We start from the raw sequence: 227,124 nt of genomic DNA, 5'->3' as shown, positions 1-227,124 counted from the left end.
CTCCAGCACGCCCTGACCAGCCCGGACCTGGTGCTGGACTGGCGGAACGCGCTCACCGCCGACTACACGAGCCCGATGGCCATGGTCGCGGCCTCGCTCGTGGTCATGCCGAAGCTGGCGCTCGGCCTGTCCGGGTTCGAGACCGGCGTCGCCGTGATGCCGCTGGTCAAGGGCGACCTGGAGCGGCGGATCTCGGGCGCGCGCAAGCTCCTCACCACCGCCGCGCTGATCATGAGCGCCTTCCTGATCACGTCGAGCTTCGCCACGTCGGTGCTCATCCCGCACCGGGAGTTCGAGGAGGGCGGCCAGGCCAACGGGCGCGCCCTGGCCTACCTCGCCCACGAGTACCTGGGCGACTGGGTCGGCACCGCCTACGACGTCAGCACGATCGCGATCCTGTGGTTCGCGGGCGCGTCGGCGCTGGCCGGGCTGCTCAACATCGTGCCGCGCTACCTGCCCAGGTACGGCATGGCGCCCGACTGGTCCCGGGCGACCCGGCCGATGGTGCTGGTCTTCACCGCCGTGTCGTTCGTGATCACGATCATGTTCGACGCCGACGTGGAGTCGCAGAGCGGCGCGTACGCCACGGGGGTCCTCGCGCTGATCCTGTCGGCGGCGATCGCCGTGACGCTGTCGGCGTGGAAGCGCCGCCGGATCGGGCCCGCGATCGGGTTCGGGCTCGTCGCGCTCGTGCTCGCGTACGCCTTCACCGCCAACGTCACCGAGCGGCCGGACGGCCTCACGATCTCGGCGTGCTTCGTGGTGGCCATCGTCGTCACCTCGCTGGTCTCCCGGGCGACCCGCTCCACCGAGCTGCGCGTCACCCGCGTCACGCTGGACGACACCGCGCGGCGGTTCATCGCCGAGACCGGCGAGATCCACCTGATCGCCAACGAGCCGCACCAGCGCGACCCCAAGGAATACGTCGACAAGTGCCGCGAGGCCTGGCTGCGGCACCGCCTGCGCACCGCGGAGGGCCTGATCTTCCTGGAGGTCACGGTCCCGGACGCCTCGGAGTTCTCCACCGAGCTGCGCGTCGTCGGCGAGGAGCGCCACGGCTTCCAGATCCTGCGCGTGGAGAGCCCGACCGTGGCGAACGCCATCGCCGCGATCCTCCTCCACCTGCGCGACGAGACCGGGCAGCTCCCGAGCGTCTACTTCCACTGGGCCGAGGGCAACCCGGTCGGGGCCCTCCTGCGCTACCTGGTCTTCGGCGGCGGCGACGTCCCCCCGCTCACCCGCGAGGTCCTCCGCAAGGCCGAGCCCGACCCCGAGCGCCGCCCCCTGGTCAACGTCGGCTGAGCCGTCGGCACGGGCCCCCGGGACGCGCGCGGGACGTTCCCAGGACGTTCCCGGGACGTCCGCAGGTCGTTCGCGAGCCGTAATCACCCGTAATCGCCCGTAACGGACGTGTAAGGACCGCCGCCCGGGGCCCGGGTGAGGATTCGGAGCATTCCGATCCCTCACCCCGGAGGCCGTCGTGCGACGTTATTCGACCGAGTTCATCGGGACGTTCTTCCTCGTGTTCACCGTCGGGTGCGCGGTCCTGGCGGGGTCCCCGCTGGCGCCGCTGGCGGTCGGGGCCGTGCTCATGGTCATGGTGTACGCCGGGGGCCACGTCTCCGGCGCGCACTACAACCCGGCGGTGACGCTCGCGGTGCTCCTGCGCGGCCGCATCGGGCTCGCCGACGCCGCCGCGTACTGGGCCGCGCAGGCCGTGGCGGCCGTGGTCGCCGCCGCGGCCGCCCGCTACGTGGTGGGCGCGGCCCCGGCCACCGCGCTCTCACCCTCCGGGCGCGGCCTCGGCGCCGCCCTCCTCGCCGAGCTGCTGATCACCTTCGCCCTGGCGTACGTCGTGCTCAACGTGGCCACCAGCCGCGACCACCCCGGCAACCACTTCTACGGCCTGGCCATCGGCTTCACCGTCGCGGCGGGCGCGTTCGCGGTCGGCGGCGTGTCCGGCGGGGCGTTCAACCCCGCCGTCGCCGTCGGCGCCGCCACGATGGGCCTGTTCGCCTGGTCCAAGATCTGGCTCTGGCTCGCGGCCGACCTGGCGGGCGGCGCCCTCGCGGCCGTGGTCTTCCTCGCCCTCAACCCGGCCGACCGGAGCCCCGCCGACCCCGCGCCCGCCGAGCGCGCCCCGGCCGGGTCCGCCGCCTGAAGGGAGCAGGGCATGCCCCGCGCCGCCCGCGAGGCGGTCCAGCGCGCCGGACTCGACGTGGACGCGCTCCTGGCCGCCCTGACCGCCGCCGCCCAGGCCGAGCTGTCCGCCTACTACCGCCACACCGTCCTCGCCGCGCACTCCCACGGCCTGACCGAGGCCCCGGTCCGCGCCCTCCTCGCCGACCTCCGAGCCGAGGCCCGGGCCCACTTCGAGGCCCTGGTCACCCGGATCGCCGAGCTGGACGGCCCTCTCCCGCCGACCCTCCCCGCGTTCGCCGGCCCCGAGGGGCGGGGAGAGGGGGCGGCCCCGCCGTACGGGACGGACGAGGAGGTCCTGCGGGAGCTCACGGCGGTCGTGGAGCGGGCGGTCCGGGCCTACGACGAGCTGCGCGCGGCGACGGAGAGGCGGGACCCGCGCACGCACGCCCTGGCGGCGGCCCTCCTCGCCGGGGAGCGCGAGCACGAGACGTGGATCCGGGAGGCTCGCGGCGAGCCCGTCTCCCCCCGTTACCACCCGGGCTTCCGCGGCGCTTCTCCCCATCTCGCCCGCTGACCGGCGTGCCGGCCCAGGCGACTCCGCCCCCGCCGCGTGGCGCGGCGGGGGCGGATGATCACGAGCGGGTCGAGATGAGGGGTGGGTCAGGGGGTGGGGAGGGAGCGGGCGAGGACGGCGGTGTCCGGGTAGTCGGTGACGAAGGCGTCCACGCCCTGGGACAGGTGGGAGCGGTACTCCGCCAGGGCGTCGCCGTGGTCCGTGGGCGCCGTGCCGCGGCGGAGACCGGCGGGGAGGTACTGGTTCTCGCTGCGGAACGTGTAGACGCCGATCTTGAGCCCCGCGGCGTGGGCGTCGCGGACGAGGGTGGTGGGCGCGCCCGCCGAGCCGTCGCGGTTGAGCGGGATGACCGAGGACTTGTCGGGGCCGATCCAGTCGGCGTACCGGGAGATCTTCGCCAGGCCCTCGGGCTTCATCATGTCCGCGTAGGTGGTCGGGTCACCGCTCGCGACGTGGTCGTACGGGCGGCCGGTGGTGCCCAGGGCCTGCCAGAGGGGGACGCGGAGGGCGCGGCGGACGCGCTGGAGGCTGGACGGCTCGAAGGACTGGACGACCACGCGGGCGTCGCGCCGGTCGAGCCCGTTGCGCCGGACCGTCTCGATCAGCGGCTCCTCCAGCGGGAGGCCGATGGAGCGGAAGTACGTCGGGTGCTTGGTCTCCGGGAACACCGCGATCTTGCGGTCGTACCGGCGGGACAGGCGCTCGGCCAGGTCCAGCACCTCCTGGAAGGTCATGATCCGGTAGACGCCGTTGTAGACGGTGTTGCGCTGGCGCACCGAGGGCAGCCGCTCCACCGCCCGGAGGGTCTTCAGCTCGGCCAGCGTGAAGTCCTCGGTGAACCACCCGGTCACCGACCGCCCGTCGATGACCTTGGTCGTACGGCGGGAGGCGAACTCCGGCCGGGTGGACACGTCGGTCGTGCCGGAGATGTCGTTCTCGTGCCGGGCGACGAGCACGTGGTCCTTCGTCGGGACCAGGTCCGGCTCGATCCAGTCCGCCCCCATCGCCACGGCCAGCTCGTACCCGCCGGCGGTGTGCTCGGGCCGGTGCCCCGCGGCGCCCCGGTGCCCGATCACGACCACGCCGTCCCGGCCCGGCCCGCGACCCGGCCCGCCCGCCCGGGCGGCCGTCTCCGCACCCTCGCCGTTCGGGGCGGGCTGCGAGGGCGCGGCCTGCGAGGGCGCGGCCAGGCCGAGCGCGCCGGCCAGGGCGAGCGCCATGATCCCCAGCTTCTTCATGTGGTCCCTCCGTGCGGTACGAATCTGCGCCAACCGTACGGACCGCCCAAGAAGGCAACCAGAAACAAAGAGGGAACTTTTGCGGACGAACCAGACACAAAACGGGTTTCCGGCCAGGCCGTGAGGGCGTCCCGGCGCACTCGCCGCCGGGTCAGTGCGCCTCCAGCAGGGTCTTCAGGGCGATGATCGCCAGGCCCAGGATGAGGTTGGCGGCGCCGGAGAGCAGGACGACGCCGATGCCGGCCCGGCTCCGGATCGCGGCGGCGACCGACCAGCTCACCTGGTCGGCGATGGCGACGGCCATCGCGATCCAGGAGGCGGCCGCGTCGGACGCCCCGAGTCCTGAGGCCAGGGCGGCGGCGACGGAGGGCGGGAACGCGGCCTGGGCCAGCGGCCACTCCCGGCGGCCCGCGGCCCACAGCCGTCTCCAGCTCAGCGGCCGGGGCCCGTGGCTGATCACGTGGGCGTACAGGTGGGCGAGCCAGAACACGACACCCGTGCTGATCAGCACGGCGACCAGGTCCCCGGCGGGGAGGGGCCGGTCGTCCACGGCGCTGCCGGCGACCACGGAGGCGGCCAGCAGGGAGCCGTAGACCGCCCCCTCGAACTCCGTCCGCTCCGGTGCCTCACCCGTGCCGAGCCCGCTCATGGCCGCAGTGTCACCGCCGGGCCGCCCTCCCGCCCGCGCGGCGTGCGGGACGATGCGCAGTTTTGGGCTGTTCGTGGGCCCCGCTGTCGCCGCCGCCCCGCCGCGCCTTCCCCGGGGCGTACGGCGGGGCGGCGGCGGGCCGGCGTCAGGGGGTGAGGTACTGGGCCTCGTACTCCCCGGACGGCGGGATGGGCGTGATGACGTCGATGAGGACGCCGTTCGGGTCGGGGACGATGAAGTGACGCTGGCCGAAGGCCTCGTCCCGCAGGGGGAGCTCGGCGGTGAGCGGGCCCTCGGCGACCAGGCGCCGCCACTCCGCGTCCACGTCCTCCACCTCGAAGTTCAGGAGGAGGCCCCGCACGGGCAGCCGGTAGGCGGCCGGGATCGTCGGGTGGGTGTGGTCGAGGAGCGCGAGCTCGTACGCCGGGGGGCCGGGCCGCCGCAGGCTGATGTACCAGTCGGCCTCGAAGGTGGTCTCGAAGCCGAAGTGCTCGGCGTAGAAGTCGTGGGACTCCTTGAGCCGGGCGGTGCAGACGACGGGATAGAAGCTGGTCAGGTTCATGTGCCATGCCTTTCGCGTACCGGAGGTATGTGAAGGTATATTGACGTACCGGTGGTATGTCAACCTGAGGGTGTGGAGATGGCGGGTGTGCGGGCCGAACGGCGTGAGCGGACGCGGGCCGAGCTGGTGGCGGCCGGGCGGCGGCTGTTCGCGGCGAAGGGGTACGCCTCCGTGACCCTGGCCGAGGTCGTCGCCGAGGCGGGGGTCACCAAGGGGGCGCTCTACCACCTGTTCGAGAGCAAGGCCGCGCTGTTCCGGGTCGTGCTGGAGCAGGTGCAGCGCGAGGTGGGGGAGACGGTGGCCCGGACGGCCGACGCCGAGGCGGAGCCGTGGGACCGCCTCCTCGCCGGGTGCCGGGCGTTCCTCGCGGCCGCCAACGCCCCCGGGATACAGCGGATCATGCTGGTGGACGGCCCGGCCGTGCTCGGGTGGAACGAGTGGCGGGCGCTGGACGAGGAGTCCTCGGCGCGGCACCTGGCCGAGGCGCTGGACGAGCTGATCGCCGCCGGCGTCCTCGACCGGCAGCCGGTGGAGCCGCTGGCCCGGCTGCTGTCCGGCGCGATGAACGAGGCGGCGCTGTGGCTGGCCGCCTCGGGCGACCCGGCCGATCTGGAGCGCGCCCAGGCCGCCCTGACCCGCCTGCTGGAGGGCCTGCGGGCGCGCTGACCGGCCCGGAGCGGGGGCGGCGGCCGTACGGCGGGCCTCCGCGAGGGCCGGAGGCGGATCGCGCGGCGGTCCGGGGCCGGGTGCGCGGCGCGGTCAGAGGCCGGTGGCCAGCAGGTCGAAGGCCTCGTCCAGCAGGGTGTCCAGGGGAAGGGCGGGGCCCTCGGGGGACATGGCCTCGTGGACGGCGGAGAGCGCGGCCCCGAACGAGGCGACGACCAGGAGGCGGGCGTGGAGGCGGGAGCGCACGCCGGGGCGGGTGCGGATCTCGTCCATCATGGGCGCGAGCATCTGGTCCTCCGCGCCCTGGCGGCTGCGCGCGGCGAGCTCCGGGTGCCTGCGGTGCAGTTCGCGGACCAGCTCCATGCCCTCGAACATGTCCACGAACCGGCGGGCGAGCCCGCCCATCACGGCCCGCATCACGACCAGCCCGCCCTCCTCGGGGGGACGGGCCGCGACCAGCTCGCGCAGCTCCTCCGGCGACCAGCCCGGCTCGACGGTGAGCGCGTCCTCCTTGACCGGGAAGTAGTTGAAGAAGGTGCGCTGCGAGACGCCGGCGGCCTCGCTGATCGCCTCCACGGTGGCCCCGTCGAGCCCGCGTTCGAGCGCGACCCTGACGGCGGCCATGCGGATGGCGTGCCGCCGCTCGGCCCGCCGGCGCGCGCGCCGGTCCTTCCCCTGGGGCATGTTCGCACCGTAGGCACCGGTCACGGAGAGTGCAAGCTCTGCGGGCTCCGGGATTCCCTCCGGGCCGTGACGGGCGGTGAAGGGGTCTTGTCATGACCCGGTTCCTGTCGTGTGCTGGGAAGCGTGTGCCGGAGGAGGAGCCGAGGGAGGTGCCATGCTCCGCGAGGAGGACGTCTACGCGCACGTGCACGGCATCTGCTTCAAGACGGGCCCGCCCGGGCTGGTCGGCGTCGAGTCCGAGTGGCTGATCCTCGACGCGGAACGGCCCGGTGAGCACGTCCCCATCGCCCGGCTGGCCGCGGCCGTCGAGGCCGCCCGCCCGCTGCCCGCGGGCAGCGCCGTCACCTACGAACCCGGGGGCCAGCTCGAACTGAGCACCCGTCCCCTCCCCGGCCCCGCCGAGGCCCGCCACGCCCTGGCCGCCGACCTGCGGCGCCTCGACCCGCACCTGGCCGCCGCCGGGCTCCGCCGCACCGGGTCCGCGCTGGACGCCCGGGATCCCCTGCGGCAGAGCACCGCGCCCCGCTACGCCGCCATGGAGGCGTACCTCGACGCGTACGGCCCGGCGGGGCGCGCCATGATGTGCTCCACCGCCTCGATCCAGGTCTGCCTGGACATCGGGCGCGACGCGGCCGACGCGCGGCGGCGGTGGCGGCTGGCGAACCGGCTCGGGCCGGTGCTGCTGGCCGCGTTCGCGAACTCGCCGCTCTGGCGCGGGCGGCCGACCGGCTGGCGCTCCACCCGGCAGGCGATCTGGCAGGCCCTGGACCCCACCCGCGTGCGCCCCGCGCCCCTGGGCGAGGCCGAGCCGTGGGCGGCGTGGGCGCGGTACGCGCTGGACGCGCGCGTGATGGCCGTGCCCCGCGACGGCTGGCGCGTGGGCTGCGGGCTGCGGTTCCGCGACTGGGTGCGCTCGGCCGAGCTGTTCCCCGGCGGCCCGTCGGGGCTGGCGAGCGCGCCGACCCGGGACGACCTGGCCTTCCACCTGAGCACGCTGTTCCCGCCGGTGCGGCCGCGCGGCCACCTGGAGCTGCGCATGATCGACGCGCTGCCGGAGCCGTGGTGGCCGGTGCCGGTCGCCGTGGCCGCCGCGCTGATCGACCGCGCCCCGGACGCCTGCGAGGAGGCCGTCGAGCCGCTGCCGCCGGGGCTGTGGTCGCAGGCCGCCCGCGGCGGGCCGGCCGATCCGCGCCTGGCCCGCGCCGCCCGCGCCTGCTTCGCCGCCGCCCGCGACGCCCTCTCCCGCGCCGGGGACCCGCCGGCCCTCGGTCCCGGGCCGCCGCCGGTCCGGGGTTCCGGCACGTCCCCCGTCTGCGGTCCCGGTGCGCCGCCGGTCCGGGATGCCGGGGCGCCGCCGGTCCGGGATGCCGGGGCGCCGCCGGCGCGGGATGCGGGGGCGTCGCCGAGCTGCGGTCCCGGGGCGTACGCCGAGCTGGCGGAGCTGGTGGACCGGTACGCCGAGCGGTACGTGGAGCCGGGGCGGTGCCCGGCGGACGAGGCTCTCGACGATCTCGAAGGGGTGCCGACATGAACGCCGAGGAGCGGGTCAAGGAACGCATCGCCGCCGAGCTGGCCGGGGTGCGCGAGCGCAGCCTCGGGCTGACGCTGCGCGTGCTCGACGGGCCCGAACTGGTCGCCCAGCACTCGCCGCTGATGTCGCCGCTGGTATGGGACCTGGCGCACGTCGGCAACTACGAGGAGCAGTGGCTCGTGCGCGCCGCCGCCGGGCAGGACGCGCTGCGGCCGGAGATCGACGACCTCTACGACGCCTTCGAGCACCCGCGCGCGTCCCGCGTGACCCTGCCGCTGCTGTCCCCGAGCGAGTCCGCCGCCTACATCGCGGACGTGCGCGCCCGCGTCCTGGACTCCCTCGCCCGGGTACGGCTGACGCCCGACCGGCCGCTGCTCGCGGGCGGCTTCGTGTACGGCATGGTGATCCAGCACGAGCACCAGCACGACGAGACGATGCTCGCCACGCACCAGCTCCGGCGGGGCGAGCCGGTGCTGGAACCACTCGCGGGGCCGGAGCCCGCGGCGGAGGGGGCCGCGCCGGGCCCGGCCGAGGTGCTGGTCGCCGGGGGCCCGTTCGTGATGGGCACGAGCGAGGACCCCTGGGCGTACGACAACGAGCGGCCGGCGCACGTGGTGGACCTGCCGCCGTACTGGATCGACGCGGCCCCGGTGAGCAACCGCGACTACCTGGCCTTCATGGAGTCCGGCGGGTACGACCACCCGCGCTGGTGGACGGCCGAGGGGTGGGCCTGGCGGCGGCGGACGGGCAAGCGCGCGCCGGCGTTCTGGTTCCGCGAGGGCCGGGGGTGGCTGCGCCGCCGGTTCGGCCGGGTGGAGCCGGTGCCGCCGGGCGAGCCGGTCCAGCACGTGTGCTGGTACGAGGCCGACGCTTATGCCCGCTGGGCCGGCAAGCGCCTGCCCACCGAGGCCGAGTGGGAGAAGGCCGCCCGCTTCGACCCGGCGTCGCGCCGCTCCCTCCGGTACCCCTGGGGTGACGCCGACCCCACGCCCGACCTCGCCAACCTGGGGCAGCGCCGCCTCGGGCCCGCGCCGTCCGGCTCCCGGCCGCGGGGCGCGTCGCCGTACGGCTGCCGCCAGATGATCGGGGACGTGTGGGAATGGACGTCCACCGACTTCCGGGCGTATCCGGGGTTCCGGGTCTTCCCGTACAAGGAGTACTCGGAGGTCTTCTTCGGGACGGAGTACAAGGTGCTGCGCGGCGGTTCCTGGGCCACGCACCCCACGGTCGCGCGGGGCACCTTCCGGAACTGGGACCTGCCGATCCGGCGGCAGATCTTCTGCGGGTTCCGCTGCGCGAGGGACGCCGTCTAGATGTGCCGCCACCTGGCCTACCTCGGCCCGCCCACGACCCTGCGCGCGCTGCTGTACGGTCCGGCGCACGCGCTGGTCACGCAGTCGTACGCGCCCAGGAGGCAGCGGCACGGGCGGGTGAACGCGGACGGGTTCGGCGTGGGCTGGTACCACCCGGGGCGGGCGGCCCCGGTGCGTTACCGCAGGTCGATGCCGATGTGGGCGGACCTGTCCTTCGCCGACGCCGCCGACGTGATCGTGTCCGGGTGCGTGGTCGCGGCGGTCCGCGACGCCACCCCCGGATTCCCCGTGGACGAGTCGTGCGCGCAGCCGTTCACCTGCGACGGATGGCTGTTCAGCCACCAGGGCGCGGTGGGGGACTTCGCCGGAGCCGAGGAGGTCCTGTGGCGCGACGCCGACCGGGTGCCCGACGCCCGCGCGCCCGTGGACTCCGCGCCGCTGTTCGGCCTGGCCGTACGGCGGTGGCGGCGGGGCGCGGCCCTCGGGGAGGGGCTGGCGGCGGTCGCGGCGCACGCCGCGTCCGTCTCGCCCGGCCGGTACAACCTGCTCGCCGCCGACGGGGTGCGGCTGGCCGCCACGGCCTGCGGCGACGACCTCTACGTACGACGCGGCGGCGACGCCGTGGTGATCGCGTCCGAACCGTTCGACGACGGCCCCGGGTGGTCCGCGGTCCCCGGCGGATCGCTCGTCACCGCGGACCCCGGCGGGGTCGCCGTCCGGCCCATCCGGGAGCTGACATGCCCGCCTTCGACCCCCCAGACCCGGTCGCCGACTACCAGGTGACCCCTGACGACCTCGCCAAGTCCTTCCGCCGCGACGTGTACGACGGGCTGACCGCGACGCCGAAGAGCCTGCCGCCCAAGTGGGGCTACGACGAGCGCGGCAGCGAGCTGTTCGAGGAGATCACCCGGCTGGAGGAGTACTACCTGACCCGCGCCGAACGCGGGATCCTGGCCGCCCGCGCCGCCGAGATCGCGGCGGTGACCGGCGCGGACACGCTGATCGAGCTGGGCGCGGGCTCGGGGGAGAAGACCCGGCTCCTGCTGGACGCCCTGGGCCTGCGGAGGTACGTCCCGGTGGACGTGAGCGGCGACTTCCTGGCCGAGGCCGCCCGCCACCTGCGCGCCGACTACCCCGGCCTGGACGTGCACCCCATCGTCGCCGACTTCGAACAGGGCCTCCAGGCGCTCCCGGCCGGCGGCCGCCGGCTGATCGCCTTCCTCGGCTCCACGGCGGGCAACCTCACCGCCTCCGGCCGCGTGTCCTTCTACACCGAGCTGCGGTCCCTGACGACGCCCGGCGCGGACGCGCTGCTCCTAGGCTTCGATCTGGTCAAGGACGTCCCCCGCATCGAGGCCGCCTACAACGACCGGTACGGCGTGAGCGCGGAGTTCAACCGCAACCTCCTCCACGTGATCAACCGCGAGCTGGGCGCCGACTTCGACCCGGCCCGCTTCGCTCACGTGTCCACCTGGGACCCGGAGGCCGAGTGCGTCCTGCGCGCCCTCCGCTCCACCGGCCCTCAGCGGGTCCGCGTCCGCGACCTCGACCTCACCGTGGACCTGGCCGAGGGCGAGGAGATCCGCACCGAGATCAGCGACAAGTTCCGGCAGGAGGGCGTCCGGGCCGAGCTGGCGGAGGCAGGCTTCACCCTCACCCACTGGTGGCCCGACCCCCCCTCCGACTACGCCCTCTCCCTGGCCACCCCCACCCCCTGACCGCCTCTCGTCTCGCGCCTCCCGCCCGCGGTCGGAGCGATGCCGGGTCCCACCGGCTCCCCCTTGACGGAACGGGATCGAACGGTCACGTTCAGGAACGACGGGAAACCCTAGCAACATCGGAGGTGCTGCCATAAACGGCTTCTACGTGGCGGGCGACCCCGGGCTGTTGCGGGTGTACCGGGTGGCTTGCGCTCAAGCCTGGGAGCGGGCCGTCCCCTTCGCCGACTATGTCCGCGGCCGACGAGGCTAAGGCGGCGCTCGGGCACCGGCTCAAGGAGATCAGGCTCGACGCGCGCCTGACGGGCCGGGAGCTCGCCAGGCATTCACGAGATCTCGGAGGAGGAGGCTCGGGGGCAGGTGGAGTGGCTGGAGGCGCTGGGCGGGGTTCTGCGGGAGCGGTAGGGCGTGGACGCCGTGCCGGCCGCCGTCCCGTGGGCGCTGCGGCTCCGGGGCGCCGAGCCCCGCGTCTACCTGACGTACGAGGGCGGCGACTCGCCGGTGTTCCGCTACGCCGAGGGGGCCACCTGCCCGGCCTGGAACGTCGCGGCGGCCGCCGAGAGGATCGCCCGTCATCTGGCGGCGGCCTCCTGAGCGGGCGGCGGCGCGGGGAGGGGCGCGCCGCCGGGCTCGTGCCGGTCAGGGGTTCATGCGGAAGTCGTACTCACGGGGGAGGGGGTTCTCCCGCCTGGCGCGGGCCGCGATCTCGGGGGTCACCTCGCCGCCGGCCGCGAGGCGGCGCTCGTGGTAGGCGTACCAGAGCTCGTCGAGGGAGTCCTCGCCCTCGCGGAGGTTGTCCACCTCGATGCCCTCGTCCAGGAGGGCGCCGGCCCGCGCGACGTCGCCCGCGGCCACCGCCGCCCGCGCCTCCAGCAGGCGGATGCGGCCGAGGGCCCGCTGCGCCGGGTCCAGGGCGTCCACCAGGGCCAGGGCCTCCTCAGCGCGGCCCTCGGACAGGAGGGCGCGCAGGGTCTCGGACGTGAGCTGCCAGACGCCGGGGAGCAGCGCGTGGGCCTCGGTGAGCAGGTCGGCGCGGGGGCCGTCGCCCGCCAGCCGGGACGCCTCGGCCAGGCAGCGCAGCGCCCACGGCGTGCGGCGGAGCCGCAGCGACTCCTCCCACGCCTCGCGGGCGCCCGCCGCGTCGCCGTCGGCGTACCGGACCAGGCCGAGGTGGTAGCGCGAGTGCCAGTCGGCGGGGTGGTCCTCCAGCCGGGCCCGCCAGCCGGGGCCGGTGACCGGGGCGGCGGGCGGGTCGCAGACCGGGAGGCGGCCGTCCTTGACGAGCTCGGCCCAGGGCCGCTGCTCCTCGGTGACGTCGCCGAAGAGGTCGCCCGAGGGCAGGGCCCCCGCCAGCGCCTCCAGCGCGCCCCAGCCGGAGCCGCGCGCCAGCAGCTCCCCGGCCACGTCCGGCGGGAGGGCGGCGGAGTCCAGCGCGGACGCGGGGACGAGCCGGTCCACGGCCTCCCCCACCGCCGCGCGGGCCTCGTCCCACGTCCCGTGCACGGCCGCCGGGTCGGCCTCCACCAGGCCGTACGCCTCGACCCAGCTCCACTCCGCGCCCCCGGGCATGGGGATGTGCTCAAGCTGGGTGCGGGCGAGGCCGGCCTGGACCTCCAGGTAGCGGCTGCCGGGGCCGCTCAGCCACTCCTGCCAGCGGAGCCCGCCGGGCCCGGTGCCCCAGTGGAACAGCTTGCGTCCCCGCAGCGGGTCGGTGGACACCTGGGCCAGCCCGCGCCCTGCGCCGTCCAGCGCGGCGACCCACCTCCGCCGCCCGGCCGGGATCTCGAAGAAGTAGTCGGCCGCTCCCCGCACCCGGTCCGGGTAGCTGCGGTCCACGCCGTCCAGCTCGGGGAAGTCCACGAGGCGCAGCCGTGAGCCGTAGTCGAAGTGGTAGGCCCGTTCGGCCGGGGCCACCACGCGCACGTCCGCCGCCTCCGGCACGGCGATGTTGGACCACCAGTACACCGGCACCTCGGCGTCCCCGGGGTTCACGATGGCCGGCCGCACGAACAGCACGGGCGATCCCGCCGGGAGCCAGGCGTCGATGCGCACCACCAGCCGCCGCAGCCGCTCGAACTCGAACATCCGCAGCACCGGCGTCCCGTCGGCCAGCGACAGCCGTACGGCGTGCAGGGGGGCGCAGGTCAGCGGCCAGTGACCGGTCGCGCCGAGGTTCCACTCGACGCCCCCGGCCAGCCAGGCGTCGCGCAGCGCCAGGTTCGCGGGCTGCAGCACCGGGTTGCGGTGCAGCAGCTCCCGCCCGGAGGGCCGGTGCGCCAGCGACCACAGCCGCCCGCCGTACCCCGGCAGGAACGTGGCGGTGAGCAGCTCGTTCTCCAGCACCACCGCGGGCAGCTCCCGCTCCTCGCGCGCCCGCGTGTAGCCGTCCTGCATGGTGTACGGCAGGAGCGTGGCCGGCTGGCCGTACGCGATCTGCCGGGTCATCTCCTCGTCGGCCCCGGTGAGGCCGGGCGTGACGTCGGTCCCGTGCAGGATCGGCAGCGGGCTGGCGGCCGGCGCCCCGGCCCCGGGCAGCCGCAGGGTGTCGAGTCGCAGGGTGGTCATGTGGGCACTCCCCGAGTGTCGTCGTGGGCACGCCGGAACGGCGTCAGGGCAGGCGGAAGCGGCCGGGCGGCCCGGCAGGGAACGGGCGGCCTACTTGCCGATCCCGACGGTCATGCCCTGGATGATGCGGCTGCCCATCCAGGCGAACAGCGCGACCATGGGGGCCAGGATGATGCACATGCCGGCGAACATCGTCCCCCAGTCCAGGCCGTTGAACTGCTGCATCTTCACGAAGTTGACCAGCGCCACGGGCAGCGTGACCTTGTCGTCGCTCTGCATGAACGCGATGGCGAACAGGGTCTCGTTCCATGAGCCGATGAAGTGCAGCAGGAACGCGGTGATCAGCCCGCCGCGCGCCACCGGCAGGATCACCCGCACGAACGCGCGCACCCCGCTCGCGCCGTCGATCGCCGCGGCCTCCTCCAGCACCAGCGGCACCCCGGCGAAGAACCCGGTGAGCAGGTAGACGGTGAACGGCAGCGCCAGCCCGATGTAGATCAGGTTCAGGCCGGTGTAGGTGTCCACGAGCCCGACCGAGGCCATCGCGACGAACAGCGGCACCAGCAGCACCTGCCCGGGCACGCCGAGCCCCATCGCGAACAGCATCGTGATCGAGTTCGACGTGCGCGTACGGCGGCGCGCCAGCATGTACGCCGCGGGCGCGGAGATCGCCACGGCGGCGATCGAGGACACCACCGCGAGCAGGACGCTGCTGAGCGCGGCGGCGCCGAACCCGCCCTCGCCCCAGGCGTTCGCGTAGTTGCCCAGCTCGGCGGAGGTGGGCAGGGCGAACGGCCGGGCGAAGATGTCCTTGGTGTCCCGGAGCGAGGTCAGGAAGATCCAGATCAGCAGGGCGATGTCGGCGGCGACGATGAGCCAGACGATGGCCAGGCCGGCGACGCGGAGCGGAGAGCGCTTCTTCGAGATCGTCACGGTCGCCCCTTCAGTACCGGATCGGGTCGCGCCGCATGAGCCGGCGCAGCAGCACGGTGAACAGGCCGACCATGACCAGGCTGACCAGCGCCGCCGCCGAGGCCAGGCCCAGCTTGGGCACCGAGCCGGTCGGGAACACGCTGGCGTAGACGTACACGGCGGTGGTCCAGGTCTGCATCGGCGGCTCGGCGGCGTTGCTCCCGCCGAACAGCAGGATCAGCTCGAACACCTTGACCGAGCTGACGGTCCAGAGCACGGCGCAGACCGTGATCACGTCCCAGGCCAGCGGGATCGTGACGTGGCGGAGCCGCTGCCAGGCGCTCGCGCCCTCCAGTTCCGCCGCCTCGTACAGGTAGGGCGGGATCTGGTCCACGGCGGCCATGATGATCGTCGTGTAGTAGCCGGTGGCGGTCCAGATCAGCGTGGCCATGATCAGCGTGAAGACGTTGTCCGTGCCCAGCCACTTGGGCGGCGTCTCCACGCCGACCCAGCCGAGCACGGCGTTGACCGGCCCGTCGGGGCTGAACAGGAAGCCCGCCACCGCGCCGAAGACCATCGCGTTGACCAGGTTCGGGAAGAAGAGCACCGACCGCGCGAAGAGCTTGGCCCGCATCTCGCGCAGCACCAGCGTGAGCAGGAAACTGCACAGGAACGTGATCACGCCGCCGATGACGAGGATCTTCAGCGTGTTGACGATCGAGGAGGCGAAGTTGGGGTCGTTCCACAGGATCCAGTAGTTCTTGAGCCCCTGCCACTCCATCTCGCCCATGCCGTCCCAGCGGTAGAGGCTGGTCCAGGCGGCGTACGCGATCGGCGCGAGGAAGAGCAGGCCGTACACCAGCAGGGCGGGGGCGACGAACGGCCAGAACAGGCGGGACTGCTGGCGTTCCAGCGGGCCGCTGTCGCGGCGCCGGGAGGCCCCGGAGGAGGCTCGCGCCCTGCGCGGGGCCTTCTCCGGAGCCGGGGTGAGCGTGGCCGTCATCAGCCCGCGGTCTTCCAGTACTGGACGTGGGCTTCCTTGGCCTTGGCGACGAACTCCTGCGCCGAGATCTTGCCGTGCCACATCTCCAGGAAGGCCGGGAACAGCACCTTCTGGTTGTACTCACGGGGCAGGTTGTCCAGGACCGGCCGCACGGGGTTGGACGAGAGCTGCTTCTGCACGTCGGCCAGCTCCGCCGGGGCCGGGATGTCGGCGCGCGGGGTGATGTTCTTCGCCTCGGTGGCGATCTTCTCCAGGTTGTCCTTCTTGATGAAGTAGGAGATGAACCTCTTGGCCGGCTCGGGGTTCTCGGCCTTCTTCGGCACCGAGAAGCCGATCAGGGAGACGTTCACCTCGGTGTTGCCGCCCTTGGTCGGCGGGATCTGGAGCGCGCCCATCTTCCAGTCCGGGCCGACGAGCGTGGAGACCTCGGCGGCGACCCAGCTCCCGTTCGACAGGAACGCGGCCTTGCCCTGCGCCCAGTTGGTCTGCTGCGCGGGGTACTTGCTGGCGTCGTAGCCCTTGATCAGGTAGCCGCCCTTGACGAGCTGCTCCATGCGCTTGGCCGACTCCAGCACGCCCGGGGCGTCCCAGCCGGCGCCGCTCTTGTCCTCGAAGATCTTGGCGAGGGTGCCCGCGCCGTTGTCGCGGACCAGCAGGAGGTCCAGCGTCAGGAAGTTCTCCCACATGAGCTCGCCGTCGGAGGCCAGGCACGGCTTGTCCTTGGCCTTGAGGGCGTCACAGAGCTTGATCAGCTCGTCCCAGGTCTTCGGCTGCTCGGCGAGGTCCTTGTCGGCCGCGTTGTAGAACCAGCCGGTCGAGATCAGCTCGTACGGCACCAGCCACTTGGTGCTGCCGGACGGGTCCTTGGGCAGCGTGTCGACGAGCTTGGTGTCGATCAGCTCCGACACCTTCTTGCCCTCGCCCGGGACCTGGGAGTCGAACACCGAGGACAGGTCGGCCGCCTGCCCGGTGACCACGGTGGTCGAGACGACGTCGGCGGCGTTGTCCCACAGGTCGGGGGCCTTTCCGGCGGCGATCGCGGGGCCGATCTTGACCTTGATGTCGCGGCCCTGCCACTCGACCTTGACCTTGGTGCCCGTCTCGGCCTGGAACCTGTCGATCGCGGCCTTGATCACCTTGGCCTGCGGCTCGTCGGCCCGCCACATCGACCAGTACGTGAACTCTCCCTTCCCCCCGCCCTCGGCGGAGCCGTTCTCGGAGGGGGAGCCCCCGCATGCGGCCAGGGCCAGCGCGGCCATCACGCCGGCCGCCACGATCTTCGGTCCGCGCATATCGCATCACCTTTCGGGAGAGATCTGCCCGGACCATACGGGCGGGCAAAACCGCCGAACAAGCCACCGGATGCAACGATTTGATATCTGGTGCTCTAAACTGCAGATTTTGCACACGAAGTTGCAACTTCGTGCATGGAATGCTGGGAAACGAGCGAGAACGCTGCGTGGCGCGGGCGCGCAACGCGCGAGCCGTACGAGGAGAGACGGCCCGGCGGGGCCTGGAGCGGGACGGGGGCGGGGAGTCTCAGTACTGCTTGACGCTGAAGCGGTACAGGCAGGGCAGGAGGTTCTCGTCGCGGGCGCGCTCCCCGCCGGTGCCGGGCTCGACGTGCTCGCGGTACTCCCACCACAGCTCGTCCAGGGAGTCCTCGCCCTCGCGCAGGTCGTCGATGATCAGGCTGTCGTCCAGGATGCGCTTGGCCCTGGCCAGATCGCCCGCCCGCATCGCCGCGCGGCATTCGAGCATCCGCACGCGCCCGTGCCACCGGTCGTCCCGTCCCAGCCGGTCCACCAGGGCCAGCGCCCGGTCCGGCCGCCCGGCCGCGAGCAGCGCCACGAGCGTCTCGATGGTCAGCGGCCGCAGCCGGGGCGACAGCGCGTGCGCCCGGACGTACAGGTCGGCGGCGCGCCCGGGGTCCTCCTCCAGCACCGCGAGGTTCCGCAGCGCCCAGGCGTTCTCGGCGCAGTCCAGCGACCCTTCCCAGGCCGCCCGCGCGCCCTCGGCGTCGCCGTCGTGGTAGAGGTTCACGCCCAGGTGCAGCAGCGTGAACCAGGTCGGCCCGTGCGTGGCCACGCACTTCTCCAGCAGCGCCCGCCAGGTCGGCCCGACCGTGTAGGACGAGGGCGGCAGCGACGGGGCGGGCGTGGGCATGGTGCCCTTGCGCACCAGCGCCAGCCACGACTGCTGATCCCGCCCGATCGAGGCGTCGGTGAACGGCGTCGCCGGCAGCGTCAGCGCCCTGCCGCGGCCCAGCGCCTTCCGCTCCAGCGCCCCCCACCCGGTGCCGACGTGCAGCGTCTCCTCCGGCGGCGCGCCCGCGAGCCGTACGGCGGCCGCGTGCTCGGCCTCCAGGCGCTCGCGCGGGATCAGGTCCTCGATCGCGGCCGCGGCCGACGGCACGGCGTCCGCCCACGGCTCGTGCGCGCGGGGGACGGTGACCAGGCCGTACGCCTCGGTCCAGGAGCGGGAGGAGCGGGGCGCCAGCCGTACGTGCTCAAGCTGGGTGCGGGTCAGGCCGGCCTGGATCTCCAGGTAGGGGCGGCCGGGGCCGGAGAGCCAGTCCTGCCAGTTGCGGCCGGCGTCGCCCTCGCCCCAGCGGAACGTCTTGCGCCCGCGCAGCGCCGCCGTGGAGACCTGGGCCAGGCCCGCGCCGGACTCGTCCACCGCGGCGATCCAGTGGCGCTCGCCCTCCGGGATCTCGTAGAAGAAGTCCGCCGCGCGCTCGTGCCGCGCCGGGTACGACTGGTCGCCGTCGCGCCAGTACGGCACGGGCACCCGGCGCAGCCGCCCGTCGTAGGAGAAGTGGTACGCCTGGGAGGCCGGGGCGAGCACGCGGCTGCCGGGGGTCTGCGGCACGGCGGCGTTCGACCACCAGTACAGCGGCGCGGCCTCGGTGAACGGGTTCAGCACCTTGACGTGCACGAGCAGCACCGGCGAGCCGAGCGGCAGGCACGCGTCGATCTGGTAGACCAGCCGCCGCATCCGCTCCCACTCGTACATCCGCAGCACCGGCACCCCGTCCGGCCTGGTCAGCCGTACGGCGTGCACGGGCGAGCAGGCCAGCGCGGTGTGCCCGAACGTGCCGAGGTTCCACTCGACCCCGCCGGGGAACCAGGCGTTGCGCAGCCCCAGGTTGGCGAGCTGGAGGAACGGCGGCACGTGCAGCAGCTCGCGCCCCGTCGGCACGTGGACGAGCGAGCGCAGCCGCCCGCCCCACTCCAGCAGGAACTCCGCCCGCAGGATCCCGTTGTCCAGCACCGCCGTCTTCAGCTCGCGCTCCTCGCGCTCCCGGCCGTACCCGTCCTGGAAGGTGTACGGCAGCAGCGAGCGGGCGTGGCCGTACGCGAGGTTCTCGGCCATCTCGGCGTCGGCGGCGGAGATCTCCAGGCCGCCCCGGGGGTCGGGAAGCGTGCGCAGCGGCGGCAGCGGGTTCTCCGGGCCGAGCGGTGCGACGGGGATCACGATCGACGACAGGCGCAGCATTTCGCACATCTTCGCAGGTTTTTGCACAAGGTGAGCAGAACCTGCATGATAGGCGCCGTGAACCGCTACGAGCGCTGGACCGTCCTGCTGGAGATGATCGCCGAGACGGGGCAGCTCGACGTGGAGGAGACGGCGGAGAAGCTGAACGTCTCGACCGCCACGATCCGGCGGGACTTCGACGCCCTGGCCGCGCAGCAGCTCCTCACCCGGACCCGGGGCGGGGCGGCGGCGCACAGCGTGTCGTACGACCTGCCGCTGCGGTACAAGGTGGCCCAGCACGCCCCGGAGAAGCAGCGCATCGGCGCGGCGGCGGCGGCCCTGCTCACGCCCGGCTCGACCGTGGGCCTCAACGGCGGCACCACGACGACCGAGGTCGCCCGCGCGCTCGCGGCCCGAGCCGACCTGAGCGCCGAGCACCGCGGCCCGGCGCTGACCGTGGTCACCAACGCGCTCAACATCGCGCACGAACTCGTCGTGCGGCCGCACCTGCACGTGGTCACCACCGGCGGGTCGGCCCGCGCCCAGTCGTACGAACTGGTCGGGCCGGTCGCGGTCGCGATGCTGGAGCAGGTCGCACTGGACACCGCCGTGCTCGGCGTGGACGCGCTCGACCTCGTGCACGGCGCGAGCGCGCACAGCGAGGGCGAGGCCGCGATCAACCGGCTCATCGCGGAGAAGGCGGCCCAGGTGGTCGTGGTCGCCGACGGCTCCAAGCTGGGCAAGCGCGCCTTCGCCCGCATCTGCCCGCTCAACCGGATCGACGTGCTGGTCACCGACTCGACCGCCGCCCCCGACCTGCTGACCCGCTTCTCCGAGGCCGGCGTCCGCGTCGTCAAGGTCTGACCCTTGTCCCGGCCGGGCGGCGAGTATCCCGGCGAACCTCGGCGCGCGGTCGCGGGGGACGTTCGCGGAAGGGGGTCGTGGGGGACGCTCCCGGAATTCGCGCGGCTCGATCCTTTCCGCGCGATTCTCCACGCCCCTGTTCCGTCATCATGATGAGGCCGGGGAGAATCGTCGATAATCGCCGGGGCCACTTCTTCGATACCCGTCGTCAAATCGCGCGAACGGGTTCGCCCGGCATCGGAGAAATGTCGGAGAGCGGCGCTCCCATCCCCTGAAGCCGCCTCTCGGAGTGAGGTTAAAGAACTGGCAAAGCCAGGGTAAATCGCCTGGTCAGGGGCTGGCGGCGACGGTTACGTTTTACTCGATCCCAGGTAACGCCTCAGGCCGGCTCCGGGGGGATCGGGCCGGTCGGCACGTCGCGGGCGAGGTCGTTCGCCTGGATCAGGGGTGGGCCTCCGGGCCCTGTGTGAATCATCGCGGCGCATCGTCCGCCGATCGCTCGAATCGGCTCCTCGGAGCATCCGGTTCGCGTCAGGTGAATATCACCCGCGAGCCACGTGTGATCTTTTCCGGTCCGTTCTCCCGGCTGTCCTCCGCGCGTCCTCGATCCCGATCCGGCGCGGTGTTTCCTCTGCGAGGTGTGATGACGCACCAGATCTGTGTCCGGCACAACTTCGAGACCGCTCACCGGCTGCCCCATCTCGCGGGCAAGTGCGTGAACCTGCACGGCCACTCGTGGTGGGTGACGGTGGAGGTCAGCGCGCCCGCGCTGGGCGAGGCCGCCACCGTCGTCGAGTTCGGCCCCTTCAAGAAGGATCTGCGCGCCTTCGTGGACGAACACCTCGACCACGGCGCCATGCTCGGCGCGCGGGACCCCCTCGCGGCGGTCCTGCGCGAGCTGGGCAGCAAGACGTTCAGGTTCGGCGCCGCCTCGCCGGAGGGCGCGGAACGGTACGCCGCCGGCCTGCCGTACCCGACGGTCGAGGCCGTCGCGGTCCTGCTCGGCCGGGTGGCCCAGGACATCCTGGACCGGCAGGAGCACGCGCCGGGCGCCGTCGTGACCCGGGTGCGGGTGGACGAGACCCACGTCAACGCGGCCGAGCACCGGCCCCGCGTCCCCGCCCCGGACTCCGCGCCCGAACCCGCCCCGGCTTCCCGCGACCGCGATCCCGGCCATGATCCAGGCCGCGATCCAGGTCGTGATCCAGGTCGTGATCCAGGTCGTGATCCAGGTCGTGATCCAGGTCGTGATCCGGGACGTGATCGGGGGCGTGATCCGGGACGCGAAGCCGGTCGGGACCGCGATCCCACCGATGACCCCGCCCGGGACCCCGCCCGCGAACCCGTCCCCGGCCTCGCCCCCGATCCCGCCCGCGAACTCGCCCCGGCGGACTGAGCGGATGCCGTACGGCGCCGCCAGGCGCGCGGGCGGCGGGCACCCGGCGCCGTCCGGCCCGAAAGTCCGAATCGGAGGATCCCATGCTCCCTGCCATGCACCGCCACGAACGCGAGAGATTCCTCGCCGACGTCCGCGTGGGCGTACTCGGCGTCGAGGACGGCCGCGGGGACGCCGCGCCGCTGCTGGTCCCCGTCTGGTACCGGTACACCCCGGACGGGACGCTGGTCGTGCAGACGCCCAGGGACGCGGTGAAGACCCGGCTCCTGCGGCAGGCGGGCCGCTTCAGCCTGTGCGTGCAGGACGAGCGGCCGCCGTACCGCTACGTGAGCGTCGAGGGGCCCATCGTGGACCTGAGCGACCCGGCGGACCCGGTGGAGCGCGAGGCGCTGGCCCTGCGCTACCTGCCGCCCGACGAGGCAGTCCGGTACCTGGACGCCACCGGAGACCAGCTCACCTCCGACATCACCGTCTGGATGCGGCCCCAGCGCTGGCGCAGCGCCGACTTCTCCGAATTCGCCAAGCGCTTCGCCGGCCCCGGCGGGTCCCCGGCCGCCGCGCCGGAGCCCGCGCCCCCCGCCCCCGGCCCGGCCGACCCGCCCGGTACGGCGGGCACCGGGGGCGCGTCCGATACGGCGGGCGCCGCGAGCGGGGACGACGGCCAGGCGCGGCGGGAGACCGCGCCCGGGGCGGACGCCGGCCGGGAGGACGGCGAGGACGAGGACTCCGGTCCGGGAGTGGGCCCCCGGACCGGGCTGGACCTGCCCCGGCCCCGGGCGCGGCGGCGCGGCGGCGGGCAGACGTGGACGGACGGGGACCTCGGCGAGGACCGGCCCGCCGGGGAGACGGCGGCCGAGCCCGACGAGAGGGCGGGCGAGCTGCCCGGGCACAAGCCGGCCGCCCGGCCGGGCGCCCACCCCGGGGCCGGGCCGGTGAACGAGCCGGTGGTGATCCCGGTCGCGGAGCGCGGCGGGGGAGTCTCCGGCGTCTCGGGGACGTCCGAGTGGAAGGACGTGGTCACATGACGCTCACGCCCGCCAGGCCCGGGCGGTACGCGGCGGTCTTCGCCGGTCCCGTCACCGACTACCCGCGAGAGGCGGCGCTGCACGAGCTGTTCGCCGCCGTCGCCGCCCGCAGGCCGTACGCCCCGGCGATCAGGGCGGGGCGGCGCGAGCTGAGCTACGGGGAGCTCGACGCCCGGTCGCGGGCGCTGGCCGCCCGGCTGCGCGAGGCGGGGGTGCGCCCGGGGGACGCGGTGGGGGTGTGCGGGGGGCGCTCGCCGGAGGCGATCGTGGCCGTCCTCGGCGTGCTCCGGGCCGGCGCGGCGTACGTGCCGCTGGACGAGCACAGCCCGCCGGCGCGGCTGAATGCGATGGCCGAGGACTCGGGGGTGCGGGCGGCCGTGGTGCTGCCGGGGGCGCGCTGCCGCGTCCGCCGCCTGGGCGTCCGCGTGGCCCTCACGGACGGGCCGGATCCGGGCCCCGGGTTCGAGTCGCCGGCCGTCGGGGCGGGCGCGTGCGCGTACGTCACGTTCACCTCGGGGTCCACGGGCCGCCCCAAGCCGGTCGCCGTGCCGCACCGGGGGGTGGTGCGGCTGGCGTTGTCGGACCCGGACCTGCCGCGCCCCGGGGCCGCCGACCGGGTGCTGCACGGGTACGCGCCGTCGTCGGGCGCCTCGACGATCGAGATCTGGTCGGGGCTGCTCGGCGGGTCGTGCCTGGTGATCGCCGAACGCGAGGAACTGCTGTCCCCGGTCGCGCTGGAGCGGCGGCTCCGCGAGGACGAGGTGACGATCGCCTACCTCACCACCAGCGTGTTCCACCACGTCGCGCGGACCCGGCCGCACGCCTTCGCGGGCCTGCGGTTCGTCTCGGCGGGAGGCGAGGCGATGGACCCCGCGCTGGCGCGGGAGGTCGTGCGGGCCTGCCCCTCCACCGAGGTCGCCAACCTCTACGGCCCGGCCGAGAACACCGTCGTCTCCACCGTGCACTTCGTGCGCGGCCTGCCCGAGGACGCCCGCACGGTGCCGATCGGCCGCCCGCTGGCCAACTCCACCTGCCGGGTGCTGCTGCCCGACGGCTCCCCCGCCGGGCGCGGCGAGGAGGGCGAGCTGTACGTCGGCGGCGACGGGCTCGCCCTGGGGTACCCCGGCGACCCCCGGCTGACCGCCGAGCGGTTCGTGACCTTCGACGACGGCGAGCGGCTGTACCGGACGGGAGACCGGGTCACGGTCAACCCGGACGGCGTCCTGGAACACCTCGGCCGGCTCGACCGCCGGCTCAAGCTGCGCGGCCGGCGGGTCGAGCCCGACGAGGTCGAGGCGCGGTTGCGCGACCACCCGAGCGTGGGCGAGGCGGTGGTCGGGGTGGAGGACGACGGGCTGGTCGCCTACCTCACCCCGGCCGTCCCCGGCCGCCCGGCCGATCCCTCCGCGCTGCGCCGGTTCTGCGCGAAGTGGCTCCCGGCGCCCGCCGTACCGCGGGCGATCCACCAGCTCGCCGCCTTCCCCCTGACGCCCGCGGGCAAGGTGGACAGGGCCGGGCTCGCCGCCCTGGTCCGCGAGCGCACCACCGCGGCGCCGCCCGGCGCCGATCCCGGGGACGAGGCGGGGCTGCGCGCCGTGGTGGCCTCGGCCTGGGAGGCCGCGCTCGGCGTACGGCCCGAGGCCGGGGACGACTTCTTCCTCATCGGCGGCGACTCCCTGCTCGCCGCCGAGGTGGTCAACCGGACGCGGGCCGTGCTCGGCCTGGACGCCGCGCACGGCAGCCGGCTGATCCGCGCGCTGCTCGACGCCCCGACGGTGGAGGGCTTCGCCGGCGCGGTCGCCGACGCCCTCGCGGGGACCCCGGGGCCGGGGACGGCCGTGGACTTCGAGGCCGAGGCGCGGCTGGGGTTCACGCTCCCGCACGCCACGGGCCCGGCCCCGCGTCCCGGCGATCCGGCCGACGTGCTGCTCACGGGCGCGACGGGCTTCGTGGGGGCGTTCCTGCTGGACCGGCTGCTCGGCCGTACCTCCGCCCGGGTGCACTGCCCGGTGCGCGCCCGCGACACCGTTCACGCGCGCCGCCGGGTGCTCGCCACGCTCGACCGGTACGGCCTGAGCGTCGCCGGCCGGGAGGACCGGGTGATCTGCTTCCCCGGCGACCTGACGGACCCGGAGCTGGGCCTGGGCCCCTCGCACCTGCACGAGCTGGGGCGGACGCTCGACCTGATCGTGCACTGCGGGGCCCGGGTCAACCTCGTCTACCCGTATCCCGCGCTGCGCGACGCCAACGTCGAGGGCACGCGGGCGATCGTCCGGCTGGCCGCGCGCCGCCGGGTGCCGGTGCACTTCCTGTCGACGGTGGCCGTGCTCGCCGGCTTCGGCGCGGCCGGGACGCGCCACGTGAACGAGGACGTCCCGCTCGCCCACGCCGACCGCCTCACGATGGGATACGCCGAGAGCAAATGGGTGGCCGAACGCGTGCTGCGGGAGGCCGCGCGCCAGGGGCTCCCGGTGGCGGTCTACCGCCCCTACGAGGTGACGGGCGACCGGCGCACCGGCGTGTGCAACACCGAGACCGCGATCTGCTCGCTGTTCAAGATGATCGCCGAGACGGGCTTCGCGCCGGACATCGCGCTGCCCATGGACTTCGTCCCGGTCGACCACGTCGCCGACGCCATCGTCCGCATCGCCACCGGCCGCACCACGGCCTCCGAGACGTACCACCTGACCAACCCCCGCCCCGCGACGCTCGCCGACGTCGTCGAACGGATGCGCGCCACCGGGTTCGAGATCGAGACGCTGCCCTACGCGCGGTGGGTGGGCGAGCTGATCCGGCACGTGACCGCGGACCCGGCGAGTCCCGCCGCGCCCTTCGTGTCCCTGTACGTGGACCGGGGCGGGGGGACGGACGGCTCGGTCGAGGAGACGTACGCCGAGGGCATGTTCCCCCGCCTGGGGCGGCGCAACACCGAGGCGGCACTGGCTGGCAGCGGTCTGACCTGCCCGCCCGTGGACACCACGCTGATCGACCACTACCTGGAGCACCTCTTCGCCTCCGGCTTCATCCGCCGTCCCCGCGCCGGGAGGGGGATGTCATGACCCGCGACGCCGTCTCCTGGATCGCGCACACCACCCGGGGAGGCCGCCCCCGCCCGTGACGACAGCGGCCCCGGCCCGCCGTACGGCAGAGCCCGCGAATCCATCCCGAAAAAATTAACCACGTGGTAGGTTTTGTCGCGATCGCGTGGGTGGCGCTTGGGCCGAGGTGGAGGGCTTGTGTTTCCGGACGGGTTTCTGTGGGGGGCGGCGGGCAGCGCCCACCAGACCGAGGGCAACAACGTCGGCAGCGACCTGTGGGCGCTGGAGAACCGGCCCGGGTCCCCGCTGGCCGAGCGCAGCGGGGACGCCTGCGACGCCTACCACCGCTGGCCCGAGGACCTGGACATCGTGCGCGACCTGGGGCTCAACGCCTATCGGTTCAGCGTCGAGTGGGCGCGGGTCGAGCCCGTCGAGGGGCGGTTCTCGCTGGCCGCGCTGGCGCACTACCGCCGGGTGATCGAGGGCTGCCTCGACCGGGGGCTCACCCCCGTGGTGACGCTGCACCACTTCACCTGCCCGCTGTGGTTCCAGCTCGCCGGGGGATGGCGGGACGCGGGGGCGGTGGAGCGCTTCCGCCGTTACGTCCGCGCGGTGCTGCCGATCCTGGACGGCGTCGAGTGGGTGTGCACGATCAACGAGCCCAACATGCTCGCCATGGTCGCGGGCCTGCTCGGCGGCTCCGACGAGGCCGAGCCGCGCGAGCACGGGCAGGTGGCGGGGACGCTCCCGCCGCCGGACCCGGAGCTGTCGGACGTGCTCACCCTCGCCCACCACGCCGCCCGCGAGGAGCTGGCGGCGGTGCCGGGGCTGCGGTCCGGGTGGACGATCGCCAACCAGGACTTCCAGCCCGCCGAGGGGGCCGGTGACGACGTGGTAGACGCCTGGGCGTGGCCGCGCGAGGATCGCTTCCTCGACGCCGCCGCCGGGGACGACTTCATCGGCGTCCAGTCGTACACCCGCGTGCTCGTCGGCCCCGAAGGCGCGCTGCCGATCCCCGACGGCGCCCGCCGCACGCACAACGGGTGGGAGTTCCACCCCGCCTCGCTCGCCGGGGCCGTCCGCCGCACGGCCGCCCGCCTGCCCGGCGTCCCCATCATGGTCACCGAGAACGGCATCGCCACCCGGGACGACGACGAGCGCGTCGAGTACACCCGGGAGGCCCTGACCGGCCTGCGCGCCGCGATGGACGAGGGCGCCGACGTCCGCGGCTACCTCCACTGGTCCCTGCTCGACAACTACGAATGGGGCTCCTGGGACGCCCCCTTCGGCCTCGTCGAGGTGGACCGCACGACCTTCGCCCGCACCGTCAAGCCCAGCGCCCGCTGGCTCGGGAAGGTCGCCCGCGCCGGAGCCCTGCTCTAGGCCGTACGGCGGGCCGCCCCCGCGCCGAGACGCCGCGCTGAGAACGCCGCGCTGAGAACGCCGCGCTGAGACCCACGCTGAGACGCCCGCGGTCCCGTGCTCCCCGCGCCGCCCGCCCCCGGGGCCGCGCGGGGAACACGCGAGGTCGCGGGGGTTTCGGGATCGGGGGAAACTGGGGTGGGGGCTGTCCGTTTGGGCCGGTGACGGGGGGTAGGGGACCCGTCGGAGGTGTCTGTTCGATGAGCCGACGAGACGATCCCGCACGCTACAAGGACATTCCGGGGAACCAGACCGCGAACACCCCCGGGGTGAACGAGAGCGACATCGCCAAGCTCAAGATGGACCAGCTCCGGGAACGCGCCAAGGAGCTCGGGGTCCCCGGCGGGTCGCGGATGCGCAAGCAGCAGCTCGTGGACGCCGTGTCCGACGCGTCCGCCGGCCGGGGGCCCGCCGGCCGGGGCGTGGCCGCGCCCGAGGCGCCCGCGAAGAAGTCCGGCAAGGGCAAGGGCGCGGAGAAGGGCGGCGGCGTGCGCCGGGGGCCGGAGAGCTCGCGGAGTCTCCAGTACTCCCAGGAGATCCGCTCGCCGGGGCAGGAGCCGGACCGGCCCGGCCGCAGCCTGGTCACCACCAGCCACGAGGTCATCAAGCAGTGGGCGGAGGAGCGCGGCGCGACCCCCGCCACGGTCGAGGGCACCTCGCACGACGACCACCTGGGCGTGCTGCGGTTCGACTTCCCCGGGTACGGCGGAGGCGGCCGGCTGCGCCACGTGAGCTGGGACGAGTGGTTCCACACGTTCGACGAGCGCGGGCTGAACTTCATCTACCAGGAGACGAAGACCGACGGCACGCAGAGCAACTTCTTCCGCCTGGAGCATCCCCGCCGCGAGGACGCCTGACCCGCGCCCGCGTCGCCCGTCCGGGGTTTCGCCCGCGTCGCCCGTCCGGGGTTCCGCCCGCGTGGCCGTACGGCCCGCTCGCCTCGGCGGGAGACGAGCGGGCGTGACGCGTGCGCCTAGCGCGACGCCTCGGCCTGGCGCCGCCGTACGGTCTCGACCAGCTCGTCCACGACCTCCGCGGTCAGGCCGATGCCGAACGTCCGGAACTTGATCAGCGGGACGCCCAGGGCCAGGTTGAACAGCACGCTGTCCACCTGCTGGAAGTCGCGGCCGCCCGCGGTCATCAGGCCGCCGAGCACCTCGGCCCCGATCGGGTGGTTCAGCCACTCCTCAAGCGTGGACATCCCGTCCAGCGTCCCCACGTGCCCGTCGCCGGGCGTCTCCAGCTCTGCGCGCAGGCGGATGTCCCGCGACGACGCGCCCACCTCCACCGCGAACCGGCCCGGGTCCACGCGCCAGTCGTGCCGGGAGACCGACCAGTAGGCGATGTCGCGCGCGGTCAGCGTGAACCGCACCCGCGAGGACGCCCCCGGCTCCAGCCCGACCTTGGCGAAGCCGCGCAGCTCGCGCCGGGGCCGCGTCGGCCGGTCCTCGTCGAAGGCGACGTAGAGCTGCGCGACCTCCTGGGCGTACCGGTCGCCGGCGTTGGTCACGGTGGCCTCGACGGTCCACTCGTTCTCGCCCGTCTCGCGCGCCTCCAGGTCGGAGTACTCGAAGCGGGAGTACGTCAGGCCGTGGCCGAACGGGTAGGCGACGTCCCGGTCGAAGGTGTCGTAGTGGCGGTACCCGACGTAGCGGCCCTCGCCGTACACCACGTGCCCGTCGGAACCCGGGAAGTGCGGGTGGGAGGGCACGTCCGAGAGCCTGCGCGGGATCGTCTCGGTGAGCCGCCCGGACGGGCTCACCACGCCCAGCAGCAGGTCCGCGATCGCCGAGCCCCCGGCCTGCCCCAGCAGCCACCCCTCCAGGATCGCCGACGCCGCGTCCTCCCACTCGGAGACCGACACGACGCCGCCGTTGGAGAGCACGACCACGACGCGCGGGCAGGCGGCCGCGACCTCGCGCAGCAGCGCGACCTGCGGCTCCGGCAGGTCGATGGTCGTCCGGTCGAACCCCTCGGACTCGGCCGCGTCCGGCAGCCCGAGGAACACCAGCGCCACGTCCGCGCCGGCCGCCGCGCGCACCGCCTCGGCCGCCAGGTCGTCGTCCGGCGCGCCGTCCAGGCGGTACCCGGCGGCGAAGACCGGCTCGGACGCGAGGGCGTCGCCGAGGGCGGTCCAGGCGTCGTCCAGCCTGGTCGGCACCACGTGCGAGCTGCCGTTGCCCTGGTAGCGGGGCGTCCGGGCCAGTTCCCCGATCACCGCGACCCGCTGCGGCGAGTCCGGGTCCAGCGGGAGCACGCCGTCGTTCTTCAGCAGTACGGCGGACGCCCGCGCCGCCTCGCGCGCCAGCTCGTGGTGCTCGTCGGCGTCCCAGTCCTCGTGCCGCTCCGCGGCCTCGACCCGCCCGGCGAGCGTGAGCAGCCGGTCCACGGCCGTGTCCAGCACCTCTTCGGGCAGCCGCCCGTCGCGCACGGCCGCCACGATCTCGTCATCGGTGCCTGTCGGCGGCATCTCCAGGTCCAGCCCGGCCTCAAGCGCCGCCGCCCGGTCGTTGACCGCGCCCCAGTCCGACATCACCAGCCCGTCGAAGCCCCACTCACCGCGCAGCAACTCGGTCAGCAGCCACCGGTTCTGGCTGGCGTACACCCCGTTGATCCGGTTGTAGGAGCACATGACCGTGTACGGCCGCGCCGTGCGCACGATGTGCTCGAACGCCGGCAGGTAGATCTCGCGCAGCGTCCGCTCGTCCACGTCGGCGCTGACGCGCATGCGGTCGGTCTCCTGGTTGTTGACCGCGAAGTGCTTCACGCACGCGCCCACGCCCCGCGACTGGATGCCCTCGACCACCGCGGCGCCCATCACCCCGGTGAGATGCGGGTCCTCGGAGAAGTACTCGAAGTTCCGGCCGCACAGCGGTGACCGCTTGATGTTGATCCCGGGCCCCAGCACGACGTCCACGCCGAGCGCGGACGCCTCGCGGGCGAGCGCCGCGCCGATCGTGAAGGCCAGCTCCGGGTCCCACGACGAGCCGAGTCCCACCGCCGGCGGGAAGCACGTGGCCGGCAGGCTGTCGTGGATCCCGAGCGCGTCGGTGTCGCGCTTGGGCTGCCTGCGGATCCCGTGCGGCCCGTCCGACAGCGTGAGCGGCCGCACCACGTCGCGCACGCCCTCGGTGTTCCAGGTCCCCGAGCCGGAGGTCAGCGAGGCCTTCTCCTCCAGCGTCAGATCATCCCGCTCCGTCATGACTTCCCTTCCTGTCGACTGCGCCCGCCCCGCCGGGCACGCGGTGACACGCACGGGGCGTGGCCGAGGCCGCGTGATCGGCGCGGGGGCTTGGGGGTGGGGTGGGGATCAGGGGGCGCCGGGCGGCGTGCGGTCCGGTGTCGCGAAGCCCGGATTCGCGGGGTGGACGCCGAGCTGGGCGAGGAAGGCGAGGACGACCTCGCGCATGTCCACCTCCTCGGGTTCGAGCAGCCACTGGGTCTGGAGGCCGTCCACCAGCGCGATCAGCTCGCGGGCGGCGACGGCCGGGTCGTGGGGGACGGGCGGGTCGGCCCGGCGGAACAGCTCGCCCAGCAGCCAGGTGGCGTCGCGGCGCAGCCGGCGGTACCGGTGGACGAAGTAGTCGTGCGCCGGGTGCTCCGGGTCGGCCGCCTCGCCGGAGATCTTGACGTACAGGGCCACCAGGCCGGGGCTGCGCATGTTCCTGGCGACCTGGGCGACGGCGCGGTCGAGCAGTTCCTCCGGCGTGGCCCTGGCGTCCGGCCCGGCCATCAGGCGCCCGTCCACCTCGTCGCGCCGGGCGAGCACCTGGATGAGCAGGCTCTCCTTGCCGGGGAAGTGGTGGAGCAGCCCGGCGTGGGTCAGCCCGGCGTGCGCCGCGATGTCGCGCAGGGACACGGCGTGGAACCCCGAGCGCGAGAACAGCTCGGTCGCCGAGTCGAGGATGCGCGCCCGGGTGCGGTCTCCCTTGGTCTCGCGCCTGGGCTCAGGCCGCGCCGCCCGGCCGGGCCGCGGCCGCTCGCCCGCGGGGCCGGGGTCCGCCGAGCCCTGCCGTACGGCCTCGGGCGGGGCGGTTTCGACGTGCGCTCTGGGTTCGGTCACCGACCGGCCTTTCCGTGCGGTCATGAGGGGCGCCGGGCGGGGGCGTTGCCCGGGTAGAGCGAGACTAGCCCGCTCAGGCCCTCGCAGACGGAACCTACCACGTGGTTAGTTTTCCATGTATGCTCGCCGCATTCTCGGCCCCGACGGCCGTTCACCGGCCTCCAGACGGAGTGAGCGTCATGAACAGACCCGCCCGTGTTCCCCTCGCCCTGGTCGCGTTCCTGACCGCGGCGTCGGCCCTCGCCGGCTGCGGCGGGTCCGGCGGCGGCGCGGCCGGCGAGGGGTCCAAGACCCTCAGCATCGCGACGATGACCCTGCCGCAGAGCCTGGACCCCAAGGACGCCATCGGCAGCGCCCTGCCGTTCTTCCAGGCGGTGTACGACACGCTGATCAAGCGCGAGCCCGACGGGTCCTACAGCCCGATGCTCGCGACCGAGTGGAAGTACGACGACAAGCGGACCGAGCTGACGCTGACCCTGCGCGGCGACGTGAAGTTCGACGACGGCACGCCGTTCAACGCGGCGGCGGTCAAGGCCAACCTGGAGCGGTTCCAGAAGGGCGGCGGCGGCCAGGCCCGGACCCTCGCCGACCTCCAGGAGGTCAAGGTCGTCGACGACACGCACGTCACGCTGGTGCTCAAGCAGCCCAACCCGGCGATGCTCTTCTACCTCAGCGACGCCGCCGGCCTCATGGCCAACCCGGCCGCCTTCGCCAAGGGCGACAGCCTGCGCAACAGCCCCGACGGCACCGGGCCGTACGACCTGGACGCCGGCACCACCACGATCGGCACGCGCTGGGAGTTCAAGCGCGCGCCGAAGTACTGGGGCCCGAAGCTTCCGTACGACAAGGTCGCGATCAGCTTCTTCGACAACGAGACGGCGATCGTCAACGGCCTCAAGACCGGCCAGGTCAACGCGGCGCTGCTGCAGAACACCGACCAGCAGGCCAGCGTCACCGGCGACGCCAAGCTCAAGACGATCAAGCAGGAGTTCGACTTCCAGGGCCTGCTGCTGTTCGACCGCGCGGGCATGGTCACCCCCGCGCTGCGCGACCCGCGCGTCCGCCAGGCGATCAACTACGCGATCGACCGCAAGACCATGCTCGACAAGATCCGCCAGGGCCAGGGCGCGGTGACCTCCCAGGTCTTCGGGCCGAAGGCGCAGGCGTTCAAGCCCGAGCTCGACACGTACTACCCCTACGACCCGGCCAAGGCCAAGCAGCTCGTCAAGGACGCCGGCAAGGAGGGCTTCACGCTGAAGCTGCCGCGCGTCTCGGCGATCGTGTCCGACGCCCTGGCCGCCTCGCTCCAGTCCGACCTGGCCGCCGCCGGGATCAAGCTGGAGTGGGAGAACGTGGACCAGGGCACCGCGGTCAAGCGGATCTTCCGGGACCGCGGCTTCTCCGGGATGGTCATGAACATGGGCCAGTCCCCGATCGACTGGGTCGTGGTCGGCGAGCTGGTCCTGCCGGGCACGTTCAACATGTTCGGCTACACCGACGACACGGTGAAGGACCTGCTCCCCAAGATCCAGGTGAAGGACGCCAAGGACGCCAGGGCCGACCTCCAGGCGCTGAACGAGCACCTGGTGAAGGACGCCTGGTTCGTCCCCTTCTACCGGATGACGTACCTGCACGTCTCCGACGGCTCCGTCACGATCAAGCCGCAGGACGGGATGGCCGTGCCGTCGATCTACAACTACGCGCCCGCCCGCCAGGGCTGACGCGCCGGGCCGGGGCCGGGCGGCCCCGGCCCGCTGGAGACCTCTCATGCTGAGCTTCATCGCGCGCAGGATCGCGGCGGGAGTCCCCCTCCTCTTCGTGATCTCGTTCGTCACCTACACGCTCCTGTCGATCCCCGACATCGACGTGGCCCGGCAACTGCTCGGGCAGGGAGCGCCCAACGACCTGGTCGAGGCCAAGAACAAGGCGCTCGGGCTGGACCGGCCGGTGCTCGTGCAGTACGTCGACTGGCTGGCCCACGCCCTGCGCGGCGACTTCGGGACCTCCTGGTTCACCAGCGAGAACGTGCTGGTCGCCATCCAGAACCGGGTGCCCGTCACGCTGAGCCTGATGGTCGGCGTCACGCTGGTCACGGCCGTGGCCGCGTTCCTGCTCGGCGCGTGGGCCGGGGTACGGCGGGGCGCCGTGGACCGGTTCGTGCAGATGTTCGCCGTCGCCGGGTACGCGCTGCCGCCGTTCCTGGTCACGCTGGTCCTCGTGCTCGTCCTGGCGGTCCAGCTCGGGCTGTTCCCGGCGATCGGGTACATCGGGATCACCGAGTCGTTCGGCGGGTGGCTGTCCACGGTGACGCTGCCGGTCCTGTCGCTGTCGGTCAACGCCGTCGCCGGGGTCGCGCAGCAGGTCCGGGGCTCGGTGATCGACGTGATGAGGCAGGACTACGTGCGGACGCTGCGCGCCCGGGGGCTGCCGCCGTGGCGCATCGTGCTGCGGCACGTGCTGCGCAACGCCTCCGCGCCGGCGCTGTCGGTGCTCGGCATGCAGTTCGTCGGCATCCTCGGCAGCGCCGTGCTCGTGGAGCAGATCTTCGGCCTGCCCGGGCTCGGCAGCATGACCGTCGCCTACACCACGCGCGGCGACATCCCCGTGATCATGGGCCTGGTCATGGTCACCGTGGTCCTCGTGGTCGTGGTCAACCTCGTCGTGGACGTCCTGATCGGCTGGCTCAACCCGAAGGCGAGGGTCGCGTGAGCGAGACGGCACCCCTGTCCGCCGAGCCCCTGTCCACCGGGGTCTCCACCGTCCGCCGCGGCGGCGCCGTACGGCGGCTGCTGCGGCACCCGCTCGGCCTGGCGTCCTCGGCCGTGCTGGCCGCGATCGTCCTGGGGGTGCTGCTCGCGCCCGTGCTCAGCCCGCAGGGGCCGGAGGTGTCCAGCCTGCGCGACGCGTTCGCCGGGCCGCGCGCCGGGCATCCGCTCGGCTTCGACTCGGCCGGGCGCGACGTGCTCTCCCGGCTGCTGTACGGCGGGCGCAACACCCTCAGCGGGGTCCTGCTCGCGCTGGCGGTCGCGCTCGCGCTGGGCGTCCCGGCCGGGCTCGTCGCCGGATACCGGGGCGGGAGGTTCGACGCCGCGTCGAGCTGGATCGTGAACCTGGTCATGGCGCTGCCCGCGATGGTGGTGCTGCTGGCCTCCCGCGCGATCGTCGGCCCCACGGTGTGGGTGCTCATGGTCGTGCTCGGCGTGCTCGTGTCGCCGAACTTCTTCCGGCTCGTGCGCGGGATCGTGGTCGGCGTGCGCGGGGAGCTGTACGTCGACGCCGCAAAGGTGTCCGGCCTGAGCGACCTGCGCATCGTGGGACGCCACGTGCTGATCGTCGTCCGCGCGCCGATCATCATCCTGATGGCGCTGGTCGCCGGGATCGCGGTCGGGCTCCAGGCGGGGCTCGAATTCCTCGGGATCGGCAGCGGAGATCTGCCCACCTGGGGCGCGATGCTCAACGAGGCGTTCAAGAACATCCAGCGCGCCCCCGGGCTGCTGCTGTGGCCGGGCCTGGCGCTCGGGCTCACCAACGCCGCGCTCGTGCTGTTCGCCGCGGCCCTGCGCGACGTGCTCGAGGACCGCGGCGCGACCGTGTCGCCCCGGCGCCGCCGTACCCCCGTCGAGCCGCCGCGCTCGGTGGCGGGGGAGCGGGCCGAGCTGCTGTCCGTGCGCGATCTGGCGGTGTCGTACGGCTCGCGCGAGGTCGTGCGCGGCGTGGACCTCGACGTCAGCGCCGGGGAGATCGTCGGGCTGGTCGGGGAGTCCGGGTCGGGCAAGAGCCAGACCGCCTTCTCGATCCTCGGCATCCTGCCCGAGGGCGGGCGGGTGTCGCGCGGGAGCGTCACCGTGCGCGGGCGCGAGATCGTCGGCCTGGCCGAGCGCGAGCACCGGGCGCTGCGCGGCGACGTGATCGCGTACGTGCCGCAGGAGCCGATGAGCAACCTGGACCCCGCGTTCACGATCGGCAGCCAGCTCGTCGAGCCCATCCGCGTCAAGCTCGGGCTGTCCCGGGCCGAGGCGCGGGCGAAGGCGCTGGACCTGCTGCGGCAGGTGGAGATCGCCGACCCCGAGCGGGTCTTCGGGATGTACCCGCACGAGATCTCCGGCGGCATGGCGCAGCGCGTGCTCATCGCCGGGGCCATGTCGTGCGACCCCGAGCTGCTCATCGCCGACGAGCCCACGACGGCGCTCGACGTGATGGTGCAGGCGGAGGTGCTGGGGCTGCTCCGCCGCCTCCAGCGCTCGCGCGGGCTCGGTGTGCTGCTCGTCACCCACAACCTGGGCGTCGTCGCCGACCTGTGCGACCGGGTGGCGGTGATGAGCGAGGGCCGCGTCGTCGAGACCGGCCCGGTCGCGCAGGTGCTCCACGAGCCGCGCGACCCCTACACCCGCAGGCTGCTGGACGCCGTGCTCGACGACGCCCCGGCCAGGGAACCGTGGACGCCGCCGGCGGACTCCCCCGGCTCACCGGGCCGGCCGGACCCGGAGGACTCGCAGGACCCCAAGGATTCCCAGAAGCCGAAGGATTCCCAGGACTCGCAGGAGGTGGCGCGGTGAATCCGCTGCTCAAGGTCTCGGACCTGCGGGTCTCCTTCCCCGGCAAGGGCTGGCGCGCCCCGCGCGTGGAGGTGCTGCGGGGCGTGTCGCTGGACGTGCGGCCCGGCGAGACGGTCGGCCTGGTCGGCGGCTCCGGCTCCGGCAAGACCACCATCGGGCGGGCGATCCTCGGCCTGGTGCCCGTCCAGTCGGGCACGATCGAGTTCGCCGGGGAGCGGATCGACGGGCTGTCCCCGCGCCGCCGCCGCGCCCTGGCCCGCGACATCCAGGTCATCTTCCAGGACCCGTACACGTCGCTGAACCCGTCCCTGACCATCGGGGACACGCTGTCCGAGCCCCTCCTGGCGCAGGGGCACGCCGCCCGCGAGGCCCGCGCCCGCGTCGCCGTGCTCCTGGACCGGGTCAAGCTGCCCGCCGACGCGGCGGACCGGCTGCCCCGGGAGTTCAGCGGCGGGCAGCGCCAGCGCGTGGCCATCGCCCGCGCCCTGGCCATCGACCCGCGGCTCATCGTCTGCGACGAGCCGGTCTCGGCCCTGGACCTGACGACCCAGCGCACCGTCCTGGACCTCCTCCTGGAGATCCAGGCCCAGACCGGCGTCGCCTACCTGTTCATCTCCCACGACCTCGCGGTGGTCCGCTTCATGAGCCACCGCGTGGCCGTGATCCACCGGGGCGAGATCGTGGAGACGGGCGAGGCGGCCGCGGTCACCTCCGCCCCGGAGAACCCGTACACCCGCTCGCTCCTGCTGGCCGCCCCCATCGCCGACGTGGAGCGCCAGCGGGCCCGCCGCGAGCAGTTCGAGCGCGAGGTCGCCTCTCCCCGCGCCTGACCGCGCCCGCCCGGTGGCCGCGGCCATCGCCGTACGGCGCGCCGTCGTGGCGCGCGACGCCGTGCGGAACCGGCGGCCGGGCACGGGAAGGGGCGGCGGCCCCAGCGGTCGCCCGGGCCGCCGCCCCTTCTTCCACGTTTCCGCTTCCCCCGCGTCCTCCGCGTCCTCCGCCGCGCGAAGCGGTCAGGCGAGGTCGGCCGACCGGTAGTGGTCGTGCCAGCCCAGCCGCTCCCACCAGGCCGGATGCGCCGCGAGCCGCGCCCGGTAGCCCTCCCACGGCGTCGCCTCCGGGTTCCACGCCTTCTCCGCGACGCCCGGGAGCCGGGGGAGCAGGAGGAAGGCCAGGTCGGCGAAGCCCGAGACCGTCTCGCACCAGATCGCGGCCTCGACCCCGGCGAGCCGCGTCCCGTCCGGCAGGCCGGGCACCGCGGAGGGGTGCCAGCCGTACATCTCCCGGGTCGAGCGCGGCTCGTAGGACTCATGGCCCACGGCGCCCCGCCGCGCCGTCTGCTCCGGCAGCAGGGAGTCCTCCGCGTAGGGCCGGTCGAGGTACAGGTACGCGCTGGTGGAGGCCAGCACCGGCGTCCCGGCCGCGACCGCCGCCGGCAGGTCGCCGGGCGCGCGGGCGAAGGACTCCGCCACGACGTCCACGAGCGGGTGGTACTCCTCGGGAATCCGCGCGCGCAGCTCGTCCGCGTCGAAGCGGTGGTCCGGCGCGATCCACCCCTGCGCCACGTCCCCGGGCCCGAGCGCGCCCGACCGCGCCGCCTCCTGCCAGGCCACCGGCCGTTTGCCCAGCTCGCGCACGATCCGCAGGGCGCGCGCCACGAACTCGCCGTACGGCTCGTCCGGCATCCCGAACGCCTCGTCCCCGCCGATGTGCAGGTACGGCCCGGGCGTCAGCGCGGCCACCTCGCGCAGCACGTCCCCGGCGAAGCCCGCCGCCTCACGCGGGTCCAGGTAGGAGAGCAGCGGGTGGGCCGCGTCCCCGCCCAGCTCCGGATACGCCCGCACGGCCGCCATCGTGTGCCCCGGCATGTCGATCTCGGGGATGACCGTGACGAACCGCTCCGCGGCGTACTCCACGATCCGCCGGAAGTCCGCGCGGGTGTAGTGCTGCGGCCCGTCGCCGTTCCCGGTCCCCTCCACCCAGTGCGCGGGATCGGTCAGCCGGGGCCACCCCGGGATCTCCAGCCGCCACGCCTGCGAGTCGGTCAGGTGCAGGTGCAGCACGTTGAACCGGTACAGCGCGAGCAGGTCGATCACCCGCTCGACCTGTTCCACCGGGAAGAACCGCCGCACCACGTCCAGCGACAGCCCCCGCCACGCCAGCCCGGGCCCGTCCGCCACGCGCACCCCCGGCGCCTCGAACCCCGCGCGTCCGGTACGGCTCGCGCCGGGCTCCGCCGTACCGGCCGCGCCGGGGGCGTCGGCGGCGGGGCCGGACACGCCCGGGGCCGCGGGGCGGAGGAGCTGGGCGAAGGCGGTCGCGCCCCGGAACAGGCCCTCGGGGGCCGCCGCGATGACCCTCGCGCCCGCGGGGGTCACGGTCAGCTCGTGCCGCTCCCGGGCGTCGGGCCCGCCGTCCGCCCCGCCGAGGGGGTCGAGCCCGCCCGCCGGGGCCAGGCCGGCGGCCTCCTCCGGCGTGCCGAGGGCCAGCACGAGATCCGCCGACTCACCGGCCTCTGGGTCCCCGACCTGCACGGTCGCGTCGAGGCCGTGCAGCCGCGCGATCAGCTCCGCGACGACCTCGCCGAGGCGGCGGAGGTCCTCCGACGGCACGGCGACGCGCAGCGGGGCGTGCGGCCGGAATCCGGCGCCCTCCGCCCGGACGCGCTGGGGAAGGGGCACGAGTGGGACGTTCTCGGACATGACGCTCCCAGAGGCGGCGGAGACCAGACAGTCCCCATTTTCTACCACGCGGTAGGTATTGACCGCCTCCCCCGCTCACCCAGGGCGTACGGCCCCGGAACGCCGGGGCGGGGCGGGCGTATCCCTCGCGGGGACCAGACGGGATACCCCTCCCGGCGGTGATCCGCCGCGCGGGGGAGACGGGACAGGATCTACTCATTCGCCCCCGACGCTTGAGAGGACCCGACGATGAAGCCCCGCCCGCTCGCCCTGATCTCCGGTCTCGGCCTGGCCTCGGCGCTGTTCCTGGCACTGGCCGGGCACGTGCAGGGCGAGGCCGGTCTCACCGCCTTCGGCCACACGATCAGCGACTTCGCCGCGGGGGACCGCGGCGGCTCGGTCGAGACCGGCATGTTCCTGGCCGGGGCCGCCTCCCTGGTCCTGCTGGCCGGGCTGCGCGCGGCCGCCGCGCCGCTCTCGCGCACCGTCGCCGGCCTGCTCCTGGTGTGGGTCGGCGGCGTGATCGCCGGGGCCGTCATCCCCACGACCCCGGCGGGCCTGGACCTCACCGCCTCCGGCTACGTCCACCGCTACGTCTCGTTCGCGGCGTTCATCGCCCTCCCCGTGGCCGGGATCCTGATGGCGCGCCGCTTCCGCACCGTGCCTGACTGGCGGCCCGTCGCGACGCCCGTCCTCTCCCTCGCGCTGGCGACGGGCGCGGGCGGGCTGGCCATGCTCACCACCTCGATGGTCGGCCACCGCGTCCTGATCGGGCTGGCCGAGCGCGTCCTCGCCCTCACCGCGCTGGCCCTCCTCGGCGTCCTGGCCCACCGCCTCCACCGGCTGTCCGCCGCCGGGGCCCGCTCGGTCACCGCCTGACCCTCGTCGTACGGCCGTCGCCGCGCCGGGCCTGCCCCGCGCGGCGACGGCCGTACGCGTGTTTCCGGCGGGTCAGTCGCGCCACCAGTCGTCGAGGGGGCTGACCGGGAGGGCGCGCTTGTGGCGGGTCGTGAGGTAGGCGTGCTCCACCTTCTCCGCCACCTCCGGCGGGACGTCGGCGCCTTCCAGGTAGGCGTCGATCTGGGCGTACGTCAGGCCGAGCGCCTCCTCGTCGGGGAGCGCGGGGCGCTCGTCCTCCAGGTCGGCGGTCGGCACCTTCTGCCAGGTGCTCGGCGGCGCGCCCAGCTCCTGGAGCAGGGCGCGGCCCTGGCGCTTGGTCAGGCCGGTCAGCGGGATGACGTCCGCGCCGCCGTCGCCGTACTTGGTGAAGAAGCCGGTCACCGCCTCGGCCGCGTGGTCGGTGCCCACGACCAGCATGCGCGCCTGCCCGGCGATGGCGTACTGGATCACCATGCGCTCGCGGGCCTTGATGTTGCCGCGCACGAAGTCCCGCAGCGTCCCGTCCTCGCCCGGCAGCTCCCGCATCGCGGCGGCCGTCTCGGCGGCGGTCGCGTCCGCGCCGGGCTTCACGTTGACCACGATCGACCGGTCCGGCCGGATGAAGTCCAGCGCGATCCGCGCGTCGTGCTCGTCCGCCTGCACGCCGTACGGCAGCCGCACCGCGACGAACACGGCCTCAAGCCCCTCGTCCCGCGCCTCCTCGGCGGCGAGCTGGCAGAGCCGCCCCGCCAGCGTGCTGTCCTGCCCCCCGCTCACGCCCAGCACGAACCCCGTGGAGCGGCTGGCCCTCAGGTAGTCCTTCAGGAAATCGATCCGCCGCCGGATTTCCACCTTGGGAACAATGGACGACCTGACGCCGAGCTCAGCGATAATCCGCTCACGAAGATTAGACATCTGCGCACTATACTGCGCAAGCCCCAGGTGAAAGCCCCCGGGGGCGCGAATGGCGTTAAAGCCTGAAGCGACCCCAGGAATTCGCATCCCCAATGAAAAGCGAACCCCGCGCCCTCTTCCCGCGATCGTGCAATTCGGCCCCGAGGCCGGCGCCCCCGGATGCCTCGGGCCGGGAGCGGGCGGGTGCCGAACCGCGAGACCACGGGCGGGACGGGGCGGCGGATGGAAAGCGGAGGGAGGCTGGCGGGGTGGGCGCTGGGCCGGTCAGGGGGTGGCGCGGGGTCGGGGTTTGGCGCGGACGTGCATGCGTTCGCCCTGGCGGCCGAAGAGGCTGAGGATCTCGACCGGGCCCTGCCCGCCGCTGCCGAACCAGTGGGGGAGGCGGGTGTCGAACTCGGCGGCCTCGCCGGGGCCGAGGAGGAGGTCGTGGTCGGCGAGGATGAGGCGGAGGCGGCCGGCCAGGACGTACAGCCACTCGTAACCCTCGTGCGTCACGACCTTGGGCTCGGTGTGGTCCGCCGGGATCACCGTCTTCCAGGCCTGGATGGGGGCCGGCTGGCGGGTCAGCGGGATGACCGTGAAGCCGTTGTTCTTGCGCGGGGTCAGGCGGACGCGGGGGTCGCCGACCTCGGGGGCCCCGACCAGGTCGTCCAGCGGGACCTGGTGGGCCTGCGCGATGGGGAGCAGGAGTTCCAGGCTGGGCCGGCGCTGGCCGGACTCCAGCCGGGACAGGGTGCTCTTGGAGATGCCGGTGGCCTCGGCCAGGGCGGACAGGGTGACGCCGCGCTCGGTGCGCAGCCGCTTCAGCCGGGGTCCCACCTCGGTCAGGGCCTGGGCGATGGCGGGTGAGTGCTGCATGCGGCCCATTGCTAGCAGGACGTTCCGGAAATGGCAACAAAAGTTGCCGCATCGGCGGCTCGCGGGGCAATGTCCGGCCATGGAGGTGATGGCCGTGAACGAGGCGAAGAAGAACGGCGCCGACTACGACGTGGTGATCATCGGCGGAGGGGCGGCCGGGCTGAGCGCGGCGCTGGTGCTGGGCCGGGTGCCCGGGCGGCGCGTCGCCGTGGTGGACGCCGGGGAGCCGCGCAACGCCCCCGCCGCGCACATGCGGGGATACCTGTCGCGGGACGGCATGCCCCCGTCGGCGTTGCTGGAGGTGGGCCGGGCCGAGGTCGCCGGGTACGGCGTGAGCGTCATCGACGGCCGCGTGGACCACATCGAGCCGGGCTTCGCCGTGCACCTGGCGGGCGGCCCCGTGCTGCGGGCGCGGCGGGTGATGGTGGCGACCGGGCTGCGCGACGAGCTGCCGGACCTCCCCGGGGTGCGCGAGCGGTGGGGCAAGGACCTGCTGCACTGCCCGTACTGCCACGGGTACGAGGTGCGCGACCGGCCCCTCGGCGTGCTCGGCACCGGCCCGATGTCCGTGCACCACGCGCTGCTGCTGACGCTCTGGACCGACGACGTGGTCCTCTTCACGCACACGCTCAAGCCGGCGGACGAGGACCGCGAGCGCCTCGCGGCCAGGGGCGTGCGCCTGGTCGAGGGCACGGTCAAGGGCCTGATCACCGGCGACGACCGGCTGCGCGGCGTCGAACTGGCCGACGGCACGGCGGTGCCGCGCGACGCGGTGTTCGTCTTCCCGCGCATGGTGCCCCAGAGCCGCCTGTTCACGGACCTGGGGGCCGAGGCGGACGAGGACGGCTGGGTCGTCGCCGACCCTGCCGGCCGGACGACCGTCCCCGGCCTGTGGGCGATCGGCAACGTCGCCGACCGCCGCGCCCAGGTGATCACCGCGGCGGGCCAGGCCTCGGCGGCGGCCATCGCGCTCAACCACGACCTCCTGGAGGAGGACGTGGCCCGCGCCGTCGAGGCCGCCCGCTGACGCCCGGCCTCGCCCCGACCGCCCCTGCCCCGCCGTACGGCCTGAGCGACGGCCCCGCCCCGCCGTACGGCCTGAGCGACGGCCGCGTCCCGCCGTACGGCCTGAGCGACGGCCGCGTGCCGCCGTACGGCCGGGGCGACCCCGGCGGGGCCGTACGGCGGATGCCGGGTCAGCGGGTGAAACGCAGGGTGACCAGCTCGAACGGGCGCAGCGAGACCGGCACGGCGCCGTCGTCGAGAACGGCGGCGGAGTCCGCGAGCGGCCGCTCCAGGAGGTCGGTCGCCGTGACGCCGGTGGCGGTGAAGCCGGGCGTGATCCGGGCCCGGGCGCGGCCGCCCCGGGACTCGTGGAAGCGGACCACCACGTCGCCGCTGCCGTCGTCGGCCAGCTTCACGGCGGTGACCACGACCGCGTCGTCGTCCACCGTGACCAGCGGGGCCACCTCGGACGCGCCCGTGACGCGGCGCTCGGGCAGGTTGACGAACCAGCCCTCGCGGACGGCGTCGCCGATCCCCGCGCCCGGGACCAGCGCGTGGCGGAAGCGGTGCGCGCCCTGGTCGGTCTCGGGGTCGGGGAAGCGCGGCGCGCGCAGCAGCGAGACCCGCAGCGTGGTGGTCGTGCCGGAGTCGGACTCGCGGACGTCGCGCGTCACGTCGTGGCCGTAGGTGGAGTCGGTGACCAGGGCGACGCCCCAGCCCGGCTCCTCGAAGTGCACGAACTTGTGGTTGCACGCCTCGAACTTGGCGGCCTCCCAGCTCGTGTTCGTGTGGGTGGCGCGGAAGGCGTGGCCGTACTGGCTCTCGGAGGCGTACCGGTCGGCGTGCACGTCCAGCGGGAACGCCAGCTTGAGGAACTTCTCGGTCTCGTGCCAGTCCACCTCGGTGCGGATCTCCAGCCGCCCCGCCTCGACGGAGAGGGTCTGTGTCACCCGGGACCGCCCGAACGAGCGCGTGACCCGGACCGTGCCCGGCTCCTCGCCCGGGACGACCTCGTCGGCGTCCACCAGGTCGGTGACCGTGTTCCGGTAGAACTTGTCCACGTCCCAGGCGTCCCACATGTTCGGGAAGTCCGGGTGGATCTGGAGCAGGTTCGCCGCCTGCCCCGGCGCGACGGTCTCCCGGCCGGCGCGCAGGTCGTACGCCGAGACCACCAGGCCGCGCCCGTCGACCTCCACGCGGAGCAGGTCGTCCTCCAGGACGTACCCGCCCTCGCCGCGCGTGCGGAGCCGGGCGGCGAGGGCGGGGGCCTGGACGACGGCCGCCCCGAGGGCCGGGACGCCGTTGCGGGAGTGGGGCGCGGCGTTGAAGACCAGCTCGTGCGGGCCGTCCCCGGCCAGGGCGCGCTGCGCGGCGTCGATGATCTCGGTCAGCTCGGCGGCGACGGCCGCGTAGGTCTTCTCGGCCTCGCGGTGCACCCACGCGATCGACGAGCCCGGCAGGATGTCGTGGAACTGGTGCAGCAGCACCGTCTTCCAGATCCGGTCGAGCCTGTCGTGCGGGTAGTCGAACCCGGCCCGCACGGCCGCCGTGGCCGCCCACAGCTCGGCCTCGCGCAGCAGCGACTCGCTGCGGCGGTTCCCCTGCTTGGTCTTGGCCTGGCTGGTCAGCGTGGCGCGGTGCAGCTCCAGGTACAGCTCGCCCACCCAGACCGGCGGGTCCGGGTACTCCGCCTCGGCCTTGGCGAAGAACCGCGCGGGCGTCTCCCACACGACGGTCGGCGAGCCCTCCAGGTCCTTGACCCGGGCCGCCTTGGCGATCATCTCGCGGGTGGTGCCGCCGCCCCCGTCGCCCCAGCCGGTCGGGGCCAGGGAGTGCCGCGCGACGCCCTTGTCCTTGAAGTTGCGCGCCGCGTGCGCCAGCTCGCCGCCCTTCATCGAGCAGTTGTAGGTGTCCACGGGCGGGAAGTGGGTGAAGATCCGCGTGCCGTCGATGCCCTCCCACAGGAACGTGTGGTGCGGGAACTTGTTGACCTGGCTCCAGGAGATCTTCTGCGTCAGCAGCCGCTTCGAGCCCGCGGCCTTGATGATCTGCGGCAGCCCGGCGGCGAAGCCGAAGGTGTCCGGCAGCCACGCCTCGTCGTTCTCGATCCCGAACTCGTCGAGGAAGAACCGCTTGCCGTGCACGAACTGGCGGGCCATGGCCTCCGAGCCGGGCATGTTCGTGTCCGACTCCACCCACATGCCGCCCGCCGGGACGAACCGCCCCTCGGCCACGGCCTTGACCACCTTCGCCCACACCTCGGGCCGGTGCTCCTTGATCCAGGCCCACTGCTGCGCCTGCGACATCGCGAAGACGAACTCCGGCTCGTCCTCCAGCAGCGCCGTCATGTTCGAGGTGGTCCTGGCGACCTTGCGCACGGTCTCGCGCAGCGGCCACAGCCAGGCCGAGTCGATGTGCGCGTGCCCGACCGCGCTGATCCGGTGCGCCGACGGCGCGGCGGGCACGGCCAGCGCCGGGGCCAGCGCGGCGCGGGCGGCCTCGGCGGTGCCGTTCACGTCCTGCAGGTCGATCGCGTCGAGGGCCCGCTCCACCGCGCGCAGCAGCTCGTGGCGGCGCGCGCCGTCGGCGGGCAGCTCGGCCATGAGCTCGCCGACGACCTCCAGGTCGATGACGAGCTGCCACACGGTCTCGTCGAAGACCGCCAGGTCCATGCGCTCCAGCCGGTACTGCGGCCGGTCGCCGGCCGTCTCCTTGTCCCCCAGCTTGGTCGGCAGGAAGGGGTGGTAGTCGAGGATCACCGGGTTGGACGCGGCCTCGACGTGCAGCCGCACCTCCTCGCCGCCGCGCACGGGGGCGCCGATCCGGACCCACTGGTTGCGCGGGTTGAGGCCCTTCACCGGGGTGCCGTCGGGCCGGTAGACCAGGCCCTCGCACTGGAAGCCCGGCATGTTCTCGTCGAACCCCAGGTCGAGGATGGCCTCCACGGTCGAGCCCGCCCACTCCGCCGGCACCGTGCCGGTGACCGTGAACCAGCTCGTCCCCCAGGGCGCGCCCCACATGTCGCCCGGCCTGATCGGCTCGGGCACGGCCGCGAGGCCCTCGGCCACCGGGACCGGCTCGCCCGGGGCGTGCCAGACCTTCACGTCGAGCGGCACGGACGCGGGGTACACCGCGGGGCGGATCCGCTCGTCGAGGACGCGCTTGAGACGGGCTTCGATCAGCTCGCGGTCGTCATGCATGGGGAGAGGCTCCTGTCGGGGAAAAGCGGTTTTCTGCTGTTTCGACGCTACGGCCCGCGCGGGCGGTACGGCGTCAGCCCTTGATCGCGCCCTCTTCCACGCCCCGGAAGAAGTACCGCTGGAGCGAGGCGAAGAGGATCACGATCGGGAGGAAGGAGATCATGGTCCCGGCCGCGATGAGCCGGGGGTTGGCCGTGAACGTGCCGTTGAGGTACTGCAGGCCCACGGTGAGCGTGAACTTGGACGGGTCGTTGAGCACGATCAGCGGCCACAGGAAGTCGTCCCAGGCGGCGATGAACGCGAAGATCGTGATGACGCTGAGCATGCCCCGCACGTTCGGCAGCCCGATGTGGATCAGCCGCTGCCAGGGCGTGGCCCCGTCGATCACCGCGGCCTCGTCCATCTCCTTGGGGATGGCCTGGAACGCCGTCCGCATGAGCAGCACGTTGAGCATCCCGATCGCGCCCGGCAGCGCGACGCCCACCAGCGTGTCCGCCAGGCCCATGCTCCGGATCGTGAGGAACTGGGAGATGATCGTCACTTCGCCGGGCAGCACCAGCGTGGACAGGAACAGCACCAGCAGCAGCTTCGCGCCCCGGAACTCCAGCCGGGCCAGCGCGAACCCGGCCAGCGTCGCCCCGATCGCGTTGCCGCCGACCACGATCACCGCCACGAAGAGCGAGTTCAGCGCGTACGTCCAGACGGGGATGGTCTCCGCGACCTTGGCGTAGTTGTCCAGCGTCGGCTGCGAGGGGACGAAGCTCGGCGTCCGCGAGAAGACGTCCTCCATCGGCCCCTTGAGCGAGGTGGACAACTGCCACAGGAACGGCAGGACCGTGATCGCGAGCACGACCAGCAGCAGCGCGTACCGCAGCACCAGCTCGCCCGGCCCGGGCGCGCCGAAGCCGCCGCGCCCCCGCCGGGCGCTCTCGCCGCGGCGGGCGCCCCGCCGTACGCGATCGTCGCGGGGAGACGGGTCAGGAGCCGGTACGGCGTCGCGCCCGGCCCCGGCCTGCACCGTCATGTCCGACATTTCACGACGCCTTCCTGTTGAGCCGCGCGAGCAGGAGCATCGGGCCGATCGTGATGACGAAGAGCAGGAGGCTCAGCGCCGAGGCGTACCCGAAGTGCCCGTAGAAGCCGCGGCTGTAGAGCTGGATCAGCATGACCAGCGACATCGCGCGCCCGCCGGGGCCGCCCGTGCCGTTGGACAGCACGTACAGCTCGGAGAACACGCGCAGCGCCGACACCGAGACCAGCACCGAGATCAGCAGCATCGTGTTGCGGACCCCGGGCACGGTCACGCTCCAGAACCGGCGCACCGGTCCCGCGCCGTCCACGGCGGCGGCCTCGTGCAGCTCACGCCGTACGTTCCCGAGCGCCGACAGGTAGATGATCATGTAGTAGCCCAGGCCCTTCCAGACCGTGAGCGTGATCGCGCTGAACACCAGCAGCCAGCGGTCGGTCAGGAACGGGAGCGGCCCCTGAAGCACCCCCAGCGCCTGCGCGAGCCCGTTGATCAGCCCCCGGTCGCTCAGCAGCCAGCTCCAGATCAGCGCGACCACCACGGCCGAGGCGACGACCGGCGTGTAGAAGGCCGTGCGGAAGAACGTGATGCCCGGGATCTTCTTCTCCACCAGGACGGCCAGCAGCAGCGGCAGCAGGACCAGCACCGGCAGGCAGACGAGCATGAACACGATGCTGTTCAGCAGCGCGTCCACGAGCTGGGAGTCGTCGAGCATGCGCTCGAAGTTGGCCAGCCCCGTGAAGTGGCCCCCGCTGAGCGGCTTGGCGTTCGTGAACGCCAGGACCAGCGTGTTGAGCGAGGGCCACACGTTGAACACCAGCAGCCACAGCGCGGCGGGCGCCACCAGCAGCCAGGGGGTGAGCCGGCGGCGGAGGGCGCCCTGCGCGGGAAGAACGGGGACGGTCACTGGTTGAGCAGCTCGTTGCACTTGGCGACCGCCTTGTCCAGCGCCTCCTTGGAGGAGATCTCCCCGTTGAGCGCGGCGGCGATCTGCTGGCGGATGAACTTGCTCATGGCCTCGGTCACCTCGAAGGGCTGGTGCACCTGGGCCTTGGCCAGCGAGTTGAAGGCGATGACCTTGGCGTCGCCGCCGTTGGTGCCGTCGCTCTTGGTGAAGAACGGGTCGTTCGCCGAGGCCTTGGTGCTCGGGAAGACGCTCACCTCGTGCGCGAACTTGGCCTGGTTCTCCGCGCTCGTCACCCAGCGGGCCAGCGCGACCGCCGCGGCCGGGTTCTTGCTCTTCTTGGAGATCGACAGGCCCTGGACGTACAGCGGCGGGACGCCCATCGCGGCGGAGGGCACCGTCTTCGGCACCAGCGAGGGGTTGTTCGTCTTCAGGTCGATGACGTAATTGGCGCCCGCGGTGGTCCAGGCGACCGTGCCCTCGTTGAAGAGCTTGGTGTTGCCGGCGTAGGTGTCGGTGAGGACGTCGCGCGGCAGCAGGCCCTCCTTGAACGCGGCGCGGTACTTGTCCACCACGGCCACGGCCTCGGGGGTGTTGAAGACGAACTGCTTGCCGTCGTCGGAGAGGATCTTCACGCCCGCCTGGAACAGGTCGCCCAGTTCGGGGCGGCGGCTCATCAGGTAGGACTTGCCGCCGGACTTCTCCTTGTAGATCCGGGCCTGCGCGACCAGCTCGTCGAACGTCGTCGGCGGCTTGGCCGGGTCCAGCCCGTTCTTCTTCATCAGCTCGGCGTTCCAGTAGTTGACGTCCGTGTTGAGGTACCACGGGTAGCCGTACGTGCCCTGGAAGCCGCGGAACTTGTAGGCGTCCAGCGCGCCCGCGACGTAGTCGTCGGCCAGCTTCTGGTCCACCTGGGCGACGTCGAGCAGCATGTCCTGCTTGACGAGGGGGCGCGCGAAGTCCGGGGGCAGGTTGGCCACGTCCGGCAGCGTGCCGGAGGCCGCCTGGTTGAGGACCTTCTCGGAGTACCCGTCCGGCGGCTGGTCGATCCACTCGACCTTGGTGCCGGGGTACTTCTTCTCGAAAGCGGCGATCACGCTTTCCATGTACGTCGTGAACTTGGGCTTCAGGGCCCACGTCTGGAGGCTGACCTTGCCCTTCACCTCGCCGGTGGCCGCCGCGGTCGGCGCGGCGCCGCCCTGCGGGTCGGCCCCGCCGAGCCCACAGCCGGAGACGACCATGACGGCCGCCACCGCCAGTCCCGTCCAGTACCTTCGCATGGCGCTCTCCTTGGGTACTAAAGCGTTCTAGTTGCGGGACTATTCACCCCGGTAGACTCGCGTGTCAATAGATGAGACGAACCCGTGAAGGAGCCGCATGCGCCGACCTACGATCGCCGACATCGCCGAGCGGGTTGGGGTGTCCAAGGGCGCGGTGTCCTTCGCGCTCAACGGCCGGCCGGGTGTCGGCGAGGCCACGCGGGCCAGGATCCTGCAGGTCGCGAAGGAGATGAACTGGCGCCCGCACAGCGCCGCGCGGGCCCTCGGGGGCGCCCGCGCGGAGGCGGTGGGACTGGTGATCGCGCGCCCCGCGAGCACGCTCGGCGTGGAGCCGTTCTTCGCCCAATTGTTGTCAGGTCTCCAGGCGGGACTGTCCGCGCGGTCGGTGGCGCTGCACCTGCTGATCGTCGAGGACGCCGAGGCGGAGATGGAGGTCTACCGGGAGTGGGCGTCGGCCCACCGGGTGGACGGGTTCGTCATGGTGGACCTCAAGGTGCGGGATCCGCGGATCGAGGTGCTGGAGGAGCTGGGCGCCCCGGCCGTGGTCCTGGGCGGGCCCGGCAGGCACGGGAGCCTGTCGAGCGTGTGGGCGGACGACCGCGAGGCCATGCTGTCGGTGCTGGAGTACCTGGCCGCGCTCGGCCACCGCAGGATCGCGCACGTCGCGGGCCTGCCGGCGTTCCGCCACACCCAGCGCAGGATCCGCGCGCTGCGCGACTCGGCCCGCCGCCTGGAGCTGGTGGACGCGGTGTCCGTGCCCACGGACTTCAGCGACGCCGAGGGCGCGGCGGCGACCAGGACGCTGCTGTCGCGCCCGCGCCGGCCCACCGCGATCGTCTACGACAGCGACGTGATGGCGCTGGCCGGGCTGGGCGTGGCGGGCGAGATGGGCGTGCGGGTGCCGGACGAGGTGTCCATCGTGGCCTTCGACGACTCCGTGCTGACCCGCATCGCGCACCCGTCCATCACCGCGCTGTCCCGCGACACCTTCGCCTTCGGCCGGCAGCTCGCGGAGGTGATGTTGCAGGTCATCGACGAGCCGGGGCTGCGGAGGGACGTGAAGACGGCCACCCCGAGGCTGGTGGTGCGGGAGAGCACGGCCGCGCCGGGGGCTTGGCAGGACGACTAAATCGGTTTAGGCTCCGCCGGGAGATCGAACGACCCCCGGAGGACGCGTGCCCGAGTCCCACCCCATCCGTTTCGGCGCCAACTACGTGCCCTCGGCGGGCTGGTTCCACAGTTGGCTGGACCCCGCGCCCGACGTCTGGCGCCGCGATTTCGAGGACCTGGCCGGGATCGGCCTGGACCACGTGCGCGTGTTCCCGGTCTGGCCGTGGATCCAGCCCAACCGGGCGCTGATCCGCGAGCGCGGCGTCGAGGACCTGCTCACGCTGATCGACGTGGCCGCCGAGTTCGGCCTGGACGTCAGCGTGGACCTGCTCCAGGGGCACCTGTCCAGCTTCGACTTCCTGCCCTCGTGGGTGCTCACCTGGCACGAGCGCAGCCTGTTCACCGACCGCGACGTGCGCGACGGCATCGCGGCGTACGCCGAACGGCTGTCCCGCGCGGTGGCCTCCCGCGACAACGTCTTCGCCATCACCCTCGGCAACGAGGTCAACAACCTCTGGCCGTCGAACCCGACCACGCCCGAGGCGTCCCGGAGCTGGGCCGCCGAGCTGATCGACGTGGTCCGCGGGGCCGCGCCCGGCCTGCTCGCCCTGCACTCGCTCTACGACGCCACGTGGTACGGCCCCGAGCACCCGTTCCACCCCGCCGACAACGTGGACCTGGGCGACCTGACCACGGTCCACTCCTGGGTCTTCAACGGCGTCTCGGCCATCGACGGGCCGCTCGGCCCCGCCACCGTCACCCACGCGGACTACCTGGTCGAGCTGGCGGCGTCCACCGCGCTCGACCCCGCCCGGCCGGTCTGGCTCCAGGAGATCGGGGTCCCCCTCCCCGACGTGCCGGAGCCCGACGCCGCCGAGTTCGTCCGCCGCACGCTCACCGGCGCCCTGGAGAACCCGGCGCTGTGGGGCGTCACCTGGTGGTGCTCCCACGACCTGGACCGTTCCCTCCTGGACTATCCGGAGCGGGAGTACGACCTGGGCCTGTTCACCGTGGAGCACGACCCGAAGCCGGCCGCCAAGGAGCTGGCCGCGATCGCCGCGGAGGCCCGCCGTACGGCCGGGGACCCCGCCGCCGCCGCGCCCCGGCCCGGCCTGCTCTGCCCGGTGGACCTGCGCGCGGAGCCGGAGCGCCGCGCCGAGGTCGCGCCCGGCAGCGCCTTCCACGCCGACTGGGTACGGCTGCGCCAGGCCGGCCCCGTCGCCATCGTCGCCGCCGGCCGCGCGGGCGACGCGCACTACCTCAGGACTCGGGGGATCGACGCAGTTCACACCCAGGCCTGACCCAGGCCGCCCCAGTAAGGAGCCATGATGCGTCGTCGTGCGTTACCCGCCGTGTGCGGGGCCCTCATCGCGGCGTTCCTCGTCGCGCCTCCCGTCCACGCGGACCCGGGGACCCCGGGTTCGCCGCCGGCGGCCCCGGGGACCCCCTCCCCGGCCGGCGCCACCCCCTCCTCCGCTCCGGCGCCGTCGGGCACCCCCGGCGCGTCTCCCGCCCGCCCCGCCAGGGTGGCGGCGACCGGCGCCCAGCCGTACGCCTCCTACTGGCACCCGAACACGATCCTGAACTGGGACCCGGCCAAGGACCCCGACGCCCGGTTCAACCGGTCCCGGGTGCCGCTGCGGCCGCGCTCCTCGGACCCCGCGCTCAAGGCGAACCCCAACGCGCGCGCCGGGGAGGGCAAGGTCGCCTCGCTGGTGTCGTTCGGGCCGACCTCGAACAACCCCTCGCAGGGTTCGCTCGACCCGAACTACTACGCCTTCACCCACTGGCAGTACGTCGACACGCTCGTCTTCTGGGGCGGGTCCGCGAGCGAGGGCCTGATCCTCGCGCCGAACGCCACGGTGATCGACGCCGCGCACCGCAACGGCGTCAAGGTGTACGGCACGGTGTTCTTCCCGCCCACGGCGTACGGCGGGCAGATCCAGTGGGTGCGCGACTTCGTCCAGAAGTCCGGCTCGAACTACGTCGTCGCGGACAAGCTGGTCGAGGTGGCGAAGCACTACGGCTTCGACGGCTGGTTCATCAACCAGGAGACGGCCGGCGGCGACGCGGCGCTGGCGACCGAGATCCGCTCGCTCATGAAGTACGCCAGGGCCAAGGGCCAGGTCGAGTTCATGTGGTACGACGCGATGACCGAGAGCGGCTCGGTGACCTGGCAGGACGCGCTGACCACGGCGAACGACGCCTTCCTGAGCGACCCGGCCAGGGTGTCGGACTCGATGTTCCTGGACTTCGGCTGGAACGCGGGCAAGCTCTCCTCCTCGCGCACGCACGCGCGCTCCCTCGGGCGTGACGAGCACGAGCTGTACGCGGGAATCGACACCGAGTCCGCCGGGTACAACACCGGAGTGCCCTGGGACGCGGTGTTCCCCGCAGGTCAGCCGCACGTGACCTCGCTCGGCATCTACCGGCCGGAGTGGACGTGGAAGTCCTCCACGGGCCCGGCCGACTTCCGCGCGAAGGACTCCCGCTTCTGGGTGGGCGCGAACGCCGACCCGTCCAACACCGCGACGTCCTCGGCGTGGAAGGGCCTGGCCCACTACATCGCCGAGTCCACGCCGGTCACCGCCAAGCCGTTCGTGACCGGGTTCAACACCGGCCACGGCGACTTCTACAACGTCGGCGGCGTCCGCGTGCGCACCGGCGGCTGGAACAACCTGTCCGTCCAGGACGTGCCGCCCACCTACCAGTGGGTGGTGGAGTCCTCCGGCACGCGGCTCACGCCGTCCATCGACTACGGCGACGCGTACGAGGGCGGGTCGTCGCTGCGGCTCGCCGGCAAGCTCGACGCGGCCAACACCGTCCGGCTCTACCAGGCGAAACTGCCGGTGGCGGCGGACACGAAGCTGTCCGTCGTGGTCAAGACCCCGGCGGCGGGGCCGACCCGGCTGAAGGCGGCCGTCGCGTTCATCGACGCCCCGAACTCCTTCACCACGCTCGACCTGGGCTCCACGAGCGGCGCCGGCTGGGAGCGCAAGACCCTGGACCTGTCGGCCCACGCCGGCAAGACCATCGCCCAGATCGGCCTGCGCGCCGAGGGCTCGGACGCCTCCTACGACATCCGCGTCGGCCAGATCGCGGTGTACGACGGGAGCGTGGACGCGCCCTCCGCGCCCACCGGCCTCCAGGTGCTCGGCGCGACCGACGTGTCCTCCTCGCGCAAGTCGCTCCGCCTGGCCTGGACCGGCTCGTCCGGGGTGCACCACTACGACGTGTACCGCCGCGACGCGGACGGCGGCCGGACCTACCTCGGCGCGACCCCGAACGACGCCTACTTCGTGCCCCAGCTCGACCGGGCCGGCACCGAGCAGAGCACCACGATCGAGGTCGAGGCCGTCTCCGCCGAGTACGGCCGGTCGGCGGCGGCCACCACCACGGTGACCTGGTCCGGCACGCCGGGCGAGGAGAACGTGGCCCTGGGCCGTACGGCGACCGCGTCGGGGCAGTGCAACGCGGAGGAGGGCCCGGCCAAGGCCGTCAACGGCAGCGTGACCGGCGGGAACTCCGACAAGTGGTGCGCCCTCACCGGCGAGAAGTGGCTGGAGGTGGACCTCGGCCAGGCGCGCGCCCTGACGAAGTTCGTCGTCAGGCACGCGCAGTCCGGCGGGGAGTCCGCGCAGTTCAACACGCGGGACTTCACGATCCAGGTGCGGGACTCCGCGTCCGAGGCGTGGCGGACCGCGGTGACCGTCACCGGCAACACGGCCGCCGCCACGACCCACCCGGTCACGGCCAGTGCCCGGCACATCCGGTTGTCCATCACCAAGCCGACCCAGAACACCGACCCCGCCGCCCGGATCTACGAGTTCGAGGCGTGGGGGAAGTAGCGCGCTAGCCCGCGCCCCAGCAGGCCGGTCACGCCGCCGGGTCCCCGGCGGCGTGACCGGTCACCGACATACGAGAGAGGACTTCCGTGTCAGTCACCATCGTCTCCGTGGAATCCACGGACCTGTTCGCGGGCACCGAGGACGCCCCGCGCCAGGTGCTCCGCGTGACGATCGACGGCCCGTCCGCGCGGGTCGCCGTCACGGGGCCCGGCGTCGCGGGCGAGGCCGTGGGAACGGGCGAGGTCGAGGTGCCGCTGGAGATCGCGGGCGCCGGGCCGGGGACGGAACTGCCCGTGGTGGTGACGGCCGGGGAGGCGCGCGCCGAGGGCGTCGTGGTCGTGGCCGAGCCGGGCTGGACGATGTTCATGGTGTCGCACTTCCACTACGACCCGGTGTGGTGGAACACGCAGGCGGCCTACACCTCGCCCTGGGAGCTGCTGTCGGGGGACGGGACGACCAGGCCGCTGTGGGAGCGGAACGGCTTCGCGCTGGTGGACGCGCACCTGGACCTGGCGCTCCGCGACCCGGTCTACAAGTTCGTGCTGGCCGAGATCGACTACCTGAAGCCGTACTTCGACGTGCACCCCGAGCGCCGCGCGGACCTGCGGCTGCTGATGGAGCGGGGGCAGGTCGAGCTGGTCGGCGGGACGTACAACGAGCCCAACACCAACCTGACCGGGGCCGAGACCACGATCAGGAACATCGTCTACGGCGTCGGCTACCAGCGGGACATCCTCGGCGGGGAGCCGGCGACGGCCTGGCAGCTCGACGCGTTCGGGCACGACCCGCAGTTCCCGGGGTACCTGGCGGCGGCGGGGCTGACCGGGAGCGCCTGGGCGCGGGGGCCGTTCCACCAGTGGGGGCCGATCCAGAAGAACTTCGGGGAGGCCAAGGACGACGCCACGGTCATGCAGTTCCCGAGCGAGTTCGAGTGGATCTCGCCCTCGGGGCTCGGGGTGCTGACGCACTTCATGCCGCACCACTACTCGGCGGGCTGGTGGATGGACTCCTCCGCCGACCTGGCCACCGCCGAGAAGGCCGTGTACGACCTGTACCGCAAGCTCAAGCCGGTCGGGGCGACGAAGAACCTGCTGCTGCCCGTCGGCACCGACTACACGCCGCCGAACAAGTGGGTCACCGAGATCCACCGCTCCTGGAACGCCAGGTACGTCTGGCCGCGCTTCGTCTGCGCCACCCCACGGGAGTTCCTGGACGCGGTGCGGGCCGAGCTGGCCGCGTCCCGGCGGCGGCCGAGCCCGCAGACCCGCGACATGAACCCGATCTACACGGGCAAGGACGTCTCCTACATCGACACCAAGCAGGCGCAGCGGGCCGGCGAGGTCGCGGCGGTGGACGCCGAGAAGCTGGCGACGATCGCCGCGCTCGAAGGGCTCGGGAGCTACCCCGAGGCCGCGCTGGACAAGGTGTGGCGGCAGCTCGCGTACGGCGCGCACCACGACGCGATCACCGGCACCGAGTCGGACCAGGTGTACCTGGACCTGCTGTCGGGCTGGCGCGAGGCGTACGACCTGGCCGCGGGCGTGCGCGATACGGCCCTGTCGGCGCTGGCCGCGCGGATCGACACCACCGGGCCCGGCGCGGCGGTGGTCGTCGCGAACACGCTCTCCTTCGACCGGTCGGGGCCGGTGGCCGTACGCCTGCCGGAAGGGCTCGACGGGGCCGCCGCGATCGCCGGGGGGTACGGCGGGCGCGTGATCGACGACACCGGCGCGGAGGTGCCGTGCGTCGTGGACCGGGGCACGCTGCGGTTCGTCGCCGAGGACGTGCCCGCGATGGGCTGGCGCACCTGGCGGCTGCTGCCGGGCCCCGCGAGCGCCGCCCCCGCGTGGACCGGGGCCGCGGGGAACGTGATCGAGAACGCCCGGTACCGCGTCACCGCCGACCCGGCGCGCGGCGGCGGCCTGTCGGGGGTGTTCGACAAGAAGGCCGGGCGCGAGCTGGTGCGCGAGGGCTCCGTGGGCAACGAGCTGCGCGTCTGGGAGGAGTACCCCGCGCACCCCGACTTCGGCGAGGGCCCCTGGCACCTGGTCCCCAAGGGGGCCGTGACCGGTTCGTCGGCCGCGCCGGCGGACGTGCGCCGCGAGACCTGCCCGCTCGGGGAGCGGCTGGTCGTCACCGGCTCCGTGGACGGCTTCGCCTACGAGCAGGTCGTCACGCTGTGGCACGGCTCGGACCGGGTGGACTTCGCCACCCGGCTGCTGGACTACGCCGGCGAGGACCGGCTGGTGCGGCTGAGCTTCCCGGCCGACGTGCCCGGGGCGCTCCCGGTGAGCGAGGTGGCCGGGGCCGTCGTCGGGCGCGGGTTCGCGCTGCCGGACGTGGACGCGGCCGAGGCGCCGTGGACGCTGGACAACCCGGCCAACACCTGGTTCGGGCTCGGCTCCACCGCCCGGGTCGCCCTCACCGGGCCCGGCGGGCGCGCGCTGGGGGAGCGGGCGCTCGGCGTGGCCGAGGTGGTCGTGCCCGGGCTCGACGGCGCGGCGGACGTGCGGGACCTGCTGGTCGCGCTGGTCCGGGCCGGGGTCACCGCGACGACGGCGAGCGCGGACTGGTCGCGGTACGGCTGGCTCGACGTGGACTCCAACCTGCCGGACTTCCGGATCCTGGTCGGCGGTCCCGGCGAGAACGACGCGGTCCGCGAGCTGCTGGAGCGGGCGGGCGCGCCGTACGCCGAGACGCTGGAGCGCGAGGGCCGGGTGTGGGTGCCCGCCTCGGCGCCGCTGCGCGAGGTGTGGCGGCCCAACGCCGACCTGCGCGACCTGCGCGCGCTGCCCGCCCTGATCACCACGGACCCCGGCGCGCTCGCCGCCGACCTCGGCGACGCCCGCGTGAGCGCGCCCTGCCCCGGGGACGTCCCCGAGTCCGAGCTGCTCACGGACCACACCGTCGCGCTGCTGACGTACGGCCTGCCGGGGTTCGCCGTCGATCCGGCCGGGACGCTGCACCTGTCGCTGATGCGCTCGTGCACCGGGTGGCCGTCGGGCGTGTGGATCGACCCGCCGCGCCGCACGCTGCCGGACGGGGCCGGGTTCCAGCTCCAGCACTGGACCCACGAGTTCCACTACGCGCTGGTCTCCGGCGAGGGCGACTGGCGCACGCTGACGCTCCCGGCGCGGGGGCAGGAGTTCAACCACCCGCTGTACCCGGTGCTCGCCGACCCGCGTCCGGGGCCGCTGCCGCCGGTCCGGTCGTACCTGCGCGTCGAGCCCGCCCGCGACGTGCTCCTGGGCACGCTCAAGTCGGCCGGCAACCCGATCGCGCATGGTTCCGCCGCCGCCCCCGACCCCGCCTCCGGGGTGGCCGTGCGCCTGATGGAGTCCACCGGGCACGGCCGCGCCGCGACGATCTCGGGGGACCTGGGCCTCACCGGGATCCGCCGCGCCGACCTGCTCGAACGCCCCGGCGACCCGGTCGCGGGGCCCGTCGGGCTGACCGGCTCGGAGGTCGCCACGGTGATCGGCGTGCCCGGGCTCCCGCCGTACGGCGAGGCCGGGCGCGCGCCCGGGGGACCGGTGCTCGGGGCGGCGGCCGAGGTGGCGCAGCCGGTGCACTCGCGGTACTGGCTGCACAACCGGGGGCCCGCGCCGCTGGGGTACCTGCCGGTGAGCGTGGCGGCGTCGCCGGGGCTGCTACGGACGTCGGGGGAGCCCGTCGAGGTGTCGGTGGTGCTCGCGTCGCACCTGCGGGACGCCCCGGTGGAGGGCGCGGCGGAGGTCGTCGTGCCCGAGGGCTGGACGGCGAGCCTGACCCGGCGCCCGTACCGGCTGGAGGCGGGCGGGCACCTGCGGTTCCCGGTGACGGTCACGCCGCCGGCCGGGGCCGAGCCGGGGATGTACTTCGTCGCGGCCCGGATCGAGCACGCCGGGCAGGTGATCGAGGACGTGGTGACCGTCGTGGCCGGCGACCTGCCGGAGCTGCTGCCGGCGCCGGGAGAGACGCCCGAGGACTGGGTCGCCGCGCAGGGCAGCAAGGAGGCCGCCGGGCGGGACACCGGGCTCTCCGTCGGCGTCACCGAGAGCGCGCTGCGCGTGGAGCCGGGCGGCCGGGCCGTGCTGGGGCTGACGCTGGAGAACCGCACGCGCGGCGAGATCCGGGGCGAGCTGCAGGTCGTGTCGCCGTGGGGGACCTGGGAGATGATCGCCGACCCGGTGCGCGGGTTCGCCCTCCCGGCGGGGGCCGCCCGCGCGGTCGAGTTCGAGGTGAGGGTGCCGCGCGACACGGACCCCGGGTCGTACTGGGCGCTGGCCAAGGTCATGTGGTTCGGCCGGTGCCAGTACGCGCCGGTCGTCGAGCTGGTGGTGACCCCGTGACCGGCGCGCGCGCCCACGCGGGCCACGGGCACGGGCACGGACACGCGGGCCACGGGCACACGGGCTCCGATAACGCGGGCTCCGGTCACGCGGGTCACGGGCACGTGGATCATGGACAGGTGGACCACGGGCGCGGGGGCGCGGCGGTGACCGGGCCCCCGGAGGCGCCGGGGGTCGGCCCCGTGCTGGGCTGGCTGGACGGGCGGCCCCTCCCGCGGGCCGAACTGGACCGGCGGCTGGCGGCGCTGCGCGGCGGGCCCCGGTCGGCGGCCCTGCCCGCGCCGGGGAGCGCGGAGGACCGGCAGCTCACCCGCTGGGTCGCCCAGGTCGTGCTGACCGAGGAGCTGTGCGCCGCCGAGGCCGCCGCGCGCGGGCTGGACGCGGGCGACGCCCCGCCGGTCCGGCTGGACCAGCGCGCGGCCGTCGAGCTGGGCTCCATCGCGGCGGCCGCGTTCGAGGGCAGCGCCGCCGTGCGCGCCGTGTACGACGCGGTGACGGCGGACGTCGAGGTCCCGCCCGGGGAGGTCGCCGCCTACCGGGCCGCGACGGCGCGACCGCCCGCGGGGCCCGGGTGGCGGCTGCGCACCCCCGACGGCGAGTTCGACGCCGACCCCGCCTCCCTGCCCCGGGAACTGGCCGGGGCGCTGCGCTCCGCCGTACCCGGGCAGACGGTCACCGCCGGCCCCTGGACCGCGACCCTCCTCGCCACCCTCCCCGGCGGGTACGGCGGCGCGGGCGCGGCGGCGCGGCCGTACGGCCCCGCTCCGGACGGGACCGACCGGCCGGACGGCCCGGCGGACGCTCCGGACGCGGCCGACGCGCCGGACGGCCCGGCGGCGGCCGGATCGGACGGGGCGGCCGGATCGGACGGGGTGGCGGAGCGGCTGCGGGACGCGGCGCGGCGGGTGGCGTTCGTGCGATGGCTGGACCACGCGCGGGCGCACCGGCTGCGGCTGGTCCCGGGGCTGGAGCACCCGGGCGACCCGGCGCAGCCCGACAACCACCACAAGCACTGACCCGGCCGCGACCCGGCCCCCGGACATCCCTGGCACCGACGGAGTACCCCCCGTGACCCACGCTCTCGCCATCGACATCGGCGGCACCAAGATCGCAGCGGCGCTCGTCGATCCCGGCGGCGCCGTCTCGCACCGCTGGACGCGGCCGACGCCGCGCACCGAGGACCCCGAGGAGGTCTTCCGCACCGTCTCAAGGCTCGCCGCGCACGTGCTGGCCGGCGCCGGGGACACGGCGCGCGGCGCGGCCGTCGGGGTGGGGTCGGCCGGGCCGCTGGACCCGCGCGCCGGAACCGTGAGCCCGGTGAACATTCCCGCGTGGCGGGCGTTCCCGCTGGTGGACAGGCTCGCCGAGAGCCTGGACCGGCCGGTGGTGCTCGCGGGCGACGGCCACTGCTTCGCCCTCGGCGAGCACGCCGCCGGAGCCGGGACGGGAGCCCGCGCGCTCCTCGGCGTCGTGGTGTCCACCGGCGTCGGCGCCGGGCTGGTGCTCGACGGGATGCCGCGCTTCGGCCCCTCGGGCAACGCCGGGCACCTCGGCCACGCGATCGCCGACCCCGAGGGCGAGCCGTGCGCCTGCGGCTCGCGCGGCTGCGTGGAGACCTGCTCCTCCGGCCCGGCGATGGTCCGCTGGGCCCGGGGGCGGGGCTGGCGTCCCGAGGAACCGGAGGCCGACGCAGCCGTCCTCGCCGCCGACGCCCGCGCCGGGGACCCCGTGGCCCTGGCCGCGTTCGACCGCGCCGCCCGCGCCCTGGCCGCCGCGCTGCTGTCCGCCGCCGCCGTCGTGGACCTGGACCGCGTGGTGATCGGCGGCGGCGTGGCCCGCTCCGCCGACGTGCTGTTCGGCCCGCTGCGGGCCTGGTTCGACCGGCTGGCCGGCCTGGACTTCCTGCGCCGCGTCCAGCTCGCCCCCTCCACCCTCATCGGCGACGCGGGCCTGGTCGGCGCCGCCGCCCTGACCCGCCTGCCCGCGCCGGCCGGGGCCGCGGCGTGACCCCCGCCCACCCCGCCGTCGTGCCCGTCCGCCCCGCCGTTCTCACCGGAGCCCTCTCATGACCGCCCTCCCGCCCGCCGTGTATCCGCTCGACGGGACCGTGCAGCCGTACGCCTGGGGATCGCGCACCGTGATCGCCTCGCTCCAGGGCCGTCCCGTGCCCAGCGACCGGCCCGAGGCCGAGCTGTGGCTCGGAGCCCACCCCGGGGCGCCCTCCCGCGTGGACGGTCGGCCGCTGGACGAGATCGTGGCCGCCGACCCCGAGGGCGTCCTGGGCCCGGCGGTGGCCGCCGAGTTCGGCCCGCGCCTGCCGTACCTGCTGAAGCTCCTGGCCGCCGAGGAGCCGCTGTCGCTCCAGGCCCACCCGGACGCGGCGCACGCGCGGGCGGCGTTCGCGGCCGAGGAGGCGGCGGGGCCGCCGCCGGAGGAGCGCAACTACCGGGACCCGCACCACAAGCCGGAACTCCTCGTGGCCACCGACGACTTCGAGGCGCTGTGCGGCTTCCGCGACCCCCGCGAGGCGGCGGACCTGCTGACCCGCCTCGGCGTGCCCGCCCTGCGCCCCGTCGCCGCCCTGCTGCGCGGGCCCGCCGCCGAGACCGCGTTGCGCGAGGCCGTCACCCGCGTCCTGACCCTGCCCGGGGCGGCCCGCGCCAGCGCCGTCCGGGAGACCACCGCCGCGTGCGCCAAGCTCGCCGACGTGGACCCGGCGTACGAGGTCGCCGCCCGGCTCGCCGTGCACTACCCCGGCGACGCGGGCGTGATCGTCTCGCTGCTGCTCAACCACGTGCGGCTGAACCCCGGCGAGGCCGTCTGGATGCCCGCCGGGAACCTGCACGCCTACCTGCGCGGTACCGGCGTCGAGGTGATGGCCTCCGGCGACAACGTGCTCCGCGGCGGCCTCACCCCCAAGCGCGTGGACGTGCCCGAACTGCTCCGCGTGCTCCGCTTCGAGCCGCTGCCCGACCCGGTCATGCGCCCCGAGGAGGTCGCCCCCGGCGTGGTGCGCTGGTCCCCGCCCGTCCGCGAGTTCACCCTGACCCGAGTCACGCTGGACGAGCGGGTACGGCGGGCGGACCTCCCCGCGCCGGGCGCCCGCGTCCTGCTCTGCCTGTCCGGCGAGGTCGCGGTCGAGGCGGGCCCCGCAGGGACCGCAGGGAACGTAGGGACCGCCGGGACCGTTCTGACCCCGGGCCGGGCGGCGTTCGCCCCGGCGACCGTCCCCGCCGTCACCCTGGCCGGGCGGGGCGAGGTGTTCCAGGCGACCGCGGCCGGGTGAGGCGGGCCTTCGGCCGTACCGCGCTCAGGTTCCTCAGGTGACCTTCCGGCCGGAGGCGAGGGTGGCGATCATGCGCTTCAGCCGGGCCTCGCGGGTCGCGGGCTTCAGGGCCGTGGCCAGGCGGAGCAGGATGATGTACCGGTCGCTCTTGGACAGGGTCTCGAAGAACGCCCGGGCCTCGTCGTTCGCCTCCAGCGCGGCGGCGAGGTCGGGCGGAACCTCGGCGGTGGCGGGCGAGTCGTAGGCGGCGTCCCAGCGGCCGTCCGCCTTGGCCGCCTCCACCTCGGCGAGCCCGCGCGGCCGCATCCGGCCCGCCTCGGTCAGGGCCGCGACCTTGGCGACGTTCACCTTCGACCACACGCTGCGCCGCCGCCGCTGCGAGAACTTCTGCAGGTAGAAGCGCTCGTCGTAGGACTTGGCCTGCCCGTCGATCCAGCCGTGGCACAGCGCCGCGTCCAGCGCCTCGTCCCGGCTGACCCCGGGCACGCCCTTCTTGGCGATCTTCACCCACACCCCGGCGGTGTTCTCCTCGTTCGCGGCCAGCCACTCCTCCCACTGCGCGGCCTTCTCGAAGCCCAGGATCTCCAGCCCGTTCAGCTCTTCCACGACACCCTCCCGCCGTCCGTTTCGCTCTGACACCCCCGACGCTACGACCCATTGCGGAACCTGTGATTCCGCGATAGCACACCTCCGCCGCCCTTTCGTCCAGACCCGTTCCCGGTACGGCGGAGCGCCCGCGCCGGCGGGGGCGAGGCGGGAGCGGGCCGGGGACGATCGGGCGCGGCCGTACATGCGGAGCCCGGGGGACCGCTCAGGCGCGGCCGTGCCGGGAGACGGCCCTGGCGGCGGCCGTACCAGGGGCCGGGCCGGGCGGGGCCGTACGCGGGACGGCTCGGGCAGGGTCGTGCGAGGGCCGGGCCGGGCGGGGCCGTACGCGGGGACGGCTCGGGCAGGGTCGTGCGAGGGCCGGGCCGGGCGGGGCCGTACGCGGGGACGGCTCGGGCAGGGTCGTGCGAGGGCCGGGCCGGGCGGGGCCGTACGCGGGGACGGCTCGGGCAGGGTCGTGCGAGGGCCGGGCCGGGCGGGGCCGTACGCGGGGACGGCTCGGGCAGGGTCGTGCGAGGGCCGGGCCGGGCGGGGCCGTACGCGGGGACGGCTCGGGCAGGGTCGTGCGAGGGCCGGGCCGGGCGGGGCCGTACGCGGGGACGGCTCGGGCAGGGTCGTGCGAGGGCCGGGCCGGGCGGGGCCGTACGCGGATCGCGCCCGCACGCGCCGGGGCGGCGGTGCGGGCGCGTGCGGGCGCGACAGCGCGGGTCAGGCGTACTCGGGGTCCATCGCGGCGGCCATGGCCAGGTGGGGCGCGGCCTCCGCGGCCCGGCCCTGGCGCTGGAGGGTGCGGCCGAGGAGGTGGCGGGCGAAGGAGTCGTCCGGGTTCTCGGCGACCAGGCCCTCCAGGGTGGCGGCGGCCCGGCCGAGCTGGGCGGAGGCGTAGTAGGCGCGGGCGGCCAGCAGGCGCAGGCCCCGGTCCTCGCCGTGCTCGTCGAGGAGCGGGCGGAGCAGGGTGAGCGCGCCCAGCGGGTCCCGCCGGCCGAGCAGGGACTCGGCCCGCCGGAACCGCTCCACCTCGGCGGGCAGGTCCCGGGTGACGTGCCGGGAGGCGTCGTCGAGGAACTCCCGGATCGTCTCCGGGGCCTGGGCCCCCGCCAGCGCCCGGCCGTTCACGACCAGGGTGGGGGAGGTGGCGACGCCCATCGCCTTGCCCGTCAGCAGCAGCTCGCGCACCAGGTGGCCGGCCCCGCCCGCCGCCAGGAGCGCCGCGCCCGCCGCGAACCCGGCCCGCTCCGCGACGGCGGCGAGGACCTCCGGCCGGCTGAGGTCCAGGCCCTCGGTGAAGCCGGCCCGCAGGACCTCCTCCACCACGGCGTCCTGGAGCGCGGCCCCGCCGTGCTCGTACGCCAGGGCCGCCAGGCGGTGCGCGTCGTGGGTGGAGGCCCGCCACGCCGAGCCCGTCCACGGCTCGATCCCCTCGGCCGCGGCGATCTCGGAGACGCGCGCGCGGTTCGCCGCCGGGGACAGGCCCGGCGCGCAGGCCCGGAGCGCGTCGTCCACCAGCGGGTCCCGCAGCAGCCCCTCCATCGGGACACCGGGCGCCGGCGCGGTGGGGTCGATGCGGAACGGCCGCCACACCACCTCGACCGGCTCCACGTCCCACGCGCGCAGGGCCTTCTCCAGCCGCCGCTTCCCGATGTACGCCCAAGCGCAGGCCATGTCCGCCCAGATCTCGATTCGCATGGCGAGCACATTAGACGACACTTGTCGATTAAGCAACACATGTCGATTAAGCGACGCCTGTCGTATAGTTTCTGCCGTGAACCTGGACGATCCGCGCGCGCAGCGCACGAGAGCCCGGCTGCGGGCGGCCATCCTCGACCTGGCCGCCGAGCGCCCCCTCGGCTCGATCACGATGTCGGCGGTGGCCGGTCGCGCCGAGGTCAACCGGGCGACCGTCTACCTGCACTATCCCGACATCGACAGCCTGATCGCCGACGCGATGGAGGACGCCGTCGCCCTCGTCGCCAGGGCCGCCGCCCTCTGCCCGCTCGACGCCCCCCGCGACACCGTGCCCGGCCCCCTGGCCGAGCTCTTCGAGCACGTGGAGGCGAACTCCACCCTCTACTCGCGCATGCTCGACGCCCAGGGCAGCGCCCGTTTCGCCACCCGCATGCGCGACCGCCTCACGGCCGAGCTGGCGGCCCGCTTCGCCAAGGGCTCCCGCCCCGGGGGGTACGGCGACGTCGCCCCCGAGATCCACGCCGCCTACCTGGCCGGCGCCCTCACCGGCGTCATCGCCCACTGGGTCACCGGCCGCCACCCCGGCACCGCGCACGCCACCGCCCTGGCCTTCTGGCGCCTCTTCCGCCCCTGACCCGCGGGCTCAGGCCGTACCGGATCCGGAAATCGGTACATGAGGGGGGTTCACTTTTCTGGAATCTGTGGGTTACTTGCGAGTAGCGCTCATGTTCAGTGGAGGTGCGCCATGCGCCGACCCTTGCCCCTGCTGATCGCACTGACGGTGGCCCTCACCCCGGCCCTCGCCGCCGTCACCCCGGCCCGCGCGGCCGAGCCCGCGGCTCCCCTCGCGGCGGCGACCCCGCTGCCGCCGCACCTCGAAGAGATCCGTAAGGCCGAGTCCGTCGCGCTGTACGGCGACGCGGCGATCCGGCCGCTCGCGCAGCGGAAGACCTCGCTGGCCTCGATGGGCGACAGCGAGATCTCCGGCGAGGGGGCGTTCGACCGCTCCCTCTACGAACCCGGCACCGACGGCCCGGACAACTGGTGCCACCGGTCGGTCAAGGCCGCCGTGCACGTGACCGCGATCCCCGCCGACGTCACGTACAACCTGTCCTGCTCCGGCGCCCAGACCAACGACCTCACGATCGGCGGCACCCACCAGTACGAGGAGCTCAACCAGGGCGACAACCTGGCGATCAAGGCGCGGAACACCCGCGTCCGCATGATCGTGGTCGTCGCCGGCGCGAACGACGACGGCGGGCCGGAGTTCGGGCCCACGATGACCGACTGCGTGGAGCGGCGGGTGCTGTTCAAGGGCGCCTGCTGGCCGAGCCACGACCCGACGTGGGCGCAGCGGGTGGAGTTCGTCGTGCCGCGCCTGGCCAAGGCCCTCGCCGACGTACGGAAGATCATGACCGACGCGGGGTACACGGACGCCGACTACCAGCTCGTCTCCATGTCCTACCCCGGCCCGGCCAGCCCGGACGTGCAGGACAACCCGTCCTTCCCCGGCTGGTACGGCGGCGGCTGCCTGGGGTACCTCGCCGACCTGGCCTTCGCCCGCAACAAGGCCGTCCCCCTGCTGGAACTGGGCGTACGGCGGGCCGCCGCGCAGGCGGGCGCGCGCTACCTGGACGCGTCCCGGCTGTTCCACGGCACCGAGGTCTGCCAGGACACCACCTGGGTGACCGGGCTGCACGCGGTCAACGGCGACCTGCTCGACCCCAACGCCGTGCGGCAGTCCTTCCACCCCAACACGCGGGGCCACGCCGCGTTCGCCGCCTGCCTCACGCAGTTCTTCGGCTCCGCCGCGCCGCAGGCCGCCTGCATGAACCCGGCGGGCTCGCTGAACCCGAAGGTGTACCCGGGCCTGCCGGAGTTCCGCCAGCTCCGGCACGCCGCCACCGGGAACTGCCTGGACGTGGACGGCAACTCCTCGCGCAACGGCCGCGCGATCGTCTCCTGGCCGTGCGAGGGCACGCTGAACGAGGCCTTCTGGCACGACCCGGGCACGCGGGCCGTGCACACCGCGTTGTCGCAGGACCGCTGCCTGGACGTCAAGGACGGCCGGATCGCCGCCGGCACCGCCGTACAGGTCTGGGACTGCAACGCGAGCGCGGCGCAGCGCTGGACCCACGACGGCGCGCGGCTGCGTCCCGAGAGCGCCCCGTCCCTGTGCGCGACGCTCCCCGGTACGGCTCGCGCCCTGGCCGACCGGCTCGTGCTGGCGGCCTGCGACGGGACCGACCAGCGGCAGGTCTTCCGGTGGGAGACGCGGAAGGCGCTGACGTACACCCAGCTCAAGCTGGGCGGCAGGTGCCTGGACGCGCCCGGGTCCGGGCCCGCGAGCGGGGCGAACCTCGTGCTCTACCCGTGCGACGGGGGCGCGGACCAGTTCTGGGCGTTCAACCCGGTGTCCGGGCAGCTCCACAACCTGGCCGACCCCGGGATGTGCGCCGACGTGGAGGGCGGGGTGATGGCCCAGGGCACGCCGGTCCAGGTCGCCACGTGCGCCTCGGCCGTCGGGCAGTACGCCGCGTCCATGCGCTGGACCGCCGTCCCCGGCGGGTACGCCTCGCGCAAGGACCCGTCGTGGGTGATCGGCGCCTCCGGCACCGGCGACAACGCCCCGGTCACCCTCCAGCGCGCCGCGAGCTGGGCGCCCGGCGCGAGCCGTACGCCCGACCCCTGGAAGTTCCTGACGGCCGACGTCTACTGAGACGCCCGGCCCGAGCGGCGGGCGCCCGCGCCGTCCCGGCGTACACCCGGGACGGCGCGGGCCCGGACGGTCACCGCAGCGCCCACAGGCCCTCGTCCACCGGCACGTCGGGGAGTCCCGGGATCACCCCCGTGGCCAGGTAGATCTCCGCCCGGTCCTCCTCCTCGTCCATCGCCACCAGCAACCGCGTCGCGTCCGGCAGCACCAGGCTCCACAGCCCGGGCGGCTCGGTGTCCCCGTAGAGGACGTAGGCGTCGAACCGCGCCGCCAGGCGTTCGGCGAACTCCCGCCGCCCCACCCGCTCCGCCATCCGCCCCTCGATCCCCACGTCGAAGCTCTGCGCGAAGTGCCCGCCCATCTCCTGGTAGGTGCAGAACACCGCGAACCGGACGTCCTCCGGCACGCCCGCCAGCTCCGCGTTCACCCGATCCCCGTGCGCCACGAAGAGCTCCTCCGCCCCCACCCCGAAGCACTCCGCCAAGAACCCCCGCCACTCCTCCCCGCCCACACCCCGCGAGATCAACCCGTCATAACTGGTCGCCCTGACATCCGCCATCCCCCCACCTAACCACCCCCACCCCCCACCCCGCCCCTTCCGGCGAGCCCGCCAAGGCCCCGCCGTACATGTGAGATGACACTCCCGGGAGAAGGGCGGGCGGGGGTCAGGGGTGGGTGGTCAGTTGGTCGGCCAGGGGGGTGCGGTGGTGGAGGACGTGGCGGCCGGTTCTGGTGGAGGTGACCAGGGCGGTGGCCTGGAGGGTGCGGAGGTGCTGGGAGACGGCGCTGGGGGTGACCTCCAGGCGGCGGGCCAGTTCGCCGGTGGTCATGGGGTCGGCCAGGAGGTGGAGGATGCGGGCCTTGGGGTGGCCTATGAGGGCGCTGAGGCCGGGGTCGTCCTGGCCGGGGTCGCGGTGCCAGAGGGTGGCGGCGCCGCGGCAGGGGTAGGCGATCGAGGGCGGCTCGTCGGGGCTGTAGGGCGGAACCGGCTTGTAGGTGAAGACGGAGGGGATCAGGAGGAGGCCGCGGCCGGCGGCGGTGACGTGGTGCCTGCCGAGCATCCGGCTGATGTGCAGGACGCCGTCGCTCCAGCGCAGGTTGGGGTGCATGTCGGCGAACAGGAGGCGGGCGCCGCCGGTCGCCAGCCGCCGGGCGCGGTAGGTGACGTCGGCCTCCAGGGCGAGCCGGATGCGGTCCCAGTACGGCCGCAGGGCCAGGTCCCAGTAGCGCGCGAGCAGGGCGCAGAGCGAGTCGAGCAGGTCGCGCACGGGACCGTCGTCCGGGTGGCGCACGGCGTCCAGGGCCTCGGGGAAGCGGCCGCCCGCGTGGGTGTTGAGGATGTCGCGGCGCACGAGCGCGAGCGGCGTGGACCGCACGACGGCGAGCTGGTCCTCGAAGGCGGTCTCGAACGTCGCCGGGCGCGGGGTGAGGAAGTCCGGCAGCGCCAGCGTGTCCCCGACCAGCGTGAGCAGCAGGCGCGTGTCCGCCGGGTCGAGGCGGCCGAGCACGGCGGCGCGCCAGGGGAGGTGGATCGCCACCCGGCCGGGGTCGTGCAGCACCCACAGGCTGCACATGACCTCTTCCATCGGGGAGATCGCGAAGCGGGTGCTCGCGAGGTCCTCGACGCCCAGCTCATACCGGATCATTAAGCCCCAGGCTACATTCTTTGCCGCGGCGCTCCCGGCCGGGGTGAGCTGGCGCGCATGACAGAGATCACGCGCGCCCCGGCGGGCGGGATGAGCCGGGGGCTGCTGTCGCTCCTGGCCGTGACCTGCGCCGTCGCGGTCGGCAACGTCTACTTCCCGCAGGCGGTGAGCCCGCTGGTCGCCGCCGGGCTGGGCGTGTCCCCGGACTCGGCCGCGCTGGTGGTGACCGCGACCCAGCTCGGGTACACCGCCGGGATCTTCCTGCTCGTGCCGCTGGGCGACCGGTTCCCGGCCCGCCGGCTCGTCGTCACGCTGCTCACCGTCACCGGGGCCGCGCTGCTGGCCGCCGCGTGCGCGCCGTCCCTGACGTACCTGGCGGGGGCGAGCCTCCTCGCGGGCGTCGCCACCGTCGTCGCGCAGCTCGTCTCGCCGCTGGCCGCCGGGCTCGCCGCCCCGGACCGGCGCGGGGCGGTGATCGGGGTCCTGCTCAGCGGCTCCACCGGCGGCATGCTGCTGTCGCGCGCCCTCGCCGGGGTCCTCGGCGACCGGTTCGGCTGGCGCGCCCCCTACCTGGCGGCCGCCGCCGTGGCCCTCGCCCTCGCCGCGCTCCTGGCGTTCACGCTGCCCCGCATCGCGCCGGGCGCGCGGCGGCCGTACGGCCGGCTCCTGGCCGAGCCGCTGCGGCTGCTGCTCGCCGAGCCGGAGCTGCGGCGGTCCGCGTTCTACCAGGCCACCGTGTTCGGCGCCTTCTCGGCGGTGTGGACCGGCGTCGCGCTGCTGATCACCGGGCCGGAGTACGGCATGGGCGCGGGCGCGGCCGGGACGCTGGCGCTGGTCGGCGCGGCGACCATGGTCTGCACGCCGCTCGCGGGCCGCCTGGTGGACCGCCGGGGCCCGGACCGGGTCAACACGGTCTGCCTGACCGGCGCCCTGGCCGCCGCCCCGGTCCTGGCCGCCGGCTCCCTCGGCGGTACGGCCGGCCTGGCCGCCCTGGTCGCGGGCACGCTCCTGCTCGACGTGGCGATGCAGTCCGGCATGACCGCCAACTCGGCCCGCGTGCAGGCGCTCCGCGCCGACGCCCGCGCCCGCCTCACCACCGCCTACATGATCTGCGCCTACCTCGGCGGCGGCGCGGGCTCGTGGCTCGCGGCCCGGATCCACGCCCGCGCGGGCTGGCCGGGCGTGTGCCTCCTCGCCGCCGTCCTCTGCGCCCTGGCCCTGGCCCGCCACCTCCTGCACCTCGCCCGTTCCCGCCCCGCCCCGCCGCCGGGCGAGGCCGTCCCGCCGTCTGGAGAGGCCGCGCCGCCCCCGGGCGAGGCCGTCCCGCCGCCGGGCGAGACCACGCCGCACCCGGGCGAGGCCGCGCCGCCGTACCGCCCGCGCCGGAGCCCCCGGCCCGGGGAGACCCCCGCCCGCCGCCGCTGAACACCGGCTCACCGCGCGGGCGGCGGCCAGGGCGGCGGGCCCCGCCGACCGGGCGGTCACAAGCTCAACGTCTCCACCCGCGCCCAGCTCGCCGCCCTCGACCTCTGATCGCCGGGGCCGCTCCTCGCGGGGTCAGCGTTTCACGCGGGCGCGTACGGCGAGCAGGGCCAGGCCGAGGAGGACGGGGGCGGTGAACCGCAGCACCAGCTCGATCCACTCGCCCGCGGGGGTCAGCGCCGCCTCCGGGCCGCGCAGCAGCGAGACCGCCGACCGCAGGCTGAACCGCACCGCGTCCGGGTACGACGGGGTCGCGCCCGGCGGGAACCCCCACCCGACGAAGGCCGCCGCGGCCACCGCCACCAGGACCGCGAAGGCGGTGAGCGCGCGCCACAGGCGCAGGCCGTACCCGGACAGCAGCCAGTACAGCGTCACCAGCAGCCAGTCCCCGGACGTGCTCGCGAGGCGCCCCCACTCGCGGCCCCGGAGCGCGCCGCGCAGCCCGGCGCGCAGGAACAGCCGCCGGATCTCCATCTCGCCGTAGTAGAAGTCCGCGGCCCCGGGCTCGTCCTTCTCGTCCTCGCGGCCCTTGCGCAGCGCGTGGTAGTCGCCCCCGACGTCACCGCCGCGCACGGCCGTCAGGTCGTCGTCGGAGTCCCCCGCGAGCCGCCACCGCCGCCGCGTGCGGGGCCGTCCGTGCAGCGCCCGGAACCGGTGCTCGTCGGCGAGGGTACGGCGGCGCGCGAAGAGGCGGCCGGGGGAGGAGCCGAACGCGTTCATGTAGTCCACGCGCATCCGGTCCAGGTTGTACGCGCCCCGGAACGAGCAGCGGGACAGGTCGCAGAAGACGACGGTGAGGTTGGCCAGGTCGGTCCCCGCCACGCCGCGCAGGACGGGCCGGTCCGCGAAGACCTGCCCGACGTGGGTGTCGCGCCGGGCGCCGAACACCGACGCCGCCCCGAACTCCACGTCGTCCAGCCACACCTCCGCCCGGTCCACGAGCAGGCGGGCCCCGCCGGGGAAGCTCGTCCGGTCGAAGCGCACCGTCTCCGCCGTGAGCTCCACCCGCGCGAGCCGCTGGAAACTCGCCAGCGCCAGGTCCACCTCGCCCGCCTCGACCCGGCCCAGCACGGCCGACCGCTCCCACCGGCTCCGGGACAGCCGCAGTTGCCCCGCGCACCGCACGTCCTCGAACAGCGCGTCCCCCGTGAACGCCGCCCCGGCGAACCGCGCGCCGCCGCGGAACCCGGTCCGCCGGAACCGGGTGTACCCGGAGAACGCGGCGCCGGAGAAGTCCGCCTCCTCCCCGAACACCGTGTCGTGGAACCGCACCGGCCCCACGGCGGCGTCCACGAACGCCGCGCGGCGGGAGAAGACGGTCCCGGTGAAGTCGGCGTCGCCGAGTGCCGCCCCGACGAAATCGGCGTCGCCCGCGAAGCCGGTCCCGGCGAAGTCGGTCTCGGCGGCGAACTCGGCGTCCGCGAAACGGCCCGGGCCCTCGAACGCGGACCCGCCGAACCGGGCCGCGCCCTTGAAGACGGCCCCGCCGAAGTCCGCCGGGGCCGCGTACCGGACGCGCCGGAAGATCGCGTCCCCCTCGAAGACCGCCCCCTGGAAACCCGCCGCCCCCTCGAAGACGGCGCCCTCGAAGTCGGCCCGGTCCTGGAAGGTGACGGCCGTGAAGTCCGCGTCGCCGGTGAACTCGGCCCCCGCGAACGACGCCGCCCCGGAGAACACGACGCCGCGCACCCCGCTCGCGTCGATCCGCGCCCCCGCGAAGTCGGCCCCGGCGACGACGTATCGCCCTCCGGCCTCCCGGGAGAGCCCCTTCAGCGCCGCGGCGAGCCGTACGACCCGCCCGGTCCCGTCCTCAGCCGCAGCCACCACAAGCCGCACGCTAGACAACTCGCCCCCCGCCAACAACCCCCCGCCCGCCGGGGACCGGAGCGACATCAGGAGGTGGCGGAGAAGGAGGGACCGGAAGGCGGCCCGCTCCTCCGCGCCCCCCGTGTGCCGGGCGGTCTGACCCGGCCGGGCCGTACGGCCTGTGCGGGGTGGGCGGGAGCCGTTCGCCCGGGGCGGGGGGCGGGAGCCGTACGGCGGGCGGGGGGAGCCGTACGGCGGCGCGGTGCCGGGCGGGAGCCGTAGGCCCGGGTCAGGGGACGGGGTCGGGGTCCGCGGGGGTGGCGGTGGGGAAGACGATGGGGCTGAGCAGGTAGGGGGCGCGGCCGCCGGTCGGGGCGTTGTGCCAGTGCCTGGACAGGACCTGGGTGAACTCGGCGATCACCTCTTTCAGCTCCTCCCTGGTCAGCCACAGGATGAGCTGGCGGTATCCGACGAGGTCGGCGGAGGGGTCGGCGCCCTCGCGGCTCAGGTAGGCGTCGAACTCGGCCAGGAGGGTGGCCAGGGCGGCGGGGAACGCCTGGCGGTGGTCGTCCAGGGACATCGAGTCGCCGTCGATCCTGGCGCGGTCGCGGCGGAGGCGGTAGCGGCGTTCGACCGCCCCGTGGACCCGCTGCTCGCTCGCCACCTCCAGGACGCCGGCCTCGGCCAGGAGGGCGACGTGGCGGTAGACGGTGGTCTTGGGGACGTCGGAGAGCCGGGCGCACAGGTCGGCGGTGGTGCGGGTGGATCCGCCGGACATGGCGTGCACGATGCGCAGCCGTACGGGATGGAGAAGCAGGTCCAAGGCGTCCATGGCCCTACGTTCCCATATCTGGTACCGTTCCCAAAATTGGAAAAGGAGTGAATGTGACCATGAAGACGATCCGCCTGAGCGCGGACGCGGTACGGCCGCTGCGCACGCTCGACCCGGCGGCGGCGCTGGACGACCTCGGCTGGCTGGACGAGGCGGTCGGGGACGCGCGGGTGGTGGCGATCGGGGAGAGCGCGCACTACAACCGGGAGTTCTACGAGCTGCGGCACCGGCTGCTGCGGTACCTGGCCGAGCGGCACGGGTTCGCCGCGTACGCCATGGAGACCGGGTTCGCCGAGAGCTGGGCGGTGGACGACTGGGTGCGGGGCGGCGGCGGCGACCTCGGGTGGATCCTGGCGAACGGGATCACGTCGCTGATGGGCATGTGGACGCCGATGCGGGACCAACTGGAGTGGATGCGCCGCCGCCACGAGCGGGCCGGCTTCGCCTTCTACGGCATCGACCTGCCCGGGTCCATGGTCTCCCCGCTGCCGGGCCTGGACGCGGTGCTCGGCTACCTCGCGGAGGCCGATCCGGAGCTCCGGCCCGGCGCGGCCCCGCGGGAGACCGCCGCGGCCTTCGCGGGGACCTCGGCGTTCGCCGCGCCCCAGGTCATGGGGGCGTACGCGGAGCTCGCGGAGGAGGCCAGGGACGCCTACACGGCGGGCCTCGCGGACCTGGCCGCCCGCCTGCGGGCCCGCCGCCGGGAGTTCCAGGCCCGCACCGGCCCCGGGACGTACGGCCGGGCGGCGCGCACCCTGGAGACCACGATCGCGCTGGACCTCGTCGTGCGCGCCCTGGCCCGGGGCGATCAGGAGACGGCGATGAACGAGCGCGACGCGGCGATCGCGGACACCGTCGGGTGGATCCTGGAGCGGGAGGAGCGCGTCGTCCTCGCCGCCCACAACGGCCACGTCCAGCGCGGCCCCCTCGCCCTGCCCGGCGTCCCCGCGATGGTCCCGATGGGCGCGCACCTGGCCGAACGGCTCGGCGACGGCTACGTGGCGATCGGCACGACCTCCGGGACCGGGGCGATCTTGAACACCGGCCCCGACTTCTACACGGGGACCCTCTTCGCCGAGCTGCCGCCGCCCGAGCCCGGCAGCCTCGACGCGCTCATGGACGACAGCCACGACGGCCCCTTCGCGGCCGACCTGCGGCGGCTGTCCGCGGCCGACGCCGCCGCCGTCCGCGCCGCGCGGCGGCACCGCGGCCTCGCCGACCTCTACGGCGAGCAGGACCCGCTGGAGTCCTTCGACCTGCTGGTCCACCTGCCCCGCGTCACCGCCGCCGCCCCCGACCCGGACGCCGTCGCCCACGCTCCGGAGGACGTCCGCCGCGCGTTCACCGCGTGGCTCTCCCGCTGAGCCCCGGGCCGTCCCGGCGGGCTCACGGCTGGAAGCGGTACCCCATGCCGGGCTCGGTGATCAGGTGGGCGGGCCTGGCGGGGTCGCGTTCGAGCTTGCGCCGGAGCTGGGCCATGTACTGGCGCAGGTAGTGGGTCTCCCTGAGGTGCTTGCTGCCCCAGACCTCGGCGAGCATCTGCCGCTGGCTGATCAGCCTGCCGGGGTTGCGGAGCAGCAGTTCGAGCATGTGCCACTCGGTCGGCGTCAGCCGCACGCCGCCGGAGACGGTCTTGCTCACGAGGTCCACCACGTGGTCCCCGATCTGGACGCGGGCCAGCTCGGCGTCCTGCACGGCGGTGCGGCGGGTGACCGCGCGGACGCGGGCGAGGAGTTCCTCGATGTTGAAGGGCTTGGTGACGTAGTCGTCGGCCCCCGCGTCCAGCGCCTCGATCTTGTCCTGGCTGCCGGCCCGGCCGGAGAGGACGACGATCGGGATCGAGGTCCAGCCGCGCAGGCCGTGGATGACGTCCACGCCGTCGATGTCGGGCAGCCCCAGGTCGAGGAGCACCAGGTCGGGGTGCCAGTCGGCGGCCTGGCGCAGGGCGCTGTTGCCGTCCGGCGCGGTGGCGACCTCGTACTGGCGGGCGGCGAGGTTGATGCGCAGCGCGCGCAGGATCTGGGGTTCGTCGTCCACGACGAGGATGCGGGTCATGCCGTCTCCCGGGTCACGCCGTCTCCATGCCCCCCGATCATGCCGTCTCCGGCCCGGGAGGCGATGGGCAGGGTCAGGATCATCGTGAGGCCGCCCCCCGGGGTCTCCTCGGGGGTGAGCGTGCCGCCCATGGCCTCGGCCAGCCCGCGCGAGAGGGCCAGCCCCAGGCCGACCCCGGTGTGGTTGTCGCGGTCGCCGAGCCGCTGGAACGGCATGAACACCCGGTCGTGGGCCTCGGGCGGGATGCCCGGCCCCCGGTCGATCACCCGGATCTCCGCGTACGGCCCGTGCCGGCTCGCGGTGATCACGACGGGCGCCTCGGGCGGGCTGTAGCGCACGGCGTTGGACATGAGGTTGGCCAGGATGCGCTCCAGCAGGGCGGGGTCGGCCTCGATCTCCGGGAGCTCCATCGAGATCTCCCCCTGGATCCGGCCGGCGAGCGGGCCCAGGTCGTCCACGGCGCGGGGCACGACCTCCTCCAGCGCGACCGGCTGGAGGGTGAGGCCGAGCGCGCCCGCCTGGAGCCGGCTCATGTCCAGCAGGTTGGCCACCAGCCGGTCCAGCCGCGCCAGCGACTCGTCGGCCGTGGCCAGCAGCTCGTCCCGGTCCTGCGGCGACCAGTCGATCTCGGTCGTGCGCAGGCTCTCCACCGCGGCCTTCGCCGAGGCCAGCGGCGTGCGCAGGTCGTGGCTGACGGCGGCCAGCAGCGCCGTCCGCATCTTGTCGGCCTCGGCCAGCGGGCGGGCCTTCTCGGCCTCGGCGCGCAGCCGTTCCTGCCGCAGCGCGACCGCGGCCTCGGCGGCGAACGCCTCCAGCACCCGCCGGTCGGACGCCTCCAGCAGCCTCCCGCGCGCGGCGAGCACGAGCCGGTCGTCGATCACCACGTCCGTGTCGGCCGCCCCGGGACAGGAGCTGGGCGGCCCGCCCGCGACCCCCACGATCCGCCACGCCTCCGGCTCCGCCTGGTCCGCGGGGCCGGGCGCCCCGGTCCGCTCCAGCAGCGTGACCGAGGCGAGCCCGAACGTCTCCCGCAGCCGGGCCAGCAGCGACGGCAGCGCCGACTCGCCCCGCAGCACGTGCCCGGCCAGCGCCGCCAGCACCTCCGCGTCGGCCCCGGCGTTCGCGGCCTCGCGGGTACGGCGGGCCGCCAGGTCCACGACCGCGCTGACCATCGCCGCGACCACGACGAAGACGGTGAGCGCGACCCAGTTCTGCCCTTCGGCCACCGTCCACTGCTTCAGCGGCGGCGTGAAGAAGTAGTTGAGCAGCAGGAACGCCCCGAACGCGGCGGTGATCGCGGGCCACAGGCCCCCGGCCAGGGCGACCCCGACGACCATGAGCAGGAACAGCAGGATCTCGCTCGGCAGCGTGACCGAGTCGCGGAACGGCACCAGCAGGGCCGTGAGCGCGGGCAGCCCGAGCCCGGCCAGGCACCACCCGGCGAGCCGCCGCTCCCGCGTGAGCGCCGCCCGCGAGCGCGACATCCGCCTTCGCCCCCGGCGCACCTCCTCGTGGGTGACCATGTGCACGTCGATCGGGCCGGACATCGCCGTCGTCGTCACCCCGACGCCGCGCGAGAGCACCTGCGCGAACCGGCCTCGCCGCGACGCCCCCAGCACGAGCTGCGTCGCGTTCACCCCGCGCGCGAAGTCCAGCAGGGCGCGCGGCACGTCGTCGCCGACGATCTGGTGGTAGGTCCCGCCCAGGCTCTCGACCAGCGTGCGCTGCCTGGCCAGGTTCGCCGGGTCCGCCCCGGCGAGCCCGTCCCCGCGCGTGACGTGGACGGCGAGCAGGTCCGCGCCCTTGGTCCTGGCGGCGATCCGGGCGGCCCGCCGTACGAGCGTGTCGCCCTCGGGGCCGCCGGTGAGGGCGACCACGACGCGCTCGCGGGCCTCCCACGTCCCGGCGATGCCGTGCTCGGCGCGGTAGCGGTCGAGCTGCTCGTCCACCGTCCCGGCGACCCAGAGCAGGGCCAGCTCGCGCAGCGCCGTCAGGTTGCCGACCCGGAAGTAGTTGGACAGCGCCGCGTCCACCTTCTCCGGCGGGTACACGTTGCCGTGGGCCAGCCGCCGCCGCAGCGCCTCGGGGGCCATGTCCACCAGCTCGACCTGGTCGGCCCGCCGTACGACCTCGTCGGGGACCGTCTCGCGCTGCGGGACGCCGGTGATCCGCTCGACGACGTCGTTGACCGACTCCAGGTGCTGGACGTTGACCGTGGACAGCACGTCGATCCCGGCGTCGAGGATCTCCTCGACGTCCTGCCAGCGCTTGGCGTTCTTCGAGCCGGGCACGTTGGTGTGCGCCAGCTCGTCGATCAGCGCGAGCCGGGGCCGCCGGGCGATCACCGCGTCGGCGTCCAGCTCGGTGAAGGCCACGCCCCGGTGCGTGATCGTCTTCCGGGGCAGGACCTCCAGCCCGTCCAGCAGCTCGGCGGTGAGCGGGCGCCCGTGCGTCTCCACGAGCCCCACCACCACGTCCCGGCCGCGCTCGCGCGCCCGCCGCGCCTCGCCGAGCATGGCGTAGGTCTTGCCCACGCCCGGCGCGGCGCCCAGATAGACCCGCAACCGCCCGCGCGCTCTGCCCATCGGTCCTTCCACGCTCCCGCCGTACGGCGTCAGCCCTCGTCCGCCCTCGTCCGCCCTCGTCAGCTCTGGTCCAGGGCCAGGTTGAGCTCCAGCACGTTGACGGCCGGCTCGCCCATGAATCCCAGGCTACGGCCGGTCGTGTGCGCCTCGACCAGCGCCGTCACCCGGGCGAGCGGCAGGCCCCGCTCCCGGGCCACCCGGGGCGCCTGGAGCCGCGCGTACGCCACGGAGATGTGCGGGTCGAGCCCGGAGCCGCTCGCGGTGACGGCGTCGGCGGGCACCGCGGGCCTGGTCGCGTTCCCGCGCACGGGCACCGTCCGGCCGGCGCCGTAGTCCTCGCCGGGCATGGCGCACTCGACCTTCACCCCCCGGTACGTCGCGGTGAACGGCACGGCCGGGCAGGCCTGGTTGACGCTCACCGCCCGCGCCGGCGCGCCGACGGCGGGGAAGACCTTGAGCACCGCGCCCACGCCATCGGGCGTGCAGTACGGCCGGGCGCCCGAGACGCCCTCCAGTTCCCCCACGGCCTTGGACCGCGCGCAGACCTGGGTGAGCAGGGACCGCCTGCCCTCATCGGGGTTTCCCTCGCCGTCCTTGGCGCCGGGGACGGGGAGGGTGTCCACGACGTCCTCCGGGCCCAGGTTGCTCGCGGAGGTGGACGTGGGGTCGTAGCCGTCCCCGGCGGCGGACGGGCGGCTCTGGAAGTACTTCCTGACCGGGTTCCCGTCCTCGTCCGTGAAGGACTGGCCGATCAGCGCGCTGCCGACGGTCTTCCCGTCCTTCTGGACGCGCGAGCCGTTCGCCTTCTCGTGGAACAGGGCCTGGGCGGCGCCGGTGGCGGCGAGGGGGTAGACGACGCCGGTGACCACCGTGAGCACGAGCAGCGCGCGGAGGGCGGCGACGTGCCGGCGGACCCAGCCGGGCAGATGGTTCATTTACGACATCCCCGGGAGGAACTGGATGAGCAGGTCGATGAGCTTGATGCCGAGGAACGGCGCGACGACGCCGCCCAGGCCGTACACCAGCAGGTTGCGCGAGAGCAGCCTGGACGCGCCGCTCGGGCGGTAGCGGACGCCGCGCAGGGCGAGCGGGATCAGCGCGACGATGACGATCGCGTTGAAGATGACGGCGGAGAGGATCGCGGACTGCGGGCCGGCCAGGCGCATGACGTTGAGCGTGTCCAGGCCCGGGTAGAGCGCGGCGAACATCGCCGGGATGATCGCGAAGTACTTCGCGATGTCGTTGGCGATGGAGAACGTGGTCAGCGCGCCCCGGGTGATCAGCAGTTGCTTGCCGATCTCGACGATCTCGATGAGCTTGGTCGGGTCGGAGTCCAGGTCCACCATGTTCCCGGCCTCCTTGGCGGCCGAGGTGCCGGTGTTCATCGCGACGCCCACGTCGGCCTGGGCCAGGGCGGGCGCGTCGTTGGTGCCGTCCCCGGTCATCGCGACCAGCCGGCCGCCCTCCTGCTCCTTCCTGATCAGCGCGAGCTTGTCCTCGGGGGTGGCCTCGGCGAGGAAGTCGTCCACGCCCGCCTCCTCGGCGATCGCCCGCGCGGTGAGCGGGTTGTCCCCGGTGATCATGACGGTGCGGATGCCCATGCGCCGCATCTCGTCGAAGCGCTCGCGCATGCCCTCCTTCACCACGTCCTTCAGGTGGATCACGCCGAGGACCCGGGCCCGGCCGTTCACCCGCTCGGCCACGACCAGCGGGGTCCCGCCGCCCGCCGAGACGCCGTCCACCAGGCCGCCCACCTCCTCGGCCGGGTGGCCGCCGTGCTCGCGCACCCAGCCCAGGATCGCGGCGGCCGCGCCCTTGCGGATCTCCCGCCCGTCCAGGTCCACCCCGGACATGCGCGTCCGCGCGGTGAACGGCACCCAGGCCGCGTCCGCGAGCTCGCCCGGGGGGCGCTCGCGCAGGCCGTGCTCCCGCTTGGCGAAGACCACGATCGAGCGGCCCTCGGGCGTCTCGTCGGCCAGGCTGGAGAGCTGGGCGGCCGCCGCCAGCTCCGCCGCGGGGACCCCGGGCGCGGGGAGGAACTCGGCCGCCTGGCGGTTCCCGAGCGTGATCGTGCCGGTCTTGTCGAGCAGCAGCGTGGACACGTCCCCGGCGGCCTCGACCGCCCGGCCGGACATCGCGAGCACGTTGCGCTGGACCAGGCGGTCCATGCCGGCGATGCCGATCGCCGACAGCAGCGCGCCGATGGTGGTGGGGATCAGGCAGACGATCAGCGCGACCAGCACCAGGCCCGTGACGCCGTGGGCGTCGAGGGCGAGCGAGTCGGGCACGCCGGGGTTGGCCGCCTTGGCGAAGATCGCCATCGGCTGCATGGTCACGGTCGCGACCAGGAAGACGATCGTGAGCGCGGCGAGCAGGACGTTCAGCGCGATCTCGTTGGGGGTCTTCTGCCGGTTCGCGCCCTCGACCAGGGCGATCATCCGGTCCACGAAGCTCTCGCCCGGCCGCTGGGTGATCTCGACGACGATCCGGTCGGAGAGCACCCGCGTGCCGCCGGTCACGGCGGACCGGTCGCCGCCGGACTCCCGGATGACCGGGGCCGACTCGCCGGTGATCGCCGACTCGTCCACCGAGGCGATGCCCTCGACCACGTCGCCGTCGCCGGGGATGACCTCCCCGGCCTCGACGACCACGAGGTCGCCGGGGCGCAGCTCGGTCGCCGCGACGGTGTCCCAGCGGTCGCGGGCGGCCCGGTCCCGCAGCCTGCGGGCCACCGTGTCGCGCCGGGCCGCGCGCAGGGTGGCGGCCTGCGCCCGGCCCCGGCCCTCGGCCACGGCCTCGGCGAGGTTCGCGAAGATCACCGTGAGCCAGAGCCAGGCGACGAGCGCCCACGCGAAGAACGACGGGTCCAGCACCGCCAGGACCGTGGTGAACACCGCGCCGATCTCGACGATGAGCATGACCGGGTTGCGCCACAGCTTCCTCGGGTCGAGCTTGCGCAGCGCGTCCGGCAGCGACCTGGCGAGCTGCCGCGGGTCGAGCAGGCCGCCGGCCCTGCCCGGGCCGCCGGGCCGCCGCGCGTTCCCGGGGGTACGGCGGGGCGCGCCGAGTGTCTGGACGGACATCTAACGGATTCCCTCCGCGAGCGGTCCCAGCGCCAGCGCCGGGAGGTAGGTCAGCGCCACCAGCACGAGCGTGACGCCGGCGACCATGGCGGCGAACTGCGGCCGGTGGGTGGGCAGCGTCCCGGCGGTGACGGGTGCGGGCGCCTGCCGTACGAGCGAGCCGGCCAGGGCCAGCACCAGCACGATCGGCAGGAAGCGGCCGAGCGCCATGCACAGGCCGAGCGTGGTGTTGTGGAAGGGGGTGTTCACGCTCACCCCGGCGAACGCCGAGCCGTTGTTGTTGGAGGCCGAGGCGTAGGCGTAGAGGATCTCGGAGAACCCGTGGGGCCCGCCGTTGAGCATCGCCCCGCGGCCCGTCTCCGTGGCCATCGCCAGAGCCGTCCCGGTCAGCACGAGGACCGGGGTGACCAGGAAGTACAGCGAGGCGAGCTTGATCTCGCGGGGGCCGACGCGCTTGCCGAGGTACTCCGGGGTGCGGCCGACCATCAGCCCGGCGGCGAACACCGTGATCACGGCGAGCACGAGCATGCCGTACAGGCCCGCGCCGACGCCGCCGGGCGCGACCTCGCCGAGCAGCATGTTGAAGATCAGCATGCCGCCGCCGAGCGCGGTGTAGGAGTCGTGGAAGGAGTCGACCGCGCCGGTGCTCGTGAGCGTGGTCGCCGAGGCGAACACCGCCGAGTTCGAGACGCCGAAGCGGGTCTCCCGGCCCTCCATCGCGGCCCCGATCGCCTGCGGCACCGTGCCGCCCGCGCTCAGCTCGGCCCAGTTCGTCAGCACCAGACTGGCGGTGAAGATCGTGGCCATGACCGCGACGATCGCGTAGCCCTGCCGGTCGTCGCCCACCATGCGCCCGAACGTGCGGGGCAGGGCGAAGGCGATCACCGTGAGCAGGAAGATCTCGATCCAGTTCGTCCAGGCCGTCGGGTTCTCGAACGGGTGGGCGGAGTTGACGTTGAAGACGCCTCCCCCGTTGGTGCCGAGGTCCTTGATCGCCTCCTGGGAGGCGGCGGCGGCCGGGGTGAACGCCTGCTCGCCGCCGGTCAGCGTGGTCCAGGTCCCGTGTTCGGCGAAGGTCTGGATCGCGCCGCCCGCCACCAGCAGGATCGCGGCGGCGAACGCGATGGGCAGCAGGACGCGCAGCGTGCCGCGCACGAGGTCCACCCAGAAGTTGCCGAGCGTCTCGGCCTTCCTCCGGGCGAACCCGCGCACCAGCGCGATCGCCACCGCCATGCCGACGGCCGCCGAGACGAAGTTCTGCACGGCGAGCCCGCCCGTCTGGACGAGGTGCCCCATCGTGGACTCGCCGGAGTACGCCTGCCAGTTCGTGTTCGTCACGAAGCTGACGGCCGTGTTCCAGGCGAGCGCGGGCTCGACCGGCCTCATCCCCAGGCTGAGCGGCAGCCGGTCCTGGAGCCGCTGCAGGCCGTACAGGAACAGGATCGACAGCGCCGAGAACGCGAGCACGGCACGCGCGTACGCCCCCCAGCGCTGCTCGGCGTCGGGGCTGATCCCGGCCAGCCGGTAGATCGCCCGCTCCACCCGGGTGTGCCGGGGACTGGTGTAGACGCGGTGCATGTAGTCGCCCAGCGGCCGGTACGCCAGGGCGAGCGCGACGATGAGCGACCCCGCGAACAGCGCGCCCGCCGCGGCGGACCCCATCAGAACCACTCCGGGAAGACCAGTGCGGCGATCATGAAGACCACCACCGCGACGGCCACCACCAGCCCGGCGGCGTTGACGGCGCTCACAGCCGCTCCACCGCCCGCACGACCAGCCCCGCCACCGCGAACACCGCGACGGTCAGGGCCAGGAAGATGACGTCGGCCACCTTCACTCCTCACATCTCCCGCTCTGTCGCCGCACGCCGGATCGGCGTGCGCAGGAGCAAGACAAGCGCGGAATTTGAGGCTTATGTCCGGTATTGACGCCTCTCGTACGCCCCGCAGGGAAAAATTGACGCCCCCCGTACGACGCCCCTACGCCCTCCCTACACGCGCGCCGGTCCGCCCCGCCCGGGAGGGGGTGCGGGCGGTCAGACCGCGGTACGGCGGGCGGCGCGGCCGGCGCGGGCCAGGGGGAGGGCGGCGAGGGCCGTGAGGGCGGTGGCGGCGAAGGCGAGGGGGTATCCGGTGTGCGCCGCGAGGAGGCCGAAGACGGCGGCGCCCGCGCCGAAGACGGCGGAGCCCGCGCCGAAGACGGTCCCCCCGCGAGCACGGCGGCGGGGTGGTGGGTCAGGGCCGTGAGCGCCAGGCCCGAGGGACCGTCTGGGCGGATTTGCGACCGGGGCCCGGTGATCGCTAGCGTCGTCCCGGACACGGGAAGCGCGCGTGAGCGCGGACGACGAGGGAGGTCGATGAATATGGCCGCCGCCGGCCGTCTTCGTCATGCCCTCTCCCGGCTCGCCGCCTGACTTCTTCGCGTTGAGCCGGGTCGTCACAACGACCAGGAGTTCCCACGTGTCCTCTTCCACCGAGCCGACCGAGCCCACCAAGCCGACCGAGCCGACCGGCGTCCCGGGCGGCGAACTGATCACCGACCGCCTCGTCCTGCGGACCTGGACCGCCGCCGAGGCCGCCGCCGTCGCCGCGGGCGACCGCCTCCCCGGCTGGGCGCCGGACTTCCCCGCCGAGGGCGACGGCGTGATCGCCGGGCTGCTCGGCGAGAACCCCGCCTGGCTGGGCGAGTACGGCCACCGCCTGATCGTCGAGCGGGCGACCGGCCTCGTCGTCGGCTCGATCGGCCTGTTCTGGCCCCCGTCCGGCGGCGTCGTGGAGATCGGTTACGGCGTCGTGCCCTCGCGCAGGGGGCGCGGCTACGCCCCCGAGGCCACCCGCGCCCTGACCGATCACGCCCTCGGCGCCCCCGGCGTGCGCACCGTGAGCGCCGGGGTCGAAACGGCCAACCCGGCCTCCGTCCGCGTCCTGGAGAAGGCCGGCTTCCGGCACCAGGGCACGGAGGACGGCGTCGCCGTCTACCACGCCCGGCGCGGGTGACCGCCGGGGACGGGCGGTCCCGGCCGCCCGTCCCCGCCCCCCGCTCCCGCCGGCGCGAGCCGTACGGCGGGAGCGGGGTCAGCGCCTGACGCGGTAGGTGAGGTGGGAGACGAGGGACGTGCCGGACGGCTCGCCCAGGGGCTCCAGGTCGAGGTCCCCGACGCCGTCGAAGAGGCGTTCGCCCGCGCCGAGCAGGACCGGCGCGACGTGCAGCCGGAGCTCGTCGATCAGTCCCGCCGCCAGGTACTGGTTCACGGTCGCGGCCCCGCCGGCGATCGCCACGTCGCCCTCGCCCGCCGCCTCGCGGGCCAGGTCCAGGGCCGCCTCGATCCCGCCGGTCACGAACGTGAACGTGGTCCCTCCGGCCATGACCAGCGGCTCCCGCTCGTGGTGGCTGAGCACGAACACCGGCGCGTGGTACGGCGGCTCGTCGCCCCACCAGCCGCGCCACTCCAGGTCCCACGCGCCGCGCCCGGGGCCGAACATGTTCCGGCCCATGATGAACGCCTCCGCCGCGGTGATCCGCTCGATGACCGCCGCGTGCGCCTCCGGCTCCTCGAACATCCACTGGTGCAGGCGGTCGCCCACCCCGGCCCCGAGCGGGTTCTCCAGGCTCTGCCCCGGTCCCGCCACGAACCCGTCCACCGACATCGCGATGTCGCACGTGACCTCGCCCATCACATTCCTCCCGAGGATGAGGACCGGCGCCTCTCGCCGCTCCACCCGAAGGTCGGAGCCCCCGCCGGATCCTCGACGTCCCGCCGCGAAGAATCTCGAAAGAACTTCCCGGCCCCGGCGCGAGCCGTACGCCACGGGGCCCGGGGCCGCCGCTAGGGCCGGAGGAAGTCCTCGATGAGGGGGGCCAGGACGGCGGGTTCGCGGCCGGGGGCGGAGGTGACGCTCTCGTTCCGGGCGCGGGGGAGGAGGCCGGTGACCGCCCGCGCCGCCGACCGCCGCCAGGGGTCGCTGCCGACCACGTCGACGACCAGCGCGGGCACGGTGACCCGCGCGGGCCAGTGGGCGGGCAGGGTGAAGTCCCCCATGACCGCCAGGTCGTGGGGGATCGTGGCGGCCATGGCCTCCAGGTCGCGCCAGCGGGGGAGGGCGCGCATCGCGGCGACCGTCTCGGAGGACAGGAGGGCGGCCGTGGTCAGGAAGTCCTCCACGGCGTCGCCCGCCCGCCCGGCCTCGATCAGCGCGGTGAGCCGGGCGGCCAGGCCGGCGGGGACGGGCGGGCGGCTCCCGGGGAGGATGAACGGCGGTTCGAGCATGATCAGGTGCGTGATGGGCAGGCCCGCGGCGGCGGCCTCCGCGGCCAGCACCCCGCCCGAGGCCAGGCCGAGCACCGCCGCCCCCTCCCCGCCGAGCACGGCCCCAAGGTCCCCGATCTCCTTCGCGACGTCGTACGGCGGCGCGTCGCCGCTCGCGCCGCGCCCCCTCCGGTCGTAGGTCACCACCTCGAACGTGCGCGACAGCCGTACGGCCAGGGCGTGGAAGTCGGTCTGGTCGGTGAGCGCGCCGCCGACGAGGACCAGGCGGGGACCGCGCCCGCGCCGCCGTACCGAGATGGGGGAGCCGTCGGGACCGGCGACCACGTCCTGGTCGCCGCCTGGGGGCGGCGGGGCGGGGGCGGTGTGGACCTGGTCGAGGATGGCGCTGTACCCGCACAGCCTCGGCTCGCTGCGGCCCGCGAGCAGGTCGTGGTAGGCGAGGTAGCGGGCGCGGGTCTCCTCGTACTCGCCGGCGTCGCGCAGGCGGCGCAGGCAGAAGGCGCGCACGGTCTCCAGCATCCGGTACCGCGACCCGGTGGAGCTCTCGACCGGGGTGATCAGCGAACGGTCCACGAGACGGGCGAGCAGCCCGGCGACGTCCCCGGGCACCAGGGCCTCGGCGGCGCGCAGGCTCCACACGTCCGGGTAGACGGCCAGCCGGCGCAGCAGGACCCGCTCGGGCTCCTCCAGCAGGTCCCAGCTCCACTCGATCACCGCGAGCAGGGTGCGCTGCCGGTCGGGCGCGCCCCGGTGGCCATTGGTGAGCAGGTGGAAGCGGTCGTCGAGGCGGGCGGCCAGGTCGGCGGCCGACAGGGCGCGGACGCGCGAGGCGGCCAGTTCCAGGGCGAGCGGGAGCCCGTCGAGGCGGCGGCAGATCTCCTCGACGGCGGCGGTGTTCGCGGGCGTCAGGCCGAACCCGGGGTCGGCGGCGGAGGCGCGCTCGGCGAACAGCCGCACCGCGTCGGGCAGGCCGAGCGTCGGGACGGGCCAGACCTGCTCGCCGAGGATGCCCAGCGGCTCCCTGCTGGTGGCCAGGACGCGCAGGCCGGGATCGGCCCGCAGGAGCCGCCCGGCCACCTCCGCCGCCTGGTCCACCAGGTGCTCGCAGTTGTCCAGGACCAGCAGCCCGCCCCGGTCCGCCGGGATCGCGGCCATCACCTCGTCCGGGGACGCCGCCGGGTCGAGCGCGGCCAGCTCCACGAGCGCCGGGCCCGGCAGCCCCCGCGCGACCTCCAGCGCCACGCTCGTCTTGCCCACCCCGCCGGGGCCGGTGAGCGTCACGAGCCGGACCTGCCGCAGCCGGGCGCGCAGCCGTACGACGAGGTCGTCGCGGCCGACCAGCTCGGTCAGCGCGGCCGGGAGCGCGGGCGGCGGCGGGGCCTGCGCCGGCTCGGCGGGCGGGGCCTCCAGCATGGACCGCTGCAGCGCGGTCAGCGCGGGGGAGGGGTCCAGGCCCAGCTCGTCGGCCAGGCGGGCGCGCAGGTCCTGGTAGGCCGCCAGCGCCTCGTCCTGCCGGCCCGCCCGGTAGAGGGCGGTCATCTGGGCTGCGCGCAGCCGCTGCCGGACGGGGTAGCGGGCGACGACCTCGGCCAGCTCCGCCGCCAGCAGGTGGTGTTCGCCCAGTTCGAGACGGGCCTCGGCGTGCTCCTCGATCACCACGAGGCGTTCCTCGTCGAGCCGGTCCACCACGGCGCGGGCGAACGGCGCCTCCGCCACGTCCGCGAACGCCGGTCCCCGCCACAGCTCCAGCGCGTCGGCCAGCAGCGTGGCCCGGGCCCGGGGGTCCGCCGTCTCGCGCGCCTGCCGGGCCAGGGCGCGGAACCGGCCCATGTCCACGGCCTCGGGGTCCACCCGCAGCGCGTATCCCGGGGCCTGCGTCACCACCAGCGCCCGCGCGCCGGGCTCGGCGTCCTCCAGGGCACGCCGGAGCTGGGAGACGCGGGTCTGCAGCGTTCCTGAAGGATTGGCGGGCAGCTCGTCGCCCCACAGGTCGTCGATGAGCGTGTGCGCGGCCACCGGGCGGCCCTCCTGCACCAGCAGATCGGCCAGCAGCCTGCGCACCTTCGTGTCCGGGATCTTGACGGCCCCGCCGTCCGCCGCCCACACCGCCAGCGGGCCGAGCACTCCGAATCGCATCCGGCTCAGCGTAGGCAGTCCTGAAGCCGTTCTGAAGAGCGCGGGGACACGATCAGCACATCAGCCGAAAGGAGCCCGAAATGACCGCCGCCACCCCCGCCTCCGCCTCCGCCCCCGCCTCCGTCCCCGCCGGCGCCTGCTCCCCCCGCGCCCGCGTCACCAGGTCCCTCCTCGGGTGGGGCGTCGTCGCCGGCCCGATGTACGTCACGGTCACCGCCGCGCAGGTCCTCACCCGCGAGGGCTTCGACATCACCCGCCACCCGGCCAGCCTCCTGGCCAACGGCGGGCCCGGCTGGATCCAGATCGCCAACCTCGTCCTCACCGGCGTCATGACCCTGGCCGCCGCGGTGGGCATGCGCCGCGCCCTGCGGGCGGGCCGGGGCAGCACCTGGGGCCCGCGCCTGGTCTTCCTGTACGGCCTGGGCGTCGTCGCCGCCGGGATCTTCCGCGCCGACCCCGCCTTCGGGTTCCCGGCCGGCACCCCCGACGGCCCCGGCCCGATCACCTGGCACGGCATGCTCCACTTCGCCCTCGGCGGCGTCGGCTTCCTCGGCCTCATCGGCGCCTGCCTGGTCTTCGCCCGCGCCTACGCCGCCATGGGCCGCCGCGCCTGGGCCGCCTGGAGCGCCGCCACGGGCCTGGTCTTCCTCGCCGCCTTCGCGGGGATCGCGTCCGGCCCCGGCAACGCGGTGATCAACCTCGCCTTCACGGCGGCGGTCGTCCTCGGTTACGCCTGGCTCACCGCCACCTCCGCCCACCTCATGCGCCAGGCCACCTGACCCACCCCCTCCCCGCGAAAGCCGCCGGCCCCTGGTCGGCGGCTTTCGCGGCGTCGTCCGCGGGGCGTAGGGGTGATCTCGGCGACGGTTTCTGCTTAGATGTGGTTGTTGCAAATCACTCGCAACTAGCGCGGCGCGTTGGGGGCCGTGCGCTCTTGACTCGGTGCCCGTGCTCCGGCCTTCCTCGCAAAAGGTCTCATCGGAGCACGGGCGCCGTCATTTCCGGGCGTTCCGGGCCGGAGGCGGCGGGGAAAGGCGCTTGAGCGGAGTGTGGGCGATCGGTGACCATGGGGCATGCGTCGACGCGGCGGGGCCTTCAGGCGGGGGTTCGTCGTCGTGGCCGGGATGGCCGGGCTCGCGGTCACGGTCGCGGCCATCGCGGTGGCGCTGCGGCTGGGAGACCTGACCACCGCCGCCAACATCGCCCAGCTCATCTCGCTGATGCTGGCCGCGCTGCCGATCGCGGCCGGGCTGATGGGGCGGTGGCGGCCGGCCGCGGCGCGGGAGAGCACGCCCGAGCAGGTCGAGCAGGCGCAGCGCACGCTGCGGAACCTCGTGCGGGACCAGTGGCACGAGGAGATCCAGATCCGGGAGCTCGACGACGCGCGCCTCGCGGTCCGGTGGCGGCTGACCGAGCTGGAGCCGGCCGGCGCCGAACGCGGGCGGCTGCTGCGGTCCTGGCTGGGGCGGATGCGGTTCACCGGGCGCACCGACCGCGTGGACAAGATGGCGCGGCACTTCCGCAACCTGACCCGGCGCCGCCTGGTCATCCTCGGCGGGCCCGGGATGGGCAAGACCACGCTGGCCGTACTGCTGCTCCGCGAACTCCTCGACGAGGCCCGGCCCGGCGCGCCCGTCCCCGTCCTGCTGTCGATGGCCGGATGGGACCCGGCGGCCGAGCCGGTGCACCGGTGGCTGGCGCGGCGGCTCAGCGAGGACTACCCGGCGCTGGAGGCCGGGAGGTTCGGGGCGGACGCGCCGTACGCCCTGGTGTCGCAGCGGCGGATCCTGCCCATCCTCGACGGGCTCGACGAGCTGCCCGCGGAGGTGCGGCCCCGGGTCCTCGCTGCCCTGAACAAGGCGGCCACCAGCGAGGACGTCATCCTGACCTGCCGGACCAGGGAGTACCACGCGGCCGTCGAGATGCCCGGCGGGCAACCGCTCAGCGGCGCCGCGATCATCGAGCCGCGCCCGCTCACCGCCGCCGACGCGGCGTCGTACATCCGCAGCGGCCTGACGCCGGCGCAGGCCCGCGCATGGCCGCCGGTGCTGGACGCCCTCGCGGGCGATCCCGGCGGGCCGATCGGCGGGGCGCTGTCCACGCCGCTCACGCTGTGGCTGCTGCGCAAGGTCTACATCGACACGCGCGCCGACCCCGCGCCGCTCCTCCAGATCGACTCGGCCGAGGGGGTCACCGCGCACCTGCTGGACAACCTGGTCCACGCCGCGTTCACCTCCCCGGCGGCCCGGCACGACCCGGACGACCCGCACTACCACCAGCACCCGTTCCGCCCCCGGTACGTCTGGGACCCCGGCGAGGCGGTGGTCTGGCTGTCGTTCCTGGCCTCCCACATGAACCGGATGGGCACCCGCGACCTCCAGTGGTGGCGGCTGCACCGCGCGGTCTCCCGCCGCTGGAGCACCCTGATCGGCTCGGTCACCGTCGGGCTCACCGTGGGCCTCACGGTCGGGGTCACCAGCGGCCTGACCATCGCGCTCACCGGGGCGCTCCCGGGCACGTTCGCCGACGCGCTGGCCTTCGGGGTCCTCGGCGGCCTCACCGGCGGGCTCGTGGGCGGCCTCACCGGCGGCCTGATCCTGGAGCTGCGCGAGGACTCGGCGATGGCCCCGGCGTACGCGAACGTGCGGCTGGCCGGGCGGGTGCGGTCGCTGCTGGCCAACCTGTCCTTCGGGCTGAGCATCGGCCCGGTGGTCGGCATGGTCGCCGCCCTGCCGTTCTGGCTGGCCGGCGGGCTGCACGGCGGCGTGTGGGCCCCGCTGGTCTTCGGCCTGAGCGTGGGCGCGGCCGGCGGTGTCATGGTCGGCCTGAGCCGGTGGGTCACGAGCCCGGTCACCGACGCCGAACCCCAGACGCCCGACATCACCCTCCGCCGCGACCTGGAGCTGGTCTACATCCGCGCGCTGACCTTCGGGCTCACCCTGGGCATCGCCTTCGGCGTCGCGGGGGCGGTCGCCGAGGGCTTCACGCCGGGACCCGTCCCGGCGATCCAGGCCGGGATCGCCTTCGGCATCGCCGGCGGCCTGGTCTTCACGCTCACGTTCCGGCTGACCGGCGCGAGCTCCACCTACCTGGTCACCCTGGTCCTGCTGTACGCCGGGGGCCGGGCGCCGCTCCGCCTCATGCGGTTCCTGGAGGACGCCCACCGCGCGGGCCTGCTCCGCGAGGCCGGGCCGGTCTTCCAGTTCCGCCACGCCAACCTGCAGGACCGGCTGGCCGAGACCTACCGCCCGCCGTCCCGCCTGCCCCACCGGCGCTGACCCCCGGTCCCCTGGAACGGCGACGCCCGCCCCACCGGAGCGGTGAGGCGGGCGTCGCCGCCGTACGTCAGGACGGGTACGGCGGGAGAGCCGTCCGGCCGGCGCGGGGCCGGCCGGGGCCGATCAGGCCAGGTCGAACCGGTCGAGGTTCATGACCTTGTCCCAGGCCTTCACGAAGTCGGCGACGAACTTCTCCCTGGCGTCGTCGCTGGCGTACACCTCGGCGAGGGCGCGCAGCTCGGAGTTCGAGCCGAAGACCAGGTCGGCGCGGGTGCCGGTCCACTTGATGGCGCCGGTCTCGTCGCGGCCCTCGAAGTGGGTCTGGTCCTCCGAGGTGGACTTCCACGTCGTGCCCAGGTCGAGCAGGTTGACGAAGAAGTCGTTGGTCAGCACGCCCGGGGTCCGGGTGAAGACGCCGTGCGGAGACCCCTGGTAGTTGGCGCCCAGGACGCGCAGGCCGCCGACGAGGACGGTCATCTCCGGGGCGCTCAGGGTGAGCAGGTTGGCCCTGTCGAGCAGGAGGTACTCGGCGGGGAGGCGGTTGCCCTTGCCCAGGTAGTTGCGGAACCCGTCGGCGGTGGGCTCCAGCGCGGCGAAGGACTCCACGTCGGTCTGCTCCTGCGTGGCGTCCACGCGGCCCGGGGTGAAGGGCACCTGGACGTCGTGACCGGCGTCCTTGGCGGCCTTCTCCACCGCCGCGCAGCCGCCGAGCACGATGACGTCGGCCAGCGAGACCCGCTTGCCGCCGGTCTGGGCGGCGTTGAACGCCTCCTGGACGCCCTCGAGGGCACGCAGGACGGTCGCGAGCTGGTCGGGCTCGTTGACCTCCCACCCGCTCTGCGGCTGCAGGCGGATGCGGGCGCCGTTCGCGCCGCCGCGCTTGTCGCTGCCGCGGAAGGACGAGGCCGAGGCCCACGCGGTGGTCACGAGCTGGGACACCGTGAGGCCGGTGGCCAGGATCCGCTCCTTGAGGGCGGCGATGTCCGCGGCGTCGATGAGCTCGTGGGTCCGCTCGGGGAGCGGGTCCTGCCAGAGCAGCACCTCGGAGGGGACCTCCGGGCCGAGGTAGCGCGCGATCGGGCCCATGTCGCGGTGGGTCAGCTTGAACCACGCCTTGGCGAACGCGTCCGCCAGCAGGTCGGGGTTCTCGTGGAAGCGCCGCGAGATCGGCTCGTAGATCGGGTCCACGCGGAGCGCGATGTCGGTCGTGAGCATCGTCGGGTGGGTGCGCTTGTTCGGGTCGTGCGCGTCGGGGACGGTGTCCGCGCCCGCGCCGTCCTTCGGCCGCCACTGCCAGGCGCCGGCCGGGCTCTTGAAGAGCTCCCACTCGTACTTGAAGAGCGTCTCGAAGAAGGTGTTGTCCCACTTCGTCGGCGTGGGCGTGAAGATGCCCTCAAGACCGCTGGTGATCGCGTCGGCGCCCTTGCCGGTGCCGTAGGAGTTCTGCCAGCCGAGGCCCTGGGCCTCGATCGGCGCGGCCTCGGGGTCGGGGCCGACGTGGTGCGCCGGGCCCGCGCCGTGGGTCTTGCCGAAGGTGTGGCCGCCCGCGATCAGGGCGACGGTCTCCTCGTCGTTCATCGCCATCCGGCGGAACGTCTCACGGATGTCGCGCGCCGCGGCGAGCGGGTCCGGGTTGCCGTTCGGCCCCTCGGGGTTGACGTAGATGAGGCCCATCTGGACGGCGGCGAGCGGGGTCTCCAGCTCGCGGTCGCCGGTGTAGCGCTTGTCGTCGAGCCAGGTGGTCTCCGGGCCCCAGTACACGTCCTCGTCGGACTCCCAGACGTCCTCGCGGCCGCCGGCGAAGCCGAAGGTCTTGAAGCCCATGGACTCCAGGGCGACGTTGCCGGTCAGGATCATGAGGTCGGCCCAGGAGATCTTCTGGCCGTACTTCTTCTTCACCGGCCACAGCAGGCGGCGGGCCTTGTCGAGGTTGCCGTTGTCCGGCCAGCTGTTCAGGGGGGCGAAGCGCTGCTGGCCGGCCCCGGCGCCGCCGCGGCCGTCGCTGATGCGGTAGGTGCCCGCGCTGTGCCACGCCATGCGGATCATGAACGGGCCGTAGTGGCCGAAGTCGGCCGGCCACCAGTCCTGCGAGGTGGTCAGCACCTCCAGGATGTCCCGCTTCACCGCGGCGAGGTCCAGGCTCTTGAACGCCTCGGCGTAGTCGAACTCCTCGCCGAGCGGGTTCGCCGCAGGGGGGTTCTTGGCGAGGATCTTCAGGTTCAGCCGCTCCGGCCACCACTGGCGGTTGCCGCCGCCCTGGGTCGGGTGGAGCGCGCGCTCGTGAGCGACGGGGCAGCCGCCCTCGCCGGCCGACTTCGCGTCGGTGACGATCGCGTCATGGTTCTCTGACATGGATGCCCTCCAGGGGGATGACGGTGCTCAGGAACTGAGAGCGGTGGAACAACCGGGGCACGTGCCCCAGTAGATGACCTCGGCCTCGTCGATCGAGAAGCCATGATCGTCGGACGCGTCCAGGCACGGCGCCGCGCCGACCGCGCAGTCGACGTCGGCGACGGTCCCGCACGACCGGCACACGATGTGGTGGTGGTTGTCCCCGACGCGCCCCTCGAACCGCGCGGGGCTCCCGGCCGGCTCGATGCGGCGCACGAGCCCCGCCTCGGTCAGCGCGTGCAGCGCCTCGTAGACGGCCTGGACGGAGACGTGTCCCACCCGTTCGCGCACCCCGGCCGCGATCGCCTCGACCCCGAGATGGTCGCCCTCCCGCACGGTCTCCAGCAGCGCGACGCGCGCCGCGGTCACCCGCAGCCCCGCCCCGCGCAGCTCGTCAGCAGTGGTCGGCGTCCCGGATGCGCTCATGCCGGAGAACCTATCCGCTAAACCTGAACGTTTCAAGTTTACGAGGGACCCAAGTTTAAGAACCGTTCCCCTCTTCGCGCGCCGCCGGTCCGCGCCCGCCCCGCCGTACCGTCTCGATGGCGTTCGCGCGGTTCAGGGACCCCGCGCGGGATGACGGCCGCCGGGCGGGCCGTGGGTCAGGTCCAGGACAGGCGGTCGCGCAGGAGGGCCTGCTGCGCGGGGTTGGCGGTCAGGCGGAGGGCCTCGGCGTCGGCCCGCCGGGCCTCCTCCGCCCGGCCCAGGGCGCGGAGGAGGTCGGCGCGGGTGGCGTGGAACAGCGGGTAACCGGCCAGCGGCCCGGCCAGGTCCGCCAGCTCGGCCAGGGCGGGCCCCGGGCCCCGGACGTGGCGCACGGCTATCGCCCGGTGCAGGCCGGTGACGGGCGAGGGGTCCAGGCGGCGGAGCATGTCGTAGAGCGTGAGGATCTGCGGCCAGTCGGTGTCCTCCCAGGCCGGGGCCTCGGCGTGACAGGCGACGATGGCGGCCTGGAGCTGGTACGGCCCGGGGCGGCGGTGCCGGCGGGCGGCCCGCGTGAGCAGGGCGATCGCGTCCTCGATCGCGTGGTGGTCCCACAGGCTCCGGTCCTGGTCGGGCAGCAGCACCAGGCGGCCCTCGGGATCGAAGCGGGCGGCGCCGCGGGCCCGGTGCAGCCGGATCAGGGCGAGCAGCCCGGCGGCCTCCGGCTCGTTCGGGGCGAGGCCGCACAGCAGCGAGGCCAGCCACTCCGCGTCGCCGGTGAGGTCGCGGGAGTGCGCCCGCTCCGCCGTACTGGACAGGTAGCCCTCGTTGAACAGCAGGTAGACCACCGCGAGGACCTCGCCCAGCCGCTCGGCCGTCTCCGCCTCCGACGGCATCCGGTACGGCACGCCCGCCTCGGCGATCTTGCGTTTGGCGCGGGTGACGCGCTGGGCGACCGTGGTCTCGGGGACCAGGAACGCCGCCGCGATCTGGGCCGTGTTCAGCCCGCACACCACGCGCAGCGTGAGCGCGATCTGCGCGGCCCGCGACAGGGCCGGGTGACAGCAGATGAGGATCAGCCGCAGCCGGTCGTCGGGCTCGGCCGGGGCCGGTGGCCGCAGCCGCGCCAGCTTGGCGCGGTGGTTGGACTCCCGCCGCAGCACGTCCAGGCCGCGCCGCCGCGCCACCGTGTAGAGCCAGGCGTCCGGCCGCTCGGGCACGCCCTCGGCCGGCCACCTGCGCAGCGCCGTCTCGACCGCGTCCTGCACCAGGTCCTCGGCCGCCGAGAAGTCGCCGAGCAGCGACACCAGGGAGGCGGCCAGCCGGCCCGCGTGCTCGCGCACCACGCGGGCCAGCGCCTCGTCCGCGTCCCGCCCGCTCATGCCAGCGGCCGGATCTCCACCACCGGGCACGCCGGCCAGGACCGCGCCACCGCCATCGCCTCGTCCAGGTCGGCGACCTCGATCTCGGCGTACCCGCTGACCACCTCCTTGCCCTCCATGAACGGCCCGTCGGTGACCATCGGCTCCCCGCGCAGCCGCAGCGTCGTCGCGGTCTCCTTCGGCGCCAGGTGCCGATGGTGGGTGATCCTGTCCGCGTGCTCGGCGAACCAGCGCTCCACCGCCGCGTACGCCGCGTCCCGCTCCAGCTCGCCCATCGCCGCCAGCTCCTCGGCGAACTCCTCGGTCTCGATGAACATCAGCACGTACTTCACGCGCTCCTCCTCCGCCTCATGTCCAGAACATCCGCCGCGCCCCCGGGAACGCAACGCCCTCCCCGGGCCCGCCCCGCCGAACGCCCGGGGCCCGCCCGGGATCCGCCCGCTCCGCCGTACGCCCGGGGGCCCGCCCGCCTCGCGGTACGCCGGGGGGTGGGCTCGCCGTACGGCGCGGCGTGGTCAGGTCGCGGGCAGGGCCGCCCACAGGTCGACGCCGGTGCCGTCGGGGTCGAGCACGGTCGCCTGGCGCAGGCCCCAGAACGTGTCCCAGGGCTCCCTGACCCCCCGGTAGCCGGCCTCGACCAGCTCGGCGTACTTGGCGTCCACCTCGGCCGGGGTGGGGAACTGGAAGCAGAGGAAGCCGCGCGGCCCTCCGCCCGGCCGGGTCCAGCCCGGCGTGAAGGAGGCGCGGAAGTCCTCGGTGTCGAGCATCACGTGCAGCCCGTTCGGCAGGTCGCACCCGGCGTGCCCGGGCGCGTCCGGATGCACCTCGAACTCCAGCCCGAGCCGCCCGTAGAACCGCGTCGCCGCCGCCAGGTCCGAGACCACGATGTCGATCGTGTTCAGCGTCACGTCCATGTCCCTCTCCTCCGTCTCGCCCGTCGTGAGGTAGCCGTGCGGCCCCGGCCGGCCGGGCGGAGCGCCCGCCCCGCGGGAGCCGTCACCCACAAGACGATCGGCCGGACCCCCGGCACGACACTCCGGCGGAGAAATCCGCCCCGTTTTTTGGAGACGCAGGTCAACGGCCAGGGAATCGGCGCGGCGCGCTCACGCCGTACGGCGGGCTCATGCCGTACGGCGGGGCGGGCACGCCCCGGTCAGCGGGCGGGAGCGCCGGGCGGGGCGGACCAGAGGGGGTAGCGGACCCCGGCGAGGCGGTTGATGAGGACCCCCTGGAGGGTGATGATCGCCACGGCGAACATCATCACGGCCAGGTCGGCGGGGGTGCGGAGCAGGCCGAGGGCGACGATGAGGGTGGTCGCCCCGGCCGGGGGGTGGGCGGCCCTGAGCAGCGGCATCAGCCCGCAGGTGAGGCCGAGCGCGATGGCGGCGGCCAGGATCCTGGGCCCGGTGACGTGCTCCAGGTCCGGCGGGTCGTCCTGGAGGCCGGTGAGCGTGAGGCCGAGCCACCCCGCCAGGACGCCGACGAGATGGCCGCAGAGGGTGTTGCGGGGCGAGGAGGCCGCGGTGAGCGGCGAGAAGAAGAGCAGGAACGCCGTCGGCCCGAGGGACGGGAACAGGAACGGCTTGTGCGTCGCCCAGGCGATGAGCGCCATCAGGGCCAGGGCGATGAAGCTGTTGAGGCCGCAGTAGACCGCGTGGACCAGCCGGGGGGAGTGCCGCTTCTCCATCTCCTCCAGCGAGAACGAGCGCAGCGCCCGTGGTCCCTTCACCGCCCGGCTCCCGCGAACCCCGCGTGGTCGGACACGCTGCCCAGCAGCACCGAGCGCACCTTGCCCCCCATGACTGCGATCGTGCCATCACCGGCCGTGATCGCGGCGGAGGCCCGCCTCGGGAGCCGCCCGGCGCGTCGCCGCCGGCCGCGGCTAAAGAGGCGGGCATGGGGGGCTGATCTTTCCCGATAGCCGGGGCGTGGTGGCTCTCGGCGGGGCGCGGGCGGGCCGTACATCGGAAGGGTGGCGACGAGGGGATCCGCGACCGACGGCGCGCTGGGGCAGGCCCTGGTGCGGGCCGGGCGGTTCCTGCGGCCCGGGCGGGTGTCGCCCGACCTGCGGACGCTGTTCCAGGTCGGCGGCCGGGACGGGGACGTCTACTACCGGGAGCGGTGGAGCCACGACAAGGTGGTGCGTTCCACCCACGGGGTGAACTGCACGGGCTCGTGCTCCTGGAAGGTGTACGTCAAGGACGGCGTGATCACCTGGGAGGCGCAGGAGACCGACTACCCCGACGTGGGGTCGGACCGGCCGCAGTACGAGCCCCGGGGGTGCCCGCGCGGGGCCGCCTTCTCCTGGTACACGTACTCGCCGACCCGCGTCCGTCATCCGTACGCCCGGGGCGCGCTGGTCGAGATGTACCGGGAGGCGCGCGACCGGCTCGGCGACCCGGTGGCGGCGTGGGCGGAGATCACGGCGGACCCGGAGCGGCGGCGGCGCTACCAGTCGGCGCGTGGCCGGGGCGGGCTCGTGCGCGTGAGCTGGGACGAGGCCACCGAGATCATCGCCGCCGCCCACGTCCACACGATCAAGACGTACGGCCCGGACCGGGTGGCGGGGTTCTCGCCGATCCCGGCGATGTCGATGGCCTCGCACGCGGTCGGGTCGCGCTTCGTCTCGCTGATCGGCGGGGTGATGCTCTCGTTCTACGACTGGTACGCCGACCTGCCCGTGGCGTCCCCGCAGGTCTTCGGCGACCAGACCGACGTGCCCGAGTCCGCCGACTGGTGGGACGCGACGTACCTGCTGGTCTGGGGCTCGAACGTGCCCGTGACCCGCACCCCGGACGCGCACTACATGGCCGAGGCGCGGTACCGGGGCCAGAAGGTCGTGGTCATGTCGCCGGACTACAGCGACGCCGCCAAGTTCGCCGACGAGTGGGTCGCGCCGCTCCCCGGCACCGACGGCGCGCTGGGGATGGCGATGGGCCACGTCATCCTGCGCGAGTTCTTCGCCGACCGGACGACGCCCTTCTTCACCGACTACGTGAAGCGGTTCACCGACCTGCCGTTCCTCGTACGGCTGCGCCCGCACGCCGGCGGATACGTCCCGGGCAAGTTCCTCACCGCCGCCGACCTGGGCGAGGAGGGCGGGAGCGCGCCCTTCAAGACCGTCCTCATGGACGCCCGCACCGGCGAGCCCGTGATCCCCGGCGGCACGCTCGGCTTCCGCTACTCCGCCGAGGGCGAGGGCCGCTGGAACCTGGACCTGGGCGGCGTCGATCCGCTGCTCACGATGCGCGGCCCGGGGGCCGGGACCGCCGAGGTGCTCCTGCCCCGCTTCGACGAGCCCGCGGGCCGGGGCGGCGTCCTGCGGCGGGGCGTCCCCGTGCGCGAGGTCGGCGGAGAGCTCGTCACCACCGTCTTCGACATCCTGCTCGCGCAGTACGGCGTGGCCCGCCCCGGCCTGCCCGGCGACTGGCCGAAGGGGTACGGCGACGCGGCCGTGCCGTACACGCCGGCCTGGCAGGAGACGGTCACCGGGGTCCCGGCGGCGGTGGCCGAGCGCGTGGCGCGCGAGTTCGCCGCGAACGCCGAGGAGTCCGGGGGCCGGTCGATGATCATCCTGGGGGCGGGGGTGAACCAGTGGTTCCACGGCGACACGATGTACCGGTCGTTCCTGGCGCTGCTGCTGCTCACCGGCTGCCAGGGGCGGAACGGCGGCGGCTGGGCGCACTACGTCGGCCAGGAGAAGTGCCGCCCGCTCACCGGCTGGACCCTGCTGGCCGGGGCCCTGGACTGGTCGCGGCCGGCCCGGCAGATGACGGGCACGCCGTACTGGTACCTGCACACCGGCCAGTGGCGCTACGACACGGCCCCGGCGGACCTGCTCGGCTCCCCGCTCGGGGAGGGCGAGTTCGCCGGGCGCACCGCCGCCGACCTGATCGCCCAGTCGGCCCGGCTCGGCTGGATGCCGTCCTACCCCACCTTCGACCGCAACCCGCTCGACCTGGCAGACGAGGCCGCGGCCGCCGGGCGGGAGGCGGTGCCGTACGTCGTGGACCAGGTGCGGAGCGGGCGGCTGCGGTTCGCCTGCGAGGACCCGGACGCGCCGGCGAACTGGCCGCGCGTGCTCACGCTGTGGCGGTCCAACCTGTTGGGCTCCTCGGCCAAGGGCGACGAGTACTTCCTGCGCCACCTGCTCGGCGCGGGCGACTCGGTCGGCGGCGGCGAGGCCCCGCCCGGGCGGCGGCCGCGCGACGTGCGCTGGCGCGACGAGGCCCCGCGCGGCAAGCTCGACCTGCTGTTGTCGCTGGACTTCCGGATGACGTCCAGCACGCTGTTCTCGGACGTCGTGCTGCCCGCCGCGACCTGGTACGAGAAGTACGACCTGTCCTCCACGGACATGCACCCGTTCGTGCACGCGTTCAACCCGGCCATCGATCCGCCCTGGCAGACGCGGTCGGACTTCGACGCCTTCCACGCGATCGCCCGCGCGTTCAGCGACCTGGCCGCGCGGCACCTGGGCACCCGCACCGACCTGGTGGCCGCGCCGCTGCTGCACGACACGGCCGACGAACTGGCGACGCCGTACGGCCGGGTGCACGACTGGCGCGCGACCGGGGAGACGCCCGAGCCGGGGCGGGACTTCCCCAGGCTCACGGAGGTCGAGCGCGACTACGGCGCGATCGCCGACAGGCTCGCCGCGCTCGGGCCGCTCGCGGAGGAGAAGGGCGCGGCCACCAAGGGCGTGACGTACCGGCTGAAGGACGAGGTCGCCCGGCTGCGCGAGGCCGTCGGCGCGGTGCGCGAGGGCGCGGCGGCGGGGCGCCCGTCGCTGGCGCGGGACACGCACCTGTGCGAGGCGATCCTGGCGTTCTCCGGCAGCACGAACGGGCGGCTGGCGCGGCAGGGCTTCACGACGCTGTCCAAGCGCACCGGCACCGACCTGGGGGGCCTCGCGGAGGAGCGGCTGATCACGTTCGCCGACGCCCGCGACCGCCCGCAGGCGGTGATCACCTCGCCGGAGTGGTCGGGCAGCGAGCACGCGGGGCGGCGGTACTCCCCGTTCACGCTCAACGTCGAGCGCGGCAAGCCGTGGCACACCCTCACCGGGCGGCAGCACTTCTACCTCGACCACGACTGGATGCAGGAGGCGGGCGAGTCCCTGCCGGTCTACCGGCCCCCGCTGGACATGCGCGCGATGTTCGACGAGGCGGGGGACGAGGAGGGCGGCCCCGGGAAGGGAGTCAGCGTCCGCTACCTGACGCCGCACTCCAAGTGGTCGATCCACTCGGAGTACCAGGACAACCTGCTCATGCTCTCGCTGTCGCGGGGCGGCCCGACGATCTGGATGAGCCCGGCCGACGCGGAGCGCGCGGGCATCGCCGACAACGACTGGATCGAGGCCGTCAACCGCAACGGCGTGGTGGTGGCGCGGGCGATCGTGTCCCACCGGATGCCCGAGGGGACCGTGTACATGTACCACGCGCAGGAGCGGGTGGTGGACGTGCCGGTCAGCGAGAACTCGGGCAGGCGCGGCGGGATCCACAACTCCCTCACCCGGCTGCTGGTCAAGCCCACCCACCTCATCGGCGGCTACGCCCAGCAGTGCTTCGCCTTCAACTACCTGGGCCCCACCGGCAGCCAGCGCGACGAGATCACCACGATCCGGCGCCGATCCCAGGAGGTGCGCTACTGATGCGCGTGATGACGCAGCTCGCGATGGTGATGAACCTCGACAAGTGCATCGGCTGCCACACGTGCTCGGTGACGTGCAAGCAGGTGTGGACCAACCGGGCGGGCACGGAGTACGTCTGGTTCAACAACGTCGAGACCCGCCCTGGCCAGGGATATCCGCGCCGGTACGAGGACCAGGACCGCTGGAAGGGCGGCTGGGAGACCGACCGGCGCGGCCGGCTGCGGCTCAGGGCGGGCGGCCGGTTCAAGAAGCTGGCCACCATCTTCGCGAACCCCCTCATGCCGAACATCCGGGACTACTACGAGCCCTGGACCTACGACTACGACACGCTCTTCACCGCCCCCGAGCAGGAGCACACCCCGGTCGCCCGGCCGCGCTCGCTCATCTCGGGCCGGCCGATGAAGGTCGAGTGGAGCGCCAACTGGGACGACGACCTGGCCGGCGACCCGTCCCCCGACCCCGTGCTCCAGTCGGTGTCCGAGCAGGTCAAGCTGGAGTTCGAGAAGACCTTCATGTTCTTCCTGCCGCGCATCTGCGAGCACTGCCTGAACCCCTCGTGCGTGGCCTCCTGCCCGTCCGGGGCGCTCTACAAGCGCTCGGAGGACGGCATCGTGCTCGTGGACCAGGACCGCTGCCGGGGCTGGCGCATGTGCGTGACCGGCTGCCCGTACAAGAAGGTCTACTTCAACCACCGCACCGGCAAGGCCGAGAAGTGCACGTTCTGCTTCCCCCGGGTCGAGGTGGGCATCCCCACGATCTGCGCCGAGACCTGCGTCGGCCGGCTGCGTTACATCGGGCCGGTCCTGTACGACGCGGACCGCGTGGCCGGGGCGGCGGCCGTACCGGACGAGAGGGACCTGGTCGAGGCGCAGAAGTCGGTGCTGCTCGACCCGGAGGACCCGGCGGTCCAGGAGGCGGCGCGGGAGTCCGGGGTCCGGGACGACTGGCTGGAGGCGTGCCGCAGGTCGCCCGTCCACAAGCTGATCTTCGAGTACGGCGTCGCGCTGCCGCTGCACCCGGAGTACCGGACGATGCCGATGGTCTGGTACATCCCGCCGCTCTCGCCCGTCGTGGACGCGCTCGGCCGCACCGGGCACGACGGGGAGGACGCGGGCAACCTGTTCGGGGCCATCGACGCGCTCCGCATCCCGGTGGACTACCTGGCCGGGCTGTTCACCGCCGGGGACCCCGCGCCGGTGCGCGAGGTGCTGCGCAAGCTGGCCGCGATGCGCTCCCACATGCGCGAGGTCAACCTCGGCCGCGTCCCGGACCCGGCCGTCTCCGCGTCCGTGGGCATGACGCCGCCGCTGATCGAGTCGATGTACCGGCTGCTGGCCATCGCCGAGTACGGCGACCGCTACGTGATCCCGCTCGCCGACCCCGACCAGGGGCCCGGGAGCGAGGAGCTGAACACCGGGTGCGGTCTGGACTTCGCGGGCGGGCCGGGCATGGACGGCCCCTTCGGCGAGGCGTCCGGCCGCCCCCGCCCGGTCGCCGTCGAGAACTTCCACGCGCTCAGGCACCGGCAGGACACCGACGAGCTGGGCGAACCCCCGGGCCGGCGTCCGGCGCGGCGCGTGAACCTGCTGAACTGGGACGGCAAGGGCCTGCCCGAGGGGCTGTTCCCGCCCCGGTCGCGCTCCCGGGACGACTCGTGAGGGGCCCGTCCCGGCGCGGCGCCCCGCTCGCGCACTTCGTCGCCTCGGCGCTGCTCGGCTACCCCGACCGGGAGCTGTTCGCCGCCCGCCCGGTGCTGGCCGAGGCCGTACGGCGGCTGCCCGCGGGCGAGCCGGCGCGGCGGCTCGGCGCGTTCCTCGACCACCTGGACCGGGTGTCGCCGCCGGCGCTGGCGGCCCACTACGTCGCGGTCTTCGACCTGTCGGCCCGGTGCTGCCCCTACCTCACGTACTACACGCACGGGGACACGCGGGCGCGCGGCGGGGCGCTGCTGCGGTTCCGGGCGCTGTGCCGTACGGCCGGGGTGGAGCCCGTGGACGGGGAACTGCCCGACCACCTGGCCGTGGTGTGCGAGCTGTCCGGCCGCTCGGCCGTGCCGGGCGTGGAGGAGCGGACGGCGGAGGCGGGGCGGCGGGCGCGGGAGCTGCTGGCGGAGCACCGGGGCGCGGTGGAGCTGCTGCTGCGCGGGCTGGAGGCGGAGCGGTCGCCGTACGCCGACGTGGTGGGGGCGGTGCTGGCGACGGTCCAGCCGGGGCGGCGGCGGGCGAGGGTGTTCGCGGAGCCGCCGGTGGAGGGGGTCGGGCTGGCCGGGTACATGCGGGGAGGCCGGGGTTGAACACGCTGCTGTGGGTCGTGCTGCCCTACGTGGTGCTGGCGATCTTCGTGTTCGGGCACCTGTGGCGCTACCGGTACGACCAGTTCGGCTGGACCACGCGGTCCTCGGAGCTGTACGAGCGGCGGCTGCTGCGGATCGGGAGCCCGCTGTTCCACGTCGGCATCCTGTTCGTGCTGCTCGGGCACGTCGCGGGGCTGGTGGTCCCGCAGCGGTGGACGCAGTGGCTGGGGGTGTCCGAGACCGGCTACCACTGGGCGGCGATCGTGCTCGGGACGCTCGCGGGGGTGTGCACGCTGGGCGGGCTGGCGCTGCTGATCTACCGCCGCCGCACGGTGGGGCCGGTGTTCATGGCCACCACCCGCAACGACAAGCTGATGTACCTCCTGCTCGCCGTCACGCTGCTGCTCGGGCTGGGCACGACGGTGATCTCCAACGTCCTCGGGGAGTACGACTACCGCAGGACGGTCTCGCCGTGGTTCCGGTCGATCTTCCTGCTCCACCCGGAGGGGGACCTGATGGCGGGGGCGCCGCCGACCTTCCACCTCCACGTGCTCGCGGCGTTCGCCCTGTTCGCGGTCTGGCCGTTCACCCGCCTGGTCCACATGCTCACGGCCCCGCTCGGCTACCTGACCCGCCCGTACATCGTCTACCGCAGCCGCGCCGGGGCCCCCGGCGACCCTGCCCGGGCGAGGCCGCCCGCCGCTGACGCGCGCCGAGGGTTTTGAACAAAGTTGAAGAAGGGGCTTGCACTTAGTTCAAACACGCCTCTATATTCATCTTGTACTTAGTTCAACAAGCCGCCCGGAGCCCCCGGGGCGTGACGGAAGGATCCCCCCATGAACATCGTCGCCGCCGTGATGCAGACGCTCGTCGCCCTGGCCTTCGTGAGCATCCCCCTGGTCCGCCACCGCTACGGCGCCACCGCCACGGCCCGGGCGCACGCGGAGCTGACCCGGCAGGGCGTGCGGACCACGGTCCTGGCCGAGAACGGGATGCGGTTCGACGCGGGCGGCCACGAGACCTGGGCCCCGGTGGGCATCGCCACCCTCATGCTGATCCCCGCCGCCCTCAACCTCGCCGGCGTCTCCTGGGCCGGCACCACGACCTGGATCCTCCAGTCGCTCATCCTGGCCGCCAACTGCGCCATCCTCTACAGCCAGCTCACCGCCGAGAAGTCCGTGCGCGCGGCCTTCGCCCGCAAGGGCGACCCCGACCTGGCGCGCATCGACGTCCCCGCCCTCCTCAAGGCCGCCGAGGCCGGCTTCCCCGCCTGGACCTGGACCCTCCAGAACGCCCGGCACATCGTGGTCTTCGGCGCCTCGGTCCTGGCCCTGGCCGCCACCGCCGCCGCCTGACCGGCACGGGCGCCACGTCCGCCCCGCCCGCCCCGCCCGAGCCCGGCCCGCCACCCGCGGGCCGGGCTCGGGCGTTCCCCGGATGGGCGGCCGCTCCGTCCGTACGCTGGGCGGGAGCCGAGCGTGGGAGACAGGGTGATCGAAGTCGAGATGGCCGGCGACGTCGCGGTCGTACGGCTGGCGCATGGCAAGGTCAACGCGCTGGACCTGGAACTGTGCCGGGCGATCGAGCGGGTGGCGCGCGAGCTGGACGAACCGGGGAGCCCGGTCCGGGGCGTGGTCGTGACCGGCTCCGGGCGGGCGTTCTCGGCCGGGGTGGACCTTCGGCGGGTGGTGGAGGGCGGCGCCGCGTACGTCGCGGAGTTCCTGCCCGCGCTGAGCGCGGCCTTCCGGGCCGTCTTCTCCCTCGGCAGGCCGGTGGTCGCCGCCGTCAACGGGCACGCGATCGCCGGGGGCTGCGTGCTCGCGGCGGCCTGCGACCACCGGATCATGTCCGGCGGCACGATCGGCGTCCCCGAGCTGCGGGTCGGCGTGCCGTTCCCCCAGGCCGCGCTGGAGATCCTGCGGCACGCGCTGGGCCCGGTCACCGCGCGCCGCGTGATGCTCGACGGCGTCAACCGCGAGCCCGCGGCGGCCCTCGCGCTGGGCCTGGTGGACGAGCTGTGCCACCCGGACGACCTGCTGGACCGGGCGGTCACCGCCGCCGCCGGGCTGGCCGCGGCGATCCCGCCGGACACCTTCCGGCACGCGAAGGCGCAGCTCCGCCGGGAGATCGACGACCGCCTCGACGGCCTCGCGGAGCCGGCCGTCGCCCACCTGTGGACCACGGCGGCGGCCGACGGCCGGATCCGGGCGTTCATGGACCGGACGATCGGCTCCGCCCGCCGCGGCTGACCGGGCCCGCCACGCCGTTCCGCCGCGTCCCCCGACCCGGGAAAGCGCAGGTCCGCGGCTCGGCGGGGGCGGGGCGGCGGGTGAGGGGCGGGTGCGCGGGACGAGGCGGCCGCATCATCTTCTACATTGTGTAGAAGATGGAGCCGGCCGTCCGTGGTCCCGTGCCCCCGTGCCCGGGACCGCGTGCGCCCGCCGCCGTGCCGGCGTGGCGCGGCCGGCTCCTCCCCGGGTGCGGTGGAAGGAGAGCGGTGGAGAGTTCGGAGGAGCGGACGGCGGCGCGCCGGTCGAAGGTGGACGCGCTGCGGGCCGAGAGCCGGAGGCAGGAGGTCCGGCGGCGCAACCTGGCGATCACCGCGACCGTGGTGGCCGCGTTCGTGCTGGTCGTCGGCGCCGTGTTCGTGATCGGCAAGGTGGGGCCCGGCGGCGGCGAGGCGGTCGCGGCGGGCGAGTCGCGGCTCGTGCGCGCGGACAGCCACCGGCTCCAGACGGCGGCGGACGGCAAGGTCACCGTGGTGGAGTTCCTCGACTTCGAGTGCGAGGCCTGCGGCGCGTACTTCCCGATGGTCGAGCAGTTGCGCGCGCGGTACGCCGGGAAGGTCACCTTCGTGACGCGGTACTTCCCGATCGCGAGCCACTTCAACGCCGAGCGCGCGGCGCGGGCGGTGGAGGCGGCGGCCCGGCAGGGCCGGTTCGAGGCGATGTACCGGCGCATGTTCGAGTCGCAGAAGGAGTGGGGCGAGAAGCGGATCCCCGCCGACGAGATCTTCCGGGGCTACGCCAAGGCCCTCGGCCTGGACATGGCCGCCTGGGAGAAGGCGTACGCCGACCCGGCCACCCTGGACCGGATCAGGAAGGACGCCGCGGACGGCGAGGCCCTGGGCGTCCAGGGCACCCCGACGTTCTTCCTGAACGGGAAGAAGATCCAGCCCCAGTCCTACGACGAGTTCAAGGCGGCGATCGATGCGGCTCTCGCGGGCTGAGGCCGCCGCCGGGCTCCCGGCCGCGGCGCCCGCCGGCCCCCGCGAGGCGCCGTTCCCCCGGCTGCTGCCCTGGCTGCTGACGATCGGCGGCGCGCTGGGCCTGCTCGCGGCGTTCGTTCTGGCCGTGGAGAAGATCGCGCTGCTCAGGAACCCGGACTACGTGCCGAGCTGCAGCATCAACCCGGTGCTGTCCTGCGGGTCGGTCATGGCCACCCCGCAGGCCGAGGTGTTCGGGTTCCCCAACCCGCTGCTCGGGATCGCGGGGTTCGCGATGGTGACCGCCGCGGGGGCCGCCCTGCTCGCCGGGGCCCGGCCGCGCCGCTGGTTCTGGCTCGGCCTGCAGGCGGGCCTCACGTTCGCCGTCGTGTTCGTGCACTGGCTGATCTACCAGAGCCTCTACGTGATCGGCGCGCTGTGCCCGTACTGCATGGTCGTCTGGGCGGTCACGATCCCGCTCTTCTGGTACGTCACGCTGCGCAACCTCGCGGGGTCCCGGGCGGCACGGCCGTTCGCGGAGTACCACTCCGTCGTGCTCGCCGTCTGGTTCCTGGCCGTGATCGGGCTGATCGGCGTCCGCTTCTGGCCGTACTGGAGCACCCTGATCTGACGCTCACATCGGCCAGAGCAGGACGCAGAGCAGCGGGGCGAGCAGCACCGCCGCCGGGCCGCCGAGCAGCAGCCCGGCGCCGGAGTAGGCCGCGGCGGGGATCCACCCCGGGCGCGGCCCGGCGTCGGCGAGCAGCCTGCGGACCCGGTCGGCGACGCCGGCGTCGGCCAGGGCCAGGGTCCCCGCCGCCGCGGGCGGGGCCGCCATCTCCACGAGCGCCCGGGCCAGCGGCAGGGGGCCGTGCGCCCGGCGGGCCCGGTCGTCGGCGAGCATCTCCAGCAGCAGGGGCACCGCCTCGCGCGCCGCCCTGGCCGCGGGCAGCCACGGGAACGCCTTGGCCAGGGCGATGAACGGCAGCAGGACCAGATCGTGCCGCCCCCGCGCGTGGGCGCGCTCGTGGGAGAGCACGGCCCGCAGCTCCCGGGCGCCCAGCAGCTCCAGGGTCCCCCGGCTGAGGACGACGCGAGCGCGCCGCCCGGGCACGCAGTACGCCACGGGCTCGGCGGCGGGCAGCACGTAGGCGTCGTGGACGGGGCTGTGCTCGGCGAGGACGTCCACGAGCAGCCGCTGCCGCCGCTGCTCGGCCACCGTCTTGACGGTGATCCGGACGGTGTGCGTGAGCAGCCACAGGATCAGCCCGGCCGACCAGGCGAGGGCGGCCAGGTGCCCGGGCCCCAGCCCGGCCAGGCCCGCGCCGTCCAGGACCTGCCGCGCCAGCGTGTGCATGCCGTGCGGGAAGGCCGCCGCCAGCGGAGCGACCGCCGCGATCAGCCCCAGCGCGGCCGCGCCCAGCCCGCCGCCCAGGCCGACGGCCTGCCACAGCACGAGCGCGGCGCGCGGGCAGCGCGAAGCCCACGGGCCGGTGAGCCAGGCCGAGGCGTGCCGCCCCAGCAGGATGGGCACCAGCGCGACCCCCGCGGCCGCCAGCCACACCGTCACGGCTTCGCCTCGCCGCGGCCCTCAAGGACCTCGCCCCTGCCCTCAAGGGCCTCGCCCCGGTCGTCGAGCGCCTCGCGCAGGGCGGCCGCCACCTCCGGGGAGACCGAGCCGACGAACCGGTTCACGGCCGCCGACAGATCCCCGGCCTCGTCCAGGGCGGCCCGCATCGTCTCGGCCACGAAGGCGTCCTTGCCCGCCGTGGCCTTGTAGAGATGGGCGCGCCCCCGCCGCTCGCGGGACACCAGGCCCTTGTTCGACAGCCGCACGAGGACGGTCAGCACGGTCGTGGCCGCGGGCCGCGAGGGCAGGCTGTCGGCGAGCTCCTGGGCGAACACCCCCTCAGGGCGCGCCCACAGCGCCTCCATGATCGACCGCTCCAGATTCCCGAGCCGCACAACCCGTCCCTTCGCCCGCCGGACCCGCATCCCCGAGGGTAGAAGACGCGGCGGGCCCGGCGGCCCGGGGGAGGGTCAGGGATTGATCTCGCGGAGGCGGCGGGTCAGGTCGGCCTCATGGCTCCTGAGCGCGGACTCGTAGCCCTGGGCGATGCTGTCCAGGCGCTTTTGGAACTGGTCCTCGTCCAGGACCGGCGGCGGGGCCGTGCCCAGGGCGAAGGTGTCGTCGGCCAGGCGCTGGAGCTTCCCCTCGGCGTCGGCCTGGGCCTGGCGGACGGCGGCGAGGACGCTCTCGGCCAGGGTCCGGCTGTCCAGGCGCATCGCCTTGGGGTCCAGGTCGAGGCTCAGCAGGCGGCCGGACGCGTCGGCGACCGCGATGGCCAGGCGGTCCGGGCTCTCGCCCACTCCTCTGAGTTCCGGGAGGCCGGACAGGCCCGGGGCCGCCTCGGGCACGCCCGCCCTGTCGTCACGAGTGCTCACGTGAACCTCCTCTCATCGGGCCGGGTAGCGGGGCCAGCTACCGGGGGTCCACCCCGGCGGGAAGATGAGCGCGCGGCCCCCGTGCCCGAGCAGCTTGTCGTCCAGTTGGTCGGGCTGCGTCGCGATCGCGTCGTCCTCCTCCTCGTCCAGGAGGTTGTCCACGGGGGTGTAACCGTAGATCGAGCCGAAGAGGCGGGCCGACATCTCGCTGATCCTGGTCGGCTCCACGCCGGCGGCCCGCAGCGGCGCGTTGAAGAGCTCGTAGCCCACGGCGTACGCCCCGTTCGCGGCCATCGTGCGGCCGATGCCGTCGGTGGGGGAGCCCAGCGACTCGCCGTTGGCCAGCGCCACGGTGGCCTGGCCGGAGTACGCGGCGGCGTGCCAGGCGACGCCGTCCACCGCGATGTACCCGAGCAGGGTGCTGACGTAGGCCGTGGATCCCGCCTGGAGCGCCCTGGCCGCCCACGTCCCGGACAGGCCCTTGATCCTGGCCGCCAACTGCAGGAGCTGGCCGATCCGGTACTCCACGATCCTGAAGATCTGCGTGGTGACGGGCTGGAAGGCGATGAGGATCAGGGTGCCGAGGAGCAGCCCCTCGATCTCCATCAGCGCCTTCCGCTCCTCCTCGATGAGGGAGGCGTAGTTCTCGCACCCGAGCGCCACGGTCCGGCAGTTGCCCGCGAGGGTCACGCCGTAGGTGTGCACGACCGGGTAGACGAGCTTGAACTCCTCGATCGCGGCGCCGCTGAACTGGCTGTTCGTGACGACCACGGAGGCCAGGGCGCCCGTCCGGTCGACGTACCCCCCGTCGGGGTCCTTCTTGCCGCCCTCCAGGTCGTCCGCCAGCTCGTTGAAGGTCTTGGCGAGCGCGCGGAGCTTGCCGGGGTCGAGGTCGGACGCGGCGATCCCGCCCAGCATCCAGAGCCCGGCCAGCGGCACGGCGGTCGCGATCGTCAGGATCTTCATGGCCCGCTGGGGAGTGATGATCGGTTGCGGGGTGCCCAGCATGGGCCGGAGCTCGCGGACCATCAGCGGTCACCCCCCGCCCCGCCGTTCCCGTTCGCGTTCGCCGCGCCGTTCCCGTTCGCGTTCGCACCGCCGTTCCCGGTCCCGCCGTTCCCGTTCGCGCCGCCGGGGTCTTTGACGTACGACTGGAGGGTCTGGTAGATCGGCAGGCGGTCGAGCTCCTCCGCGAGGCCCCACTCGATGTCCCTGACGGCGAGCCGCAGGTCGCGCAGCCCCTCGCCGATGTCGGTGTAGACGGCCGCGAGGTGGGCCGCCTGGCCCGGCAGCTCCGCCCGCTTCGGGTTGAGCCAATCCAGGAACATCTTGTCCAGCTCCTGGAACGACCCCATGCCGATCGCCGCCGGGATCCCGTCGGCCCCGACCGCGCTCAGGCCGTCCCCGACCTTCTGGGCGAGGCCGCCGGCGGAGAGGTCGCCCTGCGCCTTCACCGACTGCTCGGCCCTGGTGGCCGCGGCCTTCAGGCCCTCGCCCGCCTCGATGAACCCCGGCTCGACCTTGTTCGGGGAGATGTCATGGTCCACGGACAGCGGGGGACGTCCGCCCGGGGCACCCGGTTGGTTCGCTGGAGGCTCTGCCAAGACCGGCTCCTAACGACAGGATGAGAGGGGACAGCTTGATCATCTAGTCGGTGAACAGTCAATGAAACCGGCATTTCGCCCACGTGTCGAGGGGGTCAGTACCCCTCGTATCCCGAGCCGTTCCGCAGCCCGTGGAGTCCCGGCACGTTGGAGACCGAGCCGTAGCGCGAGATGGCGTACCTGACCCCGGCGATGATGTTGTCCACCGGGTCGTAGATGTTCTTGTGCCCGGGCAGCGAGTAGGCGTTGAACGTCGGGTCGATCGTCTGCATGAGCCCCTTGGACGGGGTCCCGGCCGCGGCGTTGCCGTCCGTCAGGTTGATGGCGTGCGGGTTGCCGCTCGACTCGTGCATGATGATCGCGTAGATGTGGTCCGGGTTCATCTTCTCGACCGGATACCCGTGCGCCTTGAGGATCTCGATGGCCTCCCGGATCCAGTCGGCCACCCGGCCCTCCGGCATCTTTCCGGGGGGAGCCCCGCTCGGGCCGTACCCGCCGAACCCGCCGGACCCGTCCGGCGACGGGCCGCCGGAGTAGGCCGCGGTGGTGGCCGTCGGGCTCGGGGGCGGCACCGGACGCCAGTCGAAGGACGCCTTGGCGAACACGGGGTCCACCCTGTGGGCGGCGAGGAGGCGTGAGAAGCGGCGCGTCTCCAGCCTGCCGAGCAGCTCGCCGATCCGGCCCGCGGCGTCCTCGGCGGCGCGTTCGGCCCGGCCCACGGGGACCTCGGCGCGCTTGGCCGCGTCGTCGATCATCCCGCTGATCCTGGTGTCGGCGTCCTTGGCGGTGCGGTCCACCGCGCTCACCCGGGTGACCAGGTCGGAGCAGATGGCCGTTACCTCGGACTTGGCCGTCTCCAGGGCCGAGGCGACCTGGCGGAGCTGCTGCGCGCAGCCGCGGACGGCCTCGTCCAGGGCCTCGCCGCAGCTCGCGAGCGCGTTCACGTGGTCCCGGAAGGCGTCGGCGGAGGCGCCGGCCCACAGCGCGTCCACGTTCGCCGCCTTGCGCTGAACCCCTCCGGCGTACTCGGTCGCGTTCCCGCCCGCGCCGCTCCAGCGCGTGGCGAGGGCGCGGACCGCCTCGGGGTCCCCGTCCACCTTGTCGGCGAGCGCGGTGAGCCGCTGCTTGGCGGCGTCGAAGGCGGGGCCCGAAGGCAGCCCGGCGAGGAGGTCCGCGCCGCTCACCCGGTTCATACGGTCATCTCCGGCTTCGGCTGGTACAGCGCGCCGTGCGCCTTGCGCACGATCCTGTCGACGCTGTCCAGGCCGGTCTCCACGCCGTCGAACAGGGTCCTCGCCGCGCGGAACTCGTCCTCCACCAGCGTCTCGACCGCGGCGATCTTCGCGAGCAGGGTCCCGCCCACGCCGCCGAGCAGGCCGGTCGCGGTGGTCTTGGCGCTGAATCCCTCGCCGAAGTTCTTGGCCTGGTTGCGCGCTTCTCTGCGGCACTGTTCCAGCGCGTCATAGTGCAGGTTGAGATTCACAGGGGTGCTTCCTCCCCGGTCGGCCGGTTTCTTCCAAGCAGCCCGAAAAGGATCATACTGACCGGGTCAGGTGACGCCAGGGGTTCATGAGGCCCCGGGGACGCCATGGGAGGACCACGTTGCGCACCGCCGCGCTGCTGCCGCTCGCACTCGCCGCCCATCTCCTGACGCCCGCGCCGCCGCCGCCCGGGCCCCCGTCCGCGCCTCCTTCCGGCTCTCTATCCGGGTCTCCTTCCGGGTCTCCTTCCGGTACGGCGGGCGCCGTCCTCTCCTCGCCGGCCGCGCTCGCGTCCGCCGGCGGGACGCGGGCCGCGCGGGGCCGGGAGCCGCGGCGGTGCGCGCCGCCGGCGGGGAGCCGGGAGGTCGCGGCGTCGTGGGCGCAGCGGCGGCTCGACCTCCCCCGGGTGTGGGCGCTGTCCCGGGGGAAGGGCGTGGTCGTGGCGGTGGTGGACAGCGGCGTGGACACCACGCACCCGCAGCTCACGCGGCAGATGGCCGGGACCGTCGATCTCAGCGGGACCGTGGACAGGGACTGCCTCGGGCACGGCACGGCCGTCGCGGGGATCATCGCCGCGGCCGACCTGACCGCCCAGGGCGTGCCGTTCGCGGGGGTGGCGCCGGAGGCCCGGCTGCTGTCGGTCAAGCAGACGAACGAGGAGCGCGGGGACGTCGGCGTGCTCGCGAAGGGCATCAAGGAGGCGGTGGACCGCGGCGCCAAGGTCGTCAACGTGTCGGCGCAGGCGGCGGACCAGCCGGACCTGAAGTACGCCGTGGAGTACGCCCTGTGGAAGGACGTCGTCGTGGTCGCGGCGGCCGGGAACGTCCGGCGCGACGACGGGGCCGAGGTCCCGGCCTACCCCGCGAACTACCCCGGCGTGATCTCCGTGGGGTCCGCGACGCCGGACGGGTCCAGGGCGGACTCCTCCAACACCGCGACGCGGGTCTCGGTGATCGCGCCGGGGATGGGCCTGACCAGCACGTGGACGGGCCGAGGGTACGCGGCGAACCTCCAGGGCACGAGCTTCGCCGCGCCGTACGTCGCGGGGGTGGCCGCGCTGATCCGGGCCCGGCACCCGCATCTGAAGCAGGCGCAGGTCAAGCGGCGCATCGAGCTCACCTCGGACGGGCAGGTCGGCGCGGGCACCGGGGGCGGGATGGTCAACGCGCTCCAGGCGGTGTCCGCGATCGTGCCCGGCGAGGGCGCGGAGGGCGCGCCCGTGGCGCAGCCGGTGGTCGCCCCGCCGCCGCCCACGCCGGTGGCGGTCCAGAAGGCCCGTGAGCTGGACCCGGACGCGGCGCTCGTCACGCTGCTCGTCGGCGGCGGCGCGCTCGTGGCGACCCTTCTCGTGATCGGGGCCGGGGTGGTCGTCCCCCACGGCCGCCGCCGGTCCTGGCGGCCCGGGCGTAAACCGGACGTTGCGCGGCCGTACGGCGCGCGTTAAGGCGGCGTGGTGGGGCCGGCGAGACGGGAGTGCCGGTCGTACGCCTCTGAGCTGGTATTCCGCGAAGTTCACCTAATGGTTACCAGTGAAACAGGTGATCTTATTGGGGGGATTTTGACTAAAATGCCGGATCGGATGTACGGCGATCTTGGTGCGACCCGTGGACGGTGTGCGGCCGTCTCGCGCCGCGCCGGTCTGGTGACTTGAGGTGGTTGGTTCGTGAGCGATACGGCCGTGCCCCGATCGACCGAGCTTGGGACGGGCGACCCCCGCAGGCTCGGCCCCTACGAGATCGTCGGCCGCCTCGGCGAGAGCCGTCGCGGGGTGACGTATCTGGCCGCCCCGGCGGACCGCGGGGAGGACTCCGCCTGGTTCGCGCTCAAGCTGCTCGCCGCCCGGCCCGGGGTGCCGGAGGCCGAGCGCGTCGTCGCCCCCGGCGGCCTGGACGCCGCGCGGGCCGTCCCCGCGACCGCAGCCGTCCCGGTGGCCGGCGCGGGCTGGGAGGGCGACCGGCCGTACGTCGTGAGCGAGTACGTCGCGGGCCGCACGCTGGCGGCGGCCGTCTCCGCCGACGGGCCGCTGGCGGGCGACGAGCTGCTGCGGCTGGCGGACGCGACCGCCAAGGCGCTGAAGCAGCTCCACCACGCCGGGATCGTCCACCACGACTTCGCTCCCGAGAACGTGATCCTCACCGCCGACGGGCCCCGGGTCACCGACCACGCGCTGCTCACCCTCTTCGGCATCCCCCAGGCCGCGCCCGCGGACCTCGGGCGGCCGCCGTACCTCGCCCCCGAACAGCTCGGGACCATCGGTTACGGCGCGACCTCCGACATGTTCGCCTGGGCGGCCTCGATGGTCTTCGCCGCCACGGGCGCCCCGCCGTACGCCCCGGGCCCGGACCTGCTCGACCGGATGCGCGCCTACCAGCCGGACCTGGCGTCCCTCCCCAAGCCGCTGCGCGAGGTCGTCACCGCCTGCCTCGACCCCGACCCCGACCGCCGCCCCTCCGCCGTGCTGGTCCGCCGGATCCTCGCCACCGCGGGCCCGGCCGCGCCCGCGGCCCCCGGCGCTCCCGCCGCGGACTCCGCCCCGGATCCGGGTACGGCCTCCGCCCCGGTCTCCGGCGCGGTTTCGGGCGCGGCCCCGGCGGCTGCCCCGGGTACGCCCGCCGTGTCCGCGACGGCCGCACCGGGTGAGAAGGACGTGCCGTCCACCGGCGCGGCGGGTGGCCCCGAAGGGGAGCCCGGCCGGCCCGAGGCCCTCTCCGGCGTCATCGGCGCGCAGGACGACCCGGCGGACGACGCCGGGAGCGCGCCCGCCAAGGAGACCGGCCGGGCGGCGCGCGACGGCGCTGGGACCTCCGGCACGCCCGGCGAGGACGTCCCCGCCGTGCTGGGCGAGATGGGCGAGCCCGGGCAGGACGCCGCCGAGGCCGCCGCCCCCGCCGCCGAGAACGCCCGCGACGACGTGGCCCCGTCCGTCCTCGGCGCCGAGGACGAGCCCGCCGCCGGCGACGGCGCGACCGCCGCCCCCGCCGAGGGGGAGGCGAAGGAGGCGTCCGCGCCCGCCGCCGTCACCGGCCCGGTCATCGCGGCGCCCGGCGAGACCGGCACCCCTCCCGCCCAGGCCGGGTCCGCGTCGCGCTCCGCCGGCGCTCCCGCCCAGGCGGGCGACCCCGGCGCGGCCGCCGCCTCCCCGGCTCCCGCCTCAGAGGCTCCCGCCGCCGCGGCGAACGCGCCCGCCGATTCCCCCGGCGCTTCCGCCTCCGGCGCGCGGCCCGCCCCTCCGGCTCCCGCCGTCGTGGGCGCGGCGTCCACGCCCGCCCCGGGCGACGGCGCGCCAGGCCCGGACGCCGGTCCGAGCGCGCCCGCGACGGCCCCCGCGGGCTCGGGCGCGCCCGCGCCCGCAGACCAGCCGGGGATCTCTCCGGCTCCCGCCGCCACCGCCGGCGCGCTCGGCGTCGCCGCCGCCGCGCTCGGCGTCGCCGCCGCCGCGCCGGGCGTGGTCGCGGGCGGCCCCGCCGTACCTCCGGGACCCGGTGGGCAGGCTCCTGTGGTCCTGCCGGGAGCCGCCGCCGGACCCGGCGCGATGCCCGGCGTGCCCGGCGCGGCTCCCGGCTGGGGGCCTCCTCCCGCCGACGGCGGCCAGGCGTTCGCGCATCCCGGGGGCGTCGTCGCCCCCCAGGGCGCGGGGTGGCACCAGACCCCCGGCGCGGGGTATCCCGCCGGGGCACTGCCGCCCGGCGCGCCCGCGGGGCCAGGTGGGCCCGGTGGTCCCGGTGGGCCCGGGGCGGGCCCGGCGCCCGCCTGGGGACCGCCGCCGCTGCCGGCCGGGGGGCCGGTGCGCACGGGACGGGACGGACGGGTTCTCCCGGCTCCTCACCCGGCGCAGGGCGAGAAGCGGCGGCCCCGGGTGCCGGTGGGCCTGTACGCCGCGCTGATCGTGGTCCTGGTGCTGTCGGGGACGGGGATCTGGGTGGCCGGGCACTACGCCGGCGCATCCTTCACCTCGTCCTCGGGAAGCGCCTCCAAGGCGGCGGCGCAGGGCGCGCTGCCGGAGGAGGGCGGCGGGCAGCCGCCGCTGACCGACCCGACCGCGCCCGGTGTCACGGTGCCGTGGAACACCGCGCCCGTGGACCCGAACGGCCTCGTGCCCGGGGAACCGACGCCGCCGCCCGGCGCGTTCCCGACCCTGACGGCCCCGGCGGTCGAGCAGCCCGTGAACACGCCGCCGACGCTGCCGCCGAACACGCAGCCCGCCGTTCCGTCCCCCGCGCCCACCGAGCAGCCCAAGCCCACGGAGCAGCCCAAGCCCTCGGACAAGCCCGAGCCGACGCAGAAGCCCGAGGAGAGCCAGAAGCCCGAGCCCACGCGGAAGCCGGACCCCGAGCCGACACAGCGGCCCGACCCCCAGCCGACCCAGAAGCCGGAGCCCAGGCCGACGCCCAAGCCCACGCCGAAGCCGACGCCCAAGCCGACGCCCAAGCCGACCCCGAAGCCCACGCCGAAGCCGACGCCCAAGCCCCCCGCGCCCAAGGCGCCCACGCAGGTGAAGAACCCCTACACCGCCACCGGCGTGTGCGGCTCCGGCTACTACGTCCAGCGGTCGGGCTCCTTCTCCGGCGGCACGACCTACCAGCTCTACAACAGCAGCACCGGCAAGAACTGCGTGGTCACGATGAAGACCGTGGACGTCGGCAAGCGCACCCGCGTCTGGGCCGTGCTGGAGGTCCAGGGCTCCGGCTCCCAGCGTGACGACGGCTCGTTCGAGTACTACGCGGGCCCCGTCTACAGCTACGCCAAGGGCAAGTGCGTGCGGTTCTCCGGCGGCGGCACCGGCGGCAGCACCAGCGCCCCCTTCGCCAACTGCGGCTGATCCCCGCGCCCGGCCCCCGCTCCGGCGGGAGGCCGGGCGATCCCGTCCCACACGACGAGGCCCGGGCCCACCGTCTCTCCACGGTGGGCCCGGGCCTCGTCGTACGGCCGGCGCCGAGCGATCGCCGTACGGCCCGCCGCGCGTGCGCCGTACGGCCCGTGCGCCGTACGGCGCGGCGGCACGGGCCGGCGGGCCGGCGGGCCGGCGGGTCAGGCGTAGCGGTCGGGCTCCGGCTCGCCCAGCAGCTCGCCCAGGCTGGTCCCGCCCGGGCGGAAGGCGTGCGTCATCGCGCGCCTGGCCTCGTCGGCCGCGGCCTCGGCGGCGTTGACCGCCTCCACCACGGCGTCACCGAGCCGGACGCCGTCCAGGCGGCGCTTGCTGAGCACGTGGACGTCGAGCCGGAGCAGGACGCCCATCGCGTTGACGGTCGCCACGATCCGGCCCTCGTCGGCCGTGCCGGTGAACTCGCTCGCGCCCCACTCGCCGACGCGCTCCTCGAAGTCGCGCGCGGCCCTGGCCATGGCGTCGAGGCGGGCCCACAGCTCCTCCTCCTCGGTCACCGCCGCCCCCTTCCCGGGGCGTCGCCGCCCGGCTCCTCCGCGACGTACAGCTCGGGCAGGGGCTCCCCGGTCGCCTCGGCGAGCAGCTCGTCGAAGAGGTCGCCCGCGGACGCCCGGGCCTTGTTGATCACGGCGACGAGGGCGGGGCCCATCGCCTCGTGGTCGAGCTCGCGCATCGCCTTGGGGCCGATCCTGACCGAGCGGAGCGTCCCGTCTCCGGCGACGGTGGCCTCGAACCGGCCGTCGTCGCTCGTGACGGTCACGTCCCGCTCCTGGATCTCGCCCATGGCCTGGGAGAGCTCGGCGATGCGGTGCTGGACGTCGTCGATCAGGCGGGCCATGTCGCCGTCGATGCCCTGCCGCTCCAGGAACTCGCCGATCCGGTCCCGGCTCATCGGCCGTTCACCCGCTCCCAGTCCTCATCGGGATCGGGGGCGACGTTCTTGGGCGGGGCGGCCGGGACGCCGCCCGTCGAATGCCGCCAGAACTCGGGGTTGCGGACGTTGCCCTCGTGGTCGACCTGCGGCGACATGGACAGGTTGCGGGGCTTTGAGGTGTCCCCGTCCACGAAGAACGAGGCCCGCAGATCGTTGAAGTTGAGCTGGTGCTTGTTCAGGTCCCCCTGGGCGGAGGCGACCACGTCGTAGAACTGCTTGATCGTGTTCGCGAACACGCCGCCGACGGCGAGCGCCTGCGCCAGGAGCTTGCCCCGCCCGAGCGGATGCGTCCGGCTCAGGCTCACGAGCTCGTTGAAGATCGCGGCCGAGCCGAGGTACAGGGCGGCCACCGAGAAGTCGTACTCGACGATCTCCTTGTTCAGGCCCTGCATCGACTCGCTCATGCCGGTGGAGCCCTTCTTCAGGCCGGCGAAGAGCCCGTTCACGTTGAACCGCAGGTGGGTCTCCAGGGCGTCCCTGGCCCCGCCCTGCCAGTTCGGGTAGAAGTCGGCGGTGAAGAAGGAGTTCCAGAGGTTGCTGCGCTTGGCCTCCAGCTCGGCCGCCTTCGCCTTCCAGTCGTCCCGGCGCTCCATGAAGATCCAGGGGTCGCCGAGGTTGAGGAAGGCGAGCAGGTCGATGGCCAGGAGCGCGCGGCCCGCGCCGCTGAGGATCATGCCCTCGCGCGTGCGGTCCCGGGCGGGCTTGATCACGCCCAGCAGGTCCTGGAACCACGCGGCCACCGCCCGCGAGGACGCGCTCCCGCCGGGGTGCGGGCCTCCGCGCGCCGCGCCGCCGCCCGCAGGCGTCCCACCCGCGGGCGTCCCGGCCGATGGCGTACCGGTCGCAGGCGTGCCGCCGGAAGGCGTGCCGGACGCCGGGGTGCCCGTCGCCGGGGCGCCGGTCGCCGGAGTGCCCCCTGCCGGGGTCCCGCCCGCGGGGGCGCCGGTCGCCGGGGTGCCCGTCGCCGGGGTCCCTCCGGCAGGGGTCCCGCTCGGCGGGGTGCTCGCCGGGGGCGTGCCGCCCGCCGGAGTGCCCCCCGAGGGCGTCCCACCGGCGGGTGTCCCGCTCGGCGGGGTGTTCCCCGAGGGCGTCCCTCCGGCGGGCGTGCCGCTCGGCGGGGTGTTCCCCGCGGGCGTGTTGCCCGCGGGGGTCCCTCCCGCGGGGGTCCCTCCCGCAGGGGTCCCTCCCGCAGGGGTGCCGCCCGCGGGCGTGCCGCCGGTCGGGGCGCCGGAGCCCTGGGCGGGGTCCGGCCGGTTCGAGGGGTCGCTCATCTCTCGTCTCCATTCGCCCGGCGTACGGCCGCCGGCGGCCGTACGGTCAACGCGATCCCCGCGGCGCGTTGTCCAGGTAGGACTTGAGCCTCTGGGCCTGCGCCGCCGTCGTCGTGTGGGCGTCGTCGTACAGCGTGGCCACGTTGTGCAGGCGCTCGCCGTCCGACTTGAGGTTCTTGGTGAGGACCTTGTTGGCCAGGCTCCAGTCGTGCGACAGCTCGTTGAACCTGCCGGTGTAGCCGAGCGACATGAGCACGAGCGGCACGCCGATGTGCACGTCGTGGAAGGCCAGCGTGGTCAGCTTCTCCAGCGCCTCGCCGGAGTCGGAGAAGTGCCCGGCGAACGTGCGCAGGTGGCTGGTCGCCACGTCGAGGCTCGGCCGGTCCGAGCCGGGCGGGGCGGTCCCGTCCGGCTGCGTGCCCGGCGGCGGCGCCGAGGCGGACGGGCTCGGGGTTCCCGGCGGGCTCGGGGACCCGGACGGGCCCGAGGTCGCCTGGGGCCTCCCCGTACCCGACGGATACGGGGTCACCGAGCTCGGGGGCGGGGTCGCCCCCGGGGCGTCGGGCGCTTGCGGTGGTGTGGTCAAGGCTCCCCCTGCGCGTGTACGGCGTTGCCGGGGCGCGGGCAGCTACCTCCTGTCGGCGTCCGGGCATGCTGCGCCCCGGCCGCGGACGCCGGCCAGACGATCTTGACCGTAGCGGCGCGAGGGCACACTCGTCCAGAGCGGGAGGTTACGGGCGGGCGAACGTCAGCCGATCAACCTTCCTCGGGGAGGAGCGCGGTCTGGACGAGGCGCACGCCGTACCGCCGGTCCACGAAGTTGGCCCGTCCCGGCGGCAGCGGGGTCGCCCGGACGTTGCCGAAGAGCGCGCCCTCGTCCTTGCTGCCGGACATGATCAGGGCGGGCGTGGCCGTGTCCTTGAGACGCTGGATCACCGGGTCGTACATCGCGCGGCCGACGCCGCCCATGGCCCGCGCCAGCACCAGGTGCAGGCCGATGTCGCGGGCCTGGGGGATCAGGTCCACGATCGGCTGGAGCGGGTTCTGCGCGGTCGCGACCAGGTCGTAGTCGTCCACGACGATGTACAGGTCCGCGCCCTGCCACCAGCTCCGGGAGCGGAGCTGGTCGGGGGTCAGGTCCGCGGGCGGGAGCCGTTCGAGCAGCGCGCCCCGGATGTCCTTCATCAGGCTCTCCGCCGCGGACTGGGAGGCGGCGTAGCCGATGCGGTGCTCGGTGTACGCCGCGTCCAGCAGGGAGCGCCGGTAGTCCACGACGACGAGCCGGGCCTCGACCGGCGTGTGCCGCGCCGCGATCCCCTCGGAGACGAGGCGCAGCAGGTTCGACTTGCCGCTCTCGGTGTCGCCGGTGACGAACAGGTGCGGGTCGCCCTCGAAGTCGGCGTACACCGGCGCGAGCGCCACCTCGTCGATACCGATCGGGACCCGCCGGCCCGTCTCCGCGGGGCCGGGCAGCGCCGCGGCGGGCAGCACGGCGGGCAGCAGCCGCACCGGCGGCGCGGCCGGGCCGGTCCACGCGCCGGAGACGGCCTCGACGAGCCCGCGCACCCCGTCCGCGAGGTCGGCGGCGGACCGTACGGCGTCGAGCCGGGGCAGGGCGGCCAGGAAGTGCAGGCCGTCGCGGGTGAGGCCGCGCCCGGGCACCCCCTCGGGCACGGCGGCGGCGGCCTTGCGGTTGACCTCGGACTCGTAGGCGTCGCCGAGGCGCAGTTCGAGCCGGGTGCCGAAGAGGTCGCGGATGCCGGGCCGGAACTCCGACCACTTGCCGGTCGAGATGATCACGTGGATGCCGTACCCGAGCCCGCGCACGGCCAGGTCGGTGATCGTGGCCTCCAGGTTCTCGTGGTCCTGGCGGACCGTGAGCCAGCCGTCCACGACGAGGAACACGTCGCCGAAGGGGTCGCCCGCGATCGTGCCCTCCGCGAGCCGCCGCCGGTAGGTCACGATCGAGTCGATGCCCTGCTCGGCGAACGCGCGCTCCCGCTCGGCGAGCAGCGTCGTCACCTCGGCCACCGTACGGCGGATGCGGTCGCCGTCCAGGCGGTTGGCGACGCCGCCGACGTGCGGCAGCCCCTCCAGCGCGGCCAGCGACCCGCCGCCGAAGTCCAGGCAGTAGAACTGCACCTCGCGCGGGGTGTGCAGGAGGGCGAGCCCGGCGATGACCGTGCGGATGAGGGTGCTCTTGCCGGTCTGCGGGCCGCCGACCACGCCGACGTGCCCGGCCGAGCCGGACAGGTCCACCCAGTAGGGGTCGCGCCGCTGCTCGAAGGGCTTGTCCACGACGCCGACGACGGTGAAGAGCTTGCCGCGCCCGTCCCAGCCCGGGGTGGTGAGGCCCAGCCCGGGCGCGGGCCCGAGCGGCGGCAGCAGGTCGTCGAGGGTGGGCGGCTCGGCCAGCGGCGGCAGCCAGATGCGCCGGGCGGGCGGGCCCTTCCGCGCGAGCCGCCGCACGACGACGTCGAGCAGGCTCTCCTGCCCGGCGACGGCCGAGGTGGTCTCGGCCTCGGGCGTCTCGGTCACCGCCTCCCGGGGTTCCTCGGGCAGCGGGACGTACGCGGGGCCGTACGGCACGACCTGGCGGCGGTCGCGCCGGGTCGAGGTGTCCCGGGTCTGCGTCTCCTGGTAGGGGCCGGAGACGTAGGCGGCCTTGAAGCGGGTCATGCCGGTGGTGTCGAACTTGAGGTACCCGTTGCCGGGGGCGGTGGGCAGCTCGTAGGCGTCGGCGACGCCGAGGACGGTCCGGCTCTCCATGGCCGAGAACGTCCGCAGGCCGATCCGGTACGACAGGTGGGTGTCGAGGCCGCGCAGCTTCCCCTCCTCCAGCCGCTGGGAGGCCAGCAGCAGGTGCACGCCCAGCGACCGGCCGAGCCGGCCCATCATCACGAACAGCTCGGCGAACTCCGGCTTGGCCGACAGCAGCTCGCTGAACTCGTCGAGCACGACGAACAGGGTGGGCAGCGGGTCGAGGGCGACGCCCTGCTCGCGGGCCCGCTCGTAGTCGCGCAGGGAGGCGTAGTTCCCGGCGGCGCGCAGCAGTTCCTGGCGGCGGACCATCTCGCCGTGGAGCGCGTCGTACATGCGGTCCACGAGCGGCAGCTCGTCCTCCAGGTTGGTGATCACGGCCGAGACGTGCGGCAGCGACTCCAGGCCGAGGAACGTCGCGCCGCCCTTGAAGTCCACGAGCACGAAGTTGAGGATCTCCGAGGAGTGCGTGATCGCCAGGCCGAGGACGAGCGTGCGCAGCAGCTCGCTCTTGCCGGAGCCGGTCGCGCCGATGACCAGCCCGTGCGGGCCCATCCCGCCCTGGGCCGACTCCTTGATGTCGAGCTCGACGACGCGGCCGTCCGCGCCGAGCCCGATGGGCACGCGCAGCCGGTTGCGGGAGGCTCGGGGCCGCCAGACGGTCGCCGGGTCGATCGCCCGGGCGTCGCCCACGCCGAGCAGGTCGGTGAGCGTGGTGTTGCTCTCCAGGACGTCCTGGGTCTCCCCGCCCGAGGAGATGGACAGGCGCAGCGGCGCGAGCTGCCGGGCCAGGCCCTCCGCCTGCAGGTAGCCGAGCCGGTCCGCGCGCCCGAGGTTGGAGTGCAGCTCCCGGCCCGCGTGGTCGAGCTTGATCATCGCGAAGCGCTCATCGGTGACGAAGAGCCGCAGCGTCAGCCGTTCCTCGACGACCGCGGCCCCGCCGCTGATGTCGATCACGGTCACGCCCTCGATCGCGTCCGCGCCGAGCTGGGAGTCCTGCGGCACGTGCCCGCCGTCGATGATCACCACGTGGTACGGCAGGCCGTGCGTGGAGTTGCCGGGCTTGAACCGGGGACGGTCCTTCAGGCCGGGCCCGAGCAGCGCCTCCAGCTCGCCCAGCGACTGGGCCATCAGCCGGACCGGGCCCGCGGCGTCCTGCTCGTCGGGGTGCTGGGCGTGCGGCAGCCACTTCACCCAGTCCCACTGCGGCATGAGCACGCTGCTGGCGCACACGACGACGCGCAGGTCGTCGGGGGCGTGGAAGGTGACGAGCTGGGCGATCATGGCGCGGACCAGCCCGCGCACGGCCTCGGGGTCGCCCTTGGGCAGGATCCGGGCGAACGCGTGGAGGGCGACGGCGACCGGCAGGTCCGGCACGGTCGAGTGCGCGCGGACGAACCGGCGCAGCGCCCCGGCCGACATCGCGTCCAGGTCCTCGATGGGCCGGGACTCCGGCGGCACGAGCTGTACGGCCAGGCGCTGCACCCCGGTGCCGACCCGCACCTGGACGAAGTCCTCGTCCCGGGAGCGGCGCTCCCACAGCCGCGGGCCCATCGCCAGGCTCCACAGCGAGTCCGGCGGCGGCCCGCCCCACTGGAGCGCCTCCCGCTGCTGGTGCGCGGCCCGCCGGGCCCGCTTGCGGATCTGCGCGAGGTAGCGGAAGTAGTCGCGCCGCAGCCCGTTGAGCCGGTACTTCCGCTCGCCCGCGCCCCGCCCGAGCTGGGTGAGCGACATGCCCAGCATGGACACGGCGAACAGGCCGCTGGACACGTACATGATCGGGTTGCTCGCGCCGCCCGTGGTGAACATCAGCGCCATCGCCGCCGCGCCGGCCAGCATCGGCAGGTACATCAGGATCTGCTGGAAGCCCGGCGAGGAGACCTCGGGGATCTCCGGCGGGGCCTCCAGCAGGATCTCGCCGCGCGGAGGCGCGGGCGGAGTGCGGCGTTCGGGACGCTTGATGATGACGATGCCCACCTTGCGGTCCCCTTCCGGTATGGGAAAGTGTTAGCCGAGTGAGTCAGCTTGCCCACATTTCCCATGTTTCGCATGCGTCACTGTGCCGCGTCACATTCGTGACCCCGCGAAAGCGTATCGATCTCGCGCTGCCGTCGGACGTGCCGCTGACCCACATGCTGCCGACCCTGCTGCGCGCGACCCACGACGCCGACGGGGAGATCCCGCCGAACGGCTGGGTGATCCAGCGGGTGGCCGGCCCGCCGCTGGACCTCGGCGCGACGCTGGCCGCGCTCCAGGTGCTGGACGGCGAGGTGCTGCGGCTGGTCCCGCGCGGGTCCGAGGCCCCCGCGGCGGCCTTCGACGACGTGGCGGACGTCATCGCGTCGGGGGTCAGGGAGCGCACCACCCGCTGGAGCGCCCACCACACGAGGCGGACCGGGCTGGTCGCGGGATCGGCCCTGCTGGTCGCCGGGTCGCTGCTGCCGGTGTTCTCGGGGCCGCCCTGGACGCCCGCGGCGATCGCGAGCGCCGTGGCCGCCGCGCTGCTGGTCACCTGGGGCGCGGTGGTCTCCCGGGCGGCCGGCGACTCCCCGGGGGGCGCGATCGTCGGCTACGCCGCGCTGCCGTACGCCTTCCTCGCCGGGTTCTTCGCCCCGGCCGCCGCCGCGCCGCTGGACGGCATGGGGGCGCCGCACGCGCTCGCCGGGTTCTCGGCGGTCACGCTCACGGCGACCGTGGCGGGGTTCACGATCGTCGAGGGCATGGCGAACTTCATCGGGTTCGCGCTGGCCGGGTTCACGGGCGCGGCGGCGGCCCTGGCGGCGCTCACGCTGGACGTCTCCGGGGCCGGGACCGCGGCGGTGGCGGCGGCGCTCGTGCTGGCCCTCGCCCCGCTCATCCCGGTCGTGTCGTTCCGGATGGCCCGGCTCCCGCTGCCCGCGCTGCCCGCCAACGCCGAGGAGCTGCGCGCCGACGACCAGGAGGTGGACGCCCCGCAGGTGGCGGACCGCGCCGCCGAGGCGGACCGGTACGCCACCGGGCTCGTGGCCGGGATCGCGCTCGTGGCGCTGGGCGGGCAGGCCGCGCTCGCCGTCGAGGGCGGCTGGGCGGCGATCGCGATGTCGGTGGCCTGCGGCCTGGCGCTGGTGCTGCGGGCCCGGGTCTTCGAGGGGTTCGGCCAGCGCGTGTGGCTGATCGCGGCCGGGCTCGCCGGGCTGGCGCTGCCGGTGGTCGTCGCGGCCGCCCGGGCGGACGGGCCGGTGCCCGTGCTGGTGCTGATGCTGGCGCTGTTCTGGGGGGCGGTGCTCACGGTGGCCCTGGGGGTGTGGCTGCCGGAGTGGAAGCCGACGCCCTTCTGGGGGCGCGCGGGCGACATCCTGGAGTTCATCGTGATCGTCAGCCTGTTCCCGCTGGCCATGGCCGTGCTGGACCTCTACGCGATCGTGCGCGGGCTGGCCGGGTAGGGGGCTCCCGTTGGTCTCCCGTGTGTACCGATCGTATGGATTTATAACAAGAGCCCCATTTGTTAACTTTCTCGGGTCACACTGATGATCATGCGAATCAGAGCCCTCCTCCCTCCGGGAGCTCTCACGCTGGGCTTGGCGGTGGTCGTCGCCACCGCCGCCCCGAGCGCGGCCGACCCGGCCCCCAGCCCGACCCCGACCCCCACCCCCACCGCCTCCTCCGGCCCCCGCGTCAACTTCGTCGATCCCTACGTGCCGCCGTCCGCCGTGCCGTACCCGCTCCGGCCGCAGCCCGGGGCGCCCTCGGTGGCCGACGGGACGGAGACGCCCGCCGACGTCGCGGCCGACCCGGGCGCCGACCTCATGGCGGCGCGCGGTGAGCCCCGCTTCCAGATGCCCTTCCCGTGCGGGCAGGCGTGGACGGGCGACGCCCGCTCCAGCAGCCGCCACCGCACCTCCTACGAGATCGACTTCAACCGCGGCAACGGCCCCGCCGCCGACCGGGGCGACGAGGTCGTCGCCGCTGCCGCGGGGCGCGTGGTCACCGCGGCCCACCAGGGCAACGCCAACGGCTTCGGCAACCTCGTGGTGATCGACCACGGCGGCGGCTGGCGCACCTACTACGCCCACCTGCACCGGCTCGGCGTGCGCGCGGGCCAGACGGTCGCGCAGGGCCAGCGGATCGGCGAGGTCGGCGGCACCACCCGGCCGGGCAACAGCACCGTCCCGCACCTGCACTACGAGGTCCGGGCGAGCGGCTCCTACCCCGGCAACATCCGGGCCGCCAACTTCGACGGCCGCCGGTTCCCGTACCCCGTGGCCACCGTGACGTCGAAGAACTGCGGTGACAAGGGCAAGCCCAAGCCGGCCCCGCCCAAGCCGGCCCCGCCCAAGCCGGGTCAGCCGGGTCAGCCGAACCCGGGCCAGCCCGCCCCCTCCGACCCCAAGAAGAACCCCTACACCCCGCAGATCGTCTGCGGCCCCGGCTACCGGGTCATCGACTCGGCCGCCCTCGGCGACGCGGGCCGGGTCTACCTGCTCTACAGCGACTCCACCGGCCACAACTGCGTCGTCACGCTGAAGTCCGGCGCGGGCGTCGGCAAGGCCTCGGCGACGTCGGCCTTCCTGGAGGTGCAGAAGCGCAGCACGACCAGCGACACCGGCCAGTACCTGTACTACGCCGGCCCGGTCCGCGCCCACGCCCCCAAGATCTGCGTCCGGTGGGGCGGCTCCATCGGCTCGCAGAAGTACTCCAGCTCCTTCGAGCACTGCGGTTGATCCCCGTACGGCGGGCCGCCACCCGGCCCGCCGTACCCCACCGGCGCGCCGGCGCGAGGCCGGACGACGCCTGACGACGCCGGACGAACCTGGCGACGCCGGACGAACCTGGCGACGCCGGACGAACCTGGCGACGCCGGACGACACGGAGAGGGAGGCATGGAGGGTTTCGAGAACATCGACGTGGACGCGCTGGTCAACCGCATCCCCCAGCACATGGCCGCGCTGCAGGACGCCACCGAGCGCATGGCGAAGGTGACGGGGTCGGCGGAGGACGAGCGCCGGCTCGTGTACGCGGAGTACTCCGCCGAGGGGCTGCGCGAGCTGGAGATCCGGCCCAAGGCCCTGCGGCTGCCCGCCGAGGACCTGTCCCAGCTCGTCAAGCAGGTCCTGCACGAGGCCCTCGCCGACTTCCAGCGGAACACCGCCGAGGTGATGAACGACGTCTTCGGCGGCTCCTCCGGACCCGGGGAACTGCTGCGGGACCCCGAGGCGGCCATGGAACGGCTCCGCGAGGCGGAGGCCACCTACGACCGCGCCTTCGAGGACGTCATGGGCGAGTTCACCCGGATCCGCCGCGAGCTGGAGGACCTGGGCTGACCCGCCCCGGCCGGCGTACGGCGGACGCGCCCCGGCGGGCGGCCCGCCGTACGGGAAGCCCCGGCGGGCGGCCCGCCGTACGGGGACGCGGGGGTCAGGGGGCGGCGGGGGTCAGAACGGGAGGATGCTGTCGAGGATGCTGGGCTTGGGCTGCTTCGGCACTTCCATGTCCGGCTCGTGGACCGGGAGGCCCTGGCGCGACTTGACCTCGGCGCCCTTGAAGCTCGGCGGCTGCTCCATCTTCAGCGACGACATGCCGAAGAAGAGCTGCCCCTGCTTGTCGCAGTGCTGCCGGACCAGGGCCATGATGACGGTCACCGCGATGAGGGCCTTCTTGTGGCCCGAGACGACCGTCTTGAGCACCGGCAGGATGTTCCTGAGCTGGATGGCGTAGATCGCCCGCGCGAGTCCCAGGGCCGCCGGCCCCCCGGCGATGGTGACCATCGCGGAGCCCGCCAGCGCGACCATGAAGGAGCCCACGAGGAACGAGATCTGGGCGCCCGCCATGTAGATCTTCGCGCAGCCCTCCAGGGTCTTGCCGCAGTTGTTCCGCGCCGTGCGCACGATCTCCAGCGCGTCGAGGAACTTCGTCACCGCGTCGTCGAACGCCTCGAACGGGCTCCCCGTCCAGACCTCGTCCTGCTTGGTCTGCTTCGTGAGGTTGCGCAGCGACTCGTGGAAGCCCCGCATCTCGTCGCCGAGCTTGTCGATGTAGTCGCTGTTGGACGTCCCGGGGCCGCCGTTGGCGGTCATCCACTGGTCGGCCGCCTTCTTCATGCTGCCGGGGTTGGACACCATCGCCAGCATGAGCCCGTCGATGGTGAGCAGTGTCCGGCCGAGCCAGGGGCCGCCCGCGACGAACATCAGGATCGGGGTCGCGGAGAGCGCCATGGAGGCCCCGGCCATGTACATCCACCGGCCGCTCTCGAAGTCCGTGCCCACCGCTTCCGCGGCGCCCGTGGGTCTTGGCGGCATGGCCGCTTCCCTCCTCGTCCGTGCGCCCGGTCAGGCGCCGATCACCGGCGGCGCGACGTCCTCGTCGTCGCCCCACACGCTCTCGTCCTCGGGCGCCGCCGCGCCCCGCTGCCTCTCACGTTCCTGCTCGCCTGCCCCGCCGCCCATCGGGGCGTACGGCATGAGCGGCATGCCTCCCATGCCGGGCACGCCACCGCGGGCGGACGCGGGGGAGAGGCCGTTCGCGCCGCCGGGCCCGCCGGGGCCGGTCCCGGAGCCGGGGCCGCCGGGACCGCCGCTCCAGGGCGCGCCGGTCGTCGAGCGCAGGGCGTCGGCGATGGGCGTGCTCGGCAGGCGCGAGGGGTCGCCGAGGCCGGCCAGGTCGGCCGCCCGGGGGTCGGGGGCCTTGGGCAGCCCCGCGCCCGGCAGGCCGGAGTCGGGGAGCCGCGCGTCGGGCGCATTCGGGTCGGGCAGGCCCGAATCGGGCAGCTTGGAGTCCGGCAGCCTGGAGTCCGGCAGCTCGGAGCCGGGCAGCTTGGAGTCCGGCTGCTTGGGGCCGGGCAGCTCGTCGCGGGGGTCCATGTCGAAGTCGTCGGGCCCCGGGATCTTGTCCATCGGCGGGTTCTTGATGGGCGGGGTCTTGATCGGGGGCGTCTTGAAATCGGCGGGCTTGATCCCGCCGCCGCCCCCCAGCCCGCCCCCGACGCCGCCCCCCAGTCCGCCGCCGAGCTGCTCCGCCTCGCTCTTGGCCTTCTTGTTGGCGCTGTCGTTGACCTCGACGAACTCCCGCAGTGTGGCGTCCCAGCGCTGCAGCACCCCCTGGGCCTGGCGCAGGGACTTGCTGAGCGCGTCGCGGACGTCGTCGTGGGTGTACGCGAGGCCCATGCCGATCCCGCCGAACCCCGGCCAGTCGATCGAGATGCCCTGGACCTTCCGGCCGAACTCCTCGACCTGGGGCGCGTGCCCGCCGACCTTCTGCGCGAGGGAGCGGACCGCGTCCTCGTCCACGTTGTACGCCGGCCGCCCGCCCATGCCGAGCCCGCCCATGCCGAGCCCGCCGAGCCCGCCCCTGCCGGCATTGCCGAAGCCGGTGTTGACCGCTCCGGTGCCGCCCGTGCCGCCGGTGCCGTTCTGACCTGAGGAGCCGGTGGCTCCGGTCCCGCCGGCGTTGTTCTGAGCCCCGCTCACGCCCGCCTCCGCCTCACGATCATGTCGGTTTCGCACATTACGCCGGACTCGCCGGGCCGTACACCCGAAAACCGGATAAAAGCCCCGACCGTTCATCTCTATGCTGATCCACGCCGCGACGGAACGCCGTGAACAACGCCGTGAACGGGGAGTGCATGCAGACCCGCAAGGATCTCTACCAGGCGTACCGGTTCATGCAGCAGCGCCTGGGCCTGGCGCTGCTGCGGGGTGAACCCGACCTGCCCGAGTCGCCGATGCGGCGGCACAACGTCGCCACCTTCTGCGGGATCATGGTCGGGGTCCTGGTGCTGGCCGGGTTCGGCGTCTGGGGGCTGATCTCCAAGGGGGGCGCGACCGCGCTGGACAAGCCGGGGCAGCTCCTGATCGACGAGGACACCGGGGCCAGCTACGTCTTCGACCAGCGCGGCAGGCGCCTCGTCCCGGTCGCCAACTACGCCTCGGCCCGGCTGATCCTGGACACCCCCGACGTGGTGCGGCGGGCGGTCTCGGGCGCGTCGCTGGCCGGCTACCCGCGCGCGCCCATGGTCGGCATCCCCGGCGCGCCCGCGTGGCTGCCCGAGCCGAAGCGGCTGGTGCGCGGGCCGTGGTCGGTCTGCGTGCGGGAGACCGGCGAGTCGGCGGGCAGGCCCCAGGTGACCCTGCTGGCCGGGCCGCGCCCGGGCGGCCGGGCCCTCGGCGGCACCGGCGACGCGCTGCTGGTCCAGGGTGAGGACGGCCAGCCGTGGCTGGTCTGGGCCGACCGGCGCATGCGGGTGACGCAGCAGGCGGCGCGGGCGCTCAGCGACGCCGCGCCGCGCAGGGTGCCCGGGTCCTGGCTCAACGCCCTGCCCGCGGGTCCCGACTTCGCCGCCCCCGAGGTGCCCGAGCGCGGCCGCGAGGTGACCGGCCCCGGAGGCCGCCCCGCCCGCGTGGGCCAGATCTTCACTGTGCCGTCCGTCGCCGGCGGAGCGGCGCGCTGGTACGTCCAGCTCGCCGACGGCCTCGCCCCGGTCTCCGCCGCGCAGGCCACGATGCTGATCCTGGACCCCGGAAGCCGGGCGGCGTACGGCAAGGCGGACGTCGCCGCGATCCCGCTGGACGCCGCCACCGCGAACTCCGCCCCGCCGTCCAAGATCGTCCTCCGGGACGACCGGCTGCCGTCCGCGACGCCGCGCATCGCCGTACTGCCGGTGAACGAGCCGCTGTGCGTGGTGTACGCCGACACGGCGCGGGGCTCGACGCGGGCCGTGCTCTCGGTGGGCGGGGTGATCCCGGCGGGCCCGGCGGTCCGGCCGGGAACGGGCCCGGGCCGGTTCGACCAGGTCGTGCTGCCGCCGGGCGGGGCGATCCTGGCCGGGCTGCTCCCCGGCGAGGGCCGGCTCGACGCGGTCCGGTCGTACTGGATCGTCACCGACCAGGGGCAGCGGTTCGCCCTGACCTCGCCCGACCTGATCGAGAAGCTGGGGTACCAGGCCAAGGACGTCGCCCCGATGCCGGGCAACCTGCTCCAGATGATCCCCGAGGGCCCCGCGCTGGACCCGGCGCGGGCCGCCCTGCCCGTCTCCCCCTGATCGGCCGTTCCCCCCCTGATCGGCCGTGACCTGCGGAGACATTCGGCGTACGAAATCACGTTACGGAACCGTTATTTGATCTGCTGGATTCGGCGCCATGGAAGATCGTTACTGTGGCTATTGATTTGTCCCGTCTGGTCATACATCAACCTTTCGGGGGAGAGTCGGGCCACGTCCACGCGGAGGTGCAAATGGCGTCACAGCTCGGCGCAGGCCACAGCAGCATGGCCACGGCCGTGGGCCACATCACGGAAACGGCCAACATCGTCAAGGGCATTCAGACCCAGGTCAACACGTCCAAGGAGACGCTGCGGCGGGCCTGGGACGGCTCGTCGGCCATCTCGTTCGACGCTGTCCACCACGCCTGGGACCAGGAGATGGGGCGCGTCATCAGGGCGCTGGAGAAGTTCGCCATGGACATCCACGGCAGCAAGATCCAGTACGAGGGCGCGCAGGAGCAGGCCGAGAAGGCCACCAACCAGCTCGCGGCCATCCTGAACTACCGCCCCTGAGCCCCATCCGAAGAGGAGATCCCGATGTCATACGGAGACGTCGACCGCACACTGGTCAACTTCAACCAGCTCGACGGCTCGGAGCAGGACTTCGCCCTGGCCTGGGGCAAGATGGAGCAGGCGCTGCAGGACCTGGAGAACAAGCTCGCCCTGATCGAGTGGGAGGGCGCCGCCCGCGAGGCCTACGACATCGCCCGCCGCGAGTGGGACGAGTCCTCGGCGCGGATGTCCGCGATGATCCAGGGCATGAGCAAGCTGGTCCGCGTGGTCAACGAGACCTTCTCCGCCGCCGACCAGTACGGCGCGAAGTCGTTCGGCGGCTGACGCCCCGTGCCGCGCGCCCCGGCCGCCGTCCGCGGTGCCCGGGGCCCCGGCCGTACCCCGGGAGGACACCGATGGGAACCGGTAAGCAGAGTCTGGAGCACAAGGCGATCGAGGACGCCGTGAAGGCCCTCCGGGCGCAGCTCACCTTGCTGACCGAGGGCGAGGGCAACGTCAACCTCGTGCAGACCGGTGGCGGCGGCGACACGTCCTACGCCCTGAACCGCCCCGAGTACTTCGGGGCCTGGCCGGCGGCGCGGGACTTCCACGCGAGCGTCCAGAACGCGCACAACCAGATCGCCACGGTCTACAAGGCGCTCGTGGAGGAGGTCGAGAAGGGCGCCCTCCTGCTGGACGCGACCCTGAAGGGCAAGCGCAACGCCCACGCGGCGCTGGGCGAGACCGCCGACCGCATGCTCATCTGAGGGCGGGCGCGGCGGATTCGGTACGACGGATGAGGAGCGGGTGACGCGGCGTGGGGACCTACAACCCTCGGATCAGGCAGCCGGTCTATCCGGGTGACGTGGACGACTACACCCTCGACATGGTCGAGGACCAGCTCAAGGCCACCAACCCCCAGGCGATCGAGGCGGCCGGCGCGGAGATGCGCGCCGCGGGCAAGAAGATCCGCGATCTGATCACCGTCCTCGACACCCACCTGAACGCCCTCGACAAGAAGTGGCCCGACGGCGCCGACGCCGAGGTGGCCAGGAAGCAGCTCCGCCGCATCCGCGAGACGGCGTCCAGCCTCGTGGACACCATCGACCTGCCCGTCGAACAGGCCCCGGCCCACGTCGGCGCGGTGCCGCTGGGGCTGTCCACCACGCTGAGCAGCTACGGCGCGCTCCTGCGCAGCGCCAAGGGCGAGGTGCCGGAGAACAAGGACGAGCCCTCGGTGCTCGAAGGCGTCACCAGCGGGGCGCTGAGCGGAGGGCTCCTCGGCTCCCGCGGCGGCATCCACGGCGCGGTGATCGGCTCGGCCATCGGGGCCACGATCGGCGGCTTCACCTCGGCCTTCCAGGGCGACAAGCAGCGCGAGGAGGAGAACAAGAAGGCCCGGGAGTTCCTCAAGTCGATCAGCGAGGAGACCATCAGGGTCAACGGGCACCTGCCCACGGACCTGCGCATCGACCTCCCCGGCCTCACCGAGCAGAACCCCTTCGACACCGGGCCCTCGAACCTCGGCCCGTACGGCCCCGGCGGCGACATCCCGACCGGCTCCGCCTCCTACGACCCCCCGGCCCCCTACGAGCCCAGGTACCCCGGCTCGAACCCCTCGGGCACGCTGCCCCCCGGCTCGGGCGACGACCTCCCGGGCCGCGACGGCGCGTTCCCGCCGGGCGACGGTACGGCCAACCCGCCGGGCGGCCCGGGCGGGACGACCCCGCCGGGCGGCGGCGCGGGCGACGGCCGCACTCCGGGCGTGCCCGGCTACGGGGACCAGGTCCCGGGCAACGGCGTGAACACGCCCGGGAACGAGACCCTGACCGGCGGGAGCGGTTCCTCCGCCGGCCGTACGGAGCTGGCCTCCTACCCGCCGTCCGTCTCCGGCCTCCCCGGGGCGGCCGGGGGGACCACGGGCTACCCCGCCGGATACGGCGTCCCCGGCGGCGGCCTGCCGGGTTCCGGGTACGGCACCGCGGCGTACGCCGCAGAGCAGGCCGCGGCCGCGCGTGCCGCGGCGGGGATGGGCACCCCGGGCTACCCCTTCGTCCCCATGGGCGCGGGCGCGGGGGGTCACGCCGAGGAGGAGACCCACACCCGCACGACCGAGCTCGTGGAGGACGAGTCGTTCTGGACCAGCGACAAGCCCGCCACGCCCTCCCTCATCACCCAGCCCGGCCAAGCCTGACAGTCCTGACGGCCTGACAGTCCTGACGGTTCTGACCCGCGGGGCGGGCGCCCGACCCTCCCTCCGGGGTCCGTCCCGCGGGTCAGGCGCATGACCGGCCCGCCCGCCAGGCCGGGTCCGCCCTCCGGGGCCGACCCGCCCGGTGGGCGCCCGGCCTACAGGCCGTACGACTCCAGCAGCCGGAGCCAGATCTCGCTCACGGTGGGGAAGGCCGGGACGGCGTGCCAGAGCCGGTCCAGCGGGACCTCGCCCACCACGGCGACCGTGGCGGCGTGGATCAGCTCGGCGACGTCGGGGCCGACCAGCGTGCAGCCGACGATGACGCGGCGGTCCTCGTCCACGACCATCTTGGCGTGCCCGGCGTAGTCGTCGGCGTGCAGATACGCCCCGGCCACCGAGCCGATCGGGTACTCGCTGACGCGCACCCGCATCCCGCGCCGCCGGGCCTCGTGCTCGGTCAGCCCGACGCTCGCGGCCTCCGGGCTGGTGAAGACCACCTGCGGCACGGCGGCGTGGTCCGCGCCCGCCGACCAGGCGGCGTACGTCCCGGCGGCCGGCTCGCGGCCCGCCGCGCGTTCGGCGATCGCCGCCGCGCACGCCCGGGCCTGGTACTTGCCCATGTGCGTGAGCAGGGCGCGGCCGTTCGCGTCGCCCACGGCGTACAGCCAGCCGCCCTCGGCCGCGGTCACCCGGCACGTGTCGTCCACGCCGAGCGGGCCGCCGTCCGCGCCGGGCAGGACGCGCTCCAGCCCGAGGTCGGTCGTGCGGGGGGTGCGCCCGGCCGCGACCAGCAGCTCGTCCGCGGTGACCGTGCCGCCGTCGTCCAGCGTCACCGTGACCTCGCCGGTCCCGGAGTCGCGGGACACCCGGGTCGCCGACACCCCGAAACGGACGTCGACCCCGAGCTCCGCGAGCCCCCGCGCCACGCTCTCCCCGGCGAACGGCTCCCAGCCGGTCAGCAGCGCGTCGCCGCGCACCAGCATGGTCACGCGCGAGCCGAGCCCGCTCCAGGCGGTCGCCATCTCACAGGCGACGACCCCGCCGCCGATGACGGCCAGCCGGCCCGGGACGCGGCTCGCCGCCGTGGCCTCGCGGCTGGTCCACACGCCCGACTCCGCCAGTCCCTCGATCGGCGGCAGGTTCGCCCGCGTGCCGGTGCAGACCACCACGGCGTGCGCCGCCTCCAGCGTCCGGACCTCGCCGCCGGGCCCGGTCACCTCCACCAGGCGCTCCCCGGCGATCCGGCCGTGGCCGCGCGCGAGCTCGATCCCCGCGCCCTTGAGCCATTCGACCTGCCCGGCGTCGCTCCAGTTGGAGACGGCGGCGTCGCGGCGCGCCAGGACCCCGGCCGGGTCGGGCCCGCCCGACACCGCCTCCCGCGCGCCGGCCACCGCCCGCGCCGCGCCCAGCGCCGCGGCCGGGCGGAGCAGCGCCTTGCTGGGGACGCAGGCCCAGTACGAGCACTCGCCGCCCACCGCCTCCGCCTCGACGACGACGGCGCTCAGCCCGGCCTTGACCACCCGGTCCGCCACCACTTCGCCGGCGGGCCCGCCGCCGATCACCACGACGTCGAACCGGCCGTTCGCCTGTGTCATTCGGTCTCCAGGAGGTCGGAGGAGTCACTTCATGGGCGGGCCAGGATATCCCCGCGCCGGTCGGACCCGGTTCCCGAGGACACGCGGCGCGCCTCGTGAGGGGGCCGCGCGGCCCCCGCCCGCCGGTCCCGCGTACGGCGTGAGCCCGCGCCCCGCCATGCCGTACGGCGGGCGGCGGGGCTCGTGCCGTACGGCGGGCGGGCGGCGAGCGCACGGGCGGCGGAAGGCCGTCACCGCCAGTGGTCGCGCCGCCGTTCCAGGCCGTCGAGGATCAGGTCGAGGCCGATGCCGAACTCCTCGGCGTAGTCGTAGCGGGGCCGCAGGGCGTGCTCGGTGATCATCTCGGTGAGGTGGGGGAACTCGCCGGCCGGGAGCTCCTCCAGGATCGCGCCCGCCACGTCCTCGACCCCGGCCGAGGAGGTGAAGGGCAGGCTCAGCTCCTGGAGCGTGAAGCCGTAGACGTAGCCGTCCAGCACCGAGACCGCGTGCGCCGCCCCCGCGATCGAGAAGCCCCCCTTCCGCAGGCAGCCGATCACCGCGTCGTGGTGGCGCAGCGTCGCCGGGCCGGGGTTCTTGCGCGAGTCCATCAGGCCGATCGCCCACCGGTGGCGCGTCAGCGCGTCACGCGCCGAGACGGCCCGCCGCCGCAGGGCGGCGCGCCATCCGGCGTCGTCCCGCGGCAGCTCGATCTCGCCGAAGACCAGGTCGAGCATGCCGTCCAGGATCACCTCCTTGTTGCGGAAGTGGTGGTAGAGCGACATGGCCTCGACGCCGAGCCGTTCGGCCAGCTTGCGCATGCTCGGCGCGCCGGCGCCCGTCTCGTCGGCCATCGCGACGGCGGTGCGGAGCACCTGCTCCCTGCTGAGCTGCTTGTGATGCGGCGCGGGGGTGCCGGCCGGCTCGCTGGTCATGGGGTCCTCTCCCGCTCGTTCCCGATGGACTGTTGACAACCTTACACCGCAAGGTTGAACCTTACAGCGTAGGGATCGAGCGGAGGAGAGAACCGTGGAACCGATCGACGGGAAGCCGGGCGCGGGGAAGAGGATGTGCGTCATCGGCGCGTCAGGGAAGCTCGGACGCCACCTCGTGCGGCACGCGCTGGAGCGCGGGTACGAGGTCGTGGGCGTCTGCCGGGAGCGGAGCGTGGGCAAGCTCGCCGAGTTCGAGGGCCGGATCACGGTGGTCCCCGGGCAGACGGACGACCGCGCCGTCATCGCCAGGGCCGTGGCCGGGTGCGACGCGGTGCTCACGGTGCTGGTGCCGTGGGGAGTGCACCACTACGCCTCGGGCACCGCCCAGGCCGTGCTGGACCACGCCCGGCCCGGCGCCCGCCTGGTCTTCTCCTGCGGCTGGCACATCAGCAGGGACGGCGAGGACGTCTACACGCGCGGGTTCCGGATCTACGCGGCCGTGTTCGGGCGGCTGGCCAGGCTCGCCCGGTTCGTGGACGTGGACGACCAGGTCGAGGCGTGCCGCCGGGTCTTCGAGAGCGACACCCGCTGGACGGTCGTGCGCGGCAGCGACCTGGAGGACGGCGAGAGCCAGGGCCTGCCGGTGTGGAGCCGTCACGTCGGCGACCCCATCCTGGGCGGCAACCGCACCCGCCGCGTGGACTACGCCCTGTTCATGGTCGAGGCCGTGGAGGACGACGGCCTCGTCCACGAGGCCCCGGCCATCGTCGGCCGCCTGACCCCCTCCGCCCTCGCCCACGCCCGGCCCTGACCCATGGCCACGCCGAGGAGACTCGCCCGGATCGCGGGCTGCCTGTACCTGTTCGTCGCCGTGTCCACCGTGTTCGCCGGGCTGGTGAACGCCCGCGTCGTCGTGCCCGGGGACGCGGCCGCCACGGCCGCGAACATCGCCGGCTCGGAGACCCTGTTCCGTCTCGGCCTGGTCGCCGAGCTGACCGGGGCCGTGGCCTTCCTGATGACGGGCCTGACGCTGTACCTGCTGCTCCGGCACGCCGGCCGGTTCGCCGCCGCCGTGATGGCCGTCTTCGTGGCGGTCGGCGTGACGCTGCAGACCATGAGCCTGCTCAACCAGGTCACCGCCCTGGCGGTCGCCACCGGCCGGGCCCCCTCCGGCGTCTTCGGCCCGCCCGGGTCCGCCGCGTCGGCGCTGCTGTTCAGCGGCATGCAGCACGACGCCTACCTCATCGCCCAGACGTACTTCGGCCTGTGGCTGCTGCCCCTGGGACACCTGGTCATCAGGTCCGGCCACTTCCCCAGGGCGCTGGGCGTCCTGCTGATGGCCGGCTGCGCGGGCCACCTCACCGACGTGTTCACCCGGCTCCTCGCCCCCGGCCTCGGCGCCGCCGTCTCGCCGTTCGCCATGACCCCCGCGGCCGTCGCGGAGATCACCTTCATCGCCTGGCTCCTGGTCAAGGCGGTCCGGACCCCCGGCGGCCCCCCGGTCCCCGCCCCGGCTCCCGCCCCCGCGACCCTGCCCTGACCGCCACGCCGTACGGCCGCCGCCCGCTCCCGGCCTCACCGGGGAGCGGGCGGCGGCTCACGTCTCGGGGTTCCGGGTCAGGGCCGGGCGGTGAGGGTGATCGCGCCGGAGGGGCAGACGTCGGCGGCGTCTCGTGCCGGGGCGTGCCGCTCGGGGGGTGGCGCGGGGTCCAGGAGGGTGACGACGCCGTCCTCCTCGCGCTGGTCGAAGACGTCGGGGGCGAGCCGCGCGCACTGTCCCGCGCCGACGCATCTGCCCTGGTCAACGGTGATCTTCATGGGTACCTCCGCTCGTGGGGTCGCTACCAGGTCACGGGCAGGCTCCGCACGCCGTACAGCGGGATGGGGTTGCGCAGCGGGACCTCCTCGGGGGGCACGGCCAGCCGCAGCCCCGGGAAGCGGGCGAGGAGCGCGGGGAAGGCGACGCGCATCTCGACCCGGGCGAGCTGCTGGCCGAGACACTGGTGGACGCCGTGGCCGAAGGCCAGGTGGCCGGTGGCGGACCGGCGGAGGTCCAGCGCGTCGGGGCCGGGGAACTTGGCCGGGTCCCGGTTGGCGACGTCCAGGGAGATGACGACCGTGTCGCCGGCCTTGAGCGGCGCGCCGCCGAGCTCGACGTCCTCGAGCACGCCGCGCAGACCGGTGTTGGCGATGCTCAGGTATCGCAGCAGCTCCTCGACCGCGCCGTTGACCAGGCCCGGGTCCTCGCGCAGGGCGGCGAGCTGCGCGGGGTTCCGCAGCAGCGCGAAGGTCCCGAGCCCCAGCATGTTGGCGGTGGTCTCCAGGCCCGCGCCGAGCAGGAAGGCGGCCACCCCGCCCAGCTCGTCGTCGGTGAGGTCGCTCCCGGCCAGGTCGCTGAGCAGGTCGTCCGTGGGGTCGGCGCGCTTGGCCAGGGCGAGGTCCCGCAGGTACTCCGAGACGCGGGCGAAGGCCGCCGCGGATGCCTCGAAGTCGTCGCCGCCGCTGGCGAGGTGCGCGGCCTCGGTGAACGCGTCGCGCTCGCCGTACGGCACGCCGAGCAGCTCGCAGATCATCTGGGCCGGGACCGGCTGGGCGAAGACCGGGACCAGGTCGGCGGGCGGCCCCGCCTTCTCCATCTCGTCGAGCCGGTCGCGGGTGATCTCGGTGGCGCGCTCGGTGAGCTGGTTCATCCTGCGCACGGTGAACTTGCCGGTCAGCAGCTTGCGGATGCGCGTGTGCGCGGGAGGGTCCATGCCGGTCAGGTCGCCCACCGGCGCGGGCGGCATGTGCGTGTGCACGAGCGGGTGGTACTGCGTCTCGTAGCGGGAGCTGAAGCGCGGGTCCGCGAGGACCTTGCGGACCAGGTCGTACCCGGTGACGAGCCAGACTCCGGGGGCGCCCTCGGGTACGGCGAGGCGGGCGACCGGGCGTTCGCCGCGAAGGGCGATCAGCTCCGGGGACGGGTCGAACGGGCGGCCGGCGGGCCGGTCGAACGACGGCATGACGGGTTCGTGCTCGCGATAGTACGTGTTCGTCATGCTTTGAAAGCTACGTTGCGTTCAAATTACCGTCAATTACTGGAATAGCGTCATCGCAGTTCTACCCGGATAAATTGATGCAATGACGATGAAGGTGAATGCAACCGCCTATTGCAATGAGATGACGCCGAACGCAATAATCCCGGCATGCCCGGAGGAAGGTTGACCCAGCGCGACCGGAACCGCATCGCCGCGGGGCTGTCCGAGGGCCTCTCCTACGCCGAGATCGCCCGGCGGCTCGGCCGGCCGACCTCGACGATCAGCAGGGAGGTCCACCGCAACGGCGGGCCCGGCGGTTACCGGCCCGAGCAGGCGCACCGCGCGACCGAACGGCGGGCCCGCCGCAGCACGCCCGCCGTGCTCCCCGCGGGCGGCGGGCCGTACGGCCCCGCGGGCGACACCGAGGCCGAGGCCGTGGCGGTGGCCGTCCGGATGGGCCTGCAGCGCATGACGGCCCGCGTGCTCATCCGCCTGCTGATCACCGAGGACGGCAGGCTCACGGCGGCCGAGCTGGCCCGGGGCCTCAAGGTCAGCCCGGCGTCGGTCTCCACCGCCGTCGGCTACCTGATCGAGCAGGGGCTGATCAGGCGCGAGCGCGATCCCCGGCGGCGGCGCGACGTCTACGTGATGGACGACGACATGTGGTACCACACGGTGGTCCGCAGCGCGCACCAGACGCTGGAGGCGGCCGAGATGACGCGGCGGGCGGCGGAGGACATCGGCCCGGACACCCCGGTTGGCCGGCGCCTGACCACGGGAGCCCACTTCCTGGAGCGGATCAGCCTGGACACCCTGGCCTCCGCCGAACGCTGGCGGGACCTCCTGCCGTGACGAGGCCGGCGGAGGCCGGGGGCGGTCATCCGCCCGGGCGGGGGAGCGCCCCCGGCCTCCCGGTCAGCCGTCGTCGGTGCAGGACGGCTCGCGTGTGAAGGTGGTCGTGGCGAGGGCGGAGGCGTTGCCGGAGGAGTCCACCGCGCGGACGCCGATGGTGCTGACGCCCACCGGCACCTCGGCGACGACGGCCGCCCCGGCGCCGCGCACCCACTGGTCGTGCGTGCCGCCGACCAGGACCTCGTAGTCGATCGCCGCCCGCGGGTCGCGGTCGTCTACCGACTGGGTCCAGGTCAGCCTGGGGGAGAAGCAGGGGTACGTCGCGGCCCGCGCCGTCAGGCCCGTGGGCGCCGAGGGCGGCCGCAGGTCGGTCCGCGCGAGGGTGCGGACCGTCAGCGGGTTCGACGCGGGCGAGGGGCCCGACGGGCGGACGGCGCGCACGGAGTACTCATGCGACGACTCGGGCGCGAGACCCCGCACGTCGAGCGTCACCGTGGGGACGGCGAAGAAGGAGGACGCCGGGACGGACGCGATCCGCGCCGTCCCGTCGAAGACCTCGTAGTGGCCGATGTCCCAGGCGTCGTCGGGCTGGTCGAACGCGAGGCCGGCCCGGGCGGCGGCGACCTCGGTGGCGCGCAGGTTCGCCGGGCCCGGCGGGACCACCCCCGGGCCGCGCGTGGTGACCGTGATGGTCCGGCTCGGCGGCGAGGTGTTGCCGGCGGCGTCGAACGCGACGACGTGGAAGGAGTAGGTCGCGCCCGGGACCAGCCCCGACGCGGTGTGGCGCACCAGCGGGGTGGTCGCGACCTGCGCGCCGTTCTGGAAGACCCGGGCGCGGACCGTCCCGGCGCTCCCACCGGTGTTCTGGGACCAGTGGAAGGCGATCTCGGTGGCGGTCACATGGCTGACCCGGAGCCGTTCCGGCGCGGACAGGGCGGAGGCCGTGGCGGGGGTGAACGAGGACCCCGCGATGGCCGCCGCCGACGAGAGAGCGATGGCGATGCTGAGCGTGCGTCGGGCCATCTCCGCTTCCCTTCTCGGGCGACGCTTACCGCTAACACGTCGCCGGCCCGCCCCCGGTTCACGGCGAGGCCGACGAGCCCGCTCCCGGTTCACGGCGAGGCCGACGAGCCCGCTCCCGGTTCACGGCGAGGCCGTTCCCGCGCGCCGCCCATCCGCGCGGGCGGGGGCGAGCGGGCAGGGGCAAGGGGTGTGCACGGTCAGGCGATTCCGGGCGGCGGGGCGCTCCTAGATTGCGGGCAGCGCCTGAACGGCACCCGGCGCCGCGTTCCCCCGACGGCTCGTCCGGGCGCGCGGGCCGGCTCCACCTCCACGTGAACGGGTAGAACATGCACGACCTCAGTCCCGACGCCCCTGTACTGGAGCCCGCGGCGGCCGCCTTCGCCGAGGCCACCGCGCGGCCGCCGTACCTGTTTCAGATGCCGCCGGAGGAGGGTCGTAAGGCGGTGGATGAGGTCCAGTCCGGGCCGGTCGTCATGCCGGAGGTGGATGAGGAGTGGGTGACGGTGCCCGGTGGTCCCACCGGCCAGGTGCGGGCGCGGATCGTCAGGCCGGCCGGGAGCGCCGGGGTCCTGCCGGTGATCGTCTACATCCACGGGGCCGGGTGGGTGTTCGGCAACGCCGGCACCCATGACCGGCTGGTGCGTGAGCTCGCGGCCGGTGTGGGGGCGGCGGTGGTGTTCCCCGAGTACGGCCTGTCGCCCGAGCACCGCTATCCGGTCGCGATCGAGCAGTGCTGGACGGTCGCCCGCTGGGTGGTCACCCACGGGCGGGACAAGGGCCTGGACCCCTCCCGTGTGGCGGTGGCCGGGGACTCGGTCGGCGGCAACATGAGCGCCGCCCTGACCCTGATGGCCAAGGAACGCGGCGGCCTGGACCTGCGCCAGCAGGTGCTGTTCTACCCGGTGACCGACGCCTCGTTCGGCACCGGCTCCTACCGGCGGTTCGCCGAGGGCTACTTCCTGCGCCGCGACGCCATGACCTGGTTCTGGGACCAGTACACCACCGGGGAGGCCGAGCGGGCGCGGATCACCGCCTCCCCGCTGCGGGCCACCCCGGGGCAGCTCGCGGGGCTGCCGCCGGCCCTGGTCATCACCGCCGAGGCCGACGTGCTCCGCGACGAGGGCGAGGCCTACGCGAACAAGCTCCGGCAGGCGGGCGTGCCGGTCGTCGCCGTCCGTTATCAGGGCGTCATCCACGACTTCGTCATGCTCAACGCCCTGCGCCAGACCCACGCCGCCGGCTCGGCCATCGACCTGGCCGTCACCACCCTGCGCCGCGCCCTCACCGCGGACTGAGACCCGGCCGCCGGGGCCGCGGGTTCCCCCACGCGGCCCGGCGCGTCTCCGGCGGCCGTACGGCGCCGGCCCCTTCCTCCCGACACCCCAAGGACGGACATGTCATCCACGACCTTCAGTGACCGCGACCTCGCGCAGGTGGAGCGCGCCAACGCCGGCGGCCGTACGCCGGTCGTCTTCATCCACGGCCTGTGGCTGCTGCCCACGAGCTGGGACCGGTGGGCGGGGGTGTTCGAGGAGGCCGGATTCGCGGCCGTCACGCCCGGCTGGCCCGACGACCCGGAGACCGTGGCCGAGGCCAAGGCCCACCCGGAGGTGTTCGCGCACAAGACGGTCGGCCAGGTCGCCGACCACTACGCCGAGCTGATCGGGCGGCTGGAGCGGCGGCCGGCCCTCGTGGGGCACTCCTTCGGCGGCCTGCTCACCCAGATCCTCGCCGGGCGCGGCCTGGCGTGCGCGAGCGTGGCCATCGACCCGGCCCCGTTCCAGGGCGTGCTGCCCCTGCCGGTCTCCTCGCTGCGCGCCGCCGCCCCGGTGCTCGCCAACCCGGCCAACGTCCACCGCGCCGTCCCGCTGACGTACGACCAGTTCCGCTACTCCTTCGCCAACGCGGTGAGCGAGGACGAGGCCAGGGAGCTGTACGAGACGTTCTGCGTGCCGGCGCCGGGGGCCCCGCTGTTCCAGGCGGCGGTGGCCAACTTCAACCCGTGGAGCGAGACCAAGGTCGACAGCACCGCCGGGGACCGCGGCCCGCTGCTGCTCATCTCGGGCGAGAGGGACAACACGGTCCCGTGGGCGATCACCAACGCCTCCTACAAGAAGCAGGCCCGCAACGAGCACCACACCACGGAGATCGTCGAGATGCCCGGCCGGGGCCACTCCCTCACCATCGACAGCGGCTGGCGCGAGGTGTGCGACACCGCCCTGGCCTTCATCAAGCGCTTCCTCTGACGAGGTCCCCGCCGGGATCGGGGCCGGCGCCGTCCCGCCGCAGCCGCCGCCACTCGCCGGGCGTCATGCCGTACGCCTCCCGGAAGCGGCGGGTGAAGTGACTCGCCGTGGCGAAGCCCCAGCGCCGGGCGATCGCGGCGATCGTGAGATGGTCGCGGGCCCGCGACGCCAGCGCCTCGCGGGCCCGCTCCAGCCGTTCCGAGATGATCCACTGTTCCAGGCTGATCCCGGCGCGGCCGAGGACGGCGTACAGGTGACGCACCGATATGGCGTGCTCCGCGGCGATCCGCTCGGGGGTGAGGCCCGGGTCGGCGAGCCGCTCGCGGGCGTGGGCCAGGATCCGGGTGAGGAGCGTCTCCTCCATGACGGACCGGGTCAGGCCGGGCCTCTCGCCGCCCTGCGCCGACGCCAGGAGCGCCCGCACCAGCTCGACGGTGGCGTCGGCCACGGCGGGGGCCCCGGGGTCGGCGGCCACCCGGCCGGGGTCGCGCCACAGCTCGCGCAGGTGGTTCAGGACCAGGCTGTACAGCGGGCTCACGCGTAGCCGGAGCGAGGCGTCCACGACCGCCTCCACCGGCATGCCCACCCGGTCCATGCCGATGACCATCGCCTTGGACGAGCCGGACCCGGACCAGCCGTACACCCGCGGCGCCAGCTCGTGGAAGATCGTGATGTCGTCCGGGCCGAAGGTCATCCGCCGCCCCGCCACCTCGGCCCGCCCGACCCCGCTCAACTGGAGCGACACGGAGACCACCGGATCGGCCCGCTGCCGCCGCACGTGCCGTTCCGTGCGGTGGAGCTCGAACCCGGTGGAGCACGCCTCCAGCAGGCCCAGCCCGCCGATCCGCCACACCTCGAGCCGGGCCCTGATCCCCGTCCCCGGCTCCTCGTGCACGATGTCGTTGGGCACCGAGTCGTCGGTCAGGGCGTGGTGGAACGCCTCGGCGCGCTCCCGGGGCGGCAGCGTGTCCGTGTCGAGGATCAGCAAGGAAACCCCCCGGGCGTGGGTTCATGACCGGCGGAGCCGGGAGCGGTCCGGCGCCGGTTCACCGGCCTTCACGCCGGGGGCGCCCGGACGCCAGATTGTACGCCTATTGGATGAAATGTCGGCTTACGGCGCTGCGTCCGACGCCCTTACGCCCGGCCGGAATCGCCCCTGACGCCGCCGGGACCGGCCGCCCGGAGAGGATCGCTCCGTGTCCTCTTACCTGCAGAGATGTCCGCAAATAGTGCAAACATCGGAATTTTGGGCAGGTCGAAACCGTGACGACATCCTTACTCGAAGGGGCGGCCATGGCGGGCCGGGCGGGGACGGCGGCGGTCGGCGTCGAAGAGGAGTTCCAGGTGGTGGACCTCGACAGCCGGCGGCTCGCCGCGCGCGCCGCGCTGCTGCTCGACCAGTTGCCGGAAGAGGCGTTCACCCAGGAGCTGCAGCGCTCGGTGGTGGAGTCCAACACCCGCCCGTGCGTGGACCTGGCGGATCTGGGCCGCGAGCTGACGACGCTGCGCCATCTGGTGATCGGGGCGGCGGAAGGGCTGGGCCTCGGGATCGCGGCGGCCGGCAGCGTGCCGCTGGTGGACGAGCAGGCGATCAAGATCTCCCCGGATCCGCGGTACGAGCGGATGCTGGACGAGTACCAGTCGCTGACCCGCGAACAGCTCATCTGCGGCACGCAGGTGCACGTGGAGGTGCCCGACCGGGACCTGGCGGTGGCGGTCGCCCACCGGCTGTCCCCCTGGCTGGCCCCGCTCCTGGCGCTGAGCTGCAGCTCGCCGTACTGGCGCGGCCGGGACACCGGATACGCCAGCTACCGGCGGCTGGTGTGGGAGCGGTGGCCGACCGCGGGGCCGGTGCCGCGCTTCGCCTCGGCCGAGGAGTACGACGGGGTCGTCGGCGACCTGGTCAGGTCCGGGGTGATCACCGACCCCGGGATGATCTACTTCGACGTCCGCCCCTCGGACCACGTGCCCACCGTGGAGCTGCGGATCTGCGACTCCTGCCCGCGCGTCGGCGACATCGTGCTGATCGCCGGGCTGTTCCGGGCCCTGGTGCTGCGGGAGATCGCCGCGATCGAGAGCGGCGACCGCCGCGCGATCCGGCTGGAGATGGTCAGCGCGGCCACCTGGCGCGCGGCCCGCTCGGGGCTTGAGGACGAGCTCGTCGACCCGGTGGAAGGCGTGCCGAGGCCCCCCGCCGAGGTCGTGGGCGGCCTGGTCCGGGGCCTGCGGCCGTACCTGGAGGAGACCGGCGACTGGGAGCTGGTCAGCGCCCTGGCCGCCGAGGCGCTGGCCCGGGGCAGCAGCGCGGCCCGCCAGCGCGCGGCGTTCACCCGGAGCGGGCGGCTGTCCGACGTGGTGGACCTGGTGCTGGCCGAGACGCGGGAGACGGACTGGACGCCCGCGCAGTTTCCCCCCCGACCTGGAGTGATCGCCTGATGTGCGGCCTTGCTGGAGAGTTCCGCTTCGACGGAGAGAGCGCAGACGTCGGAGCCGTGGGACGGATGACCGACGCGATGCACGACCGCGGCCCTGACGGGTCGGGGCTGTGGTCGCTGGGGCCCGTCGCCCTCGGCCACCGGCGCCTGAAGATCATCGACCTGTCCGAGAAGGCGGCGCAGCCGATGGTGGACTCCGCGCTCGGCCTGGCGGCGGTGTTCAACGGCTGCCTGTACAACTACCGCGAGCTGCGCGAGGAACTGCGGCGCGAGGGCTACGAGTTCTTCTCCACCTCCGACACCGAGGTGCTGGTCAAGGCGTTCCACCGGTGGGGGCCCGCCTGCGTCGAGCGGTTCAAGGGCATGTTCGCCTTCGCCGTCCACGAGCGCGACGCCGGGCGGCTGACGCTCGGCCGGGACCGGCTCGGGATCAAGCCGATGTACCTGGCCCGCGACGGCGCGCGGCTGCGGTTCGCCTCCACGCTGCCCGCGCTGCTGGACGGCGGCGGCGTGGACACCGCCATCGACCGCGTCGCGCTGCACCACTACATGACCTTCCACTCGCTGGTGCCCGGCGAGCGCACGATCCTGGCCGGGGTCCGCAAGCTCCCGCCGGCCACCGTGCGCACGGTCGAGGCCGACGGCGCGATGACCGACCACGTCTACTGGCGGCCGCCGTACACCAGGGACGCCCTGCCGGAGTACGCCGGGATGGACGCGGCCGGCTGGCGCGAGGCCGTGCTGGACCGGCTGCGCACCGCCGTACGGCGGCGCATGGTGGCCGACGTGCCGGTGGGCGTGCTGCTGTCCGGCGGGCTGGACTCCAGCCTGATCGTCGCGCTGCTCGCCGAGGAGGGCCAGCGGGACCTGTCCACCTTCAGCATCGGCTTCCAGCCCGCGGGCGGCGAGCGGGGCGACGAGTTCGGGTACTCCGACCTGGTCGCCGACCGCTTCGGGACCGACCACCACCGCATCCGCATCCCCGACTCCCGGCTCCTCGACGGCCTGGAGCCCGCGATCCGCGCGATGAGCGAGCCCATGGTCAGCCACGACTGCGTCGCCTTCCACCTGCTGTCCCAGGAGGTGGCCCGGCACGTGACGGTCGTGCAGTCCGGCCAGGGCGCCGACGAGGTGTTCGCGGGGTACTCCTGGTTCCCCGAGATGGCCGGCGTGCCCCGGGAGCGGGCGGCCAGGGCGTACGGCGAGGCGTTCGCCGACCGCCCGCATGCGGCGCTCGGGGAGTACCTCAACCCCGAGTACCTCATCGGCCACGACGCCAGCGGCGACTTCATCCGCGACCACCTGGCCGCGCCGGGGGCGGACACGACGCTGGACGCGGTGCTCCGGCTGGAGACGACCGCGATGCTGGTGGACGACCCGGTCAAGCGGGTGGACAACATGACCATGGCGTTCGGGCTGGAGGCCAGGACCCCGTTCCTGGACCACGAGCTGGTCGAGCTGGCCGCGGCCTGCCCGCCCGAGCTCAAGATCGCCGACGGGGGCAAGGGCGTGCTCAAGGACGCCGCCCGCGCGCTGCTCCCGGAGCAGATCATCGACCGGCCCAAGGGCTACTTCCCGGTGCCCGCCATCCGCCACATCCAGGGCCCGTTCCTGGACCTGGTCCGCGACGCGCTGACCGCTCCGGCCGCCAAGTCGCGCGGGCTGTTCCGGCCCGACCGGGTCGAACGCCTGCTCGCCGCGCCCGACGACGACCACACCACCACCGGGGTCAACACCCTGTGGCAACTCGCGCTCCTCGAACTATGGCTGCAGGCACACCGCATCGGCTGATCCTCGGCGCCCGGCGAGCGCCCCCGGCGGAGGCGAGCCTCACCGCCTGGAACTGCCTGGCGCCCGCGCTGTCCCCGGACGGCCGCGCCGTGGCGTACGTCAGCGACCGGGACGGCCGCCCGCGCGTGTGGATCCTGCGCCTGGACGGGGAGGACGGCTCCCGGCCGCTGGACACCGGTCCCGAGGCCGTGACCGACGTGAGCTGGTCGCCCACCGGCGCTCGCCTCGCCGTACGGCTCCTGCCCGGAGGGGGCGAGCACGGGCAGGTCTGGACGGTCCGGCCCGACGGCGGGGACCTGCGGCCGCTCTGCGCGCCGGAGGGCGGCTCGGCGACCTTCGGCCGGTGGACCGGGCGCGGGGACGACCTCCTCGCCGACACGATCCAGGCGTCCGGCCGGGCCGAGGCGCTGCTCATCGACGCCGGCACCGGGGAGTCGCGGGTCCTGGCGCGCGGGCCGCTGACGCACGCGGTCGCCGCGAGCCGGGACCACCGCCACGTCCTGATCCGCCGCGGGCCGCGCGGCGGGCGCCGGATGTACCTCGCGGACGTCCCCGCCGGGACCGTGCCGGAGGTGCCGCTGCTGGAGGGCCTGGACGGGACCACGGACCATGGCGTGCTCTCACCCGGCGGGGAGACGGCGTACCTGGTCACGGACGCGGGACGGGACCGGGCCGCGCTGGTCGCGGTGAGCGGGGGCGGCGAGCCCGCCGTACTCGCCGAACGCCCGGACGCCGACGCGGACCTCTTCGAGCTGAGCCTGGACGGCCGCCGCGGCCTGCTGGTCTGGAACGCCGGGGGCCGCTCCGAGCCGGAGCTGATCGACATGGAGACCGGGATCGCGCGCCCGCTGCCGCCGCCGCCCGCCGAGCTGCTGACCTCGGTGCGCCTCACCCCCGACGGGTCGCGGGCCGCGCTGACGGCCGAGGGGCCCGCCCACCCGGCCCACGTCGTGCTGTGCGACCTGGACACCGGCCGGTACCACGAGGTCGCCGGGACCGGGGCGCTCGCCGGGGCGGTCCCGGCGGAGCCGTTCCCCGTCCTCGCCCGCGACGGGCTGGGGCTGAGCGGGTGGCTCTACCGGGTGCCCGGGGTCGAGGGCCCCGCCCCCTTCGCCATCTACCTGCACGGCGGGCCGGAGGACCAGGAGCGGCCCGCGTTCAACCCGCTCTACCAGAACCTGCTGGCCGCGGGGATCGGCGTCTTCGCGCCCAACGTCCGCGGCTCGGGCGGCTTCGGCCGGGCCTTCCGCGAGGCCGACAACGGCCCCCTGCGGTTCCGCGCCGTGGACGACGTCGCCGACTGCGCCGCCGCGCTGGTACGGCTCGGCGTGGCCGACCCGTCGCGGATGGCCTGCATGGGCTGGTCGTACGGCGGCTACCTCACCCTGGCGGCGCTCGTCACCTATCCGCGCCTCTTCCGGGCGGGCGTGGACATCTGCGGCATCGCCGACTTCGAGACCTTCTACGAGCGGACCGAGCCGTGGATCGCCGCCGCCGCCGTCCGGGAGTACGGCGACCCCTCCCGCGACCGCGACCTGCTCCGCGCCCTGTCGCCGCTGCACGCCTTCGACCGCCTGGCCGCCCCGCTGCTGGTGGTCCACGGCGCCCAGGACACCAACGTCCCGCTGTACGAGGCCGAGCAGGCGATCCGGGCCGCCCGGGCCCTCGGCCGCCCCTGCGACAGCCTGATCTTCCCGGACGAGGGCCACGAGGTGCGCGGCAGAGCCAACCGCGAGACCCTCGTCAAGACCATCGCCGCCTGGCTGTCCCGCCACCTCACCACCCCGCCGGACCCCGTCTCCTGACCGCCGCCCGGCGGGCCCGGGCCGTCCGGCGGTCAGGGCGCGGCGGGGGTGCGGAAGGAGGCGCGGTAGGAGCGCGGGGTGACGCCGGTGACCCGTTTGAACCGCTCGCGGAAGGCGGTGGGCGAGCCGAAGCCGCACCTGGCCGCGACGCGCTCCACGCCGTGGTCGGTGTTCTCCAGGAGGTACTGGGCGCGCCGTACGCGGGCCCGCAGCAGCCACTGCAAGGGGGTGGTCCCGGTCTGCTCCCGGAAACGGCGGCTGAACGTCCGCTCGCTCAGGCCGGCCACCCGGGCCAGGTCCGCCAGGGTCACCTCCCCGGCGAGGTTGTCCTCGATCCAGGCGAACACCGGCTCCAGCAGCGAGCCCCGGGGCACCGGCGGCGGGGAGTGCGCGACGAACTGCGCCTGCCCGCCCTCCCGCTCCAGCGGCGTCACCGACAGCCGCGCCGAGTCCGCGGCGACCGCCGAGCCGAAGTCCCGCCGGATCAGGTGCAGGCACAGGTCCAGCCCCGCCGACGCCCCCGCCGACGTCAGGATCGCGCCGTTGTCGACGTACAGCACGTCGGGCCGCACGTCCACGCGCGGGAACATCGCGGCCAGCCGGTCGGTGGCGGCCCAGTGCGTGGTGGCGGCGAGCCCGTCGAGCAGCCCCGCCGCCGCCAGGGTGAACGCCCCGGCGCAGATGGACGCGATCCGGGCGCCGCCGGCCGCGGCCGCGCGCAGGGCGTCGAGCACGTCCACGCCAGGCGGGCCGGCGCGCTCCGAGCAGCCGGGCACGATGACCGTGCCGGCCTCGCGCAACGCCTCCAGGCCGTGCGGCGCGAGGATCGCGAAGGTCTCGGTGGCCACCCGCTGCCGGGGTGCGCAGACCAGGACGCGGTACGGCCTGCTCCCGTCGGCCAGCCGGGCGCGGCCGAACGCCTCGACCGGGATCGCCAGGTCGGCCGCCACCACGTGGTCCAGGGCCAGGACGGCGACGGTGTGCATGGGCACACAGTAGGCGCGATCCCGGCGGGCACGGACGCCGAGGTGGCGCCGGTTGGCGGGATCCCGTCGGAGATTGGCGATCCAGCTCCTGGGACGCCGGTGGCCGCCCGGCCTAGCCTTGCGCCGCGCCCCCGCTCCACGCCGTACGGCATGGCGAGGGCGCGCAGTCCCGGCCGCACGCCCGCAGAACGGATCTCCGCACCCATGTCCATCGTCATGCCGATCGTGATCGGCCTGATCGCCGTCTGTCTCCTGTCCCTGATCCGCGAGCCGCACCGGCGCCGCGCCAACGCCGTGCTGGTCGCCGGCGCGGGCGCCGCCTACCTGAGCGGGGGCGGGCTCGGCGCCTGGGAGTTCGTCCTGCCGGTCGTCATGACCTACGTCGCCTGGCGGGGCCTGGAGAGCTGGGCCTTCATCGGCGTCGGCTGGCTGCTCCACACCGCCTGGGACGTCATGCACCACCTGAAGGGCAGCCCGATCATCCCCTTCGCCGAGCACTCCTCCTTCGGCTGCGCCATCTGCGACCCGGTGATCGCGCTGTGGTGCTTCGCGGGCGGCCCGTCGGTCACCGACTGGATCCGCGCCCGGCTCGCCCGCGCCCCGGCCCCGCCCGCCGTGGCGTCCCCGGAGCAGGCTACGGCCGAGTAGGCGGAGGCCGAGTAGGCGGAGGCCGAGCAGGGGGAGGCCGAGCCCGAGTAGGCGGGAGGCCGTGCCGCGGCCGGTCAGGAGCCGGAGCCGCCCGCGGTCTCGCCGCCGGTCTCGCCGCCGATCTCGGCGGCGACCTCCGCGGCGGCCCGGTGGCCGGATTCGATCGCGCCGTCGAAGTAGCCGTTCCAGCGGGTCGCGGTCTCGGTTCCGGCCCAGTGGAGCGTCTGGACCGGGGCGCGGAGGGCCGGGCCGTACCCGGTCCAGGTCCCGGGGACGGGGTGGCCGGAGAAGCAGCCCCGCGTCCACGGCTCGGCGGCCCAGTCGAACTCGACGAAGTCCTCCGCGTCCCTGGCCCGGTCGCCGAACAGCTCCGCCAGCCGGTCCAGTACGGCCGCGCGGCGCGCTCCGGCGTCCATCGCGCGCAGCCGGTGGGCGTCCACGCCGTACGCGAAGGAGGTCAGGACGGCGCGGGGCCCGCCGGGCGGGGTGTTGTCGGCCGTCTCGGTGAGGACGCCGTCGGTGCTGGTGCTGATGCCGGACAGGCCGTCGTCCCGCCAGAACGGCCGGGCGTAGACGGCGTGGGTCTTGAGGCTGTGACCGGCCGGGACGCGCTGGGTCAGGCCGTCGCGGAGCGGCGGCAGCGGCGGGTCGTAGTCGATGCGCCCGGCGAGGAGGGGCGGGATGGCGATGATCGCGCGGGCCGCCTCGTGGACCTCGTCGCCCGCCCAGACCCGCGCCGAGCCGGCGGAGTACGCGACGCGCCGTACCGGCCGGTTGAGGAGCACGGTCCCCGGGGGCAGGGCGGCGGCCATGCGCTCGGCCAGCGCCTGGGGCCCGCCGACGACCCGGCAGGCCTGCGCCCCTCCGGCGTACGCCGCCAGGTTGTCCAGGCCGTCGCCGCTGGCCAGGTAGAACAGCGTGTGCAGCAGGGAGACCTCGCCGGCGTCGGCGGCCAGCAGCGCCCCGGCGGTGGCGCGGGCCACCGACCGGGCGGCGGCCGGCGTGGCGGCGCGGCCGGCCAGCCACGAGGCCAGGGTCGTCGCGTCCCACTCGGCGGCCCGGGGATGCCGCCACGGCTCCCGCGTCGGAACCTCCCGGCTCAGCCGGTCCAGCTCCGCCCGCAGCGCCACGACCTCGGCGGGCGGCTCGTCGAGCCGGCGCCCCTCGTGGTCGATGACGGCCCGGCCGAACTCCGGCGAGGGGTAGGTCTCCACCCCGAACCGCTCGATCAGCTCCAGCACCCGATGCTGCGTGGGCCCCACCCACTGCCCGCCCAGGTCGAGCTGGGTCCCGTCGGGGAGGTACCGGGTGAGCACGCGCCCGCCGACCCGGTCCCGCGCCTCCACCACCACGACCCGGAGCCCGCGGCCGGTCAGCTCCAGCGCCGCCGAGAGCCCCGCGAATCCGGCCCCCACCACGACCACGTCACAGCCGCCCACGAATCCCCCCGTTTCCCCGGATCACCGCCGGTCACAGGGGACGCCCTACCCGATCCGGGGCGCGTTCTGCCCGGGATCTCCGCAGGCGCGGTCCTGGGGGTGCCGCTCAGCGCTGCTTGAGGCGCTGGGCCTCCTTGCGCACCTCGGCCTGGATCGACCGCTCGCGCCGCAGCCACTCGGGGTTCTCCGCCTTGATGGCCTCGATCTCGGCGGTGGTGAGCGGCCCGTCGATCCCGCTCCTGGCCAGGCCCGAGATGGAGACGCCCAGCTTCACGGCGGCGACCTGCTTGGGGTGCGGCCCGTCGCGCCGCAGGTCGGTCAGCCACGCGGGCGGGGCGGCCTGCAGGGTGTTCAGCTCGTCGCGGGAGACGACGCCCTCCTGGAACTCGGCGGGAGTGGCCGAGAGGAGCACACCCAGCTTCTTGGCCGCGGTCGCGGGCTTCATCGTCTGGGTGGCCTTGGGCTTGGTCATGGCGTCAAGGGTATGGCGCGGAGCCCGCTGCCCTGACATCGGTACGCTGTGGAGGTGACAGACAGGGAGTTCCGGGTGGCGTACGTCCCCGGGGTGACGCCGGCCAAGTGGGCCCGCGTCTGGGCCGAGCGCGTGCCCGGCGTGCCGCTCACCCTGGTCCCCGTCCCCGCCGCGGAGGCGGTGGAGTGCCTGCGCGGCGGCGGCGCCGACGCCGGGCTCGTGCGGTTGCCCGTGGACCGCGAGGGGCTCAGCGTGATCCCCCTGTACGTCGAGACCACCGTGGTCGTGGTCCCGAAGGACCACCTGGTGACCGCCGCCGACGAGGTGACCGTCGCCGATCTCGCCGCCGACGAGGTGCTCCACCCGATGGACGACACCCTCCGGTGGACGACCCTGCCGGGTCTGCCCGCCTTCACCCGCCCGGAGACGACGGCGGAGGCGATCGAGCTGGTGGCGGCGGGGGCCGGCCTGCTGCTGGTGCCCCAGTCCCTGGCGCGCCTGTACCACCGCAAGGACCTGACCTACCGCCCCGTCACGGACACGCCCCAGTCGCAGGTGGCCCTGGCCTGGCCCGCGGAGGCGACGACCGACCAGGTGGAGGACTTCATCGGCATCGTCCGCGGCCGCACGCCCAACAGCTCCCGGGGCCGCGCTCCCGCCCCGAAGACCGAGAAGACACGCAAGCAACCCCGCACCCCCGCCCCGGGGGGATCGGCCCGCCGGAGCGCGCAGACCCCCCGAGCCAGAAAGGGCCGCCGCCCCCGCTGAGCCGGCGCCGCTTCAGCCGCTCGCCTGGTCGCACCGCAAGCGCGTTCGCGACCGGCTCACAAGGGCACACGGGCCGCACCCGGAGAGGGCGGCTTCGCCTTCCGCGCCGCCCCCGGCGCCCGCCACCCCCGCCCGCCACCTCCGGCATCGCCCGGCGCCTCCCCGCACAGGCGGCCGAACCCGCCGCGCGGGGGGCGTCAGGCGCCGGGACGGAGCGCGGGGCGGAGGTCGGTGCGGGCCCAGGACTCCAGGGAGGTGTCGGTGGTGGTGGCGGGGGTTCGCGGCTGCTCGGGGACGAAGGGGGCGCGCAGGCCCGTAGACATGCCCATGATGGCCTCGACCCGGGCCGGGGGCAGGCCGGCGCCCTCCAGGGCGGCGCGCATGTCGTCGTCGGGGACGCGGTGGGCCTTGACCTGGTGGCCGGTGACCTCCGAGACCACGGCCATGACGTCGTCCCAGGACAGGTCGCGCGGCCCGTGCACGCCCTGCACGCGGCGGCCCGACCAGTCCGGACGCAGCAGCAGGGAGGCGGCCACCGACGCGATGTCGGCCGGGGCGACCCAGGGGAACCGCTCGTCGGTGTCCCGGAGCACGCCCACGGAGCCCGCGCGGATGGCGTCCAGCTCGTACCTGAGGTTGCTGAAGAAGTAGCCCGCCCGCAGGTGGGCGACCGAGAGGGACGGGTCGTCGGCGACGAGGCGGTCCAGCGTCTCCTCGACCCGGGCCAGGCCGTCGATCTCCCCGGCGCCCCGGCGCAGTTCCGCGCCCACGCTGCTCTGCAGGACGGTACGGCTGACGCGGTTCAGCGCGACCGCGCCGGCCACGATCTCGCCGACCTCGGCGTACCCCGCGACCGGGTCGTCGCCTTCCCCGGGTGGTACGACCAGGTACAACGCGTCGAGTTCGCGCGTCGCCTCGATCACGGCCCAGGGGTCGCGCAGATCGACCTCGCGGGCGTCCACAAGATCCCCCCAGAGGCCGCGGGCGCGCTCGGGATGGCGGCTCAGCAGCCGGGGCCGTACCCCGGCCCGAACCAGGTGCCCGACCAGGAAACGCCCGACATTGCCGGACGGTGCGGTGACAGCGATCTCCATACCCCCGACGATAGGAGCAGATGCGGCCACATCCTGTCCACGATTGTCCCCCACGGCCCCCACGCCCACCGGCGCCGACGAAGAGTGGCGGCTCGAAGGTCGTCAGCGGTGTGGATGTGCGCCGAGCGCGAGAGCGACGCCGCCTACCGCGCGTCGCCGTACACCCCTCCGGTCGAGTGCGCCCCAGTGGGCGAGCCCCCCCGCCGGCCCGCGTACCGCTTGGGTGGCGCCGGCGAGCTGCTGGGGGAGAAGCCGGGAAAGGGCGGATACGCCGGATACAAGATCGTTATGACTGTATAGTCCTTGATCGTTTATTAATGATCAAGGAGGTTTGCCATGAAGCGTAAGCTTCTCTCCCTCGCCGGATCTCTGGTCCTCGGCGCCGGACTCCTCACCACCACCATGTCCGCCCCGGCCGCGGCGGCGGGTCCCTGCTCGGGCACCCACCTGGGCAACTGGCCGATCAGCGGCGGGTACATCGCGGTCTACTGGAACTCCTCGACCGGCAAGAACTGCGCGGCCACGTACACCAACAAGCCGGGCGTCAAGCAGTTCATCGGCGTGTGGATCGACGCCACCGGCGGCGGCAGCGACTCCGACACGGGTATGTTCTCGTACTACGCGGGCCCCGCCAGCGTCTATGCCCGTGGCAAGTGCGTCAGCTTCATGGGCCAGGTCGGCAACGGCCCCAAGACGGCCTACAACGACGTCTACTGCGACTGACGGCCCGGCCGCGCTCGGGCGCGGCACCCCGGTCCGCGCGCCCTGAGCGCGTGGCCGCCCCGCTCGCCGAGCGGTCCGTCGGAACCGTCTTCACCCTCACGTGATCGATCCCGGTGCGGTCCTGAGGTCGCACCGGGCCACTCACGGACGCCCCTGGTGAGGGAGCCGCCCTGTCTCTCTCGGCCGGAATGGGAACGGCCGGCGGCCGTGAGGGGGTCTCCGGCGCCGGCCGTTCGCGGAGCCCGCACGCGGACTCGGTGGTCGATGACGGGATGGGTGTCCCGCCGCTTCGCTCAGGCGGACTCGCGGGTGTCGTTGCGGAGGCTGAGGAAGACGAGCACGATCCCGATGTACGTGCACAGCCGTACCGCGTCGGGGATGCCGTTCCAGGTGCCGTTCATCCACATGCCGAACCACTCGCCGCCGATGGCCTGAAAGCCGAAGAACCACAGCAGCAGGCCGAGCGTGCAGCCGATGACGCCCCATCGCTTGGCCTGATGGAAGGCGGCGTCGTCGCGGCCGACGGCCCTGAGCTGCTGCCAGGCCGACACGAGACAGGTCACCATGATGGCCGCCTCGGTGAGGATGACGCCGATGTAGGCGACGTGGTGCGCCCACGTCCACGGGATGGCGCGGTAGTTGATCTGGCTGACCGCGGCGAGCTCGGGCTTCTGCGCGTCCATGGCCAGCACGTGCCGGACGAACTCGAAGTTCGTGCCGTAGTCGGTGAGGTTGCCGAACACGACGAGCAGCGCGAAGCCGCCGACGGTGGCGGTGAGCAGCGCCTTCGTGATGCGGAGGGCGGAGATGGTGTCGAAGCGGGCCACGGGTCTTTCCTTTGACATCTCTGGTCGGATGAGCACACGGGCCCAGGGGAGGTGTCCGGAAAAAGGGGGAAAGATCCACGGGGCCCGCTCGCCCGGCGTGGAGGAACTCGCCAGGCCGCTCCACTGGCTCCGTCACTGGCGGTGACGTCGCGGGCCCCTCAGCCTGAGGTGGAGCGACCGCATTCTACCCGAATCCCCACATAGTGGACAGTCCTCAACATTCACCGCTAAGGCCGCACAACAGGCGCGAAGACCGGACCCTCATCGCATACGTACCCCCACAAGGTGAGCCGGGCGGGTGCCGTACTGGAGGCGTCCCGCCCACAGGGTGCCGAGGAGGCCGGCGGCGGCGAGCGCGGCGCCCACCCAGGCCACCGAGGCGAGGCCGAAGCCGGCGTCGATGGCCAGGCCGCCGAGGGCCGGCGCGAGCGTGTTGCCGACGTTGAAGGCCGCGGTGTTGGTGGCCCCGACCAAGGTCGGCGCGCCGGGCGCGACGACGAAGACCCGGGACTGCAGGATCGGGTTGGTGACGTACCCGGCCATCCCGAGGACGAAGATCAGGGCCACGGTGACGACGGTGTTCTCCGCCAGTACGGCGAGCAGCGCGGAGGCCGCGGCGAGGACGCCGGTGCCGAGCGCGAGCGTGCGGATCGGGAACGCCTCCGCGGTCCGGCCGCCGATGACCATGCCGAGCAGGCCGCCGACGCCGAACAGTGCCAGCAGTACGGGCACCCAGCCCTCGGTCAGCCCGGTGACGTCGGTGAGCAGGGCGGCGAGGTAGCTGAAGGTGACGATGACGGCGCCGAAGGAGAACGCGGTCACCGCGTACGAGAGCCAGAGCTGCGGCCGGGCCATCGCCCGTAGCTCGGCGCGGGCCGTGCGCGTCTCCTCCGCCGGCCCCCGGCCGCCCGGGACGGCGAACACCGAGCAGGCGAGGCTGATCAGGGTGAGCACGGCCACGCCCCAGAAGGCGGCGCGCCATCCGGCGAACTGGCTGAGCACCGTGCCCGCGGGGACGCCGATGATGGTGGCGAGGGTGAGTCCGCTGGCGACGACCGCCACCGCCTTGCCCTTGGCGTTCGCCGGGACGAGGGTGACGGCGGTGGCCACGGCGACGCCCCAGAAGCCCGCGTAGGCCAGAGCGCTGACGACCCGCGTGGCGAACAGGAACCCGTAGCCCGGGGCGAGGGCGCCGGCGATGTGCGCGGCGATGAAGACGGCCTGCAGCGCGACCAGGGCCGTACGGCGGGGCCAGGTGAGCGTGGCGAACGCCAGGAGCGGCGCCCCGACGACCATGCCGATGGCGAACGCCGAGATCAGCAGCCCGGCGTCGGAGATGGAGACGCCCAGGTCGTCGGCCAGGTTGGGGAGCAGGCCGGAGAGCATGAACTCCGATGTGCCTTGGGTGAAGATTCCCAAGCCGAGGATGTAGACGGCAAGGGGCATGGAGCGCCTCCAAACGCGGGGATGCTGACCGGCGTCGCGTCCGGTCACGAGCGGAAGGGCGACGCTAGCACATTTAAGAGCAGTTGCTCCAAAACGGGTCCGGCCTCCCCCCGTCCCCCGGCGAGGTGGCACGATGATCCGTACCCGAATTTTTGTGCGATCGCTCCAAAACCCGTAGGATGCGGGCATGGCCAGGCCCAGGAAGTTCGACGAGACGAGCGTCGTCACCGCCGCCATGGAGACCTTCTGGCGGCGGGGGTACGAGGCCACCTCGACCCGGGACCTGTCCGCCTCGACCGGCCTCGGCCAGTCGAGCCTGTACAACGTCTTCGGCGACAAGCGCGAGCTGTACCTGCGGGCCCTGCGCCGCTACTACGAGACCTACACCGCCGAGCAGATCGCGCTCCTCGAGCGGCCCGGCGCGGTCAAGGACCGGTTGCGGGACCTGATCGTCCAAGCCCTCGACGCCGATCTGGCCGGCCCCGACGCCTCCGGATGCTTCTCCATCAACGCCTCCGTCGAGAGGGCCGACTCCGACGACGCCGTCCGTGAGGAGGTCCGCCGGCACTTCAGCACGGTGGAACGGGCGCTGACCGAGACCATCGCGCGGGGGCAGGACTCCGGCGAGATCTCGGGGGAGCGCACCGCCGAGACCCTCGCCCGCCAGTTCCTCAGCACGTACTACGGCCTGCGCGTGCTGGCCCGCATCCAGAAGGACAGAACCGCCCTGCTCGGCGTCGCGGAGAGCGTCATCTCCTCCCTCTGACCGCCACCCGCCGCGGGGCGGCCGCCCGCGCCGTCCGCGCGCCCCGGACCCGCATCGCGCACCCGGCCACGCGGCGCGGTCCGGTCGGCCCTGCTCCGGGGACCGCGGAGCATCGCGGCGACCGGGGGCGCGAGGTTGCGCGCCTGTGGCGGAAGGTGCCGCCGGGGCGGGGTTCAGCCGGCCAGGCCGGCGCCGTGGGCGAGCAGGGCGATCTGGCTGCGGCTGTTGAGGTCGAGCTTGTCGAGAATGCGCGAGATGTGGGCCTTCGCGGTCGCGACACTCATGAACAGCGACGCTCACGAACAACCGCCCCCCGCCGCCGGCGGATCCGTCTAGCGCCTGGGCGATGCCGAAAGAGCGAGATCATGTGCCCGCGAGCGCGCATCGAGCACGCGAAGGCTCGAACCTCATTCCGCAAAGGCTCGCAACTCGAAGAAGCCGCAGGTCAGGGCATGATCGTTGGTAGGGCGCCCGGGACTCGAACCCGGAACCTATGGATTAAAAGTCCACAGCTCTGCCAATTGAGCTAACGCCCCGCTGGTGACAGCGTATCGAGGATAGTGGGAGGTTGGGGCGGGCGTGACTGCTGTTGGGGGGTCAGGGCTGGTCGGCGAAGCGTTCTACCTGGTCGGTGTGGCCGGAGATGACGATGATGTCGCCGTACGTGAGGACGGTGTCGGCGGCCGCGTACGTGAACTCGCCGCCGGGGGACTTGACGGCGACCACCGTCACGCCGAACTTGCGGCGCAGCGCGGACTCGCCCAGGGGCATGCCCACGAACTCGCGCGGCGGGTGGGTCTTGGCCAGCGCGAAGTTGTCGTCCACCTGCAGGAAGTCGAGCATCCGGCCGCTGACCAGGTGGGCCACCCGCTCGCCCATGTCGTGCTCGGGGAAGACGATGTGGTGGGCGCCGATGCGGGACAGGATCTGGCCGTGCTGCTTGCTGATCGCCTTGGCCCAGATGTTCTCTATGCCCAGCTCCACCAGGAGTGAGGTGGTGAGGATGCTGGCCTCCATGTTGGTGCCGATCGCCACCACCGCGCGGTAGAAGTCCTGGACGCCGAGCTGGCGCAGCGCCTCGATGTCGGTGCTGTCGGCCTCGGCGATCTGGGTGATGTGGCCGCTGAGGGCCCGGACGGTCTTGCGGCCGTTGTCGATGGCGAGGACCTCGGTGCCCCGCCGTACCAGTTCGAGGGCCAGGGAGGAGCCGAAGCGGCCCAGGCCGATGACGACGACCGGATCGTTCTTCTTGTCAGCCAACGATGACCCGCTCCTCGGGGAGTTCGTAGCGGCGGGTGCGCTCGCGCAGGGCGAGGGCGCTGCCCAGGGTGAGGGGGCCCGTCCTGCCCACGAACATGAGCAGGATGAGCAGGATCTGGCCGGCCACCGTGGACTCGGGGGTGATGCCGGTGGACATTCCGTTGGTGGTCGCGGCCGAGACGGCTTCGAACAGCACGAAGTCCAGATTATGGGGAGTCAGGACCAGTAGCAGGTATGTCGAGAATGCGATCAGCACGATGCTCATCAGCGTGATCGTGACGGCCTGCCGCTGGGTGGGGGAGGGCAGGCGGCGGTGCCAGGCGTTGACCCGGGGCTCGCCGCGCAGCTCCGACCAGACCATGAACAGGAGCACGCCGAACGTCGTCACCTTGATCCCGCCCGCCGTGCCCGCGCTGCCGCCGCCGATGAACATCAGCAGCTCGCACAGGAGCAGGCTGGAGGGGCGCAGCTCGTCCATGTTCACGCTGTTGAACCCGCCGGAGCGGGTCATCGCGGACAGGAAGAAGGACGTCAGGAACTTCCCCGGGTCGTCCATCCCGCCCAGCGTGCGCGGGTTGGTCCACTCGGTCGCCAGGAAGATCATCGTGCCCAGGGTCAGCAGCACGGCGGACACGGTGAGCGTGATCCGCGTGAGGACGGACCAGGTGCGGGGGCGGCGCCAGGACCGCGCCAGCTCGAACACGACGGGGAAGCCGATCCCGCCCAGGATCACACCGGCGGTGAGCGTCAGGATGATCCAGGGGTCGGTCGCGAACCGGATCACGCTGTCCGGCCAGAGCGCGAAGCCCGCGTTGTTGAACGACGAGATCGAGTGGAAGATCCCCAGGTACGCCGCGCGGCCGGGCGCCTCGCCGTACGCCAGGGCGAAGCGGGCGGCGAGGATCACGGCGAGGACGAGCTCGGCGGCCAGGCTGAACAGCACGACGTTGCGCACGACGCGCCGCAGGTCGGCGGCGCGCGGCGTCTTCGTCTCGGCCTGCACGAACAGGCGGGCGCGCAGGCCCAGCCGCCCGGCCAGCAGCACGGTGAACAAGGTGGCCAGCGTCATGATCCCGAGCCCGCCGACCTGCATCAGCGCCATGATCACCAGTTCGCCGAACAACGACCAGTGATCTGCGGTGTCGACGAGCACCAGCCCGGTCAGGCACACCGCGGAGGTGGCGGTGAACAGCGCGACCAGGAATTCCGCGGGCTCCCCGGACGAGGTCGCCATCGGCGAGGCGAGCAGCCCGGTGCCGGCGAGGATCGCGGACCCGAAACCGCTCACGATGACCTGGGCCGGGTGCTGGAACCGATCGAGCAGGGCCCGCCCCCACGGACGTCTCATGATCGTGTACGGCTCCCGCCGCGGCTCACGACGGGCGTACGGCTCCCGCTGCCCGCGACAGCCCGCGTACGGCTCCCGTCGAGGCTGGCAACGGCGCGCGTACGGCCCCCGCCGGGGCTCGCGGGCCGCCGGGGCGCGGGCCGGTTACGTGACGTGCCGTTTATGTCGGGGTTGATCACGCGATAAACCATAGTCAGCCCTGGCCACCGCGCGACCCGCTTTTCCCGCACCCGGGAACCGCGGGATTACGTCAGGTAGCGCAGCCAGAGGTACGGCGTGGCCACGGTGATCGTCACCAGGGTCACGATGAGGCCGTACTTGGTGAACTCCCAGAAGCTGATGGGGGCGCGGTTCCGGGCGGCGATGCCGAGGACGACCACGTTCGCCGCCGCGCCGACGGCGGTGGCGTTCCCGCCCAGGTCGGCGCCGAGCGCCAGCGCCCACCAGAGCACCTGCGCGTGGTCGTTGCCGCCGTTGGCGCTGACGAGCTCGGCGACGATGGGGCTCATCGTGGCGACGTACGGGATGTTGTCCACGATCGCCGACAGCCCCGCCGAGGCCCACAGCAGCAGCATCGTCGCGACGCCGAGCCGGCCCTCGGTGGCCTGGACGGCGGCCTGGGAGATCTGGCCGATCACGCCGGTCTCGACCAGCGCGCCGACCATGACGAACAGGCCGGCGAAGAAGACGAGCGTCTCCCACTCGACCTCCTCAAGCGCCTCCTGGGTGGTGACGCGGGTGGCCGCGACCAGCACGCCCGCGCCGAGGACGGCCACGATCGAGGGCTCGTAGTGCAGCACCGGGTGCAGCACGAACGCGGCCATCACGATCACGAGCACGGTCAGGCTCTGCCAGAGCAGGCGGCGGTCGCCGATGGCCTCGCGCTCCTGGAGCCGCATGATCTCGGCCGCGCGCTCCGGGTCGTACACGAACGACTTCCGGAACATGATCCGGCACAGGCCGATGAAGACGACCAGGAGGACGACGACGAGCGGCGCCAGGTGGACGAGGAAGTCGTTGAAGGACAGCCCGCCGCGGCTGGCGATGATGATGTTGGGCGGGTCGCCGACCAGGGTGGCCGTGCCGCCGATGTTGGAGGCCATCGCCTCGGCGATCAGGAACGGCGCGACCGGCAGCGCCAGCCGTTCGCAGACCAGGAACGTCACCGGGGCGATCAGCAGCACGGTCGTGACGTTGTCGAGCAGCGCCGACGCCAGTGCGGTGATGACGATCAGCAGCGCCATCAGCCGGAACGGCCTGCCGCGGGCGCGCTTGGCCGCCCAGATGGCGAGGTACTCGAACACGCCCGTCTGCTTGAGCACGCCGACGATGACCATCATGCCGAGCAGCAGGAAGACGACGTTCCAGTCGATGCCGGAGTGCTCGGAGAAGAACGCGGCCTTCGCGTCGGTGGCGTGGATCAGCAGCATGATCCCCGCGCCGCCGAGCGCGGCCATGACGCGGTGGATCCGCTCGGTGGCGATCAGCGCGTACGCGCCGAGGAACGCGACGACGGCGAGCCAGGCGGTGACGCTCATGCCGGCAGCACCGCGTTGAGCAGGGCCTGGAGGGTGACGGCGCCGATCATGCGCCCGTCGTCGTCCACCACCGCGACCAGCGGGCTGCGGCAGCGCGCCATCATGGCGGCGATCTCCAGGACCGTGTCGTCGGGCGCGGCCACCGGCAGCTCGCGCGGCTGCTCCGGCAGGCACTCGCGCACGGTCCTGCCGTTGAGCGTGCGCGCGAACTCGTCGGCGTGCGCCTCGTCCACGACGCGCGCCAGGGCCGGGTCCTCCTGGGCGTACCCGGGCACGGCCAGCCGCAGCACCTGGGTGCCGGGCAGGATGGTGCGGGGCGCTCCCCGGTCGTCGACGACGATCAGCCCGGGCAGGCGGTGCTCGGCGAGCAGCCGGGCGGCGTCCATCGCGGACGTGCCCAGGGCGATGGTCGGGAAGTCGGCAGCGAGATCACGCGCGCGCACCAGGTCGGCTCCTCAGTCACGGGGATCACATGAGAACTGCCGACCAGACTTCCCGGCGCACCTGCCTCGAACCTACCATCCGTCACCAGAAGTAGTCGATCACCATTAACCCGTCATTCCCGGGACGGGGAACGGCGGGCGCGGGGCCCGCCGTCCGCCGTTTCCCACCGGGTCAGGAGGTGGAGATCTTCTCCCAGTCGGGGCGGCTGAAGTACTCCCGGGTCTCGCGGACCACGAGGCCCGACAGCAGGATCAGGCCGATGAGGTTGGGCAGGGCCATCAGGCCGTTCATGATGTCGGAGAACGTCCAGACGGTCCGCAGCTCCGCCACCGTGCCGACGAAGATCAGCGCGATGAACAGCAGCCGGTACGGCGTCACCGCCACGCGGCCGAAGAGGCGGTCCATGCAGCGTTCGCCGTAGTAGGCCCAGCCGAGCAGGGTGGAGTACGCGAACAGGACCAGGCCGATGGTGACGACGATGCCGCCCCACTGCCCGGGCAGGCCGTCGCTGAACGCCTGGATCGTGAGGGGCGCGCCGTCCTTGCCGCTGGTCCACGCGCCGGTCACGATGATCGCCAGGCCGGTCATGCTGACGACGACCAGCGTGTCGATGAACGTCTGGGTCATGGAGACCAGGGCCTGCCGCACCGGCTCGTTGGTCTTGGCGGCGGCGGCCGCGATGCCGCCGGTGCCGAGGCCCGACTCGTTGGAGAAGATGCCGCGGGCGACGCCGTACCGGATGGCCAGCAGCACGCTCGCGCCGGCGAACCCGCCGGTGGCGGCGGTGCCGGTGAACGCGTCGGTGAAGATCAGGCCGAGCGCGGCGGGCAGCTCGGCGACGTTGACCGCGATGATCCAGAGCCCGGCCAGGATGTAAAAGATGATCATCACGGGCACGAAGGCGCTGGTGAAGGTGCCGATGCTCTTGATGCCGCCGAGGATCACGATCGCCGACAGGACCGTGATGACCGCGCCGGTGGCCCACATGGGGACGCTCCACTGGTCGTGGACCGCGTCGGCGACGCTGTTGGACTGCACCATGTTGCCGATCCCGAACGCGGCGATCGCGCCGAAGACGGCGAACAGGACGCCGAGGACGGACCCGAGGCGGCCGCCCACGCCGTACGTCAGGTAGAACATCGGGCCGCCGCTCTGCTCGCCCTTGGCGTCCGGGCGGCGGAAGCGCACGCCGAGGAACGCCTCGGCGTACTTGGTCGCCATGCCGAGCAGGCCGGTGACCCACATCCAGAAGAGCGCGCCGGGGCCGCCGAGGTGGATCGCGGTCGCGACGCCGGCGATGTTGCCCACGCCGACGGTCGCGGCCAGGGCGGTGGAAAGCGCCTGATAGTGGGAGATGTCGCCCTCGCCGCCGGGCTCGCTGCGCCGTACGAGCGCCAGCCAGAGCGCGTGGAAGAGCTTGTGGAACTGGAGGCCCCTCAACATGATCGTGAGGTAGAGGCCGGTGAGCAGGAGCAGGGGGATCAGGAGGAACGGTCCCCAGACGAAGCCGGAGATCGAGTCGAGTAACGCCTGCATTCGGGCTCCTCAGCGGGACGGCGCGAACACGCGGACCACTGCGATCGTCTTCCTCCGCGGGAGGGAGCGGAAGGCCTCAGTTCTCACTTCTTCATCAACCTGTGCGGGTCCCGTGACCGCCCGTCCCCGGCCGGTGGAAGGATGCGGCGCATGCCCATGCTCACCACCATCGGCCTCGACGTCGGCGGCACCGGCGCTCGCGGCGTCCTGACCCGTTTCACGTACGGCGAGCCGCCCGCGGACCCGGCGCAGCCCGGCGGGGGCGGGGGCGAGGTGGGCCCGCCCGAGGCAGGCCCGGGCCCGCTCGGGGAGCCGCGGACGGTGGCGCGGGCGGCGCGGGACATCCCCAACCGGGTGACCGCCGGCGGCGTGGACGCGGCGCACCTGGGAGAGGTGCTCGGGGCGATCGTGACCGAACTCCTGGACGCGGCCGGGCTGACTCGCGTGGACGCGATCGGGATGGGCTCCGCGGGCGCGATCCTGCTCGGCGGCGAGATCCGGCGAGCGCTCCCCGGCGTGCTGCGGGCGTGGGCGGACGAGGTGGTGCTCGCGAGCGACGCCCTCACGTCGTACGTCGGCGCGCTCGGGCTGTCCGGCGGGGCGGTGGTCGCCGCGGGCACGGGCGCGGTCGCGGTCGGCACCGACCTGCGCGGGGCCTGGAACCGCGTGGACGGCTGGGGGCACCTCCTCGGCGACGCGGGCGGCGGCGCCTGGATCGGCCGCGCCGGGCTGGAGGCCGCCCTGCGCGCGGGCGACGGCCGGGCGGGCGGCTCGGCGCTCCTGCTCATGGCCCTCGAATCCCGGTTCGGCGGGCCGAAGGACCTGGTCGCCGCGATCTACACGCGCCCCGACCGCGCCGGGCTGCTCGCGTCCTTCGTGCCCGACGTGGTGACCGCGGCCGAGTCCGGCGACCTGGTCGCCCGCGACATCCTCACCCGAGCCGGCGCGCATCTGGCCGAGACCGCCCTCGCCGCCCTCCCGCCGGACGCCCCCCGCCGGATCTCCACCGCGGGCAACCTGATCCCCGCGATCCCGCTCCTCCGCGAGTCCTTCGCCGCCGCCGTCTCCGGCCACGCGGTCCTGCTCCCCCCGAGGTCCCCCTCGACGGAAGGCGCCGCCACCCTCGCCGCCGCGGCCCGCCTCGGCTCCCTTCCCCCGGGCATCACCCGCTCCGGCCTCTTCTTCCCCGCGGATCACGCCGCCTCCTGAGCCCCGTGCCGCCCCTCGCTCCGGGCGAAGAGGGGGCCGGTCGTCTCGGGGCGTGCGACGGGCAGGAGCCCCGGCCGGGGTGGCCGGGGCTCCCGGGGTCAGGTGTGGAGTTCCTGGATGACGCCGGCGGCGACCGTGCGGCCGCCCTCGCGGAGGGCGAAGCCGAGGTCGTGGTCGACGGCGGTGGGCTTGGCGAGCTCGATGTCCGCGACGACCGTGTCGCCGGGGAGGGCGAGGTCGGTGTCGCGGAGGGTGAGCGTGCCGGGGACGTCGGCGGTCCGCAGGTAGAGCTGGGGCCGGTAGCCCGACGTGATCGGCCGGTGCCGGCCGCCCTCCGACTCCGTGAGGAGGTAGAGGCGGGCGGTGAAGCGCCGGTGCGCCGAGAGCGTGCCCGGGGCGGCGAGGACCATGCCCCGCCGTACCTGCTCGCGCCGGATCCCCCGCAGGAGCAGGGCGGCGTTGTCGCCGGCCTGGCCGCGCTCCATGGTCTTGCCGAACGTCTCGACGCCCGTCACCACGGCGGTGAACCCCTCGCCCAGGCCCACGGCCTCGACGCGGTCGCCGACCGCGATCGTGCCGCGCTCGATCACGCCCGTCACCACCGTGCCTCGGCCGGTGACGGTGAGGGAGTTCTCCACCGGCAGCAGGAACGGGGCGTCGAGGTAGCGGACCGGGACCGGGATGTGGTCGTCCACGGCCCGGAGCAGCGACTCGATCGCCTCGGTCCACGCCGGGTCGCCCTCCAGCGCCCGCAGCCCGGACACGCGCACGATCGGGCTGTCGCCGTACCCGTGCTCGTCGAGCAGCTCCCGCAGCTCCAGCTCGACCAGGTCGGCCAGCTCGGGGTCCGCGCCGTCGGCCTTGTTGAGCGCGACGACGACGTGCTCGACCCCGACCCGGCGCGCGAGCAGCACGTGCTCCCGCGTCTGCGGCATGATCCCGTCCTGCGCGGACACGACGAGGATAGCCCCGTCGAGCTGCGCCGCCCCCGTGATCATGTTCTTCACGTAGTCGGCGTGGCCCGGCATGTCCACGTGGGCGTAGTGGCGGCTCGCCGTCTCGTACTCCACGTGCGAGATGTTGATCGTGATGCCCCGCGCGGTCTCCTCCGGCGCGCGGTCGATCCGGTCGAACGGGACGTACTTCGCCCCGCCCCGCTCGCTGAGCACCTTCGTGATCGCCGCGGTGAGCGTGGTCTTGCCGTGGTCGACGTGCCCCATCGTGCCGATGTTCAGATGCGGCTTCGTCCGCGTGTAGGCCTGCTTGGCCATGTTCCGGTCCTTCGGTGTGGTTTCCAAAGCGGTGACCCGAGCGCGAGGACAACCCCTCCCCGCCGGGTCACCAGGACGCCCGGGAAGGGGTCAGCGCTCCGCGCCGTCGAAGGAGCCGGAGAGAACCGAGGCACGCGCCATCGCGCCCGCGCTGGCGGGCGTGAGGAAGATCGCGTGCCGGAACATGCACCCCATGCTCCGGTACTCCGCTGCCATCCGCAACCGAATAAACCGCGCGCCCGCATCCGGCTCCCCGGTCCTGGTGGCCGGGCGCGTGGGGGGTGTGGACGGCGGGGCGGGAGTTCCGGTGGGATGCGGGGGGCGGGTGAGATCGCCCGAATGAGCGTTATGACGGGATTGAGTGGGTTGAGGGGAGATCTGGTGAGTCAACCGGCGAACGTGGTGCTCATCTGTGTGGATCAGTGGCGGGGGGACTGCCTGTCGGCGGAGGGGCACCCGGTGGTGCGGACGCCGCACCTGGACGCGCTGGCGGCGTCGGGGACGCGGTTCTCCCGGGCGTACTCGGCCACGCCCACCTGCGTCCCGGCCCGGGCGGCCCTGCACACGGGGCTCTCCCAGACGGGCCACGGGCGGGTCGGGTACGAGGACGGGGTGCCGTGGGAGTACCCGACCACCCTCGCGGGGAGCTTCCGGGACGCCGGATACCAGACGAAATGCGTCGGCAAGATGCACGTCTACCCGGAGCGGGCGCGGCTCGGGTTCGACGACATCGAGCTGCACGACGGATACCTGCACTTCGCGCGCCGCCGGTCGCGGGACCCCCGGGAGTACGACGACTACCTGACCTGGCTGTCCGAGCGCGGCGTGCCGTACGCCGACTACGTGGACCACGGGCTGAACTGCAACTCCTACGTCGCCCGGCCCTGGGACAAGGCGGAGTCGCTGCACCCCACCTCGTGGGCGACGAGCCGCGCGATCGACTTCCTCTACCGGCGCGACCCGACCGCGCCGTTCTTCCTGTTCCTGTCGTACCACCGGCCGCATCCGCCGTACGACCCGCCGGCCTGGGCGTTCGACCAGTACCTGGCGGCTCCGCCGGGCGAGCCGCCGATCGGCGACTGGGCGGGCGACTACGAGCCGTGGCGGGAGGACTGGCGGCACGACGCGTACGCCGCCCGCGTGGACCCGGCCACCTGGCACCGCGCGCGGGCCGGCTACTACGGCCACATGGCGCACATCGACCTCCAGGTGAACCGCTTCCTGGAGGCGCTGGCGGAGTTCGGCCACGGCGACGACACCGTGGTCGCGTTCGTCTCCGACCACGGCGAGATGCTCGGCGAGCACGGCCTCTGGCGCAAGGGCTACCCGTACGAGGGCTCGGCCCGGGTCCCGTTCCTCCTCGCGGGTCCCGGCGTCCCTTCGGGCGTGGTCAGTGACGCGGTGGTCGAACTCCGCGACGTCATGCCCACCCTGCTCGACGCCGCCGGCCTGGACGCCCCGGAGGGCATCGACGGCCGCAGCGCCCTGCCCGCCGCCCGCGACCCCGAGACCCGCCTGCGCCCCTACCTCCACGGCGAGCACGTCCTCCTCGGGCAGTCCCTGCAGTGGCTGACCGACGGCGAGGAGAAGTACGTCTGGATGTCCGGCACCGGGAAGGAACACCTCTTCGACCTCCGCACCGACCCCGGCGAGCTGCGCAACCTCGCCGCGAAGTCCCCCGACCGCGCCAGGACCTGGCGCGACCGGCTGATCGCCGAACTCGCCGGTCGCCCCGAGGGCTTCGTCCAGGACGGCGATCTCGCCCCCGGCCGCCCGGTGAACCCCGTCCTCCCGTCCCTCCGCCCCGACCCCGCCCCCACCTCCGTCCCCACCCTCGCCTGACCGTCCGCCCAGGCGTGCTGCCTGGCCGCCCCGTCTGGGGCCTCCGCCGTCCGGGCGGGGTCCCGCAGGCGGGGCTTCGCGGCGGCAGTACGCTGGCCGCGCGCCGTGGCGCCGCGTTGGCGGATGCCGCGTTCTCATGGGCGCAGGGGTGGCGCGGGGCGCCGGGAAGGGGCGGGATGACGGGGAATCACGGGCCCTGCTGCGGGCCCGGCCGGGACGCCGCGCAGCCGCCGCCCTCCCTCATCGCGCTGACGGAGATCGCGGGCCCCGGAGGAGGCGTACGGCCCGGCCCCGCCGACGACGCGCCCGTGGCTCAGGCCGTACCCGACGCGGACGCCCGGGGGGCTCAGGCCGTACCCGACGCGGACGCCCCGGCGGCTCAGGCCGTATCAGGCACGGACGCGCCGCCCGCGCCGGGCGCGGGCGACGCGGCCCGGGGCGTACGGCGGGCGGGGTGGGACCGGGTCCGGGTGGAGCTGCCCGGCGGCCGGTTCCTCATGGGGAGCGAGGACGCCGACGCCAATCCCGGCGACGGGGAGGGGCCGGTCCGGAGCGTGCGGGTCCGGGCGTTCGCGATCGACGCCTACGCCGTCACCAACGCCAGGTTCGCCGAGTTCGCGGAGGCCACCGGGTACGTCACGGACGCCGAGCGGTTCGGCTGGTCGTACGTCCTCGCCGGGTTCCTGCCCGCCGCCGCACGCCGTACGGCGTCGCGCCCGGCCGGGACCCCGTGGTGGTGCGGCGTGCCCGGGGCGTGCTGGCGCGCGCCCGAGGGGGCGGGGTCGGACCTCGCCGGGCGGTGGGACCATCCCGTGGTCCACGTGTCCTGGCGCGACGCGAACGCGTTCTGCGCCTGGGCGGGGGCGCGGCTGCCCACCGAGGAGGAGTGGGAGTACGCCGCCCGGGGCGGGCTGGAGGGCCGCCGGTATCCGTGGGGCGACGAGCTGACGCCGGCCGGGGAGCACCGGTGCAACATCTGGCAGGGGCGCTTCCCGGTGCGGGACGACGGCGAGGACGGGTACCGGGGGACCGCGCCGGTGGACGCCTACCGGCCGAACGGCTTCGGGCTGTTCAACGTGGTCGGCAACGTGTGGGAGTGGTGCGCGACCGCCTGGGACGGGGCGCGGGTGATCCGCGGCGGCTCCTACATGTGCCACGACTCCTACTGCAACCGCTACCGGGTCGCGGCCAGGAGCCGGAACACCCCGGACAGCACCGCGGGCAACATGGGATTCCGAACGGTGAGCCAGTGAGTCAGTGAGCCAGTGAGTCAGTGAGTTAGTGAGCCAGTGAGCCGGAAATTTCCGGCAAGCGATTGATTTCAGGACGTTCGCATACTCCTCGTCGGATAGTGGATCTGACACAATTGAGCGGGATTGGCGCTCCGATGTTGCGGCGCACCGACCGGGCTCCTACGGGGACTGATCGACTATGGCGGCGAATACCGGACCGATCGACGCGAAGGACGCGCAGGCCCCATCCGCCGCGGAGTGGCCGCTCTCCCTCGACCCCGACGCGATCCCCGGCTGGACCCCCACGCCCTTCCGCGAGTTCGTCGTCAAGACGCACGGCCGCTGCAACCTGGCCTGCGACTACTGCTACATGTACGAGATGGCCGACCAGAGCTGGCGCGGCCGTCCCGCCCGCATGTCCGACCGGATCGCGGACCTGGTCGCCGGGCGCATCGCCGAGCACGTGCACGCCCACCGCCTGCCGTACGCCGACCTGCTGCTCCACGGCGGCGAGCCCCTCCTCGCCGGGCCGGAGCTGATCGAGCGCCTGGTCACCCGCACCCGCGCCGCCGTCGGCCCCGCCGCGACCGTGAACGTCCACCTCCAGACCAACGCGATCGCGCTGACCCCGGACTACCTGGACCTGTTCGACCGCCTCGGCGTCCGGATCGGCGTCAGCCTCGACGGCGGAGCCGCCGCCCACGACCGCCACCGCCGCCACCGCGACGGCGCCGGCAGCCACGCCGAGGTCGCCGCCGGGCTGCGGCTGCTCACGTCCCCGCCGTACCGCCACCTGTTCGGCGGGCTGCTCTGCGTCGCGGACGTGCGCAACGACCCGGTCGAGACGTACGAGGCGCTGCTCGCCTGGGACCCGCCGCGCCTGGACTTCCTGCTGCCGCACGCGAACTGGGCCGCGCCGCCCGAGGACGGGTACGGCGACTGGCTCATCGCGATCTTCGACCGGTGGTACGGCTCCCGCCGCCGCGAGGTGAACGTCCGCCTCTTCGGGGAGATCCTCGGCCTGCTCCTCGGCGCGCGCTCCCAGACCGAGTCCGTGGGGCTGTCCCCGGTCGCCGTCGTGGTCGTGGAGACCGACGGCGCGATCGAGCAGTCCGACATGCTCAAGTCCGCCTTCCCCGGCGCCCCCTGGACCGGTCTCCACGTGGCGCGCGACCCGTTCGACGCCGCCCTGCGCCTGCCCGGCGTCGTCGCCCGCCAGATCGGCCGCGCCGCCCTCGCCGCGGAGTGCCTGGCCTGCCCGGTACGCGACGTCTGCGGCGGCGGCCTCTACGCGCACCGGTACCGCCCCGGCTCCGGCTTCGCCAACCCGAGCGCGTACTGCCGCGACCTCTTCCGCCTGATCTCCCACATCCGCGACACGCTCAAGGCCGACCTCGCCCGGCTCGGAAGGGAGCCCTCATTCCCCCCACACGCCGCATCCCCGACCACGTCTTCACCGCCCTGTCCACCGGCGCCGGCGGAGCCGAGGCCATCCGGCTCCTAGCCGACCTGGAGCTCACCCGCACCCTGCTCCTGCTGCGCGCCCTGGCCCTCCACCCCACCCCGCCCCCGCACACGCCGCCGTCCCTGGCGTACGACCTGCTGTCCGACGTCCAGTCCCACGCGCCCGCCGCCGTCGAGGCGGTCCTGCGCCATCCGTCCGTCGCCGCCTGGGCCCACCGCACCGCCACCTCCCTGACCTCCGCCCCGTCCGCCGCGCCGCACGGCCCGCCGGAGCGGGCCCACCGGTCACCCGCCGGGTACGGCGACGCCGCGCCCGCCCGGACGCCCCTCGGGCAAGGCTCCGCGATCGGCGACCCCGGCCTCCGGCCCGGCGGGAACGGCGGGACCGCCGGTGGGAACGGCGGGGCGGCGTCCGGCGGGAACGGCGGGTACGGCGGGTACGGCGGGTACGGCGGGTACGGCGGGGCGGCCCGCGACCGGGAGGCGGGTAGCGCGCGAGGTTCCGGCGCCCGCCGTTCGCCCCGGCGCGGACCGGGCCCCGCCGCGCCGCCGTACGACGGCGGACCCGGGCCGGAGTCCGCCCCGGGGGACGCGCCCGGCGGCGCGCGGACGCCCGCAGGGGCGTGGCCGTACGGCGGGGACGTGGGGCTCTCGCGGGAGGAGGCGTGGGCGCTGGGTCCCGGGATGCTGGGGGCGGTGGCGGCCGGGGCGGCGATCCGGGGGCGGGTGCGGTGCGAGGTGCGCGTGCCCGTCGTCCGGGGACGGGCGATGCTGCCCTCGGTGGGGGAGGCCGACTTCGGGGAGGCGTCACCGGGCGAGGTCCGGTGGGCGACGGCGCGCACGGCCGGCGGCGGCGCGGAGATCCACTGCGCGGGCATGCGCGTCGTGGTCCCGGCCGAGCCCGGGCGGGATGGGCCCGGGTGGCGGGCGCTGCGCACGCTGGAGGCCGCCGCCCGCCCGCGGGACGGGGGGATGGCGCTGAGCGTGGTCCTCGACGACCTGGACCCGCACCGCGTGCATGATCTGGAGGGGGCGGCCGGAAGGGTGCCGGACGAGCAGGTGCGGCGGTGGCGGGAACTGCTCACCCCGGCCTGGGAGACGCTGGTGCGGCTGCACCGGGGGACCGCCGAGGAGATCGCCGGGGCCGTGCGCGCGCTGACGCCGCTGGTCTCGACGCCGGCGCACCAGCTCAGCGCGACCGCGCCCGAGGCGTTCGGGGCGGTGGCGCTGTCGCTGCCGAGGGACTCGCTGACGCTGGCGCTCACGCTGGCGCACGAGGTGCAGCACGCCAAGCTGGCCGCGCTCGCGCACGCCGTACGGCTGACCGAGCCCGATGACGGGACCCGGTACTACGCGCCCTGGCGCGACGATCCGCGCCCGCTGCACGCGCTGCTCCAGGGGACGTACGCCCACCTGGGAGTGCTGTCCTTCTGGGGGCGGCAGCGCGGCCACGAGACCGGCGGGGCCCGGGCCCGCGCGGACACCGAGTTCGCGCGGTGGCGGCTCGCGGTCGCCGGGGCGCTGGACGCGCTGACGGGCAGCGGGCGGCTCACCCCGGCGGGCGAGCGGTTCGCCGCCGGGATGCGCGCCACGCTGCGGCGATGGATGGCCGACACCGTGCCGGTCACGGCCGCGTCGCGGGCCGACACCAGGGCGGCCCGGCACCGGCGCGCCTGGGAGAGCCGGAACCGCTAGACCCGCGGGCCGAAGTGAGATCGCCGGCTCGACGCGGACCGGCGGTCGGACTTGGATCGCCGGGTCGACGCGGATCGGCGGGCCGGACCTAGATCGGCGGCGGGTCGAAGTCGAAGTCGAGCGGCCGGCCCTCGTGCGCGACCCGGGTGTCGGGGTGGTCCGAGCCGAGGACCCGGTCGTACGCCTGGAGGGTCGGCCCGGACAGCGCCGCCGCCTCCTCGCGCAGGCCGAGCCGGTCCAGCGCGAGCGAGAGGTTCAGCGCGCAGCCCAGCGTGACCGGGTGGTCCTCGCCCAGCACCGCGCGCAGCCGGGCGTGGGTGTCCTGGCCCAGCTCACGCGCCAGCTCGTGCTCCCCGAGGGTGTAGAGGTCGGTGGCGAGGTTCGTGGCCACGGTCAGCGAGTAGTGGTTGTCGCGCCCGATGGTGGCGTCCAGCGCCGCCAGGCAGCGCATGTTCAGGTCCCGCGCCGCCTCCGCGTCGCCGCGCACCCGGTGCAGCAGGGCGGCGTTGCCCGCGCACCCGTGGTGGTAGGGGTGGTTCTCGCCGTACACCTCGGGGTAGCGCTTGATGGTGTCCGTGGCCAGCTCGAACGCGGTGTTCACGTCGCCCATCGTGCGCTGGAGGTTGCTCAGGTTGATCGCCGCCGCGAGGGTGTCGGGGTTGTTCTCGCCGAACAGCCGCTGGTACTTCTCGAACGCGTCCAGCGCCATGGTGTACGCCTCGCCGTACTGGCCGGCGCGGCGCAGCGCGATCGACTGGTCCTTGACCGTGCGCAGCGTCGCGAAGTGCTCGGCCCCGAGCTCCTGGAGCCCGTAGTCGCAGGCGTCCTCGCCGATCTCGCACGCCTCGTCGTAGCGCCCGCACAGGCGTACGGCCCGCGCCAGGCCGTTCCAGGCGATCAGCACCGAGACCTTGGCGACGCCCGAGGTGGCGCTGCTCAGCTCGTTGAACGCGAACTCGTGCAGGTCGCGGGCGGTCTCGTAGTCGCTGAGCAGGGCGTGGTCGAGCCCGAGGCTGTTGACCGTGCGCAGCGTCAGCGGGTCCTCGGCGCCGAACGCGGCGGCCTGGCGGCGGCGGCAGTCCTCGTCCAGTTCCTTCGCCCGCGCGAACTCGCCCCGCGCCCGCAGGTCGGCGCCGAGGGCGTTGAGGATCAGCAGCGTCTCGGGGTCCTCGGGGCCCAGCACCCGGGTCGCGCGGTCCAGCGCCTCCTGGTCGTGGTCGTAGGACTCGCGGTAACGGCCCAGGTCGCGCAGGACGTTGGCGAGGTGGCGGCGGGCGCTGATCACGTGGCGGTCGTCGGGGCCGGAGTCGGCGGTCCAGCGGGTGAGGAAGTCCTGCACGAAGGACAGGCAGGTCTGGCGGTCGCCGGAGCGGTGCAGGTAGCGCACCATGTTCAGGGCGAAGGTGCGCACGCGCGGGTCCCTGGACGCGGCCACCTGGCTCGGGGCGACGTGGCCGACGAGCCGGGAGTAGCGCGGCCAGTTGGACTCGTCCTCGGGGTTCTCCGACGCCACGGCGGCCAGCAGCAGGTGCGCCATGTCGCGGTGGCGCTGCCGTTCGGCCTCGTCCAGCTCGTCGCGCAGCAGGCCCTGGATCAGCCGGTGCATCTGGATCGTGCGCGTGGTGGAGTCGATGCGGGCCAGCGCGAACCGGCCCAGCGCCTTGATCGCCTTGATGCGCAGGACCGGGTTGTCGATGACCTCCTTGAGGTCGGGGTCCACCTCCGGCTTGCCCCAGCGGAAGATGTCGGTGGGGATCGGGTCGGGGCCGAAGAACGCGCAGGTGCGCAGCAGCGTCAGCGCCTGCGGCAGGTGCTCCTTGAGCTGGGTCACGGCGAGCTGCCAGGCCGCGGTCATGGACCGGGGGTACTCCAGCGGCTTGCTGACCTCGAACACCTCGGTCATCTTCTCGTTGAGGAGTTCGAGGTATTCGTCCACGGACATGCCGGTCTCGGCCTGGACGGCGCCCGCCTGCTCCAGCGCCAGCGGCAGGTCGCCGAGGCTGCCGGCCAGCCGCAGCGCGTCGGCCTCGCTCAGGTCGCGGCGGATGCGCTTGTTCAGGAACTCCACGCTCTCGCGGCGGCTGAACACGTCCACCGACACCGTGTTGACCGCCGCCGCCCACTCCTGGTTGCGCGAGGTGATGATCACGTCGCCGGGGCCGGAGAACGGGATCAGGTCGCGGATGTCGCCCGGCTGGTCGGCGTTGTCGTAGATCAGCAGCCAGCGGTCGTACGGCACGCCGCGGCGCAGCGCGTCCAGCACCGCCGACGCCGTGTCCTCGATGCCCGCCGCCTTCGCGGGCGGCAGCCCCAGCGAGGGCGCCAGGGCGGCCAGCGCGGCCGGGATCAGCGAGGGCTGGTCCGCCGAGATCCACGACACGAGCTGGTACTCGGACCGGTAGCGGTGGGCGTACTCGATCGCCACCTGCGTCTTGCCCACGCCGCCCATGCCGTGCAGCGCGTGCGGCAGCACCGCGGTCACCTTGGCCTGCATCCCGGCGCGGAGATCGCGCAGGAGGTCCTCGCGGCCGGTGAAGTTGATGTTGCGCTGCGGGACCTTGTTCCAGACGTCGGGGACACGGCCCGTCCCCTGTGGCTCCGTCACGTGTCCCTCCAGGGCGAAGTCGGGGCGACGATCCTGACCGTAATCCTAAGCGCACCCGCATTGCGGGTAAGAGCCCGTCGCGCGCATTCTCCGTCTCGTTTTACCGGGAGCGCGGGGTGAGCCGGGGCATTTCGTGACGGAGGGGTACGGCGGGCCGCCGTACAACGGGGGGAATTCGTGATTCCAGGGCACTGCCGTGCCGTACGGGGCGAAAACCAGAAGCCCGGGGGAGGGAGGGGACGAACTCATCCTCGGGTGACGAGGGGGACCTCCGGGTGCGAGGTTTTCGCGAACGGGTGGGGAGATCTTTGCCCGTCGGTGACTAGGCAACGCCGGGGGCGGTGGGCGATGCTGGTCATGACGAGTGGCGGGGCGCGACCACCACTGCCCCGGGTCCGGCGACCACGAAGAGGGTGTTCGGGTGAACGCGGGAGAGTCACGGGCCGAACCCGGCCACGACGAGGCCGGAGGCGTGCTCGACCTGTCGGGCGTGTCACTGGCGGAGATCCGGGAGTTGTCCGAGAACGACCCCTCCGCATTCGGCGCGGCGCTGCGCCGGGTGCTGTGCTCGGCCGCCGAGGGCGAGCGGCTGCTCGGGCACGATTCAAGCATATGAGGAATATTTCCGGGTACCGAGAGTTGGCGGCCGTCTACGTAAGGCGATGACATGCGACACCAGGGCGGGAGCGAAAAAGCGCCCCCGGATGTCGCATTGTCCACTTCTGTTGTGGTTCGGTTTCGTGTCCGCTCTCTCACAGCGCGGATCCGGAAAAGAGCCCGAATGGCGAGCGGACGTCTCCCGCCGCTACGGTTAGCAATCGTCGGCCGCCGGGACCACCGCGTCGTCCCCGGCGGCGTTGTCCGTATCGGCGTCCGCATGATGCCGCGACCTGGGGTGGGTTCGCTGCCATGACCGTCAGCGCGATGGCCAACGCGATCGATCGCCGTCCCTACGTCGGCGCGCGGCCCTTTCGCGACGACGAGTCGGACCGCTTCTTCGGGAGGACGGAGGAGGCCGAGGCGCTCGCCGAGCGCATGCTCGCCGCCCCGCTGCTGATCCTGCACGGTCCGTCCGGGGCCGGGCGCACCTCCCTGCTCCGCGCCGGGGCCCGCGCCCGCGTCGGAGCCCGCCGCGCCGAGATGCTCCCGGTCGGGCGGCTGGTCAGCGGGTTCACGTTTCCCACCGCCGCGCTGCCGCCGCACAACCCCTACGTCCTGGCGCTGCTGTCCTCGTGGGCGCCGCAGGAGCCGGTCGCCCGCCTCGCCGGGCTGACCCTGCCCGACTACCTGCGCCGCCGGGTGCGCCGCGTGGCCGAGGCGGGCCGGCCGTTTCCCGTGCTCGCCGCGGTGGACCAGGCCGAGCAGCTCTTCGACCGGCCGCACGGCCGCGAGAGCGACCGCGAGGACCTGCTGACCCAGCTCGCCGAGGTCGCCGCCGAGCTGCCGCAGGTGCGGCTGCTGATCTCGGTCCGCGACGAGTTCGCCGGGGAGTTCGAGCGGGTGCTCGGGCGGCGCGAGCGCTTCGCCGTACGCCCCTTCGGGCTCGCGGCGGCCCGGGAGGCCGTGGTCCGGCCGGTGGAGGGCACCGGGCGGTGGTTCGAGGACTCGGCGGCCGAGAAGCTGGTCGCCGACCTCGCCGCGCCGGGGGAGACCGTGGAGCCCGCGCTGCTCCAGATCATCTGCGCCGACCTGTGGGAGGCGCTGCCGGAGGACGTCGAGGACATCACCGCCGACGTCGTGAGCCGCCACCTCGACGTGGACCGGTCGCTGGCGTCGTTCGCCGCCGCCGCCGTCGCCGAGGTGGCCGCCGCCCACGAGATCCCGCCGGGCCGGCTGGCGGCCTGGCTGGAGAGCACGTTCGCCGGCGAGGCCGGGCGCACGGCCGACCTGCCCGCGGGCGCGCGCGCCCTGACGGGCATGCCGGTCGGCGTACGCCGTGAGCTGGAACGCCTGCACGTCCTGCGGGTCGCCGTGCGCACCGGGGCGGACGGCCCGGGCGCGGAGGGCGGGACCGCGGCGCGGGTCGGGCTGCAGCACGACCGGCTGGCGGTGGCGCTGCAGCGGGCCGGGATACGGCCGGTGTCGGAGCCGGAGCCGGACCCGGAGCAGCGCCTGGAGACGGCGGCGCTGGCGTTGTCGCGGGGCGAGCTGGCCATGGCCGAACGCCACGGGCACGAGGCGCTGCGGCTGAGCGACGACGGCGACCTGCGGTTCCGGGCCAGGGCCGAGGCGTTCCTGGGGAACCTCGCGCACGCCAGGCGGGAGCCGGGGCGGGCCGAGGAGCACTACCGGGCGTCGGCGCGGCTCTTCGAGGCGGTGCAGGACACTCCGGCGGTGGCGCGGTCGCTGACGGCGGTCGGCCGCACGCTGCTGTTCCAGGGCCGGTCGGCCGAGGCGCTGAACGGCGTGCGCTCGGCGGTGGACCGGGTGCCCGGCGACCTGTCGTTGCAGGTGGAGCTGGGGCGCACGCTCTGGCAGCTCGGCCACTTCGAGGCGGCGCGGGCGGTGCTCACGGAGGTGCTGTCCCGCGACCCGAACGCCCCCGACGCGCTGCGCGCCCGCGGCGAGCTCCTCGCCGACCTGGGCCGCGCCAGGGAGGCCCTGCGCGACCTCGACCGGGTGAGCCGCCATCCGTCCCCGGAGACGCGTGCGGCCCGGGCCCTGGCGCTGGCCGGGTCCGGCGATCACGCGGCGGCCGCCCGCGAGGCCGCCGCCGCGCTGGCGGACGCCCCGGACAGCGCGCCCGTCCTCTACTACGCCGCCCGCGCGGAGACCATCCTCGCCCAGGCCGCCGGGGACCCCACGGTCTCGGCCGTCCAGGTCGCGGGCGATCCGGTCAAGCGCGGCGCGGGACCGGACGGCCCGGATCCAGCCCGCCCGGATTCAGCCCGCCCCGAATCCGGTCCCGGGACTATGGGTGGTCCGGGGACTACGGGCGGCCCTGAAGCTTCGGGGGCTTCGGGCGGTCCGGGCGATCGCGCCGGTGGCGGTTCCGATTCCGGGGGTGGTCCCGATTTCCGGGGTGGTTCCGGAGGGACCGGCGCGACCTGGGGCCGGGCGGCCGACCTGCTACGCCGTGCCCTCGCGGCGACCGACCCGCCCCTTGCGCCGCACCAGCGCGAAGCGGCGCTGCGTCTTGTCGGCCGCTGAGAGCTCCAGCACGCCCCGCTCCTCCTCGACCACGGCGTACACCCCCTCGCGGCACCGGTCGTACGCCTCGAACCCCGCGACGTTCCTGATCTGCCCGCTGCCCTCCTGGGCCGAGGCCACGACCGCGCTCGCCACGCGGTACCCCTCGCGCGCCAGTTCCCGCGCCGCCTGCCCGGCCCGCCCCGGCAGCAGCACCGCCACCCGCGTCGCCGCGTCCCCCAGCGCCGCCGCCCCCTCCTGAACCGCGGTGAGCCGTGGGAACACGTCCTCCCACGGCCGCTTGACCGAGATGTCGACCTCCAGCCGCAGCCGCTCGGCCGCCCCCAGCAGATCCCCGAACGCCTGCTCCGCCGCCTGCCGCCGAGCCTCGGCCCGCGTCTCCGCCATCTGCCACCGCTCCCGCCGCTCCGCGGCCCTGTTGGTCAGCGCCACCGTCCCCAACGCCCCCAGGGCCCCACTGGCCCCCGTGACCACCGCCACCCAAACCGAAGCATCCGGCATACCCCCGAGTCTGCCACCACCCCCCACCCCCCACCCCTCCCAAACCCCCACCGCCCCCAACGCCCCCCGCCCCATGCCGCCCCCACGCCCCCGTGAGCCCGCGGCCCGCACCCAAGCCCCACCACGCCACCCCACCCCGTGCCGTCCGCCACGCGGTACCCCTCGCGCGCCAGTTCCCGCGCCCCCGCGCCGTCCGCTCCGCGCCGCCCCACCCCGCGCCGTTTCGCGCCGCGCCGCTGCCCTGGCCCCCGCACCCGCCGTACGCCCGCGGTGCCGCACCCCAAGCTCCACCCCGCCACCTCGCCCCGTGCCGTCCGCCATGCGGTACCCCTCGCGCGGCAGTTCCCGCGCCCCCGCGCCGTCCGCCCCGCGCCGCCCCGCGTTGCCCCGTGCCGTCCGCCACGCGGTACTCCTCGCGCGCCATTCCCGCGTCGCCCCCGCGCCGGGTCGCCTGTGCCGCCCGTGCGCCGTGTCACCCTGTGTCGCCCCGCCCCGCCCCGCCCCGCCGCGTCCCGCCCCGTCGCGCCGTCGGCGCCGCGTTGCGGCGTGGCGCCTGGGATGGCGTGCCTCCTGCCGTGTGCGGTGTGACCCTTTCGGGCGGGGTTCCCCCCTTCTTCCGTGATCTTGCAATTCCGCCCCCGCCCCCCATCTGTCGAGGCTTCGGGTGGTGTCGGCGTCGGGGCGGAATCGCAAGATCACGGGCCGGGGTTGGGGGTGGGGAGGGGGCTGGGGCTGGGGTGGGCGGCTAGTTCTCTGGGGGGAGGGGGAAGACCGCTCGCGGTGGTGATCCGGGGGGTGGGGGGCGGAGGGGAGGATTCCGGGGGTGGGGTGGTCGGGGCAGTGGCCGGGGACCGGCACTATGGCGTGGTGGAGTTAGGGGCTGATGTGTCCGCTTTGTCGGTTGTCTCCGGGGTGTCGCGGCGAGTCAAGGCGGTGCCGCCCTTGGTGCAGGACGCGTTGCTGGCGCTGGTGGTGCTGGGGGCGCAGCTCGCGCCGTTCGTGCGGGACGGCGACGAGCGCGCCGAGGTCTACGCCTGGCAGGGGTACCTCGTCGTGGCGCTGTCGGTCGTGCCGATCCTGTGGCGGCGGCGGGCCCCGCTGATCTGCCTGATCGCGTGTTCGCTGGTGCTGGCCTCCTACGACCTGTGGGGGCCGCTGCCCAGCCAGCCGATCTGGTACGCCTCGCTCGTCCTGACGTACACCATGGCCGCGCGGTCGGCGAAGTGGGTGCGGTGGGTCGGGCTGGTGGGGAACATCGTCGGCGGGCTGCTGCTCGTGGGGTCGTTCGACACCGCCATGCGGGGCGTCGTGCTCTACGTGACGGCGTACGCCATGGGGCGGGTCACCGCGATGCGACTGGAGCACGCGGCCGCGCTGGAGGACCGGGCGCTGCGGCTGGAGCGCGAGCGGGAACTGGAGGCCGAGCGGGCCGCCGCCGAGGAGCGGGCGCGGATCGCGCGGGACATGCACGACGTGCTCGCCCACGCGGTGAGCCTGATGGTGGTGCAGGCCGAGGCGGGGCCGGTGGTGGTGCGGAGCGCGCCGGACCGGGCGGAGGCCGCCTTCGACGCCATCGCCAAGGCCGGACGGGACGCGATGGCGCAGCTCCGCCGCATGCTCGGGGTGCTGAAGGAGGGCGAGGGGGCGCGCTCGCCGCAGCCCACGCTGGCCCGTCTCCCCGAACTGGCGGAGGAGGTGAGCCGCAGCGGCCTGGCGGTGGAGCTCCACCAGGAGGGGGACCCCCGCCCGGTGCCGCCCGAGGTCGAGATCGCGGCGTACCGCATCGTGCAGGAGGCGCTCACCAACGTCGTCAAGCACGCGGCGGCCACCCGCGCCGACATCCGCCTGATCTGGCAGGACGCCGACCTGCTCCTCACCGTGACCGACGACGGGCGCGGCCGGGCGGCCCGGGGCGCGGCCTGGTCCGGCGGCAACGGGCTCATCGGGATCCGCGAGCGCGCCGCCGCGACCGGGGGCTCGGCCAGCGCCGGTCCCCGCGCCGGCACGCCCGGCTTCCAGGTGTCGGTACGGCTCCCGCTCTCCGTCCCGGTGACCGCATGACCGGGACGTACGGCGGGCCCGGGACGTGCGGCGGGCCGGGGGCGTGCGGCGTGGCCGGCGGGCGCGGCGAAGGCGCCGTACGGCCCATGATGGTCAAGGTACGGCGTGAGCCGGCGATTTCGGAGGTGGCAGGGTGACGATCCGGGTGGTGGTCGCGGACGACCAGGAACTGGTGCGCGGCGGCTTCAGCATGATCCTGGACGCGCAGCCGGACATCGAGGTCGTGGCCGAGGCCGGCGACGGCGCCGAGGCGGTGCGGGCGGTCCGCGCGCACGCGCCGGACGTGCTCCTGCTGGACGTGCGCATGCCGGTGATGGACGGCATCGAGGCCGCCAAGATCGTCTGCGCCTCCACCGAGACCCGAGTGATCATGCTGACCACGTTCGACCACGACGACTACGTCTTCGACACCCTGCGGGCGGGCGCGAGCGGCTTCCTCCTGAAGGACGTCCGCCGCGACGACCTCGTCCACGCCGTCCGCGTGGTGACCGCGGGCGACTCCCTCCTGGCCCCGTCGGTCACCCGCCGGCTCATCGCCGAGGTGACGGCCCGGCCCGCCGCCGCCGCGCCCCTCAAGACCGACGCCCTGGACGCCCTCACCGCCCGCGAACGCGAGACCCTCCAGCTCATGGCCCGGGGCCTGACCAACGCCGAGATCGCCCAGTCCCTGGTCGTCAGTGAGCACACGGTGAAGACCCACGTCAGCAACGTGCTCACCAAGCTCGGCCTCCGCGATCGGGTGCAGGCCGTCATCGCCGCCTACGAGTCCGGCCTCATCCAACCCGGCACCCCTTGACGTCCACCCGGCTTTGAGGCTTTCGGCCCTGAGCACAGGGTGAATCGCGGAGAAGTCTCAACAGGTACATCAACGATATGTGGAGCCCATGGGCGCGGCGAGCCCCCGGCGGGCCCTCCTCGCGCTGCACGGCTACCTCGCGGCCCGGCTGGACCCGGACCTGCTGCCCTGCACCGCCGAGCGGCTCGACCGCCTGCTCGGCCCCGACGAGCGGTGGCCCGAGCCCGCCGCGATGCTGGACCCGTCCCGGTCCGTGGGGCGCTCCGCGGAGGCGGGGGAGCTCCGGCTGCCGGCCGACGACCTGGCCGCGCTGCTCGACGCGCAGGCGCCGCACCTCATCGCGACGTCCGCGCCGGACGACCGGGACCGCGCCCGCCTCTGCGCGCGCACCGCGATCGGCCTGCTCGGCTACCACTACCGGATGGCCGACGCCTCGCCCGGCCGCATGCGCCGGACGATGGGCCAGCGGGACGTGATGACGGCGGCCGACCTCCTGGCCGTCGCGGAGCGGGGCCCGGCGATGGTCCACGCCCACAGCGCCCACCTCCAGCGGCGAAAAAGCGTGATCCGATGGCCTGGAGTGGTGGAGCGCGGGCGCGCTGGTGAGCGCCCGCCTGGGGGAGGACTACGCCTTCGTGCCCAGCGCGCGCTCGGCACGATCCGGCGGCGTGGCGTGGGGGTCCCGCCGCCCGACACCGTCGAGGGGGTGTCGTACGGGCTTCCGGAGGACGCCCGCCTCATCGGCCCCAGGGCCCTGGCGGCCACGCTGGGGGATACGAGGCCGGCCCCCTCGGGTCTCCTCGTGGTTCGGATGCATCCCCCTGGATCCCGCCGGTCTCGACGAGGCCGACGGGCTCCTGTTCGTCAAGGACATGGCGTCAGGCGGATCTCCTTAGGGGGCGCGGCGGGTCAGGGCCAGGGCGGCGGCGGTGAGGGCCGCCGCGCCGTACAGGAACATGGCGGCGGCGGCGATCCAGGGCGAGAGCATGAGGGCGCCGGGGTAGGGCGGATCGCCGGAGAGCTGGAACGCGAGGTTGGCGAGCATGACCGCGCCCAGCCGAGGTCCCCAGGGGGCCGGGAGGTTGAGGGCGATCATGGGCAGGACGTACCAGAGCGCGAAGATCGCGCCGAGGGCCGTGGCGGCGTTCCTGAGCACCGCGCCCAGGCCCAGGCCCACCAGGGCGAACAGCGCCACGAGCGACGCCCCGGCGAGCAGCGAGGGGAGGTCCTGGGACAGGGTGGACTCGTTGAAGACCAGCGGGCGGTCGCCGGCGATCCAGCGGCTGAGGAAGTAGGCGGGGAAGAGCGTCGCCAGGCCCGCCACGAGTCCCGTCGCCCCGATCAGCACGGCCTTGGCGGCGAGCACCGCGCCGCGCCGGGGCATCGCGGTGAACGTGGTGCGGAGCATCCCGGTGGCGTGCTCCGCCGTGATCGAGCGCACGCCCAGCACGGCCAGGCAGAGCTGGGCGATCATGGCGGCGACCGTCTCCAGCGGGGAGACCACGGCGTTGGCCTTCGCCTCGGCGGAGGCCCCGTCGTAGAGGGACGAGGCGTGGAGCGCGAGCAGCGCGGCGATCACGACGGCGGCCGGGACGCCCGCCAGCGTCCAGTACGTCGAGCGGACGGAGCGGAGCTTGATCCACTCGGCCGCGAGAGCCCGTCTCATGCCACCCCCCGGTAGTCCACGTGGCCGGACGTGAGCGACAGGTAGGCGTCCTCCAGCGTGGGGAACCGCGCGGTCAGCCCCGCGAGGGGGGTGTCGGCGAGGAGCCGGCCCCGGGCGACGACGATCAGGTGGTCGGCCGTCAGCGCCATCTCGCTGATCAGATGGCTGGAGACCAGCACCGTGCGCCCCTCGGTCGCGCGCGCCCGCAACAGGTCGCGGATCCACCGCACCCCCTCGGGGTCCAGGCCGTTGACCGGCTCGTCGAACACGAGGACCTCCGGGTCGCCGAGCAGCGCGGCGGCGATGCCGAGCCGCTGCCGCATGCCCAGCGAGAACCGGCCCACCCTCCGGCGGGCCACGCCCGTCAGGCCGGACAGCTCCAGCACCTCCGCCACGCGGCGGGGCCCGATCCCGTTGGAGGCCGCCAGCCAGCGCAGATGGTCGCGGGCCGAGCGGTCCCCCTGCACCGCCCCGGCGTCCAGCAGGGCGCCCACCCGCAGCAGCGGATCCCGGAGCTCGGGGTAGGGCCGCCCGTGGACCAGGGCCCGCCCGGCCGAGGGCGGCTCCAGCCCCAGGATCAGCCGCAGCGTCGTGGTCTTGCCCGCGCCGTTGGGCCCCAGGAACCCGGTGACGAGCCCGGGTCTCACCTGGAACGACAGGTCGTCCACGGCCGTGGCCGGGCCGTAGCGTTTGGTCAGTCCGCTCACCTCGATCATTCCGCCACGGTCCCGCGGCGAGGGCCCTGATCACATCGGAGCGGACTCGGGTCTTCACGCTGCGAGCCGGCTCGCACAAGCCGCCGTCCCCTCCGAGCACGCGATGTCATAGCCCGCTCGGACGCGCGTCACCGGCGCCCCGGATACCGTCATGGGGATGGACATGCGCGCACGCCGGCTCACGCGCCGGGAGCTGATCGCGCTCGACTGCCTGGCCGCAGCCGGATACCTGCTGATGTTCCCGCCCGTGCCCGCGCCGCCCGGGCAGCCGTGGTGGGCCGGCGCGGCGGCGTCCGCCGCGATCGGCCTGCCGGTGGCGCTGCGCCGGGTCTGGCCCGTCCCCGTCTTCGCCTGGGTGACGTGCGCCGCGCTGGCCGCCGCCGTCCTCGGCTGGTCGCCGGCCCCCTTCGCCGCCCCGGCCTACGCGCTCTACACCGTGGCCCTCACCGCGCGCCCCCGCGGCGGCGGGTTCACCCGCGTGATCGCGCTGGCCTGCGGCCTCGGCCTGCTCGCCCTGGTGGTCGCGGGCTCTCCCGCCGGGCATGCGGCCGAGCTGGGCGGCCCCGTCGTCAGCGCGGTGCTCCTCGGCGCGAGCTGGACGATCGGCCGGGCCGTACGCGAGCGGCGCCTGTACGCCGAGCGGGCGGCGGCCGAGCTCGCGGCGCGCGCGGTCGCCGAGGAGCGGCTGCGGATCGCCCGCGAACTGCACGACGTGGTCACGCACGGCATGGGGCTGATCGCGGTCAAGGCCGGGGTCGCCAACCACGTGCTGCGCGAACGGCCCGAGGAGGCGCACGACGCGCTGCGGGTCATCGAGACCACGAGCCGGGAGGCGCTGACGGAGATGCGCCGCATGCTCGGCGTGCTCCGCGCGGGCGAGCCCGGGGGTCTCGCGCCCGCCCCCGGGCTCGCCGGCCTGCCCGCGCTCGCCGAGCGCGCGGCCGCCGCCGGGGTGCGGGTGGAGCTGGACGTCCGCGCCCCCGACGGCCTGCCGGAGGCGCTGTCGCTCGCCGTCTACCGCATCGTCCAGGAGGCGATCACCAACGTCGTCAAGCACGCCGCCCCCGGGGACGGCCGCGCCACGGAGTGCCGGGTCACGGTGTACGGCGACGGCCGGGACCTCCTCGTCGAGATCGCCGACGACGGGCGGCCGCGCGACGGTTTTCCACAGGCGAACGGCCGTCCACAGGGCGGCGGTCACGGCCTCGTCGGCATGCGGGAGCGGGTCATGATGTACGGCGGGCGGTTCGCGGCGGGCCCCCGTCCGGGCGGCGGCTTCCTCGTGAGCGCCCGCCTGCCGTACACCGACCGGGAGGAGGCGTCGTGATCCGGGTGCTCGTGGCCGACGACCAGGCGTTGCTGCGGGGGAGCTTCCGCGTGCTCGTGGACACCGCCCCAGGGCTGGAGACCGTGGGCGAGGCGGCGACCGGAGCCGAGGCCGTGGAGCTGGCCCGGCGCGAGCGGCCCGACGTGGTCCTCATGGACGTCCGCATGCCGGAGATGGACGGCATCGAGGCGACCCGGCTGATCTGCGGCTCGCCGGAGACGGCGGACGTCCGGGTGCTCATGCTCACCATGTTCGACCTGGACTCCTACGTGTTCGCCGCGCTGCGGGCCGGGGCCTCCGGCTTCCTGCTGAAGGACACCCCGCCCGCCGACCTGCTGGCGGCGATCCGGGTGGTGGCGGCGGGCGACGGCCTGCTCGCGCCGCGCCTGACCCGGCGGCTCATCCAGGAGTTCGCGCGGCTGCCCGCGGCGCCGGACCTCGCCTCCGCGCGGCTCGACGGGGTGACGCCGCGTGAGCGCGAGGTGCTGGCACTGATCGCCAGGGGCCTGTCCAACCCGGAGATCGCCGCGCACCTGCACCTCAGCGTGGCCACGGTGAGCACCCACATCGGGCACCTGCTGGCCAAGCTCGGCGCGCGGGACCGGGCGCAGCTCGTGATCGCCGCATACGAGGCGGGGGTGGTGACCGTGGCACCGCGGTGATCGGGGTCCGCCTGGAGGGTGACGCGGAGGCTGGCTCCCGGGCGGGACGAAACGCGGCAGGCCGGTTGCCTACTGTGTGCGTCATGAGCACTTACACGGAAATGCGGCCGGCGGAGATGGCTCCGGCGGGCGCCCCGGCGGGCGGCCGGGGCGGGATGGCGGCCCTGGGCGTGGCGGCGGCCGTGTTGCCGGCGCTCGTCCTGGCGGGTTACCGGCCCGGGCCGTGGTGGGCGTGGTTCCCGCTGGTCGCGGGGCTGGTCCTGCTCGCCAGCGGCATGCGCATGCTCGCGAGCGACAAGCGGTGGGGCGACATCGTGGGACGCTCCCACCTGTTCGCCGGGGCCGCGGCGACCACCACCGGGCTGTTGCTGCTCTTCGAGGCCATGGACAAGGGGTGGGTCGCCTACCCGATGGTCCTCGGGGTGGAGGCGGCCCTGCTGTACGGCACGTTCAGCACCGCCTCCCCCGTCGCCTCCGCGCTGCGCCGGATCGTCATGGCCTGGGGCGCGGTCACGGCGCTGACCGGTGCCATGCTGGCCCTCCAGGTCTCCGGGGCCGCGGACGTGAGCGGGCTGTTCGGGCCCTTCCAGTGGTGGGGCGCGCTGATCATCGCGCTCGGCGCGGCCGTCTCGGTCGAGGCCGCCCGCCTGTGGCGGAGCACCGGGCGCGGCGCGGGCCCGATGTCCACGATCCTGGCGGTCGCCGGAGCCGCGCTGGTGATCCAGGGCGTGTCGGAGCTGTTCGCCGTCACCGACGCGATCTTCTGACCCGGATCCCGATCCCGGAGCCCCGAACCCATCCGGGCGCGCCGAGCCCCGGAAGCCCCGGACCCCCGAACCCTCGGACCCCCGAACCCTCGGACCCCCGGACCCTCGGACCCCCGGACCCTCGGACCCCCGGACCCTCGGACCCCCGGACCCTCGAACCTCGAAGCCCCGCCTCGTGGTCGGCAGGCCCCGGACCGGGGCCCGGGAGCACGACAGCGCGAGCCGTACCGGATGGTCGTCCGGTACGGCTCGCGCGTTTCCCGCGAGGAGGGGATCAGCTCAGGAAGAGGTAGTCGGCCTGGTAGGGGACCTGGGCGAGGTCGCCGGACCGGCAGGGGCCCGCAGGCGCGACGCCGCCCGCCGTGTTCAGGCGCAGGATCGTGGTCGCGGCGGAGAACACGCCGCCGGGGGCGCCGATCCGGGTGGCGTCGAGCACGAGCTCGGGGATGTTCCCGGCGCCGTTGGGGATGCGGGCCGCGACCTTGCCGGTCACCGCGCCGCCGTCGGGGGCGATCCACCGGGGCGGGCCCGCGGCCTTGGCGACGAAGTCGTGCCGGACGTTCCCCTGGAGCCGCGCGGCCACGTCGTGCTGGGTGAACGCGAACCCGCCGCCCCGCTGCGGCGTGCACCGGTAGATCTGGGCGCCCTTCACCACCGCGAGGTTCACCGCGAGCGGCCGGACCTGGCCCCGGCTGAGCTGCCCGCGCACCGCGCCGCCGGGGAACTCGGCCGTGTGCAGGTTGGTGTAGTAGTTCGCCGGGTTCGCGTTGACCCGCTTCACGAGCGCGGGCGGGACCTCGACGATGCCCGACAGGCCGTTGATCGACGGCGGCAGCCCCTTCTCCGCCGCGAACAGGTCCGCGACGACCGGCCCGTTCGAGCCCGCCGGGGCGCGGTGCAGGTGGCCGACGGTGGGCGGGGCGACGTTCTTCCAGCGGAAGGCGTACTCGACGCAGTTGCCCCACGGCCGGACCGACGTGAACGCCGTGCCGTCGGGGTCGCCGGTCCTCTTGCCCTCGGGGTTGGGCGCCTCCTGCCGCGCGTCGGCCGGGCCGTTCAGCGGGCCGCGCTTGAGGACGCCGTCCAGGTCCACGGCCCGGCCGAGTCTGACGAGTTGCCCGCGTACGGCGCCGCCGGGGAACTCCCCGGTGTGCAGGTTGAAGTAGAAGCCGCCCGGATTACCGCGTATCCGATCGAGCAGCGCGGCGTCGGCGATCTTGACGCTGCCGGTGGCGGCGCGGGCCGAGCCGGGCAGGGGCGCGGCGAAGAACGGGACCTTCACCGCCCCGTTCGCGCCCTTCCCGCCCAGGTGGAGGTGGGCGGCCGACGGCGCGGCGATCCTGTCCCAGCGGATCGCGAACGACACCACGTCGCCCTGGATCCGGACCAGCGCGGTGGCCTTCCCGTCCCGGTCGCCGACGGCCTTCCCGTCGTTCCCCGGCACCTCGTTGGCGCCGTTCAGCGCCGCCGCGAAGTACGTCGCCCGGGCGGTCGCGCCGGCGCCCCCGGCGTCCTGGGCGGGCTGTACGGCCGCGCCGTGGCCCGCGTGCGGGTCGTAGGCGTCGCCCTGCGCGTTGGGCTGCGCGTTCACCTGCGCGTTCACGCCGGCCTGCGCGTCCGCCTGCGCGGCCACGGTCTTCGCGGCCGGCCCGGCGGCGGCCGTACGGTCGCTGAGGGCGAAGGCGAGCGTTCCCGCGCTGGCGGCCAGGGCGCCGGTCAGGGCGATCGCGGGCATGACGAACTTACGAGCGGACATGGGGTGCTCCTCGGATTCTCTGCTCCGGACGACCCCTCGGACGGGGGTCGCGGGCCTTCGATCGCGGCCCGTGTGCCCCCTCGATACGCAGCCCCGCTCCCGAAGGGTTCACCCGTTCTCAGGAAATTTCCGAGCAAGCCCGTTCCCGCCGCTCTCCGCCCGCGAGTCGTCGCGCGTGGAGCGTGCGGCCGGGTCAGTGGAGGAGGGTGTCGGTGTAGCCGGCGAGGAGGCCGCCCAGGGAGGGTCCGGCGATGGGAATCCAGGCGTAGGGCCAGTCCGAGGGGGAGCGGGAGGGGAGGGGGAGGACGGCGTGGGCCAGGCGGGCGCCCAGGTCGCGGGCGGGGTTGATGGCGTAGCCGGTGGGGCCGCCCAGGGAGAGGCCGATGCCGACGACGAGGAGGGCGACCATGAGGACGCCGGTGCCGGACAGCGCCAGGGCCTCCGAGCGGCCGGTCGCGAGGACCACGAACACGAGGGTGAAGGTGGCGATCGTCTCGGTGGCGAGGTTCTGCGCGGGACGGCGGATCTCCGGGACGGTGGCGAAGATGGCCAGGGTCGGGCCGCGGTACGCACGGAACTGCCCGAAATACACGATGAACGCGAGGACCGCCCCCGTGAAGGCGCCCAGGAGTTGCGCGCCCACATAGAGCGGGAATCTGCTCCACTCGCCCGTGGAGACCGAGATCCCGAGCGTCACCGCCGGATTCAGATGCGCCCCGGACAGCGGCAGCACGGCGTACGCGCCCGCGAGCACGCCCATGCCCCAGCCCAGCGTGATCGCCACCCAGCCCGCGCCCCGCGCCTTCGACCCGGGCAGGGTCACGGCCGCGCACACGCCCACGCCGAGCAGCAGAAGCAGCCCGGTGCCGACGAATTCCCCGATGAATACTGACGAGCCTGACATTTACCCCGGCCGTTCGGCGACAATTCCCGAATTCATCCTAGGTACGGCACGGCCGGGGCGACCGTGAACCGACACGGCGTTTCCCGCCGGAAAGCGTTCCCTCCGAAAAACGTTCCCGTCGAAACCGTCGAAACCGCCGGGACCGGCGGAACCGTCAGAAAGAACCGGAACCATCGAAAAGAACCGGAACCATCGGAAAGAACCAGAACCGGCGAAAGGAGGGCCGGCCCGGTCTCAGGCGCGGGCGGAGTCGTCGCGGTGACAGACCACCTCAAGCATGAACCCATGCGGATCCAGCCAGAACACCGCGTAATACCCCGCGTGGTACTGCGGCCACTCCCGCGGCGGATGAACGACCTCGCCCCCGCGCTCCACCGCCCACCGGTGCGCCTCCTCGACCGCCGCCCGGCTCTTCACGATGAACGCCAGGTGCTGCAGCCCGGTCCGATGCCGGGAGTACGCCCCGGGATCGCCCTCGGCCGACTCGTAGAAGAACAGGTGGGTCCCGATCTTCCCGCCCGCGGGCCGGTAGGAGAACTCCCCCTCGCCCGACACGAACGGCTCGAACCCGAGCATCGGCATCAGCTCGTCGTAGTACTTCTTCGCCCGCGCGAGGTCGGGCACGTTCACACCCATATGACCCAGTGGCACGCCCCCACGCTACGTCCCCCCGCCCACCCCCACCAGCCCCGAGATCACGAACGCCCCGCCGTACGCCGGAGGGGCGTCCTCTCCGAGCCGGGGACCCCGGCATGCCCGTGCCGTGACCTCGCGGCGGGGCCTCCCGAGGGAGGGCCGGGGGTCACGGCTCGGGGGTCAGGCGGTGGCGAGGGCCACCGTGGGCGGGAGGTGGGAGGCGCGGATCGCGGGGTAGAGGCCGGCGATCACGCCGACGGTCATCGTCGCCAGCAGGGCCCCGCCGAGCGCCCAGGTGGGGACGACCGGGGGCCAGTCCTTGGCCAGGGCGTAGGCGACGGTGGCGATCGAGCCGAGGACCAGGCCGGCCGCGCCGCCGAGGGTCGAGAGCAGCAGCGACTCGGTGATGAACTGGGTGCGGATCTGCCCCCGGGTCGCGCCCAGGGAGCGGCGCAGGCCGATCTCGCGGCGGCGTTCGAGCACCGAGATGACCATGGTGTTCGCGACGCCCACGCCGCCGACCAGCAGGGCGACCGCGCCCAGGCCGAGCAGGAGGCTGGTGAAGGTGCCCGCGGCGGCGGCCCGGGCGGCCAGCGCGTCGGACGGGCGGGAGACCGCGACCTCCTCGGGCTTCTCCGGGTTGACGGTGCGGGGCAGGACGTCGCGGACCGCGCCGACCGCCTCCTCGGCCGACCGCTCGTAGATCGTGGTCGGGTGCCCGTCGTACCTGAGCTGCGTCTTCGCCACCTCGATCCCGATCAGCGCCGACCGGTCGATCTCCGGCGCCAGCGGCATCGTCTCCAGGATCCCGGTGACCGTGAACCACCGGTTCCCGATCCAGACCTGCGTGCCCGTACGGCTGACGCCGAGGCGTTCGGCGGCGACCGAGCCGAGCACCGTGGCGGGGTAGCGCGAGGTCGCCTCGTTCAGCCAGGAACCCGTCCTGACCTCGCCTTCCAGGGTCTCCAGGATGTCCAGGGTGGTCGCCTGGACGGAGAGGCCGCCGGTCTCCAGCGGGGAGATCTTGTCGGTGCGGCGGACGGTCACCTCGACCTTGCCGGTCGCGCTCGCGTTGGTCACCGGCCCGACGCGCTTGACCATCTCGACCGCGTTCACCGGGAGCTTGGCCTCCCCGCCCATCAGCGAGTCGCCCGCCTGCACCCGAAGCAGGTTCGTGCCCAGTTGGTCGAGCTGCCGCAGCAACTGCTCCTGCCCGGACGCGGAGATCCCGATCACCGCGACCATCGTGGCGATGCCGATCGCGATCCCCAGCGCCGAGAGGAACACGCGGGTCGGCCGCGCCCGCAGCCCCGCCGCCCCCACCCGCAGCACGTCCCGCGGCCCCAGCCGGGCCGGAGTCAGCCCCGTCATGCCCTCTCCCCCTTCCACACCAGCTCGTCCGCGCCATCCGGTACGGCGCCGCCCGGCTCGGCCCCCACACCCGGCCCCGCCGCGCCGGCCCCAGGCCGTACGGACGGCTCGGGGCGGGCGGATGGCTCCGGCCGTACGGATGGCTCGGGGCGGGCGCCGGCCGCGAACCGGTCGTCCTTGACCAGGGCCGAGACGCGGCGGTGACCGGCGCCGGGGCCCTCGTCGGAGACGACGCGCCCGTCCCGGACGCGGACGCGGCGCGGGCACCACTCTGCGATCTCCATGTCGTGCGTGATGATCACGACGGTGGTGCCGGACTCGTGCAGTTCGCGGAGCACGGCCAGCACCTCGGTGCCGGAGGCCGAGTCGAGGTTGCCGGTCGGCTCGTCGGCGAGCAGCAGCGGCGGGTCCCCGACGACCGCGCGGGCGATCGCGACGCGCTGCCGTTCGCCGCCGGAGAGCTGGTTCGGCTTGTGGTCGAGGCGGTGCCCCAGGCCCACGCGCTCCAGCGCGGCCCGCGCCCGCGCGCGGCGCTCCCGCAGCGGGCGGCCGCCGTACAGCAGCCCGTCGGCCACGTTGTCCAGCGCGGTCACCCCGTCGGCCAGGTGGAACTGCTGGAACACGAAGCCGATCCGGGTCGCCCGCAGCGCGGAGAGCTGCCGGTCCGACAGCGCGCCGACGTCGTGCCCGGCGATGCGGACGGTGCCCGAGGTGGGCAGGTCGAGCGTGCCGATCAGGTTGAGCAGCGTGGACTTGCCCGACCCGGAAGGGCCGACGATCGCGAGGAGTTCGCCGGGCTCCACCGCCAGGCCGATGCCGTGCAGGACGTCGATCCGGCCGTTGTACCGCTTGGTGACCTCGCTCAGCTCGATGATCACTTGGCCGGCACCCCGACGTTCATCCCGGCCTCCAGCCCGCCGCCGGTGACCTCGACGCGGCCCCCGCCGTACGCGCCGGTCTCGACGCCCACGATGCGGCGCGTGCCGTTCGCCTCGACCAGCTCGACGCCGAAGCCGCCCTCGCGCAGGGCGAGCAGCGCCTCGACGGGCACGCTCAGCACGTTCTCGCGGCGCTCGCTCTCCAGCGTCACCGTCACCGGGGCCTGGTCGAGCCTGCCGGTCTTGCCGCTGAGGCGGATCTCGACGTCCACGGTGGTCTTGCCCGAGCCGCCCGGGCCGCCGCCGCCCTCGGACTTCTCCTGCTTGGCCACGGTCCCGACCGAGCTGACGCGCCCGGTCGCCCGCTGGCCGCCCGGCAGCTCCACCGAGACCTTGTCACCCCGCTTCACCAGGCGCTGGTCCTCGGCGTCCAGGTCCACGTGCACGATCCGGGTGGTGCCGGTGACCGTGAGGATCCGCTGCCCGGCGGCGAGCCGGTCGCCCGTCGCGACCTTGGGCTCGGCCACGCGCACCGGTCCGGGCAGGAACACCGCCTGCGCCGAGTCCACCGCGCCCGTCCGCTCCAGGCCGTTCCGCTTCTGCCACTCGCGCACGGCCCGGGCGGTCTGCCAGGTGAACTCCTTGTCCACGGTCATGCCCTCGCCGTACCCCAGGGCCTTGAGCGCGGTTTCGAGCTGCCGGACGTCGGGGCCCTTGGAGACGCCCTGCCGGAGCTCGCGGTAGAGCGGCAGCTCGCCGTACAGCAGGACCACCGGCTTGCGGTCCACCTTGAGCAGCGGCCTGCCCTGCCGGACGATCGAGCCGGGCTTGGGCACCGCGGTCACGGTGCCGGCGGCCCCGGTGGTGATGCCGCGCTCGGCGGTGTAGGTGAGGGTGCCGCTCACGGACCGGGTGTCCACCAGGTCGCCCCGGGTGACCGGGGCGGTGGAGCCCGCCGCGGCCTTGGTGCTCGCCGGGGCCTCGCCCGGGTCGCCGAGGGCGGCGAAGGCGATCCCGCCGCCGGCGATCAGGGCGGCGGCGGCCAGCCCGCCGATGAGGATCCTGCTTCTTCTCACTTCTCCCCCGAGAGCTTCTTGCCGCAGATCTTCTGGGCCTTCTCGAACAGGGCCGGGTTGCCGCCGTCGAAGTCGGGCGGGGGCAGCTCGCCCTTGGGCCCGGGGTCGGGGAAGTCGATGCCCTGCTCACGCAGGCACCTGGCCATGCGCACCATGTGGTCCTTGAAGGCGGCGTCGTCGGAGTCCACCTTCTTCGTCGCGCCGTTGTCCAGGTGCTTGATGCAGGCCGCGTTGTCCTTCTCCGGTACCTCCAGCCCGCCCTTGGGCAGGTCCTTGAGGGAGTCGGGGAAGTCGATGCCGCGGGCGCGCAGGCAGCGGGCGAAGTCGAGCTGCGCCTTCTCGCTGTCCTTGGCGGTGGTGCTGGAGGCGGATGGCTTGGTGGCGGCCGCGGTGCCGCCGTTCGCGCTGGCCACGCCGTTCCCGTCGGACGGGGCGCCGCCGCAGGCGACGGCCAGGGCGAGCAGGGGGGCGGTGAGGATCAGGTGGCGGAGCTTCACTTGTTCGTCTCCTTCGGGGAAAGGTTCTTACGGCAGGCGTTCATGGCCTTCTCGAACGCGGCGCGGTCCTTGGGGTCCACCTCGACCTGGTAACCGCCGGTCTTGGGGTCGGGGTCGTGCACCTTCATGCCCTGGTCCCGCATGCACCGGGCGTACTTGACGCGCCCGTCGAAGACCTCCGGGTCGAGCTCGTCGAAGCCGTAGACCGCCGTCCGCTGGCTGCGGCAGGCCTTCTGCGCCTTCTCGTACGCGGCCATGTCCTTGATGGAGTAACCGCTGCCGGGGATCTGGTCGGGGAAGTCGGGGACGCCGTTGCCCCGCATGCACTTGGCGTATTTGACCTGGGCGTCCGAGGCGGGGGCGGCGGCGCCTCCGCCGCCCGAGCCCGCGCCCGAGCCGGAGCCGGAGCCTCCTCCGCACGCGGCGGTCAGGGCGATCAGCGGCACGGCGAGCAGGAGGGACAAACGACGGCGTTTCATCGTTATTCCTTCATTTCCGGGAGGTTGAGTACGTTTTCTGGGCAGCACCCATCGCCGTGGCGCGTACGGCCGCCGCGCCCCGTCGAGGGGTGGTGCTAGATCAGGTCAGGCGTCGCGGGGGTCAGTCCGCCCGCGGGCAGAGGTCGCCGGACAGGTCCGGGCCGCCGGGGGTGGCCGGACGCTTGGGCGTGGACGAGACGAAGAGGGTCGCCTTGCCCGGCTCGCTCATGAAGCCCTCGTGGACGTACCAGGTGCCGGGCACGGAGGGCCGGGAAGACCCGCCGTCGAAGTAGGACGCGACGGTGATCCCCCGCTTGCCGAGCAGCCCCCGGACCAGGTCCACCGACTTGCCGATGAAGGGCACGCAGTGCAGGGGCCCGCCGGCGGCCTGGAGCGGCTGGAGCACGGTGTACCGCTCGCCGGGGCGCGCCTTGCGGCCCAGCTTCACGGTCGCCACCTCGTCGAACCCGACCGGCACCTTCAGCCCGATCTCGCAGGTCCCCGCCTCGGCGCAGAGCCCGGGCCTGGAGATCGGCCAGAGCTTGTCCTCGTCGCGCTCCAGCTCCTCGTTGGTGCGGCCGTTCATCCCGTCGTACATCGGGAAGATGCCGCCCTCCGCCGACGGCGGGACCGGCTCGACCCGCAGCCTGATGTTCAGCCCGAGCCGCCGGAGCTGCGCCTCGTACCGCTTCGGATCGGCGAACAGGTCCTTCACGGTGATGACGTACACCTGGCCGACCCGCTGGATCTCCAGCGCCTCCGCCTGGCTGGGCGCCGGGCCGAAGCTCCCGGGGGCCACCCAGCCCAGCACGACCAGCGCCGCCGCCAGCCCCGCGACCAGCGGCACCGCCAGCCGCACCCGGAATCCGGACCGGAGCCGCGACCACGAGAACCGGCGGGCGGGACCGGGATCGGGCGCCGGGGGAGCGGCGGTCAGCTCGTCCATCAGCTCCATCGCGCCCGCCGTGAGGCCGGGCCCCGGGTCCGGGGCGATGCCGGCGACCAGCAGGTCGATCTCGCGCTTGGTCACTTCGCCTCCACCAGATCCACGGCGCGGGCGCCGTACCGGGACACGTCCAGACCGGCCGAGGCCAGCTCCTTGGCCAGCCGCTTGCGGGCCCGGTGCAGCCGCACGCGCACGGCGGGCCGCGAACAGCCGAGCACGACGGCGATCTCCGCCGGGCTCAGCCCCTCCCAGCCGACCAGCGCGAGCACCTCGCGGTCCTCGTGCGAGAGCCGCTTGAACGCGTCCCGCACGGCGTCCGGGTCGTCCTCCCCGGCCACCGACTCCGCCCACGCCGTCAGCTCCGTGCGCAGCCGTACGGCCAGGGCGGTCCGCCGCAGGTCGCCGCGCCGCTGGTTGGCCAGGACGCGGCGGGCCACGCCGTACAGCCACAGCCGGGCCTCGTCGCCCCGGGGGACCTCGTCGAGCTTGCGCCAGGCCGTCGCGAACGTCTCGGAGAGCGCGTCGGCCGCGTCGTCCGGCGAGTCGGTGCGCCGGCGCACGTAGCTCATCACGGCCGCGTAGTTCGCCATGTAGATCTCCTCGAAGCGCTGCTTCGGTTCAGGCGGGTTCACAACCCAACGTCCTTCCCCCGGGGGTCTTCGCTGTAGGAGATGTCCGGATGGCCCGGGCTGTTACAGGCGGCCGGGAAACTTTTTCGATCTACCTTCCCCGCCGGTGTTCTCCCAGGTCTAGTCCATCTCGAAGGCGTCACGGGCCTGTCGCAGCCGTGTCCGGAATTCGTGACACGACTCCGGCGGGGCCTGGAGGACCACGTGCTCCCGGCCGTCCCTGCCGGCCTCGCCGAGCAGCGTGAGGAGGACGCCCAGCTCGCGCGGCGGCTCGTCGGCGAGGAGCTCCTGCGCCCCGGTCACCAGGATCGTCAGCTCCGGGTCCAGGTCGCCGAGGCAGTCGTCGAAGGCGTCCCAGTTCCGCCCGAAGTAGCCGGGGAAGCCCAGCGCCGCCGCCCATTCCTCGAAGAGCGCCCCCGTCGTACGGCAGCGCGGGCCGCGCACGACGCGCCACCCCGGCCGGTGCGGGGGCGGCGGGGGCTCGGCGGCGACCAGCAGCTCGGCCCAGGGGAACCCGTCGTCGCTCAGGAACATCTCGCGGCGGTCAGGGGCAGCCCGAGGAGATCTGGCGGAAGTTCCGGTAGTGGTCGGAGGTGTACCAGACGTGCTTCTTCACCGCGTCCCGGACCAGCCGTTCGGCGTCCCGGCGGTCGCCCGGGTGGCGGGGGTTCACGTCGTACTCGACGTACCGGCCGCCCCGGGGAAGGACGCCGCCGATGTTCCGGTAGCGCCCGCCGCCCCGGATCACCTCGCCGTCCCGGACGCGGTGGTCCTTGCCCCGGCGCCCGGCCTCGGGCCACCGCATCGACCGCCAGATCTCGCACGCCTCCCCGACCTGGCGCGGGAGCTTGTGCACCGGCAGTGGCGGCGTGATGACGCCGCCCTCGCGGGCGAGCGGGGGAGGCGCGGCCGGGCCTGCCCCGGGCACGGCCAGGCCGGCGCCGGGCGGGGCCGGCGGCGCGGCGGGACCGTCGGCCGGGGTCGCGGGCGCGCTGGGGCCGGCTCCGGGGACGGCGTCCGCCCAGGCCGGCGGCGTGGACAGTGCGATCGTGGCGGTCGCGGCCAGCGCGGCGAGCGTGCGGCGGCGGGCCGGTGTGACGTGCGGCATGAGCTCCCCCTTCCCGGGGCAGCGTCTCTCATCCGCGGCACCGGCGGGGACTAAAACGACAAACCCCCAGGAAAGACGCGGTGGCTTTAGAGCGCGGTGATCGCGGGGAACCGTTCCGGGCGGAAGCGGAGCCCGGAACGGCACAGGAGCGGTGAGAGCGCGATGAGCACGTCCGTCGATCGGCGCGAATTCCTGCGGAACACCCTGGTGGCGGGGGGTACGGCGGTCGCCGGGAGCCTGTGGCGGCACGCCGCGCCCGGCCCGCGGGGGATCGAGGCCGCCGCCCCGGCCGCGTCGCTCGCCGCGCCAGGACCGAGTCCGTACGGCGGGCTCATGGCGGCCGACGCGAACGGGCTGCGGCTGCCGCGCGGGTTCACGGCCCGGGTCGTGGCGCGGAGCGGGCGGCACGTCCGGGGGACGCGGTTCCGGTGGCACGCGGCCCCGGACGGCGGGGCGTGCTTCCCGGCGCGGGACGGGTGGATCTACGTCAGCAACAGCGAGATGCCCGGGACCGGCGGGGCGAGCGCGATCCGGTTCGGCGCGGACGGCCGGATCCGGTCGGCGTACCGCATCCTCTCCGGCACCGACCTGAACTGCGCGGGCGGCGCGACCCCGTGGGGCACCTGGCTGTCGTGCGAGGAGACGCCCGGCGGGGCGGTCTTCGAGACGTACCCCAGGGGCGGCCGCGCGGCGCGGCGGCGGCCCGCGATGGGGCTGTTCCGGCACGAGGCGACGGCCTGCGACCCGGTGCGCCGCGTCGTCTACCTGACCGAGGACGAGCCCGACGGCTGCTTCTACCGGTTCCGCCCGGCGCGCTGGGGCGACCTGTCCGCAGGGGTGCTGGAGGTGATGACCGCCGGCGAGGGCCGCGGCCGGGTGGCGTGGCGGCGCGTGCCCGGCCCGGACGGCACGCCGAGGCCGACCCGGGAGCAGGTGCGCGGGGCGCTGCGCTTCGACGGCGGCGAGGGGTGCCACTACGCGCGGGGCGTCTGCTACTTCACCACCAAGGGCGACAACCGCGTCTGGGCCTACCACGCCGCCGCCTCGAGCCTCGATCTGGTGTACGACGCCGCGCGGGCCGGGGCGCGCGCGTCCCTGCGCGGCGTGGACAACGTCACCGGGACGGGCGCGGGCGAGCTGTTCGTGGCCGAGGACGGCGACGACATGGAGATCAACGTGATCACCGCGCGGGGGAGGGTCGCCCCCTTCCTGCGCCTCACGGGCCACCCCGACTCGGAGATCACCGGCCCGGCGTTCTCCCCGGACGGCCGCCGCCTGTACTTCTCCTCGCAGCGCGGCGCGTCCGGCTCGTCCCACGCGGGGGTGACCTACGAGGTCACGGGCCCCTTCCACGGGGCGCGGTGACGGCCGGGCGCGGGCCGGAGGCGGGCGGCGTCAGATGAAGGCGCGGTAGACCTCCAACTCCTCCTCGAAGTGCTCCGCCAGCGTCTCCGGGTCGGGCACGAGCTCGGCGCAGCAGGTCAGCCCGAGGTGCAGGCCCCCGGCGTACGACTGGGCCGTGATGTTGAGGCCCTGCCCGTCGAACAGGATCGAGAAGGGGTGGTAACCGGTCATCCGGACGCCCGCCAGGTAGAGCGGGAAGTCCGGCCCCGGCACGTTCGACACGATGAGGTTGAACGGCGGCGGCGCGAACCGCGGCCAGCGGGCGGCCGTCAGCGCGCGGATGCCCAGCGCGGCCAGCGCCGGGGGCGCGAAGCCGAGCAGCCGGACCAGCGTGCCCACGGGCACCCGGGCATGGGTGCGCTTGGCCCGGCGCATCGAGTCGCGCACCGCCGCCAGCCGGTCGCGCGGGTCGGCCAGGTGCACCGGGAGCACGCCGAGCACCGCCGAGATCCGCGGCCCCTCCGCGCCGCGCGTGTCGGCGGTCCGCGTGGACACCGGGACGACGGCCGACAGCGGGGCGTCCGGCAGCGCGTCGTGCGCGGCCAGCCAGCGCCGCAGCGCCCCCGCGCACAGCGCCATCACCGCGTCGTTGACCGTGCAGTCCAGGCTCTTGCCGATCCGGCGCACGTCGTCGAACGGGAGCGTGCGGAAGACCAGGTTCCGGTGCGGCGAGATCACCCCGTTGAACGGCGTGCGCGGCGCGAGCGTCGGCTCCCCGGCCAGCGCCCGCCGCACCCGCCCGGCCAGCGCCCCGGCCAGGTCCCGCGCGGGCCCGCCGACCAGGCCGGGCAGTTCCCGGACCAGCGCGGCCTGCGCGGCCAGCAGTTCGAACGGCTGCGCCGCGGCGTCGGCGGCGGCGCGTGCGACGACCTCGGGCGCGCCCGGCAGCGGCGCGGGCCGCCACGGCGGCGCCGGCTCGGCCTCGCGCGGCTCGGGCCCCAGGTCGAGCAGCCCGGCGAGCGCGTCGGCGGCGGACACCCCGTCGATGATCGCGTGGTGGACCTTGACGAACAGGGCCGTGCCGCCGCCCGCGAGCCCGTGGATCAGGTGCGCCTCCCACAGCGGCCGCCCCCGGTCCAGCGGCTGCTCGGCCAGCCGCGAGACGAGCTCGGCGAGCCGCGTCTCGTCGCCGGGCGCGAGCAGGGTGACCTCGTCGAGGTGGTCCGCGATGTCGAACCCGGGGTCGTCGGCCCAGTACGGCCGGGCGAGCCCGAGCGGGACCTCCACGAGGCGGCGGCGGAGCCGCGGGACCAGGTGCAGGCGGGGTTCGAGGTGCCGCCGTAACCGGTCCATCGTCAGCTCGCCGTCGAACAGGCACAATCCCGCCACGTGCAGCACGGTCTTGCCCGATTCCAGACTGGCGAACAGCGTGTCGATTTCGCTGGCGCGTCGCATCATCGCGGCCTCCCGGCGTTCTCCGTCCCGAAGTTCCATGACTATGCCCGGCCGCGATCCCCGGCAAGTTAAGCGATTCCCTCAATGGGGCTGGTGTGTTTCACGAGGTCATGCCATGCGCTCTCACCTGGGCATCGGCAGAAGCCAACCGGGTGTCGGAAAATCGCGCGATGGCATGGCACATACCACTTCCACTTGTTCACCCGCCGCATTGACCGCGCTTCGCGAAAAGCGGCGGGCGGCGTGCCGTACGGCGTGCGCGGTATTTCCGTGATCGGTGTCGCCGTCGCGCGGATTCGGGGCCCGGCGGCGATCTCTGGAAATCGTGGATTCCGCCACGTGAAACGCCTCCGGAGGCGGACGCTCCACCTCGCCCGCCCGGAGGAGGGCGGACGCCGTACCGCCTGAGGGGGTGGGCGGTCCCTGGGGCGGGAGGCGGTCGCCGGGCCGCCGGGAACGGGAGAGCTTCCCCTGGTGATCCGGGGCGTGTCATCATCCAGGCCGAACATGGTTCTACCGTTGATCTTTGCGATCGCTTGGAGAGAACTTGAGAGAGATGAGGCCCAGGATGCGCAAGCGCGCGGGAATCCTGCTCGCGGCCGCGCTCGGCCTGACCGGCGTGGTGTCGCAGGCGGCGTACGCCGACCCGGTCCGGCCGGTGCAGCCGGGGGAGAGGCGGACGCCCTCGCCGTCCCCGTCGCCGACCGGGGGCGCGACCCCAGTGGCGCGGACCGTCAAGGTGCCCTCCTTCGACGGGACCGAGATCGTGGTGAACTTCTTCCCGGCCAAGGGCCTGGCCGCCGGCCAGAAGGCGCCGACCGTGCTGATGGGGCCGGGCTGGGGCGGCGCGGGCGAGCGTACCGGTGAGGCCCCGACCAGCGACGCCGCCGGCGTGATCGGCACCGGCGTGCTCCGCGCCCACGGCTACAACGTGGTCACCTGGGACCCGCGCGGCTTCGGCGGCTCGGGCGGCGAGGCCAACGTGAACTACGTGTGGAAGGAGGGCCGCGACGTCTCCGCGCTGGTTACCTGGCTCACCAAGCAGCCGGAGGCGCGGCTCGACCACCGCGGCGACCCGCGCGTGGGCATGGCCGGCGGCTCGTACGGCGGCGGCGCCCAGTACGTCGCCGCGGCCATCGACCGCCGGATCGACGCGATCGTGCCCTCGATGGCGTGGAACTCCCTGATCAGCAGCCTCTACCCGGACGGGGCGTACAAGGCGGGCATGGGCAACATGCTGTGCGCGGCCGGCTCGGCGGGCACGAACCGCGTGGACGCCCACGTCAAGTCCTCCTGCGCGTCCGGCGCGGCCACCGGCCTGCTGTCCCCCGAGGACCAGCGGTGGTACGCCGAGCGCGGGCCCGGCGCCCTGGTCTCCCGCATCACGGCCCCGACCCTGATCCTCCAGGGCACCGTGGACACCCTGTTCCCGCTGGACGAGGGCGTGGCCAACTACCGGCGGCTGCGCGACGCCGGGACGCCGGTGAAGATGGCGTGGTACTGCGGCGGCCACGGGCAGTGCGCGAGCAACCCCGGCCCGCGCGGCCACATCGAGAAGCTCACCTTGAACTGGCTCTCCCGCCACCTCAAGCGTGAGAACGTCGCCACCGGCCCCGCCTTCGAGTACGTCGACGACACCGGCGTCTGGCGCGGCCTGCCGTACTACCCGTCGCGGACCCGCGACCTGCGCGCCTCCGGCGAGGGCGAGCTGACCGTGCGCCCCGGCGACACCTCGGGCAACGCGGGCGCCGCCCGCCCGGCGGCCAAGGCCCTCAACGTCGAGGTGAAGGCGCCCGGCCGTACCGGCCAGCTCCTCGGGGCCCCGGAGCTGCGGCTGACCTACAAGGGCAAGGCGGCCGCGGGCTCCCCGGCCACGACCTTCCTCTACGCCCAGCTCGTGGACCGGCGCACCGGCGTGGTGGTCGGCAACCAGGCCACCCCGATCCCCGTGCGCCTGGACGGCCGCACCCACGTGGTCAAGCGCGACCTGGAGATGATCGCCTGGAGCGCCGGGCCGGACAGCCGCCTCACGCTCCAGATCACCCCGGGCACCGCGCTCTACACGCCGCAGCGGGCGACGGCCGACCTCACGCTCCGCGCGTCGGTCGACCTGCCCCTGACCACCCCGGGTTCCCCGGTCTCCTGACGTCCCGTCCGCGGTCCGGCTCTCGGGAGCCGGACCCGGTCAAGGCCACCGCGCGATCAGCCGTGATCGCGTGGTGGCCTTTCTCATGCCGTGCTCGCGCCGGCCGCGCGGGGCCGCCCGGAGTGCCGGGGCGGGGGCGGGACGCGGTGGCGGGGCCGGGACGCGGTGGCGGGGCGGGGCCGCTCAGGCGTCCGGGTCGCGGGGGCCGAGGCCGAGCGCGGGCAGGATGGCCTGGTCCACGATCGCCTCCAGCTCGGCGTCGCCCGGCGGGCTCCCGGTGTCGAGCATCCGCTTGGTGACCAGCGCCTCGCCGATGTCGGCGACGATCGGCGTGAGGCGTTCGGCCGGGAAGTGCCCGCGTTCGGCGTAGTGCCGCAGCACGGTGCTGGTGAAGGTGCCGCCGCGGTTGGCGAAGACCCGCTCGAACAGCGCCTCGGTCAGCTCCGGCGTGCGCTTGGGGTCGGTCATGACGGCCGCGACGGCGCGGGCGGCGGGGGTGAGCATCCACTCCGTCAGGAGCCGCAGCGCGCGGATCAGGTCGCCCCGCAGGTCGTCGGACCCCGGGGTGGGCTCCTCGACCGGGTGCGCGTGGTAGAGCGCGTCGAGGAGCACGTCGAGCGGATCCGACCAGCGGCGGTACAGCGTGGTCCGGGGGGTGGCGGCGCGCTTGCCGATCCCGTCCATGGTCAGCCGCCCGACCCCCACCTCCGCGACCTCCTCCAGCGCGGCGGCGTGGATCGCGTTGATCAGCTCGGCGCCGCGCCTGCGGGTCCGCGTCCCGCCCTCGGCCATCCCTCACCTCCGCTTGATTAGATGCACGGCTGTAGCTTACCGTGAGGCGCGTAAGCGACAGTTGTGTATCTAATTGAGGGGTCAGCCATGTCCGTCGCCACTCCGGCGCCTCCCCGGGGAGCCGTCCCGCTCGCCCGGCGCTCCCTCGCCCCCGACCTCGCCCGCGGGCTGATGCTGCTGCTCATCGCCGTGGCCCACGCGCACATGTACCTCTCGGGCCACGAGGTCGGCTTCCGCGGCTACGCCCTCGACGGGGGCCTCCTCGACCGGGTCGTCGCCGGCACGCAGATCCTGCTGGTGGACGGGCGCGCGCTCCCCATGTTCGCCGCCCTGTTCGGGTACGGCCTGGCCCGGCTCGCGGAGCGGCAGGCCGCCGGGGGAGCGGGCTGGCCCGCCGTACGACGGGTCCTGCGCCGGCGGAGCCTGTGGCTGCTGGTGTTCGGGTTCTGCCACGCGCTCCTGCTGTTCTTCGGCGACATCCTCGGCGCGTACGGGCTGATCGGGCTCGTCCTCGTCGGGTTCGTCCGGCGCGGGGACGCGGCGTTGCTGCGGGCCGCCGGGATCGGGCTGGTCCTGCACGTCGTCGTGGTCGCCGGCCTCGGGCTGCTCACCGTCTCGGCTCCCAAGGGGGAGACGCCCGCCGCGCTGGCGGACCCGGCCGAGGCGCTGGTCATGCGCCTGATCGGCTGGTCCGGCATGACGCCCACGTTCTTCGCCGCGAGCGTGGTCTCGGCCTTCCTGCTGGGGATCTGGGCCGCGCGCCGCCGGATGCTCGACGAGCCCGCCGCGCACCGGCCGCTGCTGACGCGGGTCGCGGTCTCCGGGGTGGCCGCGGCGGTGATCGGGGGTCTCCCGCTGACGCTGATCGACACGCGGCTGTGGGCCCCCTCGGCCGCGGTCTCGGTGGCGGCGTACGCGCTGCACAGCCTGGCCGGGATCGCCGGGGGCCTCGCCTACGCGGCGATCGTCGGGCTGGCCGTGGCCCGGATGCGCCGCGGGATACCCGGTCGCGTGGTCTCCGCCCTGGCCGCCTGCGGGCAGTGGTCGCTGACCTGCTACCTGCTCCAGTCCGTCGTCTTCGTCGCGGTGTTCGCGCCGTACGCCGGAGGGCTGAGCACCCGGGTGGGCGACGCGGCGGCCTCGGGCATCGCCGTCCTCACCTGGCTGGCCACCGTGGCGCTGGCGGCGGCGCTGGCCCCCCGGGGGCTGCGGGGGCCCGCCGAGAGCCTGCTGCGGCGGCTCACCTACGGGCCCCGCTGACGCCCCGCCCTCCCCGGGGCGGCCCCGCGGCCGGAGCGGCTCGTGCCGGTCCGGCCGCCGGCGTACGGAACGGCAGAATTTACACAGGGATCTCCTGGTTCACATGCCGTTAACATTCGGGCAAAAGCCGCGAAACTGTGCGTTGCAACCCTCGGCGTGGCGGACGAACCCGCCGGTCTGGCTGCTGAAGGGATCGACGTGAGCTACAAGGCTGAGTACATCTGGATCGACGGCACCGAGCCCACCGCCCGGCTGCGCTCCAAGACCAAGATCCTGCCGGACGGCGCCGAGCTGCCGATCTGGGGCTTCGACGGCTCCAGCACGAACCAGGCCGCGGGCCACTCGTCCGACTGCGTGCTCAAGCCCGTCTTCACCTGTCCCGACCCGATCCGCGGCGGCGACAACGTGCTCGTGCTGTGCGAGGTCCTCGACACGGACATGACGCCGCACCCCTCGAACACCCGCGCCAAGCTCGCCGAGGTCGCCGAGCGCTTCGCCGCGCAGGAGCCGATCTTCGGCATCGAGCAGGAGTACACCTTCTTCGAGGACGGCCGCCCGCTCGGCTTCCCGGCCGGCGGCTTCCCCGCCCCGCAGGGCTTCTACTACTGCGGCGTCGGCGCCGACGAGGTCTTCGGCCGCGAGATCGTCGAGGCCCACCTCGACGCCTGCCTCGCCGCCGGGCTCGGCATCTCCGGCATCAACGCCGAGGTCATGCCCGGCCAGTGGGAGTTCCAGGTCGGCCCGCTCGGCCCGGTCGAGGTCGCCGACCAGCTCTGGGTCGCCCGCTGGCTGCTCTACCGCATCGCCGAGGACTTCGGCATCTCCGCCACCCTCGACCCCAAGCCGGTCAAGGGCGACTGGAACGGCGCCGGCGCGCACACCAACTTCTCCACCAAGGCCATGCGCGAGGGCTACGACGCCATCATCACCGCCTGCGAGGCCCTGGGCACCAAGGCCCAGGAGCACGTCAAGAACTACGGCGCCGACATCGAGCACCGCCTCACCGGCATGCACGAGACCGCCCCCTGGAGCGAGTACAGCTACGGCGTCTCCGACCGCGGCGCCTCCGTCCGCATCCCCTGGCAGGTCGAGGCCGACAAGAAGGGCTACATCGAGGACCGCCGCCCCAACGCCAACGTCGACCCCTACGTGGTGACCCGCCTCATCGTCGACACCTGCTGCACCGAGCTGGAGAAGGCCGGCCAGGTCTGACCCCCGGCCCGCGAGAGCCCGCCCCGGCGTCCGCCGAGGCGGGCTCTCGCCGTTCCGGAACAGGAACGGCCGCAGGCGGGCCCCGGGCCCGCCGCCGAGGGGCGGCCCGGGACGCAGGCCCGCCCGGTTATTCGGCGCGAGCGTTTTCATGATGGGATTCAGCGGGCGGTGAAAAATCATGACAGCCCGGCCTTGACTGGGGTCTATTCGCGGTTGAGCATCTAGGGCAGGCCCACTCCGGGGGGGTTTACAAGGTTCGCGTCCGCGTATTCCGGTCCGGGTATTGAGTCACCCTCAATCCGCCTCGATATGCGAACCGATCTTCTCGCGAATATCGCGACGTCCTGTTCCTCGAATTCGGTCGAGAAGGGCTGGGAAGACCCATGGCCGATATCAACCTGCGTTATCTGTCCTTCGACGGCGCCACCTGGGGCCCGGACGCCCAGATCCCCAACTCGCAGTCGGTGGCCGCTCCCGCGCTGGCCGTCTTCAACAACGTCCTGTACTGCGTCCACCGCGGCGGCAACGACGCGAACCTGTGGTACACGTCGTTCGACGGGGGCAAGTGGGCCCCCGACAACCCCATCCACGACTACCAGTCCGCGGGCGGCCCGGGGCTGGCGGTGTTCCGGGACAAGCTGTACTGCGCGTACCGGCCGGCGAATGACGCCAATCTCCGCTACGCGACCTTCGACGGGATGCGGTGGAGCCCGGAGGCGCAGATCCCGAATACGCAGTCGGCGACCGGCCCGGCGCTCGCCGTGTTCAACGGCGTCCTGTACTGCGTGCACCGCGGCGGCAACGACACCAATTTGTGGTACACGTCGTTCGACGGCGGCAAATGGGCGCCGGACAGCCCCATCTCCAGCTACAAATCCACGGTGAGCCCGGGGCTGGCCGTATTCGGCCGCGCGCTCGTCTGCGCCTACCGGCCGGAGAACGACGCCAACCTCCGCTACACGGCCTTCGACGGCATGAGCTGGCGGCCCGACTCCGAGATCCCGAACACGCAGTCGGCCGCGGGCCCGGCGCTGGCCGAGTTCAACGGCATGCTGCACTGCGTGCACCGGGGCGGGAACGACGCGAACCTGTGGTGGACGTCGTTTGACGGGAGCAAGTGGTACCCCGACAACCCGATCTCCAGCTACCGGTCGGCGCACGGCCCGGCGCTGACCGTCTTCGACCGCAGGCTGTTCTGCGCGCACTGCCCGGGCTGACCGCGGCACGGCGCCGCCGGCCGCCGCACGCCTCTCCGGCGGCGGCCGGCGGCCTCGCGTGCGTCACTCCAGGATGCGGCCCAGGGCCATCGGGCGGGTGGAGACCGGGTGGAAGGCGGACTCGTTCGCGCCCCACCAGTGGCCGGTGGGCCGGTTGTCCACGGTCTGGATGAAGATCCAGCCCCGGCCCGCGCCGTCGTACTCCTCGTTGTCGTCGACCACGTCGAAGTCGGGGACCGAGCGGGTGTCGGGGTAGCTCAGGTACGGAGAGTTCGGGCCGGCGGTCTTGGCGGCGCCGTGGGGGTTGCTCGTGCTGTCGATCACGCGCACGGCCCACTCGGTCGTCGCCGGGTCGCCGTCCCGGTCGTAGAGGTGCTTGTCCTGCACGATCATGACGTGGCCGGTGGCCTCGCCGGTGTCGCCGCCCCCGGCGTACTTGATCGCGATGATGTCGCCGCGGCGCAGGATGCTGACGCTCCCGATGCGGGCGAAGTGGTCGGAAACCGACGCCGTCCTGATCGTGTCGTAGTAGTCCCCCGCGAACGGGCTGGCGCTGCCGAAGGAGGTCTGGAAGTAGCTCGTGGTGGCCCACGAGTAGCTGTGCTTGAGCACCTGGGTCACGAACGAGGCGCACCGGCTGCGGTTCCGGTAGCTCGTCGGCACGCCGTCGGTGCCCCAGGTGACCTGCGGGGTCCCGTCGGCGTAGGAGTTGTACGTCGCCTGGCCCGGCCAGGAGAGCGTGTTGAGGTTGCGGACGAGCTCGTCCGCCTCCACGTAGTGCGTGTCCGGGTACGTGTAGGTGGCCGCGTGGGCCGGCGCGGAGAGCAGGGTGGCCGCCGCGCCGGCGGCGAGGCCGGCGATGAGTGCTTCGCGGAACAAGGGTCTGTCCTTCGATGGGCGCCCGGGCGGGATCGCCGCCGCGGGCGCGTCGTCAACGTCCCGCAGAGGATCGCAACCCACGCGGCCCCCCGGCCGCGCCGAAATCCACGCCCCGCGTGTGCACTTCTCCGCAGACGGGACCGCCACGGCGGCGCCGCTCCTCCGGTACGGCGGCGCCACCCGGCCCTCACCCGTCCGCGGCGTCCTGACGTACGCGGGGACGAAGGAGGTCCGCCCGGCTCAGCGGAAGGCGTCGAGGCCGGTCAGGGCCTTGCCGAGAGTCAGTAAGTGCACTTCCTCGGTTCCTTCGTACGTCAGGACGCTCTCCAGGTTGGTCATGTGGCGGATGACCGGGTACTCCAGCGTGACGCCGTTCGCGCCCAGGATCGTCCGGGCCTGGCGGGCGACGTCGATCGCGGCGCGGACGTTGGCGAGCTTGCCGAAGCTGATCTGGTGCGGCTTCAGCTCGCCGGACTCCTTCAGGGCGGCCAGGTGGAGGGCGGTGAGCTGGGCCTGCTGCACGGCGACCGCCATCCAGGCCAGCTTCTCCTGTGTGAGCTGGAAGCCGCCGATCGGGCGGCCGAACTGCTCGCGCGTCCGGGCGTAGCCGAGCGCCGCCTCAAGGCAGGCCCGCGCCGCGCCGACCACGCCCCACAGGATGCCGAACCGCGCCTCCGACAGGCATGACAGCGGCCCCTTGAGCCCCGTCACCCCCGGCAGGACGGCGGACTCCGGGAGGCGTACGTCGTCGAGGTACAGCGACGACGTGACCGAGGCGCGCAGGGACAGCTTGCGGTGGATCTCCGGGGCCGAGAATCCGGGGGTGTCCGCCGGCACGACGAAGCCGCGGATGCCCTCGTCCGTCCGGGCCCAGACCACCGCCACGTCCGCGACCGACCCGTTGGTGATCCACATCTTGGCGCCGTTGAGGATCCAGTCGGAGCCGTCCCGCTTGGCGTACGTCCGCATGGACGACGGGTCGGAGCCGCGGTCGGGCTCGGTCAGCCCGAAGCAGCCGATGGCCTCGCCGGACGCCATGCGCGGCAGCCACTCGGCCTTCTGCTCCGCGGAGCCGTACCGCCAGATCGGGAACATCGCCAGCGACCCCTGAACCGACACGAAGGACCGCAGCCCGGAGTCCGCCGCCTCCAGTTCCCGGCAGGCCACGCCGTACGACGTCGCGTCGGCCCCGGCGCAGCCGTATCCGGTCAGGTGCATCCCGAGCAGGCCCAGCGAGCCGAGTTCGGGGGCGAGTTCGCGCGCGGGGAACACGCCCTCCTCGAACCAGCCGGCGACGCGGGGGAGCACGCGGTCCCCGGCGTAGGACCGCACCGTGTCCCTGACCAGCCGCTGCTCGTCGGAGAGCCGGGCGTCGATGTCGAGCAGATCCATGATGATCCTCCCGGGGTCTGCGGTCAGGGTAACGAAGGGCCGTCCCAGGGTCGCGTCAGGGTGACTCCCGATGGTGTGGACGCCGCCAGGAGGGCACGATCGTAGACATGGACGAGATGAACGACTCGCAGGTCAAGCAGCTCCGCCGGACGCGCGACGGCCGCATCATCGCGGGCGTGTGCAGCGGGGCCGGACGCTACGTCGGGATCGACCCGAACATCATCAGGATCGCCCTCGCCGCGCTCACGCTCTTCGGCGGCGCCGGGATCGCGATCTACGCGCTCGCGTGGCTGATCGTCCCCGAGGAGGGGCGCCCCACGTCGATCGCGCAGGACCTGATCGACAAGAACGTCAACAAGAATCGGCCGACGCCCTGACGTCCCGGATGATGTCCGCCCGGATGTCGGACCAGGACAGGGCCAGCACGCTCGCCACGCACAGGCCGGCGGCGCCCGCCAGGGCGACCACCGGCTCCGGGCCGAGCGCCTGGGCCGCCGCCCCGCCGAGCAGGATGCCGAGCCCCTGCGCGGCGAGCAGCCCCGACTGGACCAGCCCGAACGCCTGAGCGCGGCCTTCGGCCGGCACGCACTGCACGAAGGCCGCGTTCGCCGCGAGCTGGTACGCCCCGCCGATGCCGGACAGGACCCACAACCCCAGCACGATCGGCAGCCCGGGGCCGAGCGCCGAGAAGATCAGCGGCGCGCAGGTGAGGAGCGTGAGCCAGCCCATGCTGCGCAACCGCCCCGACGGCGAGACCAGGCGGCTGAACAGGAACGCCCCGATCACCGTGCCGGTCGGCATCGCCGCCATGAGCAGCCCGACCGCGACCGGCCCGCCCCCCAGTTCCGCGGCGTACGGCGCGGCCAGCCCCTCGGGCACGATGTAGAACCCGCACAGCCAGGCGAACAGCACGAGCGTGCGCAGCCGGGGATCGCCGAACACCATGCGCGCCCCGGCCCGCGTCATCGTCCACATGGACGGCCTGCTGCGGTCCTCGGGACCCGCCGACGCGGCGCGCGACCGCACCCCGGCCACCAGGAACAGCGCCGACGCCAGGAAGGTCGCCGAGTCGAGCGCGAGCGCGCGGTACGGCCCGAGCAGGGTGATCACGCCGGCGCCCGCGACGAAGCCGATCATCTGGGTGGCCTGGTGCGTCATGTTCTGCAGGGCCGAGCCGACGACGTACTTGTCGCCCGGCAGGATCTCCGGCAGCAGCGCGGCGCGGGCGGCGGAGAACGGCGCGCTCAGCAGGACGACGCAGAACAGCAGCACGCACAGCGCCGCGAACGGCATGCCCGGCACCGCCATCGCCGCGACCAGCACGGCGCGGGCCACGTCGCACGTGATCATGACCCGGCGGCGCGGGTAGCGGTCGGCGAGCCCGGACAGCAGCGGCCCGCCCAGGATCGGCGGGAGGTACGTCAGGGCGTACGTGGCGGCCGTGAGCAGGGCCGAGCCCGTACGGTCGTAGACGAGGACGGCCAGCGCGACCTGGGCCATCTGGTCGCCCAGGAGGGAGAGCCCCTGGCCCAGCCAGAGCGCGCGGAACTCCCGGATGGCGATGACCTCGCCGTAGGTGGCCCGTTCCTCAGGCGGTCTGCGGTGTCGTCCCGAGACCGGGTCGGGCTTGGTGTCGGCCATGTCACCCCGAGCGTCGCACGGATCGTTGTTGCTCCGTTACCTACGGTGGCGTGTCCGGGCCGCGCTCGCAAGCGATCAGTAGCCAAGGGCGTGCAATCGGTCATCGTCGATCCCGAAATGATGCGCTATTTCGTGAACGACGGTGATTCTCACCTCCTCGACCACGTCGTCCTCGGTGTCGCAGATTTCGCAGGTGGGGTTGCGGTAGATCTCGATGTGGTCGGGCAGCGGCATGGTGCCGGAGTACCAGTCGCCGCGCTCGGTCAGCGGCACCCCGGTGTAGAGCCCGAGCAACCCCGGCTCGGGCGGATCGTCCACGACGACCACGACGACGTTGTCCATGAGCGCCGTCAGCTCCTGCGGGACGGTGTCGAGCGCGTCCGAGACCAACTCCTCGAACCGCGCCCGTGAGACCTCGATCACGTTATCCATTCTCTTCTGTTAACCGACCTCTTCCTCCGAGCATGTAGAGGTTCATGGAGTTCGCCCGTAGTCTCCCCGCGGCGGCGCGCCGCCTCCTCGCCCGGCGTTCCGTACGACGCCCCGCCAGGTGGGCGTCCATCCTGCTCGTGGCCGTCGCCGGGGCGTGGCTCGGCGTGGCGCTCGCCGGGCCCGTCCACACCCGGGTCGGCCCGGCCGAGGTCGGGCTGAGCCTCACGCCGTCCTGGGAGGGCGACACCGTCCTCGACGTACGGCCCCTGGGCACGCTGACCTTCGACAGCCACGACGGGCCCGCCGGGCTCGGCGTCCGCATCGAGGGCATCGAGACGGACCGCGCCCGCGAGCTGATCAACTCCCAGCGCGCGGTGGACCGGCTGCCGGAGAGCATCGAGGCGGACCTGCGGCACGGCCTGGTGCGGCTGGCGCTGTACGCCGGCTTCTCCGCGCTGCTCGGGGCCGGCGTCCTCGGGCTGATCGTCTACCGCCGGCCCTCCCGGGCGCTGCTCACGTCGGGCGTGAGCCTGCTGGTCGCGGGGGCCGTTCTCGGCGCCGCCGTACTGACCTTCCGGCCGCAGTCGATCGTCGAGCCGCGGTACACCGGGCTGCTGACCGGCGCCCCGTCCCTGGTGGGCAGCGCGCAGTCGATCGTGCAGCGGTTCTCGGTGTACCGCACCCAGCTCGCCAAGATCGTGACGAACGTGTCGCAGCTCTACGAGGCGGCCTCCGGGCTGCCCGACTTCGCGCCCGACCCCTCGACCGTGCGCGTGCTGCACGTCTCGGACATCCACCTCAACCCGATCGCCTGGAACGTGATCCGCTCCCTCGTGGACCAGTTCAAGATCGACGCCATCATCGACACCGGGGACCTCACCGACCACGGCTCCAGCCCCGAGAATCGCTTCACCGACGAGATCGGCCGCCTCGGCGTGCCGTACGTCTGGGTCCGCGGCAACCACGACTCCATGGGCACGCAGCGCGCGGTCGCGCGCAAGCGCAACGCGGTCGTCCTCGACGGGGACTTCGCCGAGGTCGCGGGCCTGCGGATCTACGGGATCGGGGACCCCCGCTTCACCCCGGACAAGTCCGTCGTCGTGGCCTCCAACGACGACCTCGCCGCCCTGGGCCGGGCCGAGGCCGAACGGCTGACGCGCGTGCCCGGGCCGCCGGACGACCGCGGGCGGCTCAACCGGGAGCTGACCACGGACGTCGTCGCCGTGCACGACCCCACGATCGGGCGCGCCATGGGCGGGGCCGCGCCGCTCGTCCTGTCCGGCCACACCCACCGCCGCTCCGAGGAACTGCTGCCCTCGGGCACCCGCCTGCTCATCCAGGGCTCCACCGGCGGCGCCGGCCTGCGCGCCCTGGAGAAGGACACGCCGACGCCCATCCAGGCCGCGGTGCTGTACTTCGACAAGGACACCAAACGCCTGCGGGCCTGGGACAACGTGACCCTGGGCGGGCTGGGGCTGCAGTCGGCGCAGATCGAACGTCACATCGAGCCCGAGCCGGGCCGTACAATTCATCCTGTGCCCACTCCGGCGCCGTCACCTGTGGAGACGGTTCCCGGAACGAGCACCGCCACGGTCCCCGCGACCACGGCGCCGGGAGCCGCCGACTGAGGTCGCAGCCGCCGGAAACCACTTTGGCATCGAGGGCATCCGTCCCCTATGCTGGGGCGGTCCCCGACGGCAAGACGTCAAGGGCAGGCGTCTCGCCCCCATCGTCTAGCGGCCTAGGACACCGCCCTTTCAAGGCGGCGGCACGGGTTCGAATCCCGTTGGGGGCACTGGTACTCTTGGAGCACCAGACAAAACGGAAGGTGCGAACCTTCCGACATACAAGGTCCTGTGGAGCAGTTTGGAGTGCTCGCCACCCTGTCAAGGTGGAGGCCGCGGGTTCAAATCCCGTCAGGACCGCGCAAGGTCAGGTAGCTCAGTTGGTACGAGCGTCCGCCTGAAAAGCGGAAGGTCGGCAGTTCGACCCTGCCCCTGACCACCTGCGAAAACGCCCCGTCCACAAGATCGCGGACGGGGCGTGCGTGTTTATCTGCGTGACTAAGGGTCCAGACTCAGCGGGAAGATGCGGTCCATGACGGTCGCGCCTTCCTGCATGACGGGCCGGATCTGCTTGCGATAGACCGTCTCGGTCACGACGGTGTTCGTGTGCCCGACCAGGCGCGAGATGTGTTCGATCGGAACGTCATGCGCCGAGAGCAGGGACACGAAGCTGTGGCGCAACTCCCGGGGCGTCCAGTCCTTCGCGTCGATGCCTTCCGCGTCCTTGATCGCAAGGCGGAAGTCCCGCCGCACGTTCTCAGCGGTCATCGCCGTGTCGTTCCGGGTGCCGAAAACGCGGCGGTCGTCGAGCGGGCCGTCGGCGTATACCTCCTCGTGCTCCCTCATGAGGAGACGTAGCGCGCGCACGCACCTCGCAGGGATGCGGAGCGAGCGCCGCGACCTGACCGTCTTGGTGTCGCCCGACTGCCGTACGGAGCGCCACACATAGATGGCGAACTGCTCGTGCTCCCATCCGATCTGGGTCACCGGGCGCCAGGTGCTCGACTGTTCCTCGTACGCGACCACGTGATCCCAGCGGAGGTCCCGAAGTTCCTCCGTTCGTGCGCCGGTCAGCAGGGACACCACGATGTAGGCGCGTATGCGCGGAGTGGCCGACTCGGCGGCCTTCAGAACGGTCTCGGCCTGGTCGAGTGTCAGGGCCTTGGAAGGGCGTCCCACCCGACCTTCCGGCACCTCGCACAGGGCGACGATGTTCCGCTTGACCTTGTCCCGGACCATGGCGTTCCGCACGGACCGATCGAGGAGGTTGTGGATGAGCTTGAGGGACCGGGTGCCAAGCTCGCTGGTCTTGCGCGACAGCCACTGGTCCACGTCCTCCACCGACAACTCGCGTAGCTTGCGCGCTCCGATGGCCGGAATGACATGCTTATTCGCGTACCAGACGTACATCTCGATGGTGCTGCTGGACCGCCCTCTCAAGCCGTTCGCGAGCCAGTACGTCACGGCGTCCTTCACCGTGTAGTCCGTGGGGGCGATGGCCAGCCCGTCCTCGTGGTCGCGCAGGACGTCCTTGAGCTTGTTCTTGGCTTCGGTCTTGGTCCTGCCGCTGCCGCGCTTGACGATGCGCTTGCCAGCGGGCGTGTAGCCGATGGTGACGGAGGCGATCCACCGCTGCCGCTTGGGGTCCCAGTGAAGCCCGCCCTCGCCCCGGCTGCGTCGTTTGGTCATCAGGCCTGCACCTCCGCCTCGCGCTCTAGGAGCGCGATGTAGTCCGCGATGGCGCTGGCTGGGATGAGGCGGGCGCGGCCTTCCTTGACCGAGCGGAGGCGGCCGGAGCGGATCAGCTCGTAGATGACGGTTCGGCGCAAGCCGAGGACCTCCATGGCGTCGGGGATGCGGTAGAGACGGATCGGGTTGGTTTGGGCGATCGCGGCGGTAGCCACGGTCATGATGGGTGTACCTCCTGTGTGGGGTGCGGCCCCGGCGCTTGCTTGGTCGGCGGGATGCCGGGGCCGTCTGCGGCGTTGTGCTGGACAGGGACAGCGGTGACACCGGGCAGGGACGGGTGTCCCTGTCGGTCAGTAGCGTTTTCGCAGGTCAGAGGGTGATCAGGGACAGCAGGGACAGCAGGGACAGTTTCTGTGCGGTCGCTGTCCGGGGTGCGGTAGCGTCCGGCGGCGTCGGCCAGGAGCTGGCCGTCGGCGGCCATGCGGGGGCAGGTCTTGCGGACGTTGTCGTAGGACAGGCCGGTTCCGTCGGCGATGCTCTTGGGGTTGCTGCCGGGGTTGGCCCGGACGTAGCGGACGATGGCGGCCCGGGTCTCGGTGAGGGTGTGGTCCTCGGGCGGGCCGTCGAGCAGGTGCCAGGCGCCGCATGCGGGCTGGAAGGACAGGGCGTATTCGGCTTCGTCCACGTCACGGCCGGTGATCTGGAGCATGCCGTCGGCCGTCCCGCGCGCCCGGCTGAGGACGAGCGTGGCATCGGCCGCGCCCGCGATGCCGTTGGTGCCCGAGACGGTGTTGAGGAAGTCCTCGGAGGCCATCTTGCGGACGTGGTGGACGAGCACGATGGCGACGCCGTACGCGTCGGCCAGGTGCTTCACGCGGCTCATGGCGGTGTAGTCGGCGTCGTAGGCCGAGAGCCCGACGGGGGCCTTGCCGCGGACTTTGGCGAACACGTCGATGACGACCATGCGCGCGTCCGGGTGCCGCTCCAGCCACCGGCCGATGGCCTCGTCCCCGCCGTCGGTCAGGGTCGGGCAGTAGGTGGACAAGGTCAGGGCGGCCGGGGCGGGGCGTCCGGCGAGCATCTTGCGCATGCGGGACTGGAGGCGGCGCGGGGTGTCTTCCAGGGCCAGGTACAGCACCGGGCCGGGGGCGACGTCGATGGCTTCGAAGGCCTTGCCGCCGCTGGCGACGGCCAGGCCCAGGCCGAGGGACAGCCAGCTCTTGCCGACCTTGGGCGGTCCGGCGAGCAGGTTGACGCCTTCGGCGAGCAGGCCGGGCACGGCCCACTTCGGTTCGGGGAAGGTCGTGGCCATCAGCTCGTCCGCCGTCCAGGCGGTGCGCTGTAGCCCGGGTGCGCTGGTCTCCAGCCCTCCGGCGTCGCCGGAGACCAGGCGCAGGTGTGAGCGTGGTGGGTGGGTCAAGCCAGGCTCCTTGGCCGCTTGGCCCCGGCGCGTAGCCCCGAGGCGATGGTCCGGTGTGCCTCGCCGGGGGGCTGGCCGACGCTGGTGGCGGCCTCTGCGAGCCAGGTGGTGACGTGCTTCTCGGGGAGAGCGCCCCCGGCGACGAGCTGGCCGAGGGCGACCGAGGCGCGGTACAGGGCGGTGTTGTGGCCGCGCAGCGGCGAGTGCGTGACCCGGCGCAGCTCGTCCTGCACGGCGCTCTTGAGGTAGGCCGACCGCCGGTCGGTGGCGATGAGCGGGACGGTGATCGGGCGTTGGGGCGGGAGCGGGGCGGGGCGGAGCCGTTCGGCCAGCCAGCCGGGTAGCGGCGCGGCCGGGGCGCGGTTGCCCACGGTGTAGGCGCCGCTGCCGTCCGGGCTGATGACCAGGCTCCCCGGGCCGACGACGTAGCCGCCGTTGGCACGGGTGTCGATGAGCCACCCGAGCTTGCCCTGCGTGTTGCGCAGCTCGGCCCCGGCCGGGGCGGTGAAGTACAGGTGGAGGCCGCCCCGGCGGGTGCCGACCATGAACGTGTCGAACGGCATCGGCTGCCCGGCCTGTTCGGCCAGCACGGCCAGGACGTCGGCCCCGTCGCCGACGCCGGGCAGGTCCCACTCCGGCGGCGGGATGTCGCCGGGCTTGGGCACGTCCAGGTCCAGGACCACGAGCCCGGACGGGCCGGTGGCGATGCCGACGTTGTACGGCTCGCGCCCCCAGATCCGCCGGATCGCCTCCGGGTCGGCGGTGGCCCGGCTCTCCCACCGCGTCCAGCCCTTCGCCGGCTGCTTGCCGTACGGCGTGAGCGGGAAGACGTGCCAGCCGCGAGCGGCGGCGGCCAGGGCGTAGTTCAGGATCGGGTTGCTCATGCGGGCATGGGCTCCTGGTGTCGTCGGTGGACGGTCTCAGCGGGCGAAGGTGCGACGCAGGTAGTTGAAGAGGCGTCGGCCGGTACGGAGGCGAAGGCCGGTGCCGTCGCAGTGGCGGCAGTGCGCGGCCTTGCGCTTGCGGCCCTTGCCAGGGGCGCAACGGGGGCAGGGGCCGAAGGGGGCGACGGCGCACATGGCGGCGTAGATCAGGGCGGCCAGGGCGGCGGCGAGGAGGAACCAGCCGACACCGGCGGCCAGGGTCGGGAAGGTCGCGGTCGGGGTCGCGGGATGGGTGGTCGCGGTCGCGATCAGGTGGGGCATGGCATGGTCTCCTGGGGCTGCTTTTGGGCGTGGAAAGCCGCGCCCGCTACCCGCGACCTGCGGGTATTCGCGCTGATCAGGCAGGGTTTCCAGCGGTCGCGGGGTGGGTCGCGCACCCGCGACCGGTCGCGGGTCGGTCGCGACCCCCGGCGAGCCCTGAAGGTGCCCGCCGGGGGCCGGGCGGGTCTATCCGGTGGTGGTCTCCCGGCGACTGATGGCGGTCTGGACGGCGGCCTTCTTCGCGCCCTTGAGCGCCTTGCCGTCGCGCTTGATGTCCACGCTGGGAACCCCGAGCGCGCGCAGCTGGGCGGAGATGGCGTCGGGGGTCACGTCGGCGTAGTGCTCGGGGATGCGCTCGGCGAGCCGGGCGGCCAGGTACGTCCAGGGCAGGCCGGTCTCCCCGGACTGGAAGACGGTCAAGGCGTCGGCCAGCACGTCGCGCACCTCGCGGACGGCGGCTTCCCCGGCCGCGAAGCCCGACAGGGTCCCGGCCCGCTCGCGCAGCTTGCGCGCGGCCAGCAGGATCTTTTCGGCATCCTCGGCGTCGGCCAGGTGGAACCGCACGGTCGGCGTCTCGTCCCCGGCCCCACGCATGATCCCGACCCCCTTGTAGGACGGGAGCAGCGTGGAGGAGTCGAAGCCCTCGGAGTAGGCCCCCGAGCCGAGCACCAGGTCCGAGACCTGCCAGGAGCCGGTACGCAGGGCGATACGGACCTGGTGGTTGTCGCGGAAGCTGGTGAAGGCGGTGGCCACGTCACCCGTGCCGACGCCGCCGGGCTTCTGCGTGGCGTCCACGAGGATGATCCCGGCGGCCGGAGCGACCTTGACCAGGAACACCATCAGGCCCGCGATCTCCTTGTTCAGCTCCTTGTCGCCGGTGTCGAAGTACTCCTGGCACTCGTCGATGACCACCAGGCGCACGGGCATGCCGTACCGGGGATCACGGGCGATCTCGCGGGTCAGCTTGCCCTCCGGGCAGATGTCCACCGGAAGTTCCGAGAGCTTCTGGTAGCGGGCCTGGGCGTCGGCCTTGAGGTCGCGGAGCATCTGCACGAACGTCTCCAGCGGGTCCCCGTCGCGGGTCATCGTGAAGCCGAAGCTGCACGAGTGCGCCACTAGGGCGAACTTGCGCCAGTCCGGCGAGCCCTTGCCGTCGAACACGTCCAGCCGGACGTACGGGTCCAGGGCGGCGTACAGGGCCAGCAGGCGGGCCGTGAAGCTCTTGCCCTGCCGGGGCTGAGCGCCGACCAGGATGGAGTTCCACAGCATCAGGAGCGTGACCGGGCGGCCGCGCTCGTCCAGCCCCAGCGGTGCCGGCTGCCAGATGTCGGTGGGCTTGCAGGCCAGCAGCGGCGTACGCCCGGCCGGGGTGGCCAGCGGGTCGGAGTCGGCCACCCAGAGCCAGTGGCTCCGGTGGCTCTGCGGGTCCCTGGTGAGCATGACCTGCGCGAGCGCCACGTCCAGCCCGGATGCGATCTTCTCCCGGGCGTTGACCGCGTCGGTGAAGCTCTTGCCGTACGGCAGGTTCACCAGCACCTTGGACCCGTTGCCCTCGCGCGCCATCGGCGCCCCGAACTCGATCTGCTGGTTGGGCTTGTCGGGGTGCCCGAGCCCGGCGGCGTAGTACGCGCGCAACACGATGTCGCTGTTGAGCTTCCGGAACCGGCGGGTGACCACCGCGGCCGGGATGATGGTCCGCCCGGCGGGCTTGCCGTACCGGGCCAGCAGCGCCAGCATCGCAGCGGTCAGCCCGGCCTTCCACTGCCACGGCAGCTGTACGGCGAGCGCGCCCGCGACGGCCAGGGCGACGAGCTGGCCCAGCAGGACCACGCCGCGCCATCGGCGGGTGGCCTTCCCTTCGCGGTGGAGCTTGAGCCACATCGCGGGGTCGTTGTCGGTGGCGGCCTGCTGAAGCAGCGTGTACTGCTCGTTGACCCACCACCACCGGACTTGACGGCCCATCAGCCGGAACAGGCCGACCACGGCCCACAGGGCGGTCTGGAGCAGGTACCCGGGCGAGCGGACCGCGTGGAACGCCGCCACGTACCCCCAGCGGCGGCCGGTCGCCTTGGCGGTGGCGGCCAGGTTCCCCCGGCGCAGCCCGGCCGGGATGACCGGGTGGCGTCGCTCCTCCGGCGTCAGCACCGGGACGGCGGAGCCGGGCAGGTCCACCGAGACGGGGGCTCCCTCAGCGGGCGGAGGCTCGTCCAGCTCGATTTCGTACGAGGTGTCGCGGGCGGTGGGCCGTACGGCCGTCGCCTCGCTCTCGCCGGAGGTGTCGGCCTGACGGGCGCGGCGGTGCTCGTCCAGGGCGACCACCTGGCCGACCTCGCTCTTGTGCCCGTTTGCCGAGGGGATCTCGGGACCGCCGTAGGGCTCGTTGGGGTCGTACGTCATGATGAGGGCACCTCGTTCGGCTTGCACTGGGCGGGGTAGCGGGGCGCGGCCGGAGTCTTGGCGGATGAGGCCGCGCCCTGCGTCTGGCGCTTGCGGTACGGCTCCACGCAGGCGTTGACCTGGGCGAGCACGCGGTCCTTGGTCACGATCAGGTGGACGAGGCTGAGCAGCGGCACAGCCACGACGGCCAGGGCGACGAGGGTGGCGAGGATGAACATGTCAGCCCCTCTTCTCGGTACCGGGGCCGTCGGCCAGGGCGTCCCGCACGGCGCGGGCCGCGTCCATGCCGCACCCCAGCGCGCTTCGGATCTTTCCCGCCCCGGCCCCGTGCGGCAGGTCCCCGGCCTTGATCAGGCGGCGGGCGCGGTCGGTCAGTTCCGCGACGTCGAGGCCGTTCGTCCTGTACGTATGCCCGGTAGCCGGGGTACCGGCTCCGTGGTCGAGGCGGCTGAAGGCGGCCAGGATGATGGGCAGGGCGGTGACGATGGCGACCGCGACGACCGGCCCCAGCAGGTGCAGCACCAGCCGGGAGAAGCTGAAGACCTCGGCGACCCCGGGCAGGTACGGCCAGGCGTTCATGCTCACGGTCAGGGCGAGGAAGAACCATTCGATCCGGATCAGCCGCCGGTCGTTGAGCGGGGCGTCCCGGCTGCCGAGGTAAGCGCGGGCTCCGACGACGACCAGCAGGGCCAGGCTCATGAACGGCTCCACGAGCCAGGCGAACCACCAGGCCGGTGAACCGGCCGGGGCCTTGTCTGCGGCGAACGCCTGAACCCCGGCGGTGGACCAGGCCAGCGCGAGCGCCAGGGCGATCAGGGCCACGGTCACCAACAGGCGGCGCATCCGGGCCGCCTGCCAAGCCCGCATTGCCGGGTTCTGCACCAGCTCGTGCAGCCGGGCGGCCTCGTACGCCGCCTTGCGGCGTCGCCGTACCCGCTCGGTGTCCAACGTCAGCGGAAGCTCGTCGTCCTGGAGGTCGGCCAGCGCGTGCGCCTCGGCCACCTCGGCGCGCAACTGCCGTACGCGCTTAGTCTCCCCGGGCTGGTTGGCGGGCGCACTGTGCGTGTTGGCGGGGACGGTTGGGGTGGTGGCCTGACTGGCTACGTGCTGCTCCAGCTCGACCAGCCCACGCGCCACCTCCTCCGGCGTCGGCTCGGGGCCGGGGTCTGGGGTGAAGGTCGTCACTTTCGGCCCTCCTCGCAGGCTGGCCAGGCCGACCCGACCGGGCAGGCGCCGAAGATGGACCTACGGACCCGGAAGGTGTGATCGACACCGTTGGCGTCGCGCACGGTGAGGTACTTACGGGAGTTACACGGGCTGATCGGGCACCGGGCGGCCTCCACGACCGTTCCGGACTCCGGGATGCTCGGCACGCACGCTGCGACCGTCAGGGCCGCCACGATCAGCGATGCCAAATGTGCTGACCAGCGCGCACACCACCGACGCCGGTCGGTAGATGCGGCTGCGCGCGGGCTCTTGAGAGGCTGGGGCGAGGTCTGAACGGCGGTCATGCGGTCCTCCTCAGCGGGGCGTGGGTCTCGGTGTCGAGGTCGGCCGCGCAGAACGACCGGCGACAGGGGGCGCAGTAGAACTGCACGGGCCCGCCGTCGAGGTGGGCGAGACAGCGCGGGCAACTGCGGGTCGGCCACGGCGAGAGCCATACGCGGGCCGTCATCGCTCGTCCTCGTTGTTCTTCACCGATGTCTCCTGATCCGGTGCCGTGGTGTGGATGACGTGGGCGGCGATGCCGCACACCGCGATGCAGAACAGCGCGGCGGGAGTGCGGCCGTACAGGTACATCAGGGCCAGCGCGGCGGCGCCGGCCAGGGCACACACCGTCGAGGCCGTTCGGTAGCGGCGGCGCGCGGGGCGGGCCTGGGTCATCGCTCCTCCTGGCAGTCCGGGCAGGGCCGGATGACGCAGCGGTAGATGCCCTGGCGGTCGTCGAACGCCGGGGCGGCGATCTCGCGGAAGTTCTCGCAGGTCAGACAGTGAGCCGGAGTGCGGGTTCGGATGCGGATCACGGGCTTCACTTCCCTTCCGGGGCGGAGCCGGGGACGGCGGAGTAGAGGCTGATGCGGCCGGAAACGGACTGGAACTGGCCGGTTCCGCTGAAGGCGGTGATGGTGATGTCGCCGGAGTTGGTCTTGGCCGTGACCTCGTGAGCGCGCCCCAGCAGCACGTCACCGGAGACGCTGCGGGCCGTCACGTAGTCGGTGGCGGCCGCGCTGATCTGACCCGAGGTGGTCTGCGCGTGCAGACGGGCGGCGGTGTCGGCGTTCAGGTCGCCGGAGACGGAAGTGAAGTCCAGGGCGTGCAGGGCGCCGTGGGTGGTGAGGTCGGCGGCGGTGGTGCGCATCGTCAGAGACGAGCCGCGAGGGAGCTGAATCTCGGCGGTGAGGCTTCGGTCCTGGGCTTCGCTGCCACTGGTGACGGTGCCGGAGATGTGTACGGCTCCCCGGCCGGAGATGGTGACGCCGCCCGTGATCACACCGGCGCTGATGACGACGCCCGGGCCGCTGTTGATGACGGTCACGCCGCTGCCGCCGTAGACGGTCCCGCCGGTCGGGCCGGGCACCGTCAGGTTCAGCGTGCCGCCCTCGGCGCTGTAAGCCGCCTCGTTGATGGCGGTGGCGGCGGCGCTGCCCTTCGTGGCGGTCAGGGTGATGGTCGCCTGCGCGGAGTCGGTGACCGTGACGCGTGCCTGGCCGTACGGCAGCGCCAGCGCCAGCCGGACCGGGCCGCCGATGGTCTCGGTGAAGGTGCGGGTGATGGCGTTGGTCGTCACAGCTGGATACCCCCAGTGATCGTGTCGGCCTGGCGGCCGACCTTGGCGTTGCCGATGCGGACGTTGGTGACGGTGCTCTTGCGGTCGGACTTCTCCGGGCTGGCGGGCTTGTCCTTCTTGCTGGAACCGAGGACCTGGCCGACCTGGATGGCGGTCGTGCCGCTGGTGGCGACGTTCTTCTTGGACATGGCGCTTCTCCTGTCAGGCGTGCGAGCGGGCGAAGATGCGGCAGTGACGGCAGGCGCGACGGCAGGGTTCGCCGTGGACGGGGCAGTGCTGGATGGGGCGGCCGGTGGTGGTGCCGCAGCGGCGGCAGCCGACGACGCTGGTGGACCGCTGGCCGCAGTCGAGGCACTGGAAGCGGGCCATCACGCGGCCTCCGCCGTCAGCAGGTCGCTGATCTCGTCAGCCGTGTAGCCCGCCCAGACCCCCGCAGTGGGCTTCACGGCCAGGGCGTAGTCCAAGCAGGCCGAACGGGCCGGGCAGCTCGCGCACATCGCCTTGGCGGCGTCCTCCCGCTGCTCCTGTGCGCGGTCGATCTCGTCGTTCTCTGGGCCGGTGAAGGTCTCGGCGTCGGCGGGTGTGCAGGCCGGGCCGGTCCTGAACAGGGTGGCCAGAAGACCGGCAGCCTCCTCTCCGCCGAACAGCGCGGCGCGCGCCTGACCGCTAATCGCGGCCTTGGCGTCTCGCTGCGCCTGGGACCTGTGGGTCATGACCTGATCACTCCTTCGGGCGTGAGCGGGGCTGCTGGTCAGCCCTCGGTTGCACTGCTCCGAAGCTAACAACTGATATGAAGCCTGGTCAACTGTTAGGCGCGCGTGTTCTTCGAGGTCGCGCCTGACCTGCACCAATCTGTTAGGTCATCTGTTAGATGACTGATATGCTCCATGCCAACGGCTGCCACTGGACACAGCGGAAGGAAGCGACATGACACCCCCACGCCCCCGGCTGGTCCGCTCGGAGTCGCTGCATCAGCAGGTAGCGCGCAACATCCGGAACGACATCGAGGCGGGGGTCCTGCGAGACGGGGACACCCTGCCGTCTACTCGCGACCTCGCTGAACAGTGGGGTGTGAGCGTCTTCACGATCAGTGAGGCGATGAAGGTTCTCGCCGAAGAGGGCTTGGTGGTCAGTAAGTCCCGCTCCAAGCGGATCGTGAACGCCCCGAAGCAGACGGCGTCCCGGAAGGTACGGCTTGAGAAGCCGCATGTCCTTCTCATCGGTGGCTATGCCGGAAGCGGCAAGACCGAGCTGGGGCGCATTCTCGCCCGGGAAACCGGCTGGCCCATGCTCGACAAGGACACGCTGACGCGTCCCGTCGTAGAGGCCGCTCTTGAGATGCTGGGTCAGTCGCCTCACGATCGCGAATCAGAGACCTACGTGAACCACATACGACCACGCGAATACGAGGCGCTGATAGCGGCGGCAAGCGAAAACGTCGAATGCGGCAACAGCGCGATCGTGACGGCGCCGTTCATCCGTGAATTCAACAACGAGGCGTGGATAAAGCGAACTCAGGCATACTTCACGTCGATCAACGCCATCGTCACCGTGATCTGGGTCTACTGCGATGCCGACACGATGCACACCTACGTGCGCCACCGCGGCGCGGCCCGGGACGCCGTGAAGCTCGCAGACTGGGGCGCCTACATGGACACGGTGGACATCGACTTCCGTCCGCCGGCCCCGTACATCTTGGTCGATAACTGTGCTTCGAGCAGCCCGCTTCAGGGTCAGGCCAAGGAGCTCCTTCAGAAAGTCCTGAGCGGAGTCGCGGCCTCATGACTCAGGTAGGCGTCATTCTCTACGGCCCTCCCGCATCTGGGAAGGACACCGTGACAAAGGCGCTGAACAACCTTGACGACAACTACGCCCTGTTCCGCAGGCTCAAGGTCGGCAGCGGCAGGATGTCCGAATACCGGCCCCTTTCAGAAGCGGGGCTATCGGACCTCAGAGCGAGCAATGAGGTCATCTGGGAGAATCACCGCTACGGGAATGCCTATGTCGTAGATCGCCCGTCCCTCGTGCGAAGCCTCTCCGAACAGATCCCCATCTTGCACCTGGGGCAGGTCGAAGCCATCCGACACGTCAAGGACGCAGTTCCCCACGCTCGGTGGCTCGTCGTCTACCTGAGCTGCCCGCGAGAGGTGGCAGAGCAGAGGATCAAGGAACGAGCCACCGGCGACACGACCGAACGACTCCGGGCCTGGGACGAGACCGAGCCGCTCGAGGGAGCGGACATGGTGATCGACACCTCTGTCGTAGAGCCCGATGACGCCGCAAGGAAGATCGCTCGTCTCATAACCGAAGCAAGGGACAGGGGGTAGCAGTAGCCGGGCGAGGCGCACCAGGCAGCTCAGCGGTCACCTGTCCTCCTCCCGGCAACGGTCATTCGCACTGGTCGCACTCGAAGGCACTCCACCCCTAGGAGCCAAGGATGCAGCTACGCTTCCTCGTGATCGACCCGGGTACGGACAACGACCACTGCCCGGCCATGCAGGTAGACGAGATGACCGGTGACCTGGTGTTCGTGGGTGAGACGGTCACCGACCCCAACGACCTGGCTCAACTTCAGGAGAGCAGCGGGATCAGCCCGAACGAGTCGGGGGTTCGTGTCCCGGCCCGCATGAGAAAGGTCATCCTGGAGGCGCTGCGTGAACTCGAAGACGATCCCACCGTTCCCTGAGCTGATCGCGGCCACGACGCGTAGTGCCGTGCACCTGGAGATGCGCGACACCTACGTTCCCCAGGACCCGGGCTTCCGCCGCTGGCTGGAGACCGGCAACCTCGATCACTACGACTTCACCAAGTGGCGGCGGACCATCGGGGACGCCGTAGGTCGCGGCGTCCGGTTCCGCAGGGCTCGTATCGTGTCCGAGCCGGTAACCGACTACATCAGGTACGAACACGTGCTCACCGCGCCGAACAGCATCGCGGCAGGCGAGCAGGTCCGGTGGTTGCCCCGGCGCCTGGCATCCGATCTGGCCCTGCCCGGTAACGACTTCTGGGTGTTCGACGACTGTCTCGTACGGTTCCACCACTTCGCCGGCGACGGGTCGATCGTGGAGGACGAGCTGCGCGACGAACCCGAGGTCATCCGGCTCTGCCTGGTCGCCTTCGAGGCGGTTTGGGAGCGGGCGATCGATCACGCGGAGTACGAGCTGACCTAGAGCTGAAGCAGGCCCGTCCTATGCCCACCCCGCCCACATCGTCTATCCAGGAGTCCCGCCGGGCGCTCGCCGACCGGCTTCGGGCGATACGCGAGGACGCGGGACTCACGGCGATGGCCCTTGCCCGGGCGGCGGGGTGGGAACGGACGAAGATCTCCAAGATCGAGCACGCAGCCCGGCCGCCCTCCGTCTCCGACATCCGCATCTGGTGCCGGGTGTGCGGCGCTGAGGAGCAGGCTGACGACCTCGTGGCCATGTCGCGCGCCGTCGCGAGCGCCTACGTCGAATGGAGGCGTCAGGAGCGCAGCGGCCTGCGGGCGCTCCAGGAGAACCGGCTTCCGTTGTACGAGCGGACGACGCTCATGCGCGCCTACTGCTCTCAGGTGATCCCCGGTCTGTTCCAGACCCGGGAGTACGCCGTGGCGCTCCTGCATGGGATCGCTTCCGGTCACCAGGTGGTTGACGACGCTGAAGCGGCTGCGGAGGCCCGTACGGCACGCGCCGAGGTCCTCCGTAAGCGCGGCCACCGCTTCGACTTCATCGTCGAGGAATCAGTGCTCTACTACCGGCTCGGCAGTCCCCAGGTGATGGCGGATCAGTTGGAACACCTGCTCTCGGTCATGAACCGGCGATCGGTGAAGCTTGGCGTGATCCCCCTGGACATCACCCGCAGCATGCATGTCGTCCACAACTTCACGATCTTCGACCGCGAGCAGGTCAGCGTGGAGCTGGTGAGCGCGGCGGTCACGGTGACCGCCCCGAGCGAGATCGCCCGCTACGAGCGGGAGTTCGAACGGCTCGCCAGCATGGCCGTTCACCGCGCGAAAGCGCGGGAGCTGATCAGAAAAGCCCAGCTCAGACACCAGGGCTAGAAAGTCGGCCGCCACATCTCGCCACACTCGTTGAGCTGGGCTTTCCGGCGTTCCTAGCGTCTCTGGCATGACGAGAGGCCGGATGACCAAGTCGAGTCCGGCGGGCGAGCGGGCGGGGAGGCTCCCGGAGCGGCAGCTGCGCGCTGCCCGCGCCGCCCGGCGGTTGTGCATCGAGCTGGCCGAGGGGCACGGCATCACAGCGAGGGCGCTTGAGGGGTACGGCATCGCGATGCTCTGGGTCGGTCCCGACGCCGAGGTCGTCGTCTGGACCGACGGGGCGTGGTTCCGCTGGTGGACGGGGCGGTTGTCGAGGGCCGGACGCCGGGTCTACGCCAGCGGAACATGCGACAACCCGGCCACGGCCGCGCGCCGGGTGAGCTTGCGCTACGCGGACCTGTCGGCGCAGCAGGCCGGGCCGGGGAACGCGCCACGGGCGGTCGCGGGATGAAGACACCCACGTGGGAACAGCTCGTCGCGCGGTACGAGTGCCGCTGGGAGTTCGATCGCCTGTACGGCTACAGCGCGGTCCGCAAGCACGGCCCCTCGCGGGAGGCGGAGGCCCGGGGGCAGGAGAGGGTCCTGCTGGCTGATTCGGTGGCGGAGCTGGCGATCAAGCTCCGCAAGCAGGAGGCCCTGATGGGTCCGTTCATGGGGGAACTTCCCGTCGGCTTCTTCGACTCGATCCGGCCCGCGAGCTCACGGAAGCCGGTCAACGGCGTCCAACGATCCGCGCCCAACGTCGTGGAACTGCCCGACCGTCGCGCTTCGTAGCTCCCGTGGCCGAGGGCCTGACCGCCTCCAGGGAACGGGTTGGTGGGCAGGTAGGTACCCCTCGGTCACGGGTCGGAGCGGCGTGGGCGGCGCGCGAGGCCCTGGCACCCTGCGTCACCAGGACATCCAGGAAATCCGCGCCGCCCATGCCCCGTACTCCGCGGCGGGAAGCCCCTGCGTTCGCCCGGGGTGCAACGTCCCCGCTAGCAGAGCTCGCCGAGCATGGGCTTGAAGCCACGGTGGCAGGGGTCCCAGACCTTCGGGCGCGGGGAACGCTTTCGCTCATGGCGCTTGACCGTGTGGCGGGCCGAAGGCGGTGCCGCCTCCCCTCGGCCTGAAGAGCCGGCCAACGTGCGCCCCGGTCGTCCGGGCCTGGCGGCCTTGGGTTTGGCCGTCACCGTGATGGTCACCCTCGGCGTGGGGAGCGCGGCGGACGGAGTGGCGGCGGGAGAGGAGGACGCCAACACAGGCCCAGGGCTCGGAGTCGCTGTCTGGGGAGCTGCGACGAGCGTGGACGGGCGAGGGGTGGCCGACGCGGACCGGGCGGCCAAGGGCTTCGGCGGAGAGTCTCTGATCCCAAGCCAGGCCCCCGTACCCATGGCCGCGAGCGTCACCAGCCCGGCGAGGATCGGGATGCGCAGCTCACGAAGACGGCTCGGGTTCCGCCGTCGTTCCTCCCGTCTGCGGGCGCGGGCCTCCTGCGGTGAGACGGGCTCGCTGACCAGGTAGGCCGACGGTGGCAGATCCTCATCGTCCATGACGTCCCCCCGACACGTCCTGTGCGTTCGGCACCCTATCGGGGCTCCTGCGCCTACCTTGAGCACCATGACGCATGTCTTGTGGGCACGTGACCTGGCCGCACGACTCCTTGACCCGCTCCCGAGACGCCTCGCTCACGTCACCGCCGTGGGCCGACGGGCCGGAGCCCTGGCCCCCATCCTCGGCCCGGACGCCGAGCTGCTGGCCGCCGCGGCATACCTGCACGACATCGGCTATGCCCCGGCCGTCGCCGACACCGGCTTTCACCCCCTGGACGGCGCCCGCTACCTGCGCGAGGTGGAGAAGGCCGACGACCGCCTGTGCCGCCTGGTCGCGCATCACTCCTGCGCCGTCTACGAAGCCCGCGAACGCGACCTCCTGGCGACGCTCCTGGCCGAGTTCACCCCCGAGCGCGCCGACCTTGCCGAAGCGCTCACCTTCTGCGACATGACCACCGGCCCCGACGGCGTCCACCTGACCGCCGAGGACCGCCTGGCCGAGATCCGCTCTCGCTACGGCCCCGGCCACCTGGTCACCCGCTCCATCACCCGCGCCACCCCCTGCATCCTGCACGCCGTCCAAGCCGTGCACGAGCGCCTGGCCGCCGCTGGCGTACGGCTCCCGCCGGACGTGCCCGCTGACGAAACCCAGACGATCACCGAGAGCGCCGCAAGCCCTGCGATTACCCGCCCCGCCGTACTGTCGGGATCATGGAGGAACGAGAAGAACTCAACGCCCCAGCAGTCGAAAACCTCGTGACCGGCATCGTCCACGGCTACGTCACCCAGATCGGCCACAGCGAGCGGCTGGCCCCCAGCCACCAACCCCACGTCCGCAACACCGTCAGCGGCGTCGTCCACGGCCAGGTGATCCAAGCCGGAGACATCACCCACGACCTCAACCTCTGAGAACAGCAGCTACGACGCCAAGCTGTCCCTGCTGTCCCACCTGTCCCTGCACCGGCCCTGAACTGCGGAAACGCCAGGGACAGGTGCAGGGACAGTGCAGGGACAGATGTCCCTGCGCACCAAGGAAAGGGGCTGCAACACGGAGGGAGACACCCCTCCGTGTTGCAGCCCCTGTCGGCGGCGGATTATTTGTCACCCATTCCTTATCGCTGGGCGGGTAAGGGTCCAGGAGAGGGTTCCCCATGTGCGTGCGGCCCGGTGGAGCGAGGTGAGGATC

201 protein-coding genes, 4 tRNA genes and 2 pseudogenes (1 of these 207 only partly in view) are annotated in these 227,124 nt (G+C 73.8%); 97 read left to right on the top strand and 110 right to left on the bottom strand.

The features are described 5' to 3' along the window. The 3 genes from D5H75_RS24615 to D5H75_RS24605 form a co-directional block, all read left to right on the top strand. Positions 1-1,302, top strand: the 3' portion of a protein-coding gene (locus tag D5H75_RS24615) for an APC family permease (RefSeq protein WP_242454489.1). Its footprint begins 612 nt before the window's first position; 1,302 of the gene's 1,914 nt are visible here — the last part of the coding sequence; its start codon lies beyond the left edge, outside the window; the stop codon is at positions 1,300-1,302. A 178-nt stretch (positions 1,303-1,480) separates the two neighbouring features. Then, the gene (locus D5H75_RS24610) at positions 1,481-2,161 is read left to right on the top strand and encodes an aquaporin (protein ID WP_119928883.1); all 681 of its coding nucleotides are present in this window, start codon (positions 1,481-1,483) and stop codon (positions 2,159-2,161) included. 12 nt (positions 2,162-2,173) lie between these two features. Continuing rightward, a complete protein-coding gene (locus tag D5H75_RS24605; protein WP_119928882.1) occupies positions 2,174-2,716 on the top strand; it encodes a ferritin-like domain-containing protein in 543 nt (180 codons plus the stop codon). A gap of 86 nt (positions 2,717-2,802) precedes the next feature. Here the strand turns inward: D5H75_RS24605 and D5H75_RS24600 are convergent, their stop codons facing one another. The 3 genes from D5H75_RS24600 to D5H75_RS24590 all read right to left on the bottom strand — a co-directional run bounded on the left by D5H75_RS24600 (position 2,803) and on the right by D5H75_RS24590 (position 5,165). Beyond that, on the bottom strand, positions 2,803-3,954 hold the full coding sequence (locus D5H75_RS24600; RefSeq protein WP_242454488.1) for a glycerophosphodiester phosphodiesterase: 1,152 nt from the start codon (positions 3,952-3,954) through the stop codon (positions 2,803-2,805). A 151-nt stretch (positions 3,955-4,105) separates the two neighbouring features. Then, positions 4,106-4,603, bottom strand: a complete 498-nt coding sequence (locus D5H75_RS24595) for a hypothetical protein (protein ID WP_119928881.1) — start codon at positions 4,601-4,603, stop codon at positions 4,106-4,108. Between the two features lie 145 nt (positions 4,604-4,748). Beyond that, the gene (locus tag D5H75_RS24590; protein WP_119928880.1) at positions 4,749-5,165 is read right to left on the bottom strand and encodes a VOC family protein; all 417 of its coding nucleotides are present in this window, start codon (positions 5,163-5,165) and stop codon (positions 4,749-4,751) included. Between the two features lie 78 nt (positions 5,166-5,243). Here D5H75_RS24590 and D5H75_RS24585 point away from each other — a divergent pair, with 78 nt between their 5' ends. Further along, a complete protein-coding gene (locus tag D5H75_RS24585; protein ID WP_119928953.1) occupies positions 5,244-5,831 on the top strand; it encodes a TetR/AcrR family transcriptional regulator in 588 nt (195 codons plus the stop codon). Positions 5,832-5,924: 93 nt separating this feature from the next. Here the strand turns inward: D5H75_RS24585 and D5H75_RS24580 are convergent, their stop codons facing one another. Beyond that, positions 5,925-6,515: a TetR family transcriptional regulator gene (locus D5H75_RS24580; protein WP_119928879.1), complete on the bottom strand. Its 591-nt coding sequence runs from the start codon at positions 6,513-6,515 to the stop codon at positions 5,925-5,927. 154 nt (positions 6,516-6,669) lie between these two features. On the opposite strand from D5H75_RS24580, the gene D5H75_RS24575 reads away from it, so the two are divergent. The 5 genes from D5H75_RS24575 (at position 6,670) to D5H75_RS24555 (ending at position 11,671) form a co-directional block, all read left to right on the top strand. Next, on the top strand, positions 6,670-8,046 hold the full coding sequence (locus tag D5H75_RS24575; RefSeq protein ID WP_202638465.1) for a glutamate-cysteine ligase family protein: 1,377 nt from the start codon (positions 6,670-6,672) through the stop codon (positions 8,044-8,046). Next, positions 8,043-9,359, top strand: coding sequence for an ergothioneine biosynthesis protein EgtB (gene egtB, locus D5H75_RS24570; protein ID WP_119928878.1), 1,317 nt, complete (start codon positions 8,043-8,045; stop codon positions 9,357-9,359). The genes D5H75_RS24575 and egtB overlap by 4 nt, the downstream gene beginning before the upstream one ends. Continuing rightward, positions 9,360-10,142 carry an ergothioneine biosynthesis protein EgtC gene (egtC, locus tag D5H75_RS24565; protein ID WP_119928877.1) on the top strand — a complete coding sequence of 261 codons (783 nt, stop codon included), beginning with the start codon at positions 9,360-9,362 and terminating at the stop codon, positions 10,140-10,142. After that, on the top strand, positions 10,097-11,077 hold the full coding sequence (egtD, locus tag D5H75_RS24560; protein WP_119928876.1) for an L-histidine N(alpha)-methyltransferase: 981 nt from the start codon (positions 10,097-10,099) through the stop codon (positions 11,075-11,077). Before egtC ends, egtD begins: the two co-directional genes overlap by 46 nt. A 408-nt stretch (positions 11,078-11,485) precedes the next feature. After that, positions 11,486-11,671, top strand: a complete 186-nt coding sequence (locus tag D5H75_RS24555; RefSeq protein ID WP_119928875.1) for a hypothetical protein — start codon at positions 11,486-11,488, stop codon at positions 11,669-11,671. A 45-nt stretch (positions 11,672-11,716) separates the two neighbouring features. Here D5H75_RS24555 and D5H75_RS24550 read toward each other — a convergent pair whose 3' ends face one another. The 5 genes from D5H75_RS24550 to D5H75_RS24530 all read right to left on the bottom strand — a co-directional run bounded on the left by D5H75_RS24550 (position 11,717) and on the right by D5H75_RS24530 (position 19,055). Continuing rightward, entirely contained in the window at positions 11,717-13,642 is a 1,926-nt protein-coding gene (locus D5H75_RS24550; RefSeq protein ID WP_119928874.1) for a DUF5107 domain-containing protein, read from the bottom strand. 90 nt (positions 13,643-13,732) lie between these two features. Further along, the gene (locus D5H75_RS24545) at positions 13,733-14,575 is read right to left on the bottom strand and encodes a carbohydrate ABC transporter permease (protein ID WP_119928873.1); all 843 of its coding nucleotides are present in this window, start codon (positions 14,573-14,575) and stop codon (positions 13,733-13,735) included. 10 nt (positions 14,576-14,585) lie between these two features. Next, positions 14,586-15,557: a carbohydrate ABC transporter permease gene (locus tag D5H75_RS24540; protein ID WP_202638464.1), complete on the bottom strand. Its 972-nt coding sequence runs from the start codon at positions 15,555-15,557 to the stop codon at positions 14,586-14,588. Next, positions 15,557-16,849 carry an ABC transporter substrate-binding protein gene (locus D5H75_RS24535; RefSeq protein ID WP_119928872.1) on the bottom strand — a complete coding sequence of 431 codons (1,293 nt, stop codon included), beginning with the start codon at positions 16,847-16,849 and terminating at the stop codon, positions 15,557-15,559. The genes D5H75_RS24540 and D5H75_RS24535 overlap by 1 nt, the downstream gene beginning before the upstream one ends. A gap of 247 nt (positions 16,850-17,096) precedes the next feature. After that, positions 17,097-19,055, bottom strand: coding sequence for a DUF5107 domain-containing protein (locus tag D5H75_RS24530; protein WP_119928871.1), 1,959 nt, complete (start codon positions 19,053-19,055; stop codon positions 17,097-17,099). 57 nt (positions 19,056-19,112) lie between these two features. Between D5H75_RS24530 and D5H75_RS24525 the strand changes: the two genes are divergently transcribed. The 6 genes from D5H75_RS24525 to D5H75_RS24500 all read left to right on the top strand — a co-directional run bounded on the left by D5H75_RS24525 (position 19,113) and on the right by D5H75_RS24500 (position 27,636). Continuing rightward, entirely contained in the window at positions 19,113-19,898 is a 786-nt protein-coding gene (locus D5H75_RS24525; RefSeq protein ID WP_119928870.1) for a DeoR/GlpR family DNA-binding transcription regulator, read from the top strand. A gap of 643 nt (positions 19,899-20,541) precedes the next feature. Beyond that, positions 20,542-21,294: a 6-pyruvoyl trahydropterin synthase family protein gene (locus D5H75_RS41890; RefSeq protein ID WP_202638463.1), complete on the top strand. Its 753-nt coding sequence runs from the start codon at positions 20,542-20,544 to the stop codon at positions 21,292-21,294. A gap of 95 nt (positions 21,295-21,389) precedes the next feature. Continuing rightward, positions 21,390-22,319: a pyridoxamine 5'-phosphate oxidase family protein gene (locus D5H75_RS24515; protein ID WP_202638462.1), complete on the top strand. Its 930-nt coding sequence runs from the start codon at positions 21,390-21,392 to the stop codon at positions 22,317-22,319. Then, entirely contained in the window at positions 22,316-25,378 is a 3,063-nt protein-coding gene (locus D5H75_RS24510; protein ID WP_119928868.1) for an amino acid adenylation domain-containing protein, read from the top strand. The genes D5H75_RS24515 and D5H75_RS24510 overlap by 4 nt, the downstream gene beginning before the upstream one ends. 177 nt (positions 25,379-25,555) lie before the next feature. Continuing rightward, positions 25,556-26,740 (top strand): glycoside hydrolase family 1 protein, encoded by a 1,185-nt coding sequence (locus D5H75_RS24505; RefSeq protein ID WP_119928867.1) that lies wholly within the window; start codon positions 25,556-25,558, stop codon positions 26,738-26,740. Between the two features lie 239 nt (positions 26,741-26,979). Further along, a complete protein-coding gene (locus D5H75_RS24500; RefSeq protein ID WP_119928866.1) occupies positions 26,980-27,636 on the top strand; it encodes a Rho termination factor N-terminal domain-containing protein in 657 nt (218 codons plus the stop codon). A 116-nt stretch (positions 27,637-27,752) separates the two neighbouring features. Here D5H75_RS24500 and D5H75_RS24495 read toward each other — a convergent pair whose 3' ends face one another. Next, the gene (locus D5H75_RS24495; RefSeq protein ID WP_119928865.1) at positions 27,753-29,981 is read right to left on the bottom strand and encodes a glycoside hydrolase family 3 C-terminal domain-containing protein; all 2,229 of its coding nucleotides are present in this window, start codon (positions 29,979-29,981) and stop codon (positions 27,753-27,755) included. A gap of 108 nt (positions 29,982-30,089) precedes the next feature. Beyond that, positions 30,090-30,842, bottom strand: a complete 753-nt coding sequence (locus D5H75_RS24490) for a TetR/AcrR family transcriptional regulator (RefSeq protein ID WP_242454487.1) — start codon at positions 30,840-30,842, stop codon at positions 30,090-30,092. Positions 30,843-31,021: 179 nt separating this feature from the next. Between D5H75_RS24490 and D5H75_RS24485 the strand changes: the two genes are divergently transcribed. Genes D5H75_RS24485 through D5H75_RS24470 form a run of 4 tightly spaced genes read left to right on the top strand, consistent with a single transcriptional unit; the run spans position 31,022 to position 36,228 of the window. Continuing rightward, positions 31,022-32,563, top strand: coding sequence for an ABC transporter substrate-binding protein (locus D5H75_RS24485; protein ID WP_119928863.1), 1,542 nt, complete (start codon positions 31,022-31,024; stop codon positions 32,561-32,563). Positions 32,564-32,609: 46 nt separating this feature from the next. Beyond that, positions 32,610-33,551, top strand: coding sequence for an ABC transporter permease (locus D5H75_RS24480; RefSeq protein WP_119928862.1), 942 nt, complete (start codon positions 32,610-32,612; stop codon positions 33,549-33,551). Further along, the gene (locus tag D5H75_RS24475) at positions 33,548-35,398 is read left to right on the top strand and encodes a dipeptide/oligopeptide/nickel ABC transporter permease/ATP-binding protein (protein WP_242454486.1); all 1,851 of its coding nucleotides are present in this window, start codon (positions 33,548-33,550) and stop codon (positions 35,396-35,398) included. Before D5H75_RS24480 ends, D5H75_RS24475 begins: the two co-directional genes overlap by 4 nt. Next, complete coding sequence (locus tag D5H75_RS24470; protein ID WP_202638461.1) at positions 35,395-36,228, top strand: ATP-binding cassette domain-containing protein; 834 nt, start codon at positions 35,395-35,397, stop codon at positions 36,226-36,228. The genes D5H75_RS24475 and D5H75_RS24470 overlap by 4 nt, the downstream gene beginning before the upstream one ends. A 183-nt stretch (positions 36,229-36,411) precedes the next feature. Here the strand turns inward: D5H75_RS24470 and D5H75_RS24465 are convergent, their stop codons facing one another. Next, positions 36,412-38,100 (bottom strand): family 20 glycosylhydrolase, encoded by a 1,689-nt coding sequence (locus D5H75_RS24465; RefSeq protein ID WP_119928859.1) that lies wholly within the window; start codon positions 38,098-38,100, stop codon positions 36,412-36,414. A 228-nt stretch (positions 38,101-38,328) separates the two neighbouring features. Here D5H75_RS24465 and D5H75_RS24460 point away from each other — a divergent pair, with 228 nt between their 5' ends. Next, the gene (locus D5H75_RS24460; RefSeq protein ID WP_119928858.1) at positions 38,329-38,958 is read left to right on the top strand and encodes a DUF998 domain-containing protein; all 630 of its coding nucleotides are present in this window, start codon (positions 38,329-38,331) and stop codon (positions 38,956-38,958) included. A 72-nt stretch (positions 38,959-39,030) separates the two neighbouring features. Here D5H75_RS24460 and nadE read toward each other — a convergent pair whose 3' ends face one another. Both nadE and D5H75_RS24450 read right to left on the bottom strand, forming a co-directional pair. Then, positions 39,031-39,873, bottom strand: coding sequence for an ammonia-dependent NAD(+) synthetase (nadE, locus tag D5H75_RS24455; RefSeq protein WP_119928857.1), 843 nt, complete (start codon positions 39,871-39,873; stop codon positions 39,031-39,033). A 264-nt stretch (positions 39,874-40,137) separates the two neighbouring features. After that, entirely contained in the window at positions 40,138-40,731 is a 594-nt protein-coding gene (locus D5H75_RS24450) for a helix-turn-helix domain-containing protein (RefSeq protein ID WP_119928951.1), read from the bottom strand. Positions 40,732-40,819: 88 nt separating this feature from the next. On the opposite strand from D5H75_RS24450, the gene D5H75_RS24445 reads away from it, so the two are divergent. Further along, positions 40,820-41,758, top strand: coding sequence for an NAD(P)/FAD-dependent oxidoreductase (locus D5H75_RS24445; RefSeq protein WP_119928856.1), 939 nt, complete (start codon positions 40,820-40,822; stop codon positions 41,756-41,758). A 169-nt stretch (positions 41,759-41,927) separates the two neighbouring features. Here the strand turns inward: D5H75_RS24445 and D5H75_RS24440 are convergent, their stop codons facing one another. From D5H75_RS24440 to D5H75_RS24425, 4 genes are all read right to left on the bottom strand, one after another. Continuing rightward, entirely contained in the window at positions 41,928-44,936 is a 3,009-nt protein-coding gene (locus D5H75_RS24440; RefSeq protein WP_119928855.1) for an alpha-mannosidase, read from the bottom strand. A 73-nt stretch (positions 44,937-45,009) separates the two neighbouring features. Then, positions 45,010-45,969: a carbohydrate ABC transporter permease gene (locus D5H75_RS24435; protein WP_119928854.1), complete on the bottom strand. Its 960-nt coding sequence runs from the start codon at positions 45,967-45,969 to the stop codon at positions 45,010-45,012. Position 45,970: 1 nt separating this feature from the next. Then, the gene (locus D5H75_RS24430) at positions 45,971-46,870 is read right to left on the bottom strand and encodes a carbohydrate ABC transporter permease (RefSeq protein ID WP_119928853.1); all 900 of its coding nucleotides are present in this window, start codon (positions 46,868-46,870) and stop codon (positions 45,971-45,973) included. Then, positions 46,867-48,147, bottom strand: a complete 1,281-nt coding sequence (locus tag D5H75_RS24425; protein ID WP_119928852.1) for an ABC transporter substrate-binding protein — start codon at positions 48,145-48,147, stop codon at positions 46,867-46,869. Before D5H75_RS24425 ends, D5H75_RS24430 begins: the two co-directional genes overlap by 4 nt. 97 nt (positions 48,148-48,244) lie before the next feature. On the opposite strand from D5H75_RS24425, the gene D5H75_RS24420 reads away from it, so the two are divergent. From D5H75_RS24420 to manA, 7 genes are all read left to right on the top strand, one after another. After that, positions 48,245-49,276, top strand: a complete 1,032-nt coding sequence (locus tag D5H75_RS24420; protein WP_119928851.1) for a LacI family DNA-binding transcriptional regulator — start codon at positions 48,245-48,247, stop codon at positions 49,274-49,276. A 46-nt stretch (positions 49,277-49,322) separates the two neighbouring features. Then, positions 49,323-50,558 carry a glycoside hydrolase 5 family protein gene (locus tag D5H75_RS24415; RefSeq protein WP_119928850.1) on the top strand — a complete coding sequence of 412 codons (1,236 nt, stop codon included), beginning with the start codon at positions 49,323-49,325 and terminating at the stop codon, positions 50,556-50,558. A 24-nt stretch (positions 50,559-50,582) separates the two neighbouring features. After that, complete coding sequence (locus D5H75_RS24410; protein WP_242454484.1) at positions 50,583-53,105, top strand: endo-beta-N-acetylglucosaminidase; 2,523 nt, start codon at positions 50,583-50,585, stop codon at positions 53,103-53,105. Between the two features lie 107 nt (positions 53,106-53,212). Then, positions 53,213-57,436: a glycoside hydrolase family 38 N-terminal domain-containing protein gene (locus D5H75_RS24405; RefSeq protein ID WP_242454483.1), complete on the top strand. Its 4,224-nt coding sequence runs from the start codon at positions 53,213-53,215 to the stop codon at positions 57,434-57,436. Between the two features lie 119 nt (positions 57,437-57,555). After that, complete coding sequence (locus tag D5H75_RS24400; protein ID WP_202638460.1) at positions 57,556-58,452, top strand: DUF7158 domain-containing protein; 897 nt, start codon at positions 57,556-57,558, stop codon at positions 58,450-58,452. Positions 58,453-58,504: 52 nt separating this feature from the next. Further along, positions 58,505-59,443 carry an ROK family protein gene (locus D5H75_RS24395; RefSeq protein ID WP_119928848.1) on the top strand — a complete coding sequence of 313 codons (939 nt, stop codon included), beginning with the start codon at positions 58,505-58,507 and terminating at the stop codon, positions 59,441-59,443. A 58-nt stretch (positions 59,444-59,501) separates the two neighbouring features. After that, positions 59,502-60,722, top strand: coding sequence for a mannose-6-phosphate isomerase, class I (gene manA / locus D5H75_RS24390; protein WP_202638459.1), 1,221 nt, complete (start codon positions 59,502-59,504; stop codon positions 60,720-60,722). A gap of 33 nt (positions 60,723-60,755) precedes the next feature. On the opposite strand, the gene D5H75_RS24385 is transcribed toward manA, so the two are convergent. Both D5H75_RS24385 and D5H75_RS24380 read right to left on the bottom strand, forming a co-directional pair. After that, positions 60,756-61,328: a YdeI/OmpD-associated family protein gene (locus tag D5H75_RS24385; protein WP_242454482.1), complete on the bottom strand. Its 573-nt coding sequence runs from the start codon at positions 61,326-61,328 to the stop codon at positions 60,756-60,758. A gap of 708 nt (positions 61,329-62,036) precedes the next feature. Continuing rightward, positions 62,037-63,014 carry a DsbA family protein gene (locus D5H75_RS24380; protein ID WP_119928846.1) on the bottom strand — a complete coding sequence of 326 codons (978 nt, stop codon included), beginning with the start codon at positions 63,012-63,014 and terminating at the stop codon, positions 62,037-62,039. 76 nt (positions 63,015-63,090) lie between these two features. Between D5H75_RS24380 and D5H75_RS24375 the strand changes: the two genes are divergently transcribed. Together D5H75_RS24375 and D5H75_RS24370 are read left to right on the top strand one after the other, a co-directional pair. Next, a complete protein-coding gene (locus D5H75_RS24375; RefSeq protein WP_119928845.1) occupies positions 63,091-63,648 on the top strand; it encodes a TetR/AcrR family transcriptional regulator in 558 nt (185 codons plus the stop codon). 111 nt (positions 63,649-63,759) lie between these two features. Further along, positions 63,760-65,733: a ricin-type beta-trefoil lectin domain protein gene (locus D5H75_RS24370; RefSeq protein ID WP_202638458.1), complete on the top strand. Its 1,974-nt coding sequence runs from the start codon at positions 63,760-63,762 to the stop codon at positions 65,731-65,733. 70 nt (positions 65,734-65,803) lie between these two features. Here the strand turns inward: D5H75_RS24370 and D5H75_RS24365 are convergent, their stop codons facing one another. After that, positions 65,804-66,289: a hypothetical protein gene (locus D5H75_RS24365; protein WP_147425268.1), complete on the bottom strand. Its 486-nt coding sequence runs from the start codon at positions 66,287-66,289 to the stop codon at positions 65,804-65,806. Positions 66,290-66,395: 106 nt separating this feature from the next. Further along, positions 66,396-67,376: an ArsR/SmtB family transcription factor gene (locus D5H75_RS24360; RefSeq protein ID WP_119928842.1), complete on the bottom strand. Its 981-nt coding sequence runs from the start codon at positions 67,374-67,376 to the stop codon at positions 66,396-66,398. 57 nt (positions 67,377-67,433) lie between these two features. On the opposite strand from D5H75_RS24360, the gene D5H75_RS24355 reads away from it, so the two are divergent. Then, positions 67,434-68,801, top strand: coding sequence for an MFS transporter (locus tag D5H75_RS24355; protein WP_242454481.1), 1,368 nt, complete (start codon positions 67,434-67,436; stop codon positions 68,799-68,801). Positions 68,802-68,933: 132 nt separating this feature from the next. On the opposite strand, the gene D5H75_RS24350 is transcribed toward D5H75_RS24355, so the two are convergent. Both D5H75_RS24350 and D5H75_RS24345 read right to left on the bottom strand, forming a co-directional pair. Then, positions 68,934-70,685, bottom strand: coding sequence for a pentapeptide repeat-containing protein (locus D5H75_RS24350; RefSeq protein WP_119928841.1), 1,752 nt, complete (start codon positions 70,683-70,685; stop codon positions 68,934-68,936). Positions 70,686-70,953: 268 nt separating this feature from the next. Next, the gene (locus D5H75_RS24345; RefSeq protein WP_119928840.1) at positions 70,954-71,496 is read right to left on the bottom strand and encodes a helix-turn-helix domain-containing protein; all 543 of its coding nucleotides are present in this window, start codon (positions 71,494-71,496) and stop codon (positions 70,954-70,956) included. Between the two features lie 59 nt (positions 71,497-71,555). On the opposite strand from D5H75_RS24345, the gene D5H75_RS24340 reads away from it, so the two are divergent. Further along, positions 71,556-72,860 carry an erythromycin esterase family protein gene (locus tag D5H75_RS24340; protein ID WP_119928839.1) on the top strand — a complete coding sequence of 435 codons (1,305 nt, stop codon included), beginning with the start codon at positions 71,556-71,558 and terminating at the stop codon, positions 72,858-72,860. Between the two features lie 22 nt (positions 72,861-72,882). Here D5H75_RS24340 and D5H75_RS24335 read toward each other — a convergent pair whose 3' ends face one another. Genes D5H75_RS24335 through D5H75_RS24310 form a run of 6 tightly spaced genes read right to left on the bottom strand, consistent with a single transcriptional unit; the run spans position 72,883 to position 80,970 of the window. Beyond that, positions 72,883-73,551, bottom strand: a complete 669-nt coding sequence (locus tag D5H75_RS24335; protein ID WP_119928838.1) for a response regulator — start codon at positions 73,549-73,551, stop codon at positions 72,883-72,885. After that, positions 73,548-76,136, bottom strand: a complete 2,589-nt coding sequence (locus D5H75_RS24330) for a DUF4118 domain-containing protein (RefSeq protein ID WP_119928837.1) — start codon at positions 76,134-76,136, stop codon at positions 73,548-73,550. The genes D5H75_RS24335 and D5H75_RS24330 overlap by 4 nt, the downstream gene beginning before the upstream one ends. 59 nt (positions 76,137-76,195) lie before the next feature. Further along, positions 76,196-77,071, bottom strand: coding sequence for a potassium-transporting ATPase subunit C (locus D5H75_RS24325; RefSeq protein WP_119928836.1), 876 nt, complete (start codon positions 77,069-77,071; stop codon positions 76,196-76,198). Further along, positions 77,072-79,219, bottom strand: a complete 2,148-nt coding sequence (kdpB, locus tag D5H75_RS24320; protein WP_119928835.1) for a potassium-transporting ATPase subunit KdpB — start codon at positions 79,217-79,219, stop codon at positions 77,072-77,074. Then, positions 79,220-80,881 carry a potassium-transporting ATPase subunit KdpA gene (gene kdpA / locus D5H75_RS24315; RefSeq protein WP_119928834.1) on the bottom strand — a complete coding sequence of 554 codons (1,662 nt, stop codon included), beginning with the start codon at positions 80,879-80,881 and terminating at the stop codon, positions 79,220-79,222. Next, a complete protein-coding gene (locus tag D5H75_RS24310) occupies positions 80,881-80,970 on the bottom strand; it encodes a K(+)-transporting ATPase subunit F (RefSeq protein WP_119928833.1) in 90 nt (29 codons plus the stop codon). The genes kdpA and D5H75_RS24310 overlap by 1 nt, the downstream gene beginning before the upstream one ends. Positions 80,971-81,678: 708 nt before the next feature. On the opposite strand from D5H75_RS24310, the gene D5H75_RS24300 reads away from it, so the two are divergent. Then, on the top strand, positions 81,679-82,215 hold the full coding sequence (locus D5H75_RS24300) for a GNAT family N-acetyltransferase (protein ID WP_242454480.1): 537 nt from the start codon (positions 81,679-81,681) through the stop codon (positions 82,213-82,215). Positions 82,216-82,293: 78 nt separating this feature from the next. On the opposite strand, the gene D5H75_RS24295 is transcribed toward D5H75_RS24300, so the two are convergent. Both D5H75_RS24295 and D5H75_RS24290 read right to left on the bottom strand, forming a co-directional pair. Continuing rightward, entirely contained in the window at positions 82,294-82,893 is a 600-nt protein-coding gene (locus D5H75_RS24295; RefSeq protein ID WP_119928831.1) for a dihydrofolate reductase family protein, read from the bottom strand. 152 nt (positions 82,894-83,045) lie between these two features. Beyond that, positions 83,046-85,622 (bottom strand): AfsR/SARP family transcriptional regulator, encoded by a 2,577-nt coding sequence (locus tag D5H75_RS24290; protein ID WP_242454479.1) that lies wholly within the window; start codon positions 85,620-85,622, stop codon positions 83,046-83,048. Positions 85,623-85,702: 80 nt separating this feature from the next. On the opposite strand from D5H75_RS24290, the gene D5H75_RS24285 reads away from it, so the two are divergent. Both D5H75_RS24285 and D5H75_RS24280 read left to right on the top strand, forming a co-directional pair. Then, positions 85,703-86,401 (top strand): DUF998 domain-containing protein, encoded by a 699-nt coding sequence (locus tag D5H75_RS24285; RefSeq protein ID WP_119928830.1) that lies wholly within the window; start codon positions 85,703-85,705, stop codon positions 86,399-86,401. Positions 86,402-86,695: 294 nt separating this feature from the next. Continuing rightward, positions 86,696-88,900, top strand: a complete 2,205-nt coding sequence (locus D5H75_RS24280) for an NACHT domain-containing protein (protein WP_202638456.1) — start codon at positions 86,696-86,698, stop codon at positions 88,898-88,900. Between the two features lie 123 nt (positions 88,901-89,023). Here the strand turns inward: D5H75_RS24280 and katG are convergent, their stop codons facing one another. The 6 genes from katG to D5H75_RS24250 all read right to left on the bottom strand — a co-directional run bounded on the left by katG (position 89,024) and on the right by D5H75_RS24250 (position 94,825). Next, entirely contained in the window at positions 89,024-91,252 is a 2,229-nt protein-coding gene (gene katG / locus D5H75_RS24275) for a catalase/peroxidase HPI (protein ID WP_119928829.1), read from the bottom strand. A gap of 27 nt (positions 91,253-91,279) precedes the next feature. Continuing rightward, positions 91,280-91,717, bottom strand: coding sequence for a Fur family transcriptional regulator (locus tag D5H75_RS24270; protein ID WP_119928828.1), 438 nt, complete (start codon positions 91,715-91,717; stop codon positions 91,280-91,282). Between the two features lie 176 nt (positions 91,718-91,893). Continuing rightward, entirely contained in the window at positions 91,894-93,096 is a 1,203-nt protein-coding gene (locus tag D5H75_RS24265) for an RNA polymerase sigma factor (RefSeq protein WP_119928827.1), read from the bottom strand. Further along, positions 93,093-93,428 carry a YciI family protein gene (locus D5H75_RS24260; RefSeq protein WP_242454478.1) on the bottom strand — a complete coding sequence of 112 codons (336 nt, stop codon included), beginning with the start codon at positions 93,426-93,428 and terminating at the stop codon, positions 93,093-93,095. Before D5H75_RS24260 ends, D5H75_RS24265 begins: the two co-directional genes overlap by 4 nt. Positions 93,429-93,611: 183 nt before the next feature. Continuing rightward, on the bottom strand, positions 93,612-94,010 hold the full coding sequence (locus D5H75_RS24255) for a VOC family protein (RefSeq protein ID WP_119928826.1): 399 nt from the start codon (positions 94,008-94,010) through the stop codon (positions 93,612-93,614). Between the two features lie 239 nt (positions 94,011-94,249). Further along, positions 94,250-94,825: an HPP family protein gene (locus D5H75_RS24250; protein ID WP_242454477.1), complete on the bottom strand. Its 576-nt coding sequence runs from the start codon at positions 94,823-94,825 to the stop codon at positions 94,250-94,252. A gap of 243 nt (positions 94,826-95,068) precedes the next feature. On the opposite strand from D5H75_RS24250, the gene D5H75_RS24245 reads away from it, so the two are divergent. The 8 genes from D5H75_RS24245 to D5H75_RS24210 all read left to right on the top strand — a co-directional run bounded on the left by D5H75_RS24245 (position 95,069) and on the right by D5H75_RS24210 (position 104,875). Next, positions 95,069-98,746, top strand: coding sequence for a nitrate reductase subunit alpha (locus D5H75_RS24245; protein ID WP_242454476.1), 3,678 nt, complete (start codon positions 95,069-95,071; stop codon positions 98,744-98,746). Further along, positions 98,746-100,404, top strand: a complete 1,659-nt coding sequence (narH, locus tag D5H75_RS24240) for a nitrate reductase subunit beta (protein WP_119928825.1) — start codon at positions 98,746-98,748, stop codon at positions 100,402-100,404. The genes D5H75_RS24245 and narH overlap by 1 nt, the downstream gene beginning before the upstream one ends. After that, a complete protein-coding gene (gene narJ / locus D5H75_RS24235) occupies positions 100,401-101,039 on the top strand; it encodes a nitrate reductase molybdenum cofactor assembly chaperone (RefSeq protein ID WP_119928824.1) in 639 nt (212 codons plus the stop codon). Before narH ends, narJ begins: the two co-directional genes overlap by 4 nt. Further along, positions 101,036-101,764 carry a respiratory nitrate reductase subunit gamma gene (gene narI / locus D5H75_RS24230; protein ID WP_119928823.1) on the top strand — a complete coding sequence of 243 codons (729 nt, stop codon included), beginning with the start codon at positions 101,036-101,038 and terminating at the stop codon, positions 101,762-101,764. The genes narJ and narI overlap by 4 nt, the downstream gene beginning before the upstream one ends. Positions 101,765-101,875: 111 nt before the next feature. Then, positions 101,876-102,394 (top strand): hypothetical protein, encoded by a 519-nt coding sequence (locus D5H75_RS24225; protein WP_119928822.1) that lies wholly within the window; start codon positions 101,876-101,878, stop codon positions 102,392-102,394. Between the two features lie 135 nt (positions 102,395-102,529). Continuing rightward, positions 102,530-103,288 carry an enoyl-CoA hydratase/isomerase family protein gene (locus D5H75_RS24220; protein WP_202638455.1) on the top strand — a complete coding sequence of 253 codons (759 nt, stop codon included), beginning with the start codon at positions 102,530-102,532 and terminating at the stop codon, positions 103,286-103,288. Positions 103,289-103,536: 248 nt separating this feature from the next. Beyond that, positions 103,537-104,268, top strand: coding sequence for a DsbA family protein (locus tag D5H75_RS24215; protein WP_202638454.1), 732 nt, complete (start codon positions 103,537-103,539; stop codon positions 104,266-104,268). Then, positions 104,249-104,875 (top strand): vitamin K epoxide reductase family protein, encoded by a 627-nt coding sequence (locus D5H75_RS24210; protein ID WP_119928820.1) that lies wholly within the window; start codon positions 104,249-104,251, stop codon positions 104,873-104,875. The genes D5H75_RS24215 and D5H75_RS24210 overlap by 20 nt, the downstream gene beginning before the upstream one ends. Positions 104,876-104,878: 3 nt before the next feature. Here the strand turns inward: D5H75_RS24210 and D5H75_RS24205 are convergent, their stop codons facing one another. The 7 genes from D5H75_RS24205 to D5H75_RS24175 all read right to left on the bottom strand — a co-directional run bounded on the left by D5H75_RS24205 (position 104,879) and on the right by D5H75_RS24175 (position 109,776). Continuing rightward, the gene (locus tag D5H75_RS24205) at positions 104,879-105,814 is read right to left on the bottom strand and encodes a M56 family metallopeptidase (protein WP_119928819.1); all 936 of its coding nucleotides are present in this window, start codon (positions 105,812-105,814) and stop codon (positions 104,879-104,881) included. Continuing rightward, positions 105,811-106,209, bottom strand: a complete 399-nt coding sequence (locus D5H75_RS24200; RefSeq protein ID WP_202638453.1) for a BlaI/MecI/CopY family transcriptional regulator — start codon at positions 106,207-106,209, stop codon at positions 105,811-105,813. Before D5H75_RS24200 ends, D5H75_RS24205 begins: the two co-directional genes overlap by 4 nt. A gap of 75 nt (positions 106,210-106,284) precedes the next feature. Continuing rightward, positions 106,285-106,689 carry a YbaB/EbfC family nucleoid-associated protein gene (locus D5H75_RS24195; RefSeq protein ID WP_119928817.1) on the bottom strand — a complete coding sequence of 135 codons (405 nt, stop codon included), beginning with the start codon at positions 106,687-106,689 and terminating at the stop codon, positions 106,285-106,287. 12 nt (positions 106,690-106,701) lie between these two features. Further along, positions 106,702-107,718, bottom strand: coding sequence for a hypothetical protein (locus D5H75_RS24190; RefSeq protein ID WP_119928816.1), 1,017 nt, complete (start codon positions 107,716-107,718; stop codon positions 106,702-106,704). Further along, entirely contained in the window at positions 107,718-108,293 is a 576-nt protein-coding gene (locus tag D5H75_RS24185) for a hypothetical protein (protein WP_147425267.1), read from the bottom strand. The genes D5H75_RS24190 and D5H75_RS24185 overlap by 1 nt, the downstream gene beginning before the upstream one ends. Before the next feature lie 95 nt (positions 108,294-108,388). Continuing rightward, positions 108,389-109,486 carry a transglycosylase SLT domain-containing protein gene (locus D5H75_RS24180; protein WP_119928814.1) on the bottom strand — a complete coding sequence of 366 codons (1,098 nt, stop codon included), beginning with the start codon at positions 109,484-109,486 and terminating at the stop codon, positions 108,389-108,391. Further along, positions 109,483-109,776 (bottom strand): hypothetical protein, encoded by a 294-nt coding sequence (locus D5H75_RS24175; RefSeq protein ID WP_119928813.1) that lies wholly within the window; start codon positions 109,774-109,776, stop codon positions 109,483-109,485. Before D5H75_RS24175 ends, D5H75_RS24180 begins: the two co-directional genes overlap by 4 nt. Before the next feature lie 119 nt (positions 109,777-109,895). On the opposite strand from D5H75_RS24175, the gene D5H75_RS24170 reads away from it, so the two are divergent. After that, entirely contained in the window at positions 109,896-111,218 is a 1,323-nt protein-coding gene (locus tag D5H75_RS24170; protein ID WP_147425266.1) for a S8 family serine peptidase, read from the top strand. Positions 111,219-111,437: 219 nt separating this feature from the next. After that, positions 111,438-114,593: a protein kinase domain-containing protein gene (locus tag D5H75_RS24165; protein ID WP_119928811.1), complete on the top strand. Its 3,156-nt coding sequence runs from the start codon at positions 111,438-111,440 to the stop codon at positions 114,591-114,593. 209 nt (positions 114,594-114,802) lie between these two features. Here the strand turns inward: D5H75_RS24165 and D5H75_RS24160 are convergent, their stop codons facing one another. The 5 genes from D5H75_RS24160 to eccCa form a co-directional block, all read right to left on the bottom strand. Beyond that, on the bottom strand, positions 114,803-115,153 hold the full coding sequence (locus D5H75_RS24160; protein WP_119928810.1) for a YbaB/EbfC family nucleoid-associated protein: 351 nt from the start codon (positions 115,151-115,153) through the stop codon (positions 114,803-114,805). Further along, a complete protein-coding gene (locus D5H75_RS24155; protein WP_119928809.1) occupies positions 115,150-115,548 on the bottom strand; it encodes a YbaB/EbfC family nucleoid-associated protein in 399 nt (132 codons plus the stop codon). The genes D5H75_RS24160 and D5H75_RS24155 overlap by 4 nt, the downstream gene beginning before the upstream one ends. After that, complete coding sequence (locus tag D5H75_RS24150) at positions 115,545-116,330, bottom strand: hypothetical protein (RefSeq protein WP_119928808.1); 786 nt, start codon at positions 116,328-116,330, stop codon at positions 115,545-115,547. Before D5H75_RS24150 ends, D5H75_RS24155 begins: the two co-directional genes overlap by 4 nt. A gap of 577 nt (positions 116,331-116,907) precedes the next feature. After that, positions 116,908-117,228: a hypothetical protein gene (locus tag D5H75_RS24145; RefSeq protein WP_119928807.1), complete on the bottom strand. Its 321-nt coding sequence runs from the start codon at positions 117,226-117,228 to the stop codon at positions 116,908-116,910. A 389-nt stretch (positions 117,229-117,617) separates the two neighbouring features. Continuing rightward, positions 117,618-121,598 carry a type VII secretion protein EccCa gene (gene eccCa / locus D5H75_RS24140; RefSeq protein ID WP_119928806.1) on the bottom strand — a complete coding sequence of 1,327 codons (3,981 nt, stop codon included), beginning with the start codon at positions 121,596-121,598 and terminating at the stop codon, positions 117,618-117,620. Between the two features lie 38 nt (positions 121,599-121,636). Between eccCa and eccD the strand changes: the two genes are divergently transcribed. The 3 genes from eccD (at position 121,637) to D5H75_RS24125 (ending at position 124,921) form a co-directional block, all read left to right on the top strand. Next, positions 121,637-123,043: a type VII secretion integral membrane protein EccD gene (gene eccD, locus D5H75_RS24135; RefSeq protein WP_119928805.1), complete on the top strand. Its 1,407-nt coding sequence runs from the start codon at positions 121,637-121,639 to the stop codon at positions 123,041-123,043. A gap of 90 nt (positions 123,044-123,133) precedes the next feature. Continuing rightward, positions 123,134-124,321, top strand: a complete 1,188-nt coding sequence (locus D5H75_RS24130) for a M23 family metallopeptidase (protein WP_119928940.1) — start codon at positions 123,134-123,136, stop codon at positions 124,319-124,321. A gap of 159 nt (positions 124,322-124,480) precedes the next feature. Then, positions 124,481-124,921 carry a YbaB/EbfC family nucleoid-associated protein gene (locus D5H75_RS24125; protein ID WP_119928804.1) on the top strand — a complete coding sequence of 147 codons (441 nt, stop codon included), beginning with the start codon at positions 124,481-124,483 and terminating at the stop codon, positions 124,919-124,921. A gap of 111 nt (positions 124,922-125,032) precedes the next feature. Here the strand turns inward: D5H75_RS24125 and D5H75_RS24120 are convergent, their stop codons facing one another. After that, positions 125,033-125,896, bottom strand: a complete 864-nt coding sequence (locus D5H75_RS24120; protein ID WP_147425265.1) for a WXG100 family type VII secretion target — start codon at positions 125,894-125,896, stop codon at positions 125,033-125,035. A gap of 30 nt (positions 125,897-125,926) precedes the next feature. Continuing rightward, complete coding sequence (locus tag D5H75_RS24115; RefSeq protein ID WP_119928802.1) at positions 125,927-127,063, bottom strand: hypothetical protein; 1,137 nt, start codon at positions 127,061-127,063, stop codon at positions 125,927-125,929. A gap of 128 nt (positions 127,064-127,191) precedes the next feature. Here D5H75_RS24115 and eccB point away from each other — a divergent pair, with 128 nt between their 5' ends. From eccB to D5H75_RS24090, 5 genes are all read left to right on the top strand, one after another. Next, complete coding sequence (gene eccB, locus D5H75_RS24110) at positions 127,192-128,634, top strand: type VII secretion protein EccB (RefSeq protein ID WP_242454475.1); 1,443 nt, start codon at positions 127,192-127,194, stop codon at positions 128,632-128,634. A gap of 191 nt (positions 128,635-128,825) precedes the next feature. Next, on the top strand, positions 128,826-129,146 hold the full coding sequence (locus D5H75_RS24105; protein ID WP_119928801.1) for a WXG100 family type VII secretion target: 321 nt from the start codon (positions 128,826-128,828) through the stop codon (positions 129,144-129,146). 24 nt (positions 129,147-129,170) lie between these two features. After that, complete coding sequence (locus D5H75_RS24100) at positions 129,171-129,470, top strand: WXG100 family type VII secretion target (RefSeq protein WP_119928800.1); 300 nt, start codon at positions 129,171-129,173, stop codon at positions 129,468-129,470. A gap of 71 nt (positions 129,471-129,541) precedes the next feature. Beyond that, the gene (locus D5H75_RS24095; protein WP_119928799.1) at positions 129,542-129,892 is read left to right on the top strand and encodes a hypothetical protein; all 351 of its coding nucleotides are present in this window, start codon (positions 129,542-129,544) and stop codon (positions 129,890-129,892) included. 98 nt (positions 129,893-129,990) lie between these two features. After that, positions 129,991-131,319, top strand: coding sequence for a hypothetical protein (locus D5H75_RS24090; RefSeq protein WP_202638451.1), 1,329 nt, complete (start codon positions 129,991-129,993; stop codon positions 131,317-131,319). Between the two features lie 155 nt (positions 131,320-131,474). Here D5H75_RS24090 and D5H75_RS24085 read toward each other — a convergent pair whose 3' ends face one another. Together D5H75_RS24085 and D5H75_RS24080 are read right to left on the bottom strand one after the other, a co-directional pair. Beyond that, positions 131,475-132,914, bottom strand: a complete 1,440-nt coding sequence (locus D5H75_RS24085; RefSeq protein WP_119928797.1) for a dihydrolipoyl dehydrogenase family protein — start codon at positions 132,912-132,914, stop codon at positions 131,475-131,477. Between the two features lie 230 nt (positions 132,915-133,144). Continuing rightward, entirely contained in the window at positions 133,145-133,825 is a 681-nt protein-coding gene (locus tag D5H75_RS24080; RefSeq protein WP_119928796.1) for a TetR/AcrR family transcriptional regulator, read from the bottom strand. Between the two features lie 94 nt (positions 133,826-133,919). On the opposite strand from D5H75_RS24080, the gene D5H75_RS24075 reads away from it, so the two are divergent. Continuing rightward, complete coding sequence (locus D5H75_RS24075) at positions 133,920-134,636, top strand: NAD(P)-dependent oxidoreductase (RefSeq protein ID WP_242454474.1); 717 nt, start codon at positions 133,920-133,922, stop codon at positions 134,634-134,636. Positions 134,637-134,639: 3 nt separating this feature from the next. Beyond that, positions 134,640-135,365 (top strand): DUF4386 domain-containing protein, encoded by a 726-nt coding sequence (locus D5H75_RS24070; protein ID WP_119928795.1) that lies wholly within the window; start codon positions 134,640-134,642, stop codon positions 135,363-135,365. A 77-nt stretch (positions 135,366-135,442) separates the two neighbouring features. Here the strand turns inward: D5H75_RS24070 and D5H75_RS24065 are convergent, their stop codons facing one another. Both D5H75_RS24065 and D5H75_RS24060 read right to left on the bottom strand, forming a co-directional pair. After that, positions 135,443-135,643, bottom strand: a complete 201-nt coding sequence (locus tag D5H75_RS24065; protein WP_119928794.1) for a ferredoxin — start codon at positions 135,641-135,643, stop codon at positions 135,443-135,445. 23 nt (positions 135,644-135,666) lie between these two features. Further along, positions 135,667-136,863, bottom strand: coding sequence for a cytochrome P450 (locus D5H75_RS24060; protein WP_119928793.1), 1,197 nt, complete (start codon positions 136,861-136,863; stop codon positions 135,667-135,669). Between the two features lie 147 nt (positions 136,864-137,010). On the opposite strand from D5H75_RS24060, the gene D5H75_RS24055 reads away from it, so the two are divergent. Then, complete coding sequence (locus tag D5H75_RS24055) at positions 137,011-137,694, top strand: MarR family transcriptional regulator (protein ID WP_119928792.1); 684 nt, start codon at positions 137,011-137,013, stop codon at positions 137,692-137,694. A gap of 63 nt (positions 137,695-137,757) precedes the next feature. On the opposite strand, the gene D5H75_RS24050 is transcribed toward D5H75_RS24055, so the two are convergent. Beyond that, positions 137,758-138,717, bottom strand: coding sequence for a fibronectin type III domain-containing protein (locus tag D5H75_RS24050; protein ID WP_119928791.1), 960 nt, complete (start codon positions 138,715-138,717; stop codon positions 137,758-137,760). A gap of 326 nt (positions 138,718-139,043) precedes the next feature. On the opposite strand from D5H75_RS24050, the gene D5H75_RS24045 reads away from it, so the two are divergent. Then, complete coding sequence (locus tag D5H75_RS24045; RefSeq protein WP_119928790.1) at positions 139,044-140,012, top strand: alpha/beta hydrolase; 969 nt, start codon at positions 139,044-139,046, stop codon at positions 140,010-140,012. A gap of 99 nt (positions 140,013-140,111) precedes the next feature. After that, complete coding sequence (locus D5H75_RS24040) at positions 140,112-140,963, top strand: alpha/beta hydrolase (RefSeq protein WP_119928789.1); 852 nt, start codon at positions 140,112-140,114, stop codon at positions 140,961-140,963. Here the strand turns inward: D5H75_RS24040 and D5H75_RS24035 are convergent. Then, complete coding sequence (locus D5H75_RS24035) at positions 140,947-141,951, bottom strand: AraC-like ligand-binding domain-containing protein (RefSeq protein ID WP_119928788.1); 1,005 nt, start codon at positions 141,949-141,951, stop codon at positions 140,947-140,949. The genes D5H75_RS24040 and D5H75_RS24035 overlap by 17 nt on opposite strands. Positions 141,952-142,226: 275 nt before the next feature. Between D5H75_RS24035 and D5H75_RS24030 the strand changes: the two genes are divergently transcribed. From D5H75_RS24030 to D5H75_RS24020, 3 genes are read left to right on the top strand one after another with little or no spacing between them, the layout of a single operon-like run. Beyond that, the gene (locus D5H75_RS24030) at positions 142,227-143,399 is read left to right on the top strand and encodes a carboxylate-amine ligase (RefSeq protein ID WP_242454473.1); all 1,173 of its coding nucleotides are present in this window, start codon (positions 142,227-142,229) and stop codon (positions 143,397-143,399) included. After that, entirely contained in the window at positions 143,399-145,189 is a 1,791-nt protein-coding gene (locus D5H75_RS24025; protein ID WP_119928786.1) for an N-acetylglutaminylglutamine amidotransferase, read from the top strand. The genes D5H75_RS24030 and D5H75_RS24025 overlap by 1 nt, the downstream gene beginning before the upstream one ends. Then, the gene (locus tag D5H75_RS24020) at positions 145,162-146,994 is read left to right on the top strand and encodes a prolyl oligopeptidase family serine peptidase (protein ID WP_119928785.1); all 1,833 of its coding nucleotides are present in this window, start codon (positions 145,162-145,164) and stop codon (positions 146,992-146,994) included. The genes D5H75_RS24025 and D5H75_RS24020 overlap by 28 nt, the downstream gene beginning before the upstream one ends. A gap of 32 nt (positions 146,995-147,026) precedes the next feature. Here D5H75_RS24020 and D5H75_RS24015 read toward each other — a convergent pair whose 3' ends face one another. Continuing rightward, entirely contained in the window at positions 147,027-147,980 is a 954-nt protein-coding gene (locus D5H75_RS24015) for a GlxA family transcriptional regulator (protein ID WP_119928784.1), read from the bottom strand. Positions 147,981-148,184: 204 nt separating this feature from the next. Here D5H75_RS24015 and D5H75_RS24010 point away from each other — a divergent pair, with 204 nt between their 5' ends. Beyond that, the gene (locus D5H75_RS24010) at positions 148,185-148,628 is read left to right on the top strand and encodes a DUF6010 family protein (protein ID WP_119928783.1); all 444 of its coding nucleotides are present in this window, start codon (positions 148,185-148,187) and stop codon (positions 148,626-148,628) included. Positions 148,629-148,702: 74 nt separating this feature from the next. Here D5H75_RS24010 and D5H75_RS24005 read toward each other — a convergent pair whose 3' ends face one another. Then, positions 148,703-150,067: a flavin monoamine oxidase family protein gene (locus D5H75_RS24005; RefSeq protein ID WP_119928782.1), complete on the bottom strand. Its 1,365-nt coding sequence runs from the start codon at positions 150,065-150,067 to the stop codon at positions 148,703-148,705. A 106-nt stretch (positions 150,068-150,173) separates the two neighbouring features. After that, positions 150,174-150,539, bottom strand: coding sequence for a DUF5997 family protein (locus D5H75_RS24000; protein WP_119928781.1), 366 nt, complete (start codon positions 150,537-150,539; stop codon positions 150,174-150,176). A 54-nt stretch (positions 150,540-150,593) separates the two neighbouring features. On the opposite strand from D5H75_RS24000, the gene D5H75_RS23995 reads away from it, so the two are divergent. Further along, complete coding sequence (locus D5H75_RS23995; RefSeq protein WP_242454472.1) at positions 150,594-151,307, top strand: LysR family substrate-binding domain-containing protein; 714 nt, start codon at positions 150,594-150,596, stop codon at positions 151,305-151,307. 197 nt (positions 151,308-151,504) lie between these two features. Here D5H75_RS23995 and D5H75_RS23990 read toward each other — a convergent pair whose 3' ends face one another. Next, positions 151,505-152,401, bottom strand: coding sequence for a Rossmann-fold NAD(P)-binding domain-containing protein (locus tag D5H75_RS23990; protein ID WP_119928779.1), 897 nt, complete (start codon positions 152,399-152,401; stop codon positions 151,505-151,507). A gap of 336 nt (positions 152,402-152,737) precedes the next feature. Between D5H75_RS23990 and D5H75_RS23980 the strand changes: the two genes are divergently transcribed. Next, the gene (locus D5H75_RS23980; RefSeq protein ID WP_119928777.1) at positions 152,738-153,124 is read left to right on the top strand and encodes a hypothetical protein; all 387 of its coding nucleotides are present in this window, start codon (positions 152,738-152,740) and stop codon (positions 153,122-153,124) included. A gap of 293 nt (positions 153,125-153,417) precedes the next feature. Here the strand turns inward: D5H75_RS23980 and D5H75_RS23975 are convergent, their stop codons facing one another. Both D5H75_RS23975 and D5H75_RS23970 read right to left on the bottom strand, forming a co-directional pair. Further along, positions 153,418-153,951, bottom strand: a complete 534-nt coding sequence (locus tag D5H75_RS23975) for a DUF2165 family protein (protein WP_242454471.1) — start codon at positions 153,949-153,951, stop codon at positions 153,418-153,420. 261 nt (positions 153,952-154,212) lie between these two features. Beyond that, positions 154,213-155,397, bottom strand: a complete 1,185-nt coding sequence (locus D5H75_RS23970) for a Cmx/CmrA family chloramphenicol efflux MFS transporter (RefSeq protein ID WP_119928775.1) — start codon at positions 155,395-155,397, stop codon at positions 154,213-154,215. A gap of 187 nt (positions 155,398-155,584) precedes the next feature. Between D5H75_RS23970 and D5H75_RS23965 the strand changes: the two genes are divergently transcribed. Next, positions 155,585-156,163, top strand: coding sequence for a TetR/AcrR family transcriptional regulator (locus D5H75_RS23965; RefSeq protein WP_119928774.1), 579 nt, complete (start codon positions 155,585-155,587; stop codon positions 156,161-156,163). A gap of 173 nt (positions 156,164-156,336) precedes the next feature. Here the strand turns inward: D5H75_RS23965 and D5H75_RS23960 are convergent, their stop codons facing one another. From D5H75_RS23960 to D5H75_RS23930, 7 genes are all read right to left on the bottom strand, one after another. Further along, the gene (locus D5H75_RS23960; RefSeq protein ID WP_119928773.1) at positions 156,337-156,447 is read right to left on the bottom strand and encodes a helix-turn-helix domain-containing protein; all 111 of its coding nucleotides are present in this window, start codon (positions 156,445-156,447) and stop codon (positions 156,337-156,339) included. A gap of 176 nt (positions 156,448-156,623) precedes the next feature. Further along, positions 156,624-156,699, bottom strand: a tRNA-Lys gene (locus D5H75_RS23955). Positions 156,700-156,760: 61 nt separating this feature from the next. Next, positions 156,761-157,423, bottom strand: a complete 663-nt coding sequence (locus D5H75_RS23950) for a potassium channel family protein (protein WP_119928772.1) — start codon at positions 157,421-157,423, stop codon at positions 156,761-156,763. Next, a complete protein-coding gene (locus tag D5H75_RS23945) occupies positions 157,416-158,771 on the bottom strand; it encodes a TrkH family potassium uptake protein (RefSeq protein ID WP_119928771.1) in 1,356 nt (451 codons plus the stop codon). Before D5H75_RS23945 ends, D5H75_RS23950 begins: the two co-directional genes overlap by 8 nt. A 245-nt stretch (positions 158,772-159,016) precedes the next feature. Further along, positions 159,017-160,309: an ArsB/NhaD family transporter gene (locus D5H75_RS23940; protein WP_119928770.1), complete on the bottom strand. Its 1,293-nt coding sequence runs from the start codon at positions 160,307-160,309 to the stop codon at positions 159,017-159,019. After that, positions 160,306-160,752: a CBS domain-containing protein gene (locus D5H75_RS23935; RefSeq protein ID WP_119928769.1), complete on the bottom strand. Its 447-nt coding sequence runs from the start codon at positions 160,750-160,752 to the stop codon at positions 160,306-160,308. Before D5H75_RS23935 ends, D5H75_RS23940 begins: the two co-directional genes overlap by 4 nt. 172 nt (positions 160,753-160,924) lie before the next feature. After that, on the bottom strand, positions 160,925-162,289 hold the full coding sequence (locus tag D5H75_RS23930; RefSeq protein ID WP_119928768.1) for an alanine/glycine:cation symporter family protein: 1,365 nt from the start codon (positions 162,287-162,289) through the stop codon (positions 160,925-160,927). A gap of 150 nt (positions 162,290-162,439) precedes the next feature. Between D5H75_RS23930 and D5H75_RS23925 the strand changes: the two genes are divergently transcribed. Then, a complete protein-coding gene (locus D5H75_RS23925; protein WP_202638450.1) occupies positions 162,440-163,498 on the top strand; it encodes an N-acetylglucosamine kinase in 1,059 nt (352 codons plus the stop codon). Between the two features lie 98 nt (positions 163,499-163,596). Here D5H75_RS23925 and tuf read toward each other — a convergent pair whose 3' ends face one another. Beyond that, entirely contained in the window at positions 163,597-164,769 is a 1,173-nt protein-coding gene (tuf, locus tag D5H75_RS23920) for an elongation factor Tu (protein ID WP_119928766.1), read from the bottom strand. 90 nt (positions 164,770-164,859) lie between these two features. Continuing rightward, complete coding sequence (locus D5H75_RS44255; protein ID WP_277949969.1) at positions 164,860-164,985, bottom strand: hypothetical protein; 126 nt, start codon at positions 164,983-164,985, stop codon at positions 164,860-164,862. Positions 164,986-165,150: 165 nt separating this feature from the next. Here D5H75_RS44255 and D5H75_RS23915 point away from each other — a divergent pair, with 165 nt between their 5' ends. The 3 genes from D5H75_RS23915 to D5H75_RS43425 all read left to right on the top strand — a co-directional run bounded on the left by D5H75_RS23915 (position 165,151) and on the right by D5H75_RS43425 (position 169,347). Beyond that, positions 165,151-166,611, top strand: a complete 1,461-nt coding sequence (locus D5H75_RS23915) for an arylsulfatase (RefSeq protein WP_202638449.1) — start codon at positions 165,151-165,153, stop codon at positions 166,609-166,611. Positions 166,612-167,081: 470 nt separating this feature from the next. Then, positions 167,082-167,864 carry a formylglycine-generating enzyme family protein gene (locus D5H75_RS23910; RefSeq protein ID WP_479688600.1) on the top strand — a complete coding sequence of 261 codons (783 nt, stop codon included), beginning with the start codon at positions 167,082-167,084 and terminating at the stop codon, positions 167,862-167,864. A gap of 178 nt (positions 167,865-168,042) precedes the next feature. Further along, positions 168,043-169,347 carry an FxsB family cyclophane-forming radical SAM/SPASM peptide maturase gene (locus D5H75_RS43425; RefSeq protein WP_119928763.1) on the top strand — a complete coding sequence of 435 codons (1,305 nt, stop codon included), beginning with the start codon at positions 168,043-168,045 and terminating at the stop codon, positions 169,345-169,347. On the opposite strand, the gene D5H75_RS43420 is transcribed toward D5H75_RS43425, so the two are convergent. Beyond that, on the bottom strand, positions 169,344-169,499 hold the full coding sequence (locus D5H75_RS43420) for a hypothetical protein (RefSeq protein WP_242454470.1): 156 nt from the start codon (positions 169,497-169,499) through the stop codon (positions 169,344-169,346). The two genes, D5H75_RS43425 and D5H75_RS43420, sit on opposite strands and share 4 nt — an antisense overlap. A gap of 450 nt (positions 169,500-169,949) precedes the next feature. Between D5H75_RS43420 and D5H75_RS43415 the strand changes: the two genes are divergently transcribed. Further along, positions 169,950-171,002 (top strand): aKG-HExxH-type peptide beta-hydroxylase, encoded by a 1,053-nt coding sequence (locus D5H75_RS43415; RefSeq protein ID WP_242454469.1) that lies wholly within the window; start codon positions 169,950-169,952, stop codon positions 171,000-171,002. 88 nt (positions 171,003-171,090) lie between these two features. Here D5H75_RS43415 and fxsT read toward each other — a convergent pair whose 3' ends face one another. Beyond that, positions 171,091-173,607, bottom strand: a complete 2,517-nt coding sequence (gene fxsT, locus D5H75_RS23895; protein WP_242454468.1) for an FxSxx-COOH system tetratricopeptide repeat protein — start codon at positions 173,605-173,607, stop codon at positions 171,091-171,093. 421 nt (positions 173,608-174,028) lie between these two features. On the opposite strand from fxsT, the gene D5H75_RS23890 reads away from it, so the two are divergent. Further along, positions 174,029-174,223: a hypothetical protein gene (locus tag D5H75_RS23890; protein ID WP_119928761.1), complete on the top strand. Its 195-nt coding sequence runs from the start codon at positions 174,029-174,031 to the stop codon at positions 174,221-174,223. A 293-nt stretch (positions 174,224-174,516) separates the two neighbouring features. Continuing rightward, a complete protein-coding gene (locus tag D5H75_RS23885; protein WP_119928760.1) occupies positions 174,517-176,757 on the top strand; it encodes an nSTAND1 domain-containing NTPase in 2,241 nt (746 codons plus the stop codon). Here D5H75_RS23885 and D5H75_RS41885 read toward each other — a convergent pair. After that, positions 176,677-177,258 carry a hypothetical protein gene (locus tag D5H75_RS41885; protein WP_202638448.1) on the bottom strand — a complete coding sequence of 194 codons (582 nt, stop codon included), beginning with the start codon at positions 177,256-177,258 and terminating at the stop codon, positions 176,677-176,679. The two genes, D5H75_RS23885 and D5H75_RS41885, sit on opposite strands and share 81 nt — an antisense overlap. 945 nt (positions 177,259-178,203) lie before the next feature. On the opposite strand from D5H75_RS41885, the gene D5H75_RS23870 reads away from it, so the two are divergent. The 3 genes and pseudogenes from D5H75_RS23870 to D5H75_RS43410 all read left to right on the top strand — a co-directional run. Next, positions 178,204-179,319, top strand: coding sequence for a sensor histidine kinase (locus D5H75_RS23870; protein WP_242454492.1), 1,116 nt, complete (start codon positions 178,204-178,206; stop codon positions 179,317-179,319). A gap of 133 nt (positions 179,320-179,452) precedes the next feature. Further along, a complete protein-coding gene (locus D5H75_RS23865) occupies positions 179,453-180,115 on the top strand; it encodes a response regulator (RefSeq protein WP_119928758.1) in 663 nt (220 codons plus the stop codon). Positions 180,116-180,203: 88 nt separating this feature from the next. Beyond that, positions 180,204-180,608, top strand: a pseudogene (locus D5H75_RS43410) (erythromycin esterase family protein); the annotation flags it as partial. 399 nt (positions 180,609-181,007) lie between these two features. On the opposite strand, the gene D5H75_RS23855 reads toward D5H75_RS43410, so the two are convergent. Then, positions 181,008-181,781, bottom strand: a complete 774-nt coding sequence (locus D5H75_RS23855) for an ABC transporter permease (RefSeq protein ID WP_119928757.1) — start codon at positions 181,779-181,781, stop codon at positions 181,008-181,010. An 80-nt stretch (positions 181,782-181,861) separates the two neighbouring features. After that, a pseudogene (locus D5H75_RS23850) lies at positions 181,862-182,497 on the bottom strand (ATP-binding cassette domain-containing protein); the annotation flags it as partial. Positions 182,498-182,654: 157 nt separating this feature from the next. On the opposite strand from D5H75_RS23850, the gene D5H75_RS23845 reads away from it, so the two are divergent. The 3 genes from D5H75_RS23845 (at position 182,655) to D5H75_RS23835 (ending at position 185,253) form a co-directional block, all read left to right on the top strand. Beyond that, entirely contained in the window at positions 182,655-183,824 is a 1,170-nt protein-coding gene (locus D5H75_RS23845) for a sensor histidine kinase (protein ID WP_242454467.1), read from the top strand. Further along, positions 183,821-184,486, top strand: a complete 666-nt coding sequence (locus D5H75_RS23840) for a response regulator (RefSeq protein ID WP_119928754.1) — start codon at positions 183,821-183,823, stop codon at positions 184,484-184,486. The genes D5H75_RS23845 and D5H75_RS23840 overlap by 4 nt, the downstream gene beginning before the upstream one ends. An 83-nt stretch (positions 184,487-184,569) precedes the next feature. After that, positions 184,570-185,253 (top strand): hypothetical protein, encoded by a 684-nt coding sequence (locus tag D5H75_RS23835; protein ID WP_147425264.1) that lies wholly within the window; start codon positions 184,570-184,572, stop codon positions 185,251-185,253. A gap of 274 nt (positions 185,254-185,527) precedes the next feature. Here D5H75_RS23835 and D5H75_RS23830 read toward each other — a convergent pair whose 3' ends face one another. The 12 genes from D5H75_RS23830 to D5H75_RS23775 all read right to left on the bottom strand — a co-directional run bounded on the left by D5H75_RS23830 (position 185,528) and on the right by D5H75_RS23775 (position 195,533). Next, positions 185,528-187,009, bottom strand: a complete 1,482-nt coding sequence (locus D5H75_RS23830) for a CHRD domain-containing protein (protein WP_119928752.1) — start codon at positions 187,007-187,009, stop codon at positions 185,528-185,530. A 193-nt stretch (positions 187,010-187,202) separates the two neighbouring features. Further along, entirely contained in the window at positions 187,203-187,913 is a 711-nt protein-coding gene (locus D5H75_RS23825; RefSeq protein WP_119928751.1) for an MIP/aquaporin family protein, read from the bottom strand. Positions 187,914-188,147: 234 nt separating this feature from the next. Further along, positions 188,148-188,564, bottom strand: a complete 417-nt coding sequence (locus D5H75_RS23820) for a VOC family protein (RefSeq protein WP_202638447.1) — start codon at positions 188,562-188,564, stop codon at positions 188,148-188,150. Between the two features lie 165 nt (positions 188,565-188,729). Further along, the gene (locus tag D5H75_RS23815; RefSeq protein WP_119928749.1) at positions 188,730-189,920 is read right to left on the bottom strand and encodes an ABC transporter permease; all 1,191 of its coding nucleotides are present in this window, start codon (positions 189,918-189,920) and stop codon (positions 188,730-188,732) included. Next, positions 189,917-190,798 carry an ABC transporter ATP-binding protein gene (locus D5H75_RS23810; RefSeq protein ID WP_340137772.1) on the bottom strand — a complete coding sequence of 294 codons (882 nt, stop codon included), beginning with the start codon at positions 190,796-190,798 and terminating at the stop codon, positions 189,917-189,919. Before D5H75_RS23810 ends, D5H75_RS23815 begins: the two co-directional genes overlap by 4 nt. Next, on the bottom strand, positions 190,795-191,874 hold the full coding sequence (locus tag D5H75_RS23805) for an efflux RND transporter periplasmic adaptor subunit (RefSeq protein ID WP_242454466.1): 1,080 nt from the start codon (positions 191,872-191,874) through the stop codon (positions 190,795-190,797). Before D5H75_RS23805 ends, D5H75_RS23810 begins: the two co-directional genes overlap by 4 nt. Next, positions 191,871-192,371 (bottom strand): hypothetical protein, encoded by a 501-nt coding sequence (locus D5H75_RS23800; protein WP_119928748.1) that lies wholly within the window; start codon positions 192,369-192,371, stop codon positions 191,871-191,873. The genes D5H75_RS23805 and D5H75_RS23800 overlap by 4 nt, the downstream gene beginning before the upstream one ends. Continuing rightward, positions 192,368-192,850, bottom strand: a complete 483-nt coding sequence (locus D5H75_RS23795) for a hypothetical protein (RefSeq protein ID WP_147425263.1) — start codon at positions 192,848-192,850, stop codon at positions 192,368-192,370. Before D5H75_RS23795 ends, D5H75_RS23800 begins: the two co-directional genes overlap by 4 nt. A 121-nt stretch (positions 192,851-192,971) precedes the next feature. Beyond that, complete coding sequence (locus D5H75_RS23790) at positions 192,972-193,880, bottom strand: hypothetical protein (protein ID WP_119928746.1); 909 nt, start codon at positions 193,878-193,880, stop codon at positions 192,972-192,974. Further along, positions 193,877-194,428, bottom strand: coding sequence for an RNA polymerase sigma factor (locus D5H75_RS23785; protein ID WP_119928745.1), 552 nt, complete (start codon positions 194,426-194,428; stop codon positions 193,877-193,879). The genes D5H75_RS23790 and D5H75_RS23785 overlap by 4 nt, the downstream gene beginning before the upstream one ends. 117 nt (positions 194,429-194,545) lie before the next feature. Next, positions 194,546-194,959, bottom strand: coding sequence for a barstar family protein (locus D5H75_RS23780; RefSeq protein WP_119928744.1), 414 nt, complete (start codon positions 194,957-194,959; stop codon positions 194,546-194,548). 10 nt (positions 194,960-194,969) lie between these two features. Continuing rightward, entirely contained in the window at positions 194,970-195,533 is a 564-nt protein-coding gene (locus tag D5H75_RS23775; protein ID WP_119928743.1) for a ribonuclease domain-containing protein, read from the bottom strand. 162 nt (positions 195,534-195,695) lie between these two features. Here D5H75_RS23775 and D5H75_RS23770 point away from each other — a divergent pair, with 162 nt between their 5' ends. After that, positions 195,696-196,898 carry an alkaline phosphatase PhoX gene (locus tag D5H75_RS23770; protein WP_119928742.1) on the top strand — a complete coding sequence of 401 codons (1,203 nt, stop codon included), beginning with the start codon at positions 195,696-195,698 and terminating at the stop codon, positions 196,896-196,898. Positions 196,899-196,928: 30 nt separating this feature from the next. On the opposite strand, the gene D5H75_RS23765 is transcribed toward D5H75_RS23770, so the two are convergent. Further along, positions 196,929-198,335: a WS/DGAT/MGAT family O-acyltransferase gene (locus tag D5H75_RS23765; protein ID WP_202638446.1), complete on the bottom strand. Its 1,407-nt coding sequence runs from the start codon at positions 198,333-198,335 to the stop codon at positions 196,929-196,931. Positions 198,336-198,900: 565 nt separating this feature from the next. On the opposite strand from D5H75_RS23765, the gene D5H75_RS23760 reads away from it, so the two are divergent. After that, positions 198,901-200,478, top strand: coding sequence for an alpha/beta hydrolase family protein (locus tag D5H75_RS23760; RefSeq protein ID WP_202638445.1), 1,578 nt, complete (start codon positions 198,901-198,903; stop codon positions 200,476-200,478). Positions 200,479-200,661: 183 nt separating this feature from the next. Here D5H75_RS23760 and D5H75_RS44250 read toward each other — a convergent pair whose 3' ends face one another. After that, positions 200,662-201,270, bottom strand: coding sequence for a TetR/AcrR family transcriptional regulator (locus D5H75_RS44250; RefSeq protein ID WP_119928739.1), 609 nt, complete (start codon positions 201,268-201,270; stop codon positions 200,662-200,664). Positions 201,271-201,357: 87 nt separating this feature from the next. Between D5H75_RS44250 and D5H75_RS23750 the strand changes: the two genes are divergently transcribed. From D5H75_RS23750 to D5H75_RS41880, 3 genes are all read left to right on the top strand, one after another. Further along, a complete protein-coding gene (locus D5H75_RS23750; RefSeq protein WP_119928738.1) occupies positions 201,358-202,530 on the top strand; it encodes a DUF418 domain-containing protein in 1,173 nt (390 codons plus the stop codon). A gap of 198 nt (positions 202,531-202,728) precedes the next feature. Further along, positions 202,729-203,742: a glutamine synthetase gene (gene glnII / locus D5H75_RS23745; protein WP_119928737.1), complete on the top strand. Its 1,014-nt coding sequence runs from the start codon at positions 202,729-202,731 to the stop codon at positions 203,740-203,742. Between the two features lie 383 nt (positions 203,743-204,125). Continuing rightward, the gene (locus D5H75_RS41880; protein WP_202638444.1) at positions 204,126-204,959 is read left to right on the top strand and encodes a sialidase family protein; all 834 of its coding nucleotides are present in this window, start codon (positions 204,126-204,128) and stop codon (positions 204,957-204,959) included. Between the two features lie 63 nt (positions 204,960-205,022). On the opposite strand, the gene D5H75_RS23730 is transcribed toward D5H75_RS41880, so the two are convergent. Beyond that, positions 205,023-205,838 carry a hypothetical protein gene (locus tag D5H75_RS23730; RefSeq protein ID WP_119928736.1) on the bottom strand — a complete coding sequence of 272 codons (816 nt, stop codon included), beginning with the start codon at positions 205,836-205,838 and terminating at the stop codon, positions 205,023-205,025. A 240-nt stretch (positions 205,839-206,078) separates the two neighbouring features. Next, a complete protein-coding gene (locus tag D5H75_RS23725) occupies positions 206,079-207,230 on the bottom strand; it encodes an acyl-CoA dehydrogenase family protein (RefSeq protein WP_119928735.1) in 1,152 nt (383 codons plus the stop codon). A 107-nt stretch (positions 207,231-207,337) separates the two neighbouring features. Between D5H75_RS23725 and D5H75_RS23720 the strand changes: the two genes are divergently transcribed. Continuing rightward, positions 207,338-207,607, top strand: a complete 270-nt coding sequence (locus tag D5H75_RS23720; protein WP_242454465.1) for a PspC domain-containing protein — start codon at positions 207,338-207,340, stop codon at positions 207,605-207,607. Here the strand turns inward: D5H75_RS23720 and D5H75_RS23715 are convergent. Both D5H75_RS23715 and D5H75_RS23710 read right to left on the bottom strand, forming a co-directional pair. Then, on the bottom strand, positions 207,582-208,871 hold the full coding sequence (locus D5H75_RS23715) for an MFS transporter (protein ID WP_119928734.1): 1,290 nt from the start codon (positions 208,869-208,871) through the stop codon (positions 207,582-207,584). The two genes, D5H75_RS23720 and D5H75_RS23715, sit on opposite strands and share 26 nt — an antisense overlap. Before the next feature lie 75 nt (positions 208,872-208,946). Then, positions 208,947-209,294 carry a metallopeptidase family protein gene (locus D5H75_RS23710; protein ID WP_119928932.1) on the bottom strand — a complete coding sequence of 116 codons (348 nt, stop codon included), beginning with the start codon at positions 209,292-209,294 and terminating at the stop codon, positions 208,947-208,949. Positions 209,295-209,347: 53 nt separating this feature from the next. Here D5H75_RS23710 and D5H75_RS23705 point away from each other — a divergent pair, with 53 nt between their 5' ends. The 4 genes from D5H75_RS23705 to D5H75_RS23690 all read left to right on the top strand — a co-directional run bounded on the left by D5H75_RS23705 (position 209,348) and on the right by D5H75_RS23690 (position 211,307). After that, positions 209,348-210,931, top strand: a complete 1,584-nt coding sequence (locus tag D5H75_RS23705) for a metallophosphoesterase family protein (protein WP_119928733.1) — start codon at positions 209,348-209,350, stop codon at positions 210,929-210,931. Between the two features lie 94 nt (positions 210,932-211,025). Continuing rightward, positions 211,026-211,098, top strand: a tRNA-Glu gene (locus D5H75_RS23700). Between the two features lie 55 nt (positions 211,099-211,153). Further along, positions 211,154-211,228, top strand: a tRNA-Asp gene (locus D5H75_RS23695). A gap of 5 nt (positions 211,229-211,233) precedes the next feature. Next, a tRNA-Phe gene (locus tag D5H75_RS23690) sits at positions 211,234-211,307 on the top strand. Positions 211,308-211,366: 59 nt separating this feature from the next. On the opposite strand, the gene D5H75_RS23685 is transcribed toward D5H75_RS23690, so the two are convergent. The 14 genes from D5H75_RS23685 to D5H75_RS23630 form a co-directional block, all read right to left on the bottom strand. Further along, positions 211,367-212,557, bottom strand: a complete 1,191-nt coding sequence (locus tag D5H75_RS23685) for a tyrosine-type recombinase/integrase (RefSeq protein WP_119928732.1) — start codon at positions 212,555-212,557, stop codon at positions 211,367-211,369. Beyond that, positions 212,557-212,778 carry a helix-turn-helix domain-containing protein gene (locus tag D5H75_RS23680; RefSeq protein ID WP_119928731.1) on the bottom strand — a complete coding sequence of 74 codons (222 nt, stop codon included), beginning with the start codon at positions 212,776-212,778 and terminating at the stop codon, positions 212,557-212,559. The genes D5H75_RS23685 and D5H75_RS23680 overlap by 1 nt, the downstream gene beginning before the upstream one ends. Then, positions 212,775-213,977, bottom strand: a complete 1,203-nt coding sequence (locus tag D5H75_RS23675) for an AAA family ATPase (protein WP_202638442.1) — start codon at positions 213,975-213,977, stop codon at positions 212,775-212,777. The genes D5H75_RS23680 and D5H75_RS23675 overlap by 4 nt, the downstream gene beginning before the upstream one ends. Continuing rightward, complete coding sequence (locus D5H75_RS23670; RefSeq protein WP_119928730.1) at positions 213,974-214,861, bottom strand: bifunctional DNA primase/polymerase; 888 nt, start codon at positions 214,859-214,861, stop codon at positions 213,974-213,976. The genes D5H75_RS23675 and D5H75_RS23670 overlap by 4 nt, the downstream gene beginning before the upstream one ends. A 36-nt stretch (positions 214,862-214,897) precedes the next feature. Beyond that, positions 214,898-215,182, bottom strand: a complete 285-nt coding sequence (locus D5H75_RS23665) for a hypothetical protein (protein ID WP_119928729.1) — start codon at positions 215,180-215,182, stop codon at positions 214,898-214,900. Positions 215,183-215,368: 186 nt separating this feature from the next. Continuing rightward, on the bottom strand, positions 215,369-217,579 hold the full coding sequence (locus D5H75_RS23660) for a cell division protein FtsK (RefSeq protein WP_119928728.1): 2,211 nt from the start codon (positions 217,577-217,579) through the stop codon (positions 215,369-215,371). Next, positions 217,576-217,797: a hypothetical protein gene (locus D5H75_RS23655; protein ID WP_119928727.1), complete on the bottom strand. Its 222-nt coding sequence runs from the start codon at positions 217,795-217,797 to the stop codon at positions 217,576-217,578. Before D5H75_RS23655 ends, D5H75_RS23660 begins: the two co-directional genes overlap by 4 nt. A 1-nt stretch (position 217,798) precedes the next feature. Beyond that, entirely contained in the window at positions 217,799-218,764 is a 966-nt protein-coding gene (locus D5H75_RS23650; protein WP_147425262.1) for a hypothetical protein, read from the bottom strand. Between the two features lie 486 nt (positions 218,765-219,250). Further along, positions 219,251-219,463, bottom strand: coding sequence for a hypothetical protein (locus D5H75_RS23645; protein WP_119928725.1), 213 nt, complete (start codon positions 219,461-219,463; stop codon positions 219,251-219,253). Then, entirely contained in the window at positions 219,460-219,603 is a 144-nt protein-coding gene (locus D5H75_RS41870) for a hypothetical protein (RefSeq protein WP_202638440.1), read from the bottom strand. Before D5H75_RS41870 ends, D5H75_RS23645 begins: the two co-directional genes overlap by 4 nt. Positions 219,604-219,608: 5 nt before the next feature. After that, a complete protein-coding gene (locus tag D5H75_RS23640; protein WP_119928724.1) occupies positions 219,609-220,367 on the bottom strand; it encodes a DUF4097 family beta strand repeat-containing protein in 759 nt (252 codons plus the stop codon). Beyond that, positions 220,364-220,555 carry a hypothetical protein gene (locus D5H75_RS23635; RefSeq protein WP_119928723.1) on the bottom strand — a complete coding sequence of 64 codons (192 nt, stop codon included), beginning with the start codon at positions 220,553-220,555 and terminating at the stop codon, positions 220,364-220,366. Before D5H75_RS23635 ends, D5H75_RS23640 begins: the two co-directional genes overlap by 4 nt. Positions 220,556-220,568: 13 nt before the next feature. Next, entirely contained in the window at positions 220,569-220,739 is a 171-nt protein-coding gene (locus tag D5H75_RS41865; RefSeq protein ID WP_202638439.1) for a hypothetical protein, read from the bottom strand. Beyond that, positions 220,736-221,080 carry a WhiB family transcriptional regulator gene (locus D5H75_RS23630; protein ID WP_119928722.1) on the bottom strand — a complete coding sequence of 115 codons (345 nt, stop codon included), beginning with the start codon at positions 221,078-221,080 and terminating at the stop codon, positions 220,736-220,738. The genes D5H75_RS41865 and D5H75_RS23630 overlap by 4 nt, the downstream gene beginning before the upstream one ends. Positions 221,081-221,294: 214 nt before the next feature. On the opposite strand from D5H75_RS23630, the gene D5H75_RS23625 reads away from it, so the two are divergent. From D5H75_RS23625 to D5H75_RS40940, 9 genes are all read left to right on the top strand, one after another. Then, positions 221,295-222,152, top strand: a complete 858-nt coding sequence (locus D5H75_RS23625) for a GntR family transcriptional regulator (protein ID WP_119928721.1) — start codon at positions 221,295-221,297, stop codon at positions 222,150-222,152. A 50-nt stretch (positions 222,153-222,202) separates the two neighbouring features. Beyond that, positions 222,203-222,694: a nucleoside/nucleotide kinase family protein gene (locus D5H75_RS23620; protein WP_202638438.1), complete on the top strand. Its 492-nt coding sequence runs from the start codon at positions 222,203-222,205 to the stop codon at positions 222,692-222,694. Positions 222,695-222,804: 110 nt separating this feature from the next. Then, positions 222,805-223,053 carry a hypothetical protein gene (locus D5H75_RS23615; RefSeq protein WP_119928719.1) on the top strand — a complete coding sequence of 83 codons (249 nt, stop codon included), beginning with the start codon at positions 222,805-222,807 and terminating at the stop codon, positions 223,051-223,053. After that, positions 223,022-223,537 carry a DUF6879 family protein gene (locus D5H75_RS23610; RefSeq protein ID WP_119928718.1) on the top strand — a complete coding sequence of 172 codons (516 nt, stop codon included), beginning with the start codon at positions 223,022-223,024 and terminating at the stop codon, positions 223,535-223,537. The genes D5H75_RS23615 and D5H75_RS23610 overlap by 32 nt, the downstream gene beginning before the upstream one ends. 20 nt (positions 223,538-223,557) lie before the next feature. Beyond that, positions 223,558-224,409, top strand: a complete 852-nt coding sequence (locus D5H75_RS23605; protein WP_119928717.1) for a helix-turn-helix domain-containing protein — start codon at positions 223,558-223,560, stop codon at positions 224,407-224,409. 67 nt (positions 224,410-224,476) lie between these two features. Then, on the top strand, positions 224,477-224,857 hold the full coding sequence (locus D5H75_RS23600) for a hypothetical protein (RefSeq protein WP_147425261.1): 381 nt from the start codon (positions 224,477-224,479) through the stop codon (positions 224,855-224,857). Then, entirely contained in the window at positions 224,854-225,180 is a 327-nt protein-coding gene (locus tag D5H75_RS23595; RefSeq protein ID WP_119928715.1) for a hypothetical protein, read from the top strand. Before D5H75_RS23600 ends, D5H75_RS23595 begins: the two co-directional genes overlap by 4 nt. 825 nt (positions 225,181-226,005) lie before the next feature. Then, positions 226,006-226,698 (top strand): HD domain-containing protein, encoded by a 693-nt coding sequence (locus D5H75_RS23590; RefSeq protein ID WP_119928714.1) that lies wholly within the window; start codon positions 226,006-226,008, stop codon positions 226,696-226,698. Beyond that, positions 226,695-226,847, top strand: coding sequence for a hypothetical protein (locus D5H75_RS40940; RefSeq protein ID WP_202638437.1), 153 nt, complete (start codon positions 226,695-226,697; stop codon positions 226,845-226,847). Before D5H75_RS23590 ends, D5H75_RS40940 begins: the two co-directional genes overlap by 4 nt. The last annotated feature ends 277 nt before the right edge of the window (positions 226,848-227,124 follow it).

The sequence above is a fragment of the Bailinhaonella thermotolerans genome, from assembly GCF_003594875.1.
Classification (GTDB): domain Bacteria; phylum Actinomycetota; class Actinomycetes; order Streptosporangiales; family Streptosporangiaceae; genus Bailinhaonella; species Bailinhaonella thermotolerans.
Note: the sequence above shows the minus strand (reverse complement) of the source record. Positions and strands in the feature narration are given on the sequence as shown.

What these genes read in the sequence shown, in the direction of transcription:
- D5H75_RS24605 (WP_119928882.1), top strand. Translation starts at nt 2,174, where the DNA reads ATGCCCCGCGCCGCCCGCGAGGCGGTCCAGCGCGCCGGACTCGACGTG.
- D5H75_RS24600 (WP_242454488.1), bottom strand. Translation starts at nt 3,954, where the DNA reads ATGAAGAAGCTGGGGATCATGGCGCTCGCCCTGGCCGGCGCGCTCGGC.
- D5H75_RS24595 (WP_119928881.1), bottom strand. Translation starts at nt 4,603, where the DNA reads ATGAGCGGGCTCGGCACGGGTGAGGCACCGGAGCGGACGGAGTTCGAG.
- D5H75_RS24590 (WP_119928880.1), bottom strand. Translation starts at nt 5,165, where the DNA reads ATGAACCTGACCAGCTTCTATCCCGTCGTCTGCACCGCCCGGCTCAAG.
- D5H75_RS24585 (WP_119928953.1), top strand. Translation starts at nt 5,244, where the DNA reads ATGGCGGGTGTGCGGGCCGAACGGCGTGAGCGGACGCGGGCCGAGCTG.
- D5H75_RS24580 (WP_119928879.1), bottom strand. Translation starts at nt 6,515, where the DNA reads ATGCCCCAGGGGAAGGACCGGCGCGCGCGCCGGCGGGCCGAGCGGCGG.
- D5H75_RS24575 (WP_202638465.1), top strand. Translation starts at nt 6,670, where the DNA reads ATGCTCCGCGAGGAGGACGTCTACGCGCACGTGCACGGCATCTGCTTC.
- egtB (WP_119928878.1), top strand. Translation starts at nt 8,043, where the DNA reads ATGAACGCCGAGGAGCGGGTCAAGGAACGCATCGCCGCCGAGCTGGCC.
- egtC (WP_119928877.1), top strand. Translation starts at nt 9,360, where the DNA reads ATGTGCCGCCACCTGGCCTACCTCGGCCCGCCCACGACCCTGCGCGCG.
- egtD (WP_119928876.1), top strand. Translation starts at nt 10,097, where the DNA reads ATGCCCGCCTTCGACCCCCCAGACCCGGTCGCCGACTACCAGGTGACC.
- D5H75_RS24550 (WP_119928874.1), bottom strand. Translation starts at nt 13,642, where the DNA reads ATGACCACCCTGCGACTCGACACCCTGCGGCTGCCCGGGGCCGGGGCG.
- D5H75_RS24540 (WP_202638464.1), bottom strand. Translation starts at nt 15,557, where the DNA reads ATGACGGCCACGCTCACCCCGGCTCCGGAGAAGGCCCCGCGCAGGGCG.
- D5H75_RS24535 (WP_119928872.1), bottom strand. Translation starts at nt 16,849, where the DNA reads ATGCGCGGACCGAAGATCGTGGCGGCCGGCGTGATGGCCGCGCTGGCC.
- D5H75_RS24530 (WP_119928871.1), bottom strand. Translation starts at nt 19,055, where the DNA reads ATGCTGCGCCTGTCGTCGATCGTGATCCCCGTCGCACCGCTCGGCCCG.
- D5H75_RS41890 (WP_202638463.1), top strand. Translation starts at nt 20,542, where the DNA reads ATGACGCACCAGATCTGTGTCCGGCACAACTTCGAGACCGCTCACCGG.
- D5H75_RS24515 (WP_202638462.1), top strand. Translation starts at nt 21,390, where the DNA reads ATGCACCGCCACGAACGCGAGAGATTCCTCGCCGACGTCCGCGTGGGC.
- D5H75_RS24510 (WP_119928868.1), top strand. Translation starts at nt 22,316, where the DNA reads ATGACGCTCACGCCCGCCAGGCCCGGGCGGTACGCGGCGGTCTTCGCC.
- D5H75_RS24500 (WP_119928866.1), top strand. Translation starts at nt 26,980, where the DNA reads ATGAGCCGACGAGACGATCCCGCACGCTACAAGGACATTCCGGGGAAC.
- D5H75_RS24495 (WP_119928865.1), bottom strand. Translation starts at nt 29,981, where the DNA reads ATGACGGAGCGGGATGATCTGACGCTGGAGGAGAAGGCCTCGCTGACC.
- D5H75_RS24485 (WP_119928863.1), top strand. Translation starts at nt 31,022, where the DNA reads ATGAACAGACCCGCCCGTGTTCCCCTCGCCCTGGTCGCGTTCCTGACC.
- D5H75_RS24480 (WP_119928862.1), top strand. Translation starts at nt 32,610, where the DNA reads ATGCTGAGCTTCATCGCGCGCAGGATCGCGGCGGGAGTCCCCCTCCTC.
- D5H75_RS24465 (WP_119928859.1), bottom strand. Translation starts at nt 38,100, where the DNA reads ATGTCCGAGAACGTCCCACTCGTGCCCCTTCCCCAGCGCGTCCGGGCG.
- D5H75_RS24460 (WP_119928858.1), top strand. Translation starts at nt 38,329, where the DNA reads ATGAAGCCCCGCCCGCTCGCCCTGATCTCCGGTCTCGGCCTGGCCTCG.
- nadE (WP_119928857.1), bottom strand. Translation starts at nt 39,873, where the DNA reads ATGTCTAATCTTCGTGAGCGGATTATCGCTGAGCTCGGCGTCAGGTCG.
- D5H75_RS24450 (WP_119928951.1), bottom strand. Translation starts at nt 40,731, where the DNA reads ATGCAGCACTCACCCGCCATCGCCCAGGCCCTGACCGAGGTGGGACCC.
- D5H75_RS24445 (WP_119928856.1), top strand. Translation starts at nt 40,820, where the DNA reads ATGGCCGTGAACGAGGCGAAGAAGAACGGCGCCGACTACGACGTGGTG.
- D5H75_RS24440 (WP_119928855.1), bottom strand. Translation starts at nt 44,936, where the DNA reads ATGCATGACGACCGCGAGCTGATCGAAGCCCGTCTCAAGCGCGTCCTC.
- D5H75_RS24435 (WP_119928854.1), bottom strand. Translation starts at nt 45,969, where the DNA reads ATGTCGGACATGACGGTGCAGGCCGGGGCCGGGCGCGACGCCGTACCG.
- D5H75_RS24425 (WP_119928852.1), bottom strand. Translation starts at nt 48,147, where the DNA reads ATGCGAAGGTACTGGACGGGACTGGCGGTGGCGGCCGTCATGGTCGTC.
- D5H75_RS24420 (WP_119928851.1), top strand. Translation starts at nt 48,245, where the DNA reads ATGCGCCGACCTACGATCGCCGACATCGCCGAGCGGGTTGGGGTGTCC.
- D5H75_RS24410 (WP_242454484.1), top strand. Translation starts at nt 50,583, where the DNA reads ATGATGCGTCGTCGTGCGTTACCCGCCGTGTGCGGGGCCCTCATCGCG.
- manA (WP_202638459.1), top strand. Translation starts at nt 59,502, where the DNA reads ATGACCGCCCTCCCGCCCGCCGTGTATCCGCTCGACGGGACCGTGCAG.
- D5H75_RS24380 (WP_119928846.1), bottom strand. Translation starts at nt 63,014, where the DNA reads ATGCGAATCGAGATCTGGGCGGACATGGCCTGCGCTTGGGCGTACATC.
- D5H75_RS24370 (WP_202638458.1), top strand. Translation starts at nt 63,760, where the DNA reads ATGCGCCGACCCTTGCCCCTGCTGATCGCACTGACGGTGGCCCTCACC.
- D5H75_RS24365 (WP_147425268.1), bottom strand. Translation starts at nt 66,289, where the DNA reads ATGGCGGATGTCAGGGCGACCAGTTATGACGGGTTGATCTCGCGGGGT.
- D5H75_RS24360 (WP_119928842.1), bottom strand. Translation starts at nt 67,376, where the DNA reads ATGATCCGGTATGAGCTGGGCGTCGAGGACCTCGCGAGCACCCGCTTC.
- D5H75_RS24355 (WP_242454481.1), top strand. Translation starts at nt 67,434, where the DNA reads ATGACAGAGATCACGCGCGCCCCGGCGGGCGGGATGAGCCGGGGGCTG.
- D5H75_RS24345 (WP_119928840.1), bottom strand. Translation starts at nt 71,496, where the DNA reads ATGGACGCCTTGGACCTGCTTCTCCATCCCGTACGGCTGCGCATCGTG.
- D5H75_RS24340 (WP_119928839.1), top strand. Translation starts at nt 71,556, where the DNA reads ATGAAGACGATCCGCCTGAGCGCGGACGCGGTACGGCCGCTGCGCACG.
- D5H75_RS24335 (WP_119928838.1), bottom strand. Translation starts at nt 73,551, where the DNA reads ATGACCCGCATCCTCGTCGTGGACGACGAACCCCAGATCCTGCGCGCG.
- D5H75_RS24330 (WP_119928837.1), bottom strand. Translation starts at nt 76,136, where the DNA reads ATGGGCAGAGCGCGCGGGCGGTTGCGGGTCTATCTGGGCGCCGCGCCG.
- D5H75_RS24325 (WP_119928836.1), bottom strand. Translation starts at nt 77,071, where the DNA reads ATGAACCATCTGCCCGGCTGGGTCCGCCGGCACGTCGCCGCCCTCCGC.
- kdpB (WP_119928835.1), bottom strand. Translation starts at nt 79,219, where the DNA reads ATGTCCGTCCAGACACTCGGCGCGCCCCGCCGTACCCCCGGGAACGCG.
- kdpA (WP_119928834.1), bottom strand. Translation starts at nt 80,881, where the DNA reads ATGGGGTCCGCCGCGGCGGGCGCGCTGTTCGCGGGGTCGCTCATCGTC.
- D5H75_RS24295 (WP_119928831.1), bottom strand. Translation starts at nt 82,893, where the DNA reads ATGGGCGAGGTCACGTGCGACATCGCGATGTCGGTGGACGGGTTCGTG.
- D5H75_RS24290 (WP_242454479.1), bottom strand. Translation starts at nt 85,622, where the DNA reads ATGCGATTCGGAGTGCTCGGCCCGCTGGCGGTGTGGGCGGCGGACGGC.
- D5H75_RS24285 (WP_119928830.1), top strand. Translation starts at nt 85,703, where the DNA reads ATGACCGCCGCCACCCCCGCCTCCGCCTCCGCCCCCGCCTCCGTCCCC.
- D5H75_RS24280 (WP_202638456.1), top strand. Translation starts at nt 86,696, where the DNA reads ATGCGTCGACGCGGCGGGGCCTTCAGGCGGGGGTTCGTCGTCGTGGCC.
- katG (WP_119928829.1), bottom strand. Translation starts at nt 91,252, where the DNA reads ATGTCAGAGAACCATGACGCGATCGTCACCGACGCGAAGTCGGCCGGC.
- D5H75_RS24270 (WP_119928828.1), bottom strand. Translation starts at nt 91,717, where the DNA reads ATGAGCGCATCCGGGACGCCGACCACTGCTGACGAGCTGCGCGGGGCG.
- D5H75_RS24265 (WP_119928827.1), bottom strand. Translation starts at nt 93,096, where the DNA reads ATGAGCGGGCGGGACGCGGACGAGGCGCTGGCCCGCGTGGTGCGCGAG.
- D5H75_RS24255 (WP_119928826.1), bottom strand. Translation starts at nt 94,010, where the DNA reads ATGGACGTGACGCTGAACACGATCGACATCGTGGTCTCGGACCTGGCG.
- narH (WP_119928825.1), top strand. Translation starts at nt 98,746, where the DNA reads ATGCGCGTGATGACGCAGCTCGCGATGGTGATGAACCTCGACAAGTGC.
- D5H75_RS24225 (WP_119928822.1), top strand. Translation starts at nt 101,876, where the DNA reads ATGAACATCGTCGCCGCCGTGATGCAGACGCTCGTCGCCCTGGCCTTC.
- D5H75_RS24210 (WP_119928820.1), top strand. Translation starts at nt 104,249, where the DNA reads ATGCGGCTCTCGCGGGCTGAGGCCGCCGCCGGGCTCCCGGCCGCGGCG.
- D5H75_RS24190 (WP_119928816.1), bottom strand. Translation starts at nt 107,718, where the DNA reads ATGGTCCGCGAGCTCCGGCCCATGCTGGGCACCCCGCAACCGATCATC.
- D5H75_RS24180 (WP_119928814.1), bottom strand. Translation starts at nt 109,486, where the DNA reads ATGAACCGGGTGAGCGGCGCGGACCTCCTCGCCGGGCTGCCTTCGGGC.
- D5H75_RS24155 (WP_119928809.1), bottom strand. Translation starts at nt 115,548, where the DNA reads ATGAGCCGGGACCGGATCGGCGAGTTCCTGGAGCGGCAGGGCATCGAC.
- D5H75_RS24130 (WP_119928940.1), top strand. Translation starts at nt 123,134, where the DNA reads ATGCGAATCAGAGCCCTCCTCCCTCCGGGAGCTCTCACGCTGGGCTTG.
- D5H75_RS24125 (WP_119928804.1), top strand. Translation starts at nt 124,481, where the DNA reads ATGGAGGGTTTCGAGAACATCGACGTGGACGCGCTGGTCAACCGCATC.
- D5H75_RS24120 (WP_147425265.1), bottom strand. Translation starts at nt 125,896, where the DNA reads ATGCCGCCAAGACCCACGGGCGCCGCGGAAGCGGTGGGCACGGACTTC.
- D5H75_RS24105 (WP_119928801.1), top strand. Translation starts at nt 128,826, where the DNA reads ATGGCGTCACAGCTCGGCGCAGGCCACAGCAGCATGGCCACGGCCGTG.
- D5H75_RS24100 (WP_119928800.1), top strand. Translation starts at nt 129,171, where the DNA reads ATGTCATACGGAGACGTCGACCGCACACTGGTCAACTTCAACCAGCTC.
- D5H75_RS24095 (WP_119928799.1), top strand. Translation starts at nt 129,542, where the DNA reads ATGGGAACCGGTAAGCAGAGTCTGGAGCACAAGGCGATCGAGGACGCC.
- D5H75_RS24085 (WP_119928797.1), bottom strand. Translation starts at nt 132,914, where the DNA reads ATGACACAGGCGAACGGCCGGTTCGACGTCGTGGTGATCGGCGGCGGG.
- D5H75_RS24080 (WP_119928796.1), bottom strand. Translation starts at nt 133,825, where the DNA reads ATGACCAGCGAGCCGGCCGGCACCCCCGCGCCGCATCACAAGCAGCTC.
- D5H75_RS24070 (WP_119928795.1), top strand. Translation starts at nt 134,640, where the DNA reads ATGGCCACGCCGAGGAGACTCGCCCGGATCGCGGGCTGCCTGTACCTG.
- D5H75_RS24065 (WP_119928794.1), bottom strand. Translation starts at nt 135,643, where the DNA reads ATGAAGATCACCGTTGACCAGGGCAGATGCGTCGGCGCGGGACAGTGC.
- D5H75_RS24060 (WP_119928793.1), bottom strand. Translation starts at nt 136,863, where the DNA reads ATGACGAACACGTACTATCGCGAGCACGAACCCGTCATGCCGTCGTTC.
- D5H75_RS24055 (WP_119928792.1), top strand. Translation starts at nt 137,011, where the DNA reads ATGCCCGGAGGAAGGTTGACCCAGCGCGACCGGAACCGCATCGCCGCG.
- D5H75_RS24050 (WP_119928791.1), bottom strand. Translation starts at nt 138,717, where the DNA reads ATGGCCCGACGCACGCTCAGCATCGCCATCGCTCTCTCGTCGGCGGCG.
- D5H75_RS24045 (WP_119928790.1), top strand. Translation starts at nt 139,044, where the DNA reads ATGCACGACCTCAGTCCCGACGCCCCTGTACTGGAGCCCGCGGCGGCC.
- D5H75_RS24040 (WP_119928789.1), top strand. Translation starts at nt 140,112, where the DNA reads ATGTCATCCACGACCTTCAGTGACCGCGACCTCGCGCAGGTGGAGCGC.
- D5H75_RS24025 (WP_119928786.1), top strand. Translation starts at nt 143,399, where the DNA reads ATGTGCGGCCTTGCTGGAGAGTTCCGCTTCGACGGAGAGAGCGCAGAC.
- D5H75_RS24020 (WP_119928785.1), top strand. Translation starts at nt 145,162, where the DNA reads ATGGCTGCAGGCACACCGCATCGGCTGATCCTCGGCGCCCGGCGAGCG.
- D5H75_RS24015 (WP_119928784.1), bottom strand. Translation starts at nt 147,980, where the DNA reads ATGCACACCGTCGCCGTCCTGGCCCTGGACCACGTGGTGGCGGCCGAC.
- D5H75_RS24010 (WP_119928783.1), top strand. Translation starts at nt 148,185, where the DNA reads ATGTCCATCGTCATGCCGATCGTGATCGGCCTGATCGCCGTCTGTCTC.
- D5H75_RS24000 (WP_119928781.1), bottom strand. Translation starts at nt 150,539, where the DNA reads ATGACCAAGCCCAAGGCCACCCAGACGATGAAGCCCGCGACCGCGGCC.
- D5H75_RS23990 (WP_119928779.1), bottom strand. Translation starts at nt 152,401, where the DNA reads ATGGAGATCGCTGTCACCGCACCGTCCGGCAATGTCGGGCGTTTCCTG.
- D5H75_RS23980 (WP_119928777.1), top strand. Translation starts at nt 152,738, where the DNA reads ATGAAGCGTAAGCTTCTCTCCCTCGCCGGATCTCTGGTCCTCGGCGCC.
- D5H75_RS23970 (WP_119928775.1), bottom strand. Translation starts at nt 155,397, where the DNA reads ATGCCCCTTGCCGTCTACATCCTCGGCTTGGGAATCTTCACCCAAGGC.
- D5H75_RS23965 (WP_119928774.1), top strand. Translation starts at nt 155,585, where the DNA reads ATGGCCAGGCCCAGGAAGTTCGACGAGACGAGCGTCGTCACCGCCGCC.
- D5H75_RS23960 (WP_119928773.1), bottom strand. Translation starts at nt 156,447, where the DNA reads ATGAGTGTCGCGACCGCGAAGGCCCACATCTCGCGCATTCTCGACAAG.
- D5H75_RS23945 (WP_119928771.1), bottom strand. Translation starts at nt 158,771, where the DNA reads ATGAGACGTCCGTGGGGGCGGGCCCTGCTCGATCGGTTCCAGCACCCG.
- D5H75_RS23940 (WP_119928770.1), bottom strand. Translation starts at nt 160,309, where the DNA reads ATGAGCGTCACCGCCTGGCTCGCCGTCGTCGCGTTCCTCGGCGCGTAC.
- D5H75_RS23930 (WP_119928768.1), bottom strand. Translation starts at nt 162,289, where the DNA reads ATGCAGGCGTTACTCGACTCGATCTCCGGCTTCGTCTGGGGACCGTTC.
- D5H75_RS23925 (WP_202638450.1), top strand. Translation starts at nt 162,440, where the DNA reads ATGCCCATGCTCACCACCATCGGCCTCGACGTCGGCGGCACCGGCGCT.
- tuf (WP_119928766.1), bottom strand. Translation starts at nt 164,769, where the DNA reads ATGGCCAAGCAGGCCTACACGCGGACGAAGCCGCATCTGAACATCGGC.
- D5H75_RS44255 (WP_277949969.1), bottom strand. Translation starts at nt 164,985, where the DNA reads ATGGCAGCGGAGTACCGGAGCATGGGGTGCATGTTCCGGCACGCGATC.
- D5H75_RS43425 (WP_119928763.1), top strand. Translation starts at nt 168,043, where the DNA reads ATGGCGGCGAATACCGGACCGATCGACGCGAAGGACGCGCAGGCCCCA.
- D5H75_RS43420 (WP_242454470.1), bottom strand. Translation starts at nt 169,499, where the DNA reads ATGGCGCAGGACCGCCTCGACGGCGGCGGGCGCGTGGGACTGGACGTC.
- D5H75_RS23885 (WP_119928760.1), top strand. Translation starts at nt 174,517, where the DNA reads ATGACCGTCAGCGCGATGGCCAACGCGATCGATCGCCGTCCCTACGTC.
- D5H75_RS41885 (WP_202638448.1), bottom strand. Translation starts at nt 177,258, where the DNA reads ATGCCGGATGCTTCGGTTTGGGTGGCGGTGGTCACGGGGGCCAGTGGG.
- D5H75_RS23855 (WP_119928757.1), bottom strand. Translation starts at nt 181,781, where the DNA reads ATGAGACGGGCTCTCGCGGCCGAGTGGATCAAGCTCCGCTCCGTCCGC.
- D5H75_RS23845 (WP_242454467.1), top strand. Translation starts at nt 182,655, where the DNA reads ATGGACATGCGCGCACGCCGGCTCACGCGCCGGGAGCTGATCGCGCTC.
- D5H75_RS23835 (WP_147425264.1), top strand. Translation starts at nt 184,570, where the DNA reads ATGAGCACTTACACGGAAATGCGGCCGGCGGAGATGGCTCCGGCGGGC.
- D5H75_RS23830 (WP_119928752.1), bottom strand. Translation starts at nt 187,009, where the DNA reads ATGTCCGCTCGTAAGTTCGTCATGCCCGCGATCGCCCTGACCGGCGCC.
- D5H75_RS23825 (WP_119928751.1), bottom strand. Translation starts at nt 187,913, where the DNA reads ATGTCAGGCTCGTCAGTATTCATCGGGGAATTCGTCGGCACCGGGCTG.
- D5H75_RS23815 (WP_119928749.1), bottom strand. Translation starts at nt 189,920, where the DNA reads ATGACGGGGCTGACTCCGGCCCGGCTGGGGCCGCGGGACGTGCTGCGG.
- D5H75_RS23795 (WP_147425263.1), bottom strand. Translation starts at nt 192,850, where the DNA reads ATGAAACGCCGTCGTTTGTCCCTCCTGCTCGCCGTGCCGCTGATCGCC.
- D5H75_RS23780 (WP_119928744.1), bottom strand. Translation starts at nt 194,959, where the DNA reads ATGTTCCTGAGCGACGACGGGTTCCCCTGGGCCGAGCTGCTGGTCGCC.
- D5H75_RS23775 (WP_119928743.1), bottom strand. Translation starts at nt 195,533, where the DNA reads ATGCCGCACGTCACACCGGCCCGCCGCCGCACGCTCGCCGCGCTGGCC.
- D5H75_RS23770 (WP_119928742.1), top strand. Translation starts at nt 195,696, where the DNA reads ATGAGCACGTCCGTCGATCGGCGCGAATTCCTGCGGAACACCCTGGTG.
- D5H75_RS23765 (WP_202638446.1), bottom strand. Translation starts at nt 198,335, where the DNA reads ATGATGCGACGCGCCAGCGAAATCGACACGCTGTTCGCCAGTCTGGAA.
- D5H75_RS23760 (WP_202638445.1), top strand. Translation starts at nt 198,901, where the DNA reads ATGCGCAAGCGCGCGGGAATCCTGCTCGCGGCCGCGCTCGGCCTGACC.
- D5H75_RS44250 (WP_119928739.1), bottom strand. Translation starts at nt 201,270, where the DNA reads ATGGCCGAGGGCGGGACGCGGACCCGCAGGCGCGGCGCCGAGCTGATC.
- D5H75_RS23750 (WP_119928738.1), top strand. Translation starts at nt 201,358, where the DNA reads ATGTCCGTCGCCACTCCGGCGCCTCCCCGGGGAGCCGTCCCGCTCGCC.
- D5H75_RS41880 (WP_202638444.1), top strand. Translation starts at nt 204,126, where the DNA reads ATGGCCGATATCAACCTGCGTTATCTGTCCTTCGACGGCGCCACCTGG.
- D5H75_RS23725 (WP_119928735.1), bottom strand. Translation starts at nt 207,230, where the DNA reads ATGGATCTGCTCGACATCGACGCCCGGCTCTCCGACGAGCAGCGGCTG.
- D5H75_RS23720 (WP_242454465.1), top strand. Translation starts at nt 207,338, where the DNA reads ATGGACGAGATGAACGACTCGCAGGTCAAGCAGCTCCGCCGGACGCGC.
- D5H75_RS23715 (WP_119928734.1), bottom strand. Translation starts at nt 208,871, where the DNA reads ATGGCCGACACCAAGCCCGACCCGGTCTCGGGACGACACCGCAGACCG.
- D5H75_RS23705 (WP_119928733.1), top strand. Translation starts at nt 209,348, where the DNA reads ATGGAGTTCGCCCGTAGTCTCCCCGCGGCGGCGCGCCGCCTCCTCGCC.
- D5H75_RS23685 (WP_119928732.1), bottom strand. Translation starts at nt 212,557, where the DNA reads ATGACCAAACGACGCAGCCGGGGCGAGGGCGGGCTTCACTGGGACCCC.
- D5H75_RS23680 (WP_119928731.1), bottom strand. Translation starts at nt 212,778, where the DNA reads ATGACCGTGGCTACCGCCGCGATCGCCCAAACCAACCCGATCCGTCTC.
- D5H75_RS23670 (WP_119928730.1), bottom strand. Translation starts at nt 214,861, where the DNA reads ATGAGCAACCCGATCCTGAACTACGCCCTGGCCGCCGCCGCTCGCGGC.
- D5H75_RS23665 (WP_119928729.1), bottom strand. Translation starts at nt 215,182, where the DNA reads ATGCCCCACCTGATCGCGACCGCGACCACCCATCCCGCGACCCCGACC.
- D5H75_RS23660 (WP_119928728.1), bottom strand. Translation starts at nt 217,579, where the DNA reads ATGACGTACGACCCCAACGAGCCCTACGGCGGTCCCGAGATCCCCTCG.
- D5H75_RS23655 (WP_119928727.1), bottom strand. Translation starts at nt 217,797, where the DNA reads ATGTTCATCCTCGCCACCCTCGTCGCCCTGGCCGTCGTGGCTGTGCCG.
- D5H75_RS23645 (WP_119928725.1), bottom strand. Translation starts at nt 219,463, where the DNA reads ATGACCCAGGCCCGCCCCGCGCGCCGCCGCTACCGAACGGCCTCGACG.
- D5H75_RS23635 (WP_119928723.1), bottom strand. Translation starts at nt 220,555, where the DNA reads ATGTCCAAGAAGAACGTCGCCACCAGCGGCACGACCGCCATCCAGGTC.
- D5H75_RS23630 (WP_119928722.1), bottom strand. Translation starts at nt 221,080, where the DNA reads ATGACCCACAGGTCCCAGGCGCAGCGAGACGCCAAGGCCGCGATTAGC.
- D5H75_RS23625 (WP_119928721.1), top strand. Translation starts at nt 221,295, where the DNA reads ATGACACCCCCACGCCCCCGGCTGGTCCGCTCGGAGTCGCTGCATCAG.
- D5H75_RS23615 (WP_119928719.1), top strand. Translation starts at nt 222,805, where the DNA reads ATGCAGCTACGCTTCCTCGTGATCGACCCGGGTACGGACAACGACCAC.
- D5H75_RS23605 (WP_119928717.1), top strand. Translation starts at nt 223,558, where the DNA reads ATGCCCACCCCGCCCACATCGTCTATCCAGGAGTCCCGCCGGGCGCTC.
- D5H75_RS23600 (WP_147425261.1), top strand. Translation starts at nt 224,477, where the DNA reads ATGACGAGAGGCCGGATGACCAAGTCGAGTCCGGCGGGCGAGCGGGCG.
- D5H75_RS23595 (WP_119928715.1), top strand. Translation starts at nt 224,854, where the DNA reads ATGAAGACACCCACGTGGGAACAGCTCGTCGCGCGGTACGAGTGCCGC.
- D5H75_RS23590 (WP_119928714.1), top strand. Translation starts at nt 226,006, where the DNA reads ATGACGCATGTCTTGTGGGCACGTGACCTGGCCGCACGACTCCTTGAC.